Raw genomic sequence first — 227,214 nt, 5'->3', positions numbered from 1 at the left:
GCCGGCAACGTCGGCGGCAGTGGCGTAGGCGGGACAAGTGCAGGTACCGCAGGGGTTTCACCGGCGTCAGTGGCCAACGTCTACGGCGATGGCGGCACCATCAATACCAACTATGTGCCGGACGAGACGCCGCCCACCGCGACCGTCGTGGTGGCCAACACCAACCTGAACTCCGGTGGTACGTCGACGGTGACCATCACCTTCTCCGAAGCCGTGACCGGCCTCACCGCGGCGGACCTGACGGTACAGAACGGCACCGTTGGCACCTTGACCACCAGCAACGGTGGCATCACCTGGACCGGTACGTTGACCGCGGCCAGCAACATCGCCGACACCACCAACATCATCACCCTGAACAACACCGGCGTGGCCGACCTGGCCGGCAATGCCGGGGTGGGCACCACTGACTCGAACAACTACATCGTCAACGACACCGTGGCGCCGACGGCGTCCATCGTGGTGAGCGACACGGCCCTCAGGATTGGCGAGACCTCGACGGTCACCATCACCTTCTCCGAGGCCGTCTCAGGCTTCACCACGGCCGACATGACGGTGGCCAACGGTACGCTCAGCGGCCTGAGCACCAGCGACGGCGGCATCACCTGGACGGCCACGTTGACGCCGGATGCGGCTATTACCGACACCTCCAATCTCATTGTCCTGAACAACACGGGCGTGGCGGACCTCAATGGCAACGCCGGCGTGGGGACGACCAACTCCAACAACTACGCCATCGACACGCAACGCCCGACCGCCACCATCGTGATCGCCGATACGGCGTTGAGCGTGGGCGAAACCTCGGTGGTGACCATCACTTTCAGCGAGGCCGTGAGTGGTTTCACCGCGGCGGACCTGACCGTTGCCAATGGCAGCGTGACCGGGCTGAGCACCAGTGACGGCGGCATCACGTGGACCGCGACGCTGACCCCGAGCGCCAGCATCAGCGACACCAGCAACCTCATCACTTTGGACAACACCGGCATTGCCGACCTGGCCGGCAACGCCGGCAGCGCCACCACGGACTCGAACAACTACGCCATCGACACCCAGCGTCCGACCGCGTCCATCGTGGTCGCCGATACGGCGCTGGGCGTCGGCGAAACGTCCTTGGTCACGATTACCTTCAGCGAGGCCGTCACGGGCTTCACCCTGGCAGACCTGACCGTTGCCAACGGCAGCTTGAGCGGGCTGAGCAGCGGCGACGGCGGCATCACCTGGACCGCGACGCTGACCCCGAGCGCCAGCATCAGCGACGCCACCAACCTGATCATCCTGGCCAATACCGGCGTGGCGGATGCAGCGGGCAATGCCGGCAGCGGTACCACCAGCTCCAACAACTACGCCGTCGATACCCAGCGTCCCACGGCCAGCATTGTCGTGAGCGATACCTCGCTGAGCGTCGGCGAAACCTCTTTGGTGACCATCACCTTCAACGAAGCGATAACAGGCTTTACCACCGCAGACCTGACGGTCGCCAACGGTACGGTCACCGGCCTGAGCAGCGGCGACGGCGGCATCACTTGGACCGGAACACTGACGCCAAGCGCCAGCATCAGCGACACCAGCAACCTCATCACCCTGGATAACACTGGCGTGACCGACGCGGCGGGCAACGCGGGCAGCGGCACCACCGATTCCAACAACTACGCCATCGACACCGCGCGTCCGACTGCAACCGTCGTGGTCGCTGACACGGCTGTCGCTGCTGGCGAGACTTCAGTGGTAACGATTACCTTCAACGAAGCGGTGACCGGTTTCACCCTGGCGGACCTGAGCGTCACCAACGGCAGCCTGAGCGGCCTGAGCACCAGCGACAACATCACCTACACGGCGACGTTCACGCCGTCGGCAGGCGTCACCGACACCACGAACCTGATCACCCTTAACAACACCGGCGTGGTGGATGGCGCGGGCAACACCGGCAGTGGCACCACCGACTCCAACAATTATGCCGTCGACACTCAGCGCCCGACGGCCACCATCGTGATCGCCGACACCGCGCTGAGCGTGGGCGAAACCTCCCTGGTGACCATCACCTTCTCCGAAGCGGTCAGCGGTTTCGACAATTCGGACCTGAGCGTGGCCAACGGCACATTGAGTGCGGTCAGCAGCAGCGATGGCGGCATTACCTGGACCGCCACCTTCACCCCGGCCCTCGGGGTCAGCGATACGTCCAACGTCATTACCTTGAATAACACCGGCATCACTGACGGAGCGGGCAATGCCGGTACCGGGACCACCAACTCCAACAACTACCAGGTCGACACCAACGTGCCGACGGCGACCATCGTGGTCGCCGACAGCACCTTGGGCATTGGCGAAACGACGATCGTGACCGTGACGTTCAACTCGGCGGTCAGCGGCTTCGACAATTCGGACCTGACCGTCAGCAACGGTACCCTGGGCACCATGAGCAGTACCGACGGCGGCGTCACCTGGTCTGCGACCTTCACGCCGAGCACCAGCATTTCCGATACCAGCAACGTGATCACCCTGGACAATACCGGCCTGATCAACGGCGCGGGCAACGCCGGTGTCGGCACCACCGACTCCAACAACTACGTGGTGGACACAGTGCGTCCGACCGCGACCATTGTCGTGGCCGACACCGCCATCGCGGCCGGCGAAACGTCCCTGGTGACCATCACGTTCAGCGAGGCCGTGACAGCGTTCACTACCGGCGACCTGACCGCCGCCAACGGAACGATCTCCGGGCTGAGCAGCAGCGACGGCGGGATCACCTGGACCGCGACCTTCACGCCCACCAACGGGGTCAACGACAGCAGCAACGTGATTTCGCTCAACAGCGGCGGCATCATCGATCTGGCGGGCAATGCCAACGTCGGCACAACCGATTCCAACAATTACGCCCTCGATACCCAGCGTCCGACCGCCACCATCGTGCTCAGTGATTCGTCACTGAGACCGGGCGAAACGGCGCAAGTGACCATCACCTTCAGCGAGGCGGTGAGCGGTTTCAGCAACGACGACCTGAGCGTTGCCAACGGTACGCTGAGCGCCGTGAGCAGCAGTGATGGCGGCCTGACCTGGACCGCCACGTTTACCCCGACCCTGGGCGTGAGCGACACCACCAACCTGATCATTCTCGACAACACCGGGGTGAGCGATGCGGCGGGCAACACCGGGACCGGTACCACCGATTCGGCCAACTATGCCGTCGAAACGCGCGTTCCGACCGCCACTGTCGTCGTCGCCGACACCGCGCTGAGCGTGGGCGAAACGTCGCAGGTGACGATCACCTTCTCCGAAGCGGTCAGCGGCTTCGACAACAGCGACCTGACCGTCAGCAACGGGACGCTGAGCAATGTGTCGTCCACCGACGGTGGCGTCACCTGGACGGCAACGTTTACGCCGACGAGCAATGTCACCGACACCAGCAACCTGATCAGCCTGGACACCAGCGGTGTCACCAACGTGTCGGGCAACAGCGGTGTCGGCGTGGTCGACTCCAACAACTACGCAATCGACACCGTGCGCCCGGGCGCGACCATCGTGGTGGCCGATACCTCGCTGGGCATCGGCCAGACCACCACCGTGACCATCAGCTTCACCGAGGCGGTGTCCGGTTTCGACCTGTCGGACCTCAGTGTCGCCAATGGCGTGCTGTCCAACCTCGCCAGCAGCGATGGCGGCCTGACCTGGACGGCGACCCTGACGCCAACGGTGGGTGTCAACGACGCCACCAACCTGATCCTGCTCGACGCCAGCAACGTACAGGACAGCGCCGGCAATGCCGGCGTGGGCATCGCCATCTCCGCCAACTATGCCCTCGATGCGACCCGGCCGACCGCGACCATCGTGGTCGCCAACCCGAACCTGGGCGTGGGCCAGACGACCCAGGTGACCTTCACCTTCAGCGAGGCGGTGACGGACTTCGACCTCTCGGACCTGAGCGTCACCAACGGCGAACTGAGCGACCTGGCCAGCAGCGACGGCGGCAAGACCTGGACGGCGACCTTCACGCCCACGGTGAACCTCACCGACCCGAGCAATTTCATTGCCCTGGACACCGGTAACGTCAGCGACCTGTCGGGCAATGCCGGATCGAGCGTGGCGGTGTCCAACAACTACGCGATCGACACCGTGGTGCCCAACGATGTGAAGCCACCACCGGATTTCCTGACATCGGACCCCGTGACGGTCATCCCGCCGTCCGAGGTGCCGTTGCAACCGATCGTCTTCACGCCGCCGACCGGCAACCTGGGCTCACCGCTGGGCTTCCCGCCGCTGTTCGAGCAGCGCGATGTCGGTGGCCTCGATCCTATCGGCAGCATCTTCATCAACCGGGGCGAGCTGGCGCCCAGCTATATCGCCCAGGTGTTCAGCAGCGACGCCGCCGGGGATGGTTCGGGCCAGGGGTTCCTGGGCTTTGGTGGTGGCGATGGCGGGGTGTTCGGCAGCAGCACGATTTCCAGCCTGTTCAACCAGGACGCCAGTTCCGATGGCGAATCGCTGGATGCGTTCGACAACCAGTCGATCAAGGGGGGCGATGCGTCCCAGGGCATGCGCGGGGTATTCGGCGCACCGACCCTGGGCCAGCAATTGCAGCAACTCAAAGACACAGAGCAACGTCAGGTGGACAGCCTGGCGATGGCTTTGAAACAGGCCGGCACCCGCCAAGTGCAGGCCTGAAGGATTCCATAAGAAAATACGGCAGCCAGGGGCAATCCAGGGATGAATAGAAGTCAGAAGTTATTCGGTATGAGTCTGCTGGCGTTGGTGGTCAGCGGTTGTGCGGTCACCAGCGAGCCGATCGATCGCAGCGTCAGCGAACAGCGCGCCCGCACCGACCTGCAGAATATGTACAAGGACCAGGAGCCTCTCAGTGGACCACTGACCTTGCACCAGGCGATGGCCCGCGCGGTGAAGTACAACCTTGAAGGCCGCTTGAAAATCATGGAAGAGGCCTTGGCCAAGCGCCAACTGGACCTGGCCAGTTTCGACATGCTGCCGCGCATGGCCCTGGATGCCGGTTATGTGGGGCGCAACAACGTCAACGCCTCCAGCAGCCAGAGCGTGGAAACCGGCACCCAGTCCCTGGAGCCGTCCACTTCTCAAGATCGTGACCGTGAGGTGGCGGACCTGACCATGGTCTGGAACGTTCTCGATTTCGGCGTCAGCTACATCAGCGCCAAGCAGGCCGGAGACCAGCGGCTGATCGTGCAGGAGCGCCGGCGCAAGGTGATCAACACGATCGTCCAGGACGTGCGTTCGGCCTACTGGCGAGCCATGGCCGCCGAGCGTCTGCTCAAGCAGATCGACAACCTGATGGCACGGGTCGAGACGGCACGTGGCAACAGCCAGAGCATGAGCGAGCAACGCATCGGTGACCCCGTGCAGGCCCTGGGGTACCAGCGTTCGCTGATCCAGGCCACCCGCCAGCTGGAAGAACAGCGCCGGGCCTTGTCCCTGGCCAAGACCGAACTGGCGACCCTGATCAACCTGCCGCTGGGCACCGAGCTGACCCTGGCCACCCAGGACGAATACGCCATCCCGGAACTCAAGGTCGACCTGGCTCGCCTCGAACAGGAAGCCCTGGCCAGCCGGCCGGAACTGCGCGAGCAGGATTACCAGACCCGCATCACCGCCGCCGAAACCCGCAAGGCCATGCTGCGCCTGCTGCCTGGGCTGGAGTTCTCGGCCGGCGGGCATTACGACAGCAACTCGTTCCTGGTCGAACAGGGCTGGGCCGACTATGGCGTGAAAGTCACCTGGAACCTGTTCAACGTCATCTCTGCTCCGGCGGCGATCGACGTGGCCAAGGCCGGCGAAGAAGTCGCGGCGGCGCGGCGCCAGGCCATGTCGATTGCGGTGCTGGCGCAGTTGTACGTCGCCAACGCGAACTACCGCGAAGCGCTGCGCCAGTTCAAGACCAGCCAGCAACTGTCGGACATCGATGGGCAGATCGTCGGCCAATTGCGCAGCCGTCATCAGGCCGCCGGCATCGGGGAATTGGACCTGATCCAAGGCGAACTGAACACCTTGCAGGCCGACCTGCGCCGTGACCTGGCCTACGCCGACCTGCGCAACGCCTATGGGCAAATCTTTGCCAGCGCCGGCCTCGACCCGCTGCCAAACGAAGTGCAATCGACCGAGGTGCAGTCGATCGCCACTGCGCTGGCTAACCGCGAAGCGGCCTGGGCCCAAGGGGACATCGCGGTGGCAACGCCGCCGGTGGCGCAATAACGGAGTGCTGGGATGACGCTTGCGGCGTTTTCCCGGCTGCCCGTCACGGTAAACCTGCCGCTGCTGTTGCAGGCGTTGGCCGCCGTCGAAGAGGATCGTTGGCAAGGCCACTTCAATACTGCCTATCACAGCGGTGATTGGAGTGGCGTGGCGCTGATTTCGGCGGCCGATGCCTTGACCGAACTGTCGCCCGGGCGCGGCAGGCCGTTGCCCCGTGCGCCCTGGCTGGAGGATGAGCGCTGGCGACAGGCGTTGCGCGACTGGCCCCTGGATATCGTCTCGGCTCGACTGCTGCGGTTGGGGCCTGGTGGACGCATCCACGAACATCGCGACTATGACCTGGGCGGGCCGGATGCCGACTTGCGCCTGCACGTTCCGCTGCTCAGCCCGCCTGACGTGGAATTCTGGCTGGACGGGCAGATCATTCCGATGAAGGCGGGTGAATGCTGGTTCCTTGATCTGACGCGTCCGCATCGCGTGGCTAATCGAAGTGATCAGCCGCGGGTTCACTGGGTGCTCGATTGCCGTCCCGGACCGTGGTTGGAACAGCAGATTGTCGACGGGCTGGCCTCCACGCCCATCGCCGGCATCAAGCAAAGTGAATTGGCCTGCTTTCAGCAGCGCGTGGAGACTGATCCGCACCTTGCCCGGACGTTGCAAGGCCTGCAGGACCTGGACGCGTTCATTGAGTCGGTCCTGGTGTTGGGAGCGGAGCAGGGGTTTCATTTCACCCGGGAAGAACTGCGCGCCGCCATGCGCACCGGTCGCCGACAATGGAGCGACCAGTGGAAGACCTGAACCTGGAGGGCTGGCTGCCGATCCGCCTATGGCAGGAGGCCGGGCACTGGCGGGTCGATTGGTGCTGGTTCGGTGACCAACGACTGTCGCAGCCGTTCTTCAACGATGCCGTCGAGCATGCCCTGCGCTTGCCGTTCAACCAAGCGTTCCGCCGCCAGACGCCGCTGGACGCTCTCGGTCAGTGGCAACGCCAGAGCCCGGGACTCGAGCCCGGTGCGTTCATTTTCCATGCTTCCCGATGCGGCTCGACATTGATCAGCCAGATGCTCGCCCAGTTGGATGACCACATCGTTATCTCCGAACCGCCGCCCCTGGACGCACTGCTGCGCAGTGACCTGCCGGCCGCCGAACGGTGCGTGGCGCTCAAGGGCTTGATGTCCGCCTACGGGCAACGCCGCCGAGGCGTGGAACAGCGGTTGGTCATCAAGCTCGACGCCTGGAACATCGGCGAGCTGGGGTTGCTGCGCGAGTGTTTTCCCGATACGCCTTGGCTGTTCCTGTACCGCGCACCGCTGGAAATCGCGGTTTCCCATATTCGCCGTCCCGGCATGCACATGGTGCCGGGGTTGATCGGGGTAAGCGTGCTGGACGACGGAACGCCGTTTGATGGCCAGGAAGATTATGTTGCGCGGCGATTGGGACGGCTGTTACAGGTCGGACTGGAGCACTGCCGGGCGTTTGCCGGAACGGCGGTCAACTACACCGAATTACCCGAGGCGATGGCCGGCAGGCTGGCCGTTTTGTTCCGATTGGACATCGAACAACGCGGGCAAGTCTTTTCGGCGGTGGGGCAGCATGCCAAGCAGCCGGCGCAGGCGTTTGCGGGCGACAGCGAGGACAAGCGCCAAGAAGCGTCGTCCCTGTTGCGCGATCGGGTAGAACGTTGGGCGCAAGCGCCTTACGAATCGCTGGAGTTGCTGAGAAGGGTCGAATCCAAGACAAAGGGCTCGGTGTCCACGCCAAAGGACTAGACTTCGAGGGAAGCACCCCCGCCATCCGACCCTGCACAGGAGGCCCCATGGAAACGCCGGTCCACACCCTTCCCGCCTTGTTCAAACAGCTCGGCCTGCCAGACGACGCCGTCAGCATCGACCAGTTCATCGCCAGCCATTCGCCACTCAAACCGGATCTGCATCTGGCCGACGCCTTCTTCTGGAGCGAGGGCCAACGGCAATTGTTGCGCGACGAAATTCTTGAAGATGCTGACTGGGCAGTGGTGGTGGATCAGCTCGACGTGCTGCTGCGCAAGGGCCGCGGTGATTGAGGCTTATGCTGCATACCTGTGGGAGCGAGCTTGCTCGCGATAGCGGACTGTCAATCAATCCTGATGCAACAGACACATCGATATCGCGAGCAAGCTCGCTCCCACAGGCTAAACGGATATTCTGTTTGATTATTAATAAATAGCTTCTTATTCCTTAAATAATATAACTCTCCTCCTTATACTCGTCCGGGAACAGACACGCAGGAGAGCAACCCATGCGCAACGAATCGATTCGCTACCTGATTGTGCCGGGCTGGCAGGGATCGCCGGAAAATCATTGGCAAACCCACTGGCAGAACAGCTTGCCCAACAGCACCCGGGTCGAACAGGCCGATTGGTTGACGCCCCGGCGAGAAGACTGGGTCGCCGCGCTGGCCGAAGCGATAGCCGCTGACAGCACGCCAGTGATCCTCATCGCCCACAGCCTGGGTTGCATCACGGTGGCCCATTGGGCCGCTACCGCGCCGGTGCAATTGCTGCGACAGGTGCGCGGTGCATTGTTGGTCGCGCCGGCGGATGTGGAGCGGCCGGCCTGCTCTCCGGCGTTGCGCAATTTCGCGCCGATCCCTACGACGTTGCTTCCGTTCCCCAGCCAAGTGGTCAGTTCCGACAACGATGCGGCGGTCAGTGCTGCGCGCGCCTTGGAGTTGGCCCGCAACTGGGGCGCCGAGGCCGGGATTCTGTCAGGGGCGGGGCACATCAATGTGAAGTCCGGCCACCAGCGTTGGGAACAGGGTTTCGCTTATCTCTATCGCCTGCAAAACCGCATGGAGCATCACGCCCTGCGTCGCGCCTGAATTTTTAACGCCCTCCGTCTCCCGGCGGCCTGGGGCGGGAGATTGCCATGAGTTTGCATGAAACCTTTGGTCAGCCCTTGCTGACCTTTCCCGATGCGGAAAAAAGCCCCCTGAGCATCCGCGCCAAGGCGCTGGTGTTCGTCGATCCACGCTCGCGGCAGTTGCGCCAGGAACTGGAGCAACTGGCGCCACGCTCGGTGTCGGTGTTGATTCGCGGTGAAACCGGCACCGGCAAGGAACTGCTGGCCCGGCATATCCATCGCGAGAGTAATCGCGGCGGGTTGTTCGTCTCGGTCAATTGCGGTGCCATCAGCCCGACCTACGCCGATGCCGAGTTGTTTGGCTACGCCGCCGGCAGCCATAGCGGCTCGGCCAGCAGCCGGGCGGGGTGGTTTGGTTCGGCCAACGGCGGCACGCTTTACCTGGATGAGATTGGCGACCTGCCGTTGCCGATTCAGGTCAAGTTGCTGGCGGCGCTGGAGAACCACGAAGTCACCCGCGTAGGTGCACATCAGCCCAGTCCGGTGGATGTACGCTTGGTCGCGGCCACCAGCATCGACCTGGCGCAAGCGGTGGCGGCCGGCAAATTCCATGATCGGCTCTTCCACTACCTGATCGAGGGCCAGCTCGAGCTGCCGGCCTTGCGCGAAAGGGTGGGCGATATCCTGTCGCTGGCCGAATACTTCCTGGGTATCTACAGCCAGCGCCTCGGCTTGACCGTGCCGTTGATCAGCGAAGCGGCGCAGCAGGCGCTGGAACGGCATAGTTGGCCGGGCAATACCCGCGAGTTGGAAAACATCATCCATTTCGCATTGCTGGTCAGTACGGGGGACGAGATCTTGCCGGAGCATTTGAATTTGCCGCCCCAGCCTTCAGCCCTGGCGCTGGTCGATCAGCAAGTGGCGCAGGTCATTGCGCAAGGTTCGGAAGCCGAACGCACAGCGCTCAGGGCACTGCTCGATCAATTGAGCCAAACGCTATAGGCCGAAATCTGATTCCCGCGGGCCCGTAGGCGCTGTCGAGTGCAACGAGGCTGCGATCTTGTCCCGGACAGTTGAGTCGCAAGCGAAAGATCCAGCTCAAAAGATCGTCCGAACGCGGCCCGAGGCTTCGCCAGCGCCTACACAGGGCGGGAGCAAGCCCTCGCCACAAGAGCGGCGTTTTTCCTATATGAGTAAAATGAATATGAACTTGAATAAAAGATATTGTTAAGGCATAAAAAATATCGGTATCTTCCGCATCACGCCAGCGATAGCACTTCGCTGGCACCTCACTTTGGCCGTCGTCGATGACGACCGTGATTTTCGATAAGGACACTGCATGAAAAAGGTTCTGTTGTTCACCGCATTGGCGGCAGCCCTGACCTCGGGCCTGGCCCAGGCCGCGGAAAAACTGGTCGTCGCCGCCACGCCGGTACCCCACGCCGAGATCCTCGAGCTGATCAAGCCAGCCCTCGCCAAAGAAGGCGTGGATTTGCAGATCAAGGTATTCACCGACTACGTCCAGCCCAACGTGCAGGTCGACCAGAAGCGCCTGGACGCCAACTACTTCCAGACCCTGCCTTACCTCAAGAGCTTCAACGAAGGCAAAGGTACTAACCTGGTGACAGTCATCGGCGTGCACGTTGAACCGTTTGGCGGTTACTCGAAAAAGGTCAAGAGCCTGGCCGAGCTGAAGGACGGCGCAACCATCGCCATCCCTAACGAAGGCAGCAACAGCGGCCGTGCCCTGATCCTGCTGCAGAAGGCTGGCCTGATTGAGCTCAAGGATCCGAAAAACGCCCTGGCTACGCCGAAAGACATCGCCAAGAACCCGAAGAACTTCAAGTTCAAGGAATTGGAATCGGCCATGTTGCCGCGCGTTCTGGACCAGGTAGACCTAGACATGATCAACACCAACTACGCTTTGGAAGCAGGCTTGAATCCGGCCAAGGACGCCTTGGTGATCGAAGGTTCGGATTCGCCTTACGTGAACTTCCTGGTGGCTCGTCCGGACAACAAGGACAGCCCGGCCATCCAGAAACTGGCCAAGGCCCTGACCAGCCCGGAAGTGAAAGCGTTCATCGAGAAGAAATACAGCGGCGCGGTACTGCCGGCGTTCTAATTCGCGCGGTAGACCCTTTCACGGTTTCAAACGCCGACGGCTGGTACAGCGTCGGCGTTTTTTTATGCTCGAAAGATTGCTTGGGTCAGGGGCAGGATTACCTGTGGCGAGGGAGCTTGCTCCCACTCGGCTCTGGTAGGAGCTGGCGAAGCCTGCGATCTTTTGATCTTTCGCTTGACCTTGCTCCCACTCGGCTCTGGTAGGAGCTGGCGAAGCCTGCGATCTTTTGATCTTTCGCTTGAGATTCAAGTGTTCTTGGAAAGATCGCAGCCTCGCTTCGCTCGGCAGCTCCTACGCAGCTCCTACGCAGCTCCTACGCAGCCGTCCCTACGCAGCTTCTACGGGGCGCAGCGGGAGTTGTCATAGGTCAGGGCACCCTGGTCTTCAACGCCCGGCGCAACGCCACCAGTAATTTCACTATTTCCTGCGGTTCCAGTCGCTGCGGCACTTTTACGTCAGCCATATCTTCTTCCTTGTGATGGATCAAGGATGACCCCTGAAGGTCTTCCCTGCGACGCAAGGAAAGTAGTCGCCTTTGCCCATCCGGGCAAATGCCCGAGGATAGTTTTTCGGGTGATATCAATATGCTTTAACGGTATTTAAATTTCAGTTCTTATGCCTTTAAAGTCATTTCCTGCCGAGCAATCATCCGCTGCCCATGGACCGTATCACCGCCGCTTACCGAGCGGCGTACAGGATGTTCAATGACCTTCGACTACGCTTTTATCCTCAGCACCCTCCCAGCGTTCCTCAAGGCCGTGGGCGTGACGCTGCAGGTCGGCCTTATCGCTATCGCCACGTCGCTGCTGGTGGCGCTGCTCAACGCGACGATCCTGGTGCTGCGCACGCCTTACCTGCAACGCCTGGTGGGGTTGCATGTGGAACTGGCCCGCAACACACCGCTGCTCATCCAGCTGTTTTTCGTCTACTTCGCCTTGCCGGTGCTGGGCGTAAAGGTGTCCGGGTTTGCGGCGGCGATCATCACCATGACGTTCCTGGGCGGTGCCTACCTGACGGAGGTGCTGCGTGCGGGCGTGGACGCGGTGCCCCAGGCGCAATTGGAATCGGGTCGTTCCATCGGGCTGTCCCACGGCCAATTGCTGCGTTACGTGATCCTGCCGCAGGCCGGGATCCTCAGCCTGCCGTCGCTGTTCGCCAATTTCATTTTCCTGCTGAAGGAGACCACCGTGGTCTCGGCCGTGGCGGTGCCGGAAATTCTCTACACCACCAAAAGCTACATCGCGCTCTACTACAAGACTTACGAAATGCTCGCCGTGCTGACGCTGATTTGCGTGCTGCTGTTCTTGCCGCTGTCGCTGTTGCTTGGCCGCCTGGAAAGGAGGCTCCAGCATGGCCAGTTCGGGTCTTGAATTGCTCTGGGTGTCGTTGCCGCAACTGGGCAAGGGCGCCGTGCAAACCCTGTCGATTTCCTTTCTGGGCATCGCCTTCAGCACCGTCGGCGGCGTGCTCTATGGCGTGTTGCGGACGCTGGGCGTGAAGTGGCTGGACGCCGTCCTGCGGGTCTATCTGGAGCTGTTCCGGGCGATTCCGGTGCTGGTCTGGTTGTATCTGCTGTTCTTCGGTCTGCCGATTTTTTTCGGCCTGAGCCTTCCCAGCTTCTGGTGCGCGGTCCTGGTGCTGTCGTTGTGGGGCGCCAGTGAGGTCGGCGAAGTGGTGCGTGGCGCATTGCATTCGCTGCCGCGGGGCCAGCGGGAGGCGGGCTTGTCGATTGGGCTGAATGGGCCGCAACTCTACGGCCATGTCCTATTGCCGCAAGCGCTCAGGCGCATGACGCCGCCGACCATCAACGTCTACACGCGGATCATCAAGACCAGTTCCCTGGCCGTGCTGATCGGTGTGGTGGACGTGATCAAGGTCGGCCAGCAGATCATCGAGCGCACCTACGAATCCGTGTTGATCTACGGCGCGCTGTTCCTGTTTTTCTTTTTCATCTGCTACCCGCTCTCGGCCGCCTCGCGCGTGTTGGAGCGGCGCTGGACGCAAGCATGAGCGCATTGATCGAGTTCAAGGGTTTCAACAAGTTTTTCGGCGAACAGCAGGTGCTGGACGGCATCGACCTGCAAGTGAAGACAGGCGAAGTGATCGTCATCCTCGGCCCCAGCGGTTGCGGCAAGAGTACTTTGCTGCGTTGCCTCAACGGGCTGGAAGTGGCCCACGGCGGCAGCCTGACGTTTGCCGGACGCGAGCTGCTGGGCAAGGGCACGGACTGGCGTGAAGTACGGCAACAGATTGGCATGGTGTTCCAGAGCTACCACTTGTTCCCACACATGAGCGTGCTCGACAACGTGCTGCTCGGCCCGGTCAAGGTGCAAAAGCGCGACCGCCGCGAAGCACGCGAGCAGGCCGAAGCCCTGTTGGCGCGGGTAGGCCTGCTGGACAAGCGCGATGCCTTCCCGCGCCAGCTCTCCGGCGGCCAGCAGCAACGCATCGCCATCGTGCGTTCGCTGTGCATGAACCCCCAGGTCATGTTGTTCGATGAGGTCACCGCTGCCCTCGACCCGGAGATGGTCAAGGAGGTGCTGGAGGTCATCCAGGGCTTGGCCCGCGAAGGCATGACGCTGTTGATCGTCACCCACGAAATGGCCTTCGCCCGTGCCGTGGCTGACCGCATCGTGTTCATGGACGCTGGGCGCATCCTTGAACAAAACCCTCCCGAGATTTTCTTTACGAACCCGCAAACCGCACGCGCGCAGCAGTTCCTGGAGAAGTTCTCCTACGTCGCCGCACTACCCAAAACGACTCAAACAAAGGAACTGGAACCGTCATGAAAACTGCCAAGTCTTCTCTACTGTTGTTGCCATTGCTCGCTGTTGCGCTGCTGGCCGGTTGCAATAAGACCGAAGAACCGCCGAAGCCGAACGTCGCCAGCCAAGGCACCGCGTCGGCCAGCTACCTGGAAAAAATCAAGGCACGGGACAAGCTGATCGTCGGCGTCTTCACCGACAAGCCGCCGTTTGGTTTTGTCGACGAGGCGGGGCGGTATGTCGGCTTCGATACCGATATCGGTCGTCGATTTGCCAAGGACTTGCTCGGCGACGAAAACAAGGTCGAGTTCGTCGCGGTCGAGCCGGCGAGCCGGATTCCGTTCCTGCAAAGTGACAAGGTCGACCTGATCCTGGCGAACATGACCGTGACCCCGGAGCGCAAGGAAGCGGTGGAATTCACCAACCCAAACCTGAAAGTCGCGGTGCAGGCGTTGGTGCCACAGGCCAGCGCGGTGAAAAGCCTCGATGACCTGGCGACCCGAACCACCATCGTCACTACCGGTACGACGGCGGATATCTGGCTGACCAAGAACCACCCGGATTGGAAACTGCTCAAGTTCGAGAAAAATTCCGAGTCCTTGCAAGCGCTGGCCAATGGTCGTGGCGATGCCTATGCCCAGGACAACCTGGTGCTGTTCAGTTGGGCCAAGCAGAACCCCGGCTATCGCGTGCTCGAGCAGAAGCTGGGCGCCGAAGCGCCGATCGCACCGGCGGTGAAGAAGGGCAATGTCGAGCTGCGTGATTGGGTCAATGCCGAGTTGGCGAAGCTGGGGGAGGAGAAATACCTGCTCAAGCTGTACGACCAATATGTGCGCAAGGAACTGAGCGATGACACCAGGCCGGAGAGCGTGATTGTCGAGGGGGGCAAGTGGCAGGGGTGATTCGCTGATTTTGTTTAGGCCTTCCGATAGCTATCGCGAGCAAGCTCGCTCCCACAGGAGGAATTGTGTTCGACCGCAATTCCTCCGCCCACCACCGGCTACTGTGGGAGCGAGCTTGCTCGCGATTCGGTTGATCAGGCGCCATTCAATCCGGCCAATGCCACGCCGGCTCATCCAACGTGCGCTGTCCGGCAATCCCGGTCTGCCCGAAGTCTTTTTCCAGCACGATGCAGTTGCAGCCCTCGTCCTGCTCCAACGCGGCAATCAGGCGCGTGGCGTGGGACACCACCCAGACCTGGCAATTGGCTGAAGCGCGGATGATCAACCGCGCCAGGGCCGGCAGCAGGTCGGGGTGCAGGCTGGTTTCCGGTTCGTTGAGGACCATCAGCGACGGCGGTCGCGGTGTGAGCAGGGCGGCAACCAGCAACAGATAGCGCAAGGTCCCGTCCGACAGTTCGGCGGCGGTCAGTGGCCGCAGCAGGCCGTGCTGTTGGAACGCGATGGCGAAACGTCCACCTTGCAGCTTGTCGATCTGCAGATGAGCGCCCGGGAAGGCATCGCCGATGGCGGCATGCAACGCCTCGAAGTCGCCTATCTCAAGGATCGTCTGCAGCGCGGCGGCGAGGTCGCGGCCATCGTGGTGCAACACCGGCGTGCGGGTGCCCAGTTGCGGTTGGCGCACCGGGGCGTCGGCGTCGCTGCGAAAGTGATCATAGAAACGCCAGCGGCGAATGAACTCGCGCATTTGCAGCACCTCCGGCGAGGCACGCAGGCTGCCGACCTGGTCGAACAGGCTGTCGAAGGTCGGGGTGTGCTGGGACAGGACGTCCCAGGAACGTCCCTCGCGGGCACGGACCATCGGCCCGTTGCGGTCCACCAGCAGGCTGGCCGGTCGAAACACCGGGCCGGCCCAGATGCATTCGCGCTTGATTTCCGGGTCCAGGGAAAACGCCGAGCGACTGGGCTCCGGCAGGCCCAGGGCGATCGAATAGCTGAAGTCTTCAGCGGCGAATCCCAGGCGCAGGCGCTTGGTGCCCTGGCGCACAGTCGCCTGGACAGGTACTTCGCCGTTGCGCATGCGACGGCTGATTTCTTCCGGGCCGGCCCAGAAGGTCGAGTCCAGTCCGCCTTCACGGGCCAAGGCGTTTACGACCCCACCCTGGGCCGTCTCCGCCAGCAGGCGCAGGGCCCGGTAGAGATTGGATTTGCCGCTGCCGTTGGGCCCGGTGATCAAGTTCAGCCGACCCAGTGGAATGACCAGTTTATTGATGGACCGGTAGTTGGCCACCGCCAGAGTCTTGAGCATGCATATCTCCTGCTGCATGGGCCGTAGGAGCTGCCGAGCGAAGCGAGGCTGCGATCTTTCCTCACCCCATTGAATCTCAAGTGAAAGATGAAAAGATCGCAGCCTCGCTTCGCTCGTCAGCTCCTACAGGGGGCGATCTGTTTGCCCGATGTGCTGCATCCATTGTATTCGGTGAACCCTGTTCTAAGCTCACAGTCGTATCGTCACTGGTACGTCGGTACAACGCAAAGGAGTCTGCATGACGGGTCCCGGAATCAAACTGATTGTTGGCTTGGGCGTGTGTGCGTTGTTGACGGGGTGCGGTGACAAGAAACCCGAGGAAAAAGCCTTGCCCCGGGTGTTCATCCAACAAGCCACACCCAGCGAATACGCGGCCTCGGTCACGCTGACCGGGGACGTCCAGGCCCGGGTGCAAACCGATCTGTCGTTTCGCGTGGGCGGCAAGATCATCGAGCGCAAGGTCGACGTGGGTGATCGGGTCTCGGCCCGGCAAGTGCTCGCCCGGCTCGACCCTCGTGACTTGCAGACCAATGTCGATTCCGCCGAAGCCCAGGTGGCCGCCGAACAGGCGCGGGTCAAGCAGAGCGCGGCGGCCTTCGTTCGCCAGCAGAAACTCTTGCCCAAGGGCTACACCAGCCAGAGCGAATACGACACGGCCCAGGCGCAATTGCGCAGTAGCCAGAGCGCGTTGACGGCGGCCCAGGCCCAATTGGCCAACGCTCGCGAACAGCTCAGTTACACCGCGCTCATTGCCGAGGCGCCCGGCATCATCACGGCGCGCCAGGCCGAAGTCGGCCAGGTGGTCCAGGCCACGGAGCCGATTTTCAGCCTGGCCCGGGACGGCGAGCGTGACGCGGTGTTCAACATCTACGAATCACTGTTGCGCGAGCCGCCCTCGGACCCGCAGATCACCATCAGCCTGCTGGACAACCCGGCCATCAAGACCACCGGCACGGTGCGCGAGATTACCCCGGCGGTGTCCGCCGAGACCGGTACCGTACAGGTCAAGGTCACGCTCAACGACTTGCCTGAAGGCATGCGCCTGGGGTCGGTGGTCAGCGCCACGGCCAAATCCGCCGGCAAGACCGCCGTGGAATTGCCTTGGTCGGCACTGACGAAGAACCTCAGCGAGCCGGCCGTGTGGCTGGTGGACGGCGAGGGCAAGGCGCAGTTGCAGACGGTCACGGTCGGTCGCTATTTGACCGGCAAGGTCATCATCAGCGACGGGCTCAAGGGCGGCGAAAAGATCATCATTGCCGGCGGGCAATTGCTCCATCCTGGCGTGCGCGTCGAGATCGCCGAAAACAACCACGACAAAGCCCCGACAGGAGCCCTGCCATGAAGCGCCTGTGGATGGTTTCGGCCGGCCTGCTGCTGGCAGCCTGTTCGAAGGAAGAAGCACCGCCGGAACCGGTCCGGCCGGTGTTGTCCATTGAGGTGCGGGCCCTCGACCAGCAGGCCCTCGGACGCTTCGCCGGGAATATCCAGGCCCGCTACGAGACCAACGTGGGGTTCCGGGTGCCGGGTCGTATTGCCAGCCGCAACGTCGATGTCGGTGCCGAGGTGAAGAAGGGCGACTTGCTCGCGACCCTCGACCCCACCGACCAGCAGAACCAATTGCGCGCCGCCCAGGGCGACCTCGCGCGAATCCAGGCGCAGTACATCAATGCCCAGGCCAACGCCCGTCGCCAGCAACAATTGTTCGACCGTGGCGTTGGCGCCCAGGCGCAACTGGACGTCGCCCAGACCGATCTGAAAACCACCGCAGCATCCCTGGAACAGGCGCGGGCCTCGGTTGAGCAGGCCCGTGACCAGCTCAACTACAGCGAACTGCACACCGATCATGACGCCGTCGTCACGGCTTGGACTGCCGAGGCCGGGCAAGTGGTGACCGCCGGCCAGCAGGTGGTGACACTGGCCCGTCCGGACATCAAGGAAGCGGTGATCGACTTGCCTGCCGGGTTGGCCGAACGCCTGCCGGAGGACGTGGTGTTCGAAGTCGCCGCGCAACTCGACCCGGCGACCCGCACCACGGCCATCGTGCGCGAGATCGAACCCCAGGCGCAAAGCGCCACCCGCACGCGCCGCGCACGCCTGACCCTGACCGATACACCGCCAGGATTTCGCCTGGGCACGGCCATCAGCGTGACCCTGAGCTCCGCCATCGAACCGCGCATCGAGTTGCCGCTCAGTGCGCTGCAGGAAGTGGATGGCAAGACGCGAATCTGGTTGGTCAACCCGCAGGACCAGACGGTTTCGCCCCGGGACGTACAGGTGCTCGAACGATCGGATGGCTCGGTGCTGGTGGCCAACGGCATCAAGCCCGGCGACCGCGTGGTCAGCGCCGGCGTGAACAGTCTCCAGCCGGGGCAAAAAGTGAAACTCGACGAGGATGCACGATGAAAGGGCCTTTCAACTTATCGGAATGGGCCCTGCGGCATCAGTCGTTCGTCTGGTACCTGATGTTCGTCGCGCTGCTGATGGGCGTGTTCTCCTACATGAACCTCGGGCGCGAGGAGGATCCGTCGTTCACCATCAAGACCATGGTCATCCAGACCCGCTGGCCTGGCGCGACCCAGGAAGAAACGCTCAAGCAGGTCACGGACCGCATCGAGAAAAAACTCGAGGAACTCGACTCCCTCGATTATGTGAAGAGCTACACCCGGCCCGGTGAGTCCACGGTGTTCGTGTACCTGCGCGATACCACGGGCGCCAAGGAAATCCCCGAGATCTGGTACCAGGTCCGCAAGAAGATCAACGACATTCGCGGCGATTTCCCTGAAGGCCTGCAAGGTCCGGGTTTCAACGATGAATTCGGCGACGTGTATGGCTCGGTGTACGCCTTTACCGGCGACGGCCTGTCGATGCGTCAGTTGCGCGATTACGTGGAGCAGGTACGTGCCGAGATCCGCGACGTGCCTGGCCTGGGCAAGGTGGAAATGGTCGGCGAGCAGGACGAAGTGCTGTACCTGAACTTCTCCACGCGCAAACTCGCGGCCCTGGGCATCGACCAACGCCAGGTGGTGCAGAGCCTGCAATCGCAAAACGCCGTGACCCCGGCCGGGGTGATCGACGCCGGGCCGGAGCGGATTTCCGTGCGCACGTCGGGGCAGTTCCAGTCGGAAAAGGACCTGGCCAACGTCAACCTGCGACTCAACGATCGCTTCTATCGACTGGCTGACATCGCCGATATCCGCCGTGGTTATGTCGACCCCGCCACACCGATGTTCCGCTTCAATGGCACGCCAGCCATTGGCTTGGCCATCGCCATGAAGAAGGGCGGCAACATCCAGGAATTCGGCAAGGCGCTGCACGCACGCATGAACGAACTGACCGCCGACCTCCCGGTGGGCGTCGGCGTGCATACGGTGTCGGACCAGGCCGAAGTGGTGGAGGAGGCCGTTGGCGGTTTCACCAGCGCATTGTTCGAGGCGGTGATTATCGTGCTCGTCGTCAGTTTCATCAGCCTCGGCATCCGGGCCGGGCTGGTGGTGGCGTGCTCGATTCCATTGGTGTTGGCGATGGTATTCGTGTTCATGGAATACAGCGGCATCACCATGCAGCGGATCTCCCTCGGCGCGCTGATCATCGCCCTTGGGCTGCTGGTTGACGACGCGATGATCACCGTGGAAATGATGGTGACCCGTTTGGAAAAGGGCGACAGCAAGGACCAGGCCGCCACGTTCGCCTACACCTCGACCGCCTTTCCCATGCTGACCGGGACCCTGGTGACCGTGGCCGGTTTCGTGCCCATCGGCCTGAACGCCAGTTCGGCGGGCGAATACACCTTCACCCTGTTCGCTGTGATTGCCGTGGCGATGCTGGTGTCGTGGATCGTCGCGGTGCTGTTTGCCCCGGTGATCGGCGTGCACATCCTCAGCACCGACATCAAGCCCCACAGCGCCGAGCCGGGGCGGATCGGCCGGGCGTTCAATGGCGGCCTGCTGTGGGCGATGCGCAATCGCTGGTGGGCCATCGGCATCACGGTGCTGCTGTTCGCGTTGGCGGTGTTTTGCATGCGCTTCGTGCAGAACCAGTTCTTCCCGTCTTCGGACCGCCCGGAGATTCTGGTGGACCTCAACCTGCCGCAAAACGCCTCGATGGACGAGACGCGCAAAGCGGTCGATCGCCTGGAAGCGACCCTCAAGGATGACCCGGACATCGCGCGCTGGAGCACTTACATTGGCGAAGGCGCCATTCGTTTCTATCTGCCGCTGGACCAACAGCTGCAGAACCCGTACTACGCGCAACTGGTGATCGTCAGCAAGGGCCTGGAGTCGCGCGCGGCGCTGACCGAGCGCTTGCAGAAACGCCTGCGGGAAGACTTCGTCGGCATCGGCAGCTACGTGCAAGCGCTGGAAATGGGCCCGCCGGTGGGGCGGCCGATCCAGTATCGCGTCAGTGGCAAGGACATCGACCAGGTGCGCAAGCATGCGATCGAGTTGGCCACTGAGCTGGACAAGAACCCGCACATCGGCGAAATCATCTACGACTGGAACGAGCCGGGCAAGGTGCTGCGCATCGACATCGCCCAGGACAAGGCGCGGCAGTTGGGCTTGTCTTCCGACGATGTGGCCCGGTTGATGAACAGCATCGTCAGTGGCTCGCCGGTGACCCAGGTCAACGACGATATCTACCTGATCGACGTGGTAGGGCGCGCTGAAGACGCCGAGCGCGGTTCGCCGGAAACCCTGCAGAACCTGCAGATCGTCACCCCGGGCGGCACGTCGATTCCGCTGCTGGCCTTCGCCACGGTGCGTTATGAGCTGGAGCAGCCGCTGGTGTGGCGCCGCGACCGCAAGCCGACTATCACCATCAAGGCCGCCGTGCGCGATGAAATCCAGCCCACGGACCTGGTGAGGCAGTTGCAACCGGACATCGACAAGTTCGCCACCAAACTGCCGGTGGGCTACAAGATCGCCACCGGCGGCACCGTGGAGGAAAGCAGCAAGGCCCAGGGCCCCATTGCCAGTGTGGTGCCGCTGATGCTGTTCTTGATGGCGACGTTCCTGATGATCCAATTGCACAGCGTGCAGAAGCTGTTCCTGGTGGCGAGCGTCGCGCCGCTGGGCTTGATTGGCGTGGTGCTGGCGCTGGTGCCGACGGGCACGCCGATGGGGTTCGTGGCGATTCTCGGCATCCTCGCGCTGATCGGCATCATCATCCGCAACTCGGTGATCCTGGTGACCCAGATCGACGAGTATGAGCGTGACGGCTACGAACCCTGGGACGCGGTGGTGGAAGCCACCGAACACCGACGCCGGCCGATCCTGCTGACGGCGGCTGCGGCGAGCCTGGGGATGATCCCCATTGCCCGCGAAGTGTTCTGGGGACCGATGGCCTACGCGATGATCGGCGGGATCATCGTCGCCACGTTGCTGACGCTGCTGTTCCTGCCGGCGCTGTACGTGGCCTGGTACAAGATCCGCGAGCCGAAGCGTGATTGACACGGCAGCCTTCGCTGCCCTTGTGGCGAGGGAGCTTGCTCCCGCTCGGTCCTGTAGGAGCTGTCGAGTGCAACGAGGCTGCGATCTTTTCACTACCCATTGAGTCCGGAGTGAAGATCAAGATCAAAAGATCGTCCGAACGCGGCCCGAGGCTTCGCCAGCTCCTACACCGTCCAGCGGGAGCAAGCCCGCGATGAGTCCAGCCCAGTCCCCCGATTTGTTACTTGCGCAACAACCGCAACCCATTGAACACCACCAGCAAACTCACCCCCATGTCGGCAAACACCGCCATCCACATGGTGGCGAACCCGGCGAAGGTGACCCCGAGAAAGATCGCCTTGATCACCAACGCCAGGATAATGTTCTGTTTCAGGATGCTGGACGTCTGCCGCGACAGGCGAATGAACGCCGGGATCTTGCGCAAGTCATCATCCATCAAGGCGACATCGGCGGTTTCGATGGCCGTGTCGGTGCCGGCCGCCGCCATGGCGAAACCGATTTCCGAGCGGGCGAGCGCCGGGGCGTCGTTGATGCCGTCGCCGACCATGCCGACCCGGTGGCCTTGGGCATACAGATCTTCGATGGCGTGCAGCTTGTCCTCCGGCAGCAGGTCGCCACGAGCCTGATCGATGCCGACCTGCCGGGCGATCGCCTCGGCGGTGTGGGCGTTGTCGCCCGTCAGCATCAACGTCTTGATACCCAGTCCGTGCAATTGCCGGATGGCTTCGCGGCTGGAATCCTTCACGGTGTCGGCGACGGCGAACAGCGCCAAGGGCTTTGTGCGGTCGAGCAGCAGCACCACGGACTTGCCCTGTTTTTCCAGCGCGAAGAGTTGCTCTTCCAGCTCGGGGGAGCACAGGCCCAGGTCTTCCACGAGGCGGTGATTGCCCAGGTGATAGGTCTGGCCGCCGATGTCGCCGCGCACACCGCGCCCGGCCAGCGCGGCGAAGTTATCCACAGCGTGCTGCGTCAGTTGCTCATCCACAGCCGCCTCGGCAATCGCCCGGGACACAGGGTGGTCCGAGCGTGCCGCGAGGCTGGCAGCCAAGGCTGGGACGGTGGATTCCATGGTCGGGTCCAGCAGCACGTAATCGGTCTGTACCGGCTTGCCGTGGGTGATCGTGCCGGTCTTGTCCAAGGCCAGGTAGTCGAGCTTGTGGCCGCCTTCAAGATAGACGCCACCCTTGACCAATATGCCTTTGCGCGCCGCTGCTGCCAGGCCGCTGACGATGGTCACGGGGGTGGAAATCACCAGGGCGCAAGGGCAGGCGACCACCAGCAGGACCAGCGCGCGATAGATCCAGTCGAACCAGCTCGCGCCCATGAACAGCGGTGGGATGATCGCCACGGCCAGGGCCAGCGCAAACACCGCCGGGGTGTAGATTTTCGAGAATTGATCGACGAAGCGCTGGGTCGGCGCCCTGGAACCTTGGGCCTGTTCCACCGCGTGAATGATTCGCGCCAGGGTCGATTGATCGGCAGCGGCGGTGACCGTGTATTCCAGCTCGCCGGCCTGGTTGATGGTGCCGGCGAAGACTTTATCGCCCACGGTTTTTTCCACCGGCAGGCTCTCACCGGTGATGGGCGCCTGGTCAATGGTCGAGCGCCCGGCGACCACGTCACCGTCCAGCCCAACCCGTTCGCCAGGACGAACCCGCACCCTGGCACCGAGGGCAATGCTCTTTACTTCCTCTACCTGCCACGTGCCGTCGGCCTGTTGCACCGTTGCTTGTTCCGGCGCCATCTGCATCAGGCCACTGATGGCGTTGCGTGCGCGATCAAGGGACTTAGCCTCGATCAGCTCGGCCACGGTGAACAGGAACATCACCATCGCCGCTTCCGGCCATTGGCCAATCAACACGGCACCGGTCACGGCGATGCTCATCAAGGCGTTGATGTTCAGGTTGAAGTTTTTCAGGGCAATCCAGCCCTTCTTGTACGTGCCGAGGCCGCCGCTGAGAATCGAGACCAATGCAACCAACGCGACCACCCAGTTTGGCGCGGCATTGGTGAAATGGATCACCTCGGCGCCCAGGGCCGTCACGCCGGACAACGCCAGCGGCCACCAGGGCTTCGCTGGGGCAGGCAGGTTGTTGGTTTCCGGTTTCTCGCCCGCAGTCAGCGGATCGGCCTGCATCCCTAAGGATTCGATGGCCTTGATGATCGGCGCATCGCTGGGCAGATCGTGGGTCACGCCCAGCACCCGGTTGATCAGGTTGAATTCCAATTGCTGCACACCTTCGAGCTTGCCGAGTTTGTTCTGGATCAGCGTCTGCTCGGTGGGGCAGTCCATGGCTTCGATGCGAAAACTGCTCAGCCGCGCACCGTCCGTCGGCGTCTTGCCGAGGTTGACCACCGACGGTGCCGCTTTCGAGGCGCAGCAGGAGTGCTCATGGGCGTGGCCGTGGTCGGGTTTGTGGATGTGAAGGGAATCGCTCATCGGGTGACGTCCGTGAAAAGTGCCTGTTGCGCAGTAAAGACCCTGTAGCCACTATAGGGTCAAGCACCTATTTGGGAGATCGAACCATGAAGATCGGAGAACTGGCGAAAATCACCGACTGCCAGGTCGAAACCATCCGCTACTACGAACGTGAAGGCCTGCTGCCGGAACCGGCCCGCAGCGATGGCAACTACCGCGTCTACACCCAGGCCCATGCCGAACGGCTGACGTTCATCCGCAACTGCCGCACCCTGGACATGACCCTGGGAGAAATCCGCAGCCTCCTGGCTTTGCGCGACAGTCCCCAGGACCAATGCGAGAGCGTCAATGCACTGATCGACGAGCACATCGACCACGTCAAGGCGCGTATCGATGGCCTGATGGCCTTGCAGGCGCAACTGATCGACCTGCGCCATCGCTGTGGCGAAGGGCCGGATCTTGAGCAGTGTGGGATCTTGCAACGGTTGGAAGTGAGCGGCGCGGTGGCGCCGGAGGTGGAGCATTCCCATGTAGGAAGGAGTCATGGGCATTGAACTGATCTTGAAGCACATGGCGATCTAATGTGGGAGCGAGCTTGCTCGCGATAGCAACCTATCAGTCAACATTGATGTTGAATGTACTGGCCCTATCGCGAGCAAGCTCGCTCCCACAAGGGAGAGGCGGGGTGGCTCAGACCGCCATCGGCGCGGTCATCGGCGCGTGGTGCTGGTAGCCTTCGAGGGAGAAATCTCCCGGCTCGACTTGCTCCAGCCACTCCGGCTGGTACACACCCGTCTTGGCAAACTCCGGCACGCGCTCGGAAATCACCAGTTTCGGCATCGGGAACGGCTCGCGGGTTAGCTGTTCGTTGAGCATGTCCAGGTGGTTTTCGTAGACGTGGGCGTCGCCGATGAAATAGGTGAACCAGCGCGGCGTATAACCGGTCAGGCGCCCGATCAGGCTCAGCAGCGCGGCGCCTTCGGTGAGGTTGAACGGCGTGCCCAGGCCCAGGTCGTTGGAGCGGATGTAGAGGGTCAGGGAGATTTCCCTGGTCTCGACATTCGGGTGGAACTGGTAGAGCAGATGGCACGGCGGCAGGGCCATTTCATCGAGCTGGGCGCAGTTCCAGCCATGGAACAGGATGCGCCGGCTGCCCGGGTCCTTGATGATGGTGTCGACGCACTGGCGAACCTGGTCGATGGCCTTGTACAGCACCACGTAGGCCTGGCCGTTTTCTTCGCCCTCGGCGATCTGCCGGTAACCCTGGGCCAGCGTTTGCTCGATGGCGGCGCGGTTGCTCAGGGGAATCTGCTTGTAGGCCGGCCACTGGCGCCATTGCACGCCGTAGATCTCGCCCAGGTCGTCTTCACCCTGGCGGAACGGATTGGCCAGCCACTGCGCATTTTCGTTGGCGTTCTGGTCCCAGACCTTGCAGCCCAGGGCGCGGAACTCGGCGGCATTGTTCACGCCACGCAGGAAACCGCACATTTCGCCGATGGCCGATTTGAAGGCCATCTTGCGGGTGGTGATGGCGGGAAAGCCTTCCTTCAAGTCATAGCGCAGCATGGCGCCGGGGAAGCTGATGGTGTTCACGCCGGTGCGGTTGGCTTGCTTGGTGCCGTTCTTGATGACGTGGGCCACCAGATCGAGATATTGCTTCATGGGTTACCTGTGTCCTTGAACCCGGGGCCAGCGCCCCGGGGTTCGAATTTAAACGTTGGCGGCGGCAGCCGGCGCGCGACGATAGGCCAGCCAGATCAGCGCCAGGCCACCGATGATCATCGGCAGGCACAGCACCTGGCCCATGGTCAGCCAGTTCCACGCCAGATAACCGAGCTGGGCGTCTGGGACGCGGACGAATTCGACGATGAAGCGGAAGATGCCATAGAACAGGGCGAACATGCCCGACACCGCCATGGTTGGCCGCGGCTTGCGCGAAAACAGCCAGAGAATCAGGAAGAGTGCCACGCCTTCGAGGGCGAATTGATAGAGCTGCGACGGGTGGCGCGGCAACTGCGCCGGATCGCTGAACGGCGGGAAAATCATCGCCCAAGGCACGTCGGTCGGCTTGCCCCACAGCTCGGCATTGATGAAATTGCCGATGCGCCCGGCGCCCAGGCCGATCGGCACCATCGGCGCGACAAAGTCCATCAGTTCGAAAAACGATTTGTTGTTGCGCTTGCCGAACCACAACGCCGCCAGCATCACGCCGATGAACCCGCCGTGGAACGACATGCCGCCCTTCCAGACTTCGAAGATCAACGTCGGGTTGGCCAGGTAGGCGCTCAGGTCGTAGAACAGCACATAGCCCAGGCGTCCGCCGACGATCACGCCCATGGACAGCCAGAACACCAGGTCGGAGAGCTTTTCCTTGTTCCAGGTCGGGTCGAAGCGGTTCAGCCGGCGCGACGCCAGCAGCCAGGCACCGCCGATGCCGATCAGGTACATCAGGCCGTACCAGTGGATTTTCAGCGGGCCGATGGCCAGGGCAACCGGATCGATCTGCGGGTAAGGCAGCATTGATATTCCTCGTAAACGTCAAAAATACCCGGGCGACGCTGCCACCTCGGGATTAAGCCAGGATTGCGTCAGAGCAGGAAACTCAAGCCCACGCTGAACAGCAAAGCGGCGAACAGCCGTTTGAGCAAGCGCGGTGACAGGCGATGGGCCAGCCGCGCACCGACGCGGGCGAAGACCATGCTCGTCAGGGCGATCCCCAGCAGGGCCGGCAAATATACAAAACCGAGACTATGGGGCGGCAACAGCGGATCGTGCCACCCCAGAATCATGAAACTCAGCGCACTGACCAGGGCGATCGGCAGCCCGCAGGCCGAGGAGGTCGCCACCGCTTGTTGCATCGGTACGCTGCGCCAGGTCAGGAATGGCACGGTCAGCGAACCGCCACCGATGCCGAAAATCGCCGAGGCCCAGCCAACGACCGTGCCAGCCAGGGTCAACCCGACCTTGCCCGGCACCGTGCGGCTGGCCTTGGGCTTGAAGTCCAGGGCCAGTTGCGCGGCGACGAGCATGGCGAACACGCCGATGATCTTTTGCAGGTGCGGGCCGGAAATGGCTTCGGCGGTAAGCGCGCCGAAACCGGCGCCGATCAGGATCCCGACGGTCATCCAGGCAAAGATCAGCCAGCGCACCGCGCCTTTGCGATGATGTTCGCGCACGGCGTTGACCGATGTGAAGATGATCGATGCCAGGGATGTACCGACAGCCAGGTGCGTCAACACCTGCGGATCGAAACCCTGCAAGGTGAAACTGAACACCAGCACCGGGACGATGATCATTCCGCCCCCCACGCCGAACAGCCCGGCCAGCACGCCGGCGCAGGCGCCGAGCAGCAGATAGAGCAAAAATTCCACCAGCGTCGCCTCGACCATCGCAAATAAGAGCGGCATGGTAACGGATCGAGGGGCCTGGTCTCTACTGAAGGCGATGGATGCATGCTGGAGGTATCGGTAGAGTAGGCGCAACGCATGGCTTTTGTGACGAGGGAGCTTGCTCCCGCTGTAGGAGCTGTGTAGGAGCTGTGTAGGAGCTGTCGAGTGCAACGAGGCTGCGATCTTTCCAAGGACACTTGAATCTCAAGCGAAAAATCAAAAGCTCAAAAAAGATCGCAGGCTTCGCCAGCGCCTACAGAGCCCAGCGGGAGCAAGCTCCCTCGCCACAAAGACGGTGTTCGGCTTTATTCTTTTAACGGATTGGCATTGTTAACAGGACAACCTGATGTGCCTGATCGTATTTGCCTGGCGGCCCGGCCACGCCCAGCCGCTGATCGTAGCGGCCAACCGCGACGAATTCTATGCGCGCCCGACCTTGCCCTTGGCGCAGTGGGCCGATGCGCCCCATGTCCATGCCGGTCGTGACCTGGAGGCGGGCGGGACCTGGCTCGGCGTTGGTGCCGACGGTCGCTTTGCGGCCCTGACGAACATCCGCGATCCGGGCCAGCTACCGGCATTCAAGTCTCGCGGCGAACTGGTGGCGCGGTTCCTGACCGGAAATCTTCCGATTGGCGATTATTTAAGCGAAGTGGTGCCGCGTGCAGGTGAATACGGTGGCTTCAACCTGCTGCTCGGCGACGGGTCCGAATTGTGGCACTACAACGCCCGCGATACCCGGCCGCAGCAGTTGGCCGAAGGGGTCTACGGCTTGTCCAACGCCGGGCTGAACACGCCCTGGCCGAAGTTGCTCAAGGCTCGGACGGCATTGAGCGAAGTGCTGGACGATCCGCAGCCCCAGTCGTTGCTGGCGCTGCTGAACGACCCGCAACCTGCGCCAGTGGCCGAACTGCCAGATACGGGCGTGGGCCTCGCGACCGAGATGCTGCTATCGAGCGTGTTCATCGCCAGCCCGGCCTACGGGACGCGGGCGAGTACGGCGCTGATTGTCCATGCCGATGGGACGCGGCAGATGGTCGAGCGCAGTTTCGGGCCGCATGGGGGGCATTTGGGGGAGGTGGAGCTACACATTTGATTCAGCCCTATAGGAGCCCTGTAGGAGCTGCGTAGGAGCTGTGTAGGAGCTGCCGAGTGCAACGAGGCTGCGATCTTTCCCCAGACACTTGAGTCTCAAGCGAAAGATCAAGATCAAGATCAAGATCAAAAGATCGCAGGCTTCGCCAGCTCCTACAGAGCCCAGCGGGAGCAAGCTCCCTCGCCACAAATGCTCGCCGCAGGATTTAGAGCGTCTTGCTCGACGCCGGATTGATCATCCGCGCCAACCCCAGGTTCTTCAGCGCCAACTGCAAGGAGCTATGAATCACCTGCGGATTATCGATGGTCATCAGCTCCGCCAGCAGTTCCTGGGCCTTGCTGAGGTTGATCTGGCGCAGCATCCACTTCACTTTCGGCAGGTTGGTCGCGTTCATCGACAGGCTGTCGAAACCCATCGCCATGAGCAGCACCGCCGCCGCCGGGTCACCGGCCATTTCGCCGCAGATGCTCACCGGCTTGCCTTCGGCATGGGCATCACGCACCACGGTCTGCAAGGCTTGCAGCACCGCCGGGTGGAGGTAGTCGTAGAGATCGGCCACCCGTGGGTTGTTGCGGTCCACGGCCAGCAGGTACTGGGTCAGGTCGTTGGAACCCACCGAGAGGAAGTCCACCTGCCGCGCCAGTTCCTTGGTCTGGTACACCGCTGCCGGGATTTCGATCATCACCCCGACTGGCGGCATCGGCACGTCGGTGCCTTCGTCGCGGACCTCGCCCCAGGCCCGGTGGATCAGGTGCAGGGCTTCTTCCAGTTCATGGGTACCGGAGATCATCGGCAACAGGATGCGCAGGTTGTTCAAGCCTTCGCTGGCCTTGAGCATGGCGCGAGCCTGGACCAGGAAGATCTCCGGATGGTCGAGCGTCACGCGAATGCCGCGCCAGCCGAGGAAGGGGTTGTCTTCCTTGATCGGGAAATAGGACAGGGACTTGTCGCCGCCGATGTCCAGGCTGCGCATGGTCACTGGCTGCGGATGGAACGCGGCCAGTTGCTCGCGGTAGATCGCCAGCTGTTCCTTTTCGCTGGGGAAGCGCTGGTTGATCATGAACGGCACTTCGGTGCGGTAAAGGCCTACGCCTTCGGCGCCACGCTTCTGCGCCCGGGCCACGTCGGCCAGCAGGCCGGTGTTGACCCACAGCGGCATGCGGTGGCCGTCGAGGGTCACGCACGGCAGGTCCCGCAGCGCATCCAGGCCCAGGGACAGTTGTTTTTCTTCCTCCACCACATCGGCAAACTGCTTGCGCAGCACGTCGCTGGGGTTGGTATAGACCTCGCCATGGTAGCCATCGACGATCATCTGGATGCCGTCGACCTTGGAGTACGGCAGGTCCACCAGGCCCATCACCGTCGGGATGCCCATGGCCCGGGCCAGGATCGCCACGTGGGAGTTGCCCGAACCCAGTACCGAGACCAGCCCCGCCAGCTTGCCTTCGGGGACTTCGCCGAGCATGGCCGGGGTCAGCTCTTCGCTGACCAGGATGGTGTTGTCGGGGTAGACCAGGGTCTGCTGGCGCTCTTGCTGCAAGTAGGCCAGCAGCCGGCGGCCAAGGTCCTTGACGTCCGAGGCGCGCTCGCGCAGGTAGGCGTCGTCCATCAGTTCGAAACGGTTGACGTGGTCGGTCACCACCTGGCGCAGCGCGCCCTGGGCCCATTGGCCGGTCTTGATGACCGTGGTGACTTCGCTGCCCAGGGAGGCATCGTCGAGCATCATCAGGTAGACGTCGAACAGTGCGCGCTCTTCAGGGCGCAGCTGCGTCGCCAGCTTGGCCGACAAGGCACGCATGTCGGCCCGCACGCCTTCGATGGCGGTCTTGAACAAACCCAGCTCGGCGTCGATGTCGCTGATGGCCTTGTCCGGCACCACGTCGAGGTCGGCGGGCGGCAACATGACCACCGCCGTGCCCACCGCCGCGCCCGGCGAACCCGGCACACCGACGAACTTGGCTTCCTGGATGCCCTTGCCCTGGCGGCCCAGGCCGCTGATCGAGCCTGTGGCTTCGGCGTGGGCGATAACCCCGGCCAGTTGCGCGCTCATGGTCACGAGGAAGGCTTCTTCACCTTCGTCGAACTGACGGCGCTCTTTTTGCTGGATGACCAACACGCCGACGACACGGCGGTGGTGGATGATCGGTGCACCAAGGAATGACGCGTAGCGCTCCTCGCCGGTTTCGGCAAAGTAGCGATAGCGTGGGTGATCCGCGGCGTTTTCGAGGTTCAGGGGTTCTTCGCGCGTGCCGACCAGGCCGACCAGGCCTTCATTCGGGGCCATGCTGACTTTGCCGATGGAGCGCTTGTTCAAGCCCTCGGTGGCCATCAGCACGAAACGGTTGGTCTCGGGGTCCAGCAGGTAGACCGAGCAGACCTGGCTGCCCATGGCCTCTTTGACGCGCAACACAATAATCCCCAACGCCGCCTTGAGATCCTTGGCGGAGTTAACTTCCTGGACGATCTTGCGCAGCGTATTGAGCATGGCTCGGGGTCGAACTCCGTCGTCAGTCGCGCGTCAGCAGGCGCGGGGCAAGCTCTTTAAGGGCGCGTCGATACACCTCGCGCTTGAATGTCACCACCTGGCCCAACGGATACCAATAGCTGACCCAGCGCCAGCCATCGAACTCCGGTTTACCGGTCAAATCCATCCGCACCCGTTGCTCGTTGGAGATCAGGCGCAGGAGAAACCATTTCTGCTTCTGGCCGATGCACAGCGGCTGGCTGTGCGTCCTGACCAGGCGTTGCGGCAAACGATAGCGCAACCAGCCTCGGGTGCAGGCGAGTATCTCAACATCCTCTCGCTCCAGCCCGACTTCTTCATTCAATTCGCGGTACAAGGCCTCTTCCGGCGTCTCCTGGGGGTTGATCCCACCCTGGGGAAACTGCCAGGCGTCTTGATTGATACGGCGTGCCCATAGCACCTGCCCAGCATCATTCGTAAGAATGATCCCCACATTGGGACGGAAACCATCGGGATCGATCACGGCAACAACCTCGCAAACGCATGTCGCCGCATTGTTCCACAAAGGTTGTGAAAGCAGCAACGAGCGTCCCTAGCTTATGTGCACTCTTGTGAAAAGTCCGTATTCTGGACGCCTTTCTTCAGAATTTTCAGCGAGTAACTGCAATGCGGCTGGCTTTATTCGACTTGGACAACACACTGTTGGGTGGCGACAGCGATCACGCGTGGGGCGATTACCTGTGTGAACGCGGTTTCCTTGATGCCGTTACGTACAAGGCACGCAACGATGAGTTCTACCAGGACTACCTGGCCGGCAAGCTCGACAATGCCGAATACCTGAACTTCTGCCTGGAAATCCTCGGCCGCACCGAGATGGAAGTACTGGCGCAGTGGCATCTGGACTACATGCGCGACTGCATCGAGCCGATCGTGCTGCCCCAAGCCATCGAGCTGTTGAAAAAACACCGCGACGCCGGCGACAAACTGGTGATCATCACCGCCACCAACCGCTTCGTCACCGCCCCGATTGCCGAACGCCTCGGGGTCGAAACCCTGATCGCCACCGAATGCGAAATGATCGATGGGCGCTACAGCGGGCGCAGCACCGATATCCCGTGTTTCCGCGAGGGCAAGGTGACCCGGTTGAACCGCTGGTTGGAGGAAACCGGGTATTCGCTGGAGGACAGCTACTTCTATAGCGATTCGATGAACGACTTGCCGCTGTTGGAAGCAGTGACGCATCCGGTGGTGGTGGATCCGGATCCGAATCTTCGGGCCGAGGCCGAGAAGCGTGGTTGGCCGGTGATTTCGTTGCGCGGCTGATATAGCTATCGTCGGATCGCCGCCCGGAGCAAGCTCGCTTCCACAGGGGATTTGCGTCGATCACGCAACCTTTGTGGGAGCGAGCTTGCTCGCGATAAAAGCGACGCGGTCCAAAGCCTTAAACCGGCTTGGCCCCCATCAACCCCGCAATGGCAACAAAGCAGACAACACTGAACAGCGCCAGGGCAAAGGTAAACTTCCCGCTGCCGCCCGGTGCCTTGCGCAATTTATTCAGTCGCACCACCAGCCAGAACCCCGCCAGCGCCGCCAAGGTGTAAAGCACGCTGGAAGCCAGCAGCCAGGTCTGCCCCAGTGGCCAGCCGACTTGATGAACCATCCACCAACCGGTGAAGGGCAGGCTCGCCAGCGCCAGGATCATCACCAGCCAGATGAACAGCCGTGGACGTTGCAGCGTGCGCGCGGCGGCCGTGGCATCGCCGTTGCGGCGCGTGCGCCAGACCCAGACGGCCAGCCCCAGGGCGCCCGCCAGCAGCAATACGGTGGCGATGCCGTGGGCGATCTTCAGCGCAGTCAATGTTTCCATGGTTGGATTTTCCTTAAGTCTTGCTCACAGCCTAGTCCGGCTTTATCAACCCAGGAACAGCTGATAGGCCGGATTGTCGCTCTCGTCCCAGTACGGGTAACCGATTTCTTCCAGGGCGGCCGGAACCAGGTGGCGTTCATCGTGGGGCACTTGCAGCCCGGCGACCACGCGGCCATCCGCCGCGCCATGGTTGCGGTAGTGGAACATCGAGATGTTCCAACGCCCGCCCAGCTTGTTGAGGAAGTTGAACAGCGCCCCCGGGCGTTCCGGGAATTCGAAACGCAGGACCACTTCGTCAATGACGTGAGCGGCGTGGCCACCGACCATGTGGCGAATGTGCAGCTTGGCCAGTTCGTTGTCGGTCAGGTCCAGCACCGGGAAACCCTGCTCGGTCAGGCTGGCGATCAGCTTGCTGCGTGGGTCGTTTTCCGGGTGCGTCTGCACGCCAACGAAGATGTGTGCTTCGCTGCCGGTGTTGTAGCGGTAGTTGAATTCGGTGATCTGGCGTTTGCCGATGGCTTCGCAGAACGCCTTGAAGCTGCCTGGCTTCTCGGGGATGGTCACGGCGATGATCGCTTCGCGGCCTTCACCCAGCTCGGCGCGTTCGGCCACATGGCGCAGGCGGTCGAAGTTGACGTTGGCGCCGGAATCGATGGCCACCAGGGTGTGGCCGCTGATGCCGCGCGTCTCGACGTATTTCTTGATCCCGGCAACGCCCAGCGCACCGGCAGGTTCAGTGATCGAGCGGGTATCGTCGTAGATGTCCTTGATCGCAGCGCAGATCTCATCAGTGCTGACGGTGATGACCTCATCCACGTAGTGCTTGCAGATATCAAAGGTGTGCTGGCCGATCTGCGCCACGGCCACGCCATCGGCGAACAGGCCCACGGTCGGCAGGACCACGCGCTCGCCAGCGGCCATGGCTGCTTGCAGGCAGTTGGAATCGTCCGGTTCGACGCCGATGATCTTGATCTCCGGACGCAGGTATTTCACATAGGCCGCGATCCCTGCGATCAGCCCGCCACCGCCCACCGGGACGAAAATCGCATCGAGACGCCCTGGGTGCTGGCGCAGGATTTCCATCGCCACCGTGCCCTGCCCGGCAATGGTGTGAGGGTCGTCGTACGGGTGGATGTAGACGTAGCCTTTCTCATCGACCAGCTTCAGTGAATAGGCCAGGGCTTCAGGAAACGAGTCGCCATGCAGCACGACTTTGCCGCCACGGGAACGCACGCCTTCGACCTTGATTTCCGGCGTGGTCTTGGGCATGACGATGGTGGCTTTCACCCCCAGCACCTTGGCGGCCAGCGCCAAGCCCTGGGCATGGTTGCCCGCCGACGCGGTGACCACGCCCCGGGCGCGCTCTTCGTCGCTGAGCTGGGTCAGCTTGTTGTAGGCCCCGCGAATCTTGAACGAGAACACCGGTTGCAAGTCTTCGCGCTTGAGCCAGACTTCGTTGCCCAGCCGCTCGGAGAGCTGGCGAGCGGTCTGCAGCGGGGTTTCCACGGCAACGTCGTAAACGCGCGAGGTGAGGATCTTTTTGACGTACTGTTCAAGCATCGGAAGCATCACTGAGCGGGTTGGGCAGGGCCAAGGAGTCTAACCCGGCTTTTGGCCGGGCGACCACACGAATTAAGGCACTTTGAGCGCAGGAACCCCCGTGGCGAGGGAGCTTGCTCCCGCTCGGCTCTGTAGGAGCTGGCGAAGCCTGCGATCTTTTGATCTTGATCTTGATCTTGATCTTTCGCTTTCGCTTTCGACTCAATTGTCTGGGACAAGATCGCAGCCTCGTTGCACTCGGCAGCTCCTACACAGCTCCTACGCAGCTCCTACATGGTGGCTATGCAGCTCCTGCGGCCTCGGCGGGATCGGTACCAATCAGGCGATGACCAAGGCCTTTTCGGCGCCTATAATGCCGGCCTTTCGTTCCCTCTCGGCACCTTCGGAGCCCGCATGACCCAGGATCAACTCAAACAGGCCGTGGCCCAGGCCGCTGTCGACCTCATCCTCCCGAAACTGGATGACAAGAGCATCGTCGGGGTGGGCACCGGCTCTACCGCCAATTGCTTCATCGACGCGCTGGCGCGGCACAAGGGTGCGTTCGATGGCGCGGTCGCCAGCTCCGAAGCCACCGCCGCACGCCTCAAGGGCCACGGCATCCCGGTGTACGAGCTCAACACCGTGAGCGACCTGGAGTTCTACATCGATGGCGCCGACGAAAGCGACGCGCACCTGAACTTGATCAAGGGCGGCGGCGCGGCATTGACCCGTGAGAAAATCGTCGCGGCCGTCGCCAAGACGTTCATCTGCATCGCCGATGCCAGCAAGCTGGTACCGGTACTCGGCGCGTTCCCGCTGCCGGTGGAAGTCATCCCGATGGCTCGCAGCCACGTTGCGCGCCAGTTGGTGAAGTTGGGGGGCGACCCGGTGTATCGCGAGGGTGTGTTGACCGACAACGGCAACATCATCCTCGATGTGCACAACCTGCAGATCACCAATCCGGTGGAACTGGAAAGCCAGATCAATGCCATCGTCGGTGTGGTCACCAATGGCCTGTTCGCTGCCCGTCCGGCGGATGTGCTGTTGTTGGGGACGGCTGACGGGGTGAAGACCCTGCGGGCTGAGTAAAAGCCGGGCTGATTCAACACCGAACCCTGTGGGAGCGAGCTTGCTCGCGATGGCGGTCTATCCGACACACTGCTGTTGGTTGACACACTGCCATCGCGAGCAAGCTCGCTCCCACATTGGTTTGTAGTTCAGGGTAAGTGGTTCAAGGCTGCGGCTTCTTGAACACATAGAACAAATTCGGTTCGCTCACCACATACAGGTTGCCATCGTCGTCCATGGCCAGGCCTTCGGCCTGCGGTATGGTTTTTTCCAGTCCATGGCGACCCTTGTTCAACGACAGCGTGCTCAGCGGCCGTCCGTCGATATCCAGCTCGATGATCAGCCGCGACTCATCGGACAAGGCCAGCAGGTGGCCGCTGCGTTCGTCGTATTGCAGGCTTGAGAGATCGCGGACAAACAATCCGGCGTCGCGCTTGGGGTTGTTGACCACATGGACCGCGTAGGATTTCTCCGGGTTGTGGTGGGGGAAACCGTGTACTTCATAGATCAGCATCGGGTCGCGTTCCTTGGCCACAAACAGGCGCTTGCCCACCGAATCATAGGCCAGCCCTTCGAACCCCTTGTTGCTGCGCATGTGCACGCCGAGGGTCATCTGCTCGGCGTCGGCGGCGTCGAGGAATTGAGTGTCGTCTTCCAGGTGAATCTTGATCAGACGTTGCTGGCGCTCGTCAGTGATGACGTAAGTGTCTTCGCTGATGAATTCTACCGCTTCAGAATCGCCAAAGCCGACCAGGGCGATGCGCCGCAAAATCTTGCCGTCCAGCGACAGCTCGATCAGCTCGGCATTTTTATTGGTCACGGTGAATAGGCTCTTGCGGATCGGATCGAACGTCAGTGCTGAAACGTCATCGTCCAGGCCGTCGATCACCTGCGCCTCCACCGTGACCCGGTATTGGTCCAGGGCGATGGCCTCTTCGCTGGTGGGTTTCCAATAGGTATTGAGGTTGAACCAGGTGCGCTCGAACAGGCGCAGGTGCTGGCCGGCGGCGATCAGAAGGATCAGCGCCAGCGTCAGCAATATCAGGATCAAGGGCTTGGGGCGGGCGAGTCGACGCATGTGGGGGTGGGCTCGGATGAGAACAGGTGGTTGGAAATACCACGACTGCCTGAACTGAAGCTTAATGGCTGTGTGCCACACCCTACAGCGAAGGACGATTTATCCTACAGAGTTCGCGCGGTCAGCGTGTTTTTTCAAAACGATAGAACAGGTTGGGTTCGCTGACCATGTAAAGATTGCCTGCTTCATCGACGGTGACCCCTTCGGCGCGTGGGATCGTGTCTTTCAGGCCGTTGAAGCCACCCAGCAGTGTAATGAAGCTGACTTGATCACCTTTTTCATCCAGTTCCAGCAGCAGATGGGAGTCGGCGGACAATACCAGCATATGACCGGTGCGAGGATCGATCGCCAGGGCCGAGAGGTTGCGCAGATCCAGCTCGTTACTCACATGGATCTGCTTGTCGCCCTTGAGCGATTGGCTGCCATCGCTTTTCCAGGTGAACAGGGCGGGTGGGCGCTCTTCTCCCAGCACCAGTTGCTGGTTGCGGGGATCCCAGACGACTGCCTCGAACCCTTTGTTCTGGTTCTTCGATGGGCCAAGGTCGTATTTGGGAAAGTCCTTGCTGTCCAGCGTTTGCGTTTGGGCATCGACCTGCACGATCGACAGGGTATGCTTTCGCTCATCCGTAATGGCCAGCAGGCCGTCTTCCATGTAGGCCACGCCTTCGGGATTACCCCAGCCCACCAAAGGCATCTTGCGCAGCACGTCCCCCTGCAGGCTCAGTTCCGCCAGGAACGGGTTCTTGCCCATGACCGCAAACAGGGTTTTGGTCTGCGGGTTGTAGGTCACGTCCGAGGCTTCGTCCTTTTCCATCCCGGGCAGGGGCTTGGCATCGATCACGGCGCGGTAATCCGGCAGCCAGACACTTTCCTGGCGCTGGGCCGGGCTTTCGAAACGTTCGGACACCCAGAGCAGGCCTCGGTCATCCCAATGCATTGCGAATGCCAGCCCGTAGGCAGCGACGGCCCCCAGCAACAGCCAGGCATACCAAGGCAAGCCAAAGCGAGCGCGTCGGGGGGAAGTGGGCAGGGTTTGGGTCTTGGCCATCGGGGATGCGTTCCAGAAATTCGCACGGGGGATTGGCAGGCTCAGATGCCGCAATCCCCGGAATTATCCGGATGGCATGTGAAAAAAACGGTAAATGGTAGAGCAGGCCTTCACCTATCCCCATGTGGGAGCGAGCTTGCTCGCGATAGCGGTGTGTCAGCCAATATTAAAGTGTCGGATAGACCGCTATCGCGAGCAAGCTCGCTCCCACAGGAGTGGTGGTACAGGTTGGCCGTTAGCGAACGCTGCTCTCGAAGCGGCTCGCCCCCGGCAATTCCAGGACCAGCTCGTCCCCTGCATTCAGCGGCCCGACGCCCGCCGGGGTGCCGGTGAGAATCACGTCGCCGGCCTGCAGCGAGAAGCAGCCGGCCATGTATTGGATCATCGGCACGATGGGGTTGAGCATCAGGTTGCTGTTGCCGTCCTGGCGCACTTCACCATTGATGGTCAGGCGAACCGGGATGTCCGCCAGGTCGGCAAAGGTATCCTTCGAAACAAACGGGGCGATCACCGCCGCACCGTCGAAAGACTTGGCGACTTCCCACGGCAAGCCCTTGGCCTTGAGCTCGGCCTGCTTGTCCCGCAGGGTCAGGTCCAGGGCCGGGGCGAAGCCGGAGATGGCGTCCAGCACTTCTTCAGCGCTGGGCCGGGTGGACAACGGCTTGCCGATCAGCACCGCGATTTCTGCCTCGTAGTGCACCGCGCCGCGGTCGGCCGGGATGCTGAAGCCACCCTCCAGCGGCACCACGCAACTGCCCGGCTTGATGAACAGCAAGGGTTCGGTGGGCACCGGGTTATCCAGTTCCTTTGCATGTTCGGCGTAGTTACGCCCGATGCAGACTACTTTTCCCACCGGGAAATGAATGCGCGTACCGTCGACATACTGGTGCTGATAGCTCATTTACCGACTCCTGCCTTTTCGATTTCAGGTGTTTATTGGTCAAACCGCAAAAATCTTGCCCGGGTTCATGATGCCGTTCGGGTCGAACACCGCCTTCACGGCTTTCATGTATTCGATCTCCACTGGCGAACGACTATAGGTCAGGTAGTCGCGCTTGGTCATGCCCACGCCATGCTCGGCGGAAATCGAGCCGTTGTATTTCTCGACGGTTTCGAAGACCCATTTGTTCACGGTCGCGCACTTGGCGAAGAATTCATCCTTGCTCAGGTTTTCCGGCTTGAGGATGTTCAGGTGCAGGTTGCCGTCGCCAATGTGGCCGAACCAGACGATCTCGAAGTCCGGATAGTGTTCGCCGACGATCGCGTCGATTTCCCGCAGGAAGCCCGGTACTTTTGAAACGGTCACGGAAATGTCGTTCTTGTAAGGCGTCCAGTGCGAGATGGTTTCGGAGATGTACTCGCGCAGCTTCCACAGGTTTTGCAGTTGGGTTTCGCTCTGGCTCATCACGCCATCGAGCACCCAACCCTGCTCGACGCAGTGTTCGAAGGTTTCCAGGGCGTGGTTGGCGACTTCTTCGGTGGTGGCTTCGAATTCCAGCAGGGCGTAGAACGGGCAGTCGGTTTCGAACGGCGCGGGAACATCGCCACGACCGAGGACCTTGGCCAGGGCCTTGTCGGAGAAAAATTCGAAGGCGGTCAAGTCGAGCTTGCCTTGGAAGGCATGCAATACCGGCATGATCGAATCGAAGTCCGGCGTGCCGAGCACCATGGCGGTGAGGTTCTTCGGGGCGCGGTCCAGGCGCATGGTGGCCTCGACCACGAAGCCGAGGGTACCTTCGGCGCCGATGAACAATTGCCGCAAATCGTAGCCGGTGGCGTTCTTGATCAGGTCCTTGTTCAGTTCCAGCACGTCACCCTTGCCGGTGACGACCTTCATGCCCGCCACCCAGTTGCGGGTCATGCCGTAGCGAATGACCTTGATTCCGCCGGCATTGGTGCCGATATTGCCGCCAATTTGGCTGGAACCGGCGGAAGCGAAGTCCACCGGGTAATACAAGCCGTGCTCTTCGGCCTTGTTCTGCAATTGCTCGGTGACCACGCCCGGCTGGCACACGGCGGTGCGGTCGGTCAGGCTCACGTCGAGAATCTGGTTCATGTAGTCGAATGACACCACGACTTCGCCATTTGCCGCCACGGCGGCCGCGGACAGCCCGGTACGCCCGCCCGATGGCACCAGCGCGATCTTGTGCGCGTTGGCCCAGCGCACGATGGCCTGGACTTGCTCGGTGGTCTTGGGGAAAACGATGGCGGTCGGCGCGGGCGCGTAATGCTTGGTCCAATCCTTGCCGTAAGCATTCAGGGAGTCGGCATCGGTCAGGACCTTGCCAGGCTCAACCAGGGTCTTCAGCTCATCTATCACGGCAGGATTGGTCATCGACAGAACTCTCGAACAATTCATGGTCATCCTGAGAACGCTTCACGTCGCAGGAATGGGTGTTTGCGGGGGGCATATGCTAGCATACCGACCCCGCAGCGTAGTGCCCAACGGCTGTTCTGCGGCGACGGCTGTCACGCCGGTCGGGCCAGCCCAGGCTGTCCGATTCCCTGCCATTTTTCTCCGGGACACAGGTTTACGCAGATGAGCAAGACTTCTCTCGATAAGAGCAAGATCAAGTTCCTTCTTCTCGAAGGCGTCCACCAATCGGCTGTCGACGTCCTCAAGTCGGCGGGCTACACCAGCATCGAGTACATCACCAGTTCTCTGCCGGAAGCCCAGCTCAAGGAAAAGATCGCCGATGCTCACTTCATCGGTATTCGCTCCCGTACTCAACTGACCGAAGAGATCTTCGACCACGCCAAGAAACTGGTCGCGGTCGGCTGCTTCTGCATCGGCACCAACCAGGTTGACCTCAACGCAGCGCGCGAGCGCGGCATCGCAGTGTTCAACGCGCCGTATTCCAACACCCGTTCCGTTGCCGAACTGGTGCTGGCCGAAGCGATCCTGCTGCTGCGCGGCATCCCTGAGAAGAATGCTTCCTGCCACCGTGGCGGCTGGATCAAGAGCGCGGCCAACTCCTTCGAGATCCGCGGCAAGAAGCTGGGCATCGTCGGCTACGGCTCGATCGGCACGCAGCTGTCGGTACTGGCCGAAGGCCTTGGCATGCAGGTGTTCTTCTATGACACCGTGACCAAGCTGCCGTTGGGCAACGCCACCCAGGTCAACGACCTGCACGAGTTGCTGGGCATGTCCGACATTGTCACCCTGCACGTGCCGGAAACCCCGGCTACCCAGTGGATGATCGGCGAGAAGGAAATCCGCGCCATCAAGAAGGGCGGGATCCTGATCAACGCCGCTCGCGGCACCGTGGTCAAGCTCGATGCCCTGGCCGAAGCAATCAAGGACAAGCATCTGATTGGCGCTGCGATCGACGTGTTCCCGGTGGAGCCACGCTCCAACGACGACATCTTCGAAAGCCCGCTGCGTGGCCTGGACAACGTGATCCTGACCCCGCACATCGGCGGCTCCACTGCCGAAGCCCAGGCCAACATCGGCCTGGAAGTGGCGGAAAAACTGGTCAAGTACAGCGACAACGGTACGTCGGTATCGTCGGTGAACTTCCCGGAAGTGGCCCTGCCGGCTCACCCTGGCAAGCACCGCCTGCTGCACATCCACGAGAACATCCCGGGTGTGATGAGCGAGATCAACAAGGTCTTCGCCGAAAACGGCATCAACATTTCCGGCCAGTTCCTGCAGACCAACGAGAAAGTCGGCTACGTCGTGATCGACGTCGATGCCGAATATTCGGACCTGGCGCAGGAGAAGCTGCAACACATCAACGGCACCATTCGTTGCCGCGTGTTGTTCTGATCAGGCTGGGCTTGCAATAAAAAAACGGGAGCCCCGCAGGGGGCTCCCGTTTTTTTGCCTGACAGCCCATCAATCCCCTGTGGGAGCGGCGTTGTGTCAGTCGATACGGTGTTATTTCACATTCACTGTGATCTTCTCGGACACAATCGATGGATCGAACGGCATATGGCCGCTGTCGCCCAGGATCAACTGCAAGGTGTGCTTGCCCGGCGCCAGCTTGATGGTGGCCTCGGTTTGCGCCTTGCCGAAGTGCATGTGGTTGGCGTCGGTCGGAATCGGCGCGCCTGCGGCCGGCAGTTTGTCCACATCAATGAGCAGGTGATGATGGCCGGTGTTTTTGGTCGTGTCGCCCGCCGGGGCCAGGGCGATATCCTTGACGCCGAACTTGACCTTGAACTCTTGGCTGACGGTGGCGCCGTCTTCAGGGGAAACGATGAACACTTCTGCGCCTTTGGGGGCCGGGGTTGCGGCTGTCGCCAGCATCGAGGCTCCCAGCAACAGACCGGTCAACGCGGCACGTGACATAAAGCTTTTCATTTTTTTCTCCAGTTTTTCCATGAAATCCGTATGGTCATGACAACTTCATGACCAATCGTTGTCGAAGGCTGCAATAACCATAGCAAAGCGAGCCTGAAACGAGCCTCGCTTGTATAAAAACCTAGGAGTGACCATGCGTTTCCTGCCTGGCCTGATCTGCCTGCTACCCCTGTTGAGCCCTCTGGCCCATGCGGAACTGATCGACGACGTCAACGACCGTGGCGAGTTGCGAATCGCCCTTGAGGCCAACACCGCCCCGTTCAATTTCAAGGAGGACGGCAAGCTCACCGGTTTCGAAGTGGAGCTGGGTGAAATGCTTGCGGGAGAGCTCGATGTCCGGCCTGATTTCGTCGTTACCGATGCCGCGGATCTGTTGTCCGGCGTGGAAAGCGGCAAGTACGACGTCGCCATCAACCACATAGCAATGACCCCGGAACTGGCGGAACGTTTCGACACCAGCACCACTTATAGCCAGCCGGATGCGCAACTGTTGGCGAGCAAGGAAGAGGCGCAACGTCCGCTGGTCCTGGCGCAGTCTTTCCAGCCCGAGGAGAAGAAGGGGCCGGCGCCGAACCTGGTGATTCCATTCCAGAAGGGCAACCCGGCGTTCAAGGCCAGCGTGGACAATGCCTTGGGGCGTATCAAGGATGACGGGCGCTTGGAGCAGCTGACGCAGAAGTGGTTGGTCAAGCAGGATTGAACATCCGTGGACAAGTGCAATCTCTGTGGCGAGGGAGCTTGCTCCCGCTCGGCGGCGCAGCCGTCGTAAAGCGGTTGACGCGGGTCTGTCTGGAAAATCACATCAACCGGATCGGGGTCGCTTCGCGGCCCGGCGGGAGCAAGCTCCCTCGCCACAAGAGCTAGGCACAACCTCGTTATAGAACCGATTTCAAATCTTGCGCCAAACACTCGCCAACCAAGGCTGTTGCTCCCGCGGCAGCCCCGCTGGCCGGTAGTAATGCTCCAACTCCTCAAAACCCGCCGCCGTGAGCAGCGTGCGCCAGGCCGAGAGATCGTGGTAGGCGCCGAAGCGCTGGCCGTTCCAGCCTTCCTGGTTTTCGCCCCGGGGATTTGAGCTGAACAGCACGCCGCCGGGCTTGAGCGTGGCGTGCAATTGCTGGAGGACGCGGGGCAGTTCCTGGACGGGAATGTGAAACAGCACGGCGTTGGCGAAGACCCCGTCGAAACGCGCCGCCGGCAGGTCCAGTTGCAGGAAATCCTGTTGCCAGACCTCGCAGCCGCTGTCCTGGCGCGCCATGCGCGCGAACTCCTCGGACCCGTCGAGGCCCACCGCGACGTGGCCCATGGCCGTGAAGGTGCGCAGGTCTCGTCCCGGACCGCAGCCAAAATCGAGGATGTGCAGCGGCGGCTGGCCTTGAATGTGTCGCAACAAGGCGTCGATGTTCTGGCTGACATCGTGATCGCGGGTGCCTTCGCGAAAGCTTTCCGCCACGGCGTTGTAATGCCCCAGTGTGGTGGCGGTGATCGTGTGCAGGTCGTCGGCGCTGTGTTTCATGGTCGCTGGCTTTGGATAGGAGTGTTCGACGACTATACCGCAAGCTCGCCCACACAAATGAAGCGCTCTTCAGCGCTTGTTCAACCCCCGCGCCAGCCGGTCCCCGCCCAATTGGATCACCGCCACCAACGCCACCAGCAACACGATCACCGTGAGCATGATCTGGCTGTCGAAACGCTGGTAACCATACCGATACGCGATATCGCCGAGGCCGCCGGCGCCTATCGCGCCGGCCATGGCCGAGGAGTTGATCATCGTCACCAGCGTGATGGTAAAGCCGCCGACGATGCCGGGCAGCGCTTCGGGCAGCAGCACATGCCAGACGATATGCCAGCGCCGGCAACCCATCGCCTGGGCTGCTTCGATCAGGCCGTGGTCGACTTCCCGCAGGCTGACTTCGGCGATACGCGCAAAAAATGGCGTAGCCGCAATGGCCAATGGCACCACGGCGGCCCACACGCCATAGGTCGTGCCGACGATCAGGCGGGTGAAGGGAATCAGCGCGACCATCAGGATCAGGAAGGGTATCGAGCGGAACAGGTTCACGAACGCGCCCAAAGCCCTGTTCAAGGCCGGCGCTTCATAAATCCCACCCTTGCCGCTCGTGACGAGGATCACCGCCAGCGGAATACCCGCCAGCAACGCGATCAATGACGACACGCCGACCATCAGGAAGGTGTCGATGAAGCCCTGCAATAACCGATCAAACCACATAACCCAGCACCTCCACCTGTTGTGCCCAATTGCCCGCGCGCTGACGCAACTCGTCGGCGCTCCAGGCCGAGCCGCTTACCGCCAGCAGCAACTGTCCCAGCCCGTGGCCCTGAATCCGTTCGATGCCGCCGTGGAGCAGGCGCACCCGCCCACCGAGGGCGCTGAACAAGGCTGCCAGGTCCGGGTCATCCTTCGTGGCGCCGGTGAATTGCAGGCGCAGCACCGTGGCCGCGTCCGCTGATGCTGGATGGGGTTGCAAGCGGCTTTGCAACGCTTCGGGCAGTGCGTGCTGCAACGGCGCCAAGAGCGTCCGGCTGACGTCATGTTGCGGGTTGCCGAAGACTTCCCAGACCGGCCCCTGTTCGACGATCCGCCCTTGTTCGAGCACCACCACCCGGTCGCAGACTTCGCGGATGACCGCCATTTCATGGGTGATCAGCACGATGGTCAGGCCCAGGCGCTGGTTGATTTCGCGCAGCAAACCGAGGATCGACTGAGTCGTCTCCGGATCGAGCGCCGAGGTGGCCTCGTCGCATAACAGGATCTGCGGGTCATGGACCAGCGCCCGGGCAATCCCGACACGCTGCTTCTGACCGCCCGAGAGCTGCGCCGGATAGGCGCCGTGCTTAGCTTGCAGACCCACCAGCTCCAACAGTTCGCGCACCTTTTGCTGGCGTTGTTCCTTGGGCACGCCGGCCACCTTGAGCGGCAGCTCGACGTTCTGCCACACCGTCTTGGCCGACATCAGGTTGAAGTGCTGGAAGATCATGCCAATGCGTCGGCGCAACTCCACCAGCCGATCTTCGTTGAATTCGCCAATGTCCACCTGATCGATCAGCACGCGCCCGCTGGTGGGCTGTTCGAGGCGGTTGATGGTGCGGATCAGTGATGACTTGCCCGCGCCGCTGCGGCCGATGATGCCGAATACCTCGCCGCGCTGGATCGCCAGGTCGATGCCTTGCAGCGCGGCCACCGGGCCCTGGGTGCCAGGGTAGGTCTTGCCCAGGCCGATGAAGCGCACGTGGGCACGGTTCAATTCTGGGTGCAGCTCGGTCTGGTCGGCGATGTGGGGCGCAGGGGCGTCATGACGGAGTCGAGCGTTGACGGCACTCATGTTCAGCCTTCCCAACCGGCTTGGTAGAGCTTGCCGTGGGCCTTGTCCAAGGCTGCGCGCACAGCGGGCGAGTGCTGGTAGATATCGACGAATTTGATCAGCCGTGGATCGTCCTTGCTCTTGGGCTGGATCACGAACTGGATGACGTACTCCTTGTGATCCAGGCCGTCGAACAGCAACGCGGACGTCGCATCGAAGGTGTTCGCCAAGCGGATGTACGCCGGATAGCCCTGCACCAGATCGGCGTCTTCATAGGCGCGCACCAGTTGTACCGCTTCGACTTGCAGAATCTTGAGCTTCTTCGGGTTGGCCACGATGTCATCTTCGGTGGCTTTGTAGCCGACCCCTGGCTTGAGCGTGATCAGCCCGGCCTTGGCCAGCAGTTGCAAGCCACGTCCGCTGTTGATCGGGTCGTTGGCAATGGCGACGCTGGCGCCTTCGGGCAGCTCGGCGAAGCTTTTGTATTGCTTCGAATAGAGGCCAACGTTGTTGATGATGCCCGGGGCGAACGGCACCAGGTTGAAACCTGCGGCGGCCTTGGCGTTTTCCAGGAAGGGGATGTGCTGGAAGTAATTCACGTCGATGTCGCCCGAAGCGAGGCTGACGTTGGGCGCGATCCAGTCGCTGAATTCCACCAGCTCGACCTTCAGGCCTTGTTTATCGGCCTCTTGCACCGCTGCCTCCAAGGGAATGGCGAAGGCGGCGGTGGTGCCGATTTTCAGCGGGGCGTCGGCGGCGAACAGTGCCGAGCTGAACAGGCCGAGGGCCAGGGCCAGCGTTTTGACTGGCAGGGTGAGGAAGTGCTTGGTCATGTCGGATATTCCAGTCAGTGATTGAGTCATGTGCTTTCGTGGCGAGGGAGCTTGCTCCCGCTGGGCCTGTAGGAACTGCATAAGAACTGTGTAGGAGCCGCGTAGGAGCTGCCGAGTGCAACGAGGCTGCGATCTCTCCCCTGCCGATTGAATCGAGAGCGAAACATCAAGATCAAAAGATCGTCCGAACGCGGCCCGAGCCTCCGCCAGCTCCTACAGAACCGAGCATGTGCAAGCTTCCTCGTCACAGGGTCAGTGCCGGTAGGTTGAGCCGGTGTGCCGTTCGGGCAAATGAGCCCCTGCGTGAAACAGCTTTTCGCGCAGTGGGCCGTTCTCGTATTCGGTCTTGTATGACCCGCGTCGCTGCAGCTCGGGGATCACCAGGTCGATGAAGTCCACGTAGCTTTGCGGCGTGACGATGCGGGTCAGGTTGAAGCCATCGAGGCCGGTTTCGGCGATCCAGGATTCCAGCTCATCGGCGACCTGTTCGGGCGAGCCGACCACGGTGATATAGCGACCGCCCAAGGCGTGTTGCTCCAGCAGCTTGCGGCGGGTCCAGTCGTTGTTTTGCAGGGTCTTGGTGGCGGACTGGATGGCGTTGCTCTTCACGTACTGGATCGGTTCGTCCAATTCGTACTCGGAAAAATCGATGCCCGTCGACGCGGAGAAATGCGCCACCCCGGCTTCGGCACTGGCGTAGCCCAGGTATTCGGCATGCTTGGCCCAGGCCGCTGCTTCGGTCTCGCCGACGATCACGTTCAGGCCCATGAACACCTTGATGTCCTCGGGGTTGCGCCCGGCCTCGATGGCACTGGCCCGGACCTTGTCCACCTGGACCTTGGTCGCCGGTTTGTTCTGGCCGCTGATGAACACGCATTCGGCGTGGCGTCCGGCGAACAGCAGGCCCCGCTCCGAACTGCCGGCCTGGAACAGCACGGGTGTGCGCTGGGGCGACGGTTCACAGAGGTGATAGCCTTCGACCTGATAGAACTCGCCCTGATGCCGGACCTTGTGCACCTTCTCTGGCTGGGCATAAATCCGCTGCTGGCGGTCGTTGAGCACCGCGTCGTCTTCCCAGCTGCCTTCCCACAGTTTGTAGAGCACTTGCAGATATTCGTCGGCCTGGTCGTAGCGGCGGTCATGTTCGACTTGGGAGGTGAGCCCCATCGCCTTCGCGGCGCTGTCCAGGTAACCCGTGACGATGTTCCAGCCGACCCGGCCGCGACTCAGGTGGTCCAGCGTGCTCATGCGCCGGGCGAACAGGTACGGCGGCTCGTAGGTCAAGTTGGCGGTGAGGCCGAAGCCGAGGTGTTTCGTCACGGCGGCCATCGCCGAGACCAGCAGCAGCGGGTCGTTGACCGGCAGTTGGATCGACTCTTTCAGCGTGACATCCACCGACTGCTGGTAGACGTCATAGACCCCGACGATATCGGCGATGAACAGTCCGTCGAATAATCCGCGCTCCAGCAGCTGGGCCAGCCCGGTCCAGTATTCAATGGTGTTGTACTGGGTCGACATGTCCTGCGGATGGGTCCACAGGCCGTGATTGATATGGCCGATGCAGTTCATGTTGAACGCGTTGAGGAGGATTTTTTTCTTGCCGGCCGCCATCAGATCGTCCCCCGCAGCGGCGGTTTTTCATCGTTGAGGTAGAAATTGCCGACCGCGTGATATTTCCAGCGCACCGGGTCGTGCAAGGTGTGCACCCGGGCGTTGCGCCAGTGGCGATCGAGGCCATGTTCGGCCAGGGTCGCCTGGCTGCCGGCCAGTTCGAACAGCGTGCTGCCAGCCGCCAGGGAGATTTCCGTGCTGATCGCCCGGGCTTCTGCCACCGCGATCGAGGCCGCGGCTACCGTTTCTGCGTTCGTGTCGGCCTGGGCGCGGTCGAGGAATTCACCGGCGCGTTCCAGCAGGGCTTCGGCGGCGTGTAGGCGAATGCTCAGGTGGCCGAGGCTCTTGAGGGTGTGTGGGTCCTGGGTCGCGACGTCACTGGTGGCGTCGATCCATGGCCGGGTCTTGTGGCGGACAAAATGCAAGGTGTCCTCATAGGCGGCCCGGGCGATACCGGTATCGATGGCGGCGTGAAGGATCTGCGCCAGCGGGCCGACCGGGGTGGGGCGTTCGAAGGCGCTCTGGAAGGGCACGATGTCCTCGGCACCGACCTGGACATCCTCGAAGACCACCGAGCCGCTGCCTGTGGTGCGCTGGCCGAAACCGCTCCAGTCATCGATGACCGTCAGGCCTTGGCTGTTGCGCGGGACGAACGCCAACTGCTGCACTCCGTCCTCGTCCACCACCGATGTAGGGATGCGCTGGGCATAGATCGCCCCGGTGGCGTAGAACTTGCGACCATTGATGCGATGGCCGTCGCCGTCACGGCGCAGCTGGGTGATGCGGTCATGGGCCGTCTTGGTCCCGAGCTCCGCCAGGGCATTGCCGAATCGCTGGCCGGCCAGCACCTCGGCGTACAGGCGCTGCTTCTGGGCTTCGCTGCCGTTGACCCGCAGCACTTCCAATGCGTAGAAATGATTTTGCGGAACCTGGCCGAGCGAGCCGTCGGCCTGGGCGATCAGCGCAACGACCTTGGCCAGCGTGACGTTGGATACGCCCGCGCCGCCATAGGCCTTGGGCACGCTGATGCCCCACAGGCCCGAGCGCGAGAACGCCTCGAGTTCCGGGTGCGGCAGGCGCCGCTCGCGGTCGCGCAGGGCACTGTCGCGCTTGAAGTCTTCGGCCAGGTCGCTGGCGACAATCAGGGCTTGTTCATCGCTGGTAATCACCGCGACGTGTTGGGAAAGCGTCATGTGCTGCTCCAGGGGTCGGGTCGTCAGATCCACGAATGTCGGGCTGGCAGGGTGCCGTTCAGTCGATAGTCGCCGACCGCGTGGTATTTCCAGCGCACCGGGTCGTGCAGGGTGTGGACCCGCGCGTTGCGCCAGTGGCGATCAAGGTTGAATTCGGCGAGGGTGGCGCGGCTGCCGGCCAGTTCGAAGAGCTTTTCGCTGGCCTGCAGGGCGATTTCGGTAGTCAGCACCTTGGCTTCGGCGACGGCTATCGAGGCGCGGGCGGCGGACTGTTCGGTGATTGGCGCGGCGTTGACCTGATCGAGGACTTGCCCAGCCTTGCGCAGCAACGCCTCGGCGGCGTGAAGTTCGATTTTCAGCCTGCCGACGTCGGCAATGACGTACAGGTCATCGCTGGCCCGCTCGACCTTGGCCTCGATCCAGGGCCGTGCGCGTTCACGAACGAAGGCGATCGCGTCATCGATGGCGCCCCGGGCGATGCCCAGGTCGATCGCGGCCTGGATCAGTTGCGAAAACGCCCCCTGCACGTTTGGCACTTCATTGATGCGCCAGTTGTCCAGCACCAGCTCGGCGTCGACCCGCACATTGTTCAGCAGGACCGTGCCGCTGGCCGTGGTGCGCTGGCCAAAGCCCGACCAGTCATCGACGATGCGCAGGCCGGGAGTGCCGCGTCGAACGAACGCCAACACCTGGCGACCCTCGTCATCCAAAGCCTTGACGGCGACCCAATGGGCGAACAGCGCACCGGTGGAATAGAACTTCTGGCCATTGATGACGAAGCCGTCGCCGTCGGCCGTGATCCGCGCCTTGAGTTCCAAGGTATTGCGGGTGCCGCGTTCCGGTCCGGCGTTACCGATGCGCCAGCCTTCGAGCAGGCTCTGCAGGAGAATCTTCTTTTGTCGCTCGGTGCCCGTCGCGAGAATCAACTGGAGCACGCCGAACTGGTTCTGCGGAATCTGGCCGAGGGCCGGGTCTGCTGCGGAAATGATTGCGAACACTTCGGCGACGGTGACCGAGGAGACTTGCGGTCCGCCGTATTCGCGAGGAACGGCAATGCTGCCGAGGCCGCTACGGGTGAACTGCTCGATTTCCGACCAAGGCAACTTGCGCTGCTGGTCGCGACGCGCGGCTTGCTGGCGGGCGACCTGTGCCAATTGATGAGCGGCCTCGATGGCCTCCGCATCGTTGCGCAGTACCTGTGCCGGCAATAACAGCGGCGCGATGTCCTGGTCGCTCTGGACCTTTGCCTGGGCCAAATCGGACATCACAGCCGCTCCAGGGCTGCGTGCAGGGCCGTGGCGCTCTGCACCGGGGTGATTGTGTTCCGTACCATACCCACCTCACATCTCAAGAAAACACCGCGATGAATGCGGCGAGCGAAATCAAGAATGTCCGGTGGTCCGGTTCATATACCCTAAACGTGCATAAACCGTTTTTGAACTAACTTTTAGGAATAATCATAGGTTGGATTTGATTCCCGGTGCGGGCTGCACTTTTTTCGGCGGGTTTTTCAGGCAGGGATGGGCGCTCCCGATCTTCAATGTTCGTGGCGGCGCCCAACGGGAATTGTTGCCTACCCGGTCAATGATGCAATAGGTCACTTCCAGGCGCAGGTCCTCGCCAGCTTCCATGATGATTTCCGGCGGCACCCAGACGTGGATCGGCTGGCCCACCTCGCCAGGCTTTATTCTCGGCAGGTCCATGCGCACATCGCCCCAACGCACGGTAATCGCGTCGTCGGCGGCCATGTTCAGGTAGGGCTCGATGGTCAGCGGCACGCCACGTTTGATCTGGTTCGGGTTCACGCCCTGGCGGCGGATGGCTTGTGGAATCCGCACCGGCGCCAGGCTCTGGTTTTCATCACCGGTCAAGGTCGAGGGTCGGCCACCGGGGCAATCGAGCTTGACCTGGACCTGTTGCGTGGCCGATCGCGCTGGCCCTCGGCCAATTTGCATGACGCGATAGTGTATGCGTGAGGTCCCATTGACGATAAAGCTCTCCGGCACCCGCAACGTGATGCTGCCGTGCGTATCCTCATGTGACAGCAGGCGAGAGCCGACATAGCAGTTGTCCCAAAACAGTTCGACCACATCGCCGACGTCCATGCCCGGGTAGGCGGCAATGATGATCTCCAGATGGGTGGCGCTGGTAATGTTGATTCCGGCGCGCTGTGCGTTCGCCAAGGTGGGCGCGGCCAGTTCAGGAATAGTTGACGTACATGTCATGTTGGTACTCCTTTGAATTATTAAACGAACCATTTTTTCGTGGAGACAGGAAGCCTGCTTATCCAGCCTGATCAATCGCTCGGCAAATAAGTCGTTAACTTGTATGGGTACTTCGGAACGATGAGCTTGGTCTGTCCGTCCCTAGATAAAGGGCCAGTAGTTTTAATGTCAATAGAGCGGCGAGCTTAATAGCTAGTTGTGCAAGTCTTCAGAAATATCCTACGCGCCGAAGGTACTAATGCGCGGCTTTCGACGCCCTTTTCCTCGGCTTGTGCGGTATATGTGAGGCTGGGTCGGGAGCAGGTCAGGTCAAGGCGGTAATTTTGTTTTTGCGATAATCGTATTGGTTTTGGCGACTCATTCGAGCAGGAGTGAATGCCAGGTTTTGCTTTGGGCTGGAAGTTGGCGGAGACATTGGTAAGTTTTGTCGAAGCTTTCATTCCATGAAAGTTTCGACAAGGAGATAAGTTATTGCGCGCCGTGCCCGGCAGAGAGGAACTTGCTGAGGAACTGTCGAGTGCGCTCTTCTTTAGGGTTCGCGAACAAAGCCTTGGCTTCGCCTTGTTCGACGATGACGCCTTTGTCGAAAAACACCACGCGATTGGCCACATCCCGGGCGAAGCTCATTTCATGGGTCACGATGACCATGGTGCGCTTTTCCTCGGCCAAGCCGCGAATCGTCGCCAGTACTTCACCCACCAGTTCCGGGTCCAGCGCCGAGGTCGGCTCGTCGAAGAGGATCACCGCCGGTTCCATTGCCAGCGCGCGAGCAATTGCCACGCGCTGTTGCTGACCGCCCGACAGGCGCCTCGGATAGGCGTTTTCCTTACCGGCCAATCCGACCTTGGCCAATAGCTTGCGACCCAACGTCTCGGCCTCCGCGCGCGGCGTCTTTTTCACCACGATCGGACCTTCGGTGACGTTTTCCAATGCCGTGCGATGGGGGAACAGGTTGAAGTTCTGGAACACGAAGCCCACCTGCTGGCGCAGGCGACGCACCAGGCCTTGCTGCTGGTTCAACGGGCGACTGCCATCGATCTCGATGTCGCCGACCTTGATCCGGCCGCTGCTGGGTTCTTCCAGGAAGTTCAGGCACCGCAGGAAGGTGGTCTTGCCCGAGCCGCTGGGGCCGATGATCGCAACCACTTCGCCTTCCTCTATCTTCAGGTCGATGCCGTTGAGCACCACCTGACCCTTGAACTGCTTTGTCAGTTTTTCCACGACAATCATGGGTCAGGACTCCTGGTCGTGCCGATTGACCCGGGCTTCCAGTACGTTCTGCAGGTGCGAAAGCACGGTGGCAAGAACCCAGTAGATCAGCGCGGCGGCAAGATACATGGTGAAGATTTCGAAGGTTCGCGCGGTGATCAACTGCGCCTGGCGGAACAGCTCCGGTACCTGGATAGTCGCCGCCAGCGCGGTGTCCTTGACCAGGGAAATGAAGCTGTTGCCCAACGGTGGCAGGGCGGTGCGGGCGGCTTGCGGCAGGATGGCCCGGCGCAGGGTCTGCGCACGGGTCATGCCGATACTCGCCGCCGCTTCCCACTGGCCGCGCTCGATGGAACTGATGGCGGCCCGCAGGATTTCACACGCATAGGCGGCCATGTTCAGCGAGAAACCGATCAGCGCCGCTGGCAGCGGATCCAGCTCGATGCCCAACTGCGGCAACCCGTAATAGATCACGAACAATTGCACCAGCAACGGCGTGCCGCGAAAGAACGACACGTAGATGCGGGCGATCCAGTTCACCAGCGTGAAGCGCGACAGGCGCATCAGCGCCAGGCCGAACCCCAGCAACAAGCCGAAGAACATGCCGCCCAGGCTGAGGATGACCGTGTAATACGCGCCCTTGAGCAGGAAGGGCGCGGAGTCCAGCGCGAGTTGAAGAGCTGCTTCCATTATTGGGTGACGTCAGCGCTGAAGTATTTTTCCGAGAGTTTTTTCAACGTGCCGTCGGCGCGCAGTTTTTCGATGGCCTTGTTCACGGCGGCCAGCAGCTCAGGCTCGCCTTTACGCAGGGCGATACCGGACTCCTGGCGAGAGAAGGCTTCGCTGGTGACGGTGGTGTCCTTGGCTTTCTTGGCGTATTCCAGCGCGGCCAGGCGGTCGATCAGGATGGTGTCGATACGGCCGACGCGCAGATCCTGGAACTTGGTCGGATCGTCGTCATAGGTCTTGACTTGGGCGCCCGGTACTTCGGCCTTGACCCATTGTTCGTAGTTCGTGCCCAGGCCCACGCCAACTTTCTTGCCATCCAGGTCAGCGGCTTTCTTGATATTCAGCTCGTCGGCCTTCTTGGTCAGGACCAGCGCTTGAATCCCGGAAACGGTGTACGGCTCGGAGAAGTCGTATTTCTTCTTGCGTTCTTCGGAGATAGTCACCTGGTTGACTACAGCGTCCAGACGCTTGGATTCCAGCGCCGCGAGAATGCCCGCCCATGGAGTGGTCTGCAGCTTGACCTTCACACCCAGCTCCTTGGCCAGGGCTTCGGAGAACTCCACTTCGAAGCCGGTCAGTTTTCCGCTGTCATCAACGAAACTGAACGGTGGATAAGTGCCTTCCAGGCCGATCTTGATTTCACCAGCGTCCTTGATTTTTTGCAGTTGCTCACCGGCAACCGCTTGCCCCAGCAGGCCGGCGCTCAATGCCAGGCCCAGCGAACCCACCAGCAGGTTGCGACGTAATGCGGAAAAATTCATGACAAGCCCCTGTGTTTTCTTATGACGACGTTATTTTGGCTGAGATAAGGCGTAGCCGCGATTCGAAAAGATTGCCACATCCTGCCTTAAAGCAGCCTGGACGTCTCGCGGCAGGCGAGACTATAGGGTGGGTTTTATAGATTGGAAAATAATATTAAATAAAGCATCTATGCTAATTTGGAATGAGGGCCTGTGGGAGCGAGCTTGCTCGCGATGGCGGTGTGTCAGTTAAACAATTGTCGGCGGATTTATCGCTATCGCGAGCAAGCTCGCTCCCACAAAAGCCCTCCATTGAGTCCTCCACTAAGCCGAGAACGCCGTGTTATAGGCAAACAACGCCGGCGCGCCGCCGGTGTGCAGGAAGATGATCGGACCGTCATCGAAACGGTCGCGGCCGATGCCATCGAGCAAGCCGGCCATGGCCTTGCCGGTATAGACCGGATCGAGCAGCAGACCTTCCTGGCTCGCCAGAAGCTTGACCGCTGCCAGTGTCCCGGCATTCGGTTCGCCATAGCGTGGCGCGAAATACTCATCCCACAGATTGACCTTGAATGCCTCTGGGAGGGCCACTTCAAGCAGCTCCGCAGTGCGCTCGGCCAGGCCCTGCACCTTCGGGAACTGGTCCTCTTCGCTGCGCGAAACCGTTACGCCAATGACCGGAAGCGCAGGCAGGCTTTCGCTCAAGGCCAGCGCCAGGCCGCTGTGCGTGCCGGCACTGCCCGAGGCCAGTACCACGGCGGCGAAATCGAGTCCGGTGTCCTTGATCTGCTCGGCCAGCTCCAGGCCGGCGCGTACATAACCCAGCGCGCCCAAGGCATTGGAACCACCAATCGGCACCAGGTACGGTTTTTTGCCGTTGCTGCGCAGACGGCCAGCGAGGGCCTGCAATTGGTCATCGGCGTTGTCCAGGTTGTCTACCTGCTCGACCTTGGCGTCGAAAAGCTCCAGCAACAGACGATTGCCGTTACCCAGGTAATTGCTGTCCTCGGTACCCATCGGGTTTTCCAGCAGCGCCACGCAGCCCAGGCCCAGCTTCGCGGCCAGGGCTGCGGTCTGGCGTACATGGTTGGACTGGATCGCCCCGGCGGTGATGAGGGTATCGGCGCCTTGGGCGATGGCGTCGGCGGCCAGGTATTCGAGCTTGCGCAGCTTGTTGCCGCCCAGGGCCAGCGGCGTCAGGTCGTCGCGCTTGATGTAAATGTCCCGGCCGAGCCAGGCGCAGAGGCGATCGAGTTTTTCCAGGGGTGTCGGGTGGCCGAGCAGGTCAAGACGATGAAAGCGAGACAGCTGTTCTTTGATCATGGGTCCGTACTGGTTGTAGGCGATGCCTGGACTATAGGCACGTGGATATTGAGGGGCAACCGGGATGTTTCCGTTCGGGCGTGGATGCGGCGACACCGCCGCCGGTTTGGCTTGTGCCGGACCTGTGGGAGCGAGCTTGCTCGCGATGGCGGTGCAGCGATCAATAGAGATATTGGATGTCAGGCCGTCATCGCGAGCAAGCTCGTTCCCACAGGGGTATCTGCCCTTGAACACTGAACGAATGCCCGCCAGGCACCGTCATACCCAGCCATGGGCTAGGGTAGGAAAGCGTGCCGTTGAGCCCTGCGATTAGTCCTTAGCTAGCTATTCATGTTTAACTTGAACGTTCATTCAAGTTAAACCATTGGTTTGCTGCCCGCTCACAACAGGAGGCTTGCCTTTGCCGAGTCCGTTTGCACACGTCACGATTTCGCTTTGCGAGGTGCTTCGTCGATGAGTACTTCGTCCCTTTCACCCAGCGGCCTGGTCCGCATGAATCCGCCGGTGTTTTACTTCGCCGCGACTTTCATTCTGCTGTTCGGCCTGGTGGTGATCGCCATGCCCGCGCAGGCCGGCGCCTGGCTGCTGGCGGCCCAGAACTGGGCAGCCAACACGGTCGGTTGGTACTACTTGCTGGCGATGACCCTGTATTTGATTTTCGTGGTGGTCACCGCATTGTCTGGCTACGGCAAGATCAAGCTCGGTGCCGACCACGACGAGCCTGAATTCAGCTACTTGTCCTGGGCCGGCATGTTGTTCGCCGCCGGGATCAGCATCACGTTGTTTTTCTTTTGTGTTTCCGAGCCGCTGACCCATCTGGCACAGCCGCCCCAAGGCGAAGCCGGTACCGCTGACGCGGCGCGCCAGGCCATGCAGATACTCTTCTTGCACTGGGGCCTGCACGGCTGGGGGGTGTTTGCTTTTGTCGGCATGGCCTTGGCGTACTTCGCCTACCGGCACAATTTGCCGCTGGCCTTGCGATCGGCGTTGTATCCGTTGATTGGCAAGCGCATCAACGGTCCGATCGGTTATGCCGTGGATGGCTTCGGCATTATCGCGACGGTCTTCGGTCTCGGTGCGGACATGGGGTTTGGTGTGCTGCACCTCAATTCCGGGTTGGATTACCTGTTTGGCATCGCTCATACGCAGTGGATCCAGGTCGGCCTGATCGTGCTGATGATGGGCGCTGCGATCATTGTCGCGGTGGCCGGCGTCGACAAAGGCGTGCGGGTGATGTCCGACATCAACATGTTGCTGGCCTGTGCGTTGCTGTTGTTCGTGCTGTTTGCCGGCCCGACCCAGCACTTGCTCAACACGCTGATCCAGAACGTCGGTGACTATCTCGGCGCCTTGCCCATGAAAAGCTTTGACCTGTACGCCTACGACAAGCCGAGCGACTGGCTGGGCGGGTGGACGGTGTTCTATTGGGCATGGTGGATTGCGTGGTCGCCGTTCGTGGGGCTGTTCATTGCACGCATTTCCCGTGGTCGGACGATTCGCGAATTCGTCTTTGGCGTGCTGTTGATTCCCCTCGGTTTCACCCTGGCGTGGATGTCGATCTTTGGTAACAGCGCCCTCGACCAAGTGTTGAACCATGGCATGAGCGCCTTGGGGATGTCGGCGGTGGATAACCCGTCGATGAGCCTTTACCTGCTGCTGGAAACCTACCCGTGGAGCAAGACGGTCATCGCTGTCACGGTGTTTATCAGCTTTGTGTTTTTCGTCACATCCGCCGACTCCGGCACCGTGGTGCTGTCCACGCTTTCGGCCAAGGGCGGCAGTCCGGATGAAGACGGACCAAAATGGCTTCGTGTGTTCTGGGGCGCAATGACCGCCCTGGTGACCAGCGCCTTGCTGTTCTCCGGCAGCATCGATGCGCTCAAGTCAGCGGTGGTGCTGACCTCATTGCCCTTTTCGCTGATTCTCTTGCTGATGATGTGGGGACTGCACAAGGCGTTCTACCTCGAATCCCAGAAGCAGATCGCGCAACTGCATTCATTGGCGCCCGTTTCGGCTTCGCGACGGGGCACTGGCGGTTGGCGCCAACGCCTGAGCCAGGCGGTGCATTTTCCCTCTCGCGACGAGGTGTACCGCTTCCTCGACACCACGGTGCGCCCGGCCATCGAAGATGTGAAAGCGGTGTTCATCGAGAAGGGGCTGACCGTGATGACCCAGCCCGACCCGGCGACCGACAGTGTCAGCCTGGAAATCGGCCACGGTGAGCAGCATCCGTTCATCTACCAGGTGCAGATGCGCGGCTACTTCACGCCGTCCTTCGCCCGGGGTGGCATGGGCTCCAAGCAAATCAACAACCGGCGTTACTACCGTGCCGAAGTGCACCTGAGTGAAGGCAGCCAGGATTACGACCTGGTGGGCTATTCCAAGGAGCAGGTCATCAACGACATCCTCGACCAGTACGAGCGGCACATGCAGTTCTTGCATCTGGTGCGTTGACCAGCGGTATCCGGTGTTCATCTGCCCCGCATCGCGAGCAAGCTGGCTCCCACAAGGGAATCCGCTGACCCTCTGGGAGCGAGCTTGCTCCGGCGGCGATCCGACGAAAGCGGTTTCACTGGCTGCGCCGAACTCAGCCTCAGACCAATCCGCCATTGGCCCGCAGGATTTGCCCATTGACCCAACCGGCAGCCGGGCTCACCAGGAAAGATACGATGCTGGCGATGTCTTCCGGCTGGCCGAGGCGCTCCAGGGGCGGCATCTTCGCGTAGTGCTGGACTTGCTCTTCGCTTTTGCCGTGCATGAACAGTTCGGTGGCGACCGGCCCCGGCGCCACGGCGTTGACGGTGATCTGGCGACCGCGCAGCTCCTTGGCGAACACCTGGGTCAGCGACTCCACCGCGGCCTTGCTGGCGATGTACACCGAATAGCCAGGCAGGTTCAGGCCCACGGTACTGCTGGAAAAATTCACGATGCGGCCGCCGTCGTTCAGCCGAGTCGCGGCCTCGCGGAGGGTGTTGAAGGTACCGCGCGTGTTGATGGCGAACGTACGGTCGAACAGCTCGTCGCTGTGCTCTGCCAAGGGCATGACCTGGAGAATGCCGGCGTTGTTGATCAACACATCGACCTTGCCCAGTTGCGTTTCGACTTCATCGAACATCCGGCTGACATCGGCGGCAACCGACACGTCGGCCTTCACCGCTATGGCCTGGTGACCGGCCTGGCGCAGCTGCACGACCAGCTTGGAAGCTTCGGTGGCGCTGCTGGCGAAGTTGACGGCAACGGCGAAGCCGTCGCTGGCCAGTTGCTTGGCAATCTGTGCGCCGATGCCGCGGGAGGCGCCGGTCACGATGGCAACTTTGGAGTTTGGAGCAGTCATGGCGAGTATCCCCTTGGGATGCAGTGATGGGTTGCAGGCAGATTCACATGTTTACTCTCGCCGATAAATGCCGGAAAGTTGCCTTGACTGTTCAATAATCTTCAACAATCGGAGCGCGGGATTTCGATGGACCAGGTCAAGGCCATGCGGGTATTTGTCCGCATCTACGAGCGCAGCAGCTTCACCCTGGCTGCTGAAGACTTGAACATGCCACGGGCCACGCTGACTCATACGCTCAATCAGTTCGAGGCCTGGTTGGGTGTGCGTTTGCTTGAGCGCAGCACGCGCAAGGTACGCCCGACCCTCGATGGCGAAGCCTATTACCCGCGCTGCGTACAATTGCTGGCGGAACTGGAAGAAGCCGAACTGGCGTTTCGCGGCGTGGCGCCCAAAGGCAAGCTGCGGGTGGACCTGCACGGAACGCAGGCGCGATATTTCGTCATCCCGGCGTTGCCTCAATTCATGGCCCGCTACCCCGAAATCGAACTGTTCATCAGCGAGGCGGACCGGTTTGTCGATCTGATTGCCGAAGGCGTCGATTGCGTCGTGCGCTCCGGCACGTTGGCGGATTCGTCATTGATTGGCCGGCGTGTCGCCAATCTTCGGCAAGTCACCTGCGCCAGCCCCGCTTATTTGCGCCAATATGGCGAGCCGAAAAGCCTTGATGACTTGCGGCATCACAAGGCCGTGAACTACGTCTCGCGCACGACCGCCAAGCTGTATCCGTTCGAATTCATGGTCGACGGCGAACTCAAGGAAGTGTCGATTGGCGGCACGTTGTCGGTGTCCGGCGCGGAAATCTACGCCGCGTCGGCCATTGCCGGCATGGGCCTGATCCAGTGTCCGTATTACCGAATGGAGGAGCCGATCCGGCAGGGCCTGATCCAGGAGGTGCTCGCCGCGACGCCGCCACCCTCCATGCCAGTGTCGGTGCTTTATCCGCACAACCGACACATGTCGCCACGGGTTCGGGTGTTCGTGGACTGGGTGGCGGAGGTGTTTGCGCAGGCGCGTTAAGGTTTGGCTACCAAGGACCTTGTGGGAGCGAGCTTGCTCGCGATGAGGCCATTGCAGTCGATAGTTTTTTTGGCTGATCCACCGCTATCGTCGGATCGCCGCCCGGAGCAAGCTCGCCCCCACACTTGCCATGCGAACTTTCGGCCTGACCGATGCGTCTGTGAAATGTTAGTTTCTGCCATTCGCCGTTCGCACAGAGAGCCTTTTCGATGACCTACACCGCTGCGCAAAACCGCTACGAGTCCATTCCCTATCGCCGCGTCGGTCGCAGCGGGCTGGTGCTGCCGGCCCTGTCACTTGGCTTGTGGCACAACTTCGGCGACAGCACGCCGATCGATACCCAGCGAGCCTTGCTGCGCACGGCGTTTGACCTGGGCATCAATCACTTCGACCTCGCCAACAACTACGGCCCGCCCTACGGCAGCGCCGAAATCAATTTCGGCCGGTTGTTACGTGAAGACTTCAAGCAGTACCGCGATGAACTGATCATCTCCAGCAAGGCTGGCTGGGACATGTGGCCCGGCCCGTATGGCCAGGGCGGCGGTTCACGCAAATACGTACTCGCGAGTCTCGACCAGAGCCTGCAGCGCCTGGGGTTGGACTACGTGGACATTTTCTATTCCCACCGTTTCGACCCCGACACGCCGCTGGAGGAAACGGCCAGCGCGCTGGCGACGGCCGTGCAGCAGGGCAAGGCTTTGTACATCGGCATCTCTTCGTATTCGGGCGTGAAGACCCGGGAAATGGCCGCGCTGCTCCAGGAATGGAAAGTCCCGCTGCTGATCCACCAGCCGGCCTACAACCTGCTCAATCGCTGGGTGGAAAAAGACCTGCTGGACGCCACCGAGGAACTCGGCACGGGCGTCATTGCCTTCACGCCGCTGGCCCAGGGCCTGCTGACCGACAAATACCTCAAGGGCATTCCGGCCGATGCGCGGGTGAATCGCCCGGGGGGTGGCTCGTTGCAAGCTTCGCATTTGTCCGAGGAAAATATCGCCCACGTGCGCGCCCTCAATGAAATCGCCCAGCGTCGCGGCCAGAGCCTGGCGCAGATGGCGCTGGCCTGGACCTTGCGCGATCCACGGGTCACCTCCGCCCTGATCGGCGCGAGCCGACCGGAGCAGATCGTCGAGAACGTCGGGGCCCTGCGCAATCTCGATTTCAGCGCCGAAGAGCTGGCCGAGATCGATCGCTTTGCCCAGGAGGGCGGGATCAACCTGTGGGAGAAGCCTTCGACGGCGGAGTAATACCGAACACCCCTGTGGCGAGGGAGCTTGCTCCCGCTGGGCCGCGCTGTAGGGGCTGTCGAGCGAAGCGAGGCTGCGATCTTTCCGCTGATACTTCGGGTCTCAAGCGAAAGATCAAAAGATCAAAAGATCAAAAGATCAAAAGATCAAAAGATCGCAGCCTTCGGCAGCTCCTACAGCGCAGTCGAGCGGGAGCAAGCTCCTCGCCACGGGGATATGCGTTACCCCGGAAAACCATTCGGGCAAGGCACTCACCTGAAAAACGGCACATCCCCCAACACCGTCGCCCGGTGCATCACGCGCCGGGCAGGGCGGTAGTCGTCCACGGCGAAATGCTGGGTGACGCGGTTGTCCCAGAACGCCACATCGTTGGCCTGCCAGCGCCAGCGAACGGTGAATTGCGGACGTGTCGCGTGGGCGAACAACAGTTTCAGGATCGCCTCGCTTTCGGTTTCTGATAGCTCATTGATGCGTGCGGTAAAGCCTTCGTTGACGAACAACGAGCGGCGGCCACTCACCGGATGCGTGCGAATCACCGGATGGGACAGCGGTGGGTTTTTCCGCCGTGCTTCTTCCCAGCGCACCAAGTCCTCGGCGGAGTTGCCGAAGCGCTCCAGCGGAAACGAACGGGTGAAGTCGTGAGTCGCCGTCAGGCCTTCCAGCAGGCTTTTCAATGGCGCCGACAAGGCTTCGTAGGCGGCAATGCCGCTGGCCCACAACGTGTCGCCGCCAAACGCCGGCAGTAGCTTGGCGCTGAGCACGGCGCCCAGGGCAGGGGTCGGCAGGAAGGTCACGTCGGTGTGCCACACCGCGTTATCGCGAACGTCGGTGACGGCGGTGTCGAGCACCAGCACTTCGGGCTGCTCCGGTACGTTGGGGTAGATCGGATGAATGTGCAGGTCACCGAAATACCCAGCGAAACGTGCCTGTTGCGGCGGTTCGATCGGCTGGTCGCGGAAAAACAGCACCTGGTGTTCCAGCAGCGCCTGCTCGATGAAATCCCGGTCTTCCAGGCCCAGCGGTTGGCTGATGTCGATCCCGCTGATCTGTGCGCCGAGGGCAATGCTCAAAGGGGTAATGGTCGGGCGGCTCATGGTGGTCTCTCGGATGGGCGCCGAAGGGTCGGCGTGGTCGTTGCGTATCAATGGGCCTGGCCGTGCCATGGCACCAGCTTGCGTTGCAGGGCGCGCAGGCCCATTTCCATGGCGAAGGCGATCAGTGCGATCACCAGGATTCCCAGCACCACCACATCGGTGACCAGGAACTGCGCCGCCGATTGCACCATGAACCCCAGGCCGCTGGTGGCCGCGATCAATTCAGCGGCGACCAGCGTCGACCAACCCACGCCCAGGCCGATGCGGATACCGGTGAGGATGTCCGGCAGGGCGCTGGGCACGATCACGTGGCGGATCAGTTGCGCCCGGGTGGCACCGAGGGATTGCGCCGCCCGCAGTTTCGCCGGGTCAACCGTGCGCACGCCGGTGGCGGTGGCGATGGCGATCGGGGCGAAGATCGCCAGGTAGATCAACAGGACTTTCGACAGCTCGCCGATGCCGCACCAGATCACGATCAGCGGCAGGTAGGCCAGGGGCGGGATCGGTCGATAGAATTCGATCAGCGGATCGAGCACCCCACGGGCGATACGGTTGGCGCCGATGGCAATGCCCACCGGCACCGCCGTCAGCACCGCGAACAACAGGCCCAGGCCAATCCGTCCCAGGCTTGCGCCCAGGTGTTGCCAGAGGGTCGAATCCATATAGCCGCTGGTTGCGAGCAGCCAACCCTTTTGCAGCACGGCGGAGGGCGGCGGCAGGAACAGCGGTTCGATCAGTCCGGTGGCGGTGATTGCCCACCAGAGAAACAGCAGCACGACCAACGTCAGCCCGCTGATCCAGCGTGTGCTCAGGCTGCGTCGTACGGGGACGGGCGCGTGCGGCTTCACGGCATCGTCGGCCACGGCTGGAATTTCATAGCTGCTCATGCGCGCTCCTGTTGTCGAGTGGCGCTGCGTTGGGAAAACACCTTGGCAAGCACATGCTCGCGGGTCTCGATGAAGCGTGGATCGGACTTGATGGACCGGGCCGATTCGCCCGCGCCGTAGCGGCGGCCGAAATTCAGGCTCAGGCGCTCGACGATCTGCCCGGGATCGGGTGCCAGCAGGATCAGGTCGGTCGCCAGGAACACCGCTTCCTCAATGTCGTGGGTAATCAGGAACACCGGTTTGGCGGTGCGTTGCCAGACTTGCAGCAGCAACTCTTGCATCTGCTCGCGAGTGAAAGCGTCCAGGGCGCCGAAGGGTTCGTCCATCAACAACAGGCGAGGGTCGGCCGCCAACGCGCGGGCCAGGCCGACGCGTTGCTTCTGGCCGCCGGAGAGCTGCCAGACGCGGCGCTTTTCGAAACCGGCCAGGTCCACCAAAGCGAGCATTTCCCGTGCGCGAGCCTCGCGTTTTTCCTTGGCGACCCCGGCCAGTTCCAGGCCGAAAGCGACGTTCGCCAGCACGTCCTGCCAGGGCAACAGCGCATCGTCCTGGAACACCACGCCACGTTCGGCGCCGGGGCCCGACACCGGCACGTCGTCGAGGGTGATCTGCCCGGCGCTGGGCTCGACGAACCCGGCAATCAGGTTCAGCAGCGACGTCTTGCCGCTGCCGGATGGGCCGAGGGCGACCAGCAACTGCTGCGGGCCCAGGGTCAATGAAATATCCGCCAGTACCGGTTTCGTTGCGCCGGGGTACTGTGCGCTGATGCGCTCCAGCTGTAGCAAGGCCATCTCGGCGTCTCCTGTTTCGGTCAGCGAGTGATGTATTTGGCGCTGACGTACGGCGCGTAATCCGGCAGCACCGCTTCGACCTTGCCTTGTTCCTTGAGGAACGCGGCAGTGTTGGTGATCGCCTGGGTGGTTGGAGCGCCGAGGCTCACCACCTGGTCTGCGGCCAGCGGGAAGACGTTGCCTTGCAACAGCAGCGGGATATCGCTGGCCTTGGCGCCGGAGAGCTTCACCAGCTTGTCGATATTGGACGCATCGGCCAGCCAGGCTTGCGGATCCTTGCGGTACTGGGCGTAGGCATCCAGGGTGACTTTGGCGAACGCGGTGACGATTTCGGGATGTTGCTGGGCGAAATCCTTGCGCACGATCCAGGCGTCGAAGGTCGGTGCGCCGAACTGGGCCAGTTCAGCTGAAGTGATCAATACCTTGCCGTTTTCCTTGGCCACGCCCAGGGCCGGGTCCCAGACGTAGGTGGCGTCGATGTCGCCGCGTTTCCAGGCGGCGATGATGGCCGGCGGGGCGAGGTTGAGCACCGTGACTTTCGACGGGTCGATGTTCCAGTGCTTCAGCGCGGCGAGCAGGCTGTAGTGGCCGGTGGAGACAAACGGCACGGCGATCTTCTTGCCGATCAGGTCTTGCGGGGTCTTGATGCCGGAGCCGTCACGGGCCACCAAGGCTTCAGCGGCGCCGATCTGGGTGGCGATGAGGAAAGTTTCCACTGGAACCTTACGCGTGATGGCGGCGGTCAGCGGGCTGGAACCGAGGTAACCGATCTGCACATCGCCCGAGGCAATGGCGGCGATGATATCGGCGCCATTGTCGAACTTGCGCCAGGCGATCTTGGCCTGGGTGGCTTTTTCATAGGCGCCGTCGGCTTGGGCGACTTTCGCCGGGTCAACGGTGGTCTGGTAGGCGACGGTCAGGTCGGCCGCCTGGGCAAAAAGACTCGCCGCAGCCAGGGAGGCGGCCGCGAGAAGGCGAAGGGGAAAACTCAAAGACATGGTGTAGCTCCTCAACAGGCCGCCGGAGAGTCGGCGTTGGAGAAGACTAAATGATCTAAGAATTAAGAAATAAATAACTTTTTCGAATTAGCTTATCTGCGAAAAAATCTATCGAGAACGGCTCGGAACCCTTGTGGCGAGGGAGCTTGCTCCAGCCGGACTGGGTCGTAGGAGCTGCCGAAGGCTGCGATCTTTTGATCTTTTGATCTTTGATCTTTCGCTTGGGACTCAAGCGTTAGTGGAAAGATCGCAGCCTCGCTTCGCTCGGCAGCTCCTACGCAGCTCCTGCGCAGCGCCTACGGGGTAGCTAATTACTAATCGCCAAAATGCTCGCCTGGTACGAACCCACGAACACGTCGAAATCCCCCACCTCGTTCTGCTCCAGCTCGGTTTGCTGGACCAGGGACTGGCGAGCGGTTTGCTCGAACGCGGCTTGCTCTTCGGTCGCCAACGGCTCGGCGCGGAAGAACTCGGCGTGGGCCTTGCTCTGGCGCAGGGAGAACTGAGCGAAGCTTTCCTGATGCTCGGCCATGGCGGCCAGCACCTGGGCGGACGGCGTCAGCGATGGATCGCGGACCTTTGCCCGTTGCGCGTCCAGCGCCTGACGGTGGGCATCGCCACCCTGGCTCTGGTCAAGCAGCGCGGCCAGCGGAGCGATTTTTTCCAGCAATTCCAGAGCCCAGGCTTGCATGTCGACCGATTGGCCCTGGCGCTGCAATTGCAGGCCCGGCTTGCGGCCTTCCTTGACCACGGTCAGGAAGTTGCTGGTGGCGTTGCTGCACTCGTTGTTTTCCAGCTGTGGGCTGTCATTGAGGCCGCAATACAGCAGGAACGCGTCGAGGAACCGCGACTCGGTGAGGTCGATGCCCATCGGCAGGAACGGGTTGATGTCCAGGCAGCGGACTTCGACGTACTGGATCCCGCGAGCCATGAGCGCCTGGATTGGCCGCTCGCCGGTATAGGTCACGCGCTTGGGGCGGATGTTGGAGTAGTATTCGTTTTCGATCTGCAGGATGTTGGTGTTGAGCTGCACCCATTCGCCGTTCTGGTGGGTGCCGACTTCGACGTACGGCCCGTACGGCGTTGCCACCGCTTTACGCAGGCTGTCGGTGTAGCTTGCCAGATCGTTGTAGCAAGGCGTCAAGCCGGCCTGGGCGTTGCTCTGGTAACCCAGGTCGCTCATGCGCAGGCTGGTGGCGTAGGGCAGGTACAAGGTGTCCGGATCCAGCTGTTCCAACCGGTGCGGCCGGCCACGCAGGAAACCGACGTCGAGGGCCGGCGAGGCACCGAACAGGTACATCAACAGCCAGCTGTAGCGGCGGAAATTACGGATCAGTGCGATGTAGGCGGACGACTGGAAGTCCCGGTCGCTCAGATCGCTGGCTTCGTCCTGCCGGAGCAGGGGCCAGAGCTTCTCCGGCAGGGAAAAGTTGTAGTGGATCCCGGCGATGCATTGCATGGTCTTGCCGTAGCGCAGGGCCAGACCCTTGCGATAGACGTATTTGAGTCGACCGATGTTCGAGGTGCCGTAATAGGCGATCGGAATCTCTTCCTCGGCCGGCAACGGACACGGCATCGAAGGGCTCCACAGGTATTCGTCGCCGAGCTTGCTGTAGACGAACCTGTGGATCCTGTCGAGGCTGCGCAGGGTGTCGGCCGGGTTGGCCAGGGCCGGGGTGATGAACTCCAGCAGCGACTCGGAATAGTCGGTGGTGATCTGTTCGTTGGTCAACGCCGAGCCCAGGGCCTCGGGGTGCGGGGTCTGCGCCAGGTGCCCATCGCCCGTGACGCGCAGGCATTCACGCTCGATACCGTGGAGGCACTGCTCGAGCAGGGAGAGGTTGGCGCGCTCGCCGAGCAGGGCCAGGCGGCGGTTTAAAAGGTCGCTCAAGTTGAATTCCTTCACGCGTCAGTCGCCCCAATATGGGGGTGGGCAAGACGGTCTACAAGGGTGAAGTTAAAACTGGCGTTTTCGCCTGGTTTTTGTGCCAAAGGCCAGCCACCGCAACCCCACTGTGGGAGCGAGCTTGCTCGCGATGGCGGTGGAGCAGCCACAGTGATATTGACTGTAGATCCGCTATCGCGAGCAAGCTCGCCCCCACAGATGGGATTTCGACACCGCATCCGTGGAAATGAAATTACCCCAAATCGATGACAGGGAGCTATAGGACAGCGAACGTGCCTTGCGCTTTTGCGACCAGCTTGTCGCCCTGCATCACATCGGCCTCCACCACCAACGTGCGCCGGCCCGGGTGGATGACCCGGGCGGTGCACAACACCTCGCCGTCGGACACGGCGCGGATGTAGTTGATCTTGCACTCGATGGTTGCGCTCTGCTGGTCAAAGCCATGGACACTGGAGCAAGCCAGGCCCATGGCGATGTCCACCAGGCTGAACAGCGCGCCGCCGTGCAGCTTGCCGCCACGATTGCGCAACTCGGGTTCGAGGCCCAGGGCGACTTGCGCCACCCCGTCCCCGAGGCTGTGCAGACGGCAGCCGAGCAGCTTGAAGAACGCGCTCTCCACCAACCCGGCCGGTGCGTCCATCAGCGTTTCTTCAGTTGCTTGGCGTTGGCGAACAGCGAGGCCATGGCGTTGTTGGCCGGGGCTGCGGTGGCGGTTTCCTTGCGCGGTGCGGTGTTCTGCGATTGACGAGGCGTCGAGCCAGGACGCGCACCACGGGCACCGTCGATTTTCTCGCCCGGCGTGTCACTCATGCGCATCGACAGGCCAACGCGTTTGCGCGGGATGTCGACTTCCATGACCTTCACTTTCACCACATCACCGGCCTTTACCGCTTCGCGCGGGTCCTTGATGAATTTCTCGGACAACGCCGAGATATGCACCAGGCCGTCCTGATGCACGCCGATGTCGACGAACGCGCCGAAGTTGGTCACGTTGGTCACCACGCCTTCGAGGATCATGCCCGGTTGCAGGTCCTTGAGGTCTTCGACGCCTTCCTGGAATTCGGCGGTCTTGAACTCAGGACGCGGGTCGCGGCCCGGCTTTTCCAGCTCTTGCAGGATGTCGGTCACGGTGGGCAGGCCGAAGGTTTCGTCGGTGAATTTCTTCGGGTCCAGGCGCTTGAGGAACGCAGCGTCGCCGATCAGCGAGCGGATGTCGCGGTCGGTCTGGGCGGCGATGCGTTGTACCAGCGGGTAGGCTTCCGGGTGGACTGCGGAGGAGTCGAGCGGGTTGTCGCCGTTCATGACGCGCAGGAAGCCGGCGGCCTGCTCGAAGGTTTTTTCACCCAGGCGCGGGACTTTTTTCAACGCGGCGCGGGTCTTGAACGCGCCGTGTTCGTCACGGTGGGTGACGATGTTCTGCGCCAGGGTGGCGTTCAGGCCGGAAATACGCGCCAGCAGCGCCACCGAAGCGGTGTTCACGTCCACGCCCACGGCGTTCACGCAATCCTCCACCACGGCGTCCAGGCCACGGGCCAGTTTCAGTTGGGAAACGTCGTGCTGGTACTGGCCGACACCGATGGATTTCGGATCGATCTTCACCAGTTCCGCCAATGGATCCTGCAAGCGACGGGCGATGGACACCGCGCCACGGATCGACACGTCCAGGTCGGGGAATTCCTTGGAAGCCAGTTCCGACGCCGAATAAACCGAAGCGCCGGCCTCGGAGACCATGACCTTGGTCATCTTCATGGCCGGGTATTTCTTGATCAGCTCGGCGGCCAGCTTGTCGGTCTCGCGGCTGGCGGTTCCGTTGCCGATGGCGATCAGGTCCACCGAATGCTTGGCGCACAGGGCGGCGAGTACGGCGAGGGTCTGGTCCCACTTGTTGTGCGGCACATGGGGATAGACCGTGGCGTGATCCAGCAGTTTGCCGGTCGAGTCCACCACCGCCACCTTGCAACCGGTGCGCAGGCCCGGGTCCAGGCCCAGGGTTGCGCGCGGGCCGGCCGGTGCGGCCAACAGCAAGTCGTGCAGGTTGTGGGCGAATACGTTGATCGCCTCGGTCTCGGCGTTGTCGCGCAGCTCACCGAGCAAGTCGGTTTCCAGATGGGTGTAGAGCTTGACCTTCCAGGTCCAGCGCACCACCTCGGCTAGCCATTTGTCGGCGGCGCGGTTCTGGTTCTGGATGCCGAATTGCTGGCCGATCATGCCTTCGCACGGGTGCATGGTGCCGGGCAGTTCTTCACCGACCTTCAGTGCGGAACTGAGAATGCCTTCGTTGCGACCACGGAAAATCGCCAGGGCACGGTGGGACGGCATGCTCTTGAGCGGTTCGTCGTGCTCGAAGTAGTCGCGGAACTTGGCGCCTTCCTCTTCCTTGCCGGCGATGACGCGGGCGCTGAGGATGGCTTCCTGCTTGAGGAAGTTGCGCAGTTTCTCCAACAGGTTGGCGTCTTCGGCGAAGCGCTCCATGAGGATGTACTTGGCGCCTTCCAGCGCGGCCTTCACGTCCGCCACGCCTTTTTCGGCATCGACAAAGCGTGCGGCCTCGGTTTCCGGGGCCAGGGTTGGATCATTGAATAGGCCATCCGCCAGTTCGCCGAGGCCGGCTTCCAGGGCGATCTGGCCCTTGGTGCGGCGCTTCTGCTTGTAGGGGAGGTACAAATCTTCGAGGCGGGTCTTGGTATCGGCCAGCTTGATGTCGCGCTCGAGTTGCGGGGTCAGCTTGCCCTGCTCCTGGATGCTCGCCAGGATGCTGATGCGCCGTTCGTCGAGTTCGCGCAGGTAGCGCAGGCGCTCTTCCAGATGACGCAATTGCGTGTCATCGAGGCTGCCGGTCACTTCTTTCCGGTAACGGGCGATGAAAGGGACCGTGGAGCCTTCATCGAGTAGCGCGACGGCCGCTTCGACCTGTTGTGGGCGGACGCCGAGTTCCTCGGCGATGCGGCTGTTGATGCTGTCCATAAAACCACCTGACAAATTGTGAAATCAGGCTCGCTGCCGCAGAAGCCGGGCTCGGCGAGACTGGTTGAGCGGCCTGGCATGCGCCGCTGCCTGGGTCAAAAGGCTGCCTGTTGACCCGCGAAATTCAAAAAGTGCTGCCTGGCCAGGGGTAAATAATGCTGCGCCGGTGCAACGTTCCGGCCGGTCCTGGCACAAAAGGCCGCGCATTATAACCAGCGTTCCGTTGTTCGGGGGTGTCGTGAACCGAGGGTTTGATGGGTGGATTGCTGGAGATAGAGGAAAAATCTGCTAACAATGCACACGATGCGTATAACGGCAGCTAGGCCATAATGCGCGCCAAGATCAAAGGAGCTTCCTATGAGCAGCACTGCACAAACTGCTGAAGGCGAAAAAATTCTGATTGTTGACGACGATCCCGGGTTGAGCAGCCTGCTGGAGCGTTTTTTCGTCAGCAAGGGCTACCGCGCCCGCACCGTACCGAACACCGAGCAAATGGATCGCCTGCTGGCCCGTGAGGTGTTCAACCTCGTGGTCCTCGACCTGATGCTGCCTGGTGAGGACGGCTTGACCGCCTGCCGCCGCCTGCGTGGCGCCAACAACCAGATCCCAATCATCATGCTCACTGCCAAGGGCGACGAGCTGAGCCGCATCAAGGGGCTGGAACTGGGCGCCGACGATTACCTGGCCAAGCCGTTCAACCCGGACGAGCTGATGGCCCGGGTCAAGGCGGTCTTGCGTCGCCAGTCGGCCCCGGTGCCGGGCGCGCCGGGCAGCGAAGACGAAAGCGTGACCTTCGGCGACTATGAACTGTCCTTGGCTACCCGCGAGCTCAAGCGTGGCGACGAGATCCACATGCTCACCACCGGTGAGTTCGCCGTGCTCAAGGCCCTGGTGATGAACGCCCGCCAGCCGCTGACCCGGGACAAGTTGATGAACCTGGCCCGTGGTCGTGAGTGGGACGCGCTGGAGCGCTCCATCGACGTGCAGATTTCCCGCCTGCGCCGGATGATCGAGCCCGATCCATCCAAGCCGCGTTATATCCAGACGGTCTGGGGCGTCGGTTATGTGTTCGTGCCGGATGGCGCCGCCAGCAAGTGATCGGCGATTTGTAGGAGCGGGTAGCCTGGCTGGTTGAAAGGTCTTCTTCCAGGCGACTCGCGGTCCGTCATTGTGCGAGCATCGCTCGCTCCTGCAAGTGTGTAGCGGTTATTCATGAAAACCCCCGTTTGGTTCCCCCAGAGTTTTTTCTCCCGCACCCTCTGGCTGGTGCTGATCGTCGTGCTTTTTTCCAAGGCGCTGACGCTGGTCTACCTGCTGATGAACGAAGACGTGCTGGTGGACCGCCAATACAGTCACGGCGTGGCCTTGACCCTGCGGGCCTATTGGGCCGCCGACGAAACCAATCGAGCGAAGATTGCCGAGGCGGCAACATTGATTCGGGTCGTTGGCGCCGGCGTGCCGGAAGGGGAGCAGCACTGGCCGTACAGCGAGATCTATCAACGGCAGATGCAGGCCGAACTGGGCGCCGACACCGAGGTGCGGCTGCGCATGCATTCGCCTCCGGCATTGTGGGTACGCGCCCCGAGCCTGGGTGACGGTTGGTTGAAGGTGCCCCTGTACCCGCATCCATTGCGTGGCCAGAAAATCTGGAACGTGCTGGGCTGGTTCCTGGCGATCGGCCTGCTCTCGACGGCTTCGGCGTGGATTTTCGTCAGCCAGCTCAACCAACCGCTCAAGCGCCTGGTGTACGCCGCCCGGCAGCTGGGGCAGGGGCGTAGCGTACGGTTGCCGATCAGCGATACCCCCAGCGAGATGACCGAGGTCTACCGCGCCTTCAACCAGATGGCGGAGGATGTCGAACAGGCCGGGCGTGAGCGTGAGTTGATGCTTGCGGGGGTCTCCCATGACCTGCGCACGCCCCTGACTCGATTGCGGCTTTCCCTAGAATTGATGGGCGAGCACACCGACCTGACCGACGAGATGGTTCGCGACATCGAAGACATGGACGCGATTCTCGACCAGTTCCTGGCGTTCATTCGCGACGGTCGTGACGAGTCCGTGGAGGAGGTGGACCTCAGTGAGTTGGTGCGGGAAGTGGTTGCGCCCTATAACCAGAACGACGAAAAAGTGCAGCTGCGCCTGGAGCCGATCCAGCCGTTCCCGTTACGCCGGGTGTCCATGAAGCGTTTGCTGAACAACCTCATCGGCAATGCTCTGAACCATGCGGGCGCCGGTGTTGAAGTCGCGGCCTATGTCTCCGGCGACACCAGTGCGCCTTACGTGGTGCTGAGCGTCATGGACCGTGGCGCTGGCATTGATCCGTCGGAGTTGGAGGCCATTTTCAATCCCTTTACCCGGGGCGATCGCGCCCGAGGAGGAAAGGGCACCGGACTGGGCCTGGCGATCGTCAAGCGCATTGCCTCCATGCACGGCGGCAACGTCGAACTGCGCAACCGCGTCGGTGGCGGCCTGGAGGCGCGGGTGCGCTTGCCGTTGGGCTTGATGCTGCCTCGGGATGCGGTTTAGAGGCAGCTACGAGTTATAAGCTGCAAGTTTAAGCGGTTCGGCTTACCGCTTGCAGCTTGCAGCTTGCAGCTTGCGGCTCGCAGCTGCTTTTAGCCTTTGCCTTTGGTCCTGGTCATGTTCGGCCCGCCATTCTTTTCCAGGTGCTCGATAATGATCCCCGCCACGTTCTTGCTGGTGGTGGTCTCGATGCCTTCCAGGCCTGGCGAGGAGTTGACCTCCATCACCAGCGGTCCGTGATTGGAACGCAGGATATCCACGCCAGCCACGGCCAGCCCCATGACCTTGGCGGCACGCAGGGCGGTCATGCGTTCTTCGGGGGTGATCTTGATCAGGCTCGCACTGCCGCCACGATGCAAGTTGGAGCGGAACTCACCGGGCCGAGCCTGGCGCTTCATCGAGGCGATTACCTTGTCTCCGACCACGAAACAACGAATGTCCGCACCGCCGGCTTCCTTGATGTATTCCTGGACCATGATGTTCTGCTTCAGGCCCATGAACGCCTCGATCACCGATTCCGCCGCCGTCGCGGTTTCGCACAGCACCACGCCAATGCCCTGGGTGCCCTCCAGCACCTTGATCACCAGGGGGGCGCCATTGACCATCGCGATCAGGTCGGGAATGTCATCCGGCGAGTGGGCAAAGCCGGTCACGGGCAGGCCGATGCCGCGCCGAGACAGCAATTGCAGGGAGCGCAGCTTGTCTCGCGAGCGAGCAATCGCGACGGACTCATTGAGGGGATACACGCCCATCATTTCAAACTGGCGCAATACCGCGCAGCCGTAGAAGGTCACCGATGCGCCGATGCGCGGGATGACCGCATCGAAGCCTTCCAGCGGCTTGCCGCGGTAATGGATCTGCGGCTTGTGGCTGGCGATGTTCATGTAGGCGCGCAGGGTATCGATCACCACCATTTCATGGCCACGTTCGGTCCCGGCTTCAACCAGGCGACGGGTGGAATACAGACGCGGATTTCGCGACAGCACAGCGATCTTCATGCAACACCTGTGGCAGAGGTAGTGGACACCGGGAATGCCGGCTTGTCTTGGACGTATTTGATGCCTGGATTGACCACCAACTGGCCGTCAATCAAGGCTTTGGAACCCAGCAACAGGCGATAACGCATGGATTTGCGGCAGGCGAGCGTGAACTCGACCCGCCAGAACCGATCGCCCAGCGCCAGCGTGGTGCTGATCACGTAGCGGACCTGGGCGTGGCCGTTGGAACTCTTGATGGTCTTGCGCGCTACCAGCGGCGCTTCGCAGCGGCGATGGCGCAACTGCACCACCGTGCCCAGGTGCGCGGTGAAACGCACCCATTTTTCGCCGTCGCGCTCGAACGGCTCGATGTCGGTAGCGTGCAGGCTGGAAGTACTGGCTCCGGTGTCGATTTTTGCGCGCAGGCCGGCGACTCCCAAGTCCGGGAGCGCCACCCATTCGCGCAGACCGACGACGGTCAGATGGTCAAATGTCTTCAATAAAAACAACCTGAAATTGGCACATCGGATCGCGGACTCCGCGAATCGCGGTATTCACGCAGAATAATCACAAAATGGCGACAGTTATCTACGCTCCCGTTTGAATGTGTAATCGATGCCCACGCCCGCCCTATGAACGGGCTGTGCGGCGGGCATTCTATCCGTCGCGACGGATTCGTGCGCCCGACAAAAACGGTAGTACAGTTCCAGCTATTCGTTAGAAAGAGGAATTCCAGTGGCACAAAAAAGCGAAGAGGATGACAAGGTCCGTCTCGATAAATGGTTGTGGGCGGCACGATTCTACAAGACCCGAGCCTTGGCCAAGGCCGCCATTGAAAGCGGCAAGGTCCATCACCGGGGCGAGCGTTGCAAGCCTGGCAAAGAGCCACGTATCGGTGACGAATACGTCATCCGTACCGGTTTTGATGAAAAAACCGTGGTTGTCGAAGCCTTGTCCATCGTGCGTCGCGGCGCGCCGGAAGCTCAAACGCTATACCGCGAGACCGAAGCCAGCGTCGCCAAGCGCGAAGCTGCAGCCGCCCAGCGCAAGGCCGGCGCCCTGGGTGTGAGCACCGATGGCAAGCCGAGCAAGAAGCAGCGTCGGGACCTTTTCAAGTTTCATGGCAGCAACAACGAATAAAGCGCCGGTCATTTCAGCCGTGGCGAGGGAGCTTGCTCCCGCTGGGCTCTGTAGGAGCTGGCGAAGGCTCGGGCCGCGTTCGGACGATCTTTTGATCTTGGTCATTCGCTCGCGACTCAATTGTCAGGGGAAAGATCGCAGCCTCGTTGCACTCGACAGCTCCTACGCAGCGTCTACAGGTAAGTGGTCGGTCCCTTCCCGTCAGGCAAACCCAAGCCTTGCTTGGAACCCACCCTGAATGCCCATAAAATGCCCGTCATCCATTGCCATCACCTTAGATACCAGACCCTATGACTGATTTACCGGATACCGACTACACCCAACGTTTCATCTTCGATGACAGCGATGCCCGTGGCGAGCTGGTGGCGTTGGAGCGTAGCTACGCCGAAGTCCTTGCCAAGCACGCCTATCCGGAGCCGGTCGCGCAATTGCTCGGCGAGTTGATGGCCGCCGCGGCGCTGCTGGTGGGTACCTTGAAATTCGATGGCTTGCTGATCCTCCAGGCGCGCTCCGAAGGTCCGGTGCCCCTGCTGATGATCGAATGCTCCAGCGAGCGAGAGATCCGTGGCCTGGCCCGTTATCACGCAGAGCAGATCGCGCCGGACGCGACCTTGGCCGACCTGATGCCCAACGGCGTGCTGGCCCTGACCGTCGACCCGAGCCATGGCAAGCGCTACCAGGGTATCGTCGATCTCGACGGCGCAACGCTGGCCGAATGTTTCACCAACTACTTCGTGATGTCCCAGCAGACCAACACCCGTTTCTGGCTCTATGCCGACGGGCGGCGCGCCCGTGGATTGCTGCTGCAGCAATTGCCTGCCGACCGCATCCGTGATCCAGAAGAGCGCGACGCCAGCTGGCAGCACGTCACCGCTCTGGCCAGCACCTTGAGCGCCGATGAGCTGTTGGGGCTGGACAACGAAACGGTCCTGCATCGCCTGTACCACGAAGAGCAGGTTCGCTTGTTCGATGGCCAGCCGTTGCGCTTCAAATGCAGTTGCTCCCGTGAACGTTCCGGCAATGCGCTGGTCAGTCTGGGTCTGGAAGATGCGCAGCAACTGGTGATCGAACATGGCGGCGCCATTGAAATCGATTGCCAGTTTTGCAATGAGCGCTACCTGTTCGATGCCGCGGACATCGCCCAATTGTTCGCTGGTGCGGGTGTCGACACACCGTCAGATACTCGTCACTAAAACGGTTCAGCGCAGGTAAATCTCCTGGCAAACGCCGGATTTACGCCGTACTGACGGGAGGGCCCTACTTTTTTTGGGCTTTTCTGGCATAATCCGGCCCACTTTTTTCGGGTAGTAGTGCGCGACTTCCTACTACAAAACGTTTGGAGCACTCGGCCACGGGCCGACGGGGAATCTCATGACGCAAGCCAATAACGCCGTGTACACCGATCTGAGTGTCGATGATCTGGTCAAAGAAGCCCTGAATCGCGGTGAAGGCGAGCTTGCCGATACTGGCGCGCTGGTTGTACGTACCGGTCATCGTACCGGTCGCTCGCCAGTCGACCGTTTCATCGTGGAAGAGCCAACCACCCAGCACGCCATTGCCTGGGGCCCGATCAACCGCAAGTTCCCGGCCGACAAGTTCGACGCCCTGTGGAACCGCGTCGCAGCCTACCTGGGCGAGCGCGAGCGTTTTGTTTCCCATGTGCATGTAGGTTCCGATCCGGCGCACTACCTGCCGGTCAAGATGACCACCGAGACCGCGTGGCACAACCTGTTCGGCCGCTGCCTCTTCATCAACCCCGAGCAATACAACGCCGGCGGCAAGGACGAGTGGCAGATCCTCAACGCGCCGAACTTCGTCTGCGAGCCTGAGCGTGACGGCACCAACTCCGACGGCACCGTGATCATCAACTTCGCGGCCAAGAAAGTGCTCATCGCTGGCATGCGCTACGCCGGTGAGATGAAGAAAGCCCTGTTCTCCGTGCAGAACTTCCTGCTGCCGGCTGTTGACGTGCTACCGATGCACTGCGCCGCCAACATGGGCGAAGAGGGCGATGTGACCCTGTTCTTCGGTCTGTCGGGCACCGGCAAGACCACCCTGTCCGCCGACGAAAGCCGTTACCTGATCGGTGACGACGAGCACGGTTGGGGCGTGGGCGTGGTCTTCAACATCGAAGGCGGTTGCTATGCCAAGTGCATCGACCTGTCCGAGAAGAACGAGCCGGTCATCTGGAAAGCCATCCAGCACGGTGCCGTACTGGAAAACGTCGTCCTGGACCCAGTCACCAAGAAAGCCGACTACGCCGACGACAGCCTGACCCAGAACAGCCGCGCCGCCTACCCGCGTGAGCTGATCGAAAAACGCGCGCCGAAAAACCTCGGTGGCGAGCCAAACGCCGTGATCTTCCTGACCTGCGACCTGACCGGCGTACTGCCGCCCGTGTCGATCCTCAGCGAAGAACAAGCCGCCTACCACTTCCTGTCCGGCTACACCGCACTGGTGGGCTCGACCGAAATGGGTTCGGGCAGCGGCATCAAGTCGACCTTCTCCACCTGCTTCGGCGCCCCGTTCTTCCCGCGTCCAGCCGGTGAATACGCAGAGCTGCTGATCAAGCGCATCCGTGGTTTCGGCTCCAAGGTCTACCTGGTCAACACCGGCTGGACCGGCGGTGGCTACGGCGTCGGCAAGCGCTTCAACATCCCGACCACCCGTGCGGTGATCGCAGCCATCCAGAGCGGCGCGCTGATCGGTGCTGAAACCGAACACCTGGACATCATCAACCTGGACGTGCCGCTGGCTGTTCCAGGCGTCGAGACTGGCCTGTTGAACCCACGCAACACCTGGGCCGACAAAGCCGCCTACGACGAAGCCGCCAAGGCATTGGCCGGCCTGTTCATCGAGAACTTCAAGAAGTTCGAAGTGAGCGACGCGATCAAGGCGGCAGGTCCGCAGCTGTAAGGCTTGATTGGTCAATGAAAAAGCCGCCCTTCGAGGGCGGCTTTTTTGTGGGCGACTAGTTTTCTTCCAATGCCTGCGTATCCCATCGCTGCGCCTTGATTGCCTTGTAAAGCATGCCGATGGTCAGCGGCATCTTGTTTGCGCGCCCCTTCGCCCTGCGCTTTTGGAACACATCGAAACCTTCCGGTTGGAAATAGCGATAGGCGTCATAGTCAGTGAGCTCGACGGCGAACCGCTCTTCCAGTGTTTCCATCAAGTGCCGCGCATCCGCGCCGTCGCAGCCCAGATCGTGATTGATCGCGGTCTCCAGGCGAAGGGTCTTGCGTTCCGGCAGGCCGATCTCTTCATGGAGCAATTCCATGAGTTGCCGCATGACGAGATCGTCGGGGAAGTCTGGGGCGAAGTGCATGTCGAGGGATCCAACGGGTAGGAATGGCACGGCTGTACGGTTGGCAAGTTTAGGGCGAAACCCTATCCCAATAAAAAGAAGAAAAGTCTCACGTCAGACTTGGAACCGTCCGGTGAGCATTTCTTCGCTTACTCGGTAAGGTTCGCCGCGGCGCTTGGCGTCGTTGGCTTTTCCCGCAGAGCTTGATTTTTATCTAACGTCAACCGAATGACCCGGCCCGTGACGGTGCTCATTTACCTGTGAGCTGCATCCATCCGCTGAATGCCCGGCATCACACGAATAAATTTCAAAAAAAGTCAGTGGCTGGCTAAGGTGGAGGCTGTCCTTGGATCGCCAACAAGAGAGCAAACATGAGCCAGACAACCTTCGATATCCAGCGCGCCGCCGTGGTCGGTGCAGGCACCATGGGCCGTGGCATCGTGATGTGCCTGGCCAATGCCGGCGTCACCGTGCAATGGGTCGATAACAACCCTCAGATGCTTGAGCAGGCATTGGCTGCGGTGGCCGACACTTATGCCCATAACGTGCGCCAGGGCCGTATCGACCAAGGTGAAGCCGACGCTCGAATCGCCCGGATAGCACAGGCGCAGGACTACGCGGCGATTCGCAATGTGGACCTGGTCATCGAAGCGGTCTATGAGAATCTGGAACTCAAGCAGAAGATATTCCGCGAGCTGGACGGCATGCTCAAGCCCGAGGCGCTGCTGGCAAGCAACACTTCGGCGTTGGACATCGATGCCATTGCCGCCGCCACGCGTCGGCCAACCCAGGTCCTGGGCCTGCATTTCTTCAGCCCTGCGCACATCATGAAACTGCTGGAAATCGTCCGCGGCGCACAGACGTCAAAGGCTGTGCTGGACGCAGCGCTGGCGTTGGGCAAACGCATGGGCAAGGTAAGCGTGGTATCGGGTAATTGTCATGGCTTCATTGGCAACCGGATGCTGCATCCCTACGTGCTGGAGGCGCGCAAGATGCTGTTGGAGGGGGCGCTCCCTCATCAGGTCGATGCGGCGCTACAAGGCTTCGGCTTCGCCATGGGGCCGTTTCGCATGTACGACGTGGTCGGGATCGACCTGGAGTGGCGTGCGCGGGAACTGGCGGGCCGGGGGCAGGACGCACCTGAAGTGCAGGTGGATAACCGTCTGTGCGAATTGGGCCGGTTCGGCCAGAAAAGTGGCAACGGTTATTACCACTACGAGCCGGGCAGTCGACAGGCTGAGCACGATGTCGAGGTCGATGCGCTGGTGCAGCGGGTCAGCGAGGGGCTGGGTTTCCAGCGACGTGACATTGGTACCGAAGAGATCCTCGAGCGCTGCTTGCTGGCCCTGGTCAACGAAGGTGCGAAGATCCTCCAGGAAGGCATTGCCGAGTCGTCTCATGACATCGATCTGGTTTACCTCAACGGCTATGGCTTCCCGGCAGACAAGGGTGGCCCGATGGCCTGGGCTGACCAGCAGGGGCTTGAAGACATCCACGCGCGCTTGTTGGAGCTTGAAACCAAGCAGGGCGACCAATGGAAACCTGCTCGCTTGATCGGAGAGCTGGCTTCGCAAGGCAAAGGATTCTCCCAGCGATAACGCCGAGCCTTGCCCAGCATTCCAAAACCGATTACCCAAGGACACCTGATGCCCCAACGCACGGAATATCTGCACTTCCAGCCCATCACTACGCGCTGGCACGACAACGATGTGTACGGTCACGTCAATAACGTCACCTACTACGGGTTTTTCGATACCGCCGTGAACACCTACCTGATCGAAAGCGGCGGGTTGGATATCCACGAAGGAGAAGTGGTGGGCTTCGTAGTGAGTTCGGCCTGCGATTACTTTGCCTCGATCGCTTTTCCAGACCGGATCGAGGTTGGCCTGCGGGTCGGCAAGCTGGGCAACAGTTCGGTGCAGTACGAGCTGGCGGTGTTCAAGGTGGACGAGGACGAGGCCTGCGCGGCGGGGCGTTTCGTGCATGTTTTCGTGGATCGGACATCGAATCGGCCCGTGGCGATTCCTGATCGATTACGCGCAGCGTTGGAACGGTTGCTGGCCTGAAACAAAAAATCGCAGCCTCCGGTCAGTCTCTGACGAGAACGGCCGAAGGCTGCGATCTTTTACCGGCTGGCAGGAACGTCAGCGGTTAGTCGCGGTAGTAGCGGTGATGCTTCTTGCGATGCCCATAGGCATGGCCGCGACCCGGGTGGCCGTCACGATAGTAGCGACGATCGCCACGGCGACCTTCGTAACGGTCGTCATCGTCGTCCTTGCCCATGTAGTTGCCCAGTGCGCCACCGGCGCCACCGCCCGCTGCGGCACCGATCAGGCTGCCGGTGGTGCCGCCTACGCTGCGGCCGACCACGTTACCGCCGGCTGCGCCCAATGCGCCGCCGATCGCCGCTTCACCGCGGCTATGTTTGTCTGCGCCGACTGCGCTACCACCCGCGCCGCCAAGGGCTGCGCCGATAGTGGAGCCGGTATTGCCGCCCAGGGACTGGCCGACGACCGAACCCAAAACCCCGCCCAATGCGCCGCCTACACCTGCTTCGGCGGTACCGCCGGCAGACGCGACGCCACTGATCAGGCCAAGGGACAACAAGAGAATGGAGGAGAACTTCATAGAGGAGCCTCAAAGGGATGACGGCGCGATCCTGAGGCTGGCTTCGCTTGGTTACAATCGAAATCCGACGAGTAACACGACTTGTGCACAATTCTCTAAGTTATTGTTTTTAGGCTGGAACTTAACCGAATTTCGCCGGTCTTTAGCTACTTCAGACAGGCCGTTTTCATTGGAAAACGGCCTTTTTTGTGGGCGTCTGGAAGGACGGTGGAAGCCCGCCCCCTGAGGATTGCGTCAGGCCGACTTCGCCAGGATCAAGCCGTTTTCGCTCGCGGCTTCGAGGCGGATCGCCACGAACTTCGAGGTAGGGGTAAAGCTGCCGTCGCCCGTGCTTTCCAGCGGCACAAGAGGATTCACTTCCGGGTAATAGGCTGCGGCCTGCCCGGCGGGGATGTCGAAGGCCAGCAAGGTAAAGCCCTTGACCCGACGCTCACGGCCATCATCCCAGAGCGAAACGATGTCGGCTTTCTGCCCCGGCTTGAAGCCCAGGCGGATGATGTCCGCCTCGTTCACGAACAGCACGTCGCGTTGGCCCTTGACGCCACGATAACGGTCGTCCAACCCATAGATCGTGGTGTTGTACTGGTCGTGTGAGCGCATCGATTGCAGGATCAGGTCCGGCAGTTGGCCTGTCGCCCGGGTGCGCTCATGGATCAGGTCCGTCGGCAGCCGGTTGGGCTTGAAGTTGGCCCGGCCCGAAGGGGTATTCCAGCGACGGGCGCCGGCGCTGTTGCCCAGGTAGAAACCGCCGGGGTTCTTGAGTTTTTCGTTGAAATCCTTGAAGCCAGGGACGGTCTCGGCGATCAAGTCGCGGATGCGGCTGTAGTCGGCCACGAGCCAGTTCCAATCCACCGGGCGGCTGCCCAGCGTGGCGGCGGCGATGCCGGCAATGATCCAGGGCTCGGAACGCATCTGGTTCGACAGCGGCTGTAACTGCCCATTCGAGGCGTGAACCATGCTGAAGGAGTCTTCCACGGTCACGGCTTGCGAGCCTTCCGCTTGCAGGTCGATGTCGGTACGCCCCAGGCACGGCAAGATGAGCGCTTCCTTCCCATGGGCCAAGTGGCTGCGGTTGAGCTTGGTGCTGATCTGTACGGTCAGGTCGCAATTGCCCAGGGCCTGGAAGGTCCGGTGGCTGTCTGGCGTAGCCTGGGCAAAGTTGCCGCCCAGGGCGACGAACACTTTCGCCCGGCCTTCGGCCATGGCGTGGATCGCCTCGACCACGTTGTGGCCGTTTTCACGCGGTACCTTGAACTGGAAGCGCCGCTCCAGGGTGTCGAGGAACGCAACGGGCGGACGCTCGTTGATTCCCATGGTCCGATCGCCCTGCACGTTACTGTGGCCCCGAACCGGGCAGAGCCCTGCGCCTGGCTTGCCGATGTTGCCACGCAGCATCATCAGGTTGGCGATTTCCTGGATCGTCGCCACCGAATGACGGTGCTGGGTAATGCCCATTGCCCAGCACATGATGACGTTGTTGGCTTTGGCGTACATCCGCGCGGATTGCTCGATCTCGGCCAGGGTCAGGCCGGATTGCTCGACGATCTGCTCCCACGGGGTTTCATCGACGACTGCCAGGTATTCCAGGACGTTGGCGCTGTGTTCGTTGAGGAACCCATGGTCGAACACCGCAGGGCCGCCACTGTTCTGCGCGTCCCGTTCCCATTGCAACAGGAATTTCGCCATGCCCCGCAGCACAGCCATGTCACCGCCCAGGGCCGGGCGGAAATAGGCGGTGTTGGTCGGTTTATCACCGTTGGTGAGCATTTCCAGCGGATGCTGCGGATGCTGGAAGCGTTCCAGGCCGCGCTCTTTCAGCGGGTTGATACACACCACTTGGGCGCCACGTTTGACGGCTTCGCGCAGGGGCTCGAGCATCCGTGGGTGGTTGGTGCCGGGATTCTGGCCCCAGACGAAAATCGCGTCGGCATGTTCGAAATCGTCGAAGGTGACCGTGCCTTTGCCCACGCCCACGCTCTGGGACAGGGCCACGCCGCTGGCTTCATGGCACATGTTCGAGCAATCGGGAAAGTTGTTGGTGCCGAAGGCTCGCACGAACAGTTGATACAGGTAGGCCGCTTCGTTGCTGGCCCGGCCCGACGTGTAGAACTCCGCCTGGTTCGGGCTGGACAGTCCTTTCAGATGCTTGCTGATCAGCGCGAATGCCGCGTCCCAGCTGATGGGCTTGTAGCGGTCGGTTTCGGCGTCGTAGCTCATCGGTTCCGTCAGGCGCCCCTGGTATTCAAGCCAGTAATCGCTCTGTTCCAGCAACGACGTCACGCTGTGCTTGGCGAAAAAAGCCGCGTCGACACGACGCTTGGTCGCTTCCCAGTTCACGGCCTTGGCGCCGTTCTCACAGAACTTGACCATGCCGCTTTCCGGCGAATCACCCCAGGCGCAGCCGGGGCAGTCGAAACCGCCGTTCTGGTTGGTCTTGAGCATCATGCGGATGTTCTTCAGCGCGTTATCGCTGGTCAGCCAGGCCTGGGCGACGCTGATCAGCGCGCCCCAACCACCGGCAGGGCCCTTGTAGGGCTTGTAGCGCGGTGCGGGTTTCTGGTTGGCTTGTTGATAATTGCTCACGCTTGTTTCTCCATCGCAGGGCTATAGACCCGCGGCGCACTTTTTTGCGGCAGGTGGATGAGGTTGAGGTTGTGTTGGCGGGCCCACTGCACGGCGAGGCCCGTGGGCGACGACAGGCTGACCAGGGTCTGGATGCCCGCACGCAAGACTTTCTGGATCAATTCGAGGCTGCAACGGCTGGTGACGATCGCCAAGCCGCCGGCCACCGGGATTTGTTGCCGGATCAATGCGCCGATCAGTTTATCGAGGGCGTTGTGTCGGCCGATGTCTTCACGGCCGAGCAGCAGCTCGCCCTGGGCGTCCATGAACAATGCCGCATGGACCGCGCCGCAGTGCTGGCCCAGGGGCTGGAACTGGCTGATGCGTTGGCGCAGGCCGTCGAGCCATGGCGCCGGAGGCAGCGGTGCCCCGGGCAGCGCCTTGAGGTCGGGTAGCGCCTGTTCTACGGCTTCCACGCCACAGAGTCCGCAACCACTGGTGCCGGCCATCTGCCGGCGTTGCTGCTTGAGATTCCAGAAGGCGCGATTGGCAATGGTGACCTGGGCATATTGCGCGGAACCCGCACCGCTCAGTTGCAAATCATAGATATCCGCAGGGTCCTCGATGATGCCGCTGCCGAGGCTGAAGCCGACGATGAAATCTTCCAGATCAGTGGGCGTGACCAACATGACAGCCTGGCTGATGCCGTTATAGGCAATGGCCAACGCCACTTCCTCGGCCAGCGCGGTGCTGTCCGAGTCGGAGTGGTCCAGGTTGCAGTAGCGATAGCTCTGGCTGGCGGCTGGCGTGGAAGGTTCCCCGTCAGGCGTTGGACAGACCGGAGGCTTGTCGTTCATGGGCATCACTGAAAGTAGGAATAGTGGTAAGACTAAATGCGGCAATCTGCCACGTCTAATCGCTATTACTGATCTTTCAATAGATGACGTCGATCAAGAGATGCTTGTTGATTTCTGATAAAGCGCGAAACATGCCTCCGCCAACGCCGAGCGCGGGGCGCCGCGACGCATGATCAGGCCGAGCGGGACGAGCGACTGCGCCCCTTCAATGGGCTGGATCCGCAGGTCTTCGGCCATGTCGTGCAGGCCGCCTTCCAACGGCACCACCGCGCAACACAGCCCGCCGTGCACGGCCTGTAGCAGTTGATGCACGGCGTCGGTCTGCAACAGCGGTTGGGGTGACAATCCCCGACTGTGGAAATTGTGGTCGATGGACTGGCGAAAATGCATGCCGCTGGTGAGCATGCCCAAGGGCAATTCGACCAGCGCTTCCCAGCTCAGCGGTTGTTCATCGAAAAAGAAAAACCGCTGGTCGTAAAGCAGGCCCATGCGGGTATGGCTGAACGGCAGCGCCTCGAAACGATCGTTGTCCAGGCGTTCCAGGTAGGAAATGCCCAGGTCGATGCGGTTGTTCGCCAACTGTTCGAGAATCTGCTCGGAGCTCAGGGACGACAATTCGAAACGCAGGCTGGGGTGGTCGGCGTGCAGGCGCTGCATCATCGACAGCGGATCGAAGTTCGACAGCGGCACCACGCCCAGGCGCAGCGTGCCCACCAGGTTGCCCCGGCAGGCCGCCGCTTCGGCCTGAAGCCCGTCGTAGGCGGCCAGCACCGTGCGAGCCCAGGCCAGTACCCGTTCACCTGGCGCGGTAAAACCCTCGAAGCGCTGCCCCCGGTTGACCAGTGGCAGGCCAAGCTCTTCTTCCAGGCTGCGCAAGCGCATCGACAGGGTGGGTTGGGTGATGTGGCAACGAGCGGCGGCCTGGCCGAAGTGACGGGTTTCGTCGAGCGCGATGAGAAATTTCAGCTGCTTGATGTCCATCTTCGCTCCTGGGCGCTGGAAGGTTGGGATTCTAGCGCTTGCGCGTGGTGGGGTCATTGGTCAGTTGGTAAGCGGGTCCGGTGGGCTTGGTCTAGGCTTTGCGTCTGGACATTCGAACCCAGGGAGAGACAACCATGAGCCTTTTCAGTTTTTTAAAAGATGCCGGTGAGAAAATTCTTGATGCGCTGACGCCCGACAAGGCCGAAGCCAACAGCGAGGCGCTGACCAAGCACGTACAAGATGCCCTGACAGGTATAGATACTTCCAAGATCCAGATAAAAGTCGAAGGCGAAAAGGTCATTGCCACGGGCGAAGCCGCGACGCAGGAGGAAAAGGAAAAAATCCTTTTGGCCCTGGGCAACGTTGCCGGTATCAGTGGCGTGGATGACCAGATCACGGTCACCGGGCCGGTTGCTGTTGCGGCCAGGTTCGTCACCGTTGAGAAGGGTGACACCTTGAGTGCCATTTCCAAGCGGGTCTATGGGGATCCAAACAAGTACAACAAGATTTTCGAAGCCAACAAGCCGATGCTCAAGCACCCGGACAAGATCTACCCGGGGCAGGTGCTGCGTATCCCTGAGTAATCTTCAGACTTGCGGTGTCTTCATCGCGAGCAAGCGCGCTCCCACAGTTGACCACATGTCCCTGTGGGAGCGAGCTTGCTCGCGATGAAGGCGGTGCGGTTCAAAGTCCGGCAATCAAGTCCCGATAATCCCCGACCGCCTCAAACTCCCCCGTATCCTTCGGCCCCTTGCGGCTGTCCGGTTCGCTGACCGCCAGCAGGTGCCCGACGCCAAAGTCCCGGGCGCTGCGCAATACCGGCAGGGTATCGTCGATAAACAGGCTGCGGGCCGGGTCGAAATCCAGGTCGGCTTGCAAGGCATCCCAGAACTGCGGGTTCTCCTTGGGGAAACCGTAGTCATGGGAACTGATCAAGCGCTCGAAATACGGAGCCAGTTCGATACGCTCCAATTTCAAGGACAGCGAATCTCGGTGGGCATTGGTGATCATGACGACCCGTTTGCCGGCCCTTTGGATCGCCGCCAGGAATGTATCGGCGTCCGGACGCAACGCGATCAAGTGCGCGGTTTCCAGTTTCAACTCGCGCACCGGCAGTTTCAGTTCCTCGCTCCAGAAATCCAGGCAGTACCACTGCAACTGGCCGGCGTTGCGTTCGAACAGCGGTTGCAGCTCCATCTCGGCCATCGCGCGGCTGACGCCGTGCAGTTCGGCGTAGCGCTGGGGCAGGTGCTCCAGCCAGAAGTGGTTGTCGTAATGCAGGTCCAGCAAGGTGCCGTCCATGTCCAACAGCACCGTGTCGATCTCGTGCCAGGGCAATAAAGCCATCAAACTTCTCCAGCGGTAATCAGTTATCCGACACAAACAATCAGGATAAGGCCGGGTATAGTAGCCCGCTATCGCCCAGGGAGCCGTTTATGCGCCAGAAGCCCACCATACTCGACCGACGGATCGTCGCCACCAGCCGCCTGTTTTGCGTTGAAGAACTGCAATTGCGTTTTTCCAATGGCGTGGAACGTACCTATGAGCGGTTGGCGAGCAAGGGCGCAGGCTACGGCGCGGTGATGATCGTGGCGATGCTCGACGCCGACCACGCGGTGTTGGTGGAAGAGTACTGCGGCGGTACCGATGCCTACGAGCTGTCCCTGCCCAAAGGCTTGATCGAGCCCGGGGAGGATGTGCTGGCGGCGGCTGAACGGGAACTCAAGGAAGAGGCCGGTTTTGGCGCGCGACAACTGGAGCACTTGACCGAGCTGTCATTGTCGCCAGGCTACATGAGCCAGAAAATCCAGGTGGTGCTGGCGACCGATCTGTATGAAGAACGGTTGGAGGGCGACGAGCCCGAGGCGATGCGCGTCGAGAAGGTCAACCTGGGCGAGCTCTGGGCCCTGTCGCAGAATCCACAATTCACCGAAGGCCGGGCGCTGGCGGCGCTGTATCTGGCCCGCGACCTGCTGACCCAGCGTGGAGCCTACCTGCCATGAATTACCCCCATCCCCTGATCGCCCCGGTGCTCGAGCTGGCGCTCAAGGCCGGCGCGGCGATCCTGCCATTCTGGCGAGTCAATGTGGAAGTCGTGCAAAAGGCTGACGAATCACCCGTCACCGCCGCCGACATGGCCGCTCACGATGTCATCGTCGCTGGATTGACCGCGCTGGCGCCGGATATCCCGATCCTTTCCGAAGAGGACGCCAATATTGCACAAAGCGTGCGCGCGACCTGGAAACGCTGGTGGCTGGTGGACCCGCTGGATGGCACCAAGGAATTCATTTCCGGCAGCGAAGAGTTCACCGTCAACATCGCCTTGGTCGAGGAGGGACGGGTGGTGTTTGGCGTGGTTTCGATGCCTACCAACGGGCGCTTTTATGTCGGCGGCGCTGGGCTTGGCGCCTGGCGTGGCGATAAAAATGCCGAGCCTTTGCCCATCGCCGTGCGTAACGTATTGGCGCCAGGAGAAGTGTTTACCATCGTCGCCAGCCGTCGCCACACCAGTGCGGAGCAGGAGCGCTTGTTGGCCGGCTTGAGCGAGAGCCTTGGCGCCTTGCAATTGACCAATATCGGCAGTTCGTTGAAGTTCTGCCTGCTGGCCGAAGGTGCGGCGGATTGCTATCCACGGTTGGCGCCGACGTCGCAGTGGGACACCGCCGCCGCCCAGGGAGTGTTGGAAGGTGCAGGGGGCGAGGTGCTGGACCTGGGCGGCGAACCGTTCTGCTATCCGCCGCGGGAGTCGCTGTTGAATGCTTCGTTCCTGGCTTTGCCGGCGAAGGCTGCATGGCGTAGGAAGTTGTTGGAGCTTGCCCGCGCTTGAACCCACCGTTTTGAAGCGCGAGAGGGCTTGTCGTGGCGAGGGAGCTTGCTCCCGCTGGGCTGCGCTGTAGATACCGTCTTAAGTCTCACCGGGCAAGCGCAAGTTTCGGGTCATATGGCAGTCCTGACTTGAGCACTCCGTAAACGAAGTGCAGCAGTTTGCGCATTGCCGCGCAGATGATTTGTTTGGGGGCCTTGCCGTTGGCCTCCAGGCGTTCTTTCATCGCCATGATCGCCTTATTGTGTTTCAGCGCCACCATGCCAGGCATGTAAAGGCCTGCACGAAGCCGTGCTGACCCGATTCTCGAAATTAGGGTATGACCTTTAAGCTTTCCTGATTCTTGCAGCTTGGGATTCAGCCCCGCAGCGGCGACCAATTGGCGAGGATCGCTGTATTTGCGCAAGTCGCCCAGTTCGGCTAGCAATCGCTCAAGCGTTTTTTGTCCGATACCGTCGATGGTTACGATCAGATCCCGCATCTGACGCATATCCGGGTCGTCATCGATGTGCTTTTTGATCGCCTTATGTGTTTCAACGATCTCTTTTTCGATATGGCGCAGAACGGAGTTGATCGAGTCTTTGACCTTTTCGTCAGACACGTCCAGACGATTAAGCTCCATTTGTTCCATTTCCTGAAGGTCATCCAGGCGGCGCACCATAGCTTTCAACTGGCGATACTTCAGTGGCTCAGGTGCCCATGGCTGAAGCTTCTGATCCTTTTCCCGGGCGAAGTCGGCGATGAGTTTGGCATCGCTTTTATCGGTCTTGATGCGGCGCAGCTCGCTGTCAGCGTACGCTTTGGTCGTAGCCGGGTTCACGACGCAGATTCGGAAGCCTTTGTTGTAAACGAACTCGGCGAGCTCCAAGTGGTAGACGCTGGTGGCTTCCATCACGATCAGGGCCGAACGCTCGACGTTTGTGTCTAGCCAAGCCTCAAACTCTTTAAAACCTTTTGGATTGTTGGCCAGCTTGGCCTTGGTTTTGTGCTTGCCGTTGGGCAGGTGTGTAGCGATATCAAAAGTGTTCTTTGCAACGTCGACGCCAACGAAACCAGACATGATCGTTTCTCCACTTGTTCCCTTTTGCGATCATCACGTCACTCGGTCCAACCTTGCGAATGCGGGCTCTAGCCGGAGGCGGGCCCAAGATACCGTGCGAACTGTACGAGTGAGTGTGGAGGGCTGGAGCACGATCTACATCACAGGCAAAAAGCCTAAGGAGCTGCGCGGCTTCCAAGTCCCTCCCTCGATGATCAGTCGAGAACTATCGCTCCTGACGGAGCGATAGTCGAGATACAAGGAGCTGCCGAGCGAAGCGAGGCTGCGATCTTTTCAAGGCCAATTGAGTCTGGAGTGAAAGATCAAAGATCAAAGGTCAAAAGATCGCAGGCTTCGCCAGCTCCTACAAAGGCCGAACGGGAGCAAGCTCCCTCGCCACGGGTTTTATGCTGCTTTGATCAACGGTGCAGCACGTACTGCCCTTCGAATTGCACCGCCACGTCGTCGCTGTCCACATTCATCACGCGCGTCTGCAGGGCCAGCCGCGCCCGTCCGTAGCGCCGATACGTGGCCAGGAAGCGCTTCCAGGTTTTTTCATCAGGCGCTTCGCAGACGACGTGCGCATCCCGGGTGACCGGCAGCGGATAGCTGATCTGTCCTTCCTGGATCACGATGTGACCGTCCTCGATCCCTTCCTCGCGCAAGGCCAGGTGCAGCCAGCCCCAGCCGCCCAGTACCGCGCCGCAGTACAGGCTGCCGCCGAACATGGTGCTCTTGTGGTTGACGTTGGCCTCGAGGGGCAGGAACAGGCGCAGTTGCCGGCCCTGCCAATCGAGCACTTTCAGGCCCATGTCCTGCGTCAACGGGATGTCCCGGTGCAGAATCGATTCCAGGTAGGTGCTGTCGCGGTTCATGCTGGGCCTCTTGCTTGAAAGGGACGTTGGGCGGGCATTCAATCAGACTCTTCGGCCGGGCCATGGCTGCTATCGAAGGCCAGCCCATGCTTGCGCAACTTGTCGTGCAGGGTCTTGCGCGGGATGCCCAATGCTTCGGCAAGGCTGCGTACCGAACTGTGTGGGCGGGCCAGCTCGGCGGCGATCAAGGTCTTTTCAAAGTTCTCCACCTGCTCGCTCAAGCCGCCGCTGACCACTTCCACCGGCGTGCCCGGATGACTTTCCGGCGCGCTGTTATCCAGGGCCAATTCCAGGCCCAAGGCGAAACGTTCGGCGGCGTTCTGCAACTCGCGCACGTTGCCCGGCCAGCCATGGCGCAGCAGCAGCGCCCGGTGGGCCGGTTGCAGCTCGTGGGGCGGCAGGCCGTGGCGGGCGCTGGCCTCGTCGGCGAAATATTGGAACAGCAACAACACGTCCTCACCTCGTTCGCGCAACGGTGGTATGCGCAGTGGCGCGACGTTCAGGCGGTAATACAAGTCGGCGCGGAACCGCCCCTGATCGGCGGCCTGGCGCAGGTCTTCCTTGGTCGCGGCAATGATGCGGATATCCAGCGGGATCTGCTGGTTGCCACCCAGCCGTTCCACCACGCGTTCTTGCAGCAGGCGAAGCAATTTGACCTGTACGTCCAGGCTCATGCTTTCGATTTCATCGAGGAACAACGTGCCGCCGTTGGCGAACTCGAACTTGCCGATACGGCGTTTCTGCGCGCCGGTAAAGGCGCCGGGTTCGTGGCCGAACAATTCGCTCTCCACCACCGACTCCGCCAAGGCACCGGCATTGATGGCCACGAATGGCCCGTTGCGCCGGCTGGAGAGGTCGTGCAGGGCGCGGGCGACCACTTCCTTGCCGGCGCCGGTTTCACCCAGGATCAGCACATCGGCGCGGGTCGCCGCCAGCGCGCCGATCTGCTCGCGCAGGCGCAACATGGGCGACGATTGGCCCACCAGGCGGGCGCTGAGTTCGTGACGGTCGCTCAGGGCCAGGCGCAGGCTGCGGTTGTCCAGCACCAGGCGGCGCAAGGCCAGGGCTCGGCGAACGCTGTCGAGCAGGTGATCGCTGGCGAACGGTTTTTCCAGGAAGTCGTACGCGCCAGCGCGCATGGCCTGCACGGCGAGCGGTACATCGCCGTGACCGGTGATCAGCAGCACCGGCAGCTCCGGATCCTGGGCGTGCAGTTGACCCAGCAGTTCCAGGCCGTCCATGCCTGGCATGCGAATGTCGCTGACCACCACGCCCGGCCAGTCACGGGGCAACTGCCCGGCCAGGCCATTGGCCTCGCCCAGGGGCAGGATTTTCAGCCCGGCCAGGTCGAGGGTCTGGCTCAAGGCCTGACGCAGATGGGGATCGTCGTCGATCAGCACCACCTCAATCTGGTTGTCGATGGTCATACGCTACGGTCCTCGGAGGGTTGCAGGCTTACCCCGGGCGCGCCCGCGCGCAGCTTCAGGGTGATCAGGGCGCCGCCTTCCTTGTGGTTGGCGAACAACAGCTCGCCGCCAAAGGCGCGCATCAAGGTGTCGCAGATCGCCAGCCCCAGGCCAAGCCCCTGGGTACGGGTCTTGGTGGTGTAGAACGGCTCGCCGGCGCGGCCAAGGGCTTCCATGCAAAACCCCGGGCCGTTATCGCGGATGTACAGGTTGACGCCGGTTTCGGTCGCCTGGGCACTGAGCCAGAGTTTACGTGGAGGGCCTTTTTCGGTCAGCGCATCCAGGGCGTTTGCCAGGAGATTGCCCAGCACCTGGCGCAAACGTGTTTCGCCGGCCTCGACCCACAGGGTGGCGGCCGGCAGATCGCGTATCAGTTCCACTTCCATGCTGCGCCGCCGTTTGGCGAGTAATGCCAGGGCATCGTCCAGCGCTGGTTGCAGGGCGACGCTTTCTGGCGCGTGACGGTCGCGACGGGCGAAGGCGCGCAAGTGGGCAATGATCGACGCCATGCGCCCGGTCAGTTCGTTGATCAGCCTGAGGTTGCCACGGGCGTCTTCGGTGCGCTGGTGATCGAGCAATATCTCGGCGTTTTCGGCATAGCTTCGAATGGCCGCCAGCGGCTGGTTGAGTTCATGGCTGATGCTGGCCGACATGGTGCCGAGTGCCGACAGTTTGCCGGCCTGGACCAGGTCATCCTGGGCCCGGACCAGTTCCTGCTGGGCGTGCTCGCGTTCCAAGACCTCCTGCTTGAGGCGCCGGTTAAGGCCCTCCAGATCGCTGGTGCGTTCCGCGACCCGGCCTTCCAGTTCGTGGCGGGCCTTGGCCTCGAAGGCGATGCGGTCCAGGTAATGGCGCCTGCGCTGCATCATCAGGCCGAGCAACAGCATCAAGACCAGAAGCGCTGCGCCGCCGATGATTACCACCGTGCGCACCGGACGATCGATCAGGGTGCGCGGGGCGAGGATGCTGACGCTCCAGCCTGTTTCTTCGATGGTCTGGGTCTGGGGCAGCCAGGCGCTGGCGTCGAGGTTCAGCGGCTTCGGGTCGCGTGTCGGGTAGGGTTGTATCGCGCTGATCGCCTTGCTTTCCGCCTCGCTCAAGGGGCGGGTCGAGCGGAAACGCCACTCCTGGCGCGAGGTGAGGATAACCACGCCGTTGGGGTCGGTCACCAACAGTTGTTCCGGGGTCTTGCCCCAGAGGCTTTCGGTGTGGTCCAGGTCAACCTTGACCACCAGCACGCCGATGACCTTTTCACGCTCGTGGACTGCCGCGGCAAAGAAATAGCCGCGCTTGCCCGAGGTGGTGCCCAGGCCGAAGAAGCGTCCCAGGCGCCCGGCCATGGCTTCTATGTAGTACGGGCGAAAGGCGAAGTTGCGGCCGACGAAACTGTCATGTTTGTCCCAGTTCGAGGCCGCCAGGGTCTTGCCCGTGGTGTCCATCAAGTACATGACTTCGGCGCCGGTCTGGGCGCTGATGTTCTTCAGCAGCCGGTTGGCATTGCCCTGGGTGACGCCATCGTCCGGTGCCGACAGGGCCGCGCGCAGGGCCGGCAGTTCACCGAGAATCTGCGGCAGCACTTCATAGCGATGCAGGGTGCCCAGCAGGTTCGCGACGTAAAGATCGAGCGTCTGGCGATTCTGTCCGGCCAGCTCGCTGCGGTAATACCGCTCGGCCAGATGCTCCAGCGGCCACAGCAAAGGCGCCAGGCACAATGCGAGCAAGGCCAGGCTGCGCCAACGGGGTCTGCGGGGGAGCGTGGAATTCATGAGCAGGATGCGCCTGTGGTTACAGGCGCATTATGCCTAGGCTTGTCCGGCAAGGCACTGTCGCAAAGCGCTTCGCCAGTCTGGCTGGCTCACGCCCCATTCCTGGAACAGGCGCGTGCAATCGAGCCGCGAGTTCAGCGGGCGCGGCGCCGGAGTCGGGTACTCGCTGGAGGGGATTGGCTCAAGCACGGCGCAAGGCTTGTGCTGCTCCACCAGGTTTTCACCGATGGCCTGGGCGAAGCCGAACCATGACGTCTGGCCCTGGGCCGTCAGATGATAAGTGCCCCAGGCCCCGCACTGTCCGGCCTGCCAGCGCTCGATCAATGTTGCGGTGCTGTCGGCAATGGTGCCGGCCCAGGTCGGTGCGCCGACCTGATCGGCCACCACCCGCAGGTGGTTTTTTTCCTGGAGCAGGCGCTGCATGGTCAGCAGGAAGTTACGCCCGGCATTGGAATACACCCAACTGGTGCGCAGGATCAGGTGCTGCCCGCCCGCCTCGCGGATGGCCTCTTCGCCCGCCAGTTTGCTGCGTCCGTAGACGCTCAGGGGGTTGGGCGCATCATCTTCGGTATAGGGCTCGGGCTTGCGACCGTCGAAGACATAATCGGTGGAGTAGTGAATCAGCGGAATGCCCAGCTCAAGCGCCGCCCGCGCGAGCACGCCCGGTGCCGTGGCGTTGATGGCAAAGGCCCGCTCCGCTTCGCTTTCGGCCTGGTCGACGGCGGTGTAGGCGGCGGCATTGATGATCAGGTCGGGCCGCAATGCATCGATAGGCGCGCGGATGTGATCCGTGCGCGCCATGTCGAGCTGGCCGCTGCCCAGCACGATCAGTTCGCCCATGGCGGCGAGGCGCGTTTGCAAGGCCTGGGAGACCTGGCCGTTCTGGCCGATGATCAGGATGCGCAAGGGGGTACTCATGGGAACAGGTCGGCCTCGCGGAGGGCGCTGCCGGCCTGATCCTTGGCGGACAGGATCGGCGCGCCCTGCAGCTCCCAGTCGATCGCCAGTTCCGGATCGTCCCAGCGAATGCAGCGTTCGGCTGAAGGGGCGTAGTAATCAGTGGTCTTGTAGAGAAAATCGGCTGACGCGCTCAGCACCACGAAACCGTGGGCGAATCCTGGTGGAATCCACAGCTGCCGATGGTTCTGTCCCGACAGGCGTACGCTTGTCCACTGGCCGAAAGTCGGTGAGCTACGGCGAATGTCCACCGCAACGTCCAGGACTTCACCTTCGGTGACGCGCACCAGTTTCCCCTGGGATTGTTCGATCTGGTAATGCAGGCCGCGCAGCACGCCCTTGGCCGAGCGCGAATGATTGTCCTGGACGAACTGCACCACGCGGCCAGTGGCTTCGGCGAATGCCCGGGCATTGAAGCTCTCGTAGAAAAAACCGCGTTCGTCGCCGAAGACCTTCGGCTCGATGATCAGGACGTCCGGCAGGCGGGTGGCGATGATGTTCAACGTGTCTCTCCGGCGATCTTGAACAGGTACTGACCGTAACCGGTCTTGCCAAAATATTGGGCGCGCGCAAGAACGTGCTCTCGACTGACCCAACCTTGCTGGTAAGCGATTTCTTCCAGGCAGGCGACCTTCAAGCCCTGTCGATGCTCAATGGTCTGTACGTATTGCGAGGCCTCCAGCAGGCTGTCATGGGTACCGGTATCCAGCCACGCAAAACCACGGCCAAAACGCTCGACGTGCAAATCGCCGCGTTGAAGATAAGCGTTGTTGACGTCGGTAATCTCCAGTTCGCCTCGTTTGGACGGCTTGATGGTCTTGGCGATCTGTATGACGTCGTTATCGTAGAAATACAGGCCAGTCACCGCGTAGCTGGACTTGGGCTCGGTGGGTTTTTCTTCGATGGAAACGGCGCGTCCTTCCGGGTCGAAGTCGATCACGCCGAAACGCTCGGGGTCCTTGACCCAGTAACCGAACACCGTCGCACCGCGCTCGCGATTGACGGCGGTCTGCAACTGCTCGCCGAAATGCTGGCCGTGAAAGATGTTGTCGCCGAGGATCAAGCACACCGGGTCGCTGCCAATGAATGGCTCACCAATCAGGAATGCCTGGGCCAAGCCGTCGGGGGCTGGCTGTTCGGCGTAGCTGAAATGCACGCCGAACTGAGATCCGTCGCCCAGCAGGTTGCGATATTGCGGCAAGTCCAGCGGGGTGGAGATGATCAGGATCTCCTTGATGCCGGCGAGCATCAGCACCGAGATCGGATAATAGATCATCGGTTTGTCGTAGATCGGCAGCAGTTGTTTCGAAACCCCGAGGGTAATCGGGTGCAGCCGCGTACCGGAACCGCCGGCCAGAACAATGCCTTTCATGCAATCGTATCCTTGTTGTCGAGCGAGCCCAGGCGCTCGCCCTGATAACTGCCATCCTGGACGCGCCGGCACCACGGCAGGTTTTCGAGGTACCACTGCACGGTCTTGCGCAGTCCGGTCTCGAAGGTTTCCGAAGGTGTCCAGCCCAGCTCCCGTTCGATCTTGCCGGCATCGATGGCGTAGCGCAGGTCGTGGCCGGGACGATCCTTGACGAAGGTAATCAGGTCGGCGTAGTGCTCGACGCCCTCGGGCTTGTGCGGAGCCAGTTCTTCAAGCAGTGCACAGATGTTGCGCACCACGTCGATGTTCTTTTGTTCATTGTGGCCGCCGATGTTGTAGGTCTCACCGACCACCCCTTCGGTGACGACTTCGAGCAGCGCCCGGGCATGGTCCTCGACGAACAGCCAGTCGCGCACTTGCAGCCCATCGCCATACACCGGCAGCGGTTTACCGGCCAGGGCGTTGAGGATCACCAGCGGAATCAGCTTTTCGGGGAAGTGAAATGGCCCGTAGTTGTTCGAGCAGTTGGTCAGCAGCACGGGCAAGCCATACGTACGCTGCCAGGCCCGGACCAGGTGGTCGGACGCCGCCTTGCTGGCCGAATACGGTGAGCTTGGGGCGTAGGCGGTGGTTTCGGTGAACAAGTCATCCACGCCGTGCAGGTCGCCATACACTTCGTCGGTGGAAATGTGGTGGAAGCGAAACGCCCGTTTTTGCGGTTCGGCCAGGGTTTGCCAATAGGCGCGGGTGGCTTCCAGCAGGCTGTAGGTGCCGACGATATTGGTCTGGATGAAATCCGCCGGGCCGTCGATGGAGCGGTCCACATGGGATTCTGCGGCCAGGTGCATGATGGCGTCAGGTTTGAATCGCGCCAGCACCGCGCTGATCGTCGGTTGGTCGACGATGTCCGCCTGCACGAACTCGTAGCGGCTATCGTGCTCGATGCTGCTCAGCGACTCCAGGTTGCCGGCGTAGGTCAGTTTGTCGAGGTTCAGCACCTGATGATCAGTGTGGCCAATCAAATGTCGTATTAAAGCCGAGCCGATGAAACCGGCGCCGCCGGTAATGAGAATGCGCATCCGGTTAAGCCTTTTTTCGATAAGACGATACAGCGATGAAGCATAGCTTGTCGGCATGACGAAGAGGGTGCAAGCGAATATCCGCAAGGAGCGCGTCAGCGCAGGCAGGCTATCGACGGAGCAAAAAAGAAGGGGTTGCTAATCCCCCGGCTCAGTGGCGTGATAGGCATCCAAAACAAAACCACTCAGGGGTCGTTGTATGCCGCTCGCTACGTTGGTTCACCGTGCCAGTTTGCCAAGCCCACAGATCAGCGCCGAACAGGCGTTGGTGCTGTTGCGCTTGAATTACGGACTCAGCGGCGACCTGCGACCCCTCGGCAGCCACCAGGACCTCAACTACCGCGTCGATAGCGAGCGCGGTCGGTATGTGCTGAAGATTTGCCATGGCGACTACGCCATCCAGGAACTCCAGGCCCAGCATGCTGCGCTCAAGCAGCTGGCCGGGCACGGCGTGGTGAAAGTGCCCCGCGTCATGGTGGCCAGCAACGGCCAGGACCTGCTGACACTCGAAGTTGCCGGACAAACGGTTCATGTACGCCTGCTGGAATACATCGACGGACAATCCCTGACCCAGCTCAAGCACCTGACCCCCGACCTGGTAACCGGGTTGGGACGGCTGTGCGCGGAGATGAACCTGGCCCTTGCCACCTTCGACCATCCGGGCCTGGAGCGCACCCTGCAATGGGACGCGCGCCATGCCCCGGCGTTGATCGACCACCTGCTGCCTGTCATCCAGGATGACCAGCGGCGCCAATTGATCGCCGATGTCGCGCAACAGGCCGAACGGCACTTGCAGCCACTCAAGGCCAGCCTGCCGATACAGGCGATCCACATGGACATCACGGATGACAACGTGGTCTGGCAGCGCGACGCCCAACGCCAGTGGCAGATGCAGGGCGTGATTGATTTTGGCGACTTGGTCCGCACTTGGCGCATCACCGACCTGTCAGTGACCTGTGCGGCGCTGCTGCACCACGCCGATGGCGATCCGTTTTTCATCCTGCCTGCGATCAAGGCCTATCACTCGACCAATCCGTTGCAGCGCGAAGAACTCCTGGCGCTCTGGCCGTTGATCGTTGCCCGTGCGGCTGTGCTGGTACTCAGCGGCGAACAACAAGTCGCGATCGACCCGGACAACCGATACTCCCGTGACAATCTCGAACATGAGTGGGAAATCTTCAACGTCGCCCGTTCCGTGCCGCTTGAACTGATGGAGACGGCGATTCTCACTGCCGCCGGCCATAGCCTGGCGCCCGTTGCCAACGAGGGCTTCGCGCCGCTGTTGCCGACGCTGGTGGGGCGTGACTTTGCCTTGATCGACCTCGGCGTCCTCAGTCCGCATTTCGAGGCCGGTAACTGGGAGCAGGCGGGGATCGACCAACGCCTGCTGAGCGAAGCCGCCGCCGTACACGGTCTGGCGGCCAGCCGTTACGGCCAGTACCGCTTATCCCGCACCCGGCCAGACAGCGCCGTCGAGCCCGATACTTATCCGCTGCATGTCGAATTGCACGTACCGCAAGGCACACCACTGGAATCGCCCTTCGCCGGCGTGGTGCACAAGGGCGCCGATGGCCTGCTGCGGCTCGATGGCCCGCAGTTGAGCGTGTGCCTGTGGGGCGTGGCATCGTCGTTGCTGCCCGGGGCCGCGCTGGTCAAGGGGCAGGTGATCGGCGAAGTGACCGGGCCGTTGCGGGTCCAACTGTGCCGGGGCGCGCATTTGAATCCTCCGCTGTTCTGCTCGCCGTCGCGGGCGCAAGCGTGGCAAGCGCTATGCCCGTCGCCAGCGGCCCTGCTGGGGCTGGCGTGTGATGCCGAGCCGGAAATCGATCCCGAGGCGCTGCTGGCCCGTCGCGATGCGAGTTTTGCCCGTTCGCAGAAGCACTATTACGTCGATCCACCGCGCATCGAGCGCGGCTGGCGCAACCACCTGATCGACATGCAGGGCCGCTCCTACCTCGACATGCTCAACAACGTCGCGGTGCTGGGCCATGGTCATCCGCGCATGGCGGCGGTAGCGGCGCGGCAGTGGTCGCTGCTCAATACCAACTCGCGCTTCCACTACGCGGCGATCGCCGAGTTCTCCGAACGTCTGTTGGCGTTGGCGCCTTCGAACATGGATCGCGTGTTCCTGGTCAACAGCGGCACTGAGGCCAACGACCTGGCGATCCGCCTGGCCTGGGCCTACAGCGGCGGGCGCGACATGCTCAGCGTGCTGGAGGCGTACCACGGCTGGTCGGTGGCGGCCGATGCCGTCTCGACGTCCATCGCCGACAACCCCAAGGCCCTCAGCAGTCGTCCGGACTGGGTGCACCCGGTCACCGCGCCAAACACCTACCGCGGTGAATTCCGTGGGGCCGACAGTGCGCCGGACTATGTGCGCAGCGTCGAACACAACCTGGCGAAAATCGCCGAGCAGAAACGCCAGCTCGCCGGTTTCATTTGCGAGCCGGTGTACGGCAATGCCGGTGGCATCGCGCTGCCGCCGGGGTACCTGGAGCAGGTGTACGCGATGGTGCGCGAGCGGGGCGGCGTCTGCATCGCCGACGAGGTGCAGGTTGGCTACGGGCGCATGGGCGAGTTTTTCTGGGGCTTCGAAGAGCAAGGCGTGGTGCCGGACATCATCACCATGGCCAAGGGCATGGGCAACGGCCAGCCGTTGGGTGCCGTCATCACCCGCCGGGAGATCGCCGAGGCGCTGGAAGCCGAAGGGTATTTCTTCTCGTCTGCCGGCGGCAGTCCGGTCAGCTGCCAGATCGGCATGGCCGTGCTGGATGTCATGGAGGAAGAAAATCTCTGGGAAAACGCCCAGGTGGTCGGCGGACATTTCAAAGCCCGCCTGGAAGCCTTGATCGACCAGTATCCGTTGGTCGGAGCGGTGCATGGTTCGGGGTTCTACCTGGGCGTGGAGCTGATCCGCAACCGCGACACCCTGGAGCCGGCCACCGAAGAAACCACGGCGCTGTGCAATCGCTTGAGGGAGCTGGGCATTTTCATGCAACCGACCGGTGACTACCTGAACGTCCTCAAGATCAAGCCGCCGATGGTCACCAGCCGTCAAAGTGTGGATTTCTTCGTCGATATGCTGGCGAAGGTATTGGAAGAGGGCTTGTAGCCAATCTGACACGCCACGCTGTTCCCCTGTGGGAGCGAGCCTGCTCGCGAAAGCGGTCGACCAGTCAACTGAAGTGTTTGAATGGTCCTCCGTCTTCGCGAGCAGGCTCGCTCCCACAGGTTTTTCAGGGATTTAAATCGATTTTTGTCGGGTTTTTCAGTGCTATTTATGGGAATTTGGATTTTATTTGCTTTAAAAGCCGATTTTTATCGGCTATAAAGGCGTCTCTGTCCATCGCCCCAGGAGATGATTCATGAGTCGTATCGTTACCGTAGCCGCTACTCAGATGGCCTGTTCCTGGGATCTCGAAGCCAATATCGAGACCGCCGAGAAGCTGGTTCGCCAGGCGGCTGCCCAAGGCGCGCAGGTCATCCTGATCCAGGAGTTGTTCGAAACGCCGTACTTCTGCCAGAAGCCGAACCCGGACTACTTGCAGTTGGCGACTTCGGTTGACGACAACGTTGCCATCAAGCATTTCCAGAAAGTCGCCGAAGAGCTGCAGGTGGTGTTGCCCATCAGTTTTTTTGAACTGGCCGGCCGTGCGCGCTTCAACAGTATTGCGATCATCGATGCCGACGGGCGGAACCTGGGCGTCTATCGCAAGAGCCACATCCCGGACGGTCCTGGCTACCATGAAAAGTACTACTTCAATCCTGGCGATACGGGTTTCAAGGTGTGGAATACCCGCTACGCAAAAATCGGCGTAGGCATCTGCTGGGACCAGTGGTTTCCGGAATGCGCCCGCAGCATGGCGCTGCAAGGCGCGGAAATCCTGCTGTACCCGACCGCCATCGGCAGCGAGCCGCACGACAAGACCATCTCGTCGCGTGAACACTGGCAGCGGGTGCAACAAGGCCATGCGGGCGCCAACCTGATGCCGCTGGTGGCGAGCAATCGCATCGGCAATGAAGAACAGGATGGCTACGACATCACATTCTACGGCTCGTCGTTCATCGCCAATCAGTTCGGTGAAAAAGTCCAGGAACTGAACGAAACCGAAGAAGGTGTGCTAGTACACAGCTTCGACCTCGACGAGCTGGAACATATTCGCAGTGCCTGGGGCACTTTCCGTGATCGGCGTCCGGACCTGTACGGCGCGATCAAAACCCTCGACGGCTCATTGGAGTCCTGATTGATGACAACTTTGCACAGCACTCCGCGCGCGGACGGTTTCCACATGCCTGCCGAGTGGGCAACCCAGAGCCAGGTCTGGATGATCTGGCCCGAGCGCCCGGACAACTGGCGCCTGGGCGGCAAGCCCGCGCAGGCCGCCCATGTAGCGGTGGCCAAGGCTATCGCCCGTTTCGAACCAGTGACCGTGGCGGTGTCTGCGGCCCAATACGAAAACGCCAGGGCGCGCCTCGATGTGCCGAATATCCGCCTGGTGGAAATGTCCAGCGATGACGCATGGGTCCGGGACACCGGCCCGACGTTTGTCATCAACGACAACGGTGAAGTGCGCGGAGTCGATTGGGATTTCAACGCCTGGGGTGGTTTCGACGGTGGCCTGTATTCGCCGTGGAACCGCGATTCGCAAGTGGCCGGCAAGATCCTGGAAATCGAGCGTAGCCAGCGTTACCGCACCGAAGGTTTTGTGCTGGAAGGCGGCTCGATCCATGTCGATGGCGAAGGCACCGTGATCACCACCGAGGAGTGCCTGCTCAACCGTAATCGCAATCCACACATGAGCCGCGAAGAGATCGAGGCCGTGCTCGGCGCCCAATTGGCTGTGGATAAAGTCATCTGGCTGCCGGACGGTCTGTTCAATGACGAAACCGATGGTCATGTGGATAACTTCTGCTGCTACGTGCGGCCTGGCGAAGTGTTACTCGCCTGGACCGACGATCCGCAAGACCCGAACTACGCTCGTTGCCAAGCGGCCATGAACGTCCTGCAAAACAGCACCGACGCCAAGGGTCGCCCGTTCACGGTGCATAAAATGCCGATTCCCGGGCCGTTGTATGCCACCGAAGAAGAATGTGCCGGCGTGGACGCGGTAGAAGGTTCCCAGGAGCGCAATCCGAGCGTGCGACTGGCGGGCTCCTATGTGAACTTCCTGATCGTCAACGGCGGCATTATCGCGCCGAGTTTCGACGACCCGCTGGACGCTACGGCCAGGGAGATCCTGCAGACGCTGTTTCGGCAGCATGAAGTCGTCATGGTGCCGGGACGGGAACTGTTACTGGGGGGCGGAAACATCCATTGCCTTACCCAACAACAACCGGCGCCGCGCATGAAATGAGTGGCTATGTAACAGCCTGGTGATATCAATCGCAGCGGCCCGGTGCCGCTGTTTTTGGATCCATGCAGAGCAAGCCCGCGCCCCAATTGGAGCGCGGGCTTTTTTGTGTCTGGCTTGTTGCCGACGTGATGACATTGGCATAGCTCTTGTATCGGCATACAGGCAGTTCTGAAGAGAGGAGCTGCGTTGTTTTGTCATAAACCTCGGATAAATTGGCCGCTCATCAACCAGGAGGGCGCTGGAATGAACATGATAAGCGAGCGCACATGCCATCCTTTGGCCGTTAATGGTGAGTCGCTCCAAGCCGTGGCGCAGTGGTTGAAGTCCAATGGAACGCGTCAGATCAGGGAGCCTGATCCGCGCCGGACGATCATGGAGCGCTACCCCGCTGGCCTGTTCAGCGAGGCGGAAATGGAAGCGTTGTGGGATGTGATGCAAGGATAGAATTCAACGGATTGATCAAGGCGCTGCTCGAAAGGGCGGCGCTTTTTTATGTCTGTGGATTTCCTGTGGGAGCGGCGGTGCGGCGATCCCACGGATTCGACCGATCCACGAAACAAACTGAACACGGTTCCAGCGTTTTTCCGCGTGCTCCCCAAGGCTAACCTGCCGCTACAGAAACCAGAGCCCCGGCGGAAGTCTTCATGACCCAACTTCACTACATCTACGATCCACTGTGCGGCTGGTGCTACGGCGCCAAGCCGCTGATCCAGGTCGCCAGGACAGTGTTGCCAGTTATTGCCCATGGTGGCGGCATGATGACCGGCGCTAATCGCCAGAAAGTCTCCGCCCAGTTGCGCAATTACGTGATGCCCCATGACCGGAGAATCGCCGAATACACCGGGCAGCCGTTTGGCGAGGCTTATTTCGAAGGGCTTTTGCGGGACGAGGAGGCGATCTTCGACTCGTCGCCTCCGACTGCGGCGGTTCTTGCGGCTGAACAGCTCGATGGCCGAGGCCTGGCGTTGTTGGAGCGCTTGCAAACGGCCCATTACGTTGAAGGCCGGCGAATTGCTGACGAAACGGTGCTATTGGAATTAGCCAACTCCATCGGCTTCGAGGCCGGGGCATTCCGGCGTTCATTCATCGAAGTCGATGTGCAAGCGCATTTCGTTGCAAGCCGGGCCTTGTTGGCCAAGGTTGGCGGGCAGGGTTTCCCGACGCTCGCCCTGGAGCGGGAAGGCCGGCTGACGCTGATCGATATCGGTCCCTGGCTGGGCAAGCCCGAGGCGTTCGCCCAATGGCTGAAGCAAGCCATGCCATTGCACGATTCGGCGCCCGTAGCGGTCTGTGGCCTGGACGGCTGTGCAAACTGATCTGTTCTTAGGCGTTTTTCGCCTAATCCCAGATGATTCACGAAATTGACACAGGGTTCATGGCGCGTCTAGGATTCGTCCACGCCTGTGGCCAACAGCCATGACTCTTAAATAATAAAAGGGCCCGACACGATCATCGTGGGCGGGCCTTTTCATTATTTTCAGGAGCAAGAGTCCGAATAAAGAGCGCAAAAGCGCCATTCCGGTTGCCAGTTGCAGTGCGAATCAACCCGTATAAGGAAAATAATCATGTTGAACAAGCGCATCAGTTTGATCGCACTGGGGATCTTGAGCACCACACAAGCCATGGCCAATGACCAGGCCGAGTCCAAGGGCTTCGTTGAAGACAGCAGCTTGAAAGTGCTGTTGCGCAACGCCTACATCAATCGCGACTACAAGGACGGCAACAAGGACAAGGCCGAATGGGGCCAGGCGGCCATCGGTACGTTCTCGTCCGGCTTCACCCAAGGCACGGTGGGCGTGGGTGTGGATGCATTCGGCTTGTATGCGTTGCGTCTGGACGGCGGCAAAGGACGTACCGGTGCGCAAGGCATCGATTTCTTCAAGAAAGGCGACAGCGGCAACGCGGCCGATGACCTGTCCAAGTTCGGTGCCGCGGTGAAGTTCCGCGTCTCCAACACCGTATTGGCCTACGGCGACCAGATGCCGGCGCTGCCCGTGTTGAGTTATGACAACGGACGCCTGCTGCCGGAAAGCTACACTGGCACGCTGATCACTTCCAAGGAAATCAAAGGACTCGAACTGAACGCCGGCCGCTTCACCGCCGAGTCGCGTAAAAGCGCCGAAGGTCGTGATAGCGGTGGCTTGAAGTCGATCAACGTCCTGGGCGGCAGCTATCAATTCACCGAACAGTTCAAGGCTGCGCTGTACGCCTCCGACGTGGAGGACGTGCTGAAGAAACAATACGTGAACGCCAACTACGTATTCCCCCTGGCCAAGGATCAATCCCTGACCCTGGACTTCAACGGCTATCGCACCAAGCTGGATAACAGCTACGTACGGGAAAACAACGTCACCGGCGACGACAACAAGATCTGGAGCCTGGCGGCCACCTTCGCCACCGGTCCGCACAGCTTCACCCTTGCCCACCAGCGCAGCACCGGCGACAGCAACCTCGGCTACGCCTACGGCGGCTACCAACGGGATCAGAATCGTGTCGGCGATGGCGGCAATACCATCTACCTGGCCAACTCCTACTGGTCGGACTTCAACGCCGAAGACGAACGCAGCTGGCAGTTGGGCTACGGCCTGGACTTCACCACCTTCGGCGTCCCGGGCCTGACCTATAACGTGGCCTACGTGCGCGGTGACAACATCACCACCTCCACCAGCGAAGGCGGCACCGAGCGCGAAATCTTCAACCAGTTCAAATACGTCGTCCAGGGCGGCCCGGCCAAGGATTTGAGCGTGCGGTTGCGCAGTTCGGTGTTGCGTGTGTCGCAGAAGTCCAGTGAGTACAACGTCAGCGGTAATGAGCTGCGGGTGTTTGTGGATTATCCGATTAATGTTTTTTGATGGGTGATTGGATAGCCAGTGTTTGACGAAAAGCCCCCGATCTTAGGTTTGGGGGCTTTTTGGGTTGTTGAGCTATTGTTTTTTTGTAGGAACTCTGTCACGGCTTTCAAAAATTTTTTCATAGTTTGATAGGATGCTTTTCCAGTTTTTGAATAGCAATTCCTCTGATCCCCCTGTTCCGTCAGGTGGCGGCATATATCTTACAATGGATGCGATTTTTTCTGGATAATCAAAATCAGAATACAATTCTTCTACTATCTCTAGTGGGTCTTTGTATTCGTCTTTGTTTTCAAGAACGGAGTAAAGCAACAAAAATAGCCAGGGTTCAGTACTGTCTAGGTCTGACCGACAGTCTTGATCCCTAAGTGTTCTGAGCAGGTCGTGAACTAAATGTTGTTGGTGTGGTTCAAGTGATGCGATTTCAAATGCCTCGATAGGCGCATCGGTTGTTAACGCATCACAGATGTAGTCTATTACTCCTTTTCCATTTATATAGCCACGCTCAAGACCAAATAGGAGTTCGCTCCAGCTCAGCCATGGAGTTTTTTTAAAAATGTAATGGCCGTCAAGTAATAGTGGGGTCATTTGGGTAGCCGTGATGGGACTTGATTAGGAGTTCCAGTTATCCTTCCGTCTGGAATAAATCTCTGGTGGGTTAGCTCTAGCTTAGAGTTCACAATCCATTCAAAAATTCCAGCTCTGTCATTCATCGTTCCAGGCATTTGAGTTAACGTATTGTTTGATCCGTCACCGCCTCGAAGCGGAAATACTCTTCCATTTTCTGATATTTGGTCAATCACATAATTCGGAGCCCTATGCATCGGATCATCTTTCGTAGCGCTGCCTATATGTTTTGCGGTTTTTATCTCGTTTTCTGCATATGTGGCACGCTGGCGCTCAAAAAGCGCCACGTTATGTGCTGTGTTTTCCTGTGGCCTCGGAAGCGGCGGCGTACCGTCATTTACAACTACTTCGGAGGAAGGACTTGATGTTGTTTCGGCTAATGCGGGGGCATCACCTGGACACCCATTCAACCCCAACGGATCCACCCACCCCGTCGGGTTCAGGGTGTACCGATACCCATTGAGCCCACCCCTGAGCTTGCTCGGATCCAGCGTCAAATACCGCCCCGTCTCCGGATTGTAGTACCGGTGCCGGTTGTAGTGCAGGCCGCTTTCCCGGTCGTGGTATTGGCCCTGGAAGCGCAGCGGTTGTTCAACGCGCTTGCCCTCACCGTGCCGCAGTTCGGTGAGTTTGCCGTAGCCGTTGTAGCGTGCGCTCCAGACGATTTCGCCTTGGTGGCTGGTCAGTTCCTGGGGCGTGCCGAGGTGATCGTTGTGGTAGTGGAATGGCGTGGCGTTTTGTGGGCCTTCGCCTTCGAGCAGCGCCAGGGGGCGGAAGGTGCCGGGTTCGTAGACGTAGCTTTGGTAGTGGCTATCGCTGCTTTCGGCGATGACTTGGTCGCCTTGCCAGATAAATTCCGTGGTCTGGCCGGCCACGGTCTTTTCGATGCGTCGGCCGAAGGCGTCGTAGCGGTAGGACGTTTCGCTGCCGTCCGGGCTGGTGACGCCGATGAGGCGGTGTTGGCTGTCGTAGCGGTAGTGCGTCACCAGGCAATGGGCCTTGCCGCGGCGTTCGCGGATGAGGTTGCCGTAGGCGTCGTAGTCGTAGTGGCGGTCGCCCTCCATGAGCAGGCGGTTGCCCTTGAGGGTGGTCGGGCCGGGGCGGTCTTGCAGCAAGAGGTTGCCGGCCGGGTCGTGGGCGAAGCGTTCCGGGCCTTGGGTGTGGGCAAAGTCGATGCGGAGCAGGCGATCTTGTGCGTCGTACTGGTAGCGGCGGCGGTTTCGCTTGTCAGAAAGCGCGGCGAGGTTGCCGTTGGCGCTGTAGGAGTAATCGCGCCAGAACAGTTGGTGCTGCTGGGTTTGCCAGACGGTCTGGGCCTTGAGCCGGCCTTGTTCGTCGTAGCGGTAGTCGCTGAGCAGCAGGCCTTGCTGGCGTTGGGTTTCGCGGCCGCCCTTGAAACGGTGTTCGGTCAGGCAGGTGCCGTTGAGGTCGATGGCGATCAGCGCACCGCCGCGGGCGTGGCGGTAGTCGAGGGTGCTGCGGTCGGGCAGGCGACAGTGGATCAGGCGACCAACGCTGTCGTAGCGATAACGCAGGGTCGCCCAGCCCTGGTGTTCGGCGACGAGGCGGTCTTGGGCGTCGTACTCGTAGGCCAGCGGCCAATGGCCGTCGTCGACGCTGACCAAGCGGCCGAGGGCGTCGTAGCGGTAATCGACAGTGGCGCCATCCGGCAAGGTCTTGCGCAATAGACGGCCGGCACTGTCGCGCTGATAGGCGGTGATCAGTTGGCTGCCATCGGCGCCGAACTCGGTTTTTTCCAGCAGGTGACCGTTGAGGTCGTAGGCATAACCGGTGCGCTGGCCGTCGAAGCCGGTTTCCTGTCGGATCAGTCCGTTGGGCGTGTAGTCCAGCCGATAGTGTTCGCCGGATTCGTTCTCGATGTCCGTCAGCAACAGCCGCGCCGAGTCGTAGCGGTACTTCAGTTCGCTGCCGTCGGGGTTGAGGCGGCGGCTGATCAGGTGCAGGTCGTCGGCGTATTCGTAGCGGGTGGTGCGGCCCAGTTCGTCCCGCTCGGCGATGACCTTGCCGTAGGCGTTGTAGCGCCAGGCGCGGGTCGCGCCGGTGGGCAAGGTGGTTTGCAGCAAGCGGCCCACGGCGTCCCATTGGTAATGGGTGATAGCGCCGTGTTCGTCCTGGCGACTGGCCTGCCTGCCAAGCGCGTCGTAGGTGTATAGAAGCTGACTGCCGTCGGGCAGGCATTCTTCAACCAGTTGACCGAGGTTGTTCCAAGCTAATGAGTGAGCGCTACCGTCGGGGTGGCTGATGAGCCTCAGGCGCCCTTGGTCGCTGTAGTGGTAGTACGTGATGTTTCCGTCAGGATCGATCTGCCGGGTTATGTCGCCCTGCCGATTGCGGCGGTATTTCCAGCTGGCTTTGCCGCGATGTACATCGCTCACGAAGCCGTTGATGTGTTCATAGACGACCGCTTCGTCTTCCGGCGGGATGACGGCTGTCAGCAAACCGTCCTCGTCGTAGCGGTATTCGGTCACGGCGCCCAGCGGATCTTTTTCTGCGATCAGCTGGCCTTTTTCGTTATAGGCCTTGCGATGCTGCGCGCCGTCCGGATCGGTCTTGCTGATGAGCCGGGCCTTCTCATCGTGGGTGTAGACCTCTTCACTGCCGTCGCCATGGGTAACGGTGACGCTGCCCTTGTCGTCCCAGGTATAACGGGCGTGCATTTGCGAGAAACTGGCCCAGTGACGAACGCAACGGGCCTGCTTTCCCTGGTTCTCCCATTCCCAGAAAAAACTGGCGCCACCGGCCAGCTGTCGTTCGATGATGACGTGTTGCTCGTCGTACCGATAACGCTCCGTCTCACCGCTGGCGTTGGTCGCCTCGACCAGACGATGCTGGGCGTCATAGTGGTAGGTGACCAGTGTCTGGACGGTCGTCCAGCACCGCTCCAGCATGTTCCGCGCATTAAGTTGTTGGTAATCGACCGCGACGATGCGACTGCCGTTGTAGCGTAGGAGCAGCCCGCGCCCGGCGCCGTTGTCCAGGCGTTTGATCTGCCCAAGCACGTCGCGCGTAACGCGCAGTCGATTGCCATAGCTGTCGCTGATGGCAACCAAGCTCGCGCCATTCTTGTGCAGATGAAAGTGATAGAACGAGGGCCGTTGGCCTGCTTGAGCCACGATCAGCTCATTGGGCACGTCGCCCAGGTAAATAGCCGCACGGGACAGACTGTTGGTAATCGCTGGACGCTGCTTGGTCGGGCGCGGGAAGGGGATGGATCGATTTTCGCGATCGATCCAAACGACTTCTTCAGCATTGATTTCAAGCCGATGGGCCAGTGCGTGGCTCCAGCCGTAACCCAGGCCGCAATCGATTTCCGCCGCGCTGGTCCGATACAGGCGAGTCCACTCGAACGGCAGCAGGCCATCAAGTTGGCCATCGTTGAGTGTCAACAACTCTTCGCCGGTCACCATCGAGACCGGGCATTTGTCGGTGCAGGTACGGGCGGCGGGCTCGGCGCTCTTGCCGGTCGGCGTCGTCGCCTGCTTCGAAGCATCGTCGACCGTCTTGCCAGCGGCAATCCTGGCGTTTCTCTTGCCATCGATGCGCAGCTCGACCGCGCCTTTCTTCATGGGCGCCGCCGTGCCCCGCACCGCAATCGGAATGTACTTGGCCACGTACCCCATGAAGCCGTCGATGATGGCAAACACTGACTCTACGAAACCGATCACCGCCTTGAGGATGATTTCCCCATATTTCTTCAACCGTGCTGCGAGATAGATGACCCCGGTACCCTCGGCAACCACGGTCAGGACAATTGCCAGCACGATGTCGATCACGATTCCCATGACCGCAGCGGTGGTCATCCTTGCCGTATCGCCGGCCGTTTGCATCGGTGGCAGGCTTGCCAACCAGATCAGCGCACAGCACATCATCAGGAAGAGCGCAGCCTCATCGCTGGCCAGCAGCATGGCCTTTTTCATGACCTCGGGTGTTTGCCTGGCGACTTCTATGAGGCGATCGGCCCCTTCGCCCAATTCATCCATGAACTTCGCCGGGTTTTGCAGCATTTCCAGCGCCAGGCTGATGCCGCCCCACACCCCTTTGATGGCTTCCCAGCCGCCTTCGAGTATGCCGCTGCCCACCGCCAGGGCTGTGCCGGACAAAGACAGGCTCGACCATTGCTGCCTGTGCCCCGCCGGGCCTTCCCATTTGTTGCGCAGGAATTTTTCCAGCTCGCCCGTCAGCCCGTCATAAGTGCTGAACAACGCGTCGATCTGGGCAGGCGTGACGTTGCTGTGCACGCGTATCTGGTAGTACTTGCCGGGTACACCGTCGGTCCAGCTGGCCTTTCCCTGGGCGTCGAGCCTGATTTTGCTGGTGGACCCACTGTCCACATCGATGATTTCAACGTCGATATCGCCGATCGGAATGTCGTAGACCGACTCGAATTTGCTCTCGATCAGCAACGGCCCCTTCAGCGGACACCTCGCTACATTCGAGTTGAAATCGCCGTCACTCACGGCCACCGTTTTTTGGCTGTCGCCGACCTTGATGATGCGCTCCATGCTCATGAGCGAAGGCAGGTCATGAAGTCGGCTGAAGTCATCGGCCCGCTGCGAATACCAGGCTTGGGTCTGCTCTTGATAGCGCTTCAAACTGTCTTTGAATGTCGCAAGTTCCTCATCGACGAACGCAATATGATCCGCTGCGGACATCAACATTGCTCCAGGATCAGTTCGCTCAGCAGGGTTGCCTGCAGCGCTTCCGAAACCTTTGCACGGCGTACGCAGCGGCTGACTTTCAACCTCAGATTGTCCGTGGGCCAAGCGCTATAAAGATCCGGGCGCTCCTCTTCAAGCCACTGCATCAGGCCGTCCACCCGTGCCGAGGGGGTCTGCTCCGCCAGTGCGTCCGACAGCTCCTTCGGCACCTCCCACCAGGGCCAGTCCTTGGCCGCCGGAACCTTCCTCGCAGGGACTTCCAAACATTTACCGTTGATCAAATAACGCTCAAACACCGGCAACATATCCCCGGCGGCTTCACCGAGGTGTTCGAGGATCGGATGGATGAAGCGCCCATCCCAGAACCGGAAAAAGACCTCGCTGCCGTCCGGCATCTTCACTTGCGTGAGGCTGCGCAGGTGCGCCAACACCTCTTCTGGATCACACCGGGAAACGGCCAGCCAGCCCCAGTCGAGGCTGTCGGTTTCGGCAATCCAGGACAGGAATGCCGAGCCGGGCTCGAGTTCGGTCACGTAGGGCATCACGGCTTGCCAGGTGGCGTAGGGGGTGTCGCTCCAGATGGGTCGCAATGGATGGAGCGGGACCGAGGTGCGAAGGGCTTGCAGCGCATCGGCCTCGCTCGCCGCACTGATGATCAGATAAAGGTGCTCGTTTTCCTGCAATGGCTGTTGCGCCAGCCATGTCCTGGGGTCGAGTGGAATGAACGTCGGGGTGGCCATTGGGCTCTCCTTGCCGAAGGTGCGAGGCCGGGGATTGCCCCGGTGAGGGCCGCACATCTATCAAGGAATGAGCCAGGTTTTGTGAACGCCCGTGAACAGCCGGGCTGAAGCGGTTTTTGGATGTTTTAAGGCAAATCGCGCGGGGCGAAAACGCCTAGCAAATTGCGCAGTGCTGCGTCACTTCTTGCGTAGTGAGGGCAAAAACGGAATTCACTGTCGCTCGCTGCAAAAATGACGTCGCAAACGCACCTTTCCGTGCAAAAAAGTCGTACTGACGAAACTTTTTGTACCGTTTCAAGTGCGGCTTGAAATGCTTCAAATACTTTCTCATGGACGCAAATCCTGCACCTACTAGATTAGTCCGCTCAATGCAGTGGAGACCTTTGAAAAATGATCGTTCTGAACAGGGAAGTGGGCGAAGCGCTACGACGAGACAAATACGTCAACGTCCGCGGTGGAGACTTCAATCTCTACGGTCATTTCGGCGACTTTGTCCGGCTGACCAAAAGCTGGGAGAACATGGAGCCCGACAGTTATTACGGCCAGGCCGAGTCAGGCATGCGTTTTCGCCGCTACAGCGACTTCGAATACAACCCCGCGACCCGTGAACTCAAGCAGCTCGAACACCGGGCCTACGTCCAGTCCAAGGCCAACAACAGCTATGTCGGCGGATTGGAGCGGCACTTCCAGGATTTTTCCAATGAAGTGATCAACTCGCCAGTGATGCGCAGCCTCATCGACACGGACTTCGAGGTGTACAAGAACGTCCTGCCGCAGGAGTTGCACGATGAAGTCTGGCAGTGCCAGATCCATCAGATCCGCATCGAGATCAAGCCGGGCAAGCAATTGGAAATCACCCCTGAAGGCATTCATTGCGATGGCTACCCGTTCAGTGGCGTGCACTTCTGGGGACGTCAAAATGTGGCGGGCGCGGAAAGTCGCCTGTACAGCGCTCAGGAAGAGCAACTGGCGGCAACCACTTACGAGGATATCCTCGATACGACATTCTTCCTCGACCGCGACATGCGCCATTATGTGACCCCTGCCCGCAACGTCCATAGTCATGAAATGGCGTTCAGGCAGATTCTGGCGATTTCGTTTTCGCGGCCCGGGACCGCTTTCGACATTGTTCGCTGAGCAGCTCGAGCCCTTGGATGATTCGGTGCAACAAGTGCTGTTGCGCCGGGCCATGGTCAGGGATGCCGAACGACTGGAGCAGTTCTTTCGCGGTTTTGACGAAGTGTCATTCTGCGAGTGGCAGGATGCCCGGTTCTTGCGTGGGGTGTTGTTGCAGGAAACCACGACCGCCTACATGGCCTTCGATGCCCAGGGTGAGGTCGTGGGTGCGGTGATCGGCGGTATGCTCGGCACGCGTGGGACGATCAACCACTTGGCCGTCAGCCCCAGGCATCGTACCCAAGGCCTCGGGCAACGCCTGGTGGAAGCGGCGTCGGCCGACATGAAACGGGTAGGCGTGCTGCGCATGTTCCTGTTCGTCGACGAAAGCAATCTGGCCGGCAAGCGTTTCTGGGCTGCCCAAGGGTTCTGCGAGCCCCGGGGTGAAATCACTTTCGAGAGGGATTTATGAACAAGACTTCCAGCCAGCCGCTGGCGGTCGAACCACAAGCCTCACGAACCTTTGCTGAAGCCAGTCCGGTAGTAGCAGGTTATTTCACGGTTTCGTTTGTGTTCGGTCTGATGGCGGTCAACGCCGGGTTGCCCTTGTGGCTCCCGGTCGCGATGTGCCTGTTCGTCTACGCCGGCGCCTCGCAATTCGCGGCACTGGCGTTGATTTCCAGCGGCGCGTCGTTGACCACCATCGTGTTGACCACGTTCCTGATCAACGCCCGTCACATGCTGATGTCGGTCTACATGGCCAAGGCATTGCGTGCGCTGGGGCTTAGTCGTTTCGAGCGCTGGTGCTATGCGGTGGGGCTCACGGACGAGTCGTTCGCCTTTCACAGCGTCAAGCTAGGCAGCGGTGCGCCGGTCAGCGTGCGGTATCTGATCGGTTTCAACCTGTTTTGCCATACGTCCTGGGTGCTCGGCGGCTTGCTGGGTGCCATCTGTGCCCAATACGCGGCGCACCTGATCAAATATCAGCTCGACTATGCCCTGACTGCCATGATGCTTTATGTACTGGTCTCGTTGTGCAACACGCGCAACAAGCTGATCGCGGCGCTGGCGGCCGTCATCTGCATGGGTGCGCTGAGCCTGGTGGGCAGTTCGCCGTTCAATGTATTCATCGCCACGTTCGTTGGCTGCGGGGTAGGCGTATGCCTGACCAAACGTTCCTGATCCTGGCCGTTGCGCTGATGATGGCCGTGACCTTCCTGCCACGGGCCCTGCCGCTGCAGGTCAATACCGAAAACTGGCCACCCTTCGTCGCCCGTGCGCTGGAATATCTGCCGGTGGCGATCGTCGCCGCGATCAGCCTGACGCCGTTGCTGATCAAGGATCAGCATATCCAGCTCGACCGCCCCGAGTTCTATGCCGCGATTCCGACCCTGCTATGTGCGTATTTCAGCCGCAACCTGTTTCTCAGCGTAGCGGTGGGGACGGCGTCGTATATCGCGCTCGGCTCGTTCCTGTAGCGTCAGGTCGACCACGTCGTGCAACGCCTGGTCGGACAGTTCGGGATTGTTCACCGCCAGGCGGACTTCAAGGAAATCCTCGAAGTCCGGGAAAATCGCCAGACCGTTGCGCAGCGCCGCGTCGCGGGACACAAGCCCCAACCCATCGAGCTGGGTGATCAACGACAGCGTCAGCGTTTCGCTGCAGGAATAAACCATTCGCTGGCTTGGCCCGTACTCGCCGAGACCCGCGTCGAGAAAGCGAAGAAAGCTGTGGGAATACGGACACTCTTGCGCAGGGCGCACCTGGAATTTGTCGCCCAGCAGCCCAAGGGAGTCGTCTTTGTCACCACAGTGGGCGCCGACCACTCGCACCTGTACATCCGGCATCGGGATGCTGGAAAAACCGCTCTGTTGTCCGATCAGGATCGCCAGGTCAAAGTCTTCGTTCTTGAGTTTGCTCAGGTTCTCCATCGATTCGGCGTAGCTGAATTCCAATTGGTAATGGGGAAAGACCGCGATCAGGCGATCGATCATCCGTCGGTTGAACTCGCCAGGCAGGGTGGTATTGAGCGCCACTTTCAGGCTGCGTTGCCTGGGCGTCTTGAGCGCCGTGACTTTCTCTTCCAATTGCCGAGTGGCCGCAAGGACCTGGTCCATGAACGGCGTCAGTTCCGAGCCTTGACTGGTCAACGTCAGGCCTTTGTTCGAGCGCCGGAACAATCTGAACCCGAACTGCTCCTCGACCTTGTTCAACTGCGCCGCCAATGCCTGCACCGTCAGGCACGACTGCTCCGCCGCCGCCGACAACGAACCGGTCTGAACGATGCGCATGAGGTTACGTAAGGTTCTGCTATCCATGAGGTAATGCCCTCTGCTCAAGTGGGCTCGCTATTGTTGTGCACCCGGCCCGGGCCTGGCGGTGCGATGGTGGCTATCATCAAGCACCTTGCCACGGTTGTCGCGGTTTTGTAGCGAAAAGCGCCGGCAGCCGATAACTGGAGCTTATGTGGGATTTCAGGTTTTTGCTGGTTTGGCTTGCAGGTCGGTCTTATCAAAACAATCACGCCGAGATGAATGAGTCGTTACTGGTTTTTTATTTGTCCGCTTGCGAATTAAAACTTAAATTTTATCCATATGTGTACTACTCTCTAGGCAACAGTCAGCAACAAGGGAGCCAAGACTCATGGCGATTTCCTCGGTCAGCCTCAACGCACAGCAACAATTGGATTCCCCGGATGCGGGTCGAGTCGCGTTGAAGTTTTTCTTCAACCTCATGGAGCTGTGGGGTTGCAGCGTCGAGCAGCAGCGCACGTTGTTGGGCAAAGTAGGAAACACGACCTTCTACAAGTACAAACAGTTACCCGATAACGTAAGGCTGCCGCGAGACACCCTCGAGCGTATTTCCTATCTCATGGGAATACACAAAGCGTTGAGCATCATCTTCAGCAACAGCCGGGACCGTGCGTATCAGTGGATCAGCAGTCCTAACACCGCTGCGCCGTTCAATGGCCAGTCGGCATTGTCCTACATGCTCGCAGGGCGGGTAGTAGACATCGCCGATGTGCGGCGATACCTCGATGGAGTGCGCGGCTAATGACGCCACCTTTGGCGGACCCGCAATGGAAACGGGCCTATCGGATCGTCAACAGTAGTTTTCCGCCGATCACGTTGTTCGAAGATGTGCTCGATCCTGAAGACTTGCCCACAGCCTATGCCCTGGAAGCATTGACCAACGACCGGCTCATGGAAGAAGCCGGCGTGCTCTCCCGGGTGCGTCCCGAAGACCGCGTCTCCGGGCCGGGCTCCTCACCGGTGATGGCGGCATTTACTCACATCGGCAAAAGCAGCCGCTTCAGTGATGGCACCTTCGGCGTCTATTACGCCGCCAGCAGCCAGGAAGCCGCGATTGCCGAGACGTGTTATCACCAGGCCCGGTTCCTGGGGGCTACCAACGAACCGGATCTGGAATTGACGATGCGCACCTACGTCAACCAAGTCGTCAAACCCCTGCACGACATCCGCCACGATTATCCACACCTGCACAACCCGGACCCTGGCGCCTACGGCCCATCGCAAGTATTCGCCCGCCAGCTGCGTGAAACCCTGTCCTGGGGGCTGCTGTACAACAGCGTCCGCCTGCCTGGCCACGAATGCGTCGCTGCATTCCGCCCGCCGGCGGTGTCGATCCCGGTGCAGGGCAAGCATATCCGGTATGTCTGGAGCGCTCAGAAGCGGGAGATTTCGTTTGTGTTCGAGGTGAGCCAGGTTTGAGTGCGACGCCGTTTCCCAAGGACGGAATAACCCGTGGCGAGGGAGCTTGCTCCCGCTGGGCTGCGTAGCAGCCCCGGTTGTGTGTCAACTTGCCGCGATCAGCGCTTGTTCTTCCAACCATGTTTCCTGAACGAACGGATCTGTAATCGCGTAAATCCCATGCCCGCGACGCATGATGATATTTTCAGCCATCAAGGCAATTACCACGGGTTGAATTTCTTCAATACGAACATCCCGACCCACGGCTTTTGAATATTCTGCTGCCGCGTCAGCGGAAAAAATGCCGCGAGCATCCCCCGCTGTCGAGGCGATTTTATTGAAGATGGCTTGAGCCAGGCTGCCCAATTGCTCAACCTTCTCGAGCTCTATATTGGCCGCGGCGGAACGCAGCGTACTGGCGATGACGGGCAAGAACAGGTCCGGATTACCCTCTTGTTGCAAGACTTGCCTAAGGGCCTTGAGCATTTCTTCCGGACGGTTGCCAAGTGTATTGAAAGCTTCCGTTGCGACTTCAAGCGACGGCAGTTTATGCGGGCTGACAGTCATTGCCAGGCGGTTCAACAGATATTCGACATAATCGCCCTTCAAGACGGGATACGCCGTAGAGGTAGCGCCGGAAAAAGCCTGGTTACGTTTTGCTGTGAGTTCGCTGACCTGTGCGCGGTGAGAGCCGGTGCCGATAAACAGAAAGTAGCCAGGGGTATTGGGACGAGGGTTGATGGCGTCACGCGCGGCTTTCAGCGCGAGCAACATCTGGTTGCCGTCTTCAGTGGCGATGGCGTGTTGTACCTCATCGACGATAAGCACCAAGTCTGTCCTGGCTTGATCGACAATTTCGGCGAACGCTTGCGCGAGCGTCGTGCCTCCAACATTGCCCACGCCTTCAAGTTTGAACCCGAACTTGAATCCTGCTGCACCGATATCGACGCCGCCGACGCGCCTGAGTTTTTCAAGCAGGCCAGAGGCAGGTGTTTGTAGTTCCTGCAGCGTTTTACGAATGGCATCGTGCAATAAGGTGGCCGGATTGGCGAGGGTATCGCTCCAGAGATCCACATAAATGACCAGCGCACCCTCTTTTTCCAGGGCTGGGATCAGGTCACTTCGCAAAAAAGTCGTTTTTCCGGTTCTGCGCAGCCCGGACAGAAACAGACCTGAACGCAAACCTTCGTCAAGTACGCCTGGACTTAGAAGCTGGTTGGCCATGCTTTCAGCCAGTTCAGGGCGCTGGAAAATGCTGCTCATGCAATTATCCCGTTTTATGGATTAGCCATAATTATTGCTGAGCCATAATTTAGCATAAGATTTTGCGGAAGTTGGAAGCGAGTCAGTGCAGCCCCGTTTGATCAAATCTTGAACTGCTGCACCGAAGCCTGCATCGAACCCGCCGCGTCGTTCAACTGATCCGCCGTTTGCGTCAGGTTGTGAATCGAACGGGTGTTCTCGCGGGACTGCTCGGCAATCGACTCCACCCGCTGGGCCATCTCGTCACTGGCTTTGGATTGCTCGGCAATGGTCTGGGAAATTTCCTCCACCACCTCGGCGGCATGTCGGGCCCCGGTGCGGATTTCGCTGATGGACACCCCGGCCTGCTGGGCCAGGTTGACGCCTTCGTCCACGCGGCTGACGCAGGCCTGCATGTTCGCCACCGCGTCCCGGGCGCTGGACTGGATGCGTTCGATCATCGCAGTGATTTCCTGGGTGGACTGCGTCGTGCGCGCCGCCAGGTTGCGGACTTCGTCGGCCACCACCGCAAAACCACGCCCCGCCTCGCCGGCGCGGGCGGCCTCGATGGCAGCGTTAAGCGCCAGTAAATTGGTTTGTTCGGCGATGCTCTTGATCACCTGGATGATGGAATGAATGTCTTCGGACGACGCATCCAGCGCGGTGATCTTGCTGGACGATTGGTTGACCACCTCGGCGATCCGGTTCATGCCTTCGACCACCCCGAGAATCACCTGGCCGCCACTGCTCGCCAAATGCTCGGACTGCGCCGAAATCGTCCGGGCACTGTCGGCGTGCTGATGGATCTGGCCGATGTTCGCCATCATTTGCTCCATGCTCGCCGCCATGCTGGTCGCGCTCTGCGCCTGCTGATCGGCGCTGGACACAATCTGCCGGGCTGTATCGCCCAAATTCCGGGATGTGCCGTGCAATTCATCGCTCTGGCTGCGGATCGTGGCGATCATCTGCCGTAGGTTGCTCTGCATCCGTTCGATGACGCCCTGCAATTGACCCAGCTCATCCTTGCTTTGAGCGCCCATGGAACGCTGCAAATCCCCTTGGGAAATGGCCTGGGTATTGAGGATGATTTTATTCAGCGGCGTGAGCACGGCCTTGAGCAGGCTCCACGACAACAGCGCCAGGGCGACACAGGTCGCCAGCAAGGTCACGATCAGCCAGCGTTCCGAGGTTTGAATGCTACTGTCCTGATGCTCGCGGGATGACTGCGCCTGGTTTTCGATCAGCTCGCTGACCGCCTCGTTGCGTTCTTCCAATGCTGAAAACGCGCCGTCGAACTCTGCCCGCAGCGCATGGGCATCCTGGGCGCCGCCCAACGCCTTGCCAATGATTTGCTTGGCTTTGTCGATGTAAGTTTCGACTTGGGGCTTGAGCTCGCCAATCGCCTTGGCGACATCCCCCGGCAACTTCGCTTCGGCATTCTCGGCGATGACCTTGCGCATCCGCTGGGTATGCTCATCGAACCCTTCCAGCACTTCTTTTCCCGCCTGGACATCTCCCGGTGTCACCAACAGGGCGGCCAGCACATCGGCGCGAATGGCGTCGTGCATCATGTCCGCCTCCATGTGCTTGCGCATGGCCGAAATACTGGTCTCGTTCTGCACCAGGGCCTCGGTCATGGAGTGATAACCCCACAACCCGATTCCGCCAAGCAGCAGCGCAAAAGAAAGACTGACCAACCCCGAGCCTATGACCTTGGTGCGGATCTTCATCGCTAACTGCTCCTGGAGCGGGATGTCTGGGCAAGTGTAGTCGAGCGCCAGCAGAGCCTTGGGACAGTCCGGGCTCATATTTGAGGCTATCGGCGGGGAGCATGATTAGATGAGGCTGTGGCGAGGGAGCTTGCGCCCGCCGGACTGCGAAGCAATCCTTTTCCGCAAGCAAACAGTCTAGAGTGGATTCACAGAGCCCTTCGCGACGATCTCGTCCCACGCGGTAGGGGTGGGAAACAGCTCGTTCAGGAAACCCACGAACGCCTTGACGTTCGGACTTCCCCGGCGACTTTCCGGCCACAACGCCGTAATGGAGGAGCGATCGACGGCAAATTGTGGAAACAGCGGCGTCAGCTCTCCCCGGGCAACATAGGGCGCCGCGACATAAGTGGGTGAAATGCCAATGCCACCGCCCGCGGCGAGCACCGCAGCCACCGCATCGCTGGCGTCGATGACGATGGGAGCATCGGGCGTGATTTCCACCAATCGGTCCCCCACGCTGAATGGCCAGCGCAGCGCTTGCCCCGAGCTCTGATAGCGAAAATTCACGCAATCATGGTTGGCCAGGTCGCTCAGCTCCAGCGGCGTGCCGCGTTTGGCCAGATAGGCTGGCGAGGCAAAAGCGCAAATTCGATGCGGTCCCAGCGTGCGAGAGATAAGCCGCGAGTCAGCCAGGTTGCCCACGCGCACGGCCACATCGATGCCTTGCTCGACGATATCGGCAAACTGATCGCCCAAGCGCAGGTCGATGGCGAGCTTGGGATAACGCTCGCGGAAACGGGGAATCGCCGGCGCCAAAATGTTCAGCCCGATAGGCGGTGGCGCTGTCACTTTCAAAGTGCCGGAGGGTTCCGCGCGCGAGGCCACGGCGGCCTGCTCGATGTCTTCCACCTCCCGCAGAATCCGCAGCGCCCGTTCGTACAGGTCCCGGCCTTCCACGGTCAGGGTCAGCGAGCGGGTGGTGCGGCTGAACAGACTCAGCCCGAAATGCTGCTCCAGCCGTTGCACGCTCTTGCTGATGGCTGATGGCGACACCGACAAATCGCGCGCCGCAGCGGTATAGCTGCCCAAAGAGGCGGCGCGGGCAAAGGCAATAAGACCGGTCAGGCGGTCCAACCCTATTTGTTCCCTCATGGCATTAGTAAAGCGACTTGCGACCCAATTATCAATGTTGGCTCGAGTCTTTAGTCTTTGCCCATCGACGCCATCCAGGCGTTCAAGGAGATAGACCATGAGCCATTCATTTACCCAACCATTGCCCGCCCAACTGCAGGATCGCACCGTAGTGATATTCGGCGGCACCTCCGGCATCGGTCTTGCCGCCGCGATTCAAGCCAAGGCCGCCGGCGCATCCGTCATCGTGATCGGTTCCAACGCCGAGCGTGCCGAGCAAGCCGCCCTGGAACACGGCCTTGCCGGCTGGCGCGCCGCCGACGTCACCCAAAGCGAAGCCATCTACGCCGCCTTGGCAGATATCCCGCACGTGGACCATCTGGTTCTGTTCGCCGGCACATTCGTGGCGGGCAAAGTGCTGGACGCGGAGATCGGCTACCTGCGCCGGGCGTTCGAAGAGCGGATGTGGGCCTCCATCCATACGATCCGCGCGCTCGGGGATCGCTTGTCCAAGGAAGGCTCCATCACCTTTATCTCAGGCTGCCTGGCCGACCGGCCCAATGCACATGGCACCGCTGTCATCGCGGCAGCTTCGGCCGCAATGGAAGCGTTGGCCCGTGGCCTGGCCTTGGAACTGGCGCCCATCCGCGTCAACACGCTGTCTCCAGGCCCGATCGATACGCCTATCTTCAGCAAAGCCTTGGGTGAGGGACGCGATGCGTACGTTCGCGCATGGGAACAGGTGCTGCCGCTGCATCGTGTGGGCACTGCCGCTGAGGCAGGCGCGGCGACGGTTTTCTTGATGACGAACACGTTCATGAACGGCGCCACGCTGAACATTGATGGCGGCGCTCGGTTGGTCTGAGTGAACCCCGTGGCGAGGGAGCTTGCTCCCGCCGGGCTGCAAAGCAGCCCCTCTTTATCCGCTCACGCCAATGCTGCCCCGTTCAGCAAGCAGCATTGGACTCGCTACCCTTAAGCCGGATGACTCCCCGGCGCCTCCAGCACCTTCACCACGTCATCAATGGCGGCCTTGCTCATATCCTGCAAATAATACGAAGCCCAGGCATACCGATCCGTGCCGCGAATCATCGCCGCTTCCTCGGCGAGGACCTTGGCGACGTGGAGCAGGTCGGAAGCGTGAGACAGGGCTTCGCCGATGGGAATGCCGCTGTTGACGCGGAATAGCGGGCGGTCGGAGTGGTAGGAGAAAGGGGTTAGGCCTGGGGTTTTGAGGTCTTGCGGATTTGGCATTGTCTGGCTCCTTGACTGTGAGAGCCGCAACCGTCCTTTCCTGCGGGATTGGGTGGCGCAGCTGATGCGCCTTGATTTACTCGGGTTTCCTATGCCCGGTCGCTGAATTGGCAGCGACGGGTAGAGAGTAGCTGGCGGTTGGGGAGGTCGCAATCGTGGCGCTGTGCTGGCCGGGAGCTTGATAATAGAAATTACCGTGAAGCATCTCACGACGAGTTGCCAATTCAAGCGAGCACCGGGCAGTGTAATATGCCTAAAAATCGCTCACCATCGAGGCTGTCATGACCGGGATATCCCTAACCCTGCCGGAAGACCTTTCGAACTCTCTCGCTGATCTAGCCAAGACGAGCGGTCAAAGCGTGAGCTATTTGGCAATGGACGTCCTCCGTGACTACATCGAGCACGAAAGGACGCTGACCGCACAGATCGAGCTGGCAATAGAGGAGGCCAATCAAGGTAAATTCGCCTCCGATGACCAAGTAGCGGCCATACGCGCCCGGCGCTGGAGCAACAATGCGGGTTGAGTGGCTGACAAGGGCACTCAAAAATCTGGAGGACGAAGCTAGCTACATAGCGTTGGAGAATCCCAAGGCTGCTGATGATTTTTCAGATGCTATTTTTGCCAGCGTGGACAAGCTAGCCCAATTTCCAACGATGGGTCGTGAAGGCCGAGTCAAGAACACGCGCGAATGGGCGGTGCCCAACTGGTCTTATCTCATCCCCTATCGGGTACGCGGTGATCGTCTTCAAATCCTTGGGGTGTTCCATACAAGGCAGCGGCCTCGTGCTAAGTGGTGAGATGTCGACGATTGCCTTCAGTGTGCTGCCGGGTTTGAACGTATGTTCGGGGTACGGCTCCTGAAAGGAACGAGCGTAGGTGCAAGCAACGCTTGGTACGTCGATGCCCGATAAGGCGTGCTGGATTTTATTTACCTATAGAAGGTCCAGCACCCCAGAAACAACAAAGCCCCCGCATTTCTGCGGGGGCTTCGTTTTGTATGGTGCCGGCACCAGACGAACGGTAGCTAGGGGCGGGGCTAGGTTTTCTACGGGACTGGAGTTCGGTGGAAAATTTTGCGTACCCCAACCGTTAACTATAAATAAATCAGCTAGTTATGGCGCTCGGTGGAATCGAATTCGGGAGTTTTTAGATGTCAGCACATTGTCGGCCTGTAAGCAATTCAGAGCCGGGCTCAATCGGGCCGGCCTTGTACATACCGACTGCCCGCTCTAGGACGCCCTGAACGTGATTTCTTAATTCGATGGGCGATAGGACTTCGATGTCGGCTGCATTGCTGAGCAAAAAAAGGCGCAGCCCCTGAGTGTCGAGCATCCGGCAGTTCAATATCCAGCTCCCGGCCTCGGCGACCAGGATCTGGTCCTGCGAGAGCGGATTCTCAGAAAGCCGGTTATGCAGGTTGTCGCTCAGGCGCAAGCTGACATCTACGGGTACCGGTGAGTGGATAGTCATGAGGTGCTGCTGCGCATCGATCGAATTGATGTCGTAGCCTTCAGGGTCGGCGATTTCGCGTTTACCAGGTTCCACTTTTAAGATTCGATGAAGCATCAGCGCACACAACTTGTTTGGGCCATTGCTGCTGTACTTCCCACGGGGTGCGTCCGGCTCTGGAGTGTGACCAAGAGGCCACTCCTCTTCCTGCACGAGCGCAGACAAATAGGTGTTTGAATCTTGGTGAGATAGGCCCAACGGTTTGAGTTGATAGACACACTGGATGTCACCCACATCCCGGGGCTGATACGTCACTTGCAGCGGCTGGTTTTCGAATATGGCCTCCTGGATTCTGGTCAGATGGGTTAAGTCGTACTCCCCGGGGATCAGGACCGTAAACCGAGTCCCGGTGGTTATTCGCTTTTCCCAATCCAGCTGTCGTTTTGAGTAGTCGTTCATAACACGAAGTGCATGACGTCGCAGCGGCGAAAGCTTTTTGGTGTGTGTCTTGAGACCAAACCGATCCGCATGATCGAAAATGGTCGACAGTGTCATCGCCTCCGTTGGTGAGAGCGTCAAATTAAAATTGGCTCCTGTCGACGACCAATAGAGTAAGTGCTTGGCAGCACCTCGGCGTTGGCATTTTATGTAGCCATCGGCCTCGAGCTTTAGAAGGTCGCGCTGTGTTGTTTTGAATGGATGATCAACGTTGCCTAAGCAGGCACACATCGCTTCATGAACTTGAGACGTCGGTAAAGCGGTGCCATGCCGCTGCAAGATGTCACGCAGATAATCTCGACGCTCGTAAAAAGAGACCATGGATACGTCCAGGACAAAAAGTGTCCTAAGTGTGTGGAATGATGCTCGGGCTGGCAAGGAAAACACGAACTTAACCGTCAGCCCACAGGAGCATGTCCATGAAGCGTTCAACCTATCTTGCCGATTTCCATGTCGCTGGTTTCATCCATTGGATGGCCACGGAGCTGGATACTTCCCTTTTCCAGCATGCCTATATTGATCGCCGTAGCGGGAAAGAATGGAACTGCACAAGCTTGTTCAACGCTTTCGAAAAGTATCAGTGGAACCACCCGGGCAACCAACGTTTGGCCTTCAACCCAGGATCGACGTTCTTAAGTAACGCAAAGGCATTGGCTGCATTGAAGGCGGACTTGGCCGCCGCCGGCACCGACGATTCGAAAGTGGTGGAAGCAGCGTCGGGTGTCATGGCATGGGGCGGAGTGACTGCTCGAAACAATGAGTGGTTAAAGCTGAACCAGGCCGGGTTGGCGCGATCGTTACAAGCAGTTCAGGCCGCCATCAATGCCGGCGATCCTGAAGCCCCTGCGCTGCGTTGCGACCAGCTGCGTTTTAACTCCGGAATGACCAAGGTTTACTCTCTGCTGTGCGATGACTTCGTGATCTACGACAGCCGCGTGGCGGCAAGCTTGGGATGGCTCATCGTCAAATACTGCGATGCGAAAAGTCTGGCTAGCGTTCCAAGTTCTCTCTGTTTCCCATGGGCGGCCGCGAAGGAGGCTCAATCAGCTGTGTCGCCAAAGCGTCGGGACCCAGGGGCAGGTCCTTACAAGTTCAAACGCTTGCGCTCGGGTTCACACCATGCCCTTTGGAACATGCGCGCCAGCTGGACGCTTGCCGCGGTCCTGGCGCATCCCAAGGCCTCAGGCTGCAGTTTCCACGGGATCGTCGAACCTAAAGATTCTCTCCGTGCACTGGAAGCTGCGTTGTTCATGATTGGCTACGATTTGGGGCGGTGACCTAATGGCTGTCGCCTGACTGGTCCTCGGGAGCGCCGGGGACCACCTTCAGATTAGGAAGTCGAATGATGGAATCACTGAGTAACGTGCAAGTCTTGATCATGAGTCTCGCAAGTCATGGGGTTTGCGTTAGAGCCCTTCAGGCTGAGGTGGCGCAACGTCTCCCTGAAATGACGGACGAACAGTTCCGGACTGCCCTCTTCGCTCTACAGGAAAGAAACCACATTATCGGTCAGGAGGTGAATGACCAGTGGATGGTATCGACCGTCGATCATGCAGCTCCCGCTTACCAGTCGGAATACAGTCCTGAATTTGCTGAAATGATCATTGCTGCGTCGTGCGGTGAAATGACTGAAATTGACCCTGATGAAATGATCGCCCAACTCGAGGTGATGATCAAAAACGCCCGGGTCAAAAAATCTCAGTCTTGAGTCTCATGCCGTATCGGCAGAAATCGACCCATAGCTGCCGTTGCCGACAGGCAGAAATTGGCCATCAGTGGAAGTTCAAAGGGTCTATTGAAACACGGCCGATTGAGTGATTGTGTTCCCTGGCTCTGTGCTGGAAGACCAATATTGCTCTTACGTCCAACGCTCCGCTCAGTGGTGGGACGCGCAGCAGATCGTCCACAGCAATCGGATTGTTAGATGCGCGACTTATTCGTCGGCAATCATGCCTATGCTTCGAAGGAGCAGCCGCCCGAGAGGGCTCGTTTGGCGGTAGCTTACAGCGGGTTTTCCAGTGAACTTGTCATACTCCGGCGTTCCATCACCCTTCTTCCTGATGTGTTCGACAACGAGCCCAAGTCGAACGAGTTGATCCTTGTAGCTCTCCTGAAGCGCGTGGTCATCGAGTTCTTCTCGGCTTGAACCCATGGTCGCCACTATGTGCCTAAACACTCCAGCGTGAAGCTCGCGAAACTCCTTGTCGCCCTCGATGGTGGGTTTATGGAAGAAGCGAAGCCAGAGAACCTCAACGTCACTGAGTTCGCCGAGGATACGCATCAAGTGCTTCGATTCAGCATGTTCTACGGCGTCCGAGCTAAGACTATTTGCAACTAGGGACGCCAGATACCGACGACGCGCCTCACTGGTGGCGCGTGAAGCTTGTCGCAAAGACTCCTCAAGCAGGTCGGTGAACTCCTCGTCATCAAGCTCCGAGCGCACCTGCGCCTCTTCCAACTGCTCGATCCTTGCTTGTAGCTTGAATGCGAAGTCTGCTATGCGATCAACTCTCTGGTTCGGAATGATTGAGCCGGCGACCTCTGCCAGAAGCGAACCAGCAAAGGGTACGACGCCAAGAACCGCCTTCGCACCCGATGCGACGTAGTCGATTGCCTGTGTCTTGATCTCATTTGGCAGTTTGTCTCCTGACATCGTTACTCCTCGTGTTGCATCTATAAAGTAGGCGACACGACTGAGGTGTTGCTTTCCGCCAGTTGTGTTGCATCACGTTCCTTGTCTATGTGTAGCCCTTTGAGGTAATTGAGTCCAGTGCTGGAAGCGCGACGTGGGCAAGGAGAAAAAGCAGCATAACCGTTCAGGGGGGTACGAAGTCATTGGTAGTACGTCCATGATCGGCTTTGGATTGTTCTTTGCTCCAGCCTGTGAACATCCGCCTCTGGCCGTTTTTTGACCTTCGTTTAGCGGTTGAATTGCCAGCGTTTTCCTAAGCGATAAGTGAGTAATTGCATGGTCAGCAAATAGTAATAACGCGTCGATTCAGTGTGCTGGTTTAGGTGGTGATTCAAAAAACACGCAAGGTGTTTTCTCTGCCAAGTCCATGGATTGTCGCGTTGCCAGCGCTCAGCGATCGCTGTTTGGATAGCCTTCGCCTGACGCAGGTGGCGTTGGCGCGTGGTATGCGACCCGGTCAGGACGCCTGACAGGAACAGATCCATATCGAATGCCGTGCTCATGCTCGACCACCAATGTAAGCGGCCACCACGACGATACGGTCGTGCCCCAGCTCATAGCTGATTTGTACTCGGGCATCCAGGACCTACACAACGAATTCGAAAACAGCAAATTCTTCCACCAGTCCCGTATCGATCGGCGCGCCGCCGATGCTCTGGTCGGGCTGGCCGCTGGGATTACGGCAGACGGTATCGTGAACACCAACGAAGCGATCTTTCTAAAGCAGTGGTTGGAAAACAACCTCGCTCATCTGAATGACCCGGTGATCAATCTGCTGTATTCGCGTTTGGCGTCCATGCTCCAAGACGATGCTCTTGATCCGGATGAGTCTCTTGAGTTGCTTAACATTCTGCGCAGTTTTTCTGGCGTGGGCATTGATGGACCCCAGGTCGACGGTGCAACTGCCTTCGCTCCGACAGACCTTCCGTTCAACTCACCTGTCCCTGACTTGGTGTGGGTCGGCCGAACGTTTGTATTCACAGGCGTCATGGCCTACGGGCCGCGCAAGGATTGTCAGGCTCTGGTCGAGGAGCGTGGCGGTTTGATTGGGGGCGGGGTGAGTAAGAAGGTGCATTATCTGGTGGTCGGCAGCGTGGGTAATGAGCAGTGGCGCCACAGTACCTATGGAACGAAGATCATGAAGGCAGTGGAGCTGCGGGAAGCGGGTGCTTCGATTGCCATTGTGGGTGAGGATCACTGGCAGAGGATGTTGTTTGGTTGAGCTGATCCAAGAAAGGCTGCCCGTTGTCTTGGCTGAAAAATTGTCGGTGGGTTTGATGGCCTCATCGCGAGCAAGCTCGCTCCCACAGGTTTTTCAGGGGGAGGAGGAAAGGTGAGGACCCCAGAAACAACAAAGCCCCCGCATTTCTGCGGGGGCTTCGTTTTGTATGGTGCCGGCACCAGGAGTCGAACCCGGGACCTACTGATTACAAGTCAGTTGCTCTACCAACTGAGCTATACCGGCGTGTGGGCGACGATTATAGCGATTGGGAAGGTTCTGTAAACCCCTGAATTCTGACTATTTTTAGACAAGCAGCAGTTTCGGTGGATGAACGCCGTAGGGCGGGCCGCGCGGGGCTTGGCGGTGTGCGGTTGCGCGACTTCATGTGGGGCGAGCCAAATCGTTCGAATATCGAGGCGTAAAGACAACCAGGCCCAGGCGTTATGCCGGTTTGCTCAACCGCTTATGCACAATCGAAAGGACGTTGCGAGGGATATCTTTCGGTTTTGTGACCACTTTCCCGTTTGTTCGCAAGCTGCTGTTTTCATGGTTTTTTATCCATATGAACAAAAAATGACCAGCTAAGATTCGATCCGGAAATCGCGGTTTTCTTGGATCCAGGTTTAATTCATCAACAGAGTTATCCACAGGCTGTTTCGCCTCATTAACGTTCTGCCAGCAACAGCAGATTGCGCGGTGTCAGAGGTGTTTCGCAAAACTTGCCAAGGCGGACGTCGTAGTCGTTCTGAGTGAGGAAAAGCGCCCGGTCCAAGACCAGCCAAAGTTCAAGTGGTCGGCGGAACAGGCCTCGCACCAGTTCCAGGTTGCGCACCTCAGCCAAGCGTTGGTGGCCTGCTGCTTCCAGGGCGGCCCAATCAGGCGTGCCAACTGTGGATAAGTCTTTCAGGGCCGCCAGATCGGTGCAGTACTGTGCGAAGGATTTTTCCAGCCAGGCGCTGGGCAATGAGGGAGTGGGCAGATAGTCGTCCTGCCCTCTGATTTGCCGTTGCAGCAGGTCGAAGCCCAGCCGCCAGGCCATGGATTGGTCCCGTTGTCTTCTTACACGGGCGCCAGCGGTGACGGTCTCGGTCTGCGGCAGGCTGAGATCATCGAGCGACAGGTGTAGTACTGAACCTCTGGCGGCGTCGGACAGCGGTTGATATTTCGGGGTGTTGATGCGGTTGTAGCAGCACGGCGCGATAGCCAGTTGTGCGCAGCCCACGCGGCTAGCCAGGTGCATCAGGCGTACATGCAGGTCGCCGCAAGCATGCAGGGCGACAGGCGTGTGTTCGCAGTGGAGCGCCTGGTCTGCGTCCACTGCCAACACGTCCTGTTGCAGGTGCGTAGCGGGCAGGTGGTGGCGTTGGCTCAGCAGCTGGCCGCTGGCGACCAAGGCCGGGTCGTATTCCAGGCAGGTCAGTTGCTGCTCGCCGCGCAGCAGACGTCGACCGAGGTGGCCTTTGCCGGCGCACCAATCGAGCCAATGGGTCGGTTGGGTGGTGAAGTGCAAGCGGCTGGCGAAGGCTTCTATTTGCTGCCATTTGCGCCCGGGTACGTCGACATTGAGGCGAGGGTTTGGTGTTTCCAATACACGGGCTGGTAATTGTGCGACCGCGCTCAGTGTGCGGGAGATAGCGGCCAATTCCGGGAATGGCGCTGGCGCGCCCTCAATCAAGCCTGGCTGATAATGGTCGTTTTCCGCAGCGTCCAGCGAACGCTGGCGTAGCCATCGGGACAATTGCGGGTGGGACGTTTCCCAAGGCAATTGCAGATGGGTGAACGGACGCGGTTTCCACAATGCCTGATGAGCGGTGAGAAAAACGTCTAGCGCGGTGAAGCGGGCGAGCAATGCCTCGCCCGTCAGCACGTCGCCTTCAGCGTCCTTGGCAGGCATCGACGCGCAACCAGCGTTCCAGCTGCTTGAAGCCTTGCACCAATACGAAGGACATCAGCAGGTAGAACATGCCGGCCGCGAAGAAGATTTCCACCGGCAGGTAGGTCCGGGCAATGATGGTGCGGGCCATGCCGGTGAGCTCCAGCAAAGTCACGGTGCTTGCCAGGGCGCTGGCCTTGAGCATCAGGATCACTTCGTTGCTGTAGGCCGGCAGGCCGATGCGCGCGGCGCGGGGCAGCATGATGTAGAACAGTGCCTTGGGCCGCGACATGCCCAGGGCCCGGGCGGCTTCGATCTCGCCGCGCGGGATGGCCTGGATGGCGCCGCGCAGGATCTCGGCGATATAGGCGGCGGTGTGCAGGGTCATCGTGGCCGTGGTGCACCAGAACGGATCCCGCAGGTACGGCCACAATGCGCTGCTGCGCACGGCATCGAACTGTGCCAGCCCGTAATAGACCAGGAACAGCTGGACCAACAGCGGCGTGCCACGGAAAAAGAAGATGTAGGCGTAGGGCAATGCCCGCACGTACCACAGGCGCGATGAACGGGCGATGCCCAATGGGATCGCCAGCAGCAAGCCAGCGATCACGGCGATGGCCACCAGCTCCAGGGTCAGCGTGGCGCCCTGGGCCAATTTTGGCAGCCATTTGATGATGACTTCCCAGTTCATTGGGTGCTCCTGGCAAAGCCGCGGGCGGCGCGTTGTTCCAGCAGGTGCATGCCGATCATGGCGATCACGGTCAGGCCCAGGTACATAAGCGCGGCGACCATATAAAAGGTGAACGGTTGCTTGGAGATGGTCACGCCGATTTGCGCGTGACGCATGATTTCTTCCAGGCCGATCACCGAGACCAGCGCGGTGTCCTTCATCAGGATCATGAACAGGTTGCCCAGGCCGGGCAGGGCGATGCGCCACATTTGCGGCAGGATCAACCGGGTGAAGATCCGCCATTTCGACAGGCCCAACGCGACACCGGCTTCACGGTGCCCCTTGGGTATCGCCAGGATCGCACCGCGAAACACTTCAGTCGCGTAGGCGCCAAAGCACAGGCCGAGGGCGATGACGCCGGCGGCGAAGGCGCTGAGGGCAAGGTCGGGGTTGCCGAAATACTCACCCAGGGCACGCATCAGGTTGACGGTGCCGAAGTAGATCAACAACACCCAGAGCAATTCCGGAATGCCGCGAACCAGTGTCGAATAGGTGCCGCCAAGCCATTGCAGCGGCTTGTACGGGGAGGTCTTGGCCAGGGCGCCGAGCAGGCCGAGCACGAGCCCCAGGCAAAGGGCCGACAGGGCCAACTTGACCGTCATCAGCGCGCCGGCGGCAAGCGCCGGGCCGAATCCGTAGAGGTCGATCATCATGGGTATTTGTTCATATCGCGGCAGGCTTGGCTAAGGGCCGGCGCCGCGCAGGAGCGGGCACCGGCCAGGCACGTCAGTATCAATAGATGCTGAACGGGAAGTACTTGTCGTTGATCTTTTTATAGGTGCCGTCGGCAACGATTTCCTTGAGCGCGGCGTTCAGCTTGTTGCGCAGTTCGTTGTCACCCTTGCGCACGGCGATGGCGATCTTGTCGCCTTCCACCACTGGGTCACCCTTGAACTCGTAGGCACGACCCGCATCGGTTTTCAGCCAGTCGTAGTTCACGTATTTGTCCGCCAGGATGGCGTCGAGGCGGCCGGAGGTCAGGTCCAGGTAGGCGTTTTCCTGGGTGTCATAGAGCTTGATGGTAATATCGCTGCCCAGCTCGTCTTCCAGCCAGGTACCGGCGAGGGTAGAGCGCTGTGCCCCGATGACCTTGCCTTTGAGGGATTCTTTATCAGTCTTGAACTCGACGTTTTTCGGCGCAATGAATTGCAGTTTGTTGGAGTAGTACGGGTCGGTGAAATCCACGGCTTGCTTGCGTTCATCGTTGACCGACAGCGAAGAAATCAGGAAATCGAATTTCTTGGCCATCAAGGCCGGAATGATGCCGTCCCAGTCGGACGTGACCACTTCGCACTCGACTTTCATCTTGGCGCACAGCGCGTCACCGATGTCTTTGTCGAAGCCGACGACCTGGCCGCTGGCGTCCTTGTTGTTGAACGGCGGGTAGGCCGCTTCGATGCCCATTTTCAGTTTGTCGGCCGCCATGGCGCTGGCCGAGAAGACCAGGCTGGCGGCAGCAGCCAATAAAAATTTCCTGTAGGTCTGCATAGGTACTGCTCCGTTAGCGGTTGCTGGACATGAATTGTTTGCAGCGCGCCGAAAGCGGGTTCTCGAACACCTGCTGTGGCGATCCTTGCTCCTCGACCAGGCCCTGGTGTAGGAACACGACTTCGCTGGAAACCTGACGGGCGAAACCCATTTCGTGGGTCACCAGCAGCATCGTGCGACCCTCTTCGGCCAGGGCGCGGATCACACTAAGTACTTCCTGGACCATTTCCGGGTCAAGGGCGGAAGTGGGTTCGTCGAACAGAATCACTTTGGGCTGCATCGCCAGTGCGCGGGCGATGGCGGCGCGTTGCTGCTGGCCGCCGGACAGTTCGGCAGGGTAGGCATGGCGCTTGTCGGCGATGCCGACCTTGGCCAGCAAGGCTTCGGCGACTTCGATGGCTTCGGCCTTGCTCTGGCCAAGCACTCGGCGCGGGGCTTCGATGATGTTGTCGAGCACGCTCATGTGCGGCCAGAGATTAAAGTTCTGAAATACAAAACCAATCTCGCTGCGCATGCGATTGATCTGCTTGCCGTCGGCGGCCATCAGTTCACCGTTTTTCGCAGCCTTGAGCTTGAGCTCTTCGCCTGCCACGAGAATCTGGCCCTGGTTAGGGTTTTCCAGCAGGTTGATGCAACGCAGGAACGTGGACTTGCCGGAGCCGGAGGAACCCAGGATCGAGATCACGTCGCCGTCACGGGCGGTCAGTGAGACGCCTTTGAGCACCTCCAACTGGCCGTAGCGTTTATGCAGGTTGCGGATTTCAAGCGCGGGCGTGGCCTGGGCCATGTGCGGTCCTCATGATATGTGCTCCCTGGTTGTGGGCAGCCTTCCTGGCGAGGCGGCCAAGCTAGCATGCGTCCGAATGACAGCCAACAGCGCTTCGGACGGTAAGCCGATGATGTGTGGCAGGTTGTCGCATCGACACAGCAGTCTGTCGCGCCATCAACAACCGAACGGCTGTTTGAACCCTGCACACCGGCGAAATACCCGGGGAGTCGCGTAAAAAAAGGCGCGATGGTGCCAGCTTTGGACGGGGGTGGGAAGGGTTAACCGGATGAGCGTCGCCTGCAAGAACGCTATTAGGTTATCCAAGAGCGCATTGGAACATCCCATGATTTCCAAGAGTCTCGTTGGAGCTGGATCGTATCAAGGCTTTAAAGCCAAGGGAGTCCAATCCTCGACACGCAGTCCGGGCACTCTCTCAAACTCTTTCAGATTATTGGTGACTACGATCAGCCCGAGGGAACGGGCGTGGCCGGCAATCATTTGGTCGTAGGGGCCGATTGGTTTGCCTATTTTGGCCAATTCCGCCCGGATCATTCCGGTGTGTGCTGCGGCGTCATAACCAAAAGGTAAGACCTCAAGTCGTGCACAGAACCCTTCAATGACGCTGAGGTTTTTCTCTGGTGCGGATGATTTTTCTGCACCGTATATCAATTCCATAAGCGTGACGGCGCTGATGCAAAGCTGGCCGTGATGACGAATGAACGCTTCTCTAACGACCTGGGGCTTGTTCTTGATGGTGAAAATACAAATGTTGGTATCGAGCATGAACTTGATCATCAGAAAGACTCTCGCTCCTGATCGGCAGGCTGTTCACGCTCTGCCATAAAGTCTGCTGTCGCACTGTCGCCATCGAACCAGCTGTCCCACGCTTCGCCGGCTGGAGTGATGATCCGGGCTCTGCCTATGGCGATTACATCTACCCGTTTGACGTCGCTTGGCATCGCCACTGCCTTGGGTAGCCGGACCGCTTGGCTGCGGTTGCTCATGAAAATGGTAGTTTGTTCCATTTGAAGATCCTTCAATAAATCTATTGGAAGCATAGGTGAATCAAGGGATATGTCAACGGGATATACCTGTTGCGATCCGTCCTAATCGCTAGTCCCAATCGATCTAAACGTTAACGCCTGGCTGTGCTCCAAGAAGGACTCATGTGAGTTGTTTCCAGGACCTGGAGTTCTCGCCATGAAGCTCATTCAATATTTTGTAATACCATTCATCGCCATCAGCGTCCTGCTGTTCCCCCTCGCGCTAGACGCCACCAACCTCACGCCTATCGACAACACGGGCGTCCAGGTCCAACCCATGCAGCAGAACGGTATCACCTACCTGTCCGGCGGTATCGGCGAGGACGAAGCCCGAGCCATCGGGCAGGCCCAGGGTTACAACCTGCACATGACTTTTGCAATCGGCCCGGAGAACAAGTACGTCCCGGACGTGGACGTGACCGTGCAGAGCGCATCGGGACAGACATTGCTGACGCTCAGCGATGCAGGGCCGCTGGTGTATGTGCAACTGCCGCCGGGCAGGTACAGCGTCGTGGCGACGCGTAACGGCGAAGAGCGTCGCGACACCGCCGAGGTAGGCAGCGGGGCCGCGCGCAATCTGGTGTTCCATTGGAACAGCAGCGAATAGCAGGCCGGTTTATTCGCTGGCCGATGTTTCCATCGATTGGCGATAACGGTCCAGCGCCTCGCTGAAGTCCTTGATGAACTCCGGCGTGCTGAGCCAGCGCTGTGCTGTCTCACGGTCCATGTCGTCGGCCCACATGCGGTAGTCGACGAGCATGTCGGCGGCCAGGTTGGTGGCGGCCATGCTTTCGTTTTCGGCGTTCTTCAGGTCCAACAGGCCTGGGCGCTCGATGATCATTTCGCTGACGTTTGCCAGCAATGTGTCGAGCATTTCGCTACGGCTGACGGCCTCGGCTTCGCGTAGCTTGGCAAACAGCTCCAATACGTAGACGGGAGGCTGGGCGGTGGCGTGAGCCGGATCGCCATACATGGGGATGGATTTGCGCCCGGTCATGCGGATCTGCTTGGCTTTGTCTTTGGCACGCTTGGCGCGTTTCTGCTGTTTGTTCAGTGAGGCCATTGGGCTTCGGTTTCCAATTCGTTAAGGGACGGTGCCCGGCTCAATCGATTTTCGGCACGGTGAAGCGGAATTCGCTGCCCTTGCCTGGCTGGCTTTCGGCATGCAGTTTACCGCCATGCGCCTGGACAATCCCCTTGGAAATGTACAACCCCAGCCCGGTGCCGTTGGGGTTGCCTTCCTTGGTGGTCCAGTAGCGATCGAAAACATGAGGCAGCTGTTCTGGCGCGATGCCTTCACCGGTGTCGCGAACGCTGAACACGATTTCATTGCCCACCGACATTGCGCTGACGCCCACGCGACCTTGTTGCGGCGTGAATTTGATCGCATTGCCGATGAGATTGGACAGCACCTGGAACAGCCGCTCCGGGTCGGCGTTGATCTTCAGGTTGGGTTCGGCCTGGAAAGAGATGTCGATGGCCTTGGCGGAGGCCAGCGGCGAGAGCAATGAACACGCGTCCTCGAATATTTGGCCGACGTCCGTTGGCTTGGGACGAATGGTGTAGCGCCCGGCGTCGATGCGCGAGGTGTCGAGCAGATCCTCCAGCAACGCGTTCATGCGACTGGTGGCCTGTTGCATGGTGTCGATGGCCGAGGCAATTCGCTTTGAACTGTGGGAACCGTCGGAACTGAAGGCCTTTTGCATCATGCCGCAGAGCATGGAAATGACCGTCATCGGGCTGCGCAGGTCATGGGAGACGACGGCTACCAGGTCATCGCGCGCTTGCACCGCCTGGCGTTCCTTGCGCACTTGTCGGGCCAGGTCGTTTTCCAGGGCCGACCGACGCAGGTCGTTGGCGGCGAACAGATCCCCGTGGCTCCATTTGGCGCTGATGCCGTCCATCTCGACTTTCCATGTCTCGAATGACGTGCGCGGTCGTAGGCGCATACCGGCCTCGCTGGTTTCCAGGTCGAGGGGCTTTTGTGGGTCGCCGCTCCAATTGATGGTCTGCTTCACTTCGGGGCGGAACCAAAGCACGCCGTTTTCCACGGGCTTGGGCAAATGAATTGCCAGTACGCCGCTTGCCACATCCTGATAGGCCTTGGCCGGCGCGAAAACGCCGCCCAGGTTGTGGTTGGAGAAGGTCGGCTGGCCTGTTTCCATGATCCACTTGTGCAACTCGCGGATCTGTTCCGGTTCCGGGCATTGGCCGTGGCGATGCAGCTTGTTGTCTTCGAGAATCGCTACGCCGTGGGCGCCAGTAAGGTTCATCAGTCGTTGCGGTTCGCGGCACAAACCGTCGAAGACGTTTTCGCTGGACTCGGCCATGACGCTGGCAAGCGCCTGTAGATCTTCGAGCTTGGCGTCCCGTTGGCGCGTCAGCTCAAGGGTTTCCATGGCGCTGATCTGCAGCGACAGGATCTGGCCGATGGTCTGGCACGCCATGCGCATTTCGTGGGGCACAAGCAGCGGCTGGCGATTGCCGCAACTGATCAGCCCCCACAAACGCTCGCCTTTCATCAGCGAGATGCTCATGGATGACAGCACACCCATGTTCTTCATGTATTGACGGTGGATCGGCGAGACGCTGCGCAAGGTGGAAAAGCTCAGGTCCAGTGGCGCCTGGGTATCGGGGCGCAGCTCAGGCACCAGCGGTACCGGCGCGTAGTCGGCGTTGGGGATGATGCGCAGCCAGTTGGTCCGGTACAGCTCACGGGCCTGCTCCGGAATGTCCGACGCAGGGAAAAACAAGCCCTTGTAGAGTTCCATCGACGGCGCGCTGGCTTCGGCGATGACCTGACCATGGCCTTCTTCCTCGAAGCGATAGATCAGCACGCGGTCGTAGCCGGTCATGGCCTGGATTTCGCGCACGCTGATTTCGTAGAGGGCCGGGAGGGTTTTTGCGCTTTGCAGGCGCTGCAGCATGCGGCTCAGGTTGGCCTCGCCGTTGACTCCCTCGGGACGGTAGTCGCTCAGGTGTTGTTCCAGCTCGATGATCAGGGCGCCCTGATGGTGGTGCACCAATGCATCAAAACGCTGCTGGTTCGCGACGATGGCCACCGGCGCACTGTCGCTTTCCGGGGCGGTGCGACAGGCAGCGAGGATCGCCTCTGCCTGCTCCAGGCCCAACAACGCATCCAGCGTCTGGCCCAACAACCTGTGGGGATCGTGGCCCATCAACTGCAATACGTTGGCGCTGACCTGGCGGATCGTGAAGTCGGGCTCCGACAGCATCAACAACACGCCATGAGGCTGGATGGCCCCGGGGAAGCGGATCGGTTCGTCTGCGCAATTGGCCAGCAGTTCTTCGAAGACTTCCTTGTTTTCCGGGGTCATGACAATACCTTTTGGCTGTCCAGCCAGCGTTCGAAATAAGTAAAGGTCGCCTTGGCGGCGTGTGTGACTTCGAGCGTCTGCGCCTCGCCAAGGTTCCTGTCGTCCAGGTACTGCAGGAAATCCTTCCAGCGCCGGCCGGTGAGATCTCCATAGACGTTCAGAAAGGCCGTCCCGCTGGATGCATCAAGACCGAGCTGCTCGGCCATTCTGCGCCGCAGGATCTGCCCGCCGAGGGTCGCCCCTTCCAGCACATAGGAAACGCCAAGGGCGGCTGCCCGGGAGTCGATCTGCGGCAGCTCCCGGCAAACAGGAAGCGCCTCGATAGCGGCAGCGTCCATGCCCAACGCGATGAGGTCGGCGCGTAACACCGGGAGCTTGATGCGCTGGGCTTGATCCAGCCCGCTCGGAATCAGCGCCAACATCTGAAGCCGTAGCTCCAATGGCTGGTAAAAACCGTAATAGGCCGCCATCAGGCGTCGGTACAGATCCAGGTCCAACACCTGCGAAAAAAACGGCAGGCGTTTCTCCAGGGCGATGTGCAATTCAGCGGTTTCAGTCCGCAATGCCTGGATCAACGAAGGGTTAGGGGTGACCGGTGGCATGCAGGACGAAGCTCGTTGAATGGCGCGTTGCTGAAAAAAAACGCATCAATGTTACATGGGTTTTTCGAGTCTGCGGTCATCAGCATCGTTCTGATTTTTCAGGTCGCCGCGTCCGATGGTCCTTGCACCAATCGCACCCGTTCGCGATCCAGCGCCTGGCGTAGTTCTTCTTCGGTGGGGAACACTGTTTGGTACTGGCTGGCAAACAGTTGCTCGTTTCCCTGCAGTACGGAATAGCGCACCACCGACTCATCCTTCTGGGCGCAAAGAATGATGCCAACGGTGGGTTTGTCGTCGGGATGCGTAGAAGCGTCCGGTAATGAGTCCAGCTCAATTCGGTACGCACTGCGTTCCAAATTGGAAACTTTTGATAGAAGTCCCGCATGTGGCGCAGGTTACGTTCATCGAACCCTTTCCCAAACCGCGCCGTCAGCACCTTTGCCAAAGATGGCAGCAACTTTGCTCCGTAGACCGCTCGTTCGGCTCCTCCTTGCTCGAATTCGATGATGTGCCGGCCGATCTGCCAGCAGGTCTGGACCTGGAGGGTATCCACGGCTCGCAGGACTTTCTGGCGTGCCTGGCGAATCAGCTCGCCGAGTTCGTTGATCAAGGGGGCGAGCTGTGGGTCTTCCTGGGGCAGTGACGAGGTCATCGAAGTGTCCAGCCATTGAGAGGGGGGCGGACCAGAAGGATGCTTCGAAGCAAGTTTCGACGATGCCAGACGCGGCTGATTGCTTGGGTGGAAAAGACGCGGATTCGTGCAGGACGGTTTTGACGCGACCTGAGATCGGTTAACCCGGCGTGTGGGAAAGGATCCTTAGAGATTGTCATACACCGTCAACGCTCTCATTGCGAAAGCGCGGGCGGCGTGATGATCAGTCCTGGCCTTGGGTAAGGGCCTGGGACGCAGCCACGTAATCGGCCTGGAATGGCTTGCTTTCCACCCAGTCCAGTGCGGCCTGCTCGTCGACTCCGGTGGTCAGGCGACGGTATTCGATCAATGCGGTAATGATGAAGTCGGTCGCTTCTTCCTCACCTTCCTGTTCCAGCACGAGCGCCAGCAGTGGGTGCGCCAGGAATGCTTCGCACATGGCCTGCTGGCTGACCTTTTCGGCGGCGCTCATGATCCGGAACAAATCCGAAAGGTCCACGGTTTCCAGATCGATGCGTTCGTCGTTCGGGTCCAGGAAATCGTTCGGCGCAGCAGCTCGCTGAATGCGGTTCTTCTTGGCTTTCGCCTTGGCGCGCTGGTTGCGTTTCTGCTGCTTGTTCGCCGATGACATGGTCGGATTCCTGATGAATAAGGCCGCTTATCCTACAGCTTCAAGGCGAACGCTTCGAATCTCAATCGACTATGAAGAGCGTGGCCCCTTGTGAAGTCGACGAGCGATGGGGCTCGGCCTGGTCGGCCACTTGGTAGCTCATGCCTGGCTTGAGTAGAAATTGCCGGCCATCTTCGAGCTCAGTGTTCAACTCGCCCTTGAGGCAAAACAGGATGTGGCCCTTGGTGCACCAATGATCAGCCAGGTAACCCGCCGTGTACTCCACCATCCGCACCCGGATGTTCCCGAATTGCTGCGTGCGCCAATAGGCGGTCCCGGTGATGCCTTTATGTTCGGTGGGCTCGATCGTTGACCAATCGGTGGTGCCGAAGGGGATGCCGGTGATATCCATGGCGACTCGCTTGCGAGGAGGGGAGCGGACGAATGTAGCGGAGTCTTCCGGCCACAGGAAGAAAATCCCAGGCAATAAAAAAACCCGATCAATTGCTTGATCGGGGTTTTCGGTATTTGGTGCCCAGAGACGGAATCGAACCGCCGACACGGGGATTTTCAATCCCCTGCTCTACCGACTGAGCTATCTGGGCAACGGGGCGCATTAAACGGGTTTTTCAGGGGGGCGTCAAGCGAGTTATCAAAAAATATTTAATTATTACCGTCGCTTACGATTCGCCCCCGCGCTGGACGGCTTATTCGGACGGCGGCACGTAGCCTTCGGCCTTGGCGTATTCTTCGCCGGAAAAGAACTTTTCCATCTCGCCTTGAAGGTACTTGCGATCCTCGGCGTTCATCATGTTCAGGCGTTTTTCGTTGATCAGCAGGGTCTGGTGTTTCTGCCAGTCGCCCCAGGCCTTGGCCGAAACGTTGTCGTAGATGTCCTGGCCCTTGGCGCCGGGGAATGGTGCGCGCTCCAGGCCTTCCAGTTGTTCTTTGTACTTGCGGCACATGATGGTGCGGGTCATTGCAACTCTCCTGCGTTCAATACGGCAGCCGCGCGTTCAAGCAACGTCTTCACCGGGGCGGCGAGGCCCAGGCGCGGCGGGGTGGCGAGGTTATACCAGAGCCAATCGGCCTCGGCCACGTGATGACCGGTTTCGTGGACCCGGACCAGCCAGGGTTCGATGGCCAACTGGAAATGGCTGAAAGTGTGAACCAGGCTCGGCATTGCCTGTTGCTGGCCCAGCTCCAGCGAGTGTTGCAGGGCCAGGTGTTGCAGATCATCCAGGTCGTCGAGCTCCGGCAGGCTCCACAATCCCCCCCACAAACCGGTGGAAGGGCGCCGGTAAAGCAAGATGGCGCCTTCGTGGTTTGCCAGCATCGGCATCAAGGTGCGCTTCTTCGGCACCTCCTTGCGGGGCTTGGGAATCGGATAACGGGTTTCCAGGCCCAGCATGTGTGCTTCACAGCCCTGTTTCAGCGGGCAGAGCAGGCAACTGGGCTTGCTGCGGGTACAGAGCGTGGCGCCCAGGTCCATCATCGCCTGGGTGTAGGCATTGACGCGATCCTGTGGGGTGAAGCGCTCGGCAGTGGCCCATAGCTGTTTCGCCACCTTGGGCTCGCCCGGGTAGCCTTCCTGGGCGGTGAAGCGCGCCAGCACCCGCTTGACGTTGCCATCGAGGATGGGTGCCCGCAGGCCCATGCTGATGCTGGCGATAGCGCCTGCGGTGGACAGGCCGATTCCCGGCAGTTCGGTGAGCTTCCCGACGTCCCGGGGGAATTCGCCGCCGTATTGCTCGACGACTATTTTCGCGGTTTTCTGCAGGTTGCGCGCGCGCGTGTAGTAACCGAGCCCGGTCCACAGGTGCAGCACTTCATCCTCCGGCGCGGCCGCGAGGGCCTCGACGGTGGGCAGCGCGGCCATGAAACGATCGAAATAACCGAGCACGGTGCTGACCTGGGTCTGCTGCAACATGATCTCCGAGACCCACACCCGATAGGGGGTGATGCCTTGTTGCCAAGGCAGGTCATGGCGTCCGTGACGGTCGAACCAATCCAGCACGGCGGTGGAAAACTGCTCGGATGTCATCGCTTGAACAGCCCCTTGAGCGCGTCTTTCAGCTCGGGGCTGACCTTGTCACCCAGCTTCTCATCGATCTTGTCGCCGAGACGATCGCCGGCCAGTTTCGCCGCGACCTTGCCCAGCCCGTCGTTGTCCAGGCGGCACGCTTTCGCACCCAGTTCCAGTGGGCCACGGCAGCGCAACGGCCATTCGACGTCGACATAGCGTTCGTTGACCTGGCAGGCCGGGTCGGGCATGTCGCTCTTGTCGCCTTCGACGATGACCCCGACGCGGTAGTCCATGCCCAGCACGCGCAGGTCGATGTCGCCATTGCCGTTGACGGTCATGCCGGGGATGCGCACCTTCAGGTCCGGGTTGCTGGCAACGCCGTTGTTGAAAGAGAGGTTACCGTTGAGCTGCCGGAACGGCGTGTCCTTGCCTCGCGGTTCGCCGCTGAGCGTCTTGCGGTTCAGCGTGGCGATGCCTTTGCACAATTGCTGCTCAAGGTTGGCGTTGAGCAGCACGCCGTCGTTGATGACGAATCCGGCGTTGCCGTTGAGGCTGTCGATCAGGGCCTTCTGACTGTTGCCACTGGCGGTTATTGCGCTGTTGAGCGTGACCAGTCCCTTGACGGGTGGATTCTTGCCCTGGCTTTCGATGATCTTTTCAGCCGGCACCCGGTTGATCTTGGTTTGCAGGCCCAGTTGTGGAGTGGGCTGACGAACGTCCAGCGTGCCTTTTGCTTCAAAGTTGCCGCTGTACAGATCGCCCCGAAGATTCTCGAGGGTCAGGAGGCCGCCTTGGCCAGAGGCCTTGAGGGCGGCATTCTGGATTGGCAGCTGGTCGAGGGTCAGTTGGCCGAAGGTCAGGTCGGCATCGATATCCAGCTTGCTCAGGCGCTCGACCGGGAACAGCCGGTCATTGCTCCAGGCGCCCTGGGTCGGGGCGCTGGGCAGCGGGGTGCTGCCAGCACCGGCCATGGCGCTGGCCTCGGTGTTGCTGACTTCCGCTTCCCGGGCTGCCTTGGCGCTGTCGGCTTCGGCGGACTTGGGTGGCAAATAGCGATCGACATTGAAGGTGTCGGCCTTGAGCTGTGCGCGAAGCGACTGCTTGGCGAAATCCTCCACGGCGATACGGCCGCTGAAGTTGCTTTCATCCAATTTGAGATTGATGTCGTTGAATTCGACGCTGGTTGGCGTGGCTGCGACGCGACTCGCCAGTTCGACCTTGGTCAGGCTGCCTTCCGCCATGGCCGGGAGTTTCTGGCCGACACTGTCGACGAAACTTGCGAGGTCGAACTGGGCAATCGAAATGCCGCCGTTCAGTTGCGGCGTCTTGTCGAGATCGTTGACTTTCAGCTCGCCCAAGGCGCGCAACTGGTTGAGGGAAAGCTTGATACCGGTCCATTCCGCGACGTTTGCCGCTCGGTCCAAGGACAATTGGCCTTGGGCTGCGAAGCTGACTGTCTTGCCCTGCAGCGGATCGCCGGTGGCTTCGCCGGACAACTTCAGGTCTTCGAATCGATAGCGCTGCACGGCGCGTTCGAAGCGCAGCTCGCCGGTCATTTCGGTGCGCACGCGTACGGCGGGCTGGTTGCTCGACAGGAACGCCGTGAGGGTGACCGGGATGTTGGTCGAGTCATGAACCGGGCCGGTGCTCAATTGGATGCTTTCGGCAGTGAACTGTTTACCCGTCTGTTCGTCGGTGTACTCGACCCGGGCGTTGTTGACGGTCAGGCTGTCGATGTCCAGGCGCGTTGGCTGCGCGGGTTTTTCCGCCGGTGCGTTGGCCGGTGGAGTGGGCTGCTCGACCGGTGTCGGCGCGTCCTTGGTCGACGCGGACGCGGGCGCCTTGCCGATGTCCTGCCAGTTGCCATGGCCGTTCTTGTCACGGTTGAGGCGCAGGTTCAGGCCTTCGACCCGGACATCGCTCATCTGCACTTCACGGCGCAGCAGCGGCATGACCCGCACCGACAGGCCGAGCATCTGCAAGTCGGCGAAAGGCTGCGTCGGATTGGCCAGGGTGGCGACGCTGGCTTCGTGCAGTTCCAGGCCCAGCCATGGGAACAGACTCCAGCCAATATCCCCATTGAGCGTCAGCTCGATGTGGGCTTTGTCGCGGGCTATCTGGCGAATTTCTTCCTTGTAGTCGTTGGGATCGAAGAGGTGGGTCAGGGCAAAGCCCAGGGCCACAATGATCAGCAACAGCCCGAGAAGTACCAGACCCAGGATTTTGCCGAACGCTTTCATGGGCGAATCCTTGTAGGTTGAGTTCAAATTTTGCCTGGGAGTATAACGTCCCGGGTTGGTGGCGCGTTGGGTGATCGATTTTTCGATCTGCGTCAACCGGCCAGATGCGGTCCCGTGGCGAGGGAGCTTGCTCCCGCTGGGCGGCGAAGCGGCCCCAAACCAGGCGAACAGGCATGCCCGGCGCACCGTGGATTCAGTTTTTGGGGAGCTGCGCTCCCAGCGGGAGCAAGCTCCCTCGCCACAGGGGCGCTAGCAAATATCCAGCGGCAATTTCAATTTCGCCGCCAATGCCTGGGCTTCCAGATGCCCGGCAGGCGCCTGAAGCCGAAGCTCGGCATTATCTTGCTGGGCCATCCTCCGGGCTTCGCTCACCAACCGCTCAGCCACGCCACGACGGCGCGTGATATTTCGTACGCATAGGTGGGACAAGCGCCAGGCGTTCTGGTGCCGTTGCAACCGTGCAGCACCGAGCAGGCGATCATTGAAGCGTGCCGCGATCAACGAACCTTCCTCCAGGCATTCTCCGACCAGTTGCGTGGCGTCGTTGAACGGCTCGAACAGCCAGGCGGGCGCGTCCCGATAGATTTTCTGCAGGTCCTGCTGATCCTGATGAGTGGCTTGTTCCAGGTGCTCGACAACGATGGGCATGGGAATTCCTGAAAAAATAAACGCATGGCGCCCTACAGAAAGCGGACAGAGGCGCGATAAGACGAATGACAGGAAAAAGGTGATAGCACTTTGGTTTTTCTGTCACGAGCAAATGGTAACCTTTGTCAGTTCGTCCGTCCTTCTGCGACGTGATGTCGCACTAAAATGGAGCTTCACTGCAAAATACAGTCATGCCTGCGTGCAATGAAGGCTGAGGGTGAGGTGTGGCTGGCGAACCATTCTAATAACTGGGGGATACACAATGAGCACGAGCATTACGGCCGGCGGCGTCGCCGACCAGCCTGCGTTCCTCTCCAAGGAACGCATTATCGCCAAGCCCGGCTTCAACCGCTGGCTGGTTCCACCGGCCGCGCTGGCCATTCACCTCTGCATCGGCATGGCCTATGGCTTCTCGGTGTTCTGGTTGCCACTGTCGAAGGCCTTGGGTATCACCAAGCCAGTCGCCTGCGCGCCGGACATGAGCTTCATCTCGCAAGTCTTTTCATCCCAATGCGACTGGCCGATCTCGATGCTCGGCTGGATCTACACCCTGTTCTTCATCTTCCTGGGTTGCTCGGCAGCCATCTGGGGCGGCTGGCTGGAACACGCCGGTCCGCGCAAGGCTGGCGTTGTCTCGGCCTTGTGCTGGTGCGGTGGCCTGCTGATTTCCGCGCTGGGCATCTATACCCACCAGATCTGGCTCATGTGGGTCGGCTCTGGTGTGATCGGTGGTATCGGCCTGGGCCTGGGCTATATCTCGCCAGTGTCCACGCTGATCAAGTGGTTCCCGGACAAGCGCGGCATGGCGACCGGCATGGCAATCATGGGCTTCGGTGGCGGCGCGATGGTCGGTGCTCCACTGGCTGCCGCGTTGATGAGCCATTTCGCTTCGCCGACCGAGGTCGGTGTATGGCAGAGCTTCCTGGTCATGGCTGCGATCTACTTCGTGTTCATGATCGGTGGCGCCCTGTCGTACCGCGTCCCGCCAACCGGCTGGAAGCCTGAAGGCTGGACCCCGGCACCGAAAAAAGCCGCGAACGCGATGATCACCCATCGCCACGTTCACGTGAACGTTGCCTGGAAAACCCCGCAATTCCGTCTGGTATGGCTGGTGCTGTGCCTGAACGTATCCGCCGGTATCGGCATCCTCGGCATGGCTTCGCCACTGCTGCAGGAAGTGTTCGGCGGCAAATTGCTCGGCAACGACCTGCCTTTTGGTCAGCTGGACGCTGCGCAACTGGGCCAGATCGCCGCCATCGCGGCCGGTTTCACCGGGCTGCTGAGCTTGTTCAACATCGGTGGCCGGTTCTTCTGGGCATCCTTCTCGGACTACCTGGGCCGTAAAAATACCTACTTCGTGTTCTTCGCCCTGGGTGTTGCCCTGTACTCGCTGATCCCTAACCTGGGTCACTTGGGCAGCATCGCGCTGTTCGTGGCGGCGTTCTGCATCATCCTGTCGATGTACGGCGGCGGCTTTGCCACCGTGCCGGCCTACCTGGCGGACCTGTTCGGTACGCAAATGGTTGGCGCGATCCACGGTCGTCTGCTGACGGCCTGGGCGGCGGCAGGCGTGCTGGGTCCGGTGCTGGTGAACTACCTGCGTGAATATCAGCTGAGCATCGGCGTTGAGCGTGCCGCGGCCTATGACATCACCTTGTATATCCTCGCCGGCCTGCTGGTGCTGGGCTTCCTGTGCAACCTGATGGTTCGTCCGGTCGCCGACAAGTACTTCATGACCGACGCCGAACTGGCCGCCGAACAGGCGCTGGGCCATGACAAGGGCGCCGACAGCACCACTTCGCTGGAATGGAAAGCCGCACCGGGCACCAAGCCCCTGGCGATCGCCGCCTGGCTGGTGGTGGGCATTCCGTTGGCGTGGGGCGTGTGGGTGACCCTGCAGAAGACGGCGGTGTTGTTCCACTAAGACCGTTGCCCTGGTCATCAGCCCAGGGCAACTTTTGTGGGAGCGAGCTTGCTCGCGATAGCGGTAGGTCAGCAGACAGCAATGTCGGCTGACACGCCCTCATCGCGAGCAAGCTCGCTCCCACAGTCGTTTTGGGTAATGGCAAAGGCTTGTATGCACATGTCTATCCCCGACCACACGGGCTTCAGCCCGTCAGTGATGTCACCTCTTTTGTTTCTGTTTGCCGCTCGCGCCCCTATAATGGCTGCCTTTTTCGCCCAATGATTTTGCGGAGCTGGTGATGGCCGAACGTAAGGCGTCTGTCGAGCGCGACACTCTGGAAACCCAGATCAAAGCCTCGATCAACCTGGATGGCACCGGAAAGGCCCGGTTTGATATCGGCGTGCCTTTTCTTGAGCACATGCTGGACCAGATCGCCCGTCACGGGCTGATCGACCTGGATATCGTCAGCAAGGGCGACCTGCACATCGACGACCACCACACGGTGGAAGACGTCGGTATCACCTTGGGCCAGGCCTTTACCAAAGCCATCGGCGACAAGAAGGGCATCCGTCGCTACGGCCATGCCTACGTGCCGCTCGATGAAGCGCTGTCGCGCGTGGTCATCGACTTCTCCGGCCGCCCTGGCCTGCAGATGCATGTGCCGTATACCCGCGCCACCGTCGGCGGCTTCGACGTCGACCTGTTCCAGGAGTTCTTCCAGGGCTTCGTCAACCACGCCAACGTGACCCTGCACATCGACAACCTGCGCGGGCACAACACCCACCACCAGATCGAAACCGTGTTCAAGGCTTTCGGCCGCGCGCTGCGCATGGCCGTGGAGCTCGATGACCGCATGGCCGGCCAGATGCCTTCCACCAAGGGCGTGCTGTAATGCAGACGGTCGCGGTTATCGACTACGGCATGGGCAACCTGCACTCGGTGGCCAAGGCCCTCGAACATGTGGGCGCCGGCAAGGTGCTGATCACCAGCGATGCCGATGTGATTCGCGAAGCCGACCGGGTGGTATTCCCCGGCGTCGGTGCGATTCGTGATTGCATGGCCGAGATTCGTCGCCTGGGCTTCGACAAGCTGGTGCACGAAGTCAGCCAGGACCGACCGTTCCTCGGCATCTGCGTGGGCATGCAAGCCTTGCTCGAGCGCAGCGAAGAAAACGACGGTGTCGATTGCATCTCGATGTTTCCCGGCCAGGTGAAGTTCTTTGGCAAGGGCCTGCATGAAGACGGCGAACACTTGAAGGTCCCGCACATGGGCTGGAACGAAGTGAAACAGACGGTCGATCATCCGCTGTGGCACAACATCCCGGACCTGGCGCGCTTCTACTTCGTGCACAGCTACTACATCGCCGCCGGTAACGCGCGGCAGGTGGTGGGCAGCGGTCACTATGGCGTCGATTTCGCCGCGGCCCTGGCCGATGGCTCGCGCTTCGCCGTGCAGTTCCACCCGGAGAAGAGCCACACCCATGGCCTGCAATTGCTGCAGAACTTCGCGGCGTGGGACGGTCGCTGGTAATGGCCCGCAAGAAACCGCCGATCCTCACCCTCACGCCTGAACAGGAAAGTGAAGCGAACCGCAAGATCCAGCGGTTCATGGAGGAGCGTTTCGAACTGGACCTGGGTTCGTTCGAAGCGGCGGAAATTCTTGATCTGTTTACCCGCGAAATTGCTCCGCACTATTACAACAGGGCGATTTTCGATGTGCAGGCGCACCTTAAAGAAAGGTTCGAAAGCATTGAAAGCGACTTGTGGGCGCTTGAAAAGAATTAGAGCAGCGGCAAGCTTCAAGCTTGAAGCTGCAAGTATTGGAATGCGTGCCTGCTTGCAGCTTATGGCTTGCAGCTTGCAGCTCTTTGACGAAGGAAAAGCATGCTAATTATCCCCGCTATCGATCTCAAGGACGGCGCTTGCGTCCGTCTGCGCCAGGGCCGCATGGAAGACTCCACAGTGTTTTCCGATGACCCGGTGAGCATGGCCGCCAAGTGGGTGGAGGGCGGCTGCCGTCGCCTGCATCTGGTCGACCTGAACGGTGCCTTCGAAGGCCAGCCGGTCAATGGCGAAGTGGTCACGGCCATTGCCAAGCGCTACCCGAACCTGCCGATCCAGATCGGCGGCGGCATTCGCTCGCTGGAAACCATCGAGCACTACGTCAAGGCTGGCGTGAGCTACGTGATCATCGGCACCAAGGCCGTGAAGGAACCCGAGTTCGTCGCCGAAGCCTGCCGCGCCTTCCCGGGCAAGGTCATCGTTGGCCTCGACGCCAAGGACGGTTTCGTCGCCACCGACGGTTGGGCGGAAGTCAGCACCGTGCAGGTGATCGACCTGGCCAAGCGCTTCGAAGCCGACGGCGTGTCTGCCATCGTCTACACCGACATCGCGAAGGACGGCATGATGCAGGGCTGCAACGTACCGTTCACCGCCGCCCTGGCCGCCGCGACGAAGATCCCGGTCATCGCTTCCGGTGGCATCCATAACCTGGGTGACATCAAGGCACTGCTCGACGCCAAGGCGCCGGGCATCATCGGGGCGATCACGGGCCGCGCGATTTATGAGGGCACACTGGATGTGGCAGAAGCCCAAGCCTTTTGTGATGGCTATGCGGCCAGCTCTAAGCTGTAAGCTACAAGCCGCAAGTTAAAGTGCGACCGCGATCCGCTTTTTCTTGCAGCTTGCAGCTTGAAGCTTGCAACTCGAGGACTAACCATGGCTTTAGCAAAACGCATCATTCCCTGCCTCGATGTGGACAACGGCCGGGTGGTCAAGGGCGTCAAGTTCGAGAACATTCGTGACGCCGGCGACCCGGTGGAAATCGCCCGTCGCTACGACGAACAGGGTGCCGACGAGATTACCTTCCTCGACATCACGGCCAGCGTCGATGGCCGCGATACCACGCTGCATACCGTCGAGCGCATGGCCAGCCAGGTGTTCATTCCCCTGACCGTGGGCGGTGGCGTGCGCACCGTGCAGGACATCCGCAACCTGCTCAATGCCGGTGCGGACAAGGTGTCGATCAACACCGCCGCGGTGTTCAACCCGGAATTCGTCGGTGAAGCGGCCCAGCATTTCGGCTCGCAGTGCATCGTCGTGGCGATCGATGCGAAGAAGGTTTCCGCGCCCGGCGAAACCCCGCGCTGGGAAATCTTCACCCACGGCGGGCGCAAACCCACCGGCCTGGACGCCGTCGAATGGGCGAAGAAGATGGAAGGCCTGGGCGCCGGTGAAATCCTGCTGACCAGCATGGACCAGGATGGCATGAAGAACGGCTTTGACCTCGGTGTCACCCGCGCCATCAGTGACGCCTTGGGCATCCCGGTGATTGCTTCCGGCGGCGTCGGCAACCTGCAACACCTGGCCGACGGCATCCTGGAAGGCCATGCCAGCGCGGTGCTGGCGGCGAGCATTTTCCACTTTGGCGAATACACCGTGCCGGAAGCCAAGGCCTACATGGCGCATCGCGGTATCTGCGTTCGCTGACCGCTGGACACCATGGCGGGCCCAAGGCACTCTTGGGCACACCATGGATTGCGGTAGCCCGACATGCTCAAACGCCTCGTTCTTGCCTTTGCCGGTGCCACGTTGCTGCTCGCCGGCACTGTCCGTGCCGCTGAAACATCGCTGGTGTTGCTGACGGAAAACTTCCCCCCGTACAACATGGCCAAGAACGGCAAGAACTTCGCCCAGGACGAAAACATCCATGGCATAGCCGTGGACGTGGTCCGCGAAATATTCAAGCGCGCCGATATCTCCTATAGCCTGACGCTGCGTTTCCCCTGGGAGCGAATCTACAAACTCGCGTTGGAAAAGCCGGGTTACGGTGTGTTCGTCATGGCGCGACTGCCCGAGCGCGAAAAACTCTTCAAATGGGTCGGTCCCATCGGGCCAGACGACTGGGTGATGCTCGCCAAGGCTGACAGCAAGATTGCCCTCGACTCGCTGGAGCAGGCGCGCCAATACCGGATTGGTGCCTACAAGGGCGACGCGATTGCCGAGACGTTGGCCAAGCAAGGGCTCAAGCCGATTGTCGTATTACGGGATCAGGACAACGCCAGGAAACTGGTCAACGGCCAGATCGATCTTTGGGCGACTGGCGACCCTGCCGGGCGTTACCTGGCGCGTCAGGAAGGCGTCAGCGATCTCAGGACCGTGCTGCGATTCAACAGCGCCGAGCTGTACCTGGCCTTGAACAAGGACGTGCCTGACGATGTGGTTGCCCGGTTGCAAAAGGCCCTGGATGAGTTGCGCAAGGAAGGCGCGGTGGACGCGATCATGGCGCGGTATCTCTAGAACTTCAGCCGCCGCACTGCCGCCTTCGCGAGCAGGCTCGCTCCCACAAAGTTGCCAGGGTGCTCACCGATGCGGTGCCCACCTCAGGTCCCCTGTGGGAGCCTGCTCGCGAACGCGGTGGATCAGCTTGTAGGGATGTTGAATGTGCTGGCCCCTTCGCGAGCAAGCTCGCTCCCACAAGGTTGCCAGGGTGCTCACCGATGCGGTGCCCACCTCAGGTCCCCTGTGGGAGCGAGCCTGCTCGCGAACGCGGTGGATCAGTTTGTAGGGATGTTGAATGTGCTGGCCCCTTCGCGAGCAAGCTCGCTCCCACAAAGTTGCCAGGGGGCTCACCGATGCGGTGCCCACCTCAGGTCCCCTGTGGGAGCGAGCTTGCTCGCGAAAGCGGTGGATCAGCTTGCATGAATGTTGAATGTGAAGCCGCTACCGATAAACCCCATCCTTCCCATGCCCGACCATCGCCCGATTGCTGCGCAGGCTGATCATCGACTTGATGTCGATCCATTCGATGCCTTGGGCCTTGAGCCGGGGCAGCTCGCGTTCGAGTACCGCCAGCGTCTGCGGGTAGGGATGGCCGATCATCACGGCCGAGCCCTGCCGGCGAGCCAGGTCGATGGCGGTCTGGAGCTGGTGGGCAATGGCCGCTTCGGTGCGCTCGTCATCCAGGAACACATCCCGCGACACGCTGGCCAGCCCGATTTTCTGGGCCTCGGCGGCAGCGACGGTCTGGGCGCTGGTGCGGCTGTCGACGAAAAACTTGTGCCGCTGCTGCAGATTCGCCATCAACCACGCCATGGCTTGGGGCTGGGCGGTCATGCGGCTGCCCATGTGGTTGTTGATCCCGCTGGTGTAGGGCACGGCCGCGAACGCGGCGTCGAGGCGCTTGCCCAGTTCTTCGATGGGCAAATCCGGATGCCAGGCGAACGGCCCGGTGGCCGGGTCCATGGGCATATGCAGCATGACGAGTTTGCCGGCGCGATGGGCTTCGCGGGCGAATTCGGCGGCGTGGGGTGTGTCGGGCATGATCGCGGCGGCGACCGGGCCGGGGAGGGCTAGCACACGGCGATCCCGGGGCAGGTTCTGCCCCAGGTCGTCGATGATCAGGCTCAGGTAAGCCTTGTGCGGCGAGGAGGGCGTGGCGGGCGCCGCGTTAACGGTCCCCGCCAGCAGGCACAGCAGAATGAAGATGCAACGCAGGCCCATCTCAGCGGCCGGACGTGATGTTCAATCCTTTGAGCAGGCTCAAGGCCTGGGCCAACTGATAGTCGTCGTCCTGCGGCATCGGCTTGGCCTTGGCGCCGGAACCGGTCGGTTTGTCGGCGCCGCCGTTGCCGTTGCCCAGGTGACCTTGCAGGTCGGCTTCCTTGAAGTACTCGCTGTCCTGCTCGCTGGTGATCTTGGCCTTGCGCACTTCGATGTCAGGGACGATGCCCTGGGCCTGGATGGAACGGCCATTAGGTGTGAAGTACAGCGCGGTGGTGATCTTCAGCGCGCGGTCGTTGTTCAGCGGCAACACGGTCTGCACCGAGCCCTTGCCGAAGCTGGTGGTGCCCATGACCACGCCGCGTTTCTGATCTTGCAGGGCGCCGGCGACGATTTCCGAGGCCGAGGCGCTGCCGCCGTTGATCAGCACGACCAGCGGAACGGCTTCGCTCAGGTCATTGCCCGTAGCCGAGAAGCGCAGCTCGGAATTGGCGATGCGGCCCTTGGTGTAGACGATCAGGCCCTTGGTGATGAAGTGATCCACCACTTCCACCGCTGACTGCAACACGCCGCCGGGGTTGTTGCGCAGGTCCAGGACCAGGCCGTTGAGTTTCTTGCCGTTGTCCTTGCGCAGCTTGGCCAGGGCCTTGGCGACTTCTTCGCCGGTCTTGACCTGGAACTGGGTGATGCGGATGTAGCCGTAGCCCGATTCCAGCAGTTGGCTCTTCACGCTCTTGACCTGGATGACGGCCCGCGTGAGCGTCACGTCGAACGGCGTGCCACCGTCGCGTACCAAGGTCAGGGTGATCTTCTGGCCAATCTTGCCGCGCATCTTGTCCACGGCTTCAGTCATGCTCTGGCCGCGTGTCGGCTGGCCGTTGATCTTGACGATGAAGTCACCGGCCTGGATGCCGGCCTTGGAAGCAGGGGTGTCGTCGATGGGCGAGACCACCTTGACGAAGCCGTCTTCGCTGCCGACCTCGATGCCCAGGCCGCCGAACTCGCCGCTGGTGCTTTCCTGCAGTTCGGCAAAGTCGTCCGGTCCCAGATAGGCAGAGTGCGGGTCAAGATTGCTGAGCATGCCCTTGATGGCGTTTTCCAGCAGCATCTTGTCGTCCACTGGTTCGACGTAGGCGGCTTTGATCCGGTCCATGACCTCGGCAAAGGTGCGCAGTTCGTCCAGCGGCAGCGGGGCCTTGGTGGTCGCGGCCGTGGCGGCGGGTGCCGACGGGGCCGGCTCGGCGGCGAAAGCCAGGGGCGCGCCGATCACGAGGGCGATCGTCAGGGCCAGCGAGGTGAGGCGGGACAAATGCAGCATGTCGAACGAACTCCTGAGTTGGATGGGCGCGCTTATCCTTGCGCACGACACCATTGGGCCGGGTCACTGGGGCGACCCTGCTGGCGAATAGCGAAATACAGTGCTGGCGTATCCTGCCCGCCACTGTTGCCGACCGTTGAGATGGACTCGCCGGCCTTGACCACATCCCCCGCCGATTTGAGCAGCGTCTGGTTGTGGCCGTAAAGGCTCAGGTATCCATTGCCGTGATCGAGGATCACCAGCAAGCCGGCGCCGCGCAGCCAATCGGCAAACACCACGCGCCCGCCATGTACGGCATGCACCTGGCTACCGGCGGAGGCGCTGATCATCACGCCGTCCCACTTGGTGCGGGTATCGTCGCCGCGGGTTTCACCGAAGCGCGCAAGTAATCGACCATTGACCGGCCATGGAAGTTTGCCTCGGGCCGAAGCAAAAGCGCCGCCGAAGGTTTCACCGTCACTGGACACCAGTGCGCCGGGGCTGGATTTTGCCGGTTTGCGCGGTGCGTCGCCGGCGTCCGCGTCGGCCTGGGCTTCACGCAACCGCTTTTTTTCGGCTTCCTGCTGGGCGATCAGCGCTTTCTGGCGCGCTTCTTCCGCCTCACGGGCCTGGCGAGCCAGGGTTTCTTCGATGGTTTTCAACACATTGGCCAGTTCGGCCTGGTCCTGCTCGCGGGCCTTGAGCTTGCTGTCGCGGGCTTTCACGTCGTCGTTGAGCTTAGCCAGGGCCACCTGGCGCTCCTTGCGAACCTTCTCGAGCTCTTCGCGCTGGGTGTCGAGGCTGCTTTTCTGCACCAGCAACTGGGCTTGCTGCAACTCGATGTCTTTTTCGACATTGGCCAGCTGGCGCAGGGTTTCGTTGAAGTTCTTGAGCTGCTCCAGGCGGGCCTGGCTCAGGTAATCGTAATAAGTGAGGGTGCGGGCGAATTTCTCGGGGTTCTGCTGGTTGAGCAGCAGCTTGAGGTATTCCTGGCGACCGTTCTGGTAGGCCGCCCGAGCCTGGATGGCGATCAGCTTTTGCTGTTCAGTGCGCGCGCTCTGGAGTTTTTTTTTCTCACCATCGAGTCGCTGCAGCTCGGATTCGCTTTTCTTCAGCTCTTTCTGCAGGGCGTCGACCTGCTTCTCCAGCTTGCCCATTTCCGTCTCGGTGCCGCGCAGGTCTTTCTGCACGCTGGATTTTTCTTCCTGCAACTTGTTCAGCAGCTTTTTCAGCTCGGCAATGTCCTGGCGCGTGGCTTCCAACTGTTGTTGGGTTTGCGCGCGCTCGTCGGCGAAGGCCGGTTGGAGCAGGCAGGTCAGGGCAAGGGCTATCAGGACGCGAAGCATAGAGGCGGGCGACACCAGGGAAAGGGACGGCCTAGTATGCCCGCCCCACGCTGCAAAAAAAACGTCCATTTGGGGCTGTGTGATAACTGGCCGAAAAAACACCAAACCCTTTGTGGGGGCGAGCCTGCTGTGGCGAGGGAGCTTGCTCCCGCTGGGCTGCGATGCAGCCCCTCAATAGAGATCAAGCCAGAAGCCTCTGCGACGGGAGCAAGCTCCCTTGCCACAAAAGCTGCGCTCAAACCTGCGACGCTTCGTCAGACCAGGATCGAAGTCCCGGTCATCTCCGCCGGCTTTTCCATGCCCAGCAACATCAGCATGGTCGGGGCCACGTCCGCCAGTACGCCGCCGTCACGGACCTTGAAATCGCGCTTGCCGACATAGATGAACGGCACCGGTTCGGTGGTATGGGCGGTGTGGGCCTGGCCGGTGGACTCGTCGGACATCTGCTCGACGTTGCCATGGTCCGCCGTGATCAGGGCTTCGCCACCGACTTTCTCCAGGGCGTCGACGATGCGACCCACGCAAGTGTCCAGGCATTCCACCGCCTTGACCGCTGCGTCGAAAACGCCGCTGTGGCCGACCATGTCGCCGTTGGCGTAGTTCACCACGATCACGTCGTAGCGCTGGTTCTCGATGGCATCGACGATGCGATCGGTGACTTCCGGCGCGCTCATTTCCGGCTGCAGGTCATAGGTGGCGACTTTCGGCGACGGGATCAGGATGCGCTCTTCGCCCGGGAAGGGCTCTTCACGGCCGCCGGAGAAGAAGAATGTCACGTGGGCGTACTTTTCGGTTTCAGCGATGCGCAGCTGGGTCTTGCCGTTTTTCGCCAGGTAATCGCCCAGCACGTTTTCCAGGCTGCCGGCGGCGAAGGCCGATGGCGCGGGAATGCTGGCGGCGTATTGGGTCAGCATCACGAAGCCGGCCAGTTTCGGCTGGCGGGCGCGCTCGAACGCCTTGAAATCGTCTTCGACGAATACGCGGGTCAATTCGCGGGCACGGTCGGCGCGGAAGTTCATGAACACCACGGCGTCGCCGTCTTCTACTTTTACCGGCTCGCCGAGAGTGGTGGCCTTGACGAATTCATCGCTTTCACCGCGCTCATAGGCGGCTTGCAAGCCTTCCTGGGCGGTGGCCGCATGGAATTCGGCATTGCCGTCGACGATCAGGTTGTAGGCCTGGGCGACGCGGTCCCAGCGATTGTCACGGTCCATGGCGAAGTAGCGGCCGATCAGGCTGGCAATCCGGCCCTTGCCCAGCGCCTTGAAGGTATTGTCCAGCAACGTGATCGACGACTCGGCGCTCTTCGGCGGCGTGTCGCGACCGTCGAGGAAGGCGTGCAGGTAGATGTCTTGGGCGCCGCGCTTGGCGGCCAGTTCGGCCATGGCGATCAGGTGATCCTGGTGGCTGTGCACGCCGCCATCGGACAGCAGGCCCATGAAATGCACGGCCTTGCCGGCGGCGACGGCTTTATCCACGGCGGCGCAGATGGTCGGGTTCTCGAAGAATTCGCCATCGCGGATCGACTTGGTCACCCGGGTGAAGTCCTGGTACACCACGCGGCCCGCGCCGAGGTTCATGTGGCCGACTTCGGAGTTGCCCATCTGCCCGTCGGGCAGGCCTACATCCATGCCGCTGCCGGAGATCAAGCCGTTCGGCACGGTGGCCCACAGGCGATCCAGTACAGGCTTCCTGGCCGCGTATACGGCGTTGGATTCGTGGCTGTCACTGTGACCGAAGCCGTCCAGAATCATCAGGACCAAAGGTTTAGGCGTGGTAGTCATGGAATCCACTCGTGGCTGGTTGAAAGAAGACGATGGAAAAGGGACGGGCAGTTTAAAGGTAAGTTCCGGTGCCGTCACCGCCGGGCGGGGTTTGGCCGGCCTTGTGTGCTGTGTATACTGGCCGACATTTTAACGCCCTGGAACCTCCTTCGATGGTTGCTCACCTGATTGAATTTGCCACTAACCACTACATTCTCGTCGGTATCTTCGTCGTACTGTTGGCGTTGCTGTTGGCCCATACGATGCAGGGCGGCGGACGCAGCCTGAGCACTGGCGAGCTGACCGCGCTGGTCAACAAGGATGCCGGCGTGGTGGTCGATATCCGCGCGAGCAAGGAATACGCCGCCGGTCACATTGTCGGCGCGCTGAATATTCCGCAGGACAAACTGATCGCACGCGTTGGCGAACTGGAAAAGCACAAGGCCAAGACGCTGATCCTGGTGGACGCCCAAGGCCAGCAGGCCGGTACCCTTGCCCGCGAACTGATGAAGTCCGGCTTCACCGCCGCCAAACTGTCCGGTGGCGTTGCGAGCTGGAAAGCCGACAATCTGCCCCTGGTGAAGTGAGATGCCCCACGTAGTTGTCTACTCCAGCGATTACTGCCCCTATTGCTCCCGAGCCAAGCACTTGCTCCAGAGCAAAGGCGTGGCCTTCGAAGAGATCAAGGTCGACGGCAAGCCGCAACTGCGTGCCGAAATGACCCAGAAGGCCCGGCGTACCTCCGTGCCGCAGATCTGGATCGGCGACACCCACGTGGGCGGTTGCGATGATCTGTACGCCCTGGAGCGCGCCGGCAAGCTCGACGCGCTGCTCAAGGCCTGAATTCCTATCAACAGAACTGAAGTAAGAAGGATCTGCGATGACTGACCAACAGAACACTGCTGCCACTGAAGAAGAAGCCGCACCGCAATTCTCCTTGCAGCGCATTTATGTACGTGACCTGTCCTTCGAAGCCCCGAAAAGCCCGGCGATCTTTCGCCAGCAGTGGGAGCCGAGCGTAGGCCTGGACCTGAACACCCGTCAGAAAGCCCTGGAAGATGACTTCCACGAAGTGGTGCTGACCCTGTCGGTAACCGTGAAAAACGGTGACGAAGTGGCGTTCATTGCCGAAGTGCAACAAGCCGGGATCTTCCTGATCAAGAACCTGGACGCCGCTTCGATGAGCCACACCCTGGGCGCCTTCTGCCCGAACATCCTGTTCCCGTACGCTCGCGAAACCCTGGACAGCCTGGTGACCCGCGGTTCGTTCCCGGCCCTGATGCTGGCCCCGGTGAACTTCGATGCCCTGTACGCGCAAGAGCTGCAGCGCATGCAAGAGGAAGGCGGCGCGACCGTTCAGTAAACGGCGCTGTCAGCCCTGTACGAGCCTTGTGGGAGCGAGCTTGCTCGCGATAGCGGTGTATCAGTCAACAACAAAGCCGACTGACCCAACGCCATCGCGAGCAAGCTCGCTCCCACAGGTGTTTCTGGCTGACAGAAAGCTTCAGGCGAAGCCGTTCTGCCGCCACGCCTCATAAACCGCCACCGCCACGGTGTTGGACAGGTTCAGGCTCCGGCAACCCTCGCGCATCGGTAGTCGCAGGCGTTGTTCGGCGGGCAGGGCATCGAGCACGTCGGCCGGCAGGCCGCGGCTCTCCGGGCCGAACAGGAACGCATCGCCCGCGACGAAACGGGCGTCATGAAACGGTCGCGAGCCCTTGGTCGTGAAAGCGAACAGGCGTGGATGCCCCAGGCTCTCCAGGCAACTGGCCAGGTCGGCGTGCCGCTGCAAAGTGGCATACTCGTGATAGTCGAGGCCGGCGCGGCGCAGGCGCTTGTCGTCCATGTCGAAGCCCAGCGGTTCGATCAAATGCAGGTGGCAGCCACTGTTGGCGCACAGCCTGATGACGTTGCCGGTATTCGGCGGGATTTCCGGTTGAAAAAGGATGACGTGAAACATGCACGGCTCCGCAGATGAAGATGAGCGGCATTCTACGCCGCAAACCGACCGACGTTCGAAGCTAATGCCTCGGGTGATGGGGTCGTTGGCGATTTTTGGGATGATGATCGGGTTGATGATCGGACGCCTGACCACACCCGAGCCGAGCGTGCTGCAGCAGGTCGAAGTCACCAACGGCGGGCTGGTAGCCTGGTTCAACAACGAACCCAAGTTGCACGGGGAAGTCATCGACGGCTCGGTGGCGCTGTTGTTCGACGCAGAGGGTTCACCGCAGAACGGCCAGCTCAAGCTCAACGGCAAGGATGTGAATTGGCGGGTGCGGTTGAGTGACAAGGGCTTGTTGCTGACGCTGGTGGCGGCGCGTCCGTTGCGAGGGGAGTGGGCCGGCAGCGAAGTCGATGACCGCTGGCGGCTGGAGATCCGTCTCCAGGAGCAATAAAAGAGGGAATCCCCGGCCTGCCTGTACCAAGGTCCCCAAAACGGGAGGGCTCGCGCTCAGCGCAGGGCCCTGGGTGTAAAGAAGGGAAACCTTGACCTGCCTGTATCAAGGCCCCCAAAACAGTGGGCTCGATGAGCCCGGTATAAAAGAGGGGAATCCCCGGCCTGCCTGTACCAAGGTCCCCAAAACTGGGTAGTGATCTAGCTATTGCAGGGGGCGTGCCAGTTTTAAATGGCTTGTCACAAAAACATAGTTGTAGATGCGCAAAGCCCCGTAATCCGGGGCTTTGGCTTTTGTTTGTGCGGTTTTTTTCGAACTGGGTCGATTGGTTTTGGCTAGAGGTGCATGTGCAATTGCGGTTCGTAGTGCATTGATGCGGTGCACAAACTTTTTAAAAGGCATCGTCGGATCGCCGCCCGGAGCAAGCTCGCTCCCACAGGACGGCGGTGATAGTCGCAACACCGCAAAACCTTGTGGGAGCGAGCTTGCTCGCGACGGGGCCTTCAAATTCAGCGAAAGGTTAAAGGCTGATCAGCCCTCATCCCCCTCGTCATCATCCCCGCCATCGACCTTCATCCCCAATTCCTTGATCTTGCGGGTCAAGGTGTTGCGGCCCCAGCCCAGCAGCACGGCGGCATCGCGGCGGCGGCCGGCGGTGTGCTTGAGGGCGGTTTCGATCATGATGCGTTCGAAACTCGGCACGGCGCTGTCCAGAAGGCTCGATTGGCCGCGGGCCAGTGCCTGGTCAGCCCACTGGCGCAGGGCCTGTTCCCAGTTGGTCACCGGCGCCGAATCCTGTGGCAGGCTCAACAGTTCCGGTGGCAGGTCGCTAATGTGCACTTCGCGACCCGACGCCATCACCGTGATCCAACGGCAGGTGTTCTCCAACTGACGGACGTTGCCGGGCCACGGCAGGTTCTTGAGGTATTCCTCGGTTTCGTTCTTGAGCAGCTTGGGCTCGACCGCCAGTTCCTGGGCGGCGCGGCCGAGGAAGTGCCGGGCGAGGGTCGGGATGTCTTCGCGACGGTCCGCCAGGCGCGGGATGTGGATGCGAATCACGTTCAGGCGATGGAACAAGTCTTCCCGGAACTTGCCGGCGTGGACCAGGGTTTCCAGGTTCTGGTGGGTCGCAGCGATGATCCGTACATCGACCTTGACCGGTGTATGCCCGCCAACGCGATAGAACTCGCCATCGGCCAGTACGCGCAGCAAGCGAGTCTGGGTGTCAGCCGGCATGTCGCCGATTTCGTCGAGGAACAGCGTGCCGCCGTCGGCTTGCTCGAAGCGTCCGCGTCGCAGGTTGGCCGCGCCGGTGAACGCACCTTTCTCATGGCCAAACAGCTCGGATTCCATCAGATCCTTCGGAATCGCCGCCATGTTCAATGCAATGAACGGCGATGCCGCCCGCGGGCTGTGGCGGTGCAGGGCGTGGGCAACCAATTCCTTGCCGGTGCCCGACTCGCCGTTGATCAACACGGTGATATTGGAATGGCTCAGGCGGCCGATGGCGCGAAACACTTCCTGCATCGCCGGCGCTTCGCCGATGATTTCCGGCGTGCGGGCCAGGGCCGGCACTTCTTCCAGGCCTTGTTGTTCCTGGGCGTGCTGGTTGGCGCGCTTGACCAGGGACACGGCTTCGTCGACATCGAACGGCTTGGGCAGGTATTCGAACGCACCGCCCTGGTAGGACGCGACGGCGCTGTCCAGGTCGGAGTGGGCGGTCATGATGATCACCGGCAGCCGTGGGTGCTGCTCGCGAATCCGCGCCAGCAGGTCCAGGCCACTGGCGCCGGGCATGCGGATGTCGGAGATGATGACGTCCGGCTGCTGACGGGCCAGGCGGCTCATCACCCCGTCGGCGCTGTCGAAGCTCTGGGTGGTCATGCCTTCCTGTTGCAAGGCTTTTTCCAGGACCCAGCGGATAGAACGGTCGTCATCGACGATCCACACGGTTTCACTACGGCTCATGTCGATGTGGCTCCTTGTTCCAGTGGCAGGAAGATCGAGAAAGTGGTGTGGCCGGGGTGGCTTTCACATTCGATCAAGCCCTGATGCTGACTGATGATGTTCTGGGTGATGGACAGGCCCAGCCCGGTACCGTCCGGGCGGCCGCTGACCATCGGGAAGAAGATGGTTTCCTGCAATTCCTGGGGAATGCCCGGACCGTTGTCGATGATTTCGATCTTGGTCACCAGGCGATGGCGTACATGGCCGATGGTGAACTGGCGCATGGCGCGGGTGCGCAGGCTGATGCGGCCCAGGCGCAGCTCGTTCTGGCTGCTGATGGCCTGCATGGCGTTGCGCACGATGTTCAGCACCGCCTGGATCATCTGTTCGCGGTCGATCAAGACGTCGGGAATGCTCGGGTCATAGTCGCGCACCAACGTGATGCAGCCCTGGCTTTCGGCTTCGACCAGGCTGCTGACGCGTTCCAATACTTCGTGGACGTTGCACAACGCCAGCGACGGCAGCTTGTTCGAGCCGAGCATGCGGTCCACCAGGTTTCGCAGGCGGTCGGCTTCTTCGATGATGACGTTGGTGTAGTCCTTGAGGCTTTCCTCTGGCAATTCCCGGGCGAGCAACTGTGCCGCGCCGCGAATGCCGCCCAGCGGATTCTTGATCTCGTGGGCGAGGCCGCGCACCAGCATCTTGCTGGTTTCCTGCTTGGAGATCTGCGCTTCTTCCTTGGTGATGCGCAGCAGGCGATCACGGGGATGGACTTCCAACAGCAGCAGCGTGGCGTGGTTGTTCAGGATCGGCGTTACCGCGTAGTCGACGGTCAGGGTCTGGCCGGTCAGGGCGGTCAGCATCGCTTCGCGCTTGGTGAACGGATGCGCCTGTTCCACGGCCTGGCGCAGGGAATTGAGCGCTTCGGCGGACTCGGTAAACAGTTCGCTGATGAACTGCCCATGGCTGCGCTGACCGCTGACGGCCAGGAGCATCTCCGCCGCCGGGTTCATGTACTCGAGGCGCAGTTCGGCATCAAGCAGGATGGTCGCGGTGGTGAGATTGTCGAGCAGCAAGCGGTGTAGTGCGTCGCTAATGGTCATCAGGACCTCTTTTAAAGCGTAGCGATCGAGGGCAGGCCCCCAAATCGCGCGCGCGGTTAATGCGCTGATACCAGCAAAATGCAAAAACCAAACCAAGGCTCCGAAAAGAAGCGTTTAGAGCCTCAAAAGGCCATTTTTCGCCCAGTTGCGTGGCGTTCTGCCAGCTTTTTCGGGTACTTTCGAACCAAAATGGGATTTGAAACTGGGTAGCGTGCAGTGTATTGCACCAACATGGTGCGCTGCCTTGGGCGGCTTTAGAAGAACGGCAGGATGCTGGGTTTTTCTTCTTCGGGTTTTTCAGCAAGGGGGCATTCGGGACGCTGGCCATAGTCGGCTATGGCGCAGGGCTTGACGCGGCGTTTCTGCGCCAGGGACATGCGTTGCATGTGGAAGGGTTGGTTGGCGGTGCGTTCGACGATACGGCCTTGCTCATCCAGGATTTCGACCGCCAGATGGTGAGTGCCCCGGTCGATGTTTTTCAAGGCAAATACCGGACTGGGCCCTGGCTCTGCGGTGGGCTGGCCGTCCAGCAGCAGACGGTAGCGGTGACCTCTTTGCAGGCCAGGTTCGCTGGTCGCGGTAACGATCAACTCCCCGGCGGTGCTGCGTATCGTGGCGTCCGGTTCGGGAATCAACAGCCGGAGCATCTCGTAACGGAACAAGGGCTCGGCTTGTGGCGGCTCGACCGGCGTTGTCGAGTTGATGCCGGAGGCGGGTGTCGGCATGCGATTACTGGGCGGCAGCTGTACTTTCCTGGCATTGCCGGGGCGTGGCTGGTCGGTGAAGACGCGATTGCCCTGGGCGTCGATGTAGGTGTAGACCTGCGCCAGGCCAGGCGTTGCGATCAGCAACAGGCCAAGGGCGACTAGCGGGCGGATCATGGCAGGTGCACTCGTTGCACGGTGAAGGTAACGGTTTCGCTCTGCTGCACGAGGCGTTCCCCGTCGATCACCTGGACTGCCAGGCTGTGCTCGCCGCGATCGATGTTCACCAGTTGCAGGCGCGGCACATTGCTCGGCTGGCCGTAAGGTTGGCCGTCGAGCAGCAACCTGAACAGATGTGGGCCCTGCAGGCGCGGTTGCGACCTAACGCCGACGGTGAAGGTGCCGTTGTTGGCGCGCAGGGCCTCTTCGGTGGGGATGTCGGTCAGTTCCAGCTGTTCGTAGGTTTTGCGCGGCGCGTTGTTGTCTTCCTGCGTCGGGGAAGTATCGGGATTGGCCGGCGCCTGGAGTTCAACGCTGTTGAGCGGCGGCAGTTCCACGGCCTGGGCCGGCACGCCGTCGGGGGGCTGGTTGCTGTAGGCGGTGTTGCCGTCGGCGTCGGTGTATTTGTAGATCTGCGCGGCGGCGGGCAGCGCCAGCAGCAATAAGAGCAGGATTGAAAAACTGCGACCCATGGAAAAATCGACCGAAAACTAAAAGTGATGGGTGCAGCATAGGCCAGGGCGGATGGTTGGCCCAAGTTGTTGTGCTGCTCCCACAGGGGATTTGCTGTGAGCACCCATCTTGTGCCCGATGCAAAACCATTGTGGGAGCGAGCTTGCTCGCGATGGCGGTGTGTCAGGCAATGAGGTGTTGGATAGACTGGCCTCATCGCGAGCAAGCTCGCTCCCACAGGGGGAAGGGGGGGGCTCAGGATTTCGGAGAGAGACACAGTCCGCCGGTTGCCCGGATCAGGGCCAGCCGGTGTATCGGGTGCTGCTTGTTGTGGTGAGTGGCGCGGGCCAGCCATTGCGGACACTGCGGGTCGGTGCGGTAGGGCGCGAAGTCGGCCAGTTGCTGCAGCAGGCGCTTTTGCAGGCGGTCAAGTTTGGGGCGGATCTCGTCCACCAGGTCCGGGCGCGGCAGATCCGGCGCCTTGCCCTCCAGGGCCCAGTCGGACAAGTTGACGTATTGGATGAATTTGTTGGCCTCTATCTGGGCGGCGAAAAACGCTTCCACGGTTTCACCGCTCAGCTTGTAGGCAGGCGCCTGGGCCACGGCGCCGGCAATGACTTCACGTTCGCGCTGACGGTCTTCCACGGGTTTGCCGCTGTCCCATTTGCTCAACGCCACTTGATCGGCGATCAGCAGGCGTTCGCCGATGGCATTGAGCAGCGGGGTCAGGGCTTCGGGGGCGTTGTTGGCCTCGGCTGTGGAACATAGCAGTGCTGCAGACAGGGCGAGGCAAATCTTCAAGCGGGAAGTCATTGGCAATCTCGTCTTGTGAGGGGGGGGCGGCGCATCATCATGCACGTAACCAGCGCCCATGAAAAAGGCCTCCCGAAGGAGGCCTCTCTTTGACTCACGCCGTGCGTGGCGGCGCTTACTGGATCAGCAGCTGTAGTACAGCTCGTATTCCAGTGGGTGTACGAAGGTGCGAACCTTGATTTCTTCTTCGCTTTTCAGTGCGATGTAAGCGTCGATGAAGTCATCGCTGAATACGCCGCCCTTGGTCAGGAACGCACGGCCCTTGTCCAGCTCTTCCAGGGCTTCTTTCAGGCTGCCACAAACCTGTGGGATTTCCTTGGCCTCTTCAGGCGGCAGGTCATACAGGTTCTTGTCAGCGGCATCGCCAGGGTGGATCTTGTTCTGGATACCGTCCAGGCCGGCCATCATCAGTGCAGCGAAGGCCAGGTATGGGTTGGCAGCCGGATCCGGGAAGCGCGCTTCGATACGGCGGGCTTTCGGGCTGTTCACGTAAGGAATACGGATCGAGGCGGAGCGGTTGCGAGCCGAGTAGGCCAGCATCACCGGGGCTTCGAAGCCTGGCACCAGACGCTTGTAGGAGTTGGTCGACGGGTTGGTGAAGCCGTTCAGGGCCTTACCGTGCTTGATGATGCCGCCGATGAAGTACAGGGCGGTGTCCGACAGGCCGGCATAACCTTCGCCAGCAAAGGTGTTCTTGCCGTCCTTGGAGATCGACATGTGCACGTGCATGCCCGAACCGTTGTCGCCGTACAGAGGCTTCGGCATGAAGGTCGCGGTACGGCCGTAGGCGTCGGCAACGTTGTGTACGCAGTACTTCAGGGTTTGTACTTCGTCAGCCTTCTTCACCAGCGTGTTGAATTTCACGCCGATTTCGTTCTGGCCGGCAGTCGCCACTTCGTGGTGGTGAACTTCGACGGTCTGGCCCATTTCTTCCAGTGCGTTGCACATGGAGGTACGGATTTCGTGGTCGAAGTCGAACGGTGGAACCGGGAAGTAGCCGCCCTTGATGCCTGGACGGTGGCCTTTGTTGCCGCCTTCCACGTCCTGGTCGGACATCCACGAACCTTGTTCGGAGAAGATCTTGAACATGGAGCCGGAGATGTCGGACTTGAACTTGACCGAGTCGAAGATGAAGAACTCAGGCTCTGGACCGAAGAAAGCGGTGTCGCCGATGCCGGTGGACTTCAGGTATTCCTCGGCACGGTGGGCGATGGCGCGTGGGTCGCGGTCATAGCCTTGCATGGTCGAAGGTTCGATGATGTCGCAGACCAGGATCAGGGTCGGCTCTTCGGTGAACGGGTCCAGGACGGCAGTGCTGTCGTCCGGCATCAGGATCATGTCGGAGGCTTCGATGCCTTTCCAGCCGGAGATGGAGGAACCGTCGAACATCTTGCCGATTTCGAAGAATTCGTCGTCCAGCGCATCACGGGCCGGCATGGTCACGTGATGTTGAGTGCCTTTGGTGTCAGTGAAGCGCAGATCAATCCACTTGACGTCATGATCTTTGATGAGTTGAACCGACTTCGACATATGTCCTCCGGGTGGCTTCGGGCGGGTAGTGGAGTGCCCTTAGATATGGGTGATGCCGGCGCGAATACTCTGCCAAGGCAACCTGCCTCACAAGGGAGCAAATTGCATGCCAGTGCCCCACCATGGGTTTTTTGCACCAAATCCACGCTTTTAAAGGCGTTAATCCAGGATTGTCAGACAATAACGCACTGCAATGTGGCGCCGTCAATCGATAATGACCCGTTTTGGTGCATGCAAAACCATCTGCACATTAACTGGTTAAACCTTGAGCAATTTCCGCTATAATCCGCGCCCCCCTTTTTCGGCTGGCCGTTCGCGCGCTGTTTTCATGAAACTAATCGTAAAAGTCTTTCCCGAGATCACCATCAAGAGCCGCCCGGTACGGATGCGTTTCATCCGCCAGTTGGCCAAGAACATCCGTGCCGTGCTCCGTGACCTGGACCCGGCCGTGGTGGTGAATGGCGTGTGGGACAACCTCGAACTGGAAACCCGTGTCAGCGAGCCCAAGCTGCTGAAGGAAATGACCGAGCGCCTGAGCTGCATGCCAGGCATCGCGCATTTTCTTCAGGTCGACGAATATCCGCTGGGTGACTTCGACGACATCCTCGCCAAATGCATGCTCCATTATGGTGATGCGCTGGCCGGCAAGATTTTTTCGGTACGCTGCAAGCGCGCCGGCAAGCACCCGTTCAGTTCGATGGACGTGGAACGTTATGTCGGCAGCCAGTTGCGCCGGCAGTGCGGCGCCGCCGGTATTTCGCTGAAAGACCCGCAGATCGAAGTGCGCATCGAAATTCGCGACCAGCGGTTGTTCGTGATCCACAGCCAGCACGACAGCATCGGCGGTTACCCGCTGGGTTCGCTGGAGCAGACCCTGGTGTTGATGTCCGGTGGCTTCGACTCCACCGTCGCCGCCTACCAGATCATGCGTCGCGGCCTGATGAGCCATTTCTGCTTCTTCAACCTCGGCGGACGTGCTCACGAACTGGGCGTGATGGAAGTGGCGCACTTCATCTGGAAGAAGTACGGCAGCTCCCAGCGCGTGTTATTTGTGAGCGTGCCGTTCGAAGAAGTCCTGGGCGAGATTCTCGGCAAAGTCGATAACAGTCATATGGGCGTCATTTTGAAGCGTATGATGTTGCGTGCCGCGACGAGCATCGCCGACCGCCTGCACATCGACGCGCTGGTGACCGGCGAGGCGATTTCCCAGGTATCGAGCCAGACGCTGCCGAACCTGTCGGTGATCGACTGCGTGACCGAGAAGCTCGTGCTGCGTCCGCTGATCGCCAGCCACAAGCAGGACATCATCGACACGGCCAACGAGATCGGCACCGCCGATTTTGCCCGGCACATGCCGGAGTATTGCGGCGTCATCTCGGTCAATCCGAAGACGGCGGCCAAGCGCGGTCGCGTGGAGCACGAAGAGAAAGAATTCGACATGGCGGTACTCGAACGCGCGATCGAGAACGCCAGGCTGGTACCGATCGATCGGGTCATCGACGAATTGGGCCAGGACATCCAGATTGAAGAAGTCGGCGAAGCGCTGGCCGGTCAGATCATCATCGACATCCGTCACCCGGACGATGCTGAAGACGACCCGCTGAGCGTCGCCGGCGTCGAGGTACAAACGATGCCGTTCTATGCAGTGAACGCGCGTTTCAAGGAACTGGACCCTACTCGCCAGTACCTGCTGTATTGCGACAAAGGCGTGATGAGTCGCCTGCATGCCCACCATTTGCTCAGTGAGGGGCATGCCAATGTGCGCGTTTATCGACCGAGCTAAGTGCCCGGGGCTGTTTGCCTGTGGCCTGCGTCACCGGCCCCCCGACGCCGCCGACACGCTGTAACTGTCGGACTCTACTGTAAATCGCTGCCACGACCTGTCAGCACACCGAATCCTCTGATCGAGATACACAAGTGATCGAAAATCTACGCAACATCGCCATCATTGCTCACGTTGACCATGGTAAGACCACCCTGGTAGACAAACTCTTGCGTCAATCCGGCACCCTGGAGCGCAACGAGCTCAACGACGAGCGCGTGATGGACTCCAACGACCAGGAAAAAGAGCGCGGTATTACCATCCTGGCGAAAAACACCGCCATCAACTGGAACGGCTACCACATCAACATCGTGGACACCCCGGGCCACGCCGACTTCGGTGGTGAAGTAGAGCGCGTGATGTCGATGGTCGACTCCGTGCTGCTGCTGGTCGACGCCCAGGACGGCCCTATGCCGCAAACCCGTTTCGTGACCAAGAAGGCGTTCGAAGCCGGCCTGCGTCCGATCGTGTGCATCAACAAGGTTGACCGTCCAGGCGCGCGTCCGGACTGGGTCCTGGACCAGATCTTCGACCTGTTCGACAACCTGGGCGCCACCGAAGAACAGCTGGACTTCAAAGTCGTCTACGCCTCGGCCCTGAACGGTATTGCCGGTCTGGACCACACCGACATGGCTGAAGACATGACCCCGCTGTACCAGTCGATCGTCGACAACGTACCCGCACCGAAAGTCGACCGTGACGGCCCGTTCCAGATGCAAATCTCCGCACTGGACTACAACAGCTTCCTGGGTGTTATCGGTGTTGGTCGTATCGCCCGTGGTCGCGTCAAGCCGAACACCCCGGTCGTGGCTATCGGTGCTGACGGCAAGCGCCGCAACGGTCGTATCCTGAAGCTGATGGGTCACCACGGCCTGCACCGTGTAGACGTCGAAGAAGCGGCTGCCGGCGACATCGTCTGCATCAGCGGCATGGACTCGCTGTTCATCTCCGACACCCTGTGCCACCCGGACACCGTTGAAGCGATGAAGCCGTTGACCGTCGACGAGCCAACCGTTTCCATGACCTTCCAGGTAAACGACTCGCCGTTCTGCGGTAAAGAAGGCAAGTTCGTGACGTCCCGTAACATCAAGGAGCGTCTGGACAAAGAGCTGCTGTACAACGTTGCACTGCGCGTTGAAGAAGGCGACTCCGCTGACAAGTTCAAGGTCTCGGGCCGTGGCGAGTTGCACCTCTCGGTGCTGATCGAAACCATGCGTCGCGAAGGCTTCGAAATGGCTGTAGGCCGTCCGGAAGTGATCATCCGCCTGGTTGACGGCGTGAAGCACGAACCGTTCGAAAACGTCACCATCGACCTGCCGGAAGAATCCCAGGGCAAGGTGATGGAAGAGATGGGCCTGCGTAAGGGCGACCTGACCAACATGGTGCCGGATGGCAAGGGCCGTGTACGTCTGGAATACAACATCCCTGCTCGCGGTCTGATCGGTTTCCGTAACCAGTTCCTGACCCTGACCAACGGTGCTGGCATCCTGACCTCGATCTTCGACCGTTACGACGTGATGAAGTCGGGCGACATGTCCGGCCGCCAGAACGGCGTTCTGGTTTCGGTTGAAACCGGCAAGGCACTGACCTACTCCCTGGAAACCCTCCAGGCGCGTGGCAAGCTGTTCGTTGAACACGGCCAGGAAATCTACGGTGGCCAGATCGTTGGTCTGAACAGCCGTGACAACGACCTGGGCGTGAACCCTACCAAGGGCAAGAAGCTCGACAACATGCGTGCTTCGGGCAAAGACGAAACCATCGCCCTGGTTCCACCTGTTCGCTTCACCCTGGAACAGGCCCTGGAATTCATCCAGGACGACGAGCTGTGCGAAGTGACGCCTAAGTCGATCCGCCTGCGCAAGAAGATCCTGGACGAAAGCGAGCGTACCCGCGCCGCCAAGAAAGCCAAGGCCTGATTGCTTTAGCCTCGGCTGAATGAAAACGCCCCCGGTTGTGAGACCGGGGGCGTTTTTTTGTGCCTGGAAATTGTGCAGTGCCTGTTGGGGCCTCATCGCGAGCAAGCTCGCTCCCACAGTGGATTTAGGTCGGGCGCAAAATCTGTATCCGCTGAAAATCAACTGTGGGAGCGAGCTTGCTCGCGATGGCGACGGTTCAGGCGCCGCTAAACCATCAGTCGATCAAAACCGATCCAACGTCCGCGGATTACGCTCGCGCTCCACTTCCTTGGGCTTGTACGCGCAATAACCCGGCCGTGGCCCGACCCGTGGATGGTTGCGGCAGGTGTCCGGGCGCTTCTCGTAAATGGTGCACAACCGGCTCTTGCGGTCCAGATACAGGCAGTCGTTGTTGCTCATGCGTTGCAATGTGAAGATTTCCGACTTCTGGTTGTAGCGCTCGACGATCCCTTCCTTTTGCAGGCGCTTGGCGATGTTTTTCGGCGGGTCGCCCAGTTCGAACTCATCGACGATGCCAATCCGGATCAGGTCCTTGATCTTGACCTCCACCGGCAGGGTGCAGCAGCTCGACACGCAGGAACCGCACATCGGGGCGGAGTACTTGGCCCAGGTATCGAGTCGGTCGATCTCCGCGGCGGCGATCAGGTTGGGCTTCATCATCACGGTTTACCAGCATGCATCAGGGCGCGCGATCATACCGGGACTGGTGAAATTTTGAACGACCATCTGCCGGTTTTTTTTGCGTCCCGACAAAACCCGCCGGTACCGGCACGGCCCCTGCATTCATTCATCGGCGATTCCTTGGCGACGATTCTCCGGCGTCCGGGAAAAACCACCGAACCAAGAGCCCGTACCGTCTGTCAGACCGACTAGGCTCAGACAATTCCATGCTCGTTCGAGGTCTCATCAATGACTCAAGAACCACTTGTTCGCGAAGCTGAGGTTGCGGCATTTCGCGACGCCGTGTTGACCAAACTCACTTATGCCGTCGGCAAGGACCCCGATCATGCGTTTGATCACGATTGGTTCGAAGCCATAGCCCTTGCCGCCCGCGACCACATGGTCGAACACTGGATGGACCACACGCGGCAGATCTACCGCAAGGGCCAGAAGCGCGTCTACTACCTCTCCCTGGAATTCCTCATCGGTCGCCTGTTGTACGACAGCCTGAGCAATCTGGGCTTGCTGGACACCGCCCGCGAGGCCCTGACCGAGCTGGGCGTCGACCTGGAGCGTATCCGCCTGCTCGAGCCCGACGCCGCCCTGGGCAACGGTGGCCTCGGTCGCCTGGCGGCGTGCTTCATGGAGAGCATGTCGACACTGGGCATCGCCGGCCATGGCTACGGTATTCGCTATGAGCACGGCTTGTTCCGCCAGGCGATTGTCGATGGCTGGCAGCAGGAGCAGACCGAGCATTGGCTGGATTTCGGCAACCCGTGGGAGTTCGAGCGTCCGGAGGTCGTCTACCCGATCGGCTTTGGTGGCAGCGTCGAAACCGTGACTGACGACAGCGGCAAGACTCGCCAGGTCTGGTCCCCGGCCGAAACCGTGCGTGCCATTGCCTATGACACGCCGGTGGTGGGCTGGCGCGGCGCCAGTGTCAACACCCTGCGCTTGTGGCGCGCCCGGGCCGTGGAAGACTTGCATCTGGAACGCTTCAACGCCGGCGACCACCTCGGCGCCGTGGCGGAAGTGGCGCGGGCCGAGAGCATTTCCCGCGTCTTGTACCCGGCCGACAGCACCGAGGCCGGCCAGGAATTGCGCCTGCGCCAGGAGTATTTCTTCGTCGCCGCCTCGCTGCAGGATTTGCTGCGCCGCCATCGCAACATGCACACCTCGGTGCTGACCCTGGGTGATCACGCGGCGATCCAGCTCAACGATACGCACCCGTCCATCGCCGTGGCCGAGCTGATGCGCCAATTGGTGGACGTCTACGACGTCGCATGGGACGCGGCCTGGCAGATCACCCAGGACACGCTGTCCTACACCAATCACACGTTGCTGCCCGAGGCCTTGGAGACCTGGCCGGTGGGGCTGATGGAGCGCATGCTGCCCCGGCACATGCAGATCATCTACCTGATCAACGCCCAGCACATCGACTCGCTGCGGGCCAAGGGCGTCCATGACTTCGACGTGCTGCGCTCGGTGTCGCTGATCGAAGAAGATAACGGTCGCCGCGTGCGCATGGGCAACCTGGCGTTCCTCGGTTCCCACAGCGTCAACGGGGTGTCCGGGCTGCACACACAGCTGATGCGCAGCACGGTGTTCTCCGAACTGCACAAGCTCTATCCGGAGCGAATCAACAACAAGACCAACGGCATCACCTTCCGCCGCTGGTTGTTCCAGGCCAACGCCGAATTGACGTCGATGATGGTCGACGCCCTTGGGCCGAGCGTGCTCGACAATCCCGAGGAGCGCCTGATCGAGCTGGAGCCGTTCGCCGACAAGCCGGCGTTTCGCAAGCAGTTCGCCGAACAGCGCTTGCACAGCAAGAAAGCCTTGGCTTACCTGATCCACGAGCGACTGGGCATCGCCGTCAACCCGGCGGCGATGTTCGACGTGCAGGTCAAGCGGATCCACGAATACAAACGCCAGTTGCTCAACCTGTTGCACACCGTGGCGCTGTACCAGGCGATTCGCGCCGAGCCGGAAGTGGACTGGGTGCCACGGGTGAAAATCTTCGCCGGCAAGGCCGCCGCCAGTTATCACCAGGCCAAGTTGATCATCAAGCTGACCAACGACATCGCCCGGGTGGTGAACAACGACCCGACCGTGCGCGGCTTGCTCAAAGTCGTGTTCCTGCCCAACTACAACGTCAGCCTGGCCGAGAGCATCATCCCGGCAGCGGACCTGTCGGAGCAGATTTCCACCGCCGGTTTCGAAGCCTCGGGCACCAGCAACATGAAGTTCGGCCTCAACGGCGCGCTGACCATCGGCACCATGGACGGCGCCAACGTGGAGATGCACGAGCGTGTCGGCGGTGACCACATGTTCATCTTCGGCCTGACCGCCGAGCAGGTGGAAGCGCGCAAGCGCAACGGTGAATTCAGCGCCGCGCCGGACATCGCCGCATCCCATCGCCTTGGCGACGTATTGCAAGCGATTCGTGGTGGCGTCTTCTCGCCGGACGACCCGATGCGCTACACCGGGCTGGTGGACTCGCTGGTCGATTACGACCGCTTCCTGGTCTGCGCCGATTTCGACGCCTACTGGAACGCCCAGGCCAAGGTCGAAGAGAAGTGGCACGACTCCAAGCAATGGTGGCGCTCGGCGGTGCTCAACACCGCACGCATGGGCTGGTTCTCCTCGGACCGGACCATCCGCGAATACGCCACCGACATCTGGAAGGCGCTGGAGTAAAGGTTGCAAGAAATGTGAGCGAAGCCCAACGGCGATTGGGCTTCGTCGATATACTAAGCGCAAGATTCGCCGGGTTGTGCGGCCGGACTCGGTACTGGAAATGCCAACCATTCCTTGTGGGAGCGAGCTTGCTCGCGATAGCAGCCTGTCAGGCAACATCAATGTCGCCTGACACACTGCTATCGCGAGCAAGCTCGCTCCCACAGGGTTTGGGGGTTTTCCACTAGACTGAGTCAGGCACCGCAGCACCCGGTCATGCCCGCAACGGGCCGCTTAGGGATATCGACCATATGCAATGGATTTTGACACTGTTGGGCCTGGCTCTTGGCTGGGTGGTGGACGAGTCGTACGCCGATGCGCTGATAGGTGCGTTGGTCGGCCTCGGCATCGCCCAGTCGTTTCGACTGGGGCGCCTTGGCATCCAGGCGGCCAAGCAGCAGATACTGCTGCAAGAGGCCCAGCAGAGTCTGCTCACCTTGGAAGGGCGGCTGGCGGTTCTCGAACGCGGCAAGGTCGCCCAGCCGAGTGATCTGGCACCAGCCGCCGAGGTCATCGCGCCACAGGCTGAAAAACCCGAAACGCGCACCGAGCCGGACCTCGTCTGGGAATTGCCGCCCGACCTCGAACCCGTCTCCGTGATGAGCACCCAGGCCAGCCAGCCGTTGCCTGACGAGATCTGGAGCCCAGCGCCAGCCGCTTCCACTCGACGCGCCAATCGCGATTTTGCGCCGTTGCCCCTTGAACCGACGGCGCCTGCGCCTGCGGCCCCCCGTGGCCCGAATCTGTTCGATCGCGCCCTTATCGGCGCGCGCGACTGGTTGTTCGGTGGCAACACCGTGCTGCGGGTCGGCGTGGTGTTGCTGTTCCTCGGCCTGGCTTTCCTGCTGCGCTACGCCACCGAAGGCATGGTGGTGCCGATCGAATTGCGCTACGCCGGCGTCGCGGCCAGCGCCTTGGGGCTGCTGGGCCTGGGCTGGTGGTTGCGCCAACGCAACAGCAGCTACGCGTTGATGTTGCAGGGGACCGGGATCGCCGTGTTGTACCTGACGGTGTTCGCCGCCATGCGCCTGCATCCGTTGCTCGATTCCAAGGCTGCCTTGGGGCTGTTGGTGGCGGTCACCGTATTCTCGGCGATCCTGGCAGTGACCCAGAACGCCATGGGCCTGGCGGCGGCTGCGGCGCTGGGCGGGTTCGCCGCGCCGATCCTGACCTCCACCGGCAGCGGTAACCATGTCGCGTTGTTCAGCTATTTCATCCTGCTCAACGCCGGCATCCTCGCAATCGCTTGGTTCAAGGCCTGGCGGATGCTGAACCTGATCGGCTTCGTCGGCACGTTCGGCATCGGTTTCGCCTGGGGCTTGCGCTCCTATACGCCGGAGTTGTTGTGGAGCACCGAGCCCTTCCTCATCGTTTTCTTCCTGACCTACCTGGCAATCGGCTTGTTGTTCACCCGGCGCAAGCTGCTGGAAATGAGCGACGCGCCTGAAGATGACAGCCGTGACGCCATGCTGCGCTGGTCGGCCCGCAAGGGCGACTACGTGGATGGCAGTATGCTGTTCGGCCCGCCCCTGGTCGGCTTCGGTCTGCAGTTCGCATTGGTGCAGCACCTGGAATTCGCCGCAGCGTTCAGTGCGCTCGCGCTGGGCATGATCTACATGGGACTGGCTCGGGTACTGATGGGCGGTCGCGCGGTGTTGCTGGCTGAAACCTGCCTGGCCCTGGGGGTGATTTTCGGCAGCCTGGCGATTCCGCTTGGCCTCGACGCCCGTTGGACCGCCGCTGCGTGGGCGGTGGAGGGCGCCGGGATCTTCTGGCTGGGCCTGCGCCAGCAGCGACCCTTCGCGCGAATCTTCGCCCTGTTGCTGCAATTGGGTTCGGCGCTGGCCTTCGTCAGCGAATTGCATGCAGGTGCAGGCAGCCTGCTGGAGGGTTCGTGGCTGGGTGCGTTGATGCTCGGTTGTGCCTTGCTGTTCAGCTTCTATCAACTGCACAAGGCCGAGCCCGGCCATATCGCAAGCTGGGAGCGTCAGGCTCAGCCTGTGCTGGCGGTGTTGGGGTTAGGCTTCCTTTACTTGCTGGCGCCGCTGTTCTTCTTTACCCACGGCACCGCCATCGCCTGGGCCTTCGCTGGCCTGGCGACGCTGTTCGTTGGTTTGCGCCTGCAATCACGGGCCTTTCTGTTTACCGCATTCGCGGTGCAACTGTTGGGCGGCGCGCTGTTCCTGATGCGCCTGCAAGGCGCCGAAGGCGAGTCGGCGGTGTTGAATGCCGGCTGGAACGGACTGCTCAGCGCCTCGCTGATCGGCCTGGCGTTGATTGGCGGGATGCTGTTGGCGGCTCGCGACGACATGGTACGCAACGATCCCCGACTGTTGCGCGGCCTGTCGGTGGTGCTATTGGCGGGGCTGGTGCTGATCAACCTCGCGGTGCTGTTCGTCCTGCCTTGGCAAACGGCGAGCGGCGTATGGGCGGCCAGCGGCTTGTTAATCATCTGGCTGAGCCTGTACTTGAAGCAGCGCGTGAGCTTTGTCTTCGGTCTGTTGCTGCAACTGCTGGGCGGCGCGGCGTTCCTGGCGGCTGGGCCGTTCCTGCTTGGGCCTCTTCAGTCCGAAGGCCTGCGGCCCTTGGCCCACAGCGGTTTCTGGACACCACTGGTTCTGGGATTGGCGGCATTGATCGGCGCCTGGCGACTGCAACGGGCACACGCGGCGCAGGAACTGGACGTCTTGAGCTTGCAACGCCTGTCCGAGCTGTTGCTGATCTGGGGCGCCGGCTGGTGGGCCCTGGCGTGGGTCAGCGAGGTGCTGCGCTTCGCTCCGGCAAACCTGCAAGGCAGCTGGCTGCTGCTGGTCGCGGCGATCAGCGTGGCGGTGTGGACAGTCCTGGCCCTGCGCTTGAAATGGCCGGCGCTGGGGCTGCTGTGCACCTTGTTGATTCCGGCGGCGGGCTGCGTGCTGGTGGCAACGGGGCACAGCCACTATCACCCGGCGGCGGATTTCGGCTGGCTTGCCTGGCTGGCAATATTTGCCGTGCACTTCTTTTCGCTCAAGCGCCTGGCGCCGATGCTCCCGGCCCGTGCGCGCAGTACCGCCCACGTGCTCGGTTGCTGGTTGCTGATGACGGTGTTGATGCTGGAGCTGCGTTACGGCCTGCTGTTGTTGTCCGAGCAGTACAACGCCTGGCGCTGGCTGGCCTGGGCAATCCTGCCAGGCCTTTACCTGGTGTTGATGGCCACGCCGCGTACCTTGCCATGGCCGGTTTCGGCCCAACCGCGCGAATATCGCGTCTACGCGGCGGCGCCGATGGCGCTGTTGATGCTCGGTTGGTTCTGGCTGACCAACACCTTCAGCGACGGCAACTCGGAGCCACTGCCTTATGTGCCGTTGCTCAATCCTCTGGAGTTGGGCCTGCTGTTCGCCTTGTTCGGTATCTATGTGTGGGCCCGCAATGCCGTAGAGCAAACGACGAACCGTTGGAGTCGCATCGGATATATCGCTCAGTTGATCGCCGGCGTGTCGCTGTTCGCGTTCTTCACGGCGCTGGTGATGCGCACTGCCCACCAGTGGATGGGCGTGCCGTACGAGTTGGATACGCTGCTCGACTCGATGTTCGTGCAGGCCGGCTTGTCCATCGTCTGGACCTTGATTGCCCTGGGCCTGATGATCGGCGGACACCTGCGCCATCGCCGGGAGGTGTGGCTGGTCGGCGCGGTGTTGATCGCCGTGGTCGTGGCCAAGTTGTTCTTTGTCGAATTAAGTAACCGCGGCGGTCTGGCGCGGATCGTGTCGTTCATCGGCGTAGGCGTGTTGCTGCTGGTGGTCGGCTATTTTGCGCCGCTGCCACCCAAGCGCCCGGAGCCGGCCGTGGATGCCGAGCCGCCGATGCCTGTCAGTGAGGGAGTGTCGTCTTGAGTCGCAAGTTGAGTCGAATCGGGCTGGGCCTGATGGGGTTGTGGGTGGCCTTGGCGGCTGCGGCGCAGGAACAGCCGCAAGACTTCGCCCATCAGGTGCCGTTGGCCTTGAGCGGTGAAGGGCCGTGGTATCGCCTGGCGTTGCCGCTGGATGTCCAATTGCGGGCGCGGCAGACCGACCTGAGCGACGTGCGGGTGTTCAACGCCGCCGGCCAGGTCCAGGCCTATGCCTTGGTGCGCGAATCGGCCCAGAGCCGGGAGAATCGCACCCTGACCGATGTGAAGTGGTTCCCGTTGTACAACGCTGCCGATGACAGTGAACGCGCGCCCAGCGTGCGTGTGCAATCGAACGCCAACGGCACGCTGGTGGAAGTCCAGCCGTCCAGTCGGCTCGAAGCCGGGGAAGAGGAATTGCGTGGCTGGCTGCTGGATGCCAGCGCGATCAAGGCGCCGCTGCAACAGTTGATCCTGGACTGGACCAGCGAGCGCGACGGTTTCCAGCGCTTCACCATCGAAGCCAGCGACGACTTGCAGCACTGGCAGGCGTGGGGCGAAGGCCAGGTCGCGCGGCTGACATTCGCCGATGAGCGGGTCGAGCAGCACGAAGTGAGCCTGCCCGGACAATCGGCGCGGTACTTGCGGTTGTTGTGGGATTCGCCGTCCTCGGCGCCGGTGCTGACCTCGGCCCAACTGCAAAGCGCCAGCCGCGAAAGCTTGCCGCTGCCGTTGGTCTGGTCGCAGCCGTTGGCGGGCACCACGACGAAGGCCGGTGAATATACCTGGCAATTGCCGATGGGGCTGAACATCGAGCAAGTCCAGGTGGAACTGAGCCAGGCCAACAGCCTGGCGCCAGTGACCCTGGCCGGTCGTCGTGAAAGCAGCCATCCTTGGCAGCCGATGGGCGGTGGCTTGCTCTATCGCCTGACCCAGAATGGTCAGGATGTGCAGCAAAACCAGCTGCAGTTGTCCGGCCAGACCGTGCAGCAATTGAAACTGACCGTGGATGAGCGTGGCGGCGGCCTGGGCACCGAGGCCCCGGCCCTGCGTTTTGCCGTGCGCCCGACCCAAGTGGTGTTCCTGGCGCGGGGCGACGCGCCCTACAACCTGGCACTGGGCAGTGCGACGGCGAAGGCGGCCAGCTTGCCGTTGGCCACGCTGATCCCGGATTACAAGCCGTCGCGCCTGGCGATGCTGGGTACTGCAACGGTCAACGGAACGGCGACCTCGACGCCAGCCGTTGAAGCGCCGGCGGTGGCTGTGGATACCAACTGGAAGAAGATCGGCCTGTGGGCGGTGTTGCTGCTCAGCGTGGTGTTCCTCGGTGCGATGGCGTTCAGCCTGCTGCGCAAGCCGCCGGTCAAATCCCCGTAGGCGCAGGTTGGCAGGCCCGGATATGAACTCAATCCTCCATATCCCGTCTCATAGGAGGAATTAAGTCCCGACTCGCGCTAAACTGCGCGGGTTTTCCGCCCCCTATTCTTCGGAGCCGTCCATGTCCCGCGTTACCTTGAGTCGCTATTTGATTGAGCAGACCCGCAGCAACAATACCCCTGCCGATCTGCGCTTTTTGATCGAAGTGGTGGCGCGTGCATGCAAGGAGATCAGCCACGCCGTGTCCAAGGGCGCGCTGGGCGGTGTCCTGGGCAGCATGGGCACCGAAAACGTGCAGGGCGAAGTGCAGAAGAAACTCGACGTCCTCTCCAACGAAATCCTGCTGGAAGCCAACGAATGGGGCGGTCACCTGGCCGGCATGGCGTCCGAGGAAATGGACAATGCCTACCAGATCCCGGGCAAGTACCCGAAAGGCGCCTATCTGTTGGTGTTCGACCCACTGGACGGTTCGTCGAACATCGACATCAACGCGCCGGTCGGCACGATCTTCTCGGTACTGCGTTGCCCGAACGAATACCTGAGCCAGAACGAAGCCCTGAACGAAAAGGCTTTCCTGCAGCCCGGCACCGAGCAGGTCGCCGCCGGCTATGCCATCTACGGCCCGCAGACCATGCTGGTGCTGACCCTGGGCGACGGCGTCAAGGGCTTCACCCTGGACCGCGAAATGGGCAGCTTCGTACTGACCCACGAAGACATCACCATTCCTGAAACCACCCAGGAATTCGCCATCAACATGTCCAACCAGCGTCACTGGGAAGCCCCGGTACAACGCTACGTCAGCGAGTTGCTGGCCGGTGAAGAAGGCCCGCTGAAAAAGAACTACAACATGCGCTGGGTGGCTGCGATGGTCGCCGATGTACACCGCATCCTGACCCGTGGCGGTCTGTTCATGTACCCACGCGACAGCCGCGAGCCCTCCAAGCCGGGCAAGCTGCGCCTGATGTACGAAGCCAACCCGATGTCGTTCCTGGTGGAGCAGGCGGGCGGCGCTTCCACCGATGGTCACCAACGCATCCTCGACATCAAGCCTGAAGGCCTGCACCAGCGCGTTGCAGTGTTCCTCGGCTCGAAGGAAGAAGTGGCGCGCGCCACGGCTTATCACAAGGAGTAAATCATGGCCGAGCCCTGGCAACCGTTGCTCGATTGGTGGTTTGGCACAGCCGAAAAACCAGATGAGGTCGCGGCTGACAAGGGCAAGCTGTGGTTTGGCAAAGGCCATGATCGCCAGGCGCGAGAGCGCTTCGGCGATCTGGTCGAGCAAGCACTGGCCGGCGGACTGACCGATTGGGCGCAACGCCCGGAAGGTTGGCTGGCCCTGGTGCTGCTACTGGATCAACTTCCCCGGATGATCTTTCGCAACACCCCCGAGAGCTTCTCTGGCGACCTGCGTGCCCAAGCCCTGGTGGCCCAGGGCCTGGCGGCGGGTTTCGACCAGCAACTGCGGCCGATCCAGCGCGTATTCATCTACCTCGTCCTCGAACACTGCGAAAACCTCGCGGTGCAGAACGAAGCCGTGTCGCGGTTTATCGAACTGGTCCGGGAACAGCCCGAGGCGCAGCGGGCGGTATTCGAAGACAACCTGGATTATGCCGAACGGCATCAGAAGATCATTGCCCGGTTCGGGCGCTTTCCCCATCGCAATGCGGTGTTGGGGCGCGAGTCCACGGCTGAGGAAGTGGAGTTCTTGAGCAGGCCTGGGTCCAGGTTCTAATGAGTTGTTAAGGACTGCTTCGAAGCAATCGCTTCATTAGCAGCGTGGGCAAGCTCTTGCGGCTATCGGCAATGATATGGACGTAGATAGTTTGGCCCCGCACTTCATAAATGATTCGGTTCATGCCTGACAATATCTGCCGGTATTGACCGAGATTGAGCCTTTCGATCTCTTCCGGAATCGATCCCGCATAAGGTGAAGTTTCCAAATGACGGATCGCCGTTTTTAGATTGGCGTAGGTGTTTTGCCAAGTCTGAAGAGAAAACTGTTCGATGAGGTAAGTGCGGAGTTCTTTAAGATCTGTTTCGGCTGACTGAAGTACGACAATCTTCAAGCTCATTGGGCGTCGGCCTTGTCCAGTTCGCTGAAGATATCCTCGATTGCCCTGAATTTACCCTCTTCAATTTCCTGGTTGCCCATCGCCAGCAGCTTCAGCAGCGCCATGGTGTCTTCTTGTTCTTCGAAACTCTTTACATCCATGACCACAAGCTTGGCTTCACCGTTTTGAGTGATGATTAGGGGCTCTCTGCTCTCCGTGATGGTCTTGACGATTTCGGCGGTGTGGCTCTTCAAGTAGCTGATGGGTTTGATTTGGGATGACAGCTTCATGGGTGCTGGCCTCGAAAGATTGGATGGACTGAGTTTAGTCTTAATTCAGTCTTGCGTCAGGCTGTGTTGATCCAATTCTCTGTGACGCTAATGCCGCCCTCGCGAGCAAGCCCGCTTCCACAGTCGATCGCGTTTCATTGACAGAACGCGGTCAACTGTGGGAGCGAGCCTGCTCGCGAAAGGGCCGCCAAAACATTAGATCCGGAAACTACCCACCAACTGCTTCAACCGCGCCGCCTGCTGCTCCAGGTCGGAACAGGCCCGTAAGGTCGCTTGCAGGTTTTCCACGCCTTCCTGGTTCAGGGTGTTGATCTCGTTGATGTCGACGTTGATCGATTCCACCACGGCGGTCTGCTCTTCGGTGGCGGTCGCGACGGACTGGTTCATGCCGTCGATTTCGCCGATGCGCTGGGTCACGCTGCCCAGGCGTTCGCCCGCCTGGTTGGCGATGCTGACGCTGCCTTCGCTCTGGCGCTGGCTGTCGGTCATGGTCAGCACCGCTTCCCGTGCACCGACTTGCAACTCTTCGATCATCTTCTGCACTTGCTGCGCCGAATCCTGGGTGCGGTGGGCCAGGTTGCGCACTTCATCGGCGACGACCGCGAAGCCGCGACCGGCTTCACCGGCCCGGGCCGCTTCGATGGCGGCGTTGAGGGCGAGCAGGTTGGTCTGCTGGGAAATGCTGGTGATCACTTCGAGAATCTGGCCGATGTTCACCGTGTTGCTGTTCAGGGTTTCGATGTTGCCGCACGAATCGCTGATCTTGGCCGACAGTTGCTGCATCGCCGTGATGGTTTTATCCACCACTTGCTGGCCATCTTCGGCCAGGTTGCGGGCCTCGCTGGAGTGCTGCGAGGCGAGGGCGGCGTTCTGGGCGATTTCCTGGGCGGCGGCGCCGAGCTGGTTGATCGCCGCGGCCACGCTGCTGGTGCGCGAGGCCTGCTGATCGGAGTTGTACATCGACGAGTTGGACGCGCTGACCACGCGCAGGGCGACTTCGTTGACCTGGCCGGTCGCCGAGGCCACTTCGCGGATCGAGGTGTGGATACGTTCGACAAAGCGGTTGAACGAGGTGCCCAGCGCGCCGAATTCGTCATGGCCGTGGATGGTCAGGCGGCGGGTCAGGTCGCCTTCGCCTTCGGCGATGTCGTGCATGGCGCGGCCCATGGTCAGCAGCGGTTGCATCAGCACGCGGATCAGCATGCCCAGCAGCGCGATGATGAACACCACGGCAATCGCCATGGCAATCAGCGCCGAGGTGCGGAATTCGCTGAGCATCGCCAGGGCTGTGTCTTTATCAAGCACCAGCGCCACGTACCAGTTGGCACCGGGGACGCCGTTGACCTGGGTGAAAGAGATAAATTGGGTTTTGCCGTCGAGGTCGACTTCCTTGACGCCTGGACTGATTTGAGGCGCACCGTTGGGATAGGCCTCGGCGAGGGTCTTGAGCACGCGCTTGCTGTCAGGATGCACGAGGATCTTGCCATCGGCGCTGACGATGAACGCATGGCCGTGGCCGCCGAAGTTCAGTGAGTTGATGATGGCGCTGACGCTCGACAGGTCAATGTCCGCCCCGGCCACGCCGATCATCTGGTTCTGGCGCTGTACCGGCGTGGCAACGGTGATCACCAGCTTGCCCGACGAAGCGGCGATGTAGGGTTCGGTGACGATGGTCTGCTGGGCGCTGTTGGCGGCCTTGTACCAGCCGCGGGCGCGCGGATCGTAGTCGGCGGCACGATTGCCGGCCGGTACCGAAAACATCACGCCGTCGGTGCCGCCGAAATAGCTGAGCTGGAAATTGCTGGTGTAGGCCGGCAGGCCCACGGCGCGCTTGAGGCTGTCGGCAGCGCTGCCGTCGATAGCGATTTGCTGGGCCAGCGATTGCAGCAACTGGATTCGGCCTTCGACCCAGGTCTGGATGTTACGGCTGGTCAGGCTGCCGAGTTCCTGCATGGACGTCTCGGTGCTGGTGTTGAGGCTTTGTCGCTGGCGGTAGTCGTTGAACAGGATGAAACAGGCGAATGCGACGGCCACCACAAGGGCGGCAGCCAGCAGGATTTTGTGGCTGAACTTCATGTTTCTGGTCATTAAGAACGCTACCGCGAAGGGACGGGTCAAAAAGGGGAGTCAATTTGCCATAACGCAGGATTTTGCGCTGTTACTTTTTATCGGCCCGCAAGCCCGGCTCATCAGGCGCCAGGGCAGCTATCCCGACGAAAGGCACGACCCCGTCACACTCTGGCTGATTCATCGGTGAAACACCTTTGCGCAGCCAATAAATACTGGGGTAGTCGGGGAACCAGATAGGGGTTTTCTCTTCTAAGGTTCAGGTTGGCACCCTGCCACCTCCCTTCCGTTCCAGGAGTTACACCATGTCGCTGCGTTCTATCGCCCTGCTGTTTATGTGCGTCGTGTTGACCGCATGCAGCAAGGTCAACCAGGAAAACTATTCGAAGCTGTCGGCCGGGATGCCCAAGGCCGAGGTCGAGACGTTGCTGGGAAAACCGACTGACTGTTCGGGCGCGCTCGGCATGTCCAGCTGCACCTGGGGCGACCAGAAAAGCTTTATCAGCGTGCAGTACGCCGGTGACAAAGTGTTGATGTTTTCCGGCCAAGGCCTGAAGTAACCTGGAGTAAACCGGGGCCAAGCGCCCACGGGAGAAAAAAATAATGATGCGGTTAGTTTTTGTGCTTTTGGCTGGCCTGGTATTGGCCGGCTGTGCCACTTCTGGCGTAGACCCGTTGGCGCCCAAAACCGTCAACAGCGTCAATCTCAAACGTTATCAAGGGACCTGGTACGAGCTGGCCCGCCTGCCGATGTATTTCCAGCGCAACTGCGCGCAATCGGAAGCCCATTACACCCTCAAGCCCGACGGCAACGTGGATGTGCTCAACCGCTGCCTGACTTCCGACTGGAAATGGGAAGAGGCCAGGGGCACCGCTTACCCGCAGGTGCCGGGCAAGACCGACAAGCTCTGGGTTGAATTCGATACCTGGTTCTCGAAAGTCCTGCCGGGCGTGGCCAAGGGTGAATATTGGGTGCTGTACGTCAGCGATGACTACAAGACCGCCATTGTTGGCGACCCGAGCCGTCGCTACATGTGGCTGCTGTCCCGCACGCCAACGGTCAAGGTCGATGTACGCGAAGAGCTGCTGAGCAAGGCGCGGCAGCAAGGGTATGACACGACGCGGTTGGTCTGGCGTGCGTCGGACCGGCAGATGGCCAAGACTTCGGACTGATGCCGTAAAGACCTGTGGGAGCGAGCTTGCTCGCGATGAGGCCTTTTCCCTCAACATGGATGTTGATTGAAAGTCCGCTATCGCGAGCAAGCTCGCTCCCACAGGGTTGATAGGGTCAGTCCAAGAGTTTGCGCAGCACTTGGGTAAATGCCCGGGCGCTTTCTTCTTCGCCGGCATGGTGTCCGTCGCGCACTTGCCACTTGCCGCCAACCATCACATCCCGCACCTGGCGATCGCCGCCGGCAAACAGCCAACGATTCAGGATGCCGTCACCATTGGCCGTGGCCAGGTACGGATCGTTGCCATCGAGCACCAGCCAGTCGGCGCGCTTGCCGACTTCCAACGCGCCGATGGGTTGGCCCAGCGCCTGGGCGCCACCTGCCAACGCAGCGTCATACAGGGTACGTCCGACCATCGGCTGGTCCGTTCGGTGCAACCGGTTGCGGCGCTGGTCCCGCAGCCGCTGGCCATATTCCAGCCAGCGCAACTCTTCGACCACGCTCAGCGACACATGACTGTCGGAACCGATGCCCATCCGGCCGCCCTGGGCGAGGAAATCCACGGCCGGAAAAATCCCGTCGCCCAGGTTGGCTTCGGTGGTCAGGCACAAACCGGCAATCGCCCGGCTCCTGGCCATCAGGCTGACTTCCTGTGGATTGGCGTGGGTGGCATGGACCAGGCACCAGCGTTGATCCACCTCGGCATTTTCATACAGCCATTGCAGCGGACGCACGCCGCTCCAGCCCAGGCAGTCGTCGACTTCCTTTTGCTGTTCGGCGATGTGGATGTGCACGGGGCAATCGCGGTCGCTGGCGGCGAGCACGTCGTGGATCTGCCCGGGTGTCACGGCGCGCAGCGAGTGGAAGCACAAGCCCAGCGCCTGGGACGGTTGTCCGGCCAGGATCGGCTGCAAGCGTGACTGGAGCTTCAGGTAGTTTTCGGTGCTGTTGATGAACCGGCGCTGCCCGTCATTGGGTGCCTGGCCGCCGAAACCGGAATGGCTGTAGAGCACCGGCAGCAAGGTCAAGCCAATGCCCGTGGCACTGGCGGCCTGACTGATACGCAGGGCCAGTTCGGCCGGGTCGGCGTAGGGCGTGCCGTCGGTGTCGTGGTGTACATAGTGGAATTCGGCGACCGAGGTGTAGCCGGCCTTGAGCATTTCGATGTAAAGCTGCCGGGCAATGATGCCAAGCTGGTCGGGGCTGATTTTTCCGACGAGGCGATACATCAAGTCGCGCCAGGTCCAGAAACTGTCATTGGGATTGCCCGCCACTTCCGCCAGGCCGGCCATCGCCCGCTGGAACGCATGGGAATGCAGGTTCGGCATGCCCGGCAACAGCGGACCGCCAAGCCGTTCGGCGCCGTCTGCGTGGGAATCGGCCTGGACATGGGTCAGGACGCCCTCGGCGTCGACCTCAAGACGTACATCGTTGGCCCATCCATTAGGCAGCAGTGCACGCTCGGCAAAGAAGGCGGACATCGGTTGAACCTCGTTGCGTGTAATTTGTATATACATATACAGACGTTTGCCTGCCCGGTAAACTCCGGCAAGCTAGTCATCAACATTCGCAGAACAGGAATACGCCGTGCCGACTCCGCCTGCCAAACCGCCGCTGGCCGCACACATGGGTGACAGTCCGGCGCCCTTGTACGCCCGCGTCAAACAGATGATCACCCAGCAGATCGACAGTGGAAACTGGCCGCCCCATTACCGCGTGCCCTCGGAAAGCGAACTGGTCAGCCAGTTGGGCTTCAGCCGCATGACCATCAACCGCGCCCTGCGGGAAATGACCGCCGATGGCCTGCTGGTCCGCATGCAGGGAGTCGGCACGTTCGTGGCCGAGCCCAAGAGCCAGTCCGCGCTGTTCGAAGTGCACAACATCGCCGATGAAATCGCCTCCCGCGGTCATCGCCACACCTGCAAGGTCATCACCCTCGAAGAAGAGGCCGCCGGTTCCGAGCGCGCGTTGGCCCTGGACATGCGCGAAGGCCAGAAGGTGTTCCACTCGTTGATCGTGCATTTCGAGAACGACATCCCCGTGCAAATCGAGGACCGTTTCGTCAACGCGCTGGTGGCGCCCGAATACCTCAAGCAAGACTTCACCCTCCAAACGCCCTACGCCTATCTGAATCAGGTTGCGCCGCTGACCGAAGGCGAGCATGTGGTCGAGGCCATCCTGGCCGAGCCGAGCGAATGCAAGCTGCTGCAGATCGAGCGAGGCGAGCCGTGCCTGTTGATCCGTCGCCGCACCTGGTCCGGGCGCCAGCCAGTGACCGCCGCACGCCTGATTCATCCGGGCTCCCGTCACAGCCTGGAAGGACGTTTTCATAAATGAGTCAGTTGAAGGTTTTACGCGCTGCGGATTACCCGCGCATGCCGTGGAAGAACGGCGGTGGCAGCACGGAAGAAATCACCCGCGATGCCGGTGCCGGCCTCGAAGGTTTCGGCTGGCGCCTGTCGATAGCCGATATAGGTGAGTCGGGTGGTTTTTCCACCTTCGCCGGTTATGAGCGGGTCATCAGCGTCTTGCAAGGGGATGGCATGACCCTGAACGTCGATGGCCAGGCCACGCGGCCTTTGCATCCGCTGGACCCTTTTGCGTTCAGCGGTGAGAGTCATGTGCATTGCACGCTGCTGGGCGGGCCGATTCGCGACTTCAACCTGATCTACGCGCCGCAGCGTTACCGTGCGCGGCTGCAGTGGTTGGGCGGCCAGCAGCGGTTTTTCAGCGAGGCGGGGACAGTGTTGGTGTTCAGTGCGGCTCCGGGGTTGGCTATCAAGGTCGGGGACTCCACCGTCGACTTGGGGCTTTACGATTGTTTGCAACTGAGCGGTAACACCGGGCTGGTGGATGTCTCCACTCACGGTCAATGCTGTGTGATCGAGCTGACGGCTCACTAAAGAAGTCCTGCGACAGAGCTTTTGTGGCGAGGGAGCGTGCTCCCGCTGGGCCTGTAGGGGCTGTGTAGGAGCTGTCGAGTGCAACGAGGCTGCGATCTTTCCAAAGACACTTGAATCCCAAGCGAAAATTCAAAAGATCGTCCGAACGCGTCCCGAGCCTTCGCCAGCTCCTACAAAAGCCCAGCGGGAGCAAGCTCCCTCGCCACAAAAAGCGCGCTCATTGTTCCCTACCCGCGCACCAACTTGTTACCGAACGCCCCAGCGTGGCGCAATACCACGCTTTTATGCCCCTTCGATTTCCCCCTCGAAAACCCTCATCAAAAATTTCATGCGGCTCGGCAGCCCTTCAACTAAAGGGCTTTCAGCCATTTCTCCAATCGTCCCTGAGCAGCGCCGTCCCCAAGTTGGCCGCTTGATTGCATATGCTTGTACATACAAGTAAAGACGTATGCGTATGAGTCACCTGCATTCAACGCAACGTCCGCTGAATCGCTGCCCACTGCCCGGGCTGGTCTGGATTGATCGCTGAGGAGTTTTTGCTGTGACCGACGCTACCCGCAAACCTGAAAAATACCGTGACGTTGAAATCCGCGCCCCTCGCGGTAACACGCTGACCGCCAAGAGCTGGCTGACTGAAGCGCCGCTGCGCATGCTGATGAACAACCTCGACCCGGAAGTGGCCGAGAACCCGAAGGAGCTGGTGGTCTACGGTGGCATCGGTCGCGCGGCGCGCAACTGGGAGTGCTACGACAAGATCGTCGAAAGCCTGACCAACCTGAACGACGACGAAACCCTGCTGGTGCAATCCGGCAAGCCGGTGGGCGTGTTCAAGACCCACAGCAACGCACCGCGCGTGCTGATCGCCAACTCCAACCTGGTGCCGCACTGGGCCAGTTGGGAGCACTTCAACGAACTCGACGCCAAGGGCTTGGCCATGTACGGCCAGATGACCGCCGGCAGCTGGATCTACATCGGCAGCCAGGGCATCGTGCAAGGCACCTATGAAACCTTCGTCGAGGCCGGTCGCCAGCATTACGACTCCAACCTCAAGGGTCGTTGGGTCCTGACCGCCGGCCTGGGCGGCATGGGCGGCGCGCAACCGCTGGCCGCAACTTTGGCCGGTGCATGCTCGCTGAACATCGAGTGCCAGCAGGTGAGCATCGATTTCCGCCTGAAAACCCGCTACGTCGACGAGCAAGCCAAAGACCTCGACGACGCCCTGGCGCGCATCGAGAAATACACCGCCGAAGGCAAGGCAATTTCCATCGCACTGTGTGGGAACGCGGCTGAAATCCTGCCGGAAATGGTCCGTCGTGGCGTGCGCCCGGACATGGTCACCGACCAGACCAGCGCCCACGACCCACTCAACGGCTACCTGCCGGCCGGTTGGACCTGGGACGAATACCGTGCCCGCGCCAAGGCCGAGCCTGCTGCCGTGGTGAAGGCCGCCAAGCAATCGATGGCCGTCCACGTCAAAGCCATGCTGGCCTTTCAGAAAATGGGCGTGCCGACCTTCGACTACGGCAACAACATTCGCCAGATGGCCCAAGAAGAAGGCGTCGAAAATGCCTTCGACTTCCCCGGCTTCGTCCCGGCCTATATCCGTCCGCTGTTCTGCCGTGGCATCGGCCCGTTCCGCTGGGCGGCGCTGTCGGGTGACCCGCAGGACATCTACAAGACCGACGCCAAGGTCAAGGAGCTGATCCCCGACGACGCCCACCTGCACAACTGGCTGGACATGGCCCGCGAGCGCATCAGCTTCCAGGGCTTGCCGGCACGGATCTGCTGGGTTGGCCTGGGCCAGCGCGCCAAGCTGGGCCTGGCGTTCAACGAAATGGTCCGTAGCGGCGAGTTGTCGGCACCGATCGTCATCGGTCGCGACCACCTGGACTCTGGTTCCGTGGCCAGCCCGAACCGTGAAACCGAATCCATGCAGGACGGCTCCGACGCCGTTTCCGACTGGCCGCTGCTCAACGCCTTGCTCAACACCGCCAGCGGCGCGACCTGGGTTTCGCTGCACCACGGCGGTGGCGTCGGCATGGGCTTCTCCCAGCACTCCGGCATGGTGATCGTCTGCGACGGTACCGACGAAGCGGCCGAGCGGATTGCTCGCGTACTGCACAACGACCCGGGCACTGGCGTGATGCGTCATGCCGATGCCGGTTACCAGATTGCGATCGATTGCGCGAAGGAGCAGGGGCTGAACCTGCCGATGATCACCGGCAAATAATCCCGGATCCCCTGTGGGAGCGAGCTTGCTCGCGATAGCGGTGGATCAGTACCGGTTCCGTCTACTGACACGCCCTCATCGCGAGCAAGCTCGCTCCCACAGGAATGCGGCGCAAATGAATCCGAGAACAATCCACAGAGGTTGAACCATGGCTGTCACCAGCACACGCGAAAACAGCAAGCCGTTGATCGAGAAGCGCTCGATCGACTACATCCCGGAAGCGGAGCGGCACGGACGGTTGTTGAGCCAGTTCACCCTCTGGATGGGGGCCAACCTGCAAATCACTGCAATCGTCACCGGTGCTTTGGCGGTGGTATTGGGCGGTGATGTGTTCTGGTCATTGATCGGTTTGCTGATCGGCCAAGTGCTCGGTGGCGGCGTCATGGCGCTGCATGCCGCGCAAGGGCCCAAGCTGGGGCTGCCGCAGATGATCTCCAGCCGGGTGCAATTTGGCGTTTATGGCGCGGCCATCCCGATCGTGCTGGTGTGCCTGATGTACCTGGGGTTCACCGCAACGGGAACGGTGCTTTCCGGCCAGGCGCTGGGCCAGTTGTTTGGCGTCAGCGACAGTGTCGGCATCCTGATTTTCGCCAGCGTCATCGTGCTGGTCACGGTGTTCGGCTATCGGGTGATTCACTTCATTGGCCGTGTCGCCAGCATTCTTGGCGTGATTGCCTTTGTCTACCTGTTCGCTCGCCTGATGAGCCAGACGGACGTCGGCGCGCTTCTGCAAATCCGCCATTTCAGCTGGAGCAGCTTCTTGCTGGCGGTGTCGCTCGCGGCCTCCTGGCAGATCGCCTTCGGCCCCTACGTGGCTGACTATTCGCGTTACTTGCCGAGCAACACGTCGTCGGTGAAAACCTTTTTCGCCGCAGGCGCCGGTTCAGTCATCGGCGCACAGGTGGCGATGATCCTCGGCGTGTTTGCCGCGGCCTCGGCCAACGGCCAGTTCGCCGGTCACGAAGTGGCCTACATCGTTGGCCTGGGCGGGACGGGGGCCACCGCTGCGCTGCTGTACTTCAGCATCGCGTTCGGCAAGGTCACGATCTCCACGCTGAACTCCTACGGCAGCTTCATGTGCATCGCGACCATCATCAGCGGATTCCGTGGCCACCTGAGCGTCACGCGTGTGCAGCGCCTGGTCTTCGTGCTGTTCATCGTTGGCGCCGCGACCTTGATCGCGCTGCTTGGCCAGCACTCGTTCCTCGGTGCGTTCAAGTCTTTCATCCTGTTCTTGCTGGCGTTCTTCACGCCATGGAGCGCGATCAACCTGGTGGATTACTACTGCATCACTCGCGAACGTTATGACGTGCCGGCATTGAACGACCCGACCGGTCGCTACGGCCGTTGGAACGTGCTCGGCATCAGCGTCTATGTCTTTGGCGTACTGGTTCAATTGCCGTTCATTGCGACCAAGTTCTATACCGGCCCACTGGTGAAAGCCATGGGTGGAGTGGATATCTCCTGGATCATCGGCCTGGTGGTCCCGGCGGCGCTGTACTACGTCCTCGCCAGGAAGTGGCACAGCGCAGTACCCGATCAATTGATCCTGCCGGTCGAGCAGGACGCGGTTGACGCACAACCGAGCAGGGCGGGCCGCATCCAAGCGGTCTGATGGGACGTTGACAGGGCTGGATGCCTCTTGACTGCCGTAAGCCAATCCAACTGATTAGGAGCGTCACATAATGAAGTCGAACAAGACCCTGCTGACCACATTGCTTTCCATGGGCCTGCTGGCCAGCGCCGGCGCCACGCAAGCGGCCGGTTGGTGCGAGTCGGGTAAACCGGTGAAGTTCGCCGGCCTGAACTGGGAAAGCGGCATGCTGCTGACCGACGTCCTGCAAGTGGTGCTGGAAAAAGGCTACGACTGCAAGACCGACAGCCTGCCAGGCAACTCCATCACCATGGAAAACGCCCTGAGCAGCAACGACATCCAGGTCTTCGCCGAGGAGTGGGTCGGCCGCAGCGAGGTGTGGAACAAGGCCGAGAAGGCCGGCAAGGTGGTCGGCGTCGGTGCCCCGGTGGTGGGTGCCATCGAAGGCTGGTACGTGCCGCGCTACGTGGTCGAAGGCGACGCCAAGCGCAAGCTCGAAGCCAAGGCGCCAGGCCTGAAGAACATTGCCGACCTGGGCCAGTACGCCGCCGTGTTCAAGGACCCGGAAGAACCGTCCAAGGGCCGCTTCTACAACTGCCCGGCTGGCTGGACCTGCGAGCTGGACAACAGCGAAATGCTGAAAAGCTACGGCCTGGAAAAAACCTACACCAACTTCCGCCCAGGCACCGGCCCGGCTCTGGATGCGGCCGTGCTGTCGAGCTACAAGCGTGGCGAGCCGATCCTGTTCTACTACTGGTCGCCAACGCCGCTGATGGGCCAGGTGGACCTGGTGAAACTGGAAGAAAAACCGGGCGTGGATAAAAGCGTGAGCATCAAGGTCGGCTTGTCGAAGACCTTCCACGACGAAGCCCCGGAATTGGTGGCGGTCCTGGAAAAGGTCAACCTGCCCATCGATATCCTGAACCAGAACCTCGGGCGCATGGCCAAAGAGCGGATCGAGTCGCCGAAACTGGCGAAGATCTTCCTGAAGGAACATCCTGAAGTCTGGCATGCGTGGGTCAGCGAAGACGCGGCCAAGAAAATCGACGCGGCTCTGTAGGTCGAATATTTCCCGGCCAACCCATGGGCTGGCCGGGACATTCACCGCATCCACCTGATCGAGAGTCAATTATGTTTCCCGAAAGCTTTACCTTCTCCATCGCCGACTGGGTCAACGGTTGGGTCGATTCCTTGGTGACCAACTATGGCGACGTGTTCCGGCACATCTCCGACACGCTGCTGTGGGCCATCGTCAACCTCGAAGGCCTGCTGCGCATGGCGCCCTGGTGGCTGATGCTGGCCATTGTCGGCGGCGTTGCCTGGCACGCCACCCGCAAGGTCGTCACCACCGCGGTGATTGTTGGCCTGCTGTTCCTGGTGGGCGCGGTGGGCCTGTGGGACAAGCTCATGCAGACCCTCGCCCTGATGCTGGTGGCGACGCTGATTTCGGTGATGATCGGCATTCCGCTGGGCATCCTCTCGGCGCGCAGCAATCGCCTGCGTTCGGTGCTGATGCCGTTGCTGGACATCATGCAGACCATGCCGAGCTTCGTGTACCTGATTCCGGTGTTGATGCTGTTCGGCCTGGGCAAGGTCCCGGCGATCTTCGCCACGGTGATCTACGCCGCGCCACCATTGATTCGCCTGACCGACCTGGGCATCCGCCAGGTGGACGGCGAAGTGATGGAAGCCATCAACGCCTTCGGCGCCAACCGCTGGCAGCAGCTGTTCGGCGTGCAACTGCCCCTGGCCCTGCCGAGCATCATGGCCGGGATCAACCAGACCACCATGATGGCCCTGTCGATGGTGGTCATTGCCTCGATGATCGGTGCCCGTGGCCTGGGCGAAGACGTGCTGGTGGGCATCCAGACCCTCAACGTCGGGCGTGGCCTCGAAGCGGGCCTGGCCATTGTGATTCTCGCCGTGGTCATCGACCGCATTACCCAGGCCTATGGTCGTCCTCGGCATGAGGTGAGCAAATGAGCAACGCAGCCATCAGCAAGATCGAAGTCAAGAACGTCTTCAAGATTTTCGGCAACCGCTCCAAGGAAGCCCTGGACCTGATCCGCCAGAACAAGACCAAGGACCAGGTGCTGGCCGAAACCGGCTGCGTGGTCGGCGTGAACGACCTGTCGCTGAGCATCGGTACCGGTGAGATCTTCGTGATCATGGGCCTGTCCGGTTCCGGAAAATCCACTCTGGTGCGCCACTTCAACCGGCTGATCGACCCTACCAGCGGCGCGATCCTGGTGGACGGTGAAGACATCCTGCAACTGGACATGGACGCCCTGCGCGAGTTTCGCCGGCACAAGATCAGCATGGTCTTCCAGAGCTTCGGCCTGCTGCCCCACAAGAGCGTGCTGGACAACGTTGCCTATGGCTTGAAAGTGCGCGGCGAGAGCAAGCAGGTGTGCGCCGAGCGCGCGCTGCACTGGATCAACACCGTGGGCCTGAAGGGCTACGAGAACAAATACCCGCACCAGCTTTCCGGCGGCATGCGCCAGCGCGTCGGCCTGGCCCGTGCCCTGGCCGCCGATACCGACATCATCCTGATGGACGAAGCCTTCAGCGCCCTCGATCCGCTGATCCGCGCGGAAATGCAGGATCAGTTGCTGGAACTGCAAAAGACCCTGCACAAGACCATCGTCTTCATTACCCACGACCTCGACGAGGCCGTGCGCATCGGCAACCGCATCGCGATTCTCAAGGACGGCAAGCTGATCCAGGTCGGCACGCCCCGGGAGATCCTGCACTCGCCGGCGGATGAGTATGTCGATCGGTTTGTGCAGCGGCGGGCGGCGGTGGTTTGAGGGATTTGTGGTGGCTGGGCTGGCCCCTTCGCGAGCAAGCTCGCTCCCACAGGTTATGTGAACGACACAGAGCCAATGTGGGAGCGAGCTTGCTCGCGATAGGGCCGGCAAAGTTGCATCAATATTCAGGTTGCAAGCATGAGGTTTGAGATGTCCCAGGCTGAAAAAATCATCATCACCGGCGCCCCCCTGCGCTGGCAGGACGTGGTCGCCGTCGCCCGCTTCGGCGCGCCGCTGGAACTGTCGGCTCAAGTCTGGGCGCGGATCGACAATGCCCAGGCCATCGTCCAGCGCATCGTCGAAAGCGGCGAGCGCGCCTATGGCGTCAATACCGGCCTGGGTGCGTTGTGCAATGTCTCGCTCAAGGACGAACAACTCAGCCAACTGTCGCGCAACACGTTGCTCAGCCACGCCTGTGGCGTCGGCGCGCCGCTCTCCGACGAGCAGCCCCGGGCAATCCTCTGCGCCGCCATCCACAACTACAGCCAAGGCAAGTCCGGCATTCATCGCCGGGTGGTCGAGGCGTTGCTGGCGCTGCTCAATCGCGGCATCACCCCGCAAGTGCCCTCCCAGGGGTCGGTGGGTTACCTGACCCACATGGCCCATATCGGCATCGCGCTGCTGGGCGTTGGCCAGGTCAGCTATCGCGGACAGATCGTCCCGGCGCAACAGGCCCTGGCCGCAGAAGGTTTGCAACCGGTGCAACTGGGGGCCAAGGACGGCTTGTGCCTGGTCAACGGTACGCCATGCATGACCGGCCTCAGTTGCCTGGCCCTGGCCGATGCCACGCGGCTGGTGCAATGGGCCGATGTGATCGGCGCCATGAGCTTCGAGGCCCAGCGCGGCCAGATTGCCGCGTTCGACGCCGAGATCATCGCCCTCAAGCCACACCCGGGCATGCAGCAGGTCGGCGTAAACCTGCGGGCATTGCTTGATGGCAGCGAAGTCATCGCGTCGAGCCTGGGTATCCGCACCCAGGACGCCTTGAGCATCCGTTCGATTCCCCAAGTGCACGGCGCCGCTCGCGATCAACTGGAGCACGCCCGGCAGCAGATTGAAACCGAGCTCAACGCCGTTACCGACAACCCGCTGCTGCTGGGTACGCCAGAGAATTTCCGGGTCATGTCCCAAGCCAATCCCCACGGTCAATCGGTGGCGTTGGCGGCGGACTTGCTGGCGATTGCCATGGCCGAGATCGGCTCCATCGCCGAGCGCCGCCTTGATCGCTTGATCAACCCGCACGTCAGCGGCTTGCCGGCATTCCTTGTCGCCAATCCTGGCGTGAACTCAGGGATGATGATCGTCCAATACGTCGCCGCGTCGCTGTGTGCAGAGAACAAGCAACTGGCGCAACCGGCGGTGCTCGACAATTTCGTCACCTCCGGTTTGCAGGAAGATCACTTGAGCATGGGCACCAACGCGGCCCTGAAGCTGCACCGGGCGCTGGAAAACTGCACGCAGATCCTCGCGATCGAATACCTGCTGGCGGCCCAGGCGTTTGAATTTCTCAAGGTGCAACGCTTCGGCGCCGGCACCGACGTCGCCTGGAAACTGCTGCGCGAGCGCGTCCCGGCCTACGACCAGGACCGCTGGCTGGCGCCGGACATCGCCAGCGCCGCCGGGCTGCTGAAAGACCCGAACGTGTTGCACACCGTACTACCGAATTTGAATTGATCGAAAAATAGCGCCAGCGTGCCAAGGCACCTATAGCCCACAAGGCATCGCCCAAAAAGCGAAGGTGACGGATAACGGAACATTCCGGAGCGACTGGCGAGTGAAAACAAAACTCTCAAAAGGAGCAATACATGACTGCCTTAAACCTGATTCCTGGCCAATTGAGCCTGGCTCAATTGCGTGACATCTATCAGCAACCGGTGAACCTGAGCCTCGACGCCAGTGCGTCGGCACAGATCGAAGCCAGTGTTGCCTGCGTGGAACAGATCCTCGCCGAGAACCGCACTGCCTACGGCATCAACACCGGTTTTGGCCTGCTGGCCTCGACCCGCATCGCCAGCGAGGACCTGGAAAACCTCCAGCGTTCCCTGGTGCTGTCCCATGCCGCCGGTGTCGGCGAGCCGATCAGCGATGCGCTGGTGCGGTTGATCATGGTGCTCAAGGTCAACAGCCTGAGTCGCGGTTTTTCCGGCATCCGCCGGCAGGTGATCGATGCGCTGATCGCGCTGGTCAACGCCGAAGTTTATCCGCACATTCCGTTGAAAGGTTCGGTGGGTGCATCCGGTGACCTGGCGCCACTGGCGCACATGTCGCTGGTGCTGCTGGGCGAAGGCAAGGCCCGCTACAAGGGCGAATGGCTGCCGGCCGTCGAGGCCCTGAAAGTCGCCGGCCTCGCGCCGCTGACCCTGGCTGCCAAGGAGGGCCTGGCGCTGCTCAACGGCACGCAAGTTTCCACCGCGTTTGCCTTGCGTGGCCTGTTCGAAGGCGAGGACCTGTTCGCCGGCGCCCTGGCCTTGGGCAGTCTCACGGTGGAGGCGGTACTCGGTTCGCGCTCGCCATTCGATGCGCGCATCCACGCGGCTCGTGGCCAGAAAGGCCAGATCGATGCGGCTGCTGCCTATCGCGACCTGCTGGGCGAGCGCAGCGAAGTCTCCGACTCGCACCAGAACTGCGACAAGGTCCAGGATCCGTACTCCCTGCGCTGCCAGCCGCAAGTGATGGGCGCCTGCCTGACGCAGTTCCGCCAGGCCGCCGAGGTGCTGGTGATCGAGGCCAACGCCGTGTCGGATAACCCGCTGGTGTTCGCTGCCGAGGGCGACGTGATTTCAGGTGGCAACTTCCACGCCGAACCGGTGGCAATGGCCGCCGACAACATGGCCCTGGCGATCGCCGAGATCGGCTCCCTGAGCGAGCGGCGCATTTCGCTGATGATGGACAAGCACATGTCGCAACTGCCGCCTTTCCTGGTGGCCAATGGCGGCGTGAACTCCGGCTTCATGATCGCCCAAGTGACGGCAGCTGCGCTGGCGAGTGAAAACAAAGCGCTGTCCCATCCTCATTCGGTGGACAGCCTGCCGACTTCGGCAAACCAGGAAGACCACGTCTCCATGGCTCCGGCTGCGGGCAAGCGGTTGTGGGAAATGGCCGAGAACACCCGTGGGATCCTCGCGGTGGAATGGCTGGCAGCATGCCAGGGGCTGGATTTGCGCGGCGGTCTGAAAACCTCCGCCAAACTGGAGCAGGCCAGGGCGCTGCTGCGTGCAGAAGTGCCGTTCTACGAGAAGGACCGGTTCTTTGCGCCGGACATCAATGCAGCCAGTGAATTGCTGGCGAGTCGGTGCCTGAACGAGCTGGTCACGGCGCAGTTGTTGCCGAGCCTGTAACTGCTTAAGCGCGTCCACCCTGTAGGAGCTGCCAAAGGCTGCGATCTTTTGATTCTGGTCTGTTGTGCGTTCACTCACGACTCAATTGTCTGAGCAAAGATCGCAGCCTCGTTGCACTCGGCAGCTCCTACGGGCGCGCTTGTCATTAATCACACGGAGGCATCGGGATGAAAACCCTCTGGCAAAACTGCCACGCCGCCACCATGGCCCAGGGCGTCTACTCGATCATCGAAGACGCCGCCCTCGTCACCCAGGGCGAGTACATTCAATGGATCGGCCCCCGCGCCGAATTGCCGGTAGGCGACTATCCGGCGGTCAACGACCTCAAGGGTGCCTGGGTCACGCCGGGGCTGATCGACTGCCACACCCACGCGGTGTTTGGCGGCAACCGCAGCGGTGAGTTCGAACAGCGCCTGCAAGGCGTCAGCTACGCCGAGATCGCCGCGGCCGGCGGCGGCATCGCCAGCACCGTGCGCGCCACTCGGGCCGCGAGCGAGGACGAGCTGTTCGCCAGCGCCGCCAAACGCCTCAAGAGCCTGATGCGTGACGGCGTGACCACGGTGGAAATCAAGTCCGGCTACGGCCTGGACCTGGTGAGCGAGCGCAAGATCCTGCGTGTCATCCGCCGCCTCGGCGCCGAGCTGCCGGTCAGTGTGCGCAGCACGTGCCTGGCGGCCCACGCCTTGCCACCGGAATACAAGGATCGCGCCGACGACTACATCGAACATATCTGCACCGAAATGCTTCCCGCCTTGGCGGCCGAAGGCTTGGTAGACGCCGTTGACGCTTTTTGTGAGTACCTGGCGTTTTCCCCGGAGCAGGTCGAGCGGGTGTTTATCACCGCGCAACAACTGGGGTTGCCCGTGAAGCTGCACGCCGAGCAATTGTCGTCGCTGCACGGTTCCAGCCTGGCGGCGCGTTACCAAGCGCTGTCGGCCGATCACCTGGAGTTCATGACCGAGGACGACGCCCAGGCCATGGCCGCTTCCGGCACCGTGGCGGTGCTGCTGCCGGGGGCGTTTTATTTCCTGCGTGAAACCCAGCTGCCGCCCATGGATGCGCTGCGCAAGCACGGCGTGAAAATCGCCGTGGCCAGCGACCTCAACCCCGGCACTTCGCCGGCGTTGTCGTTGCGCTTGATGTTGAACATGGCGTGCACCTGTTTGCGCATGACCCCGGAAGAGGCGTTGGCAGGGGCGACGATTCATGCCGCCCAAGCCCTGGGCATGGCCCGAACCCACGGTTCGCTGGAAGCCGGCAAGATGGCGGACTTTGTTGCCTGGCACATCGATCGCCCGGCCGACCTGTCTTATTGGCTTGGCGGAGATCTGGAAAAACGCGTCGTGCGTCACGGCGTGGAAATCGATTGAGGAGAGCGGTTGTGGAGAAGGTCCTGAATTTCAAGCAAGGGCGCGTGCCGCTGTTGATCAGCATGCCCCACGCCGGCCTGCGGCTGACCCCGGCGGTACGTGCTGGGTTGATCCCCGAGGCACAGAGCCTGCCGGATACCGACTGGCATATTCCAAGGCTCTACGAATTCGCCGCCGAGCTGGGCGCCAGCACGCTGGCCGCGGAGTACTCGCGGTTCGTCGTCGACCTGAACCGCCCCTCCGATGACAAGCCGATGTACGTCGGCGCCACCACCGGTTTGTACCCGGCGACGCTGTTCGACGGCGTGCCGTTGTTTCGCGAAGGGCTGGAGCCCTCCGCCGAGGAGCGGGCGATGTACTTGCAACAGGTCTGGATGCCGTACCACCAAGCGCTGCAACAGGAGCTGGCGCGGCTCAAGGCCGAGTTCGGCTATGCCTTGCTGTTCGACGCCCACTCGATCCGCTCGGTGATCCCGCACCTGTTCGACGGCAAGTTGCCGGACTTCAACCTGGGCACGTTCAACGGCGCCAGTTGCGACCCGACCCTGGCCAGCCAGCTCGAAGCCATCTGCGCCCGTCACGATCAGTTCACCCATGTGCTGAACGGGCGTTTCAAGGGCGGACACATCACCCGGCACTACGGCAACCCGGCCGAGGACATCCACGCGGTGCAGCTGGAACTGTGCCAGAGCACCTACATGGAAGAGTTCGAACCGTTCAACTACCGCCCGGACCTGGCGGCGCCGACCCAGGTGGTGCTCAGAGAGTTGCTCGAAGGCTTCCTGGCGTGGGGACGGCAGGCTTACAAAGATTAACCTGTGGTGAGGTAGCTTTTGTGGCGAGGGAGCTTGCTCCCGCTGGGACGGTCCGACGCTTCGGGCGCAGCCGCCCCAAAGATTTTATGAGCGCTACGCACTCAAGCGGGAGCAAGCTCCCTCGCCACAAAAGCATTCCAAGCCCTTTCCCTGTCGCCACCGTGCAAATCCAAGTCGCCACAGTTCACTTTCGCCCCCTCGACGCTGCGTAATGTTCCAGGCACGGTGCACCTAGACACCGACCTACAACAATCCACTGCCGCACGAGACCCACGCGATGAAAAGACTGTCCAAACGCTGTCTGTCGTTCCTCTGCGGTACCGCTCTACTAAGCTCCGGCGCAATGGCCGCCGAGCCTGCGTCCTGCCAGACCGTGCGCATGGGCGTGGTCAACTGGACCGACGTGATCGCCACCAGCGGCATGGCCGATGTGTTGCTCACCGGCCTGGGCTACGAAAGCAAGCAGACCAGCGCCGTGCAACAGATCATCTTCGCCGGCATTCGCGACAAGCGACTCGATATTTTCCTGGGCTATTGGAAGCCCGCGATGGACAAGAACATCGCCCCGTTCCTGGCGGCCAACCAGGTGAAGGTGCTGGACCAGCCAAGCCTGGCCGATGCCCAGGCCACCTTGGCCGTTCCAGACTACGTGGCGGCGGCGGGGCTCAAGACTTTCGGCGATATCGCCCGGTTCAAGGACCCGCTCGGCGGCAAGATCTATGGGATCGAGCCGGGCAGTGGCGCCAATGCCACCATCAAGACCATGATCGAAACCAATCACTTTGGCCTCAAGGATTTCAAGCTGATCGAATCCGGCGAGGCTGGAATGCTGGCGGCGGTGCAGCGGGCGGTGAACCGCAAGGAATTCGTGGTGTTCGTCGGGTGGACCCCGCACCCGATGAACATCAACATGAACATCGCCTACCTGACGGGCAGTGAAGACGTCTATGGCCCGAATGAAGGCGCCGCGACCGTGTCCACCGTGACCGCGCCGGACTACGCCCAGCGCTGCCCCAACGTTCAGCGGTTGCTGGAAAATCTCACGTTCACCGCCGCCCAGGAAAGCCAGCTGATGGTGCCGATCATGGAGCGCAAGACACCCCAGGATGTCGCCCGGCAATGGCTGCGTGAACATCCCGAGGACCTACAGCGCTGGCTCGCCGGCGTGACCAGCTTCGACGGCAAGGATGGCATTGCGGCGGTGCAGGCCAGTCTCAAGCACTGACACGGTATCAAGGACAGCGATAATCCCGTGGCGAGGGAGCTTGCTCCCGCTGGGCTGCGAAGCAGACCCGGCTTTTCCTGGCGGTCGCTGCGCAACCGAGCGGGAGCAAGCTCCCTCGCCACAAAAGCCTCCGGGTTATACCTGGGCATTCCACGGCAAATCACAATGGCCTACCCACTCTCCCAGGCAATGTCAGCTTTCATCGACAAAACCCTGAGCTTCAGCGCCCCGGACGACAGCCTCGCCGGTTCGCGCCAGGCCTACAGCCAGATGTGCCGGGCGTTCACCCCGCCGCGCCCGGCAACGCTGGCGGTCGAGGACCTGCATTTGGCTGGCGTGGCTGTCCGCGCCTACCTCCCACGCACCGCGCCGCCGCTGGCCGGTTGGCCGTGCATCCTTTACCTGCACGGTGGTGGTTGGGTGGTGGGCGACCTGGATTCCCATGATTTCATCTGCATGGAACTGGCCGAAGCCCTCGCCGTGCTGGTCGTGGCGGTGGACTATCGGCTCGCCCCGGAACATCCCTTCCCGGCTGGTTTCGAAGACTGCCTCGCGGTGTGGCGTCACCTGACGGACCTGCCGTTTGCCATTGACCCGCGTCGCCGCGCGGTGACTGGCGACAGTGCCGGGGGCAACCTCGCCGCGGCGTTGTGCCTGGCCCTGCGCGATGCAGGCCAGCCCCAGCCCAGGGCCCAGGTGCTGATTTATCCGGCACTCGGCGGCCCTGCGCATTTGCCGTCGCGCGACGAGTGTTCCGCCGCACCGCTCTTGAGCCGCAGTGACCTGCAACACTATGACGCTTTGTACCTGCAGGGTGCCGACCCCACGCCCTACGCCGCACCGTTGCTTGCCGATGATCTGAAGGGTTTGGCCCCCGCCTTCGTCGCCGTCGCCCAATGGGATCCGCTGCGTGATGACGGTGTCCTTTATAGCGAGCGGCTGAACGCCGCAGGAGGGGCTTGCGTGTTGTACCGGGGCGAAGGCCTGGTCCACGGTTGCCTGCGTGCTCGGGGCCAGGTACCGGAGGTGGATAAGATGTATCGCACGCTGCTCGCTTACCTGGCTGACACGCTTTGACTGCGCGCGGGGCATGCTCATTAAGGTGATTCGGGTTTATGATGCCGGACGGCAGACTAAATAGAAGTCCCCACAGGGATGACTCGACCCCTTACGGAGCGCGCAATGCAGACTTTGTACCCGCAGATCAAACCCCATGCCCGGCACGATCTGGCTGTCGATGACACCCACACGCTCTATGTTGATGAAAGCGGCTCGCCGGAAGGCTTGCCAGTCGTGTTCATTCACGGCGGCCCGGGGGCGGGTTGCGATGCACAAAGCCGTCGCTACTTCGATCCGAACCTGTACCGCATCGTCACGTTCGACCAGCGCGGCTGCGGTCGTTCCACGCCTCACGCCAGCCTGGAAAACAACACCACCTGGGATCTGGTCGAAGACCTGGAGCGCATCCGCAAGCACCTGGGCATCGAAAAATGGGTGCTGTTCGGCGGCTCCTGGGGCTCGACCCTGGCCCTGGCCTACGCCCAGACCCATCCGGAGCGGGTACATGGCTTGATCCTGCGTGGGATCTTTCTCTGCCGTCCGCAGGAAATCGAGTGGTTCTACCAGGCAGGCGCCAGTCGCCTGTTCCCTGACTACTGGCAGGACTACATCGCGCCGATCCCGCTGGACGAACGCGACAACTTGCTCAGCGCTTTCCACAAGCGCCTGACCGGTAACGACCAGATTGCCCAGATGCACGCGGCCAAGGCCTGGTCGACCTGGGAGGGCCGTACCGCGACCCTGCGGCCGAACCCGCTGGTGGTCGATCGCTTCTCCGAGCCGCAGCGCGCGCTGTCGATCGCCCGGATCGAATGTCACTACTTCACCAACAATGCTTTCCTCGAGCCCAACCAACTGATTCGCGACATGGGCAAGATCGCCCACTTGCCGGGCGTCATCGTGCACGGCCGCTACGACGTGATCTGTCCATTGGACAACGCCTGGGAACTGCACCAGAACTGGCCCAACAGCGAACTGCAAGTGATTCGCGACGCCGGCCACGCTGCGTCGGAGCCAGGGATCACCGATGCGCTGGTGCGCGCCGCCGCACAAATGGCCCGGCGCCTGCTTGACCTGCCGCCCGAAGAAGCATGAAAGGGCTGCTGCAGCGGGTTCGCGGCGCCCGGGTCGAGGTTGCGGGTGAGATTGTCGGTGCGGTGGACCATGGCTTGCTGGTGCTGGTGGCGGTCGAGCCTGGGGACACGCGTGCCCACGCCGACAAACTCCTGCACAAGCTGCTTAATTACCGGGTGTTCAGCGACGCGGATGGGAAGATGAATCTGTCCCTGGCGGATGTGGCAGGCGGTTTGCTGCTGGTTTCACAATTCACCCTGGCAGCGGACACCAAAAGCGGCCTGCGACCGAGTTTTTCGACCGCCGCGCCTCCCGCCCTGGGCGAAGAGCTATTCAACTATTTGCTTAACCAGGCGAAACAGGTGCATGGCACCGTGGCATCAGGTAGATTCGGCGCCGACATGCAAGTGCATCTGGTCAACGATGGCCCGGTAACCTTTCTGTTACAGGCCTGAAAGCGTTTGAAACATCTTTTCGGCCCGGTTTCGAGGGAAAACAGGACGTTTTCCCGATAAATACTTTGCTAGCCCTGATGCGTTGTCACGCGGCCTACTAGATAATCGCGCGCTACGGGGGACCAGCGATCGCTGGTCCATTTGACTTAGGTAGAGACTTGTCCTGAACCGTTTGGGGAATCATTTTGTCCCATCGGAGTCGGAACAATGCTCGCCAACTTGGCAAGAGTGGTCCGCAGGAACGGTTTTTCAGCGCCGTTACCGTGTAGATACTTTATCTGGCCGTTGGTTTTTTGATCAGTTTTCGGCGAGGGTTGCTCGTGATTGTTAGTCCCTGTAATGCACCAAAAATGACTGCCAAACGGTTTAGAAGCGCTCTGGTAGCGGGCTCGGCCCTGTTTTGCCTGCTTGGCGCCAGCCAATTGTGGGCATTCAGCCTGGATGATGTGTCGGCAAAAGCACAAGAACTGGCCGGGCAGAAGTTCGAAGCCCCGCGCAGCAACTTGCCGAACGAATTCCGCGAAATGAAGTTCGCCGATTATCAGAAAATCCGTTTCCGCACTGAAAAAGCTGAATGGGCCGACCAGAAGACGCCGTTCCGGCTGTCCTTCTATCATCAGGGCATGCACTTCGACACGCCGGTGAAGATCAATGAAATCACCGCGACCACCGTCGACGAGATCAAGTACGACCCGACACGTTTCGATTTCGGCGACGTGAAGTTCGATCCCAAGGCGACCGAACAGCTGGGCTACGCCGGTTTCCGCGTGCTGTACCCGATCAACAAGGCGGACAAGCAAGACGAAATCATGACCATGCTGGGCGCGAGCTATTTCCGCGTCATCGGCAAGGGCCAGGTCTACGGTTTGTCTGCTCGTGGCATGGCGATCGATACCGCTTTGCCGTCGGGTGAAGAGTTCCCACGTTTCCGCGAGTTCTGGATCCAGCGTCCGAAACCGACCGACAAGCACCTGGTGATCTTCGCCTTGCTGGATTCGCCACGGGCCACGGGCGCTTATCGCCTGACCCTGCGTCCGGGCACCGACACCGTGGTCGACGTGAAGTCGCGTGTGTTCCTGCGTGATCGCGTCAACAAACTGGGCATCGCCCCGCTGACCAGCATGTTCCTGTTCGGCGCCAACCAGCCTTCCAAAGTGCTGAACTACCGTCGTGAACTCCACGATTCCAGCGGCCTGTCCATCCATGCCGGCAATGGCGAGTGGATCTGGCGTCCGCTGAACAATCCAAAACACCTGGCCGTGAGCAACTTCTCGGTTGAAAACCCGCGTGGTTTCGGCTTGTTGCAACGGGGCCGTGACTTCAGTCACTACGAAGACCTGGACGACCGCTACGAAAAACGTCCTAGCGCCTGGATCGAGCCGAAAGGCGATTGGGGCAAAGGCACCGTCGACCTGGTTGAAATTCCGACCGCCGACGAAACCAACGACAACATCGTTGCGTTCTGGAGCCCGGAAAAACTGCCTGAGCCTGGCCAGCCGCTGGACTTCGCCTACCGTCTGCATTGGACGCTCGATGAAGCCAACCTGCACTCGCCAGACAGCGCCTGGGTCAAGCAGACCCTGCGTTCCACCGGTGACGTGAAGCAGTCCAACCTGATCCGTCAGCCGGACGGCAGCGTGGCCTACCTGGTCGACTTCGAAGGGCCATCCCTGCAAGCGCTGCCTGAAGACGCCGAAGTGCGTAGCCAGGTGAGCGTTGGCGACAACGGCGAGATCGTCGAGAACAGCGTTCGCTACAACCCTGAAACCAAGGGCTGGCGCTTGACGCTGCGCCTGAAGATCAAGGACCCGAGCAAAGCCACCGAGATGCGTGCTGCCCTGGTCCGGCCGCTGGTTCCTGTCGAACTGCCTGCCACCTCGCATTCCGTGAACACGTTGGCCAAGGCTGACAAGGTCGCGAAGCAGCAGAGCGAAAAAGAAAAAGCCAACGAGCAAGCCGCCGAGCAGAAAGAAGCCAAGGCCGTGAAGGCGTCCACCGCCGCCGCCGAGCCGACCCCAACCCCACAGGAACCGGAACAGACTGAACAAGTCCTGACCGAGACCTGGAGCTACCAGTTGCCTGCCGATGAGTAATACTCCCGTACAACCAGAATCTCTCAGCGAGTATCTGGCCCATTTGCCGATGACCGACGAGCAGCGCGCCGAGCTGGCGGGCTGCAAGTCATTCAGCGAATTGCATGAACGCCTGGCTTCTTCGACGTTCGACGCACCCAACGAGGCGGCGCAAGCCTCGGTGGGGCGTCGCCTGACACTGAGCACCGCCGAGGAACTCGAGGACGCCGAAATGCTGGCGCTCGATTCCAACGGCCGGGTGTGCCTGAAGGCGACGCCGCCGATTCGCCGGACCAAAGTCGTGCCGGAGCCGTGGCGCACCAACATCCTGGTGCGTGGCTGGCGCCGCCTGACCGGTCGCACCAATCCGCCGAAGCCGCCCAAGGACGAGCGCGTGTTGCCGCACGCACGGTGGCGTACCGTGGGTTCGATCCGCCGCTACATCCTGCTGATTCTGATGCTCGGCCAGACCATCGTCGCTGGCTGGTACATGAAAGGCATCATGCCGTACCAGGGCTGGTCGCTGGTGGACCTCGACGAAGTGATGCACCAACCGCTGCTGCAGACGGCCACGCAAGTGCTGCCGTACGCGCTGCAAACCAGCATCCTGATCATGTTCGGCATTCTGTTCTGCTGGGTGTCGGCTGGTTTCTGGACTGCGCTGATGGGCTTTCTGGAACTGCTCACCGGTCACGACAAGTACCGTATCTCCGGCGCCAGCGCCGGCAACGAGCCGATTCCGAAGGACGCCCGCACTGCATTGGTCATGCCGATCTGCAACGAGGACGTCCCGCGGGTATTCGCCGGTCTGCGCGCCACGTTCGAGTCGGTCGCGGCCACTGGCGACCTGGATCGCTTCGATTTCTTCGTGCTCAGCGACAGTAACGAAACCGATATCTGCGTCGCCGAGCAGCAGGCCTGGCTGGACGTCTGCCGTGAAACCGGCGGCTTCGGCAAGATCTTCTACCGCCGTCGTCGCCGTCGCGTGAAGCGCAAGAGCGGCAACCTCGACGACTTCTGCCGTCGTTGGGGCAGCGACTACAAGTACATGGTCGTGCTCGACGCCGACAGCGTCATGAGCGGCGAATGCCTGACCAGCCTGGTGCGCCTGATGGAAGCCACGCCTGACGCCGGCATTATCCAGACCGCGCCAAAGGCTTCGGGCATGGACACGCTGTATGCGCGCATGCAGCAGTTCGCCACCCGCGTCTATGGTCCGCTGTTCACCGCCGGCCTGCACTTCTGGCAGTTGGGCGAGTCGCACTACTGGGGTCACAACGCGATCATCCGCATGAAGCCGTTTATCGACCACTGCGCCCTGGCGCCGTTGCCGGGTAAAGGTGCGTTCTCTGGCGCGATCCTCTCCCACGACTTCGTCGAAGCCGCGCTGATGCGCCGTGCCGGCTGGGGCGTGTGGATTGCCTACGACCTGCCGGGCAGCTACGAGGAATTGCCGCCGAACCTGCTGGACGAACTCAAGCGTGACCGTCGCTGGTGCCACGGCAACCTGATGAACTTCCGGCTATTCCTGGTCAAGGGCATGCACCCGGTACACCGCGCGGTGTTCCTGACTGGCGTGATGTCCTACCTGTCGGCGCCGTTGTGGTTCTTCTTCCTGGTGTTGTCCACCGCGCTGCTGGCAGTGAATACGCTGATGGAGCCGCAATACTTCCTGGAGCCGCGCCAGCTGTACCCGCTGTGGCCGCAATGGCATCCGGAAAAGGCCATCGCGCTGTTTTCCACCACCATCGTCCTGCTGTTCCTGCCCAAGCTGTTGAGTATCGTGCTGATCTGGGCGAAAGGCGCGAAGGAGTTTGGTGGCAAGTTCAAGGTGACGCTGTCGATGCTGCTGGAGATGCTGTTCTCCATGCTGCTGGCGCCGGTGCGGATGATCTTCCACACCCGCTTCGTCCTTGCCGCTTTCCTGGGCTGGGCCGCGACGTGGAACTCGCCGAAACGTGACGACGACTCCACGCCATGGAGCGAAGCCGTCAAGCGCCACGGTCCGCAAACCCTGCTGGGCTTCTTCTGGGCCTTGCTGGTGATCTGGCTGAACCCGAGCTTCCTGTGGTGGCTCGTGCCGATCGTCGGCTCCCTGATGCTGTCGATCCCGGTCTCGGTGATTTCCAGTCGCGTGGGCCTGGGCTTGAAGTCCCGTGATGAAAGCTTGTTCCTGATCCCCGAGGAATACGCACCGCCTCAGGAACTGCTGTCGACCGACCAGTACACCCATGAAAACCGTTGGCATGCGCTGAACGACGGTTTCATCCGGGCGGTGGTGGATCCGCAACAGAACGCCTTGGCCTATGCCTTGGCGACGTCACGCCATGGCAAGGCCGAGCCGATCGAATGGCTGCGGGTCGAACGTGTTCGTCACGCGCTGAAGGTCGGCCCTGCGGGGCTCAACAACGCCGAGCGATTGGCACTGTTGAGCGACCCGGTGGCATTGTCCCGCCTGCATGAGCAGGTCTGGGCCGAGGCGCACCCCGAGTGGTTGGCGGCATGGCGCGAGTCGGTCAAGGCCGATCCGCACGCACCGTTGTTGCCGCTGCAGCCGGTGAGCGTACAGCCTCAGTTGGCTTGATAGTGTGATGAACAAAAGCCCCGCTTCTGAAAAGAGGCGGGGCTTTTTGTTGGGTGTATTTTCTATCTGCAGATAGCCTTTGTGGCGAGGGAGCTTGCTCCCGCTGGGACGGTCCGACGTTTCGGGCGTAGCCGCCCCGCTTTTGCAGTGCGGTCAGTGTTGCGGATTGACGCTATCCAACATCCGGTTTGCCAATAACCTGCTCAGTTCGATCAGCTGCAGGATGCCAAGGGCAACGTGGCGCCGCGAGCCCTCAAGGTCGAATGCCAGGTCGTTGATCATGGCGTCGGCTGAAGCCAGGGTTTCGCTGAGGTTGGCCAGCAGGCTTTCGGTGTCGATGCCGTCGACGATGGTGAAGAGTTGGCCTGGCGACGATTTTTTCTCGGGTTTGGCCTGTTTGGGCTTCAGGTAGTAATCCAGCGCGCGATCAGTGGCTTCCTGGAGTTTCTTGGGGTCGGTTTCGGGTTCTGGTGGGTTGGGTGTCACTTTGTACATGGATGACGCTCCTAGGGTAATGGAGCCGCCAGAAATCGCTGCTAAACGAGGAGGGTGGCGACTGTACGCGGGTTAGCAGACCGGGACCCTAGAACCCGGCAGACCCGAAGGTCTCCCACGCACAACCGCCATGACATAGATGCGCAGGCGCTGAAGCCTGCTCATGCATGTGGAGAGTGTACGTCTAGGATTTGCCCAGGCTGCTAAACCCGATCGCTGAACTGACAGCGACCTGCAAACGTTAGAGCCCAGGGCCAAGGCGCACAAGCCGGCGGATTCTGGCGTAGTTGTAGGCAATGGCGCAAGGCGCCGTAGCCTTGGGATGACGGATTGTGGGATGCAGGTGTTTTTGTGTGTATATGCGTTATTTGGGGCACGGCTGCTGATGGTTCCGCCCTTACGGCGTCTCCACTTTTGAGAAGTCCGGAAGCCGGCCCAGTCAAAAGTAAGCAAAACGCTTTTGCCCCACCACTCGGTGCCTCGCCTAGGCTCGGCATGCCCTCACTCCGCCATTGCTCCGTGGTTCTTGGTGGGGCCGCGTTTCCCCTGTGGGAGCGAGCTTGCTCGCGAAGGCGGCCTAACAGCCGACCTGCCTGCCCGGGTATAGCCCCGATCCAATTGTGGAAGCGAGCCTGCTCGCGATGGCAGTGGATCAGTCACATAAATGTTGGGCTTACCGGCCTCATCGCGAGCAAGCTCGCTCCCACAGGGGCTGTGTTGGACATGAATTTTGGTATTCAGCACAGATCGATGTGGAGCGAGCTTGCTCGCGAAGGCGGTGTCATAGCCGATAACGATGCTGGATGATATGCGGGCCTCTTCGCCAGCTCGCTCCCACAGGAGAAACGCGACCCCATCAAGAGCCAGGTCGGCTCTCAGGCCGCACTCCGGGCTCTTCGAAAGTGAGTCGCTGTAAAAGCGAAACCCTAAGAGGCCGTTACCCAAAAAACGGATATACGCACAAGTCCAAAGTGAACAGCCCCAAAGGGCATCAAACCCTGAACCGCCCCACCAACGTCTGCAAATGAACCCCCAGCCGCGCCAACTCCGCGCTGGAAGCTGCCGTCTCCTCACTGGACGACGCCGTCTGCTCCGACACATCACGCACATTCAGCACGCTGCGGTTGATCTCCTCGGCCACCGCGCTCTGCTGCTCGGCCGCAGCCGCAATTTGCTGGTTCATCGACTGGATCGCTGAAACCGTACGCGTGATGTTCTCCAGCGAGCCCCCGGCGCGGCGGGTCAGTTCGACGCTGCTGTCGGTCAGGTTGCGGCTGTTGTCCATGATGGTCGCGACCTGCTCGGTGCCGTTCTGCAGGCCAACGATCAGTTCTTCGATTTCCTCGGTGGACTTCTGGGTGCGCTGGGCCAGGCTGCGAACTTCGTCGGCGACCACGGCAAAGCCTCGCCCGGCTTCCCCGGCACGGGCCGCTTCGATGGCTGCGTTGAGGGCCAGCAGGTTGGTTTGCTGGGCCACCGACTTGATCACGTCGAGGACGCTGCCGATCTTGTCGCTTTCACGCTTCAAGTCGCCCATGGCGGCGGTGGAGTTGCCCACTTCCTTGGCCAGGCGCTCGATCTGGGCGATGGCTTCGCCGACCACCTTGTCGCCTTCGCGGGCCTGTTGGTCGGCGGCGACGGCGGCTTCGGAAGCTTCTTCGGCGTTGCGCGCGACTTCCTGCACCGTGGCGGTCATTTCGTGCATGGCCGTGGCGACCTGATCGGTTTCCACTTTCTGACTGTTCACACCGGCGCTGGTCTGTTCGGTCACGGCCGACAGCTGTTCGGCGGCGCTGGCGATCTGGGTAACCCCTTCACCGATGCCACCGATCAATTGCCGCAGGCCCACGGTCATGCGTTGCATGGCGCGTTGCAGTTGGCCGAGTTCGTCGCGGCGTTCAGAGGTGAGGTTATGGGTCAGGTCACCCGCGGCGACGCGTTCTGCCACCTTCAGGGTCTCATCCAGGGGACCGACGATCTGCCGAGTGATGAGCAGAGCGGCGATCACGCCAAATAGCAGGGCCAGGGCGGCGGCTGCGATCAGGATGCTCTTGGCTTGGGCGGTGTCGCGGTCGCGCACGGCGGTCTGTGACACGGTGAGCTTCTGGCTGGAGTCGATCAGGATCTGGCCTTGCTCGCTCATGCGCTGCAGTGCCGCGGCGTTATCGATCTGTGAGTCACGGAACTGGGCGACCGCGGCACGATAAAGGTTGAACGAGTCGCTAGCCTGCTGCAGGTTGGCGGCGTGCTCCTCGGGAAGTTGGTCCGGAAGGCGCGCAAGCAGTTTGAGGACGGTGTCGATGGCATCGAGGGCCGGTTGCTGGGCCTCGCTCTTGCCGCTGTAAGTGTAGCCGCGAACTTGGTAGCGGGCCTGTTGGACCGCTTTGCTCAGGGTGACCACGCTGTTGAATGGCGTGATGTCGCCTGCTTGCAGCAGCGATTTCTCGACTTCGGCGACGCGGGCCACGGCATTGTCGGCGCTGGCGCCGAGCTTGCTGCGGGCGTCCTCGCGGCTGACGGTGGCGCGGGTCATCTGGGCGAAGGCGCTTTTGTACTCGGCGACGGCGGCCAGTTGCTGGTCGATCAGCGCGATGTCGGCGGGCTGTTCGATCAATTCGCGAGCGGTTTTCAGGCCTGCATCGAGCTTGCCCAGCAAGTCGTTGACCTGCTGCGGGCCTTTCTCGCCGCGGGTGGTGTTGTAGTCGATGCTGGCCAGGTTCAAGTCCTTGCTCAGGTCGTTGAGACTGGCAATGAACCCGAGCTTGTCGCCCCGGCTGATGACATTGCCCAGGCCGGACCAGCCGGTGAACGCGATCATCAAGGTGAGGAGCAGCACCAGGCCGAAGCCTGCGCCGAGTTTGCGATTCACGCTTACATTTCCCAGACCCTGGGCAAGCCACCGGAACATGCTGATACTCCCTTGGAGCGCTGAATTGGTTTTATGGCAGCTGTATCGGCAGCTTGGGCGGGATCTGTAGGGGATTGTCAAGATTTCGTGGCGAGGGCGCTTGCTCCTGCTTGGCCTGTAGCCGCTGTGTAGGAGCTGTGTAGGAGCTGTGTAGGAGCTGCCGAGTGCAACGAGGCTGCGATCTTTCCAACAACACTTGAATCTCAAGCGAAAAGATCAAAAGATCAAAAGATCAAAAGATCGCAGGCTTCGCCAGCTCCTACAGGCCGAGCGGGAGCAAGCGCCCTCGCCACAGGTTTATGCCGGCCCTTTTGGTCAGACCTTGAAGCGCCCGACCAGCGTCTGCAAGTGAACCCCCAGCCGTGCCAACTCGGCGCTGGAGGCGGCGGTCTCTTCGCTGGCGGCGGAGGCCTGCTCGGATACATCGCGGACGTTCAGCACGCTGCGGTTGATCTCCTCGGCCACGGCGCTCTGTTGCTCGGCGGCGGCGGCGATCTGTTGGTTCATTGCCTGGATCGCCGAGACGGTGCGGGTGATGTTCTCCAGGGAACCGCCGGCGCGGCGGGTCAGTTCGACACTGCTATCGGTCAGGCCGCGGCTGCTGCCCAGGCTGCTCGCGACCTTTTCGGTGCCCGTCTGCAGGCCGGCAATCAATTCTTCGATTTCCTCGGTGGATTTCTGGGTGCGCTGGGCGAGGCTGCGGACTTCATCGGCCACCACGGCGAAACCGCGACCGGCTTCACCGGCACGGGCCGCTTCGATGGCCGCATTGAGGGCCAGCAGGTTGGTTTGTTGGGCGACGGACTTGATTACGTCCAGGACGCTGCCGATCTTGTCGCTTTCGCGCTGGAGCTGACCCATCGCTTCGGTAGAGTTACTCACTTCCCTGGACAGGCGTTCGATCTGGGCGATGGCTTCGCCCACCACTTTGTCCCCCTCGCGGGCCTGCTGGTCGGCGGCGAGGGAGGCCTCGGAGGCTTCCTCGGCATTACGCGCCACTTCCTGCACGGTGGCCGTCATTTCGTGCATGGCGGTGGCGACCTGGTCGGTTTCCACTTTCTGCCTGCTGACTCCGGCGCTGGTCTGCTCGGTGACGGCCGAGAGCTGCTCGGCGGCACTGGCAATCTGCGTGACGCCTTCGCTGATGCCGCCGATCAATTGCCGCAGGCCCACGGTCATGCCTTGCATGGCACGCTGCAGCTGGCCCAGTTCGTCGCGGCGCTCGGAGGTGAGGTTGTGGGTCAGGTCGCCTGCGGCCACGTGTTCGGCCACCTTGAGCGTCTGGCCCAGCGGGTCGACGATCTGCCGGGTGATTATCAGGGCTGCGATCACGCCGAACAGGAGGGCCAGCGCTGCGGCCGATATCAGGAGGGTGTCGGCCTGGGCCGCTTCGTGATTGCGCACCAACGTTTGGGAGGCGGTGAGATCTGCGCTGGCCTTGCGTAGCACGACTCCCAGGTCGGACATGCGCTTGATGGCAGCTGCGTTGGCCGTCTGGGCGTCACGGAACTGGCTGACCGCTGCGCGATAAGCCTTGAACGATGCGCTGGCCTGCTGCAGCTTGGCGGCGTGTTCATCGGCCAGTTGCGGTGCAAGACTGTCGAGGGTTTTCATCGCATTATCGATGGCATCCAGCGCGGGTTGCTCGGCGCTGGCCTGGCCACTGTAAGTGTACCCACGAACCTGATAGCGGGCCTGCTGGAGTGCTTTCGCCAGGCTCGACACACCGCCGAGTCGTGGAACGCTATCGCCTTGCAGCATGGCGTTTTCAACGTCGGCGACATGGGCCACCGCGTTATCGGCGCTGGCGCCCAGTTTGCTGCGGGCATCCTCGCGACTGGCGGTGGCGCGGACCAGATCGGCGACGACCGTCTTGTACTCGGCGACAGCCGCCAACTGCTTGTCGATGATCGCCACATCGGCCGGCTCGCTGATCGACTGGCGGACGCTCTGTAGCCCAGGCTCCAATTTACCGAGGAGATCGTTGAGGTCACCCGGGCCTTTTTCGCCACGGGTCGCGTCATAATCCATGCGCGCGGAGCGCAGGTCCTTGGTCAGGTCGTTCAGGCTGGCGATAAGTCCCAGCGTGTCGCCACGAGCAATCACCTTGCTCAGGCCGGTCCAACCGGTGAAAGCGATCATCACGGTCAAGAGCAGTACCAAGCCGAAACCGAAGCCGAGTTTGCGATTAACGCCTACGTTACCTAGCCATCGGAACATACCGGTACTCCCTTGAAGGGCGGAACTGCTTTTTTATAGTAGTTGTATCGGCACGTTTTTGGCGGAACTGGAGAAATGAGCTGAATAAGTTTGTAACACCGTAGCAAGCTACGGGAGTTAGAACAGCCGTGAGAGCAGGGCCGTGACGGCGGTCTCGACCCGCAGGATCCGCTCACCAAGCTGCACCGGCTGCAAGCCGGCCTTGCCCAGCAAGTCGATCTCATAGGGAATCCAACCGCCTTCGGGGCCGATTGCCAGGGTCACCGGTTCGGTCAGTGCCCGCGGGCAGGGCGGGTGGTTGCCGGGGTGGCCGACCAGCCCGAGGGTGCCATCGACGAGGGCGGGCAGGCGATCCTCGACGAAGGGTTTGAAGCGCTTCTCGATGACGATTTCCGGCAGCACGCTGTCCCGGGCCTGCTCCAGGCCCAGGATCAGTTGTTCACGAATCGCCTCGGGCTCCAGGAACGGCGTCTGCCAAAAACTTTTTTCCACCCGATAACTGTTCACCAGCACCACACGCGGCACGCCCATGGTCGCCACGGTCTGGAATACGCGCCTGAGCATTTTCGGGCGAGGCAGCGCCAGCACCAGGGTCAAGGGCAACTTGGCCGGTGGCGGTTGGTCCAGGGTCACTTGCAGTTCGGCTTCGCGAGTTTCCAGGCGCAGCACCTGGGCCGTGCCCATCAAGCCGCCGAGGCGCCCAACCCGCAGGCTGTCGCCGACGGCGCTGCGGTGGACTTCCTGCATGTGGGTCAACCGGCGATCGCTCAGGATGACGCGGTCAGGCCCGATGAAGTCGGCCTCTTCGAGCAGCAGCAGGTTCACGCTTGGGTCGCTGGCGGCTGGTCGTTGTGGTCATCGACCGGCTGGTCCTCGGGTTCATCTTCCCGGCGCTTGCGCACCAGGCCACCGAACAGGATGCCGATTTCGAACAACAACCACATCGGCACCGCCAGGAGCGTCTGGGAGAAGATGTCCGGCGGGGTCAGGATCATGCCAACCACGAAGCAGCCGATGATCACGTATGGCCGGATTTTCTTCAGGTATTTGACGTCCACCACGCCGATCCATACCAGCAGCACCACTGCCACGGGAATCTCGAACGCCACGCCGAAGGCGAAGAACAGCGTCATGACGAAATCCAGGTAGCTGGTGATGTCGGTCATCATTTCCACGCCCGCCGGGGTGGCGGCGGCGAAGAACTTGAAGATCAGCGGGAACACGAAGAAATAGGCGAAGGCCATGCCGGTATAGAACAGCAGGATGCTCGACACCAGCAGCGGCACGGCGACGCGTTTTTCATGCTTGTACAGGCCCGGTGCGATGAAGCCCCAGATCTGGTGCAGGATCACCGGGATCGCCAGGAACAGCGAGACCATCATCGTCAGCTTCAGCGGCGTCAGGAACGGCGACGACACGTCGGTGGCGATCATCGTCGCGCCCGCCGGCAGGTAATCGCGCAGCGGCGTGGAGACGAAGGTGTAGATCTGCTGGGTGAAGGAAAACAGCCCGGCGAAGATAATGAAAACCGCCGCGACGCAGCGCAGCAGGCGGGTGCGCAACTCGGTGAGGTGCGATACCAGCGGCATCGGCTGGTCGTTTTCAGGGATATCGCTCATGGGGCTCGCGGCGGCAAAGTGGGATCGTGGGGAGTCGGTGTGGTCGCAGGAGCCGGATCCACAGGTTTTACAGGTTCAGCCGTCACTGGCGCAGCTTCGGTGGCCCCGGCCTCGGGAGCAATCGTCGGCTCGGCCACGGGCTGGACCGGCGTAGGCTCCTGCTGGGTCGGCGTGAAGATTTTCCGCGCTTCCTGCTCCAGGGACAGGATGTGTTCGTTGTGCAGTTGCCGACGGATATCGTCGGCACCGATTTCACGTTCAACTTCCTGTTTGATCGCGTTGAAGCTGCGCTTCAGGCGCCCGATCCACAGACCGGCGGTACGCGCAGCGCCCGGCAGGCGCTCGGGGCCCAGCACCAGCAGGGCGACGAGGCCGACGAGCAGCAGTTCAGTGAAGCTGATCCCAAACATTAGTCAGTGCTCACGAGTCTTTGCGGGTTGGCTCTTCGACTTTCTGGGCCTGCACGTCGATGGTGTTCGGCGCATTCACCGGTTGGGTGGCCTGCGGGTGTACCGGTTGGGCCGGCTGCACGGGTTGAGCCTGGGTGGTCGCCGGGTCGGCCGGTTTTTCGTCATCGTTCATGGCCTTGCGGAAGCCCTTGATCGACTCGCCGACATCGGTGCCAAGGTTTTTCAGTTTCTTGGTGCCGAATACCAGCACCACGACCACCAGAATGACGATCCAGTGTTTCCAGTCAAAGATACCCATGTGGCTACTCCTCTCAAAAATTGATCAGGCGGACGGGCGCGAGGCTTTCTCGACGTGCCCGGACAGACCGAAGCGACGGTCCAGTTCATCCAGTACGGCCTGCGGATGCTGCCCCAGTTGGGCCAGCATGACCAGGCTGTGGAACCACAGGTCGGCGGTCTCGTAGATCACGTCGCTGCAGTCGCCACTGATGGCGGCGTCCTTGGCAGCGATGATGGTCTCGACCGACTCTTCGCCGACCTTTTCCAGAATCTTGTTCAAGCCCTTGTGGTACAGGCTGGCGACATAGGAACTGTCGGCCGCGGCGCCCTTGCGCTCTTCCAGCACCTGGGCCAGGCGGGTCAAGGTGTCAGTCATGGGAGTGTCCTGAATAAATGGCATGCGGGTCCTTGAGCACCGGGTCGACGGTTTTCCAGTCGCCGTTCTCGAAGACGCGATAGAAGCAGCTTTGACGGCCGGTGTGGCAGGCAATCTCGCCGACCTGCTCGACCATCAGGATGATGACGTCGCCGTCGCAATCCAGGCGCATCTCATGCAGATGCTGCACATGTCCGGACTCTTCACCTTTGCGCCACAGCTTGCCACGGGAACGTGACCAGTAGATGGCGCGGTTCTCGGCGGCGGTCAGGGCCAGCGCTTCGCGGTTCATCCAGGCCATCATCAGCACGCGCCCGGTCTTGTGATCCTGGGCGATGGCCGGCACCAGGCCGTCAGCGTCCCACTTGATCTCGTCCTGCCAGTTTTTCATTTGGGGTCCTGGGGCAGCGGCAAGCTTTTAAGCTTCAAGCTGCAAGTAAAAGCGATTCTGTGTGGTGCTTGCGTTGATAGGTTCACCCATGAACTTGCGGCTTGCAGCTTATCGCTTGCAGCTGCTTCGTGCTATCGACGAACGACCAGATACAAACCAACGGCCACCATGATGCCGGCGGGCCAGTGGCCCAACTGGCTTAACGGACCGCCGGCGGCCAGCACGGCGCCACCGCCCAGGTGGGCCGCGCCGAGCAATCTCAGGAACCAGTCATCCTTGCGCCGGTGCCACGGCGGCGCCGGGTCGTTGGCGTGGGGTTGGGACATGCGTTCGAGCAGGTCACGGGTCATGTTGGCCAGGTGGGGAAGCTGTTCGAACTGGCTCTGCACGTTGCCTAGCAAGGCTTTCGGGCTCATCCGCTCGCGCATCCAGCGTTCGAGGAACGGCTGGGCGGTGTTCCACAAATCCAGGTCCGGATAGAGCTGGCGGCCGAGGCCTTCGATGTTCAGCAGGGTTTTCTGCAGCAGCACCAACTGCGGCTGGACTTCCATGTTGAAACGCCGCGCGGTCTGGAACAGGCGCATCAGCACCTGGCCGAAGGAAATATCCTTTAACGGTTTTTCGAAGATCGGTTCGCACACGGTGCGGATCGCCGCTTCGAATTCGTTGAGCTTGGTCTCGGCCGGCACCCAGCCCGAATCGATGTGCAGTTGGGCGACGCGACGGTAGTCTCGCTTGAAGAAGGCGAACAGGTTGCGCGCCAGGTAATCCTGGTCCTCCGGGGTCAGGCTGCCGACGATGCCGCAGTCGATCGCGATGTATTGCGGGCTCCACGGCTGCACGGTGCTGACGAAGATGTTGCCCGGGTGCATGTCGGCGTGGAAGAAGCTGTCGCGGAACACCTGGGTGAAGAAGATTTCCACGCCGCGCTCGGCCAGCAGTTTCATGTCGGTGCGCTGGTCGGCGAGGGTCGCCAGATCGGTGACCTGGATGCCGTAGATGCGCTCCATCACCAGCACTTTCGGCCGGCACCAGTCCCAATAGACTTGCGGCACGTAGAGCAGCGGCGAGCCTTCGAAGTTGCGGCGCAGTTGGCTGGCGTTGGCGGCTTCGCGCAGCAGGTCAAGCTCGTCGAAGATGGTTTTCTCGTAGTCCTGGACCACGTCCACCGGGTGCAGCAGGCGCGCGTCGGCGGACACCCGCTCGGCGGCGCGGGCAAGGATGAACAACCAGGCCAGGTCTTGGGCGATGACCGGCTTCAGGCCCGGGCGAATCACTTTCACCACCACCTCTTCGCCGGTCTTGAGCTGGGCGGCGTGCACCTGGGCGACCGACGCCGAGGCCAGGGGCTCGACATCGAAGCGGCTGAAGACTTCGCTGATCTTCTTGCCCAGTTGCGCTTCGATCAGCGCCACCGACAACTTCGAGTCGAATGGCGGCACGCGGTCTTGCAGTAGCATCAGCTCATCGGCGATGTCTTCGGGCAACAGGTCGCGACGGGTCGAAAGGATCTGCCCGAACTTGATGAAGATCGGCCCCAGGTCCTGCAAGGCCAGGCGCAGGCGAGCGCCGCGACTCAGGTCCAGGGTTCGCCGGGGAAACCAGCGCCACGGCAACACGAAGCGCAGCGCCAGGAGAAACCAGGGCAGCGGCAAGGCGAACAGCAGGTCATCGAGGCGGTAACGGATCACGACGCGCTGGATGCGCAACAGACGGCGGACGGCAAGCAGCTTCATGCGTTATCGCTTGGGTTCAAGGGTTCGGGAAAGGCGCTCGAAACGCGCCTCGAGACGTTCCAGGTCGAGCTTGACCTGGTCCAGTTCATCAAAACGGGCCTGTGCTTCGCGCTGGCCCACGAGGGTACGCGATTCTTCGGCCAGGTATTCACTCAGATTCTGTCCCAGGCTGGCGAAGCCCTGGCGGTACCAGCGGCTGCGGCTACGCAGGTGACCGCTGAGCAGTTGGGTCGCCACCGGGCCGATCCAGCGGGACACTTCGTATTCCCAGTCCAGTTCGAGGTCCTGGAGAATCGCCGCCAGCTCCAGCAGCACGCCGCTGTCACCGTCGAGCTCGACGTCCGGGCCATGCAGCACGGCGGTCTTGTTCTTGCTCAGCGCCAGTTCCAGCAGGCTCGCCGCCGGGGCGCGCAGCGTGCAATCGGCTTCAGCTTCCCAGTGGGCGGCGAGCATCAGGCCTTCATCGCTGGGCAGGATAAACAGCTGCAACGCCGGGCTGCGGCAATCGACGGCAATCACCTTGCCGCTCAAGTGCGCCAGGCGCATCGGCGCCGTACTGTCCAGGCGCAGGACCCGGTTGATCCCGAGTTCGACGCCGGCGAGCAGGCCGGTGAGCAGCATCAGGGCTTGATACCCCGGTGCAGGGCGACGATGCCCGAAGTCATGTTGTGGTAGGTCACCCGGTCGAAACCGGCCTCGACCATCATCGACTTCAGGGTTTCCTGGTCCGGGTGCATGCGGATCGATTCGGCCAGGTAGCGATAGCTTTCCGCGTCGTTGGTGATCAGCTTGCCCATCAGGGGCATGAAGGCGAACGAGTAGGCGTCATAGGCCTTGGACATCAGCGCATTGGTCGGCTTGGAGAATTCCAGGACCAGCAGCCGGCCACCGGGCTTGAGCACGCGCAGCATCGAGCGCAGGGCGTCTTCCTTGTGGGTGACGTTGCGCAGGCCGAAGGCGATGGTCACGCAATCGAAGTGGTTATCCGGGAACGGCAGCTTTTCGGCATCGGCCTGGACGAACTCGACGTTGCCGGCCACACCCAGGTCCAGCAGGCGATCGCGGCCGACCTTGAGCATCGATTCGTTGATGTCGGCGAGCACCACGTGGCCGGTCGGGCCGACGATGTGCGAGAACTTCTTGGTCAGGTCGCCCGTGCCGCCGGCGATGTCCAGCACCCGGTTGCCGCTGCGCACGCCTGACAGCTCGATCGCGAAACGCTTCCAGAGGCGATGCATGCCGCCCGAAAGCAGGTCATTCATCAAGTCATACTTGGCGGCCACCGAGTGGAAAACCTCAGCGACTTTTTCCGCTTTCTGGCTTTCCGGCACGTTCTTGAAGCCGAAGTGTGTGGTGGGTTCGGCATCGCTGCCTTTGCGCTGATCAGTCATATCGCGGTCACCAAAAAAGAATGCGGGACATTCTAATCCCGGTGGAGGGCTTTGTCTTGGCAAGGCTGCAGGTAAGATGGACCATCGCCCGGACGTTTTGACGCAGGCAGGGTCTGAACGTTCAGGCAAGTCTCGATCAAGCAGGAGTTATCAGATGGCCCGAATTAGTGTTGAACGTGCCCATGGCCTGGGCAAGGAAGCGGCCCGCGAAAAGGCTGACAAGTTGGCCGCAAAATTGTCCAGCAGCTATGGCCTGGAGCCTACTTGGGAAGGCGACACGCTCAAGCTCAAGCGTTCCGGGGTCAAGGGCGAAGTGCATGTGGGCGAGGATTCGATTCGCGTCGATGTGGAGTTGGGCATGTTGATGTCGGCCATGAGCGGCACGATCAAGACGGAAATCGAAAAGGCGTTGGATAAGGCGTTGGCTTGAGTGATTGGAAGGGCTGGTGGAATGCAGGACTCGAGTTCGCCATTCATCCAACTGTGGGAGCGAGCTCGCGATTGCATTACTTCAGTCACATCAAGGTTGACTGACACTCTGCTATCGCGAGCAAGCTCGCTCCCACAGGAGGGATCATCGCCGTTGGGATATGTGTCAGTTGTTAGGGTGCCCTTTCTAATTATTGTCACTACTTTGTGCCTGAGCCCGACCGTGTGCGGGCAGTTCCTCAAACCTTTTTTCGAGTGAGGTGCACCATGGCCAAAGTTATCCTGAAGAAAAAAACCGACGTTGAATCTTCCACGCTCAGCGACGTGAAAACGTACGCGCGCAAGATCTGGCTGGCTGGCCTGGGCGCCTACACGAAGGTCGGCCAGGAAGGCAGCGAGTACTTCCAGGAGCTGGTAAAGGCTGGCGAAGTTATTGAAACCAAAGGCAAAAAGAAAATTGCCGGGAAACTTGAAGCGGCTAACAGCGAACTGATCGAAGCCAAGACCGACGTCAATACATTCAAGGCTCGGGTTGAAGTACAACTCGATAAAGTCGAGAAGGTATTCGACGCGCGTGTTGCAAGTGCCTTGAATCGTATCGGCATTCCGTCTAAACATGACGTTGAGGCACTCTCTGCTAAGCTCGATGAGCTGACGGCATTGCTCGAACGTGTCGCGCGTAAACATTAAGGAGAACGGGATGGCTGGCAAAAAAATCACCGAAAAAGAAGGCAGCTCGTGGGCCGGGAAGATTGAAAAGTACTCCCGCAAAATCTGGCTTGCTGGTTTAGGCGTGTACTCGAAGATCGACACTGACGGCAGCAAACTCTTCGAGTCCCTGGTTAAGGACGGCGAGAAAGCCGAAAAACTCACCAAGACGGCGATCGGCAAACAAGTCGATGCGGCTGCGGTCTCTGCCGAGTCCGCCAAGTCGAGAATCGGCGGCGTGAAGGATCGGGCGATGGGCAAGTGGGACGAGCTGGAAGGGGCTTTCGACAAGCGCCTGAACAGCGCGATTTCCCGCCTGGGCGTGCCGAGCCGCAATGAAGTCAAGGAACTGCACAACAAGGTTGATACCTTGACCAAGCAGATCGAAAAACTCACCGGTGCGAAGGTCACGCCTGTCGCGACCAAGGCTACGGCCACCAAGACGGCGGCCGCCAAGCCTGCGGCGAAGACGGCCGCCAAGCCACTGGTCAAGGCTGCGGCCAAACCGGCAGCGAAAGCCGCCGCCAAGCCTGCGGCCAAAACTGCAGCGGCGAAGCCGGCAGCGAAGGCTGCGGCCAAACCAGTAGCGGCCAAGGCAGCAGCCAAACCCGCCGCTAAACCTGCGGCCAAAACCGCGGCAGCCAAACCTGCCACCGCCAAGCCAGCGGCAAAAGCGCCGGCCAAACCGGCGGCAAAAGCGGCAGCCAAACCCGCCGCAAAACCTGCCGCAGCGAAAAAGCCTGCCGTGAAAAAAGCGGCCGCACCCAAAGCAGCCGCACCCAAGGCGCCAACCGCTACCGCCAAACCGGCAACGCCCCCGGTGAGCACGGCGAACTCCGCCTCGGCTCCGACTCCGGTGGCCACGCCAACACCTGCGCCGACCCCATCGACGCCACCCACCCAGTCCTGATCTCCAGGACTAAAAAACGCCCGGCCTATTGAGGCCGGGCTTTTTTATGCGTGTGCATTTGGATGCACTGCAGGTTCAACTTGTGGGAGCGAGCTTGCTCGCGATGGCGGTGTATCAGGAAACATTGTCGTTGAATGTGCCACAGTCATCGCGAGCAAGCTCGCTCCCACAATGGGGTCTGCCACTGCAGTTCGTTAGTCGTGCTCTTCCAGATACCGCAACGCCATCTGCTCGGTCGCGACCTTGATCGCCGGCGGCAGGTGCGGTGCCACCAGCATCATGATCTGATAGACCACCAAGCGAACGTCGCCTTCGCGATCCAGGATTCGTTGGTAATCCAGCGAGAACAACAGGGTCATGGTGATCTGCTCCACCAGTTGCCCCAACGCCTGTGTGTCGCTGACCAATAACCCTTGGGCCTTGAGCTGCGCCAGCAATGAGGCCAGCGTCCGCTTCAGGGCGTTGAGCAACTGCCGGATACCCTTGGCCAGCTTTGGCAGACGCCCGGCCAGGTTCGAAAGGTCCTGGAACAAGAACCGGTATTGGGCCAGGCGTTCGACGATCAAGTGCAGGAACAGCCAGTAGTCCTCCGGCGCCAATTGCGCATCGGCAGGCGGGTCCAGCAATGGCGCCAGCTCGGCCTGGAATCGCTCGAACAACCCGAGGATCAGCGGCTCCTTGCCGTGGAAGTGGTAGTAGAGGTTGCCAGGGCTGATCCCCATTTCATTGGCCACTTCCATAGTGGAAACATTTGGCTCGCCCTTTTCGTTGAACAACTGCAGGGCACATTCGAGGATACGGTCGCGGGTTTTCATCCGGTCTTCTTGGTGATGGAGTTGTTCCACGGCCAGCCGCGTGGCCGTGGGATGAGGTGTTCAGCGGACTCGCACGTAGTTTCCAGGCGCCGCTTCCAAGGGCGGGTAGTTCGCGTTACCCAGGGCCATCCGGGTTTCGTGCTGGGCACCGGAACGCTCCTGGATCCAGCCCAGCCATTGGGTCCACCAACTGCCCTCAATGTGCTTGGCGTCGTAATACCAGGCCCGTGGGTCGCCGCTCAGCTTCGGATTTTCAATGTAGTTGGCCTTGGGATTGCCCGGCGGGTTGAGGATGCTCTGGACATGGCCGCTGTTGGATAACACGAAGCGTCGATCTCCTCCCAGCAGCAGCGTCGAACGATAGACCGCGTCCCAGGGCGTGATGTGATCGTTGATGCCGGCCACGCTGAAGCTGTCCACCGTGACTTTTTGCAGGTCGATCGGCGTGCCGCATACCTCCAGGCCGCCCGCGTGGGTCAGCGGGTTGTGCTTGAAGAAGTCCAGCAGGTCGCCGTGATAGGCCGCCGGAAGTCGGGTGCAGTCATTGTTCCAGTAGAGAATGTCGAACGCCGGTGGCTCCTTGCCCAAGAGGTAATTGTTGACGAAGTAGGTCCAGATCAAATCGTTGGGGCGCATCCAGGCGAATACGCGAGCCATGTCGCGGCCGTCGAGAATGCCTTTCTGGTAGGAGCGGCGCTTGGCGGCCTCGAGGGTCTGTTCGTCGATGAACAACGTGGCCGGGCTTTCGATTTCGCTGTCCAGCAGGCTCACCAGGTACGTGGCACTGGCTACCCGGCGTAATTGACGCTTGGCCTGCAGGTGGCCTTGCAGGGCAGCGATGGTCATGCCGCCGGCGCAGGCGCCCATCAGGTTGACTTCGCGCGCGCCGGTGATCGCCCGGCAGACATTCATGGCTTCTTCCGTTGCCTCGACATAGCTGGACAGGCCCCACTCGCGATGGCGCACGTCGGGGTTGCGCCAACTGATGATGAACACCTGCAAGCCATTTTTCAGCGCGTATTGGACGAAGCTGTTGGACGGGCTGAGGTCGAAAATATAGAACTTGTTGATCTGCGGCGGCACGATCAGCAGCGGCCTCGCGTACTGCTTTTCGCTCATTGGCTTGTACTGGATCAGCTCCAGTAATTCATTGCGAAACACCACCGCACCCGGTGTGGTTGCCAGGTTCTTGCCGACTTCGAAGGCCTGGGGCGTGACCTGTCGGGGCAGGCCGTCGTTATGCAACAGGTCGTCCACCAGGTGGCTGAGCCCACGGATCAGGCTGGTGCCGCCGGAGTTGAACAGTTCCTTGATAGCCAGTGGGTTGAGCAAGGTGTTGGAAGGCGATACGGCGTCGTTGAGCAAGGAGAAAGTGAAGTGCGCGCGGGCACGATCATCCGGGCTCATGTCGCTTTCGTCGATCCAGCTCTTGACCTGTTTTTGCCAGCTCAGGTACGCCTGCAAGCTGCGGCGATAGAACGGGTTGAGCTGCCACGTGGGATCGGCGAAGCGCTTGTCGTCGGGGTTGGTGGGGTGCAGGGTTTCGCCCAGCAACACTCGACCCAGCTGACTGCCCAGGCGCAACGCGTGCCGCACGCTGTGCACCGGGTTGCGCAAGCCATGGGCGGCAACGTTGCGCAGGGTCGAAAGCAGGTCGCTGCCCCGCAAGCCGGTGACCGCGCTTTGAGCATTGATGAAACTGGCAGGGGCGGGCATGGAACCCTTCGCCGGTCTGTCGCGCATGAGTCAACTCCTTCGTCATCAAGCTAAAAACAAACACACCGAACCAGACAACATAGACGCTGTTTCGGGTAGTTGCGTGATCCGGCGTCCTGCCAGGCGCTAATGAGGGTGTCAGCCGCCACCCAGCGGCGCGGGATGCGGATGCATGACCGCGCGCTGACGTTCTTCCTCCAGAAATTTCATGATGATCGGTGCCACGGCCTCGGCCCGGGTAATCAGGAACAGATGGCCGTCATCGATGATATGCAGTTGCGAATTCGGGATGCGCCACGCCAGCATGCGCATGTTGATCAAGGGGATCAGCGGGTCGTCGTCACCGGCCAGGATCAGGGTCGGCTGGTGGATCTTGTGCAGCCAATGGATGCTGGTCCAGCCAAGTCCCGCGAAGAGTTGCCAGTAATAACCGAGCTTGCCCGCCGAACGTACCTTGGCGGCGTGGCGGGCCGCCAGGCTAGGGTCGCGGCGGAACGAGCCGCCATAGATCAGCGGGGCGATCCGCATCACATGGGACGGCTGCACGTAGCGCCGGGGGCTGGCCATCATCCACAGCACCTTCGGCTTGCCCGGCACCATCACCGCACCGGCGGCGGTCGCCGCCAACACAAGCTTCTTGCAGCGCTCGGGATAGTCATGGGCGAACTGCTGTGCCAGGGCGCCGCCCCAGGACACGCCGATGACATTGACCTGCCCGTAGTCGAGATAGTCGAGCATCCGTGCGGTGAGTTTTGCCAGGCCAGGGAAGCGGTACGGCCGGCTCGGCGTCGACGAACCGCCGACCCCGGGCACGTCGAAGGCAATCACTTCCAGATCCGGGTCCAGGGCTTCGATGAACGGGAACACCAGCTCCAGGTTGGCACCGATGCCGTTGAAGATCAGCAGCGGCGTCAAGTGAGGCTTGCCGGGACGTACCGCGGTGCGCAAGGTCTGGCCATCCAGGTCGACGGTACGAAAGATGTACGGTTGCGGCATGCTTCAAGCCCTGGGGTTAAAAAAGCAGAATGGCAGCTTCAAGCTACAAGCTTCAAGTCAAGGCGCTTGAAGCTTGAAACTTGAAACTTGCGGCTTACAGCTATCTTTCATGTACATACGTACCCGGGGCCGCCTCGCCGGCCACATAAGTCTTGTTGCCCAGCACAGTCGGTGCCTTTTTCAGCTTGCCCGAGCGCTCGGCCTGCCAGGCCTGCCAGTGCAGCCACCAGGAGTCGGTGTGCTTGGTGGAGTTCTCCATCCAGTCCTCGGCCTTGGCCGGCATGTCCTCGCTGGTCATGTAGCGCGACTTGGGGTTGCCTGGCGGGTTGAGGATGCTCTGGATGTGGCCGCTGCTCGACAACACGAAGTCGACTTTGCCGCCAAACAGCTGCGCCGACTTGTAGCAGGACTTCCACGGCGTGATGTGGTCGTTGGTGCCGGCCAGGGAGAAGATATCGGCAGTGACCTGCTTGAGGTCGATCGGCGTGCCGCACACTTCCAGTGCGTTGGGGCGGATCAGCGGGTTGTTCTTGAACATCTCGATGAGGTCACCATGGAACGCCGCCGGCAGCCGCGTGGTGTCGTTGTTCCAGAACAGGATGTCGAATACCGGTGGTTCGTTGCCCAGCAGGTAATTGTTGACCCAGTAATTCCAGATCAGGTCATTGGGGCGCATCCAGGCGAAGACCTTGGCCATGTCGCGACCTTCCAGCACGCCGGCCTGGTAGGAATGGCGCTTGGCCGCTTCCAGGGTCTGTTCGTCGACGAACAGGGCCACATCGGTGTCCAGGGTGGTGTCCAGCACGCTCACCAGCAGGGTCAAGGCATTGACCTTCTTCTCGCCCAGCGCGGCGTAATGGCCGAGCAGCGCGGTGCACGTAATGCCGCCCGAGCAGGCGCCCAGCATGTTCACGTCCTTGCTGCCGGTGATGGCCGTGACGACGTCCACCGCTTCCTTGAGCGCGTCGATATAGGTCGACAGGCCCCATTCGCGTTGCGCCTTGGTGGGGTTGCGCCAACTGACGATGAACGTCTGCACATTACTGCGCAGGCAGAAGCGCGCCAGGCTCTTGTCCGGGCTCAGGTCGAATACGTAGAACTTGTTGATCTGCGGCGGGACCACCAGCAGCGGCCGCTCATGCACTTGTTCGGTGATGGGGCGGTACTGGATCAATTCCAGCACGTCGTTGCGAAAGACCACGGCGCCTTCCGTCACGCCCAGGCTCTTGCCGACTTCGAACGCGCCCATGTCCACTTGGCTCGGCATACCGCCGTTGTGCACCAGGTCCTTGGCCAGGTGGGACAAGCCATCGAGCAGGCTCTTGCCACCGGTTTCGAAGAAGCGCTTGACCGCCGCCGGGTTGGCCGCCGAGTTGGTCGGGGCCATGGCTTCGGTCATCAGGTTGATCACGAAGTGCCCGCGACTGATGTCCTGGGGCGAGAGGCTGCTGTCGTCGATCCAGGCGTGCAGCTCCTTGCGCCATGCCAGGTAGGTCTGCAAGTAGCGTTTGTAGAGTGGATTCTGGCTCCAGGCCGGATCGTTGAAACGACGATCATCACCGGCGGGTTGCAACTCGGATTTGCCGAACAGGACTTTCCTCAGTTCAGCCCCGAAATGGGCGACATGCTTGACGCTGTGCAAGGGTTGTCTGATGGTCTGGGTCAGCACCATCCGGGCAGAGGCCAGCAGGTCTTTCCTGCGCAAGCCGACGACGGGATTCAAGCCGAGGGTGTTTTCCGAGGCTTGGTACTTCAACTCATCGTTGTTCTTGTTGCTCATCTACGACGCTCCATTGTCCTTCAGACGAGTACCGGGACCGTGCCGTGAAGCCGCAAGGCCAATACCAGGTACGCTGCTCGGGGTGACCGTTAATTCCGCATCGAGGGCAATGAGGAAACGTGTGCCAGGAACTCGCCGGTTCCTTTGCAGGGAACTTGCCAGCTCCATTGGTTACCCGAGTTTAATTTTTTTCGCAAGCAGGCCAGTCATTGACGTTGCTGCGCGGGCATTCAAGCAGATGAGTCTAGAAAATTCGCCCTAAAGCGCCAGCCCTTGAGCTAGAGCATCAGCTTGACGACGGACTCGTTCGGGTCACGGGTTTTTCCGGCGGCCTTGAGTTCGGCGAGATAATCGTTCCACAGGTCTTCCTGGCGTACCGCCAACTGGTACAGGTAGTCCCAGGTGAACAATCCGCTGTCATGGCCGTCGTCGAAGGTCAATTTCAGTGCGTACTGGCCGGCGGGCTCAACCTTGGTCAGGCCGACGCCGAGCTTGCCGTATTGCAGGATGGGTTTGCCGTGGCCCTGGACCTCGGCGGAAGGCGAGTGCACCCGCAGGAATTCCGCAGGCAGGTGGTACTCCTCGTCTGGCGCGTATTTGAGCGTCAGGGTCTTGGAGGCTTTGTGCAGGTTGATGGCGGTGGGGAGTTTGGTCATGGAGGCAGCTTACAAGCTACAAGCTACAAGCTACAAGCTACAAGCTACAAGCTACAAGCTACAAGCTACAAGCTACAAGCCGGAGGTGACCAGCTTGCAGCTTGCAGCTTTCCACTTGAGGCTTAAAGAATATACCGCGACAGGTCTTCGTTCTCCGCCAGTTCGCCCAGGTGGCTGTTGACGTACTCGGCGTCGATGCGGATCGGCGCTTCGTCGTGGGCGCTGGCCAGGTCGCCGGCGCTGAACGAGACTTCCTCCAGCAAACGCTCGAGCAGGGTATGCAGGCGACGGGCACCGATGTTCTCGGTCTTCTCGTTGACCTGCCAGGCAATCTGCGCCAGGCGCTTGATGCCTTCGGGCGTGAACTCGATGTTCAGGCCTTCGGTCTTGAGCAGCGCGCAGTATTGCTCGGTCAGCGACGCGTGGGGCTCGCTCAGGATGCGTTCGAAGTCTTCCGGCGACAGCGCCTTGAGCTCGACACGGATCGGCAGGCGGCCTTGCAGCTCGGGCACCAGGTCGCTCGGCTTGCTCAGGTGGAACGCGCCGGAAGCGATGAAGAGGATGTGGTCGGTCTTGACCATGCCCAGCTTGGTGTTGACGGTGCAGCCTTCGATCAGCGGCAGCAGGTCGCGTTGCACGCCTTCGCGGGACACATCGGCGCCACCGACATTGCCGCGCTTGGCGACCTTGTCGATCTCGTCGATGAACACGATGCCATGCTGCTCGACCGCTTCCAGGGCCTTGGCCTTCAACTCTTCTTCGTTGACCAGGCGACTCGCCTCTTCATCGCGCACCAGCTTCAGGGCTTCCTTGACCTTGAGCTTGCGGTTTTTCTTCTTGCCCTTGCCCATGTTGGCGAACAGGCTCTGCAACTGGTTGGTCATTTCTTCCATGCCGGGCGGCGCGGAAATGTCGACGCCAGCCATCTCGGCCACTTCGATCTCGATTTCCTTGTCGTCCAGCTGACCCTCACGCAGGCGCTTGCGGAACAGTTGGCGGGTGTTGGAATCCTGGGTCGCGGCGGAGTCGGCGTTGAAACCCATGCGCGCGGGCGGCAGCAGGGCATCGAGGATGCGTTCCTCGGCGGCATCTTCGGCGCGGTGGCGAACCTTGGTGATTTCCTGTTCGCGCAGCAGCTTGATGGCGGCATCGGCGAGGTCACGAATGATCGACTCGACATCGCGGCCCACGTAGCCGACTTCGGTGAACTTGGTGGCTTCGACCTTGATGAACGGCGCGTTGGCGAGCTTGGCCAGGCGACGGGCAATCTCGGTCTTGCCGACACCGGTCGGGCCGATCATCAGGATGTTCTTGGGCGTCACTTCGACGCGCAGTTCTTCAGGCAACTGCATCCGGCGCCAGCGGTTGCGCAGGGCAATGGCGACGGCGCGCTTGGCATCGTCCTGGCCGATGATATGGCGATTGAGTTCGTGGACGATTTCGCGGGGAGTCATGGACATAGTATTTGGCGGTCCTCAAGCGGGAGTCTGGGCCTGGACGGGCTTACTCCGTGAGGTCCTGCTCCTCAATGGTCTGGGTGTGGTTGGTGAAGACGCAGATGTCGCCGGCAATGCCCAGGGCTGTCTCGACGATTTCGCGGGCCGACAAATCGGTTTTCTTCAGCAGGGCGCTGGCGGCGGCCTGGGCGTAGGCGCCACCGGAACCCATGGCGATCAGGCCATCCTCGGGCTCAACGACATCACCGTTGCCGGTGATGATCAGCGAGGCGTCCTTGTTGGCGACCGCGAGCATGGCCTCGAGGCGGCTCAGGGAGCGGTCGGTACGCCATTCCTTCGCCAGCTCGACGGCGGCACGGACCAGATGGCCCTGGTGCTTTTCAAGCTGGCCTTCGAAACGCTCGAACAGGGTGAAGGCGTCGGCGGTGGCCCCGGCGAACCCGGCGATGACCTGGCCGTGGTACAGGCGGCGGACTTTCTTCGCGTTGCCTTTCATCACGGTGTTGCCCAGTGAAACCTGGCCGTCGCCGCCCATGACGACTTTGCCGTGACGGCGGACTGAAACGATGGTGGTCAAGGGAAGAGTCTCCACGCAGCGGGGCGAAAATGCCCGGATGGAACTCATATGGGGGTGGCGCGGGGTTTTTCAACTGGGGGGGACGAGTGGTGCGAGGCGCGTAGGAGCTGCCGAGCGGAGCGAGGCCGCGATCTTTCCCCAGACAATTGAGTCTCGAGCGAAAGATCAAAAGATCGCAGCCTCGCTTCGCTCGGCAGCTCCTACAGGCCAGGGGCACAAAAGTCCCGCAGCACAGGTGTGTTCTGCGGTGTTCAGCGGCTCTGGCGTTGTTGTAACAACAGGTTGCTGAAACCGCTGCCGGCCAGTTGTTTCTGGGCCTTGGTCAGCTCTTCACGATTGCTGAACGGACCTACCAATACCCGGTACCAGGTTTCGTCCTTCACCGTTCCGGACTCCACCGACACCGATTGGCCCAGCAGAATGATCTGCGCCCGGACCTTGTCGGCATCGGCTTCCTTGCGGAACGAGCCGGCTTGCAGGAAAAACTTCGTCACCGGCGCTGCTTTCTGTACCGGCGGCGCGGGTGGCGGCGTGATGCCGGCCAGGGCTGCCTGGGCGCGGGCGGTGTCGATTTTTGCCGCTTCGGCTGGCGTTACCGGTGTGGTCGGCACCTGAGGCACTTGCGGCGTCGGCAGGGTTTTCTCCGGCACGGCATCGGGCGGCACGATGACTTCCGATTCCGGCAGCAAGGTGTAGAAGTCGTACTTCGGCTTCACCGGTTGCGTCGGGCTCGGCGGGGTCTTGTTGGCTTCGGCGATCCGCGTGGCTTTCTGCTGCTCTTGCCGGACGCGCTTGACGTCGTCGCCCTGGCCCGGCTCCAGCTTCATCAAGAAGACAATGAAAGCGCCGACCGTCAGGCCGATGGCCATCCACAACCAGCCCGGGATCGGCTTTTTCGCCGGGGGCTGGTAACGACTGGCGCCGCGTTTGGGTGCAGGTTTTTTCTT

General features: G+C 61.0%; 206 protein-coding genes, 2 tRNA genes and 2 pseudogenes (2 of these 210 only partly in view). 94 read left to right on the top strand and 116 right to left on the bottom strand.

The genetic code is table 11. The annotated features are described in order from the left end of the window. The 12 genes from M8Q45_RS23715 to M8Q45_RS23660 form a co-directional block, all read left to right on the top strand. Positions 1-4,653: the 3' portion of an Ig-like domain-containing protein gene (locus M8Q45_RS23715; RefSeq protein WP_249876618.1), read on the top strand. It extends 1,665 nt beyond the left edge of the window; 4,653 of the gene's 6,318 nt are visible here — the last part of the coding sequence; its start codon lies off the left edge, out of view; its stop codon occupies positions 4,651-4,653. 42 nt (positions 4,654-4,695) lie between these two features. Next, positions 4,696-6,207, top strand: a complete 1,512-nt coding sequence (locus M8Q45_RS23710) for a TolC family protein (RefSeq protein ID WP_249876617.1) — start codon at positions 4,696-4,698, stop codon at positions 6,205-6,207. A 12-nt stretch (positions 6,208-6,219) separates the two neighbouring features. Then, a complete protein-coding gene (locus M8Q45_RS23705) occupies positions 6,220-7,005 on the top strand; it encodes an aspartyl/asparaginyl beta-hydroxylase domain-containing protein (protein WP_249876616.1) in 786 nt (261 codons plus the stop codon). Continuing rightward, positions 6,993-7,976 carry a sulfotransferase family protein gene (locus M8Q45_RS23700; protein WP_249876615.1) on the top strand — a complete coding sequence of 328 codons (984 nt, stop codon included), beginning with the start codon at positions 6,993-6,995 and terminating at the stop codon, positions 7,974-7,976. The genes M8Q45_RS23705 and M8Q45_RS23700 overlap by 13 nt, the downstream gene beginning before the upstream one ends. A gap of 47 nt (positions 7,977-8,023) precedes the next feature. After that, the gene (locus tag M8Q45_RS23695) at positions 8,024-8,269 is read left to right on the top strand and encodes a DUF2789 domain-containing protein (protein ID WP_030137982.1); all 246 of its coding nucleotides are present in this window, start codon (positions 8,024-8,026) and stop codon (positions 8,267-8,269) included. A gap of 215 nt (positions 8,270-8,484) precedes the next feature. Next, a complete protein-coding gene (locus M8Q45_RS23690) occupies positions 8,485-9,066 on the top strand; it encodes an alpha/beta hydrolase (RefSeq protein WP_249876614.1) in 582 nt (193 codons plus the stop codon). A 47-nt stretch (positions 9,067-9,113) separates the two neighbouring features. Next, the gene (locus tag M8Q45_RS23685; protein WP_249876613.1) at positions 9,114-10,049 is read left to right on the top strand and encodes a sigma 54-interacting transcriptional regulator; all 936 of its coding nucleotides are present in this window, start codon (positions 9,114-9,116) and stop codon (positions 10,047-10,049) included. A gap of 337 nt (positions 10,050-10,386) precedes the next feature. Continuing rightward, the gene (locus M8Q45_RS23680; RefSeq protein WP_249876612.1) at positions 10,387-11,169 is read left to right on the top strand and encodes a MetQ/NlpA family ABC transporter substrate-binding protein; all 783 of its coding nucleotides are present in this window, start codon (positions 10,387-10,389) and stop codon (positions 11,167-11,169) included. A 704-nt stretch (positions 11,170-11,873) separates the two neighbouring features. Next, positions 11,874-12,539: an amino acid ABC transporter permease gene (locus M8Q45_RS23675; RefSeq protein WP_249876611.1), complete on the top strand. Its 666-nt coding sequence runs from the start codon at positions 11,874-11,876 to the stop codon at positions 12,537-12,539. After that, positions 12,520-13,179 (top strand): amino acid ABC transporter permease, encoded by a 660-nt coding sequence (locus M8Q45_RS23670; protein ID WP_249876610.1) that lies wholly within the window; start codon positions 12,520-12,522, stop codon positions 13,177-13,179. Before M8Q45_RS23675 ends, M8Q45_RS23670 begins: the two co-directional genes overlap by 20 nt. Beyond that, the gene (locus M8Q45_RS23665) at positions 13,176-13,958 is read left to right on the top strand and encodes an amino acid ABC transporter ATP-binding protein (RefSeq protein WP_249876609.1); all 783 of its coding nucleotides are present in this window, start codon (positions 13,176-13,178) and stop codon (positions 13,956-13,958) included. Before M8Q45_RS23670 ends, M8Q45_RS23665 begins: the two co-directional genes overlap by 4 nt. After that, positions 13,955-14,836 (top strand): transporter substrate-binding domain-containing protein, encoded by an 882-nt coding sequence (locus M8Q45_RS23660; protein WP_249876608.1) that lies wholly within the window; start codon positions 13,955-13,957, stop codon positions 14,834-14,836. Before M8Q45_RS23665 ends, M8Q45_RS23660 begins: the two co-directional genes overlap by 4 nt. 145 nt (positions 14,837-14,981) lie before the next feature. On the opposite strand, the gene M8Q45_RS23655 is transcribed toward M8Q45_RS23660, so the two are convergent. After that, on the bottom strand, positions 14,982-16,142 hold the full coding sequence (locus M8Q45_RS23655) for an AAA family ATPase (RefSeq protein WP_249876607.1): 1,161 nt from the start codon (positions 16,140-16,142) through the stop codon (positions 14,982-14,984). A gap of 238 nt (positions 16,143-16,380) precedes the next feature. On the opposite strand from M8Q45_RS23655, the gene M8Q45_RS23650 reads away from it, so the two are divergent. From M8Q45_RS23650 to M8Q45_RS23640, 3 genes are read left to right on the top strand one after another with little or no spacing between them, the layout of a single operon-like run. Further along, on the top strand, positions 16,381-17,484 hold the full coding sequence (locus M8Q45_RS23650) for an efflux RND transporter periplasmic adaptor subunit (protein WP_249876606.1): 1,104 nt from the start codon (positions 16,381-16,383) through the stop codon (positions 17,482-17,484). Then, positions 17,481-18,545 carry an efflux RND transporter periplasmic adaptor subunit gene (locus M8Q45_RS23645; protein WP_249876605.1) on the top strand — a complete coding sequence of 355 codons (1,065 nt, stop codon included), beginning with the start codon at positions 17,481-17,483 and terminating at the stop codon, positions 18,543-18,545. Before M8Q45_RS23650 ends, M8Q45_RS23645 begins: the two co-directional genes overlap by 4 nt. Further along, positions 18,542-21,589, top strand: coding sequence for an efflux RND transporter permease subunit (locus M8Q45_RS23640; RefSeq protein ID WP_249876604.1), 3,048 nt, complete (start codon positions 18,542-18,544; stop codon positions 21,587-21,589). Before M8Q45_RS23645 ends, M8Q45_RS23640 begins: the two co-directional genes overlap by 4 nt. 220 nt (positions 21,590-21,809) lie before the next feature. On the opposite strand, the gene M8Q45_RS23635 is transcribed toward M8Q45_RS23640, so the two are convergent. Continuing rightward, positions 21,810-24,029, bottom strand: a complete 2,220-nt coding sequence (locus M8Q45_RS23635; protein WP_249876603.1) for a heavy metal translocating P-type ATPase — start codon at positions 24,027-24,029, stop codon at positions 21,810-21,812. A gap of 86 nt (positions 24,030-24,115) precedes the next feature. On the opposite strand from M8Q45_RS23635, the gene cadR reads away from it, so the two are divergent. Beyond that, positions 24,116-24,562 (top strand): Cd(II)/Pb(II)-responsive transcriptional regulator, encoded by a 447-nt coding sequence (gene cadR, locus M8Q45_RS23630; RefSeq protein ID WP_249876602.1) that lies wholly within the window; start codon positions 24,116-24,118, stop codon positions 24,560-24,562. Positions 24,563-24,698: 136 nt separating this feature from the next. Here cadR and M8Q45_RS23625 read toward each other — a convergent pair whose 3' ends face one another. The 3 genes from M8Q45_RS23625 to M8Q45_RS23615 all read right to left on the bottom strand — a co-directional run bounded on the left by M8Q45_RS23625 (position 24,699) and on the right by M8Q45_RS23615 (position 27,379). After that, positions 24,699-25,670, bottom strand: a complete 972-nt coding sequence (locus M8Q45_RS23625; RefSeq protein ID WP_249876601.1) for a thymidylate synthase — start codon at positions 25,668-25,670, stop codon at positions 24,699-24,701. Between the two features lie 48 nt (positions 25,671-25,718). Beyond that, complete coding sequence (lgt, locus tag M8Q45_RS23620; protein WP_249876600.1) at positions 25,719-26,528, bottom strand: prolipoprotein diacylglyceryl transferase; 810 nt, start codon at positions 26,526-26,528, stop codon at positions 25,719-25,721. A 68-nt stretch (positions 26,529-26,596) separates the two neighbouring features. After that, positions 26,597-27,379, bottom strand: coding sequence for a sulfite exporter TauE/SafE family protein (locus M8Q45_RS23615; RefSeq protein ID WP_198797091.1), 783 nt, complete (start codon positions 27,377-27,379; stop codon positions 26,597-26,599). 364 nt (positions 27,380-27,743) lie between these two features. On the opposite strand from M8Q45_RS23615, the gene M8Q45_RS23610 reads away from it, so the two are divergent. Further along, on the top strand, positions 27,744-28,490 hold the full coding sequence (locus tag M8Q45_RS23610) for an NRDE family protein (RefSeq protein ID WP_249876599.1): 747 nt from the start codon (positions 27,744-27,746) through the stop codon (positions 28,488-28,490). A 205-nt stretch (positions 28,491-28,695) separates the two neighbouring features. Here M8Q45_RS23610 and ptsP read toward each other — a convergent pair whose 3' ends face one another. Next, on the bottom strand, positions 28,696-30,975 hold the full coding sequence (gene ptsP / locus M8Q45_RS23605; protein ID WP_030140531.1) for a phosphoenolpyruvate--protein phosphotransferase: 2,280 nt from the start codon (positions 30,973-30,975) through the stop codon (positions 28,696-28,698). A 22-nt stretch (positions 30,976-30,997) separates the two neighbouring features. Then, the gene (locus M8Q45_RS23600) at positions 30,998-31,477 is read right to left on the bottom strand and encodes an RNA pyrophosphohydrolase (protein ID WP_003186867.1); all 480 of its coding nucleotides are present in this window, start codon (positions 31,475-31,477) and stop codon (positions 30,998-31,000) included. A 143-nt stretch (positions 31,478-31,620) separates the two neighbouring features. On the opposite strand from M8Q45_RS23600, the gene M8Q45_RS23595 reads away from it, so the two are divergent. Beyond that, on the top strand, positions 31,621-32,277 hold the full coding sequence (locus M8Q45_RS23595) for a histidinol-phosphatase (RefSeq protein ID WP_249876598.1): 657 nt from the start codon (positions 31,621-31,623) through the stop codon (positions 32,275-32,277). A 118-nt stretch (positions 32,278-32,395) separates the two neighbouring features. Here M8Q45_RS23595 and M8Q45_RS23590 read toward each other — a convergent pair whose 3' ends face one another. Both M8Q45_RS23590 and ilvA read right to left on the bottom strand, forming a co-directional pair. Next, a complete protein-coding gene (locus tag M8Q45_RS23590) occupies positions 32,396-32,821 on the bottom strand; it encodes a DUF2269 family protein (RefSeq protein ID WP_249876597.1) in 426 nt (141 codons plus the stop codon). Between the two features lie 45 nt (positions 32,822-32,866). Then, on the bottom strand, positions 32,867-34,381 hold the full coding sequence (gene ilvA, locus M8Q45_RS23585; RefSeq protein ID WP_249876596.1) for a threonine ammonia-lyase, biosynthetic: 1,515 nt from the start codon (positions 34,379-34,381) through the stop codon (positions 32,867-32,869). Between the two features lie 393 nt (positions 34,382-34,774). Here ilvA and rpiA point away from each other — a divergent pair, with 393 nt between their 5' ends. After that, a complete protein-coding gene (gene rpiA / locus M8Q45_RS23580) occupies positions 34,775-35,449 on the top strand; it encodes a ribose-5-phosphate isomerase RpiA (protein WP_249876595.1) in 675 nt (224 codons plus the stop codon). Between the two features lie 142 nt (positions 35,450-35,591). Here rpiA and M8Q45_RS23575 read toward each other — a convergent pair whose 3' ends face one another. The 4 genes from M8Q45_RS23575 to M8Q45_RS23560 all read right to left on the bottom strand — a co-directional run bounded on the left by M8Q45_RS23575 (position 35,592) and on the right by M8Q45_RS23560 (position 39,889). Beyond that, entirely contained in the window at positions 35,592-36,506 is a 915-nt protein-coding gene (locus tag M8Q45_RS23575; protein ID WP_249876594.1) for an SdiA-regulated domain-containing protein, read from the bottom strand. A 121-nt stretch (positions 36,507-36,627) separates the two neighbouring features. Further along, positions 36,628-37,554: an SdiA-regulated domain-containing protein gene (locus M8Q45_RS23570; protein ID WP_249876593.1), complete on the bottom strand. Its 927-nt coding sequence runs from the start codon at positions 37,552-37,554 to the stop codon at positions 36,628-36,630. A 235-nt stretch (positions 37,555-37,789) separates the two neighbouring features. Continuing rightward, the gene (locus M8Q45_RS23565) at positions 37,790-38,455 is read right to left on the bottom strand and encodes a fumarylacetoacetate hydrolase family protein (RefSeq protein ID WP_217860963.1); all 666 of its coding nucleotides are present in this window, start codon (positions 38,453-38,455) and stop codon (positions 37,790-37,792) included. A gap of 39 nt (positions 38,456-38,494) precedes the next feature. Next, positions 38,495-39,889 (bottom strand): D-2-hydroxyglutarate dehydrogenase, encoded by a 1,395-nt coding sequence (locus M8Q45_RS23560; protein ID WP_249876592.1) that lies wholly within the window; start codon positions 39,887-39,889, stop codon positions 38,495-38,497. Positions 39,890-40,093: 204 nt separating this feature from the next. On the opposite strand from M8Q45_RS23560, the gene serA reads away from it, so the two are divergent. Then, the gene (serA, locus tag M8Q45_RS23555) at positions 40,094-41,323 is read left to right on the top strand and encodes a phosphoglycerate dehydrogenase (protein WP_039592617.1); all 1,230 of its coding nucleotides are present in this window, start codon (positions 40,094-40,096) and stop codon (positions 41,321-41,323) included. Between the two features lie 111 nt (positions 41,324-41,434). On the opposite strand, the gene M8Q45_RS23550 is transcribed toward serA, so the two are convergent. Beyond that, complete coding sequence (locus M8Q45_RS23550) at positions 41,435-41,860, bottom strand: DUF4399 domain-containing protein (protein WP_181290259.1); 426 nt, start codon at positions 41,858-41,860, stop codon at positions 41,435-41,437. A 133-nt stretch (positions 41,861-41,993) separates the two neighbouring features. Here M8Q45_RS23550 and M8Q45_RS23545 point away from each other — a divergent pair, with 133 nt between their 5' ends. Continuing rightward, positions 41,994-42,560 (top strand): transporter substrate-binding domain-containing protein, encoded by a 567-nt coding sequence (locus M8Q45_RS23545; RefSeq protein ID WP_249876591.1) that lies wholly within the window; start codon positions 41,994-41,996, stop codon positions 42,558-42,560. A gap of 189 nt (positions 42,561-42,749) precedes the next feature. Here M8Q45_RS23545 and M8Q45_RS23540 read toward each other — a convergent pair whose 3' ends face one another. The 12 genes from M8Q45_RS23540 to M8Q45_RS23485 form a co-directional block, all read right to left on the bottom strand. Beyond that, positions 42,750-43,376: a class I SAM-dependent methyltransferase gene (locus M8Q45_RS23540; protein WP_249876590.1), complete on the bottom strand. Its 627-nt coding sequence runs from the start codon at positions 43,374-43,376 to the stop codon at positions 42,750-42,752. Between the two features lie 69 nt (positions 43,377-43,445). Continuing rightward, the gene (locus tag M8Q45_RS23535) at positions 43,446-44,090 is read right to left on the bottom strand and encodes a methionine ABC transporter permease (protein ID WP_030140516.1); all 645 of its coding nucleotides are present in this window, start codon (positions 44,088-44,090) and stop codon (positions 43,446-43,448) included. Beyond that, entirely contained in the window at positions 44,080-45,204 is a 1,125-nt protein-coding gene (locus M8Q45_RS23530) for a methionine ABC transporter ATP-binding protein (RefSeq protein WP_249876589.1), read from the bottom strand. The genes M8Q45_RS23535 and M8Q45_RS23530 overlap by 11 nt, the downstream gene beginning before the upstream one ends. Positions 45,205-45,206: 2 nt before the next feature. Continuing rightward, on the bottom strand, positions 45,207-46,016 hold the full coding sequence (locus M8Q45_RS23525) for a MetQ/NlpA family ABC transporter substrate-binding protein (RefSeq protein WP_249877384.1): 810 nt from the start codon (positions 46,014-46,016) through the stop codon (positions 45,207-45,209). Between the two features lie 252 nt (positions 46,017-46,268). Beyond that, the gene (locus tag M8Q45_RS23520; RefSeq protein WP_249876588.1) at positions 46,269-47,627 is read right to left on the bottom strand and encodes an LLM class flavin-dependent oxidoreductase; all 1,359 of its coding nucleotides are present in this window, start codon (positions 47,625-47,627) and stop codon (positions 46,269-46,271) included. Next, positions 47,627-48,820: an SfnB family sulfur acquisition oxidoreductase gene (locus M8Q45_RS23515; RefSeq protein WP_249876587.1), complete on the bottom strand. Its 1,194-nt coding sequence runs from the start codon at positions 48,818-48,820 to the stop codon at positions 47,627-47,629. The genes M8Q45_RS23520 and M8Q45_RS23515 overlap by 1 nt, the downstream gene beginning before the upstream one ends. A gap of 23 nt (positions 48,821-48,843) precedes the next feature. Next, positions 48,844-50,085 carry an SfnB family sulfur acquisition oxidoreductase gene (locus M8Q45_RS23510; RefSeq protein ID WP_249876586.1) on the bottom strand — a complete coding sequence of 414 codons (1,242 nt, stop codon included), beginning with the start codon at positions 50,083-50,085 and terminating at the stop codon, positions 48,844-48,846. Positions 50,086-50,277: 192 nt separating this feature from the next. After that, a complete protein-coding gene (locus M8Q45_RS23505; protein WP_249876585.1) occupies positions 50,278-51,045 on the bottom strand; it encodes a hypothetical protein in 768 nt (255 codons plus the stop codon). Between the two features lie 468 nt (positions 51,046-51,513). After that, complete coding sequence (gene tcyN, locus M8Q45_RS23500; protein ID WP_198797036.1) at positions 51,514-52,275, bottom strand: L-cystine ABC transporter ATP-binding protein TcyN; 762 nt, start codon at positions 52,273-52,275, stop codon at positions 51,514-51,516. A 3-nt stretch (positions 52,276-52,278) separates the two neighbouring features. Beyond that, on the bottom strand, positions 52,279-52,944 hold the full coding sequence (tcyL, locus tag M8Q45_RS23495; protein WP_249876584.1) for a cystine ABC transporter permease: 666 nt from the start codon (positions 52,942-52,944) through the stop codon (positions 52,279-52,281). Further along, the gene (gene tcyJ / locus M8Q45_RS23490; RefSeq protein ID WP_003196665.1) at positions 52,944-53,744 is read right to left on the bottom strand and encodes a cystine ABC transporter substrate-binding protein; all 801 of its coding nucleotides are present in this window, start codon (positions 53,742-53,744) and stop codon (positions 52,944-52,946) included. Before tcyJ ends, tcyL begins: the two co-directional genes overlap by 1 nt. 303 nt (positions 53,745-54,047) lie before the next feature. Continuing rightward, positions 54,048-55,046 carry a D-cysteine desulfhydrase gene (locus M8Q45_RS23485; protein ID WP_249876583.1) on the bottom strand — a complete coding sequence of 333 codons (999 nt, stop codon included), beginning with the start codon at positions 55,044-55,046 and terminating at the stop codon, positions 54,048-54,050. A 492-nt stretch (positions 55,047-55,538) separates the two neighbouring features. Here M8Q45_RS23485 and betT point away from each other — a divergent pair, with 492 nt between their 5' ends. Continuing rightward, positions 55,539-57,500 (top strand): choline transporter BetT, encoded by a 1,962-nt coding sequence (gene betT, locus M8Q45_RS23480; RefSeq protein WP_249877383.1) that lies wholly within the window; start codon positions 55,539-55,541, stop codon positions 57,498-57,500. Positions 57,501-57,639: 139 nt separating this feature from the next. On the opposite strand, the gene M8Q45_RS23475 is transcribed toward betT, so the two are convergent. Further along, on the bottom strand, positions 57,640-58,380 hold the full coding sequence (locus M8Q45_RS23475; RefSeq protein ID WP_249876582.1) for an SDR family oxidoreductase: 741 nt from the start codon (positions 58,378-58,380) through the stop codon (positions 57,640-57,642). A 126-nt stretch (positions 58,381-58,506) separates the two neighbouring features. On the opposite strand from M8Q45_RS23475, the gene M8Q45_RS23470 reads away from it, so the two are divergent. Both M8Q45_RS23470 and mgrA read left to right on the top strand, forming a co-directional pair. Then, complete coding sequence (locus M8Q45_RS23470; RefSeq protein WP_249876581.1) at positions 58,507-59,397, top strand: LysR family transcriptional regulator; 891 nt, start codon at positions 58,507-58,509, stop codon at positions 59,395-59,397. 209 nt (positions 59,398-59,606) lie between these two features. Then, positions 59,607-60,644 (top strand): L-glyceraldehyde 3-phosphate reductase, encoded by a 1,038-nt coding sequence (gene mgrA, locus M8Q45_RS23465; RefSeq protein ID WP_249876580.1) that lies wholly within the window; start codon positions 59,607-59,609, stop codon positions 60,642-60,644. Between the two features lie 251 nt (positions 60,645-60,895). Here mgrA and tauD read toward each other — a convergent pair whose 3' ends face one another. The 7 genes from tauD to M8Q45_RS23430 form a co-directional block, all read right to left on the bottom strand. Next, positions 60,896-61,738 (bottom strand): taurine dioxygenase, encoded by an 843-nt coding sequence (tauD, locus tag M8Q45_RS23460; RefSeq protein WP_249876579.1) that lies wholly within the window; start codon positions 61,736-61,738, stop codon positions 60,896-60,898. 47 nt (positions 61,739-61,785) lie between these two features. Continuing rightward, positions 61,786-62,625, bottom strand: a complete 840-nt coding sequence (gene tauC / locus M8Q45_RS23455) for a taurine ABC transporter permease TauC (RefSeq protein WP_249876578.1) — start codon at positions 62,623-62,625, stop codon at positions 61,786-61,788. Then, positions 62,622-63,416, bottom strand: coding sequence for a taurine ABC transporter ATP-binding subunit (tauB, locus tag M8Q45_RS23450; protein WP_249876577.1), 795 nt, complete (start codon positions 63,414-63,416; stop codon positions 62,622-62,624). Before tauB ends, tauC begins: the two co-directional genes overlap by 4 nt. Before the next feature lie 20 nt (positions 63,417-63,436). Continuing rightward, positions 63,437-64,414: a taurine ABC transporter substrate-binding protein gene (gene tauA / locus M8Q45_RS23445; RefSeq protein WP_181290241.1), complete on the bottom strand. Its 978-nt coding sequence runs from the start codon at positions 64,412-64,414 to the stop codon at positions 63,437-63,439. A gap of 307 nt (positions 64,415-64,721) precedes the next feature. Further along, entirely contained in the window at positions 64,722-66,305 is a 1,584-nt protein-coding gene (gene gshA, locus M8Q45_RS23440; RefSeq protein WP_249876576.1) for a glutamate--cysteine ligase, read from the bottom strand. 271 nt (positions 66,306-66,576) lie between these two features. After that, the gene (locus M8Q45_RS23435) at positions 66,577-66,960 is read right to left on the bottom strand and encodes a PaaI family thioesterase (RefSeq protein WP_181290239.1); all 384 of its coding nucleotides are present in this window, start codon (positions 66,958-66,960) and stop codon (positions 66,577-66,579) included. Then, a complete protein-coding gene (locus tag M8Q45_RS23430; protein ID WP_249876575.1) occupies positions 66,960-69,284 on the bottom strand; it encodes a Tex family protein in 2,325 nt (774 codons plus the stop codon). The genes M8Q45_RS23435 and M8Q45_RS23430 overlap by 1 nt, the downstream gene beginning before the upstream one ends. 357 nt (positions 69,285-69,641) lie before the next feature. On the opposite strand from M8Q45_RS23430, the gene ompR reads away from it, so the two are divergent. Both ompR and M8Q45_RS23420 read left to right on the top strand, forming a co-directional pair. Next, complete coding sequence (ompR, locus tag M8Q45_RS23425; RefSeq protein ID WP_025211284.1) at positions 69,642-70,382, top strand: osmolarity response regulator transcription factor OmpR; 741 nt, start codon at positions 69,642-69,644, stop codon at positions 70,380-70,382. Between the two features lie 114 nt (positions 70,383-70,496). After that, positions 70,497-71,810, top strand: coding sequence for an ATP-binding protein (locus tag M8Q45_RS23420; RefSeq protein WP_030140494.1), 1,314 nt, complete (start codon positions 70,497-70,499; stop codon positions 71,808-71,810). Positions 71,811-71,899: 89 nt separating this feature from the next. On the opposite strand, the gene rimK is transcribed toward M8Q45_RS23420, so the two are convergent. Continuing rightward, positions 71,900-72,805, bottom strand: coding sequence for a 30S ribosomal protein S6--L-glutamate ligase (gene rimK, locus M8Q45_RS23415; RefSeq protein ID WP_030141550.1), 906 nt, complete (start codon positions 72,803-72,805; stop codon positions 71,900-71,902). Beyond that, the gene (gene rimB / locus M8Q45_RS23410; RefSeq protein WP_039592641.1) at positions 72,802-73,284 is read right to left on the bottom strand and encodes a retropepsin-like aspartic endopeptidase RimB; all 483 of its coding nucleotides are present in this window, start codon (positions 73,282-73,284) and stop codon (positions 72,802-72,804) included. The genes rimK and rimB overlap by 4 nt, the downstream gene beginning before the upstream one ends. A 235-nt stretch (positions 73,285-73,519) precedes the next feature. Between rimB and M8Q45_RS23405 the strand changes: the two genes are divergently transcribed. The 3 genes from M8Q45_RS23405 to M8Q45_RS23395 all read left to right on the top strand — a co-directional run bounded on the left by M8Q45_RS23405 (position 73,520) and on the right by M8Q45_RS23395 (position 76,840). Continuing rightward, positions 73,520-73,924, top strand: coding sequence for an RNA-binding S4 domain-containing protein (locus tag M8Q45_RS23405; RefSeq protein WP_249876574.1), 405 nt, complete (start codon positions 73,520-73,522; stop codon positions 73,922-73,924). Positions 73,925-74,214: 290 nt separating this feature from the next. Beyond that, on the top strand, positions 74,215-75,117 hold the full coding sequence (gene hslO, locus M8Q45_RS23400; protein ID WP_198797044.1) for an Hsp33 family molecular chaperone HslO: 903 nt from the start codon (positions 74,215-74,217) through the stop codon (positions 75,115-75,117). 178 nt (positions 75,118-75,295) lie between these two features. After that, positions 75,296-76,840: a phosphoenolpyruvate carboxykinase gene (locus M8Q45_RS23395; RefSeq protein ID WP_030141546.1), complete on the top strand. Its 1,545-nt coding sequence runs from the start codon at positions 75,296-75,298 to the stop codon at positions 76,838-76,840. A 55-nt stretch (positions 76,841-76,895) separates the two neighbouring features. Here the strand turns inward: M8Q45_RS23395 and M8Q45_RS23390 are convergent, their stop codons facing one another. Further along, positions 76,896-77,249: a DUF1493 family protein gene (locus M8Q45_RS23390; protein WP_249876573.1), complete on the bottom strand. Its 354-nt coding sequence runs from the start codon at positions 77,247-77,249 to the stop codon at positions 76,896-76,898. Positions 77,250-77,599: 350 nt separating this feature from the next. On the opposite strand from M8Q45_RS23390, the gene M8Q45_RS23385 reads away from it, so the two are divergent. Both M8Q45_RS23385 and M8Q45_RS23380 read left to right on the top strand, forming a co-directional pair. Further along, positions 77,600-78,826 (top strand): 3-hydroxyacyl-CoA dehydrogenase, encoded by a 1,227-nt coding sequence (locus M8Q45_RS23385; RefSeq protein ID WP_249876572.1) that lies wholly within the window; start codon positions 77,600-77,602, stop codon positions 78,824-78,826. A 48-nt stretch (positions 78,827-78,874) separates the two neighbouring features. Further along, a complete protein-coding gene (locus M8Q45_RS23380) occupies positions 78,875-79,294 on the top strand; it encodes an acyl-CoA thioesterase (RefSeq protein WP_249876571.1) in 420 nt (139 codons plus the stop codon). A gap of 85 nt (positions 79,295-79,379) precedes the next feature. Here the strand turns inward: M8Q45_RS23380 and M8Q45_RS23375 are convergent, their stop codons facing one another. The 4 genes from M8Q45_RS23375 to M8Q45_RS23360 all read right to left on the bottom strand — a co-directional run bounded on the left by M8Q45_RS23375 (position 79,380) and on the right by M8Q45_RS23360 (position 84,256). Then, positions 79,380-79,856, bottom strand: coding sequence for a glycine zipper domain-containing protein (locus tag M8Q45_RS23375; protein WP_030141539.1), 477 nt, complete (start codon positions 79,854-79,856; stop codon positions 79,380-79,382). Positions 79,857-80,090: 234 nt separating this feature from the next. Continuing rightward, a complete protein-coding gene (locus tag M8Q45_RS23370) occupies positions 80,091-82,439 on the bottom strand; it encodes an FdhF/YdeP family oxidoreductase (RefSeq protein WP_249876570.1) in 2,349 nt (782 codons plus the stop codon). After that, the gene (gene fdhD / locus M8Q45_RS23365) at positions 82,436-83,275 is read right to left on the bottom strand and encodes a formate dehydrogenase accessory sulfurtransferase FdhD (RefSeq protein WP_249876569.1); all 840 of its coding nucleotides are present in this window, start codon (positions 83,273-83,275) and stop codon (positions 82,436-82,438) included. The genes M8Q45_RS23370 and fdhD overlap by 4 nt, the downstream gene beginning before the upstream one ends. A gap of 93 nt (positions 83,276-83,368) precedes the next feature. Next, positions 83,369-84,256, bottom strand: a complete 888-nt coding sequence (locus M8Q45_RS23360) for a LysR family transcriptional regulator (protein ID WP_030141536.1) — start codon at positions 84,254-84,256, stop codon at positions 83,369-83,371. Positions 84,257-84,390: 134 nt separating this feature from the next. On the opposite strand from M8Q45_RS23360, the gene lysM reads away from it, so the two are divergent. Further along, a complete protein-coding gene (lysM, locus tag M8Q45_RS23355; RefSeq protein WP_249876568.1) occupies positions 84,391-84,840 on the top strand; it encodes a peptidoglycan-binding protein LysM in 450 nt (149 codons plus the stop codon). Between the two features lie 100 nt (positions 84,841-84,940). Here lysM and yrfG read toward each other — a convergent pair whose 3' ends face one another. Next, the gene (gene yrfG / locus M8Q45_RS23350) at positions 84,941-85,603 is read right to left on the bottom strand and encodes a GMP/IMP nucleotidase (protein WP_030141534.1); all 663 of its coding nucleotides are present in this window, start codon (positions 85,601-85,603) and stop codon (positions 84,941-84,943) included. Between the two features lie 89 nt (positions 85,604-85,692). Here yrfG and nudE point away from each other — a divergent pair, with 89 nt between their 5' ends. Further along, positions 85,693-86,259: an ADP compounds hydrolase NudE gene (gene nudE / locus M8Q45_RS23345; protein ID WP_249876567.1), complete on the top strand. Its 567-nt coding sequence runs from the start codon at positions 85,693-85,695 to the stop codon at positions 86,257-86,259. After that, on the top strand, positions 86,256-87,083 hold the full coding sequence (gene cysQ, locus M8Q45_RS23340; RefSeq protein ID WP_249876566.1) for a 3'(2'),5'-bisphosphate nucleotidase CysQ: 828 nt from the start codon (positions 86,256-86,258) through the stop codon (positions 87,081-87,083). Before nudE ends, cysQ begins: the two co-directional genes overlap by 4 nt. 85 nt (positions 87,084-87,168) lie before the next feature. Here cysQ and M8Q45_RS23335 read toward each other — a convergent pair whose 3' ends face one another. The 8 genes from M8Q45_RS23335 to rfbB form a co-directional block, all read right to left on the bottom strand. After that, the gene (locus M8Q45_RS23335; RefSeq protein WP_249873132.1) at positions 87,169-88,140 is read right to left on the bottom strand and encodes an IS110 family RNA-guided transposase; all 972 of its coding nucleotides are present in this window, start codon (positions 88,138-88,140) and stop codon (positions 87,169-87,171) included. Between the two features lie 398 nt (positions 88,141-88,538). After that, on the bottom strand, positions 88,539-88,994 hold the full coding sequence (locus tag M8Q45_RS23330; protein ID WP_249876565.1) for a YiiD C-terminal domain-containing protein: 456 nt from the start codon (positions 88,992-88,994) through the stop codon (positions 88,539-88,541). Positions 88,995-89,032: 38 nt separating this feature from the next. Then, entirely contained in the window at positions 89,033-90,421 is a 1,389-nt protein-coding gene (locus M8Q45_RS23325) for a sigma-54-dependent transcriptional regulator (RefSeq protein WP_249876564.1), read from the bottom strand. Further along, on the bottom strand, positions 90,418-92,226 hold the full coding sequence (locus M8Q45_RS23320; protein WP_249876563.1) for a sensor histidine kinase: 1,809 nt from the start codon (positions 92,224-92,226) through the stop codon (positions 90,418-90,420). Before M8Q45_RS23320 ends, M8Q45_RS23325 begins: the two co-directional genes overlap by 4 nt. A 36-nt stretch (positions 92,227-92,262) precedes the next feature. Then, entirely contained in the window at positions 92,263-93,144 is an 882-nt protein-coding gene (rfbD, locus tag M8Q45_RS23315; protein WP_249876562.1) for a dTDP-4-dehydrorhamnose reductase, read from the bottom strand. After that, positions 93,141-93,686, bottom strand: coding sequence for a dTDP-4-dehydrorhamnose 3,5-epimerase (rfbC, locus tag M8Q45_RS23310; RefSeq protein WP_249876561.1), 546 nt, complete (start codon positions 93,684-93,686; stop codon positions 93,141-93,143). Before rfbC ends, rfbD begins: the two co-directional genes overlap by 4 nt. Beyond that, positions 93,683-94,555 carry a glucose-1-phosphate thymidylyltransferase RfbA gene (rfbA, locus tag M8Q45_RS23305; protein ID WP_249876560.1) on the bottom strand — a complete coding sequence of 291 codons (873 nt, stop codon included), beginning with the start codon at positions 94,553-94,555 and terminating at the stop codon, positions 93,683-93,685. The genes rfbC and rfbA overlap by 4 nt, the downstream gene beginning before the upstream one ends. Continuing rightward, positions 94,552-95,634 (bottom strand): dTDP-glucose 4,6-dehydratase, encoded by a 1,083-nt coding sequence (gene rfbB / locus M8Q45_RS23300; protein ID WP_249876559.1) that lies wholly within the window; start codon positions 95,632-95,634, stop codon positions 94,552-94,554. The genes rfbA and rfbB overlap by 4 nt, the downstream gene beginning before the upstream one ends. A 199-nt stretch (positions 95,635-95,833) precedes the next feature. Here rfbB and M8Q45_RS23295 point away from each other — a divergent pair, with 199 nt between their 5' ends. From M8Q45_RS23295 to M8Q45_RS23270, 6 genes are all read left to right on the top strand, one after another. Continuing rightward, entirely contained in the window at positions 95,834-98,746 is a 2,913-nt protein-coding gene (locus M8Q45_RS23295) for an aminotransferase (protein WP_249876558.1), read from the top strand. 253 nt (positions 98,747-98,999) lie between these two features. After that, positions 99,000-99,878 carry an N-carbamoylputrescine amidase gene (aguB, locus tag M8Q45_RS23290; protein ID WP_249876557.1) on the top strand — a complete coding sequence of 293 codons (879 nt, stop codon included), beginning with the start codon at positions 99,000-99,002 and terminating at the stop codon, positions 99,876-99,878. A gap of 3 nt (positions 99,879-99,881) precedes the next feature. Next, entirely contained in the window at positions 99,882-100,988 is a 1,107-nt protein-coding gene (gene aguA, locus M8Q45_RS23285) for an agmatine deiminase (protein ID WP_249876556.1), read from the top strand. 243 nt (positions 100,989-101,231) lie between these two features. Next, entirely contained in the window at positions 101,232-101,432 is a 201-nt protein-coding gene (locus M8Q45_RS23280; RefSeq protein ID WP_030141521.1) for a hypothetical protein, read from the top strand. 200 nt (positions 101,433-101,632) lie between these two features. Beyond that, positions 101,633-102,304 (top strand): DsbA family protein, encoded by a 672-nt coding sequence (locus tag M8Q45_RS23275; RefSeq protein WP_249876555.1) that lies wholly within the window; start codon positions 101,633-101,635, stop codon positions 102,302-102,304. Positions 102,305-102,553: 249 nt separating this feature from the next. Then, positions 102,554-103,840, top strand: a complete 1,287-nt coding sequence (locus tag M8Q45_RS23270; protein WP_249876554.1) for an OprD family porin — start codon at positions 102,554-102,556, stop codon at positions 103,838-103,840. A 72-nt stretch (positions 103,841-103,912) separates the two neighbouring features. Here the strand turns inward: M8Q45_RS23270 and M8Q45_RS23265 are convergent, their stop codons facing one another. Genes M8Q45_RS23265 through M8Q45_RS23255 form a run of 3 tightly spaced genes read right to left on the bottom strand, consistent with a single transcriptional unit; the run spans position 103,913 to position 109,883 of the window. Further along, entirely contained in the window at positions 103,913-104,425 is a 513-nt protein-coding gene (locus tag M8Q45_RS23265) for a DUF2247 family protein (protein WP_249876553.1), read from the bottom strand. Then, positions 104,422-109,137, bottom strand: a complete 4,716-nt coding sequence (locus tag M8Q45_RS23260; protein ID WP_249876552.1) for an RHS repeat-associated core domain-containing protein — start codon at positions 109,135-109,137, stop codon at positions 104,422-104,424. The genes M8Q45_RS23265 and M8Q45_RS23260 overlap by 4 nt, the downstream gene beginning before the upstream one ends. Beyond that, positions 109,137-109,883 carry a DUF4123 domain-containing protein gene (locus M8Q45_RS23255; RefSeq protein WP_249876551.1) on the bottom strand — a complete coding sequence of 249 codons (747 nt, stop codon included), beginning with the start codon at positions 109,881-109,883 and terminating at the stop codon, positions 109,137-109,139. Before M8Q45_RS23255 ends, M8Q45_RS23260 begins: the two co-directional genes overlap by 1 nt. A 390-nt stretch (positions 109,884-110,273) precedes the next feature. On the opposite strand from M8Q45_RS23255, the gene M8Q45_RS23250 reads away from it, so the two are divergent. The 4 genes from M8Q45_RS23250 (at position 110,274) to M8Q45_RS23235 (ending at position 112,477) form a co-directional block, all read left to right on the top strand. Further along, positions 110,274-111,020, top strand: coding sequence for a 2OG-Fe dioxygenase family protein (locus M8Q45_RS23250; protein ID WP_249876550.1), 747 nt, complete (start codon positions 110,274-110,276; stop codon positions 111,018-111,020). A 73-nt stretch (positions 111,021-111,093) separates the two neighbouring features. Next, positions 111,094-111,471, top strand: a complete 378-nt coding sequence (locus M8Q45_RS23245) for a GNAT family N-acetyltransferase (RefSeq protein ID WP_030141512.1) — start codon at positions 111,094-111,096, stop codon at positions 111,469-111,471. After that, positions 111,468-112,181, top strand: coding sequence for an AzlC family ABC transporter permease (locus M8Q45_RS23240; protein ID WP_249876549.1), 714 nt, complete (start codon positions 111,468-111,470; stop codon positions 112,179-112,181). The genes M8Q45_RS23245 and M8Q45_RS23240 overlap by 4 nt, the downstream gene beginning before the upstream one ends. Further along, positions 112,160-112,477, top strand: a complete 318-nt coding sequence (locus M8Q45_RS23235) for an AzlD domain-containing protein (protein WP_249876548.1) — start codon at positions 112,160-112,162, stop codon at positions 112,475-112,477. Before M8Q45_RS23240 ends, M8Q45_RS23235 begins: the two co-directional genes overlap by 22 nt. Here M8Q45_RS23235 and M8Q45_RS23230 read toward each other — a convergent pair. Further along, positions 112,394-113,317: a LysR family transcriptional regulator gene (locus M8Q45_RS23230; RefSeq protein ID WP_249876547.1), complete on the bottom strand. Its 924-nt coding sequence runs from the start codon at positions 113,315-113,317 to the stop codon at positions 112,394-112,396. The two genes, M8Q45_RS23235 and M8Q45_RS23230, sit on opposite strands and share 84 nt — an antisense overlap. Before the next feature lie 325 nt (positions 113,318-113,642). Here M8Q45_RS23230 and M8Q45_RS23225 point away from each other — a divergent pair, with 325 nt between their 5' ends. Both M8Q45_RS23225 and M8Q45_RS23220 read left to right on the top strand, forming a co-directional pair. Continuing rightward, positions 113,643-114,053 (top strand): MbcA/ParS/Xre antitoxin family protein, encoded by a 411-nt coding sequence (locus M8Q45_RS23225; RefSeq protein ID WP_198797068.1) that lies wholly within the window; start codon positions 113,643-113,645, stop codon positions 114,051-114,053. Then, positions 114,053-114,730 (top strand): RES family NAD+ phosphorylase, encoded by a 678-nt coding sequence (locus M8Q45_RS23220; RefSeq protein ID WP_249876546.1) that lies wholly within the window; start codon positions 114,053-114,055, stop codon positions 114,728-114,730. The genes M8Q45_RS23225 and M8Q45_RS23220 overlap by 1 nt, the downstream gene beginning before the upstream one ends. Positions 114,731-114,814: 84 nt before the next feature. Here the strand turns inward: M8Q45_RS23220 and M8Q45_RS23215 are convergent, their stop codons facing one another. From M8Q45_RS23215 to M8Q45_RS23205, 3 genes are all read right to left on the bottom strand, one after another. Beyond that, on the bottom strand, positions 114,815-115,972 hold the full coding sequence (locus M8Q45_RS23215) for an AAA family ATPase (RefSeq protein ID WP_249876545.1): 1,158 nt from the start codon (positions 115,970-115,972) through the stop codon (positions 114,815-114,817). A 101-nt stretch (positions 115,973-116,073) separates the two neighbouring features. After that, entirely contained in the window at positions 116,074-117,681 is a 1,608-nt protein-coding gene (locus tag M8Q45_RS23210) for a methyl-accepting chemotaxis protein (protein ID WP_249876544.1), read from the bottom strand. A 177-nt stretch (positions 117,682-117,858) separates the two neighbouring features. After that, the gene (locus tag M8Q45_RS23205) at positions 117,859-118,815 is read right to left on the bottom strand and encodes a LysR family transcriptional regulator (protein WP_349654642.1); all 957 of its coding nucleotides are present in this window, start codon (positions 118,813-118,815) and stop codon (positions 117,859-117,861) included. A gap of 97 nt (positions 118,816-118,912) precedes the next feature. On the opposite strand from M8Q45_RS23205, the gene M8Q45_RS23200 reads away from it, so the two are divergent. Further along, positions 118,913-119,659: an SDR family oxidoreductase gene (locus tag M8Q45_RS23200; protein ID WP_249876542.1), complete on the top strand. Its 747-nt coding sequence runs from the start codon at positions 118,913-118,915 to the stop codon at positions 119,657-119,659. Between the two features lie 110 nt (positions 119,660-119,769). Here M8Q45_RS23200 and M8Q45_RS23195 read toward each other — a convergent pair whose 3' ends face one another. Next, positions 119,770-120,048, bottom strand: a complete 279-nt coding sequence (locus M8Q45_RS23195) for a DUF3077 domain-containing protein (protein ID WP_249876541.1) — start codon at positions 120,046-120,048, stop codon at positions 119,770-119,772. Positions 120,049-120,329: 281 nt separating this feature from the next. On the opposite strand from M8Q45_RS23195, the gene M8Q45_RS23190 reads away from it, so the two are divergent. Next, positions 120,330-120,572: a CopG family ribbon-helix-helix protein gene (locus tag M8Q45_RS23190; protein ID WP_249876540.1), complete on the top strand. Its 243-nt coding sequence runs from the start codon at positions 120,330-120,332 to the stop codon at positions 120,570-120,572. Further along, the gene (locus tag M8Q45_RS23185) at positions 120,562-120,846 is read left to right on the top strand and encodes a type II toxin-antitoxin system RelE/ParE family toxin (RefSeq protein ID WP_249876539.1); all 285 of its coding nucleotides are present in this window, start codon (positions 120,562-120,564) and stop codon (positions 120,844-120,846) included. The genes M8Q45_RS23190 and M8Q45_RS23185 overlap by 11 nt, the downstream gene beginning before the upstream one ends. A 349-nt stretch (positions 120,847-121,195) precedes the next feature. Here M8Q45_RS23185 and M8Q45_RS23180 read toward each other — a convergent pair whose 3' ends face one another. After that, positions 121,196-122,317, bottom strand: a complete 1,122-nt coding sequence (locus tag M8Q45_RS23180) for a helix-turn-helix transcriptional regulator (protein WP_249876538.1) — start codon at positions 122,315-122,317, stop codon at positions 121,196-121,198. A 98-nt stretch (positions 122,318-122,415) separates the two neighbouring features. On the opposite strand from M8Q45_RS23180, the gene M8Q45_RS23175 reads away from it, so the two are divergent. Together M8Q45_RS23175 and M8Q45_RS23170 are read left to right on the top strand one after the other, a co-directional pair. Continuing rightward, the gene (locus M8Q45_RS23175; RefSeq protein WP_249876537.1) at positions 122,416-123,273 is read left to right on the top strand and encodes a hypothetical protein; all 858 of its coding nucleotides are present in this window, start codon (positions 122,416-122,418) and stop codon (positions 123,271-123,273) included. 65 nt (positions 123,274-123,338) lie between these two features. After that, entirely contained in the window at positions 123,339-123,704 is a 366-nt protein-coding gene (locus M8Q45_RS23170; RefSeq protein ID WP_249876536.1) for a hypothetical protein, read from the top strand. Positions 123,705-123,929: 225 nt separating this feature from the next. Here M8Q45_RS23170 and M8Q45_RS23165 read toward each other — a convergent pair whose 3' ends face one another. After that, entirely contained in the window at positions 123,930-124,649 is a 720-nt protein-coding gene (locus M8Q45_RS23165) for a hypothetical protein (RefSeq protein ID WP_249876535.1), read from the bottom strand. A gap of 266 nt (positions 124,650-124,915) precedes the next feature. Continuing rightward, positions 124,916-125,191, bottom strand: a complete 276-nt coding sequence (locus M8Q45_RS23160) for a hypothetical protein (protein ID WP_249876534.1) — start codon at positions 125,189-125,191, stop codon at positions 124,916-124,918. 74 nt (positions 125,192-125,265) lie between these two features. On the opposite strand from M8Q45_RS23160, the gene M8Q45_RS23150 reads away from it, so the two are divergent. Then, the gene (locus M8Q45_RS23150; protein WP_249877382.1) at positions 125,266-125,910 is read left to right on the top strand and encodes a BRCT domain-containing protein; all 645 of its coding nucleotides are present in this window, start codon (positions 125,266-125,268) and stop codon (positions 125,908-125,910) included. Between the two features lie 167 nt (positions 125,911-126,077). Here the strand turns inward: M8Q45_RS23150 and M8Q45_RS23145 are convergent. The 8 genes from M8Q45_RS23145 to vapB all read right to left on the bottom strand — a co-directional run bounded on the left by M8Q45_RS23145 (position 126,078) and on the right by vapB (position 131,795). Then, positions 126,078-126,153, bottom strand: a tRNA-Thr gene (locus tag M8Q45_RS23145). Positions 126,154-126,574: 421 nt separating this feature from the next. Next, positions 126,575-127,804: a methyltransferase gene (locus M8Q45_RS23140; protein WP_249876533.1), complete on the bottom strand. Its 1,230-nt coding sequence runs from the start codon at positions 127,802-127,804 to the stop codon at positions 126,575-126,577. Further along, on the bottom strand, positions 127,785-128,474 hold the full coding sequence (locus M8Q45_RS23135; protein ID WP_249876532.1) for an ABC transporter permease: 690 nt from the start codon (positions 128,472-128,474) through the stop codon (positions 127,785-127,787). Before M8Q45_RS23135 ends, M8Q45_RS23140 begins: the two co-directional genes overlap by 20 nt. Next, positions 128,471-129,166 (bottom strand): ABC transporter permease, encoded by a 696-nt coding sequence (locus tag M8Q45_RS23130; protein WP_249876531.1) that lies wholly within the window; start codon positions 129,164-129,166, stop codon positions 128,471-128,473. The genes M8Q45_RS23135 and M8Q45_RS23130 overlap by 4 nt, the downstream gene beginning before the upstream one ends. A gap of 79 nt (positions 129,167-129,245) precedes the next feature. Next, a complete protein-coding gene (locus M8Q45_RS23125) occupies positions 129,246-130,001 on the bottom strand; it encodes an ABC transporter substrate-binding protein (RefSeq protein ID WP_249876530.1) in 756 nt (251 codons plus the stop codon). 13 nt (positions 130,002-130,014) lie between these two features. After that, entirely contained in the window at positions 130,015-130,788 is a 774-nt protein-coding gene (locus M8Q45_RS23120; protein WP_249876529.1) for an ABC transporter ATP-binding protein, read from the bottom strand. A 360-nt stretch (positions 130,789-131,148) separates the two neighbouring features. After that, positions 131,149-131,565: a type II toxin-antitoxin system tRNA(fMet)-specific endonuclease VapC gene (gene vapC / locus M8Q45_RS23115; RefSeq protein ID WP_249876528.1), complete on the bottom strand. Its 417-nt coding sequence runs from the start codon at positions 131,563-131,565 to the stop codon at positions 131,149-131,151. Further along, entirely contained in the window at positions 131,565-131,795 is a 231-nt protein-coding gene (vapB, locus tag M8Q45_RS23110) for a type II toxin-antitoxin system VapB family antitoxin (RefSeq protein WP_217861042.1), read from the bottom strand. Before vapB ends, vapC begins: the two co-directional genes overlap by 1 nt. 175 nt (positions 131,796-131,970) lie before the next feature. On the opposite strand from vapB, the gene M8Q45_RS23105 reads away from it, so the two are divergent. Beyond that, complete coding sequence (locus tag M8Q45_RS23105; RefSeq protein ID WP_249876527.1) at positions 131,971-132,420, top strand: carboxypeptidase regulatory-like domain-containing protein; 450 nt, start codon at positions 131,971-131,973, stop codon at positions 132,418-132,420. A 9-nt stretch (positions 132,421-132,429) separates the two neighbouring features. Here the strand turns inward: M8Q45_RS23105 and M8Q45_RS23100 are convergent, their stop codons facing one another. The 11 genes and pseudogenes from M8Q45_RS23100 to panM all read right to left on the bottom strand — a co-directional run bounded on the left by M8Q45_RS23100 (position 132,430) and on the right by panM (position 141,929). Continuing rightward, positions 132,430-132,876, bottom strand: coding sequence for a hypothetical protein (locus M8Q45_RS23100; protein WP_249876526.1), 447 nt, complete (start codon positions 132,874-132,876; stop codon positions 132,430-132,432). 40 nt (positions 132,877-132,916) lie between these two features. Continuing rightward, positions 132,917-135,151 (bottom strand): ATP-binding protein, encoded by a 2,235-nt coding sequence (locus M8Q45_RS23095; RefSeq protein WP_249876525.1) that lies wholly within the window; start codon positions 135,149-135,151, stop codon positions 132,917-132,919. After that, positions 135,148-135,753 carry a biliverdin-producing heme oxygenase gene (locus tag M8Q45_RS23090; RefSeq protein WP_249876524.1) on the bottom strand — a complete coding sequence of 202 codons (606 nt, stop codon included), beginning with the start codon at positions 135,751-135,753 and terminating at the stop codon, positions 135,148-135,150. The genes M8Q45_RS23095 and M8Q45_RS23090 overlap by 4 nt, the downstream gene beginning before the upstream one ends. A 98-nt stretch (positions 135,754-135,851) precedes the next feature. Next, positions 135,852-136,405: pseudogene (locus M8Q45_RS23085) on the bottom strand (PDDEXK nuclease domain-containing protein). A gap of 223 nt (positions 136,406-136,628) precedes the next feature. Continuing rightward, positions 136,629-137,036 carry a hypothetical protein gene (locus M8Q45_RS23080; protein WP_249876523.1) on the bottom strand — a complete coding sequence of 136 codons (408 nt, stop codon included), beginning with the start codon at positions 137,034-137,036 and terminating at the stop codon, positions 136,629-136,631. A 61-nt stretch (positions 137,037-137,097) separates the two neighbouring features. Further along, positions 137,098-137,427: a DHCW motif cupin fold protein gene (locus tag M8Q45_RS23075; protein WP_249876522.1), complete on the bottom strand. Its 330-nt coding sequence runs from the start codon at positions 137,425-137,427 to the stop codon at positions 137,098-137,100. A gap of 117 nt (positions 137,428-137,544) precedes the next feature. Next, positions 137,545-137,620, bottom strand: a tRNA-Phe gene (locus M8Q45_RS23070). Positions 137,621-137,722: 102 nt separating this feature from the next. Next, complete coding sequence (locus M8Q45_RS23065) at positions 137,723-137,995, bottom strand: oxidative damage protection protein (protein WP_030141485.1); 273 nt, start codon at positions 137,993-137,995, stop codon at positions 137,723-137,725. Then, positions 137,992-139,059, bottom strand: coding sequence for an A/G-specific adenine glycosylase (gene mutY, locus M8Q45_RS23060; RefSeq protein ID WP_249876521.1), 1,068 nt, complete (start codon positions 139,057-139,059; stop codon positions 137,992-137,994). The genes M8Q45_RS23065 and mutY overlap by 4 nt, the downstream gene beginning before the upstream one ends. After that, on the bottom strand, positions 139,056-141,281 hold the full coding sequence (locus tag M8Q45_RS23055) for an AsmA family protein (RefSeq protein WP_249876520.1): 2,226 nt from the start codon (positions 141,279-141,281) through the stop codon (positions 139,056-139,058). Before M8Q45_RS23055 ends, mutY begins: the two co-directional genes overlap by 4 nt. A gap of 249 nt (positions 141,282-141,530) precedes the next feature. Further along, the gene (gene panM / locus M8Q45_RS23050) at positions 141,531-141,929 is read right to left on the bottom strand and encodes an aspartate 1-decarboxylase autocleavage activator PanM (RefSeq protein ID WP_249876519.1); all 399 of its coding nucleotides are present in this window, start codon (positions 141,927-141,929) and stop codon (positions 141,531-141,533) included. 262 nt (positions 141,930-142,191) lie between these two features. On the opposite strand from panM, the gene M8Q45_RS23045 reads away from it, so the two are divergent. The 7 genes from M8Q45_RS23045 to M8Q45_RS23015 all read left to right on the top strand — a co-directional run bounded on the left by M8Q45_RS23045 (position 142,192) and on the right by M8Q45_RS23015 (position 148,133). Then, on the top strand, positions 142,192-143,853 hold the full coding sequence (locus M8Q45_RS23045) for an OFA family MFS transporter (RefSeq protein WP_249876518.1): 1,662 nt from the start codon (positions 142,192-142,194) through the stop codon (positions 143,851-143,853). Positions 143,854-144,133: 280 nt separating this feature from the next. Then, complete coding sequence (hisB, locus tag M8Q45_RS23040) at positions 144,134-144,727, top strand: imidazoleglycerol-phosphate dehydratase HisB (RefSeq protein ID WP_003186751.1); 594 nt, start codon at positions 144,134-144,136, stop codon at positions 144,725-144,727. After that, on the top strand, positions 144,727-145,365 hold the full coding sequence (gene hisH, locus M8Q45_RS23035) for an imidazole glycerol phosphate synthase subunit HisH (protein ID WP_018606318.1): 639 nt from the start codon (positions 144,727-144,729) through the stop codon (positions 145,363-145,365). The genes hisB and hisH overlap by 1 nt, the downstream gene beginning before the upstream one ends. After that, positions 145,365-145,619, top strand: a complete 255-nt coding sequence (locus M8Q45_RS23030) for a DUF2164 domain-containing protein (protein WP_030141479.1) — start codon at positions 145,365-145,367, stop codon at positions 145,617-145,619. Before hisH ends, M8Q45_RS23030 begins: the two co-directional genes overlap by 1 nt. 99 nt (positions 145,620-145,718) lie before the next feature. Continuing rightward, positions 145,719-146,468, top strand: a complete 750-nt coding sequence (hisA, locus tag M8Q45_RS23025; RefSeq protein ID WP_249876517.1) for a 1-(5-phosphoribosyl)-5-[(5-phosphoribosylamino)methylideneamino]imidazole-4-carboxamide isomerase — start codon at positions 145,719-145,721, stop codon at positions 146,466-146,468. Positions 146,469-146,552: 84 nt separating this feature from the next. Next, positions 146,553-147,323: an imidazole glycerol phosphate synthase subunit HisF gene (hisF, locus tag M8Q45_RS23020; RefSeq protein ID WP_249876516.1), complete on the top strand. Its 771-nt coding sequence runs from the start codon at positions 146,553-146,555 to the stop codon at positions 147,321-147,323. A gap of 63 nt (positions 147,324-147,386) precedes the next feature. Beyond that, the gene (locus M8Q45_RS23015; RefSeq protein ID WP_249876515.1) at positions 147,387-148,133 is read left to right on the top strand and encodes a substrate-binding periplasmic protein; all 747 of its coding nucleotides are present in this window, start codon (positions 147,387-147,389) and stop codon (positions 148,131-148,133) included. A 423-nt stretch (positions 148,134-148,556) separates the two neighbouring features. Here the strand turns inward: M8Q45_RS23015 and M8Q45_RS23010 are convergent, their stop codons facing one another. From M8Q45_RS23010 to gpmI, 4 genes are all read right to left on the bottom strand, one after another. After that, positions 148,557-149,336, bottom strand: coding sequence for a divergent polysaccharide deacetylase family protein (locus M8Q45_RS23010; protein ID WP_249876514.1), 780 nt, complete (start codon positions 149,334-149,336; stop codon positions 148,557-148,559). 1 nt (position 149,337) lies between these two features. Continuing rightward, entirely contained in the window at positions 149,338-150,654 is a 1,317-nt protein-coding gene (locus M8Q45_RS23005) for a S41 family peptidase (protein ID WP_249876513.1), read from the bottom strand. Positions 150,655-150,686: 32 nt separating this feature from the next. After that, positions 150,687-151,979, bottom strand: a complete 1,293-nt coding sequence (locus M8Q45_RS23000; protein WP_249876512.1) for a murein hydrolase activator EnvC family protein — start codon at positions 151,977-151,979, stop codon at positions 150,687-150,689. Between the two features lie 254 nt (positions 151,980-152,233). Next, a complete protein-coding gene (gpmI, locus tag M8Q45_RS22995; RefSeq protein ID WP_249876511.1) occupies positions 152,234-153,763 on the bottom strand; it encodes a 2,3-bisphosphoglycerate-independent phosphoglycerate mutase in 1,530 nt (509 codons plus the stop codon). Positions 153,764-153,915: 152 nt separating this feature from the next. On the opposite strand from gpmI, the gene M8Q45_RS22990 reads away from it, so the two are divergent. From M8Q45_RS22990 to secB, 3 genes are read left to right on the top strand one after another with little or no spacing between them, the layout of a single operon-like run. Beyond that, positions 153,916-154,329 (top strand): rhodanese-like domain-containing protein, encoded by a 414-nt coding sequence (locus tag M8Q45_RS22990; protein ID WP_249876510.1) that lies wholly within the window; start codon positions 153,916-153,918, stop codon positions 154,327-154,329. 1 nt (position 154,330) lies between these two features. Next, positions 154,331-154,585, top strand: coding sequence for a glutaredoxin 3 (gene grxC / locus M8Q45_RS22985; RefSeq protein ID WP_030141472.1), 255 nt, complete (start codon positions 154,331-154,333; stop codon positions 154,583-154,585). A 37-nt stretch (positions 154,586-154,622) separates the two neighbouring features. Then, positions 154,623-155,105, top strand: a complete 483-nt coding sequence (gene secB / locus M8Q45_RS22980; RefSeq protein ID WP_030141471.1) for a protein-export chaperone SecB — start codon at positions 154,623-154,625, stop codon at positions 155,103-155,105. Between the two features lie 141 nt (positions 155,106-155,246). Here secB and trmL read toward each other — a convergent pair whose 3' ends face one another. Beyond that, a complete protein-coding gene (gene trmL / locus M8Q45_RS22975) occupies positions 155,247-155,702 on the bottom strand; it encodes a tRNA (uridine(34)/cytosine(34)/5-carboxymethylaminomethyluridine(34)-2'-O)-methyltransferase TrmL (protein ID WP_249876509.1) in 456 nt (151 codons plus the stop codon). On the opposite strand from trmL, the gene M8Q45_RS22970 reads away from it, so the two are divergent. Next, positions 155,701-156,141 carry a hypothetical protein gene (locus M8Q45_RS22970; protein WP_249876508.1) on the top strand — a complete coding sequence of 147 codons (441 nt, stop codon included), beginning with the start codon at positions 155,701-155,703 and terminating at the stop codon, positions 156,139-156,141. The genes trmL and M8Q45_RS22970 overlap by 2 nt on opposite strands. A gap of 531 nt (positions 156,142-156,672) precedes the next feature. Here M8Q45_RS22970 and ntrC read toward each other — a convergent pair. The 6 genes from ntrC to glnA all read right to left on the bottom strand — a co-directional run bounded on the left by ntrC (position 156,673) and on the right by glnA (position 162,910). After that, positions 156,673-158,109 carry a nitrogen regulation protein NR(I) gene (gene ntrC / locus M8Q45_RS22965; RefSeq protein ID WP_030141468.1) on the bottom strand — a complete coding sequence of 479 codons (1,437 nt, stop codon included), beginning with the start codon at positions 158,107-158,109 and terminating at the stop codon, positions 156,673-156,675. Then, positions 158,106-159,191 carry a nitrogen regulation protein NR(II) gene (glnL, locus tag M8Q45_RS22960; RefSeq protein WP_030141467.1) on the bottom strand — a complete coding sequence of 362 codons (1,086 nt, stop codon included), beginning with the start codon at positions 159,189-159,191 and terminating at the stop codon, positions 158,106-158,108. The genes ntrC and glnL overlap by 4 nt, the downstream gene beginning before the upstream one ends. Positions 159,192-159,445: 254 nt before the next feature. Beyond that, positions 159,446-160,072, bottom strand: coding sequence for a DUF4124 domain-containing protein (locus M8Q45_RS22955; protein ID WP_249876507.1), 627 nt, complete (start codon positions 160,070-160,072; stop codon positions 159,446-159,448). After that, on the bottom strand, positions 160,069-160,587 hold the full coding sequence (locus tag M8Q45_RS22950; RefSeq protein WP_249876506.1) for a DUF4124 domain-containing protein: 519 nt from the start codon (positions 160,585-160,587) through the stop codon (positions 160,069-160,071). Before M8Q45_RS22950 ends, M8Q45_RS22955 begins: the two co-directional genes overlap by 4 nt. A 235-nt stretch (positions 160,588-160,822) precedes the next feature. After that, complete coding sequence (locus M8Q45_RS22945; protein WP_249876505.1) at positions 160,823-161,380, bottom strand: chorismate mutase; 558 nt, start codon at positions 161,378-161,380, stop codon at positions 160,823-160,825. A 123-nt stretch (positions 161,381-161,503) separates the two neighbouring features. After that, positions 161,504-162,910, bottom strand: a complete 1,407-nt coding sequence (glnA, locus tag M8Q45_RS22940; protein WP_030141463.1) for a type I glutamate--ammonia ligase — start codon at positions 162,908-162,910, stop codon at positions 161,504-161,506. Between the two features lie 328 nt (positions 162,911-163,238). Between glnA and thiI the strand changes: the two genes are divergently transcribed. After that, a complete protein-coding gene (gene thiI / locus M8Q45_RS22935) occupies positions 163,239-164,693 on the top strand; it encodes a tRNA uracil 4-sulfurtransferase ThiI (protein ID WP_030141462.1) in 1,455 nt (484 codons plus the stop codon). A 134-nt stretch (positions 164,694-164,827) separates the two neighbouring features. Beyond that, positions 164,828-166,648 carry a translational GTPase TypA gene (typA, locus tag M8Q45_RS22930; protein WP_030141461.1) on the top strand — a complete coding sequence of 607 codons (1,821 nt, stop codon included), beginning with the start codon at positions 164,828-164,830 and terminating at the stop codon, positions 166,646-166,648. Positions 166,649-166,870: 222 nt separating this feature from the next. On the opposite strand, the gene M8Q45_RS22925 is transcribed toward typA, so the two are convergent. Beyond that, on the bottom strand, positions 166,871-167,308 hold the full coding sequence (locus M8Q45_RS22925; protein WP_024778075.1) for a YkgJ family cysteine cluster protein: 438 nt from the start codon (positions 167,306-167,308) through the stop codon (positions 166,871-166,873). A gap of 249 nt (positions 167,309-167,557) precedes the next feature. On the opposite strand from M8Q45_RS22925, the gene M8Q45_RS22920 reads away from it, so the two are divergent. The 5 genes from M8Q45_RS22920 to M8Q45_RS22900 all read left to right on the top strand — a co-directional run bounded on the left by M8Q45_RS22920 (position 167,558) and on the right by M8Q45_RS22900 (position 177,021). Beyond that, positions 167,558-170,008, top strand: a complete 2,451-nt coding sequence (locus tag M8Q45_RS22920; RefSeq protein WP_249876504.1) for a glycogen/starch/alpha-glucan phosphorylase — start codon at positions 167,558-167,560, stop codon at positions 170,006-170,008. Between the two features lie 290 nt (positions 170,009-170,298). Further along, the gene (locus tag M8Q45_RS22915) at positions 170,299-173,919 is read left to right on the top strand and encodes a DUF2339 domain-containing protein (RefSeq protein ID WP_249876503.1); all 3,621 of its coding nucleotides are present in this window, start codon (positions 170,299-170,301) and stop codon (positions 173,917-173,919) included. Between the two features lie 32 nt (positions 173,920-173,951). Continuing rightward, positions 173,952-175,289, top strand: coding sequence for a DUF3999 domain-containing protein (locus M8Q45_RS22910; protein WP_502940579.1), 1,338 nt, complete (start codon positions 173,952-173,954; stop codon positions 175,287-175,289). A 121-nt stretch (positions 175,290-175,410) separates the two neighbouring features. Beyond that, positions 175,411-176,421 (top strand): class 1 fructose-bisphosphatase, encoded by a 1,011-nt coding sequence (locus M8Q45_RS22905; RefSeq protein WP_030141457.1) that lies wholly within the window; start codon positions 175,411-175,413, stop codon positions 176,419-176,421. A 3-nt stretch (positions 176,422-176,424) separates the two neighbouring features. Then, positions 176,425-177,021, top strand: coding sequence for a DUF924 family protein (locus tag M8Q45_RS22900; protein ID WP_249876501.1), 597 nt, complete (start codon positions 176,425-176,427; stop codon positions 177,019-177,021). 7 nt (positions 177,022-177,028) lie between these two features. Here M8Q45_RS22900 and M8Q45_RS22895 read toward each other — a convergent pair whose 3' ends face one another. The 3 genes from M8Q45_RS22895 to M8Q45_RS22885 all read right to left on the bottom strand — a co-directional run bounded on the left by M8Q45_RS22895 (position 177,029) and on the right by M8Q45_RS22885 (position 179,718). After that, positions 177,029-177,361, bottom strand: a complete 333-nt coding sequence (locus M8Q45_RS22895; RefSeq protein ID WP_249876500.1) for a type II toxin-antitoxin system RelE/ParE family toxin — start codon at positions 177,359-177,361, stop codon at positions 177,029-177,031. Next, complete coding sequence (locus tag M8Q45_RS22890; RefSeq protein WP_249876499.1) at positions 177,358-177,630, bottom strand: type II toxin-antitoxin system Phd/YefM family antitoxin; 273 nt, start codon at positions 177,628-177,630, stop codon at positions 177,358-177,360. Before M8Q45_RS22890 ends, M8Q45_RS22895 begins: the two co-directional genes overlap by 4 nt. A gap of 195 nt (positions 177,631-177,825) precedes the next feature. Next, positions 177,826-179,718, bottom strand: a complete 1,893-nt coding sequence (locus M8Q45_RS22885; protein WP_249876498.1) for a methyl-accepting chemotaxis protein — start codon at positions 179,716-179,718, stop codon at positions 177,826-177,828. Between M8Q45_RS22885 and M8Q45_RS22880 the strand changes: the two genes are divergently transcribed. The 3 genes from M8Q45_RS22880 (at position 179,705) to M8Q45_RS22870 (ending at position 180,870) form a co-directional block, all read left to right on the top strand. Then, on the top strand, positions 179,705-179,887 hold the full coding sequence (locus tag M8Q45_RS22880) for a hypothetical protein (RefSeq protein WP_249877409.1): 183 nt from the start codon (positions 179,705-179,707) through the stop codon (positions 179,885-179,887). The two genes, M8Q45_RS22885 and M8Q45_RS22880, sit on opposite strands and share 14 nt — an antisense overlap. Before the next feature lie 115 nt (positions 179,888-180,002). After that, positions 180,003-180,257: a hypothetical protein gene (locus M8Q45_RS22875; protein ID WP_003186715.1), complete on the top strand. Its 255-nt coding sequence runs from the start codon at positions 180,003-180,005 to the stop codon at positions 180,255-180,257. Between the two features lie 43 nt (positions 180,258-180,300). Continuing rightward, positions 180,301-180,870 (top strand): lipocalin family protein, encoded by a 570-nt coding sequence (locus M8Q45_RS22870; RefSeq protein ID WP_249876497.1) that lies wholly within the window; start codon positions 180,301-180,303, stop codon positions 180,868-180,870. A 115-nt stretch (positions 180,871-180,985) separates the two neighbouring features. Here M8Q45_RS22870 and M8Q45_RS22865 read toward each other — a convergent pair whose 3' ends face one another. Continuing rightward, a complete protein-coding gene (locus M8Q45_RS22865; RefSeq protein ID WP_249876496.1) occupies positions 180,986-182,350 on the bottom strand; it encodes a formimidoylglutamate deiminase in 1,365 nt (454 codons plus the stop codon). Positions 182,351-182,495: 145 nt separating this feature from the next. On the opposite strand from M8Q45_RS22865, the gene hutC reads away from it, so the two are divergent. The 17 genes from hutC (at position 182,496) to mdoH (ending at position 204,398) form a co-directional block, all read left to right on the top strand. Then, a complete protein-coding gene (gene hutC / locus M8Q45_RS22860; RefSeq protein WP_181291028.1) occupies positions 182,496-183,206 on the top strand; it encodes a histidine utilization transcriptional repressor HutC in 711 nt (236 codons plus the stop codon). Next, the gene (locus M8Q45_RS22855) at positions 183,203-183,772 is read left to right on the top strand and encodes a HutD/Ves family protein (RefSeq protein WP_249876495.1); all 570 of its coding nucleotides are present in this window, start codon (positions 183,203-183,205) and stop codon (positions 183,770-183,772) included. Before hutC ends, M8Q45_RS22855 begins: the two co-directional genes overlap by 4 nt. 541 nt (positions 183,773-184,313) lie before the next feature. Then, complete coding sequence (hutU, locus tag M8Q45_RS22850) at positions 184,314-186,002, top strand: urocanate hydratase (protein WP_249876494.1); 1,689 nt, start codon at positions 184,314-184,316, stop codon at positions 186,000-186,002. A 148-nt stretch (positions 186,003-186,150) separates the two neighbouring features. Further along, positions 186,151-187,617, top strand: a complete 1,467-nt coding sequence (locus tag M8Q45_RS22845) for a purine-cytosine permease family protein (protein WP_249876493.1) — start codon at positions 186,151-186,153, stop codon at positions 187,615-187,617. A 70-nt stretch (positions 187,618-187,687) separates the two neighbouring features. Next, positions 187,688-188,656, top strand: coding sequence for an ABC transporter substrate-binding protein (locus M8Q45_RS22840; protein ID WP_014336129.1), 969 nt, complete (start codon positions 187,688-187,690; stop codon positions 188,654-188,656). A 71-nt stretch (positions 188,657-188,727) separates the two neighbouring features. Beyond that, the gene (locus M8Q45_RS22835) at positions 188,728-189,579 is read left to right on the top strand and encodes an ABC transporter permease (protein ID WP_249876492.1); all 852 of its coding nucleotides are present in this window, start codon (positions 188,728-188,730) and stop codon (positions 189,577-189,579) included. Beyond that, on the top strand, positions 189,576-190,406 hold the full coding sequence (locus tag M8Q45_RS22830; RefSeq protein WP_077506884.1) for a quaternary amine ABC transporter ATP-binding protein: 831 nt from the start codon (positions 189,576-189,578) through the stop codon (positions 190,404-190,406). Before M8Q45_RS22835 ends, M8Q45_RS22830 begins: the two co-directional genes overlap by 4 nt. Before the next feature lie 150 nt (positions 190,407-190,556). Then, positions 190,557-192,080: a histidine ammonia-lyase gene (hutH, locus tag M8Q45_RS22825; RefSeq protein ID WP_249876491.1), complete on the top strand. Its 1,524-nt coding sequence runs from the start codon at positions 190,557-190,559 to the stop codon at positions 192,078-192,080. A gap of 131 nt (positions 192,081-192,211) precedes the next feature. Beyond that, positions 192,212-193,744, top strand: a complete 1,533-nt coding sequence (hutH, locus tag M8Q45_RS22820) for a histidine ammonia-lyase (RefSeq protein ID WP_249876490.1) — start codon at positions 192,212-192,214, stop codon at positions 193,742-193,744. 167 nt (positions 193,745-193,911) lie between these two features. Continuing rightward, entirely contained in the window at positions 193,912-195,114 is a 1,203-nt protein-coding gene (hutI, locus tag M8Q45_RS22815) for an imidazolonepropionase (protein WP_249876489.1), read from the top strand. Between the two features lie 11 nt (positions 195,115-195,125). Continuing rightward, entirely contained in the window at positions 195,126-195,929 is an 804-nt protein-coding gene (hutG, locus tag M8Q45_RS22810; protein ID WP_249876488.1) for an N-formylglutamate deformylase, read from the top strand. Positions 195,930-196,206: 277 nt separating this feature from the next. After that, entirely contained in the window at positions 196,207-197,154 is a 948-nt protein-coding gene (locus M8Q45_RS22805) for a choline ABC transporter substrate-binding protein (RefSeq protein ID WP_249876487.1), read from the top strand. Positions 197,155-197,319: 165 nt separating this feature from the next. Beyond that, on the top strand, positions 197,320-198,231 hold the full coding sequence (locus tag M8Q45_RS22800) for an alpha/beta hydrolase (protein WP_249876486.1): 912 nt from the start codon (positions 197,320-197,322) through the stop codon (positions 198,229-198,231). Positions 198,232-198,336: 105 nt separating this feature from the next. Continuing rightward, positions 198,337-199,308 carry a prolyl aminopeptidase gene (pip, locus tag M8Q45_RS22795; protein ID WP_249876485.1) on the top strand — a complete coding sequence of 324 codons (972 nt, stop codon included), beginning with the start codon at positions 198,337-198,339 and terminating at the stop codon, positions 199,306-199,308. Beyond that, complete coding sequence (dtd, locus tag M8Q45_RS22790; RefSeq protein ID WP_030138257.1) at positions 199,305-199,742, top strand: D-aminoacyl-tRNA deacylase; 438 nt, start codon at positions 199,305-199,307, stop codon at positions 199,740-199,742. Before pip ends, dtd begins: the two co-directional genes overlap by 4 nt. 350 nt (positions 199,743-200,092) lie before the next feature. Beyond that, the gene (locus M8Q45_RS22785; RefSeq protein ID WP_249876484.1) at positions 200,093-201,835 is read left to right on the top strand and encodes a glucan biosynthesis protein G; all 1,743 of its coding nucleotides are present in this window, start codon (positions 200,093-200,095) and stop codon (positions 201,833-201,835) included. Next, on the top strand, positions 201,828-204,398 hold the full coding sequence (gene mdoH / locus M8Q45_RS22780; protein ID WP_249876483.1) for a glucans biosynthesis glucosyltransferase MdoH: 2,571 nt from the start codon (positions 201,828-201,830) through the stop codon (positions 204,396-204,398). Before M8Q45_RS22785 ends, mdoH begins: the two co-directional genes overlap by 8 nt. Positions 204,399-204,551: 153 nt before the next feature. Here mdoH and M8Q45_RS22775 read toward each other — a convergent pair whose 3' ends face one another. From M8Q45_RS22775 to ubiE, 12 genes and pseudogenes are all read right to left on the bottom strand, one after another. Beyond that, positions 204,552-204,893, bottom strand: coding sequence for a DUF6124 family protein (locus tag M8Q45_RS22775; protein WP_249876482.1), 342 nt, complete (start codon positions 204,891-204,893; stop codon positions 204,552-204,554). A 991-nt stretch (positions 204,894-205,884) separates the two neighbouring features. Then, positions 205,885-207,801 carry a methyl-accepting chemotaxis protein gene (locus M8Q45_RS22770; protein WP_249876481.1) on the bottom strand — a complete coding sequence of 639 codons (1,917 nt, stop codon included), beginning with the start codon at positions 207,799-207,801 and terminating at the stop codon, positions 205,885-205,887. 315 nt (positions 207,802-208,116) lie between these two features. Further along, positions 208,117-210,021 carry a HAMP domain-containing methyl-accepting chemotaxis protein gene (locus M8Q45_RS22765; protein ID WP_249876480.1) on the bottom strand — a complete coding sequence of 635 codons (1,905 nt, stop codon included), beginning with the start codon at positions 210,019-210,021 and terminating at the stop codon, positions 208,117-208,119. Between the two features lie 117 nt (positions 210,022-210,138). Further along, entirely contained in the window at positions 210,139-210,846 is a 708-nt protein-coding gene (locus tag M8Q45_RS22760; RefSeq protein ID WP_249876479.1) for a 16S rRNA (uracil(1498)-N(3))-methyltransferase, read from the bottom strand. Continuing rightward, complete coding sequence (gene tatC, locus M8Q45_RS22755) at positions 210,843-211,640, bottom strand: twin-arginine translocase subunit TatC (protein WP_249876478.1); 798 nt, start codon at positions 211,638-211,640, stop codon at positions 210,843-210,845. Before tatC ends, M8Q45_RS22760 begins: the two co-directional genes overlap by 4 nt. Further along, complete coding sequence (gene tatB, locus M8Q45_RS22750) at positions 211,637-212,050, bottom strand: Sec-independent protein translocase protein TatB (RefSeq protein ID WP_249876477.1); 414 nt, start codon at positions 212,048-212,050, stop codon at positions 211,637-211,639. Before tatB ends, tatC begins: the two co-directional genes overlap by 4 nt. A gap of 10 nt (positions 212,051-212,060) precedes the next feature. Beyond that, a complete protein-coding gene (locus tag M8Q45_RS22745; RefSeq protein ID WP_249876476.1) occupies positions 212,061-212,348 on the bottom strand; it encodes a twin-arginine translocase TatA/TatE family subunit in 288 nt (95 codons plus the stop codon). Positions 212,349-212,372: 24 nt separating this feature from the next. Continuing rightward, a complete protein-coding gene (locus tag M8Q45_RS22740; RefSeq protein ID WP_017126935.1) occupies positions 212,373-212,705 on the bottom strand; it encodes a phosphoribosyl-ATP diphosphatase in 333 nt (110 codons plus the stop codon). Next, entirely contained in the window at positions 212,698-213,096 is a 399-nt protein-coding gene (gene hisI, locus M8Q45_RS22735) for a phosphoribosyl-AMP cyclohydrolase (protein WP_181290774.1), read from the bottom strand. Before hisI ends, M8Q45_RS22740 begins: the two co-directional genes overlap by 8 nt. Positions 213,097-213,227: 131 nt before the next feature. Next, a complete protein-coding gene (ubiB, locus tag M8Q45_RS22730) occupies positions 213,228-214,832 on the bottom strand; it encodes a ubiquinone biosynthesis regulatory protein kinase UbiB (RefSeq protein ID WP_030139119.1) in 1,605 nt (534 codons plus the stop codon). Next, positions 214,829-215,453, bottom strand: a pseudogene (locus M8Q45_RS22725) (ubiquinone biosynthesis accessory factor UbiJ). The gene ubiB and the pseudogene M8Q45_RS22725 overlap by 4 nt, the downstream one beginning before the upstream one ends. Then, positions 215,453-216,223 (bottom strand): bifunctional demethylmenaquinone methyltransferase/2-methoxy-6-polyprenyl-1,4-benzoquinol methylase UbiE, encoded by a 771-nt coding sequence (gene ubiE / locus M8Q45_RS22720; RefSeq protein WP_024779926.1) that lies wholly within the window; start codon positions 216,221-216,223, stop codon positions 215,453-215,455. Before ubiE ends, M8Q45_RS22725 begins: the two are co-directional and overlap by 1 nt. Before the next feature lie 154 nt (positions 216,224-216,377). On the opposite strand from ubiE, the gene M8Q45_RS22715 reads away from it, so the two are divergent. From M8Q45_RS22715 to M8Q45_RS22705, 3 genes are all read left to right on the top strand, one after another. Continuing rightward, positions 216,378-216,653 carry a polyhydroxyalkanoic acid system family protein gene (locus M8Q45_RS22715; protein WP_249876474.1) on the top strand — a complete coding sequence of 92 codons (276 nt, stop codon included), beginning with the start codon at positions 216,378-216,380 and terminating at the stop codon, positions 216,651-216,653. 266 nt (positions 216,654-216,919) lie between these two features. After that, the gene (locus tag M8Q45_RS22710) at positions 216,920-217,342 is read left to right on the top strand and encodes a phasin family protein (RefSeq protein WP_198797401.1); all 423 of its coding nucleotides are present in this window, start codon (positions 216,920-216,922) and stop codon (positions 217,340-217,342) included. A gap of 10 nt (positions 217,343-217,352) precedes the next feature. Then, positions 217,353-218,270 carry a phasin family protein gene (locus M8Q45_RS22705; protein WP_249876473.1) on the top strand — a complete coding sequence of 306 codons (918 nt, stop codon included), beginning with the start codon at positions 217,353-217,355 and terminating at the stop codon, positions 218,268-218,270. A 194-nt stretch (positions 218,271-218,464) separates the two neighbouring features. Here the strand turns inward: M8Q45_RS22705 and M8Q45_RS22700 are convergent, their stop codons facing one another. From M8Q45_RS22700 to M8Q45_RS22665, 8 genes are all read right to left on the bottom strand, one after another. Continuing rightward, on the bottom strand, positions 218,465-219,085 hold the full coding sequence (locus M8Q45_RS22700) for a TetR/AcrR family transcriptional regulator (RefSeq protein ID WP_249876472.1): 621 nt from the start codon (positions 219,083-219,085) through the stop codon (positions 218,465-218,467). 60 nt (positions 219,086-219,145) lie between these two features. Beyond that, entirely contained in the window at positions 219,146-220,828 is a 1,683-nt protein-coding gene (gene phaC / locus M8Q45_RS22695) for a class II poly(R)-hydroxyalkanoic acid synthase (protein ID WP_249876471.1), read from the bottom strand. A gap of 111 nt (positions 220,829-220,939) precedes the next feature. Next, positions 220,940-221,797, bottom strand: coding sequence for a poly(3-hydroxyalkanoate) depolymerase (gene phaZ / locus M8Q45_RS22690; protein ID WP_039592414.1), 858 nt, complete (start codon positions 221,795-221,797; stop codon positions 220,940-220,942). A 100-nt stretch (positions 221,798-221,897) separates the two neighbouring features. Next, positions 221,898-223,577, bottom strand: a complete 1,680-nt coding sequence (gene phaC, locus M8Q45_RS22685) for a class II poly(R)-hydroxyalkanoic acid synthase (RefSeq protein ID WP_249876470.1) — start codon at positions 223,575-223,577, stop codon at positions 221,898-221,900. Between the two features lie 278 nt (positions 223,578-223,855). Next, positions 223,856-224,233: a gamma-butyrobetaine hydroxylase family protein gene (locus tag M8Q45_RS22680; protein WP_045154902.1), complete on the bottom strand. Its 378-nt coding sequence runs from the start codon at positions 224,231-224,233 to the stop codon at positions 223,856-223,858. Between the two features lie 122 nt (positions 224,234-224,355). Further along, positions 224,356-225,693, bottom strand: a complete 1,338-nt coding sequence (hslU, locus tag M8Q45_RS22675) for an ATP-dependent protease ATPase subunit HslU (protein WP_030140999.1) — start codon at positions 225,691-225,693, stop codon at positions 224,356-224,358. A 43-nt stretch (positions 225,694-225,736) separates the two neighbouring features. Beyond that, positions 225,737-226,267, bottom strand: a complete 531-nt coding sequence (gene hslV / locus M8Q45_RS22670) for an ATP-dependent protease subunit HslV (protein ID WP_249876469.1) — start codon at positions 226,265-226,267, stop codon at positions 225,737-225,739. 251 nt (positions 226,268-226,518) lie between these two features. Beyond that, a protein-coding gene (locus M8Q45_RS22665) for an SPOR domain-containing protein (RefSeq protein WP_030140998.1) crosses the window boundary here: on the bottom strand, positions 226,519-227,214 show its 3' portion. Its footprint extends 9 nt past the window's final position; 696 of the gene's 705 nt are visible here — the last part of the coding sequence; the start codon falls outside the window, past its right edge; the stop codon is at positions 226,519-226,521.

The organism is Pseudomonas sp. T1.Ur, assembly GCF_023516725.1.
GTDB lineage: Bacteria > Pseudomonadota > Gammaproteobacteria > Pseudomonadales > Pseudomonadaceae > Aquipseudomonas > Aquipseudomonas alvandae.
Note: the sequence above shows the minus strand (reverse complement) of the source record. Positions and strands in the feature narration are given on the sequence as shown.

Coding starts and splice junctions, on each gene's coding strand:
- M8Q45_RS23710 (WP_249876617.1), top strand. CDS start 4,696: ATGAATAGAAGTCAGAAGTTATTCGGTATGAGTCTGCTGGCGTTGGTG.
- M8Q45_RS23705 (WP_249876616.1), top strand. CDS start 6,220: ATGACGCTTGCGGCGTTTTCCCGGCTGCCCGTCACGGTAAACCTGCCG.
- M8Q45_RS23695 (WP_030137982.1), top strand. CDS start 8,024: ATGGAAACGCCGGTCCACACCCTTCCCGCCTTGTTCAAACAGCTCGGC.
- M8Q45_RS23690 (WP_249876614.1), top strand. CDS start 8,485: ATGCGCAACGAATCGATTCGCTACCTGATTGTGCCGGGCTGGCAGGGA.
- M8Q45_RS23685 (WP_249876613.1), top strand. CDS start 9,114: ATGAGTTTGCATGAAACCTTTGGTCAGCCCTTGCTGACCTTTCCCGAT.
- M8Q45_RS23680 (WP_249876612.1), top strand. CDS start 10,387: ATGAAAAAGGTTCTGTTGTTCACCGCATTGGCGGCAGCCCTGACCTCG.
- M8Q45_RS23675 (WP_249876611.1), top strand. CDS start 11,874: ATGACCTTCGACTACGCTTTTATCCTCAGCACCCTCCCAGCGTTCCTC.
- M8Q45_RS23670 (WP_249876610.1), top strand. CDS start 12,520: ATGGCCAGTTCGGGTCTTGAATTGCTCTGGGTGTCGTTGCCGCAACTG.
- M8Q45_RS23665 (WP_249876609.1), top strand. CDS start 13,176: ATGAGCGCATTGATCGAGTTCAAGGGTTTCAACAAGTTTTTCGGCGAA.
- M8Q45_RS23660 (WP_249876608.1), top strand. CDS start 13,955: ATGAAAACTGCCAAGTCTTCTCTACTGTTGTTGCCATTGCTCGCTGTT.
- M8Q45_RS23655 (WP_249876607.1), bottom strand. CDS start 16,142: ATGCTCAAGACTCTGGCGGTGGCCAACTACCGGTCCATCAATAAACTG.
- M8Q45_RS23650 (WP_249876606.1), top strand. CDS start 16,381: ATGACGGGTCCCGGAATCAAACTGATTGTTGGCTTGGGCGTGTGTGCG.
- M8Q45_RS23645 (WP_249876605.1), top strand. CDS start 17,481: ATGAAGCGCCTGTGGATGGTTTCGGCCGGCCTGCTGCTGGCAGCCTGT.
- M8Q45_RS23640 (WP_249876604.1), top strand. CDS start 18,542: ATGAAAGGGCCTTTCAACTTATCGGAATGGGCCCTGCGGCATCAGTCG.
- M8Q45_RS23635 (WP_249876603.1), bottom strand. CDS start 24,029: ATGAGCGATTCCCTTCACATCCACAAACCCGACCACGGCCACGCCCAT.
- cadR (WP_249876602.1), top strand. CDS start 24,116: ATGAAGATCGGAGAACTGGCGAAAATCACCGACTGCCAGGTCGAAACC.
- M8Q45_RS23625 (WP_249876601.1), bottom strand. CDS start 25,670: ATGAAGCAATATCTCGATCTGGTGGCCCACGTCATCAAGAACGGCACC.
- lgt (WP_249876600.1), bottom strand. CDS start 26,528: ATGCTGCCTTACCCGCAGATCGATCCGGTTGCCCTGGCCATCGGCCCG.
- M8Q45_RS23610 (WP_249876599.1), top strand. CDS start 27,744: ATGTGCCTGATCGTATTTGCCTGGCGGCCCGGCCACGCCCAGCCGCTG.
- ptsP (WP_030140531.1), bottom strand. CDS start 30,975: ATGCTCAATACGCTGCGCAAGATCGTCCAGGAAGTTAACTCCGCCAAG.
- M8Q45_RS23595 (WP_249876598.1), top strand. CDS start 31,621: ATGCGGCTGGCTTTATTCGACTTGGACAACACACTGTTGGGTGGCGAC.
- M8Q45_RS23590 (WP_249876597.1), bottom strand. CDS start 32,821: ATGGAAACATTGACTGCGCTGAAGATCGCCCACGGCATCGCCACCGTA.
- ilvA (WP_249876596.1), bottom strand. CDS start 34,381: ATGCTTGAACAGTACGTCAAAAAGATCCTCACCTCGCGCGTTTACGAC.
- rpiA (WP_249876595.1), top strand. CDS start 34,775: ATGACCCAGGATCAACTCAAACAGGCCGTGGCCCAGGCCGCTGTCGAC.
- M8Q45_RS23575 (WP_249876594.1), bottom strand. CDS start 36,506: ATGCGTCGACTCGCCCGCCCCAAGCCCTTGATCCTGATATTGCTGACG.
- M8Q45_RS23570 (WP_249876593.1), bottom strand. CDS start 37,554: ATGGCCAAGACCCAAACCCTGCCCACTTCCCCCCGACGCGCTCGCTTT.
- M8Q45_RS23565 (WP_217860963.1), bottom strand. CDS start 38,455: ATGAGCTATCAGCACCAGTATGTCGACGGTACGCGCATTCATTTCCCG.
- M8Q45_RS23560 (WP_249876592.1), bottom strand. CDS start 39,889: ATGACCAATCCTGCCGTGATAGATGAGCTGAAGACCCTGGTTGAGCCT.
- serA (WP_039592617.1), top strand. CDS start 40,094: ATGAGCAAGACTTCTCTCGATAAGAGCAAGATCAAGTTCCTTCTTCTC.
- M8Q45_RS23550 (WP_181290259.1), bottom strand. CDS start 41,860: ATGAAAAGCTTTATGTCACGTGCCGCGTTGACCGGTCTGTTGCTGGGA.
- M8Q45_RS23545 (WP_249876591.1), top strand. CDS start 41,994: ATGCGTTTCCTGCCTGGCCTGATCTGCCTGCTACCCCTGTTGAGCCCT.
- M8Q45_RS23540 (WP_249876590.1), bottom strand. CDS start 43,376: ATGAAACACAGCGCCGACGACCTGCACACGATCACCGCCACCACACTG.
- M8Q45_RS23535 (WP_030140516.1), bottom strand. CDS start 44,090: ATGTGGTTTGATCGGTTATTGCAGGGCTTCATCGACACCTTCCTGATG.
- M8Q45_RS23530 (WP_249876589.1), bottom strand. CDS start 45,204: ATGAGTGCCGTCAACGCTCGACTCCGTCATGACGCCCCTGCGCCCCAC.
- M8Q45_RS23525 (WP_249877384.1), bottom strand. CDS start 46,016: ATGACCAAGCACTTCCTCACCCTGCCAGTCAAAACGCTGGCCCTGGCC.
- M8Q45_RS23520 (WP_249876588.1), bottom strand. CDS start 47,627: ATGGCGGCCGGCAAGAAAAAAATCCTCCTCAACGCGTTCAACATGAAC.
- M8Q45_RS23515 (WP_249876587.1), bottom strand. CDS start 48,820: ATGACGCTTTCCCAACACGTCGCGGTGATTACCAGCGATGAACAAGCC.
- M8Q45_RS23510 (WP_249876586.1), bottom strand. CDS start 50,085: ATGTCCGATTTGGCCCAGGCAAAGGTCCAGAGCGACCAGGACATCGCG.
- M8Q45_RS23505 (WP_249876585.1), bottom strand. CDS start 51,045: ATGACATGTACGTCAACTATTCCTGAACTGGCCGCGCCCACCTTGGCG.
- tcyN (WP_198797036.1), bottom strand. CDS start 52,275: ATGATTGTCGTGGAAAAACTGACAAAGCAGTTCAAGGGTCAGGTGGTG.
- tcyL (WP_249876584.1), bottom strand. CDS start 52,944: ATGGAAGCAGCTCTTCAACTCGCGCTGGACTCCGCGCCCTTCCTGCTC.
- tcyJ (WP_003196665.1), bottom strand. CDS start 53,744: ATGAATTTTTCCGCATTACGTCGCAACCTGCTGGTGGGTTCGCTGGGC.
- M8Q45_RS23485 (WP_249876583.1), bottom strand. CDS start 55,046: ATGATCAAAGAACAGCTGTCTCGCTTTCATCGTCTTGACCTGCTCGGC.
- betT (WP_249877383.1), top strand. CDS start 55,539: ATGAATCCGCCGGTGTTTTACTTCGCCGCGACTTTCATTCTGCTGTTC.
- M8Q45_RS23475 (WP_249876582.1), bottom strand. CDS start 58,380: ATGACTGCTCCAAACTCCAAAGTTGCCATCGTGACCGGCGCCTCCCGC.
- M8Q45_RS23470 (WP_249876581.1), top strand. CDS start 58,507: ATGGACCAGGTCAAGGCCATGCGGGTATTTGTCCGCATCTACGAGCGC.
- mgrA (WP_249876580.1), top strand. CDS start 59,607: ATGACCTACACCGCTGCGCAAAACCGCTACGAGTCCATTCCCTATCGC.
- tauD (WP_249876579.1), bottom strand. CDS start 61,738: ATGAGCCGCCCGACCATTACCCCTTTGAGCATTGCCCTCGGCGCACAG.
- tauC (WP_249876578.1), bottom strand. CDS start 62,625: ATGAGCAGCTATGAAATTCCAGCCGTGGCCGACGATGCCGTGAAGCCG.
- tauB (WP_249876577.1), bottom strand. CDS start 63,416: ATGGCCTTGCTACAGCTGGAGCGCATCAGCGCACAGTACCCCGGCGCA.
- tauA (WP_181290241.1), bottom strand. CDS start 64,414: ATGTCTTTGAGTTTTCCCCTTCGCCTTCTCGCGGCCGCCTCCCTGGCT.
- M8Q45_RS23435 (WP_181290239.1), bottom strand. CDS start 66,960: ATGGACGCACCGGCCGGGTTGGTGGAGAGCGCGTTCTTCAAGCTGCTC.
- M8Q45_RS23430 (WP_249876575.1), bottom strand. CDS start 69,284: ATGGACAGCATCAACAGCCGCATCGCCGAGGAACTCGGCGTCCGCCCA.
- ompR (WP_025211284.1), top strand. CDS start 69,642: ATGAGCAGCACTGCACAAACTGCTGAAGGCGAAAAAATTCTGATTGTT.
- M8Q45_RS23420 (WP_030140494.1), top strand. CDS start 70,497: ATGAAAACCCCCGTTTGGTTCCCCCAGAGTTTTTTCTCCCGCACCCTC.
- rimK (WP_030141550.1), bottom strand. CDS start 72,805: ATGAAGATCGCTGTGCTGTCGCGAAATCCGCGTCTGTATTCCACCCGT.
- hslO (WP_198797044.1), top strand. CDS start 74,215: ATGACTGATTTACCGGATACCGACTACACCCAACGTTTCATCTTCGAT.
- M8Q45_RS23395 (WP_030141546.1), top strand. CDS start 75,296: ATGACGCAAGCCAATAACGCCGTGTACACCGATCTGAGTGTCGATGAT.
- M8Q45_RS23390 (WP_249876573.1), bottom strand. CDS start 77,249: ATGCACTTCGCCCCAGACTTCCCCGACGATCTCGTCATGCGGCAACTC.
- M8Q45_RS23385 (WP_249876572.1), top strand. CDS start 77,600: ATGAGCCAGACAACCTTCGATATCCAGCGCGCCGCCGTGGTCGGTGCA.
- M8Q45_RS23380 (WP_249876571.1), top strand. CDS start 78,875: ATGCCCCAACGCACGGAATATCTGCACTTCCAGCCCATCACTACGCGC.
- M8Q45_RS23375 (WP_030141539.1), bottom strand. CDS start 79,856: ATGAAGTTCTCCTCCATTCTCTTGTTGTCCCTTGGCCTGATCAGTGGC.
- fdhD (WP_249876569.1), bottom strand. CDS start 83,275: ATGAACGACAAGCCTCCGGTCTGTCCAACGCCTGACGGGGAACCTTCC.
- M8Q45_RS23360 (WP_030141536.1), bottom strand. CDS start 84,256: ATGGACATCAAGCAGCTGAAATTTCTCATCGCGCTCGACGAAACCCGT.
- lysM (WP_249876568.1), top strand. CDS start 84,391: ATGAGCCTTTTCAGTTTTTTAAAAGATGCCGGTGAGAAAATTCTTGAT.
- yrfG (WP_030141534.1), bottom strand. CDS start 85,603: ATGGCTTTATTGCCCTGGCACGAGATCGACACGGTGCTGTTGGACATG.
- nudE (WP_249876567.1), top strand. CDS start 85,693: ATGCGCCAGAAGCCCACCATACTCGACCGACGGATCGTCGCCACCAGC.
- cysQ (WP_249876566.1), top strand. CDS start 86,256: ATGAATTACCCCCATCCCCTGATCGCCCCGGTGCTCGAGCTGGCGCTC.
- M8Q45_RS23335 (WP_249873132.1), bottom strand. CDS start 88,140: ATGTCTGGTTTCGTTGGCGTCGACGTTGCAAAGAACACTTTTGATATC.
- M8Q45_RS23330 (WP_249876565.1), bottom strand. CDS start 88,994: ATGAACCGCGACAGCACCTACCTGGAATCGATTCTGCACCGGGACATC.
- M8Q45_RS23325 (WP_249876564.1), bottom strand. CDS start 90,421: ATGACCATCGACAACCAGATTGAGGTGGTGCTGATCGACGACGATCCC.
- M8Q45_RS23320 (WP_249876563.1), bottom strand. CDS start 92,226: ATGAATTCCACGCTCCCCCGCAGACCCCGTTGGCGCAGCCTGGCCTTG.
- rfbD (WP_249876562.1), bottom strand. CDS start 93,144: ATGAGTACCCCCTTGCGCATCCTGATCATCGGCCAGAACGGCCAGGTC.
- rfbA (WP_249876560.1), bottom strand. CDS start 94,555: ATGAAAGGCATTGTTCTGGCCGGCGGTTCCGGTACGCGGCTGCACCCG.
- rfbB (WP_249876559.1), bottom strand. CDS start 95,634: ATGCGCATTCTCATTACCGGCGGCGCCGGTTTCATCGGCTCGGCTTTA.
- M8Q45_RS23295 (WP_249876558.1), top strand. CDS start 95,834: ATGCCGCTCGCTACGTTGGTTCACCGTGCCAGTTTGCCAAGCCCACAG.
- aguB (WP_249876557.1), top strand. CDS start 99,000: ATGAGTCGTATCGTTACCGTAGCCGCTACTCAGATGGCCTGTTCCTGG.
- aguA (WP_249876556.1), top strand. CDS start 99,882: ATGACAACTTTGCACAGCACTCCGCGCGCGGACGGTTTCCACATGCCT.
- M8Q45_RS23280 (WP_030141521.1), top strand. CDS start 101,232: ATGAACATGATAAGCGAGCGCACATGCCATCCTTTGGCCGTTAATGGT.
- M8Q45_RS23275 (WP_249876555.1), top strand. CDS start 101,633: ATGACCCAACTTCACTACATCTACGATCCACTGTGCGGCTGGTGCTAC.
- M8Q45_RS23270 (WP_249876554.1), top strand. CDS start 102,554: ATGTTGAACAAGCGCATCAGTTTGATCGCACTGGGGATCTTGAGCACC.
- M8Q45_RS23265 (WP_249876553.1), bottom strand. CDS start 104,425: ATGACCCCACTATTACTTGACGGCCATTACATTTTTAAAAAAACTCCA.
- M8Q45_RS23260 (WP_249876552.1), bottom strand. CDS start 109,137: ATGTCCGCAGCGGATCATATTGCGTTCGTCGATGAGGAACTTGCGACA.
- M8Q45_RS23255 (WP_249876551.1), bottom strand. CDS start 109,883: ATGGCCACCCCGACGTTCATTCCACTCGACCCCAGGACATGGCTGGCG.
- M8Q45_RS23250 (WP_249876550.1), top strand. CDS start 110,274: ATGATCGTTCTGAACAGGGAAGTGGGCGAAGCGCTACGACGAGACAAA.
- M8Q45_RS23240 (WP_249876549.1), top strand. CDS start 111,468: ATGAACAAGACTTCCAGCCAGCCGCTGGCGGTCGAACCACAAGCCTCA.
- M8Q45_RS23235 (WP_249876548.1), top strand. CDS start 112,160: ATGCCTGACCAAACGTTCCTGATCCTGGCCGTTGCGCTGATGATGGCC.
- M8Q45_RS23230 (WP_249876547.1), bottom strand. CDS start 113,317: ATGGATAGCAGAACCTTACGTAACCTCATGCGCATCGTTCAGACCGGT.
- M8Q45_RS23225 (WP_198797068.1), top strand. CDS start 113,643: ATGGCGATTTCCTCGGTCAGCCTCAACGCACAGCAACAATTGGATTCC.
- M8Q45_RS23220 (WP_249876546.1), top strand. CDS start 114,053: ATGACGCCACCTTTGGCGGACCCGCAATGGAAACGGGCCTATCGGATC.
- M8Q45_RS23215 (WP_249876545.1), bottom strand. CDS start 115,972: ATGAGCAGCATTTTCCAGCGCCCTGAACTGGCTGAAAGCATGGCCAAC.
- M8Q45_RS23210 (WP_249876544.1), bottom strand. CDS start 117,681: ATGAAGATCCGCACCAAGGTCATAGGCTCGGGGTTGGTCAGTCTTTCT.
- M8Q45_RS23205 (WP_349654642.1), bottom strand. CDS start 118,815: ATGAGGGAACAAATAGGGTTGGACCGCCTGACCGGTCTTATTGCCTTT.
- M8Q45_RS23200 (WP_249876542.1), top strand. CDS start 118,913: ATGAGCCATTCATTTACCCAACCATTGCCCGCCCAACTGCAGGATCGC.
- M8Q45_RS23195 (WP_249876541.1), bottom strand. CDS start 120,048: ATGCCAAATCCGCAAGACCTCAAAACCCCAGGCCTAACCCCTTTCTCC.
- M8Q45_RS23190 (WP_249876540.1), top strand. CDS start 120,330: ATGACCGGGATATCCCTAACCCTGCCGGAAGACCTTTCGAACTCTCTC.
- M8Q45_RS23185 (WP_249876539.1), top strand. CDS start 120,562: ATGCGGGTTGAGTGGCTGACAAGGGCACTCAAAAATCTGGAGGACGAA.
- M8Q45_RS23180 (WP_249876538.1), bottom strand. CDS start 122,317: ATGGTCTCTTTTTACGAGCGTCGAGATTATCTGCGTGACATCTTGCAG.
- M8Q45_RS23175 (WP_249876537.1), top strand. CDS start 122,416: ATGAAGCGTTCAACCTATCTTGCCGATTTCCATGTCGCTGGTTTCATC.
- M8Q45_RS23170 (WP_249876536.1), top strand. CDS start 123,339: ATGATGGAATCACTGAGTAACGTGCAAGTCTTGATCATGAGTCTCGCA.
- M8Q45_RS23165 (WP_249876535.1), bottom strand. CDS start 124,649: ATGTCAGGAGACAAACTGCCAAATGAGATCAAGACACAGGCAATCGAC.
- M8Q45_RS23160 (WP_249876534.1), bottom strand. CDS start 125,191: ATGAGCACGGCATTCGATATGGATCTGTTCCTGTCAGGCGTCCTGACC.
- M8Q45_RS23140 (WP_249876533.1), bottom strand. CDS start 127,804: ATGCCTGCCAAGGACGCTGAAGGCGACGTGCTGACGGGCGAGGCATTG.
- M8Q45_RS23135 (WP_249876532.1), bottom strand. CDS start 128,474: ATGAACTGGGAAGTCATCATCAAATGGCTGCCAAAATTGGCCCAGGGC.
- M8Q45_RS23130 (WP_249876531.1), bottom strand. CDS start 129,166: ATGATGATCGACCTCTACGGATTCGGCCCGGCGCTTGCCGCCGGCGCG.
- M8Q45_RS23125 (WP_249876530.1), bottom strand. CDS start 130,001: ATGCAGACCTACAGGAAATTTTTATTGGCTGCTGCCGCCAGCCTGGTC.
- M8Q45_RS23120 (WP_249876529.1), bottom strand. CDS start 130,788: ATGGCCCAGGCCACGCCCGCGCTTGAAATCCGCAACCTGCATAAACGC.
- vapC (WP_249876528.1), bottom strand. CDS start 131,565: ATGATCAAGTTCATGCTCGATACCAACATTTGTATTTTCACCATCAAG.
- vapB (WP_217861042.1), bottom strand. CDS start 131,795: ATGGAACAAACTACCATTTTCATGAGCAACCGCAGCCAAGCGGTCCGG.
- M8Q45_RS23105 (WP_249876527.1), top strand. CDS start 131,971: ATGAAGCTCATTCAATATTTTGTAATACCATTCATCGCCATCAGCGTC.
- M8Q45_RS23100 (WP_249876526.1), bottom strand. CDS start 132,876: ATGGCCTCACTGAACAAACAGCAGAAACGCGCCAAGCGTGCCAAAGAC.
- M8Q45_RS23095 (WP_249876525.1), bottom strand. CDS start 135,151: ATGACCCCGGAAAACAAGGAAGTCTTCGAAGAACTGCTGGCCAATTGC.
- M8Q45_RS23090 (WP_249876524.1), bottom strand. CDS start 135,753: ATGCCACCGGTCACCCCTAACCCTTCGTTGATCCAGGCATTGCGGACT.
- M8Q45_RS23080 (WP_249876523.1), bottom strand. CDS start 137,036: ATGTCATCGGCGAACAAGCAGCAGAAACGCAACCAGCGCGCCAAGGCG.
- M8Q45_RS23075 (WP_249876522.1), bottom strand. CDS start 137,427: ATGGATATCACCGGCATCCCCTTCGGCACCACCGATTGGTCAACGATC.
- M8Q45_RS23065 (WP_030141485.1), bottom strand. CDS start 137,995: ATGACCCGCACCATCATGTGCCGCAAGTACAAAGAACAACTGGAAGGC.
- mutY (WP_249876521.1), bottom strand. CDS start 139,059: ATGACATCCGAGCAGTTTTCCACCGCCGTGCTGGATTGGTTCGACCGT.
- M8Q45_RS23055 (WP_249876520.1), bottom strand. CDS start 141,281: ATGAAAGCGTTCGGCAAAATCCTGGGTCTGGTACTTCTCGGGCTGTTG.
- panM (WP_249876519.1), bottom strand. CDS start 141,929: ATGCCCATCGTTGTCGAGCACCTGGAACAAGCCACTCATCAGGATCAG.
- M8Q45_RS23045 (WP_249876518.1), top strand. CDS start 142,192: ATGAGCACGAGCATTACGGCCGGCGGCGTCGCCGACCAGCCTGCGTTC.
- hisB (WP_003186751.1), top strand. CDS start 144,134: ATGGCCGAACGTAAGGCGTCTGTCGAGCGCGACACTCTGGAAACCCAG.
- hisH (WP_018606318.1), top strand. CDS start 144,727: ATGCAGACGGTCGCGGTTATCGACTACGGCATGGGCAACCTGCACTCG.
- M8Q45_RS23030 (WP_030141479.1), top strand. CDS start 145,365: ATGGCCCGCAAGAAACCGCCGATCCTCACCCTCACGCCTGAACAGGAA.
- hisA (WP_249876517.1), top strand. CDS start 145,719: ATGCTAATTATCCCCGCTATCGATCTCAAGGACGGCGCTTGCGTCCGT.
- hisF (WP_249876516.1), top strand. CDS start 146,553: ATGGCTTTAGCAAAACGCATCATTCCCTGCCTCGATGTGGACAACGGC.
- M8Q45_RS23015 (WP_249876515.1), top strand. CDS start 147,387: ATGCTCAAACGCCTCGTTCTTGCCTTTGCCGGTGCCACGTTGCTGCTC.
- M8Q45_RS23010 (WP_249876514.1), bottom strand. CDS start 149,336: ATGGGCCTGCGTTGCATCTTCATTCTGCTGTGCCTGCTGGCGGGGACC.
- M8Q45_RS23005 (WP_249876513.1), bottom strand. CDS start 150,654: ATGCTGCATTTGTCCCGCCTCACCTCGCTGGCCCTGACGATCGCCCTC.
- M8Q45_RS23000 (WP_249876512.1), bottom strand. CDS start 151,979: ATGCTTCGCGTCCTGATAGCCCTTGCCCTGACCTGCCTGCTCCAACCG.
- gpmI (WP_249876511.1), bottom strand. CDS start 153,763: ATGACTACCACGCCTAAACCTTTGGTCCTGATGATTCTGGACGGCTTC.
- M8Q45_RS22990 (WP_249876510.1), top strand. CDS start 153,916: ATGGTTGCTCACCTGATTGAATTTGCCACTAACCACTACATTCTCGTC.
- grxC (WP_030141472.1), top strand. CDS start 154,331: ATGCCCCACGTAGTTGTCTACTCCAGCGATTACTGCCCCTATTGCTCC.
- secB (WP_030141471.1), top strand. CDS start 154,623: ATGACTGACCAACAGAACACTGCTGCCACTGAAGAAGAAGCCGCACCG.
- M8Q45_RS22970 (WP_249876508.1), top strand. CDS start 155,701: ATGCACGGCTCCGCAGATGAAGATGAGCGGCATTCTACGCCGCAAACC.
- trmL (WP_249876509.1), bottom strand. CDS start 155,702: ATGTTTCACGTCATCCTTTTTCAACCGGAAATCCCGCCGAATACCGGC.
- ntrC (WP_030141468.1), bottom strand. CDS start 158,109: ATGAGCCGTAGTGAAACCGTGTGGATCGTCGATGACGACCGTTCTATC.
- glnL (WP_030141467.1), bottom strand. CDS start 159,191: ATGACCATTAGCGACGCACTACACCGCTTGCTGCTCGACAATCTCACC.
- M8Q45_RS22955 (WP_249876507.1), bottom strand. CDS start 160,072: ATGATCCGCCCGCTAGTCGCCCTTGGCCTGTTGCTGATCGCAACGCCT.
- M8Q45_RS22950 (WP_249876506.1), bottom strand. CDS start 160,587: ATGGGTCGCAGTTTTTCAATCCTGCTCTTATTGCTGCTGGCGCTGCCC.
- M8Q45_RS22945 (WP_249876505.1), bottom strand. CDS start 161,380: ATGACTTCCCGCTTGAAGATTTGCCTCGCCCTGTCTGCAGCACTGCTA.
- glnA (WP_030141463.1), bottom strand. CDS start 162,910: ATGTCGAAGTCGGTTCAACTCATCAAAGATCATGACGTCAAGTGGATT.
- thiI (WP_030141462.1), top strand. CDS start 163,239: ATGAAACTAATCGTAAAAGTCTTTCCCGAGATCACCATCAAGAGCCGC.
- M8Q45_RS22925 (WP_024778075.1), bottom strand. CDS start 167,308: ATGATGAAGCCCAACCTGATCGCCGCCGCGGAGATCGACCGACTCGAT.
- M8Q45_RS22920 (WP_249876504.1), top strand. CDS start 167,558: ATGACTCAAGAACCACTTGTTCGCGAAGCTGAGGTTGCGGCATTTCGC.
- M8Q45_RS22915 (WP_249876503.1), top strand. CDS start 170,299: ATGCAATGGATTTTGACACTGTTGGGCCTGGCTCTTGGCTGGGTGGTG.
- M8Q45_RS22910 (WP_502940579.1), top strand. CDS start 173,952: ATGGGGTTGTGGGTGGCCTTGGCGGCTGCGGCGCAGGAACAGCCGCAA.
- M8Q45_RS22905 (WP_030141457.1), top strand. CDS start 175,411: ATGTCCCGCGTTACCTTGAGTCGCTATTTGATTGAGCAGACCCGCAGC.
- M8Q45_RS22900 (WP_249876501.1), top strand. CDS start 176,425: ATGGCCGAGCCCTGGCAACCGTTGCTCGATTGGTGGTTTGGCACAGCC.
- M8Q45_RS22895 (WP_249876500.1), bottom strand. CDS start 177,361: ATGAGCTTGAAGATTGTCGTACTTCAGTCAGCCGAAACAGATCTTAAA.
- M8Q45_RS22890 (WP_249876499.1), bottom strand. CDS start 177,630: ATGAAGCTGTCATCCCAAATCAAACCCATCAGCTACTTGAAGAGCCAC.
- M8Q45_RS22880 (WP_249877409.1), top strand. CDS start 179,705: ATGTTTCTGGTCATTAAGAACGCTACCGCGAAGGGACGGGTCAAAAAG.
- M8Q45_RS22885 (WP_249876498.1), bottom strand. CDS start 179,718: ATGACCAGAAACATGAAGTTCAGCCACAAAATCCTGCTGGCTGCCGCC.
- M8Q45_RS22875 (WP_003186715.1), top strand. CDS start 180,003: ATGTCGCTGCGTTCTATCGCCCTGCTGTTTATGTGCGTCGTGTTGACC.
- M8Q45_RS22870 (WP_249876497.1), top strand. CDS start 180,301: ATGATGCGGTTAGTTTTTGTGCTTTTGGCTGGCCTGGTATTGGCCGGC.
- M8Q45_RS22865 (WP_249876496.1), bottom strand. CDS start 182,350: ATGTCCGCCTTCTTTGCCGAGCGTGCACTGCTGCCTAATGGATGGGCC.
- hutC (WP_181291028.1), top strand. CDS start 182,496: ATGGGTGACAGTCCGGCGCCCTTGTACGCCCGCGTCAAACAGATGATC.
- M8Q45_RS22855 (WP_249876495.1), top strand. CDS start 183,203: ATGAGTCAGTTGAAGGTTTTACGCGCTGCGGATTACCCGCGCATGCCG.
- M8Q45_RS22845 (WP_249876493.1), top strand. CDS start 186,151: ATGGCTGTCACCAGCACACGCGAAAACAGCAAGCCGTTGATCGAGAAG.
- M8Q45_RS22840 (WP_014336129.1), top strand. CDS start 187,688: ATGAAGTCGAACAAGACCCTGCTGACCACATTGCTTTCCATGGGCCTG.
- M8Q45_RS22835 (WP_249876492.1), top strand. CDS start 188,728: ATGTTTCCCGAAAGCTTTACCTTCTCCATCGCCGACTGGGTCAACGGT.
- M8Q45_RS22830 (WP_077506884.1), top strand. CDS start 189,576: ATGAGCAACGCAGCCATCAGCAAGATCGAAGTCAAGAACGTCTTCAAG.
- hutH (WP_249876491.1), top strand. CDS start 190,557: ATGTCCCAGGCTGAAAAAATCATCATCACCGGCGCCCCCCTGCGCTGG.
- hutH (WP_249876490.1), top strand. CDS start 192,212: ATGACTGCCTTAAACCTGATTCCTGGCCAATTGAGCCTGGCTCAATTG.
- hutI (WP_249876489.1), top strand. CDS start 193,912: ATGAAAACCCTCTGGCAAAACTGCCACGCCGCCACCATGGCCCAGGGC.
- M8Q45_RS22805 (WP_249876487.1), top strand. CDS start 196,207: ATGAAAAGACTGTCCAAACGCTGTCTGTCGTTCCTCTGCGGTACCGCT.
- M8Q45_RS22800 (WP_249876486.1), top strand. CDS start 197,320: ATGGCCTACCCACTCTCCCAGGCAATGTCAGCTTTCATCGACAAAACC.
- pip (WP_249876485.1), top strand. CDS start 198,337: ATGCAGACTTTGTACCCGCAGATCAAACCCCATGCCCGGCACGATCTG.
- dtd (WP_030138257.1), top strand. CDS start 199,305: ATGAAAGGGCTGCTGCAGCGGGTTCGCGGCGCCCGGGTCGAGGTTGCG.
- M8Q45_RS22785 (WP_249876484.1), top strand. CDS start 200,093: ATGACTGCCAAACGGTTTAGAAGCGCTCTGGTAGCGGGCTCGGCCCTG.
- mdoH (WP_249876483.1), top strand. CDS start 201,828: ATGAGTAATACTCCCGTACAACCAGAATCTCTCAGCGAGTATCTGGCC.
- M8Q45_RS22775 (WP_249876482.1), bottom strand. CDS start 204,893: ATGTACAAAGTGACACCCAACCCACCAGAACCCGAAACCGACCCCAAG.
- M8Q45_RS22770 (WP_249876481.1), bottom strand. CDS start 207,801: ATGTTCCGGTGGCTTGCCCAGGGTCTGGGAAATGTAAGCGTGAATCGC.
- M8Q45_RS22765 (WP_249876480.1), bottom strand. CDS start 210,021: ATGTTCCGATGGCTAGGTAACGTAGGCGTTAATCGCAAACTCGGCTTC.
- tatC (WP_249876478.1), bottom strand. CDS start 211,640: ATGAGCGATATCCCTGAAAACGACCAGCCGATGCCGCTGGTATCGCAC.
- tatB (WP_249876477.1), bottom strand. CDS start 212,050: ATGTTTGGGATCAGCTTCACTGAACTGCTGCTCGTCGGCCTCGTCGCC.
- M8Q45_RS22745 (WP_249876476.1), bottom strand. CDS start 212,348: ATGGGTATCTTTGACTGGAAACACTGGATCGTCATTCTGGTGGTCGTG.
- M8Q45_RS22740 (WP_017126935.1), bottom strand. CDS start 212,705: ATGACTGACACCTTGACCCGCCTGGCCCAGGTGCTGGAAGAGCGCAAG.
- hisI (WP_181290774.1), bottom strand. CDS start 213,096: ATGAAAAACTGGCAGGACGAGATCAAGTGGGACGCTGACGGCCTGGTG.
- ubiB (WP_030139119.1), bottom strand. CDS start 214,832: ATGAAGCTGCTTGCCGTCCGCCGTCTGTTGCGCATCCAGCGCGTCGTG.
- ubiE (WP_024779926.1), bottom strand. CDS start 216,223: ATGACTGATCAGCGCAAAGGCAGCGATGCCGAACCCACCACACACTTC.
- M8Q45_RS22715 (WP_249876474.1), top strand. CDS start 216,378: ATGGCCCGAATTAGTGTTGAACGTGCCCATGGCCTGGGCAAGGAAGCG.
- M8Q45_RS22710 (WP_198797401.1), top strand. CDS start 216,920: ATGGCCAAAGTTATCCTGAAGAAAAAAACCGACGTTGAATCTTCCACG.
- M8Q45_RS22705 (WP_249876473.1), top strand. CDS start 217,353: ATGGCTGGCAAAAAAATCACCGAAAAAGAAGGCAGCTCGTGGGCCGGG.
- M8Q45_RS22700 (WP_249876472.1), bottom strand. CDS start 219,085: ATGAAAACCCGCGACCGTATCCTCGAATGTGCCCTGCAGTTGTTCAAC.
- phaC (WP_249876471.1), bottom strand. CDS start 220,828: ATGCGCGACAGACCGGCGAAGGGTTCCATGCCCGCCCCTGCCAGTTTC.
- phaZ (WP_039592414.1), bottom strand. CDS start 221,797: ATGCCGCAACCGTACATCTTTCGTACCGTCGACCTGGATGGCCAGACC.
- phaC (WP_249876470.1), bottom strand. CDS start 223,577: ATGAGCAACAAGAACAACGATGAGTTGAAGTACCAAGCCTCGGAAAAC.
- M8Q45_RS22680 (WP_045154902.1), bottom strand. CDS start 224,233: ATGACCAAACTCCCCACCGCCATCAACCTGCACAAAGCCTCCAAGACC.
- hslU (WP_030140999.1), bottom strand. CDS start 225,693: ATGTCCATGACTCCCCGCGAAATCGTCCACGAACTCAATCGCCATATC.